235 protein-coding genes, 2 tRNA genes and 10 pseudogenes (2 of these 247 running past the window's edge) are annotated in these 223,096 nt (G+C 61.9%); 144 read left to right on the top strand and 103 right to left on the bottom strand.

All coding sequences use genetic code 11. The features are described 5' to 3' along the window. The 28 genes from tuf to rplQ form a co-directional block, all read left to right on the top strand. Positions 1-617: the 3' portion of an elongation factor Tu gene (gene tuf / locus NLY44_RS08545; RefSeq protein WP_023723394.1), read on the top strand. 559 nt of this gene lie to the left of the window's left edge; 617 of the gene's 1,176 nt are visible here — the last part of the coding sequence; its start codon lies beyond the left edge, outside the window; the stop codon is at positions 615-617. A 69-nt stretch (positions 618-686) separates the two neighbouring features. Next, on the top strand, positions 687-995 hold the full coding sequence (rpsJ, locus tag NLY44_RS08540; RefSeq protein ID WP_010909272.1) for a 30S ribosomal protein S10: 309 nt from the start codon (positions 687-689) through the stop codon (positions 993-995). A 61-nt stretch (positions 996-1,056) separates the two neighbouring features. Further along, positions 1,057-1,785 (top strand): 50S ribosomal protein L3, encoded by a 729-nt coding sequence (gene rplC / locus NLY44_RS08535; RefSeq protein ID WP_023682606.1) that lies wholly within the window; start codon positions 1,057-1,059, stop codon positions 1,783-1,785. Next, on the top strand, positions 1,785-2,405 hold the full coding sequence (gene rplD, locus NLY44_RS08530) for a 50S ribosomal protein L4 (RefSeq protein WP_023672750.1): 621 nt from the start codon (positions 1,785-1,787) through the stop codon (positions 2,403-2,405). Before rplC ends, rplD begins: the two co-directional genes overlap by 1 nt. Further along, positions 2,402-2,695 carry a 50S ribosomal protein L23 gene (locus NLY44_RS08525; protein WP_023672751.1) on the top strand — a complete coding sequence of 98 codons (294 nt, stop codon included), beginning with the start codon at positions 2,402-2,404 and terminating at the stop codon, positions 2,693-2,695. The genes rplD and NLY44_RS08525 overlap by 4 nt, the downstream gene beginning before the upstream one ends. Before the next feature lie 22 nt (positions 2,696-2,717). Next, on the top strand, positions 2,718-3,551 hold the full coding sequence (gene rplB / locus NLY44_RS08520) for a 50S ribosomal protein L2 (protein ID WP_023706515.1): 834 nt from the start codon (positions 2,718-2,720) through the stop codon (positions 3,549-3,551). A gap of 16 nt (positions 3,552-3,567) precedes the next feature. Beyond that, complete coding sequence (gene rpsS, locus NLY44_RS08515; RefSeq protein WP_006205463.1) at positions 3,568-3,846, top strand: 30S ribosomal protein S19; 279 nt, start codon at positions 3,568-3,570, stop codon at positions 3,844-3,846. 2 nt (positions 3,847-3,848) lie between these two features. Beyond that, entirely contained in the window at positions 3,849-4,238 is a 390-nt protein-coding gene (gene rplV, locus NLY44_RS08510) for a 50S ribosomal protein L22 (protein WP_006205462.1), read from the top strand. Continuing rightward, positions 4,238-4,963: a 30S ribosomal protein S3 gene (rpsC, locus tag NLY44_RS08505; protein ID WP_023672753.1), complete on the top strand. Its 726-nt coding sequence runs from the start codon at positions 4,238-4,240 to the stop codon at positions 4,961-4,963. Before rplV ends, rpsC begins: the two co-directional genes overlap by 1 nt. 26 nt (positions 4,964-4,989) lie before the next feature. Continuing rightward, the gene (gene rplP, locus NLY44_RS08500) at positions 4,990-5,403 is read left to right on the top strand and encodes a 50S ribosomal protein L16 (protein WP_006205460.1); all 414 of its coding nucleotides are present in this window, start codon (positions 4,990-4,992) and stop codon (positions 5,401-5,403) included. 13 nt (positions 5,404-5,416) lie between these two features. Next, complete coding sequence (rpmC, locus tag NLY44_RS08495) at positions 5,417-5,617, top strand: 50S ribosomal protein L29 (protein WP_006205459.1); 201 nt, start codon at positions 5,417-5,419, stop codon at positions 5,615-5,617. Positions 5,618-5,628: 11 nt separating this feature from the next. Then, positions 5,629-5,868, top strand: coding sequence for a 30S ribosomal protein S17 (gene rpsQ, locus NLY44_RS08490; protein WP_010909280.1), 240 nt, complete (start codon positions 5,629-5,631; stop codon positions 5,866-5,868). 72 nt (positions 5,869-5,940) lie between these two features. Next, entirely contained in the window at positions 5,941-6,309 is a 369-nt protein-coding gene (gene rplN / locus NLY44_RS08485; RefSeq protein WP_006205457.1) for a 50S ribosomal protein L14, read from the top strand. A gap of 12 nt (positions 6,310-6,321) precedes the next feature. Continuing rightward, positions 6,322-6,636, top strand: coding sequence for a 50S ribosomal protein L24 (rplX, locus tag NLY44_RS08480; RefSeq protein WP_013531428.1), 315 nt, complete (start codon positions 6,322-6,324; stop codon positions 6,634-6,636). Continuing rightward, complete coding sequence (rplE, locus tag NLY44_RS08475) at positions 6,629-7,228, top strand: 50S ribosomal protein L5 (protein WP_023672755.1); 600 nt, start codon at positions 6,629-6,631, stop codon at positions 7,226-7,228. Before rplX ends, rplE begins: the two co-directional genes overlap by 8 nt. 27 nt (positions 7,229-7,255) lie before the next feature. Beyond that, complete coding sequence (rpsN, locus tag NLY44_RS08470) at positions 7,256-7,561, top strand: 30S ribosomal protein S14 (protein WP_010909282.1); 306 nt, start codon at positions 7,256-7,258, stop codon at positions 7,559-7,561. A gap of 12 nt (positions 7,562-7,573) precedes the next feature. Continuing rightward, positions 7,574-7,972, top strand: a complete 399-nt coding sequence (gene rpsH / locus NLY44_RS08465) for a 30S ribosomal protein S8 (RefSeq protein WP_006205453.1) — start codon at positions 7,574-7,576, stop codon at positions 7,970-7,972. A gap of 41 nt (positions 7,973-8,013) precedes the next feature. Further along, positions 8,014-8,547 (top strand): 50S ribosomal protein L6, encoded by a 534-nt coding sequence (gene rplF / locus NLY44_RS08460; RefSeq protein ID WP_023688413.1) that lies wholly within the window; start codon positions 8,014-8,016, stop codon positions 8,545-8,547. Between the two features lie 140 nt (positions 8,548-8,687). Next, complete coding sequence (gene rplR, locus NLY44_RS08455; RefSeq protein WP_023682602.1) at positions 8,688-9,047, top strand: 50S ribosomal protein L18; 360 nt, start codon at positions 8,688-8,690, stop codon at positions 9,045-9,047. Between the two features lie 154 nt (positions 9,048-9,201). Further along, complete coding sequence (gene rpsE, locus NLY44_RS08450; RefSeq protein ID WP_006333394.1) at positions 9,202-9,765, top strand: 30S ribosomal protein S5; 564 nt, start codon at positions 9,202-9,204, stop codon at positions 9,763-9,765. 24 nt (positions 9,766-9,789) lie between these two features. Further along, positions 9,790-9,987: a 50S ribosomal protein L30 gene (rpmD, locus tag NLY44_RS08445; protein ID WP_006205449.1), complete on the top strand. Its 198-nt coding sequence runs from the start codon at positions 9,790-9,792 to the stop codon at positions 9,985-9,987. A 22-nt stretch (positions 9,988-10,009) separates the two neighbouring features. Continuing rightward, positions 10,010-10,480, top strand: a complete 471-nt coding sequence (rplO, locus tag NLY44_RS08440; RefSeq protein ID WP_023672760.1) for a 50S ribosomal protein L15 — start codon at positions 10,010-10,012, stop codon at positions 10,478-10,480. Positions 10,481-10,737: 257 nt separating this feature from the next. Next, positions 10,738-12,078, top strand: a complete 1,341-nt coding sequence (secY, locus tag NLY44_RS08435; protein WP_023672761.1) for a preprotein translocase subunit SecY — start codon at positions 10,738-10,740, stop codon at positions 12,076-12,078. Beyond that, positions 12,075-12,683 (top strand): adenylate kinase, encoded by a 609-nt coding sequence (locus NLY44_RS08430; RefSeq protein WP_023701778.1) that lies wholly within the window; start codon positions 12,075-12,077, stop codon positions 12,681-12,683. The genes secY and NLY44_RS08430 overlap by 4 nt, the downstream gene beginning before the upstream one ends. Before the next feature lie 213 nt (positions 12,684-12,896). Further along, positions 12,897-13,265: a 30S ribosomal protein S13 gene (rpsM, locus tag NLY44_RS08425; protein ID WP_006205445.1), complete on the top strand. Its 369-nt coding sequence runs from the start codon at positions 12,897-12,899 to the stop codon at positions 13,263-13,265. A gap of 127 nt (positions 13,266-13,392) precedes the next feature. Then, positions 13,393-13,782 (top strand): 30S ribosomal protein S11, encoded by a 390-nt coding sequence (rpsK, locus tag NLY44_RS08420; RefSeq protein ID WP_006205444.1) that lies wholly within the window; start codon positions 13,393-13,395, stop codon positions 13,780-13,782. A 102-nt stretch (positions 13,783-13,884) separates the two neighbouring features. Next, entirely contained in the window at positions 13,885-14,895 is a 1,011-nt protein-coding gene (locus NLY44_RS08415) for a DNA-directed RNA polymerase subunit alpha (RefSeq protein ID WP_023682599.1), read from the top strand. Between the two features lie 105 nt (positions 14,896-15,000). After that, entirely contained in the window at positions 15,001-15,432 is a 432-nt protein-coding gene (rplQ, locus tag NLY44_RS08410) for a 50S ribosomal protein L17 (protein ID WP_023736689.1), read from the top strand. 82 nt (positions 15,433-15,514) lie between these two features. Here rplQ and NLY44_RS08405 read toward each other — a convergent pair whose 3' ends face one another. Beyond that, complete coding sequence (locus NLY44_RS08405; RefSeq protein ID WP_155922398.1) at positions 15,515-16,141, bottom strand: hypothetical protein; 627 nt, start codon at positions 16,139-16,141, stop codon at positions 15,515-15,517. A 134-nt stretch (positions 16,142-16,275) separates the two neighbouring features. On the opposite strand from NLY44_RS08405, the gene NLY44_RS08400 reads away from it, so the two are divergent. From NLY44_RS08400 to NLY44_RS08365, 8 genes are all read left to right on the top strand, one after another. After that, positions 16,276-17,769, top strand: coding sequence for a DegQ family serine endoprotease (locus NLY44_RS08400; protein ID WP_023736687.1), 1,494 nt, complete (start codon positions 16,276-16,278; stop codon positions 17,767-17,769). A 47-nt stretch (positions 17,770-17,816) separates the two neighbouring features. Next, positions 17,817-19,127, top strand: coding sequence for a replication-associated recombination protein A (locus tag NLY44_RS08395; protein WP_023682595.1), 1,311 nt, complete (start codon positions 17,817-17,819; stop codon positions 19,125-19,127). 182 nt (positions 19,128-19,309) lie between these two features. Beyond that, positions 19,310-20,140 carry an aspartyl/asparaginyl beta-hydroxylase domain-containing protein gene (locus NLY44_RS08390; RefSeq protein WP_023738900.1) on the top strand — a complete coding sequence of 277 codons (831 nt, stop codon included), beginning with the start codon at positions 19,310-19,312 and terminating at the stop codon, positions 20,138-20,140. Between the two features lie 53 nt (positions 20,141-20,193). Then, a complete protein-coding gene (gene crcB / locus NLY44_RS08385) occupies positions 20,194-20,568 on the top strand; it encodes a fluoride efflux transporter CrcB (protein ID WP_023682593.1) in 375 nt (124 codons plus the stop codon). Between the two features lie 133 nt (positions 20,569-20,701). Beyond that, positions 20,702-21,682, top strand: a complete 981-nt coding sequence (locus NLY44_RS08380; protein WP_023672769.1) for an RluA family pseudouridine synthase — start codon at positions 20,702-20,704, stop codon at positions 21,680-21,682. Between the two features lie 62 nt (positions 21,683-21,744). Further along, entirely contained in the window at positions 21,745-22,602 is an 858-nt protein-coding gene (locus NLY44_RS08375; RefSeq protein ID WP_081727411.1) for a DMT family transporter, read from the top strand. A gap of 11 nt (positions 22,603-22,613) precedes the next feature. Beyond that, positions 22,614-23,405, top strand: a complete 792-nt coding sequence (locus NLY44_RS08370; RefSeq protein WP_023805247.1) for an ATP12 family chaperone protein — start codon at positions 22,614-22,616, stop codon at positions 23,403-23,405. 177 nt (positions 23,406-23,582) lie between these two features. Next, a complete protein-coding gene (locus tag NLY44_RS08365) occupies positions 23,583-25,469 on the top strand; it encodes an MFS transporter (protein ID WP_023682590.1) in 1,887 nt (628 codons plus the stop codon). Positions 25,470-25,563: 94 nt separating this feature from the next. On the opposite strand, the gene NLY44_RS08360 is transcribed toward NLY44_RS08365, so the two are convergent. Continuing rightward, positions 25,564-25,761, bottom strand: coding sequence for a DUF2735 domain-containing protein (locus NLY44_RS08360; RefSeq protein WP_023706518.1), 198 nt, complete (start codon positions 25,759-25,761; stop codon positions 25,564-25,566). Between the two features lie 316 nt (positions 25,762-26,077). On the opposite strand from NLY44_RS08360, the pseudogene NLY44_RS08355 reads away from it, so the two are divergent. Further along, a pseudogene (locus NLY44_RS08355) lies at positions 26,078-27,117 on the top strand (glutamine synthetase beta-grasp domain-containing protein). Between the two features lie 137 nt (positions 27,118-27,254). Here NLY44_RS08355 and glnA read toward each other — a convergent pair. Both glnA and NLY44_RS08345 read right to left on the bottom strand, forming a co-directional pair. Beyond that, entirely contained in the window at positions 27,255-28,664 is a 1,410-nt protein-coding gene (gene glnA, locus NLY44_RS08350; RefSeq protein ID WP_023672775.1) for a type I glutamate--ammonia ligase, read from the bottom strand. Positions 28,665-28,722: 58 nt separating this feature from the next. Further along, positions 28,723-29,061: a P-II family nitrogen regulator gene (locus NLY44_RS08345; protein WP_006205430.1), complete on the bottom strand. Its 339-nt coding sequence runs from the start codon at positions 29,059-29,061 to the stop codon at positions 28,723-28,725. Between the two features lie 384 nt (positions 29,062-29,445). Here NLY44_RS08345 and NLY44_RS08340 point away from each other — a divergent pair, with 384 nt between their 5' ends. Together NLY44_RS08340 and NLY44_RS08335 are read left to right on the top strand one after the other, a co-directional pair. Continuing rightward, positions 29,446-30,999 carry a bifunctional ADP-dependent NAD(P)H-hydrate dehydratase/NAD(P)H-hydrate epimerase gene (locus tag NLY44_RS08340; protein WP_023755200.1) on the top strand — a complete coding sequence of 518 codons (1,554 nt, stop codon included), beginning with the start codon at positions 29,446-29,448 and terminating at the stop codon, positions 30,997-30,999. Beyond that, on the top strand, positions 30,996-32,996 hold the full coding sequence (locus tag NLY44_RS08335; RefSeq protein ID WP_023805246.1) for a hypothetical protein: 2,001 nt from the start codon (positions 30,996-30,998) through the stop codon (positions 32,994-32,996). Before NLY44_RS08340 ends, NLY44_RS08335 begins: the two co-directional genes overlap by 4 nt. A gap of 25 nt (positions 32,997-33,021) precedes the next feature. Here NLY44_RS08335 and NLY44_RS08330 read toward each other — a convergent pair whose 3' ends face one another. Then, complete coding sequence (locus tag NLY44_RS08330; protein ID WP_023755202.1) at positions 33,022-34,092, bottom strand: M48 family metallopeptidase; 1,071 nt, start codon at positions 34,090-34,092, stop codon at positions 33,022-33,024. Between the two features lie 6 nt (positions 34,093-34,098). Then, a complete protein-coding gene (locus tag NLY44_RS08325; RefSeq protein ID WP_023698796.1) occupies positions 34,099-35,631 on the bottom strand; it encodes an acyl-CoA carboxylase subunit beta in 1,533 nt (510 codons plus the stop codon). A 407-nt stretch (positions 35,632-36,038) separates the two neighbouring features. Between NLY44_RS08325 and NLY44_RS08320 the strand changes: the two genes are divergently transcribed. Then, complete coding sequence (locus tag NLY44_RS08320; protein WP_023698795.1) at positions 36,039-37,475, top strand: DEAD/DEAH box helicase; 1,437 nt, start codon at positions 36,039-36,041, stop codon at positions 37,473-37,475. A 93-nt stretch (positions 37,476-37,568) separates the two neighbouring features. On the opposite strand, the gene NLY44_RS08315 is transcribed toward NLY44_RS08320, so the two are convergent. Further along, the gene (locus NLY44_RS08315; RefSeq protein WP_023805245.1) at positions 37,569-38,549 is read right to left on the bottom strand and encodes an alpha/beta hydrolase; all 981 of its coding nucleotides are present in this window, start codon (positions 38,547-38,549) and stop codon (positions 37,569-37,571) included. A 69-nt stretch (positions 38,550-38,618) separates the two neighbouring features. After that, on the bottom strand, positions 38,619-39,440 hold the full coding sequence (locus NLY44_RS08310) for an SDR family oxidoreductase (RefSeq protein ID WP_023805244.1): 822 nt from the start codon (positions 39,438-39,440) through the stop codon (positions 38,619-38,621). A 214-nt stretch (positions 39,441-39,654) separates the two neighbouring features. Here NLY44_RS08310 and NLY44_RS08305 point away from each other — a divergent pair, with 214 nt between their 5' ends. The 6 genes and pseudogenes from NLY44_RS08305 to NLY44_RS08280 all read left to right on the top strand — a co-directional run bounded on the left by NLY44_RS08305 (position 39,655) and on the right by NLY44_RS08280 (position 43,674). Continuing rightward, positions 39,655-40,689, top strand: a complete 1,035-nt coding sequence (locus tag NLY44_RS08305) for a cysteine synthase A (RefSeq protein WP_023682581.1) — start codon at positions 39,655-39,657, stop codon at positions 40,687-40,689. Then, positions 40,689-41,432, top strand: coding sequence for an alanyl-tRNA editing protein (locus NLY44_RS08300; RefSeq protein ID WP_023805243.1), 744 nt, complete (start codon positions 40,689-40,691; stop codon positions 41,430-41,432). Before NLY44_RS08305 ends, NLY44_RS08300 begins: the two co-directional genes overlap by 1 nt. Before the next feature lie 95 nt (positions 41,433-41,527). Continuing rightward, positions 41,528-42,379, top strand: coding sequence for a 3-mercaptopyruvate sulfurtransferase (gene sseA / locus NLY44_RS08295; protein WP_023805242.1), 852 nt, complete (start codon positions 41,528-41,530; stop codon positions 42,377-42,379). Positions 42,380-42,384: 5 nt separating this feature from the next. Next, positions 42,385-42,948, top strand: coding sequence for a GNAT family N-acetyltransferase (locus NLY44_RS08290; RefSeq protein ID WP_023682574.1), 564 nt, complete (start codon positions 42,385-42,387; stop codon positions 42,946-42,948). Positions 42,949-42,967: 19 nt separating this feature from the next. Beyond that, positions 42,968-43,072: pseudogene (locus NLY44_RS08285) on the top strand (OmpA family protein); the annotation flags it as partial. Positions 43,073-43,206: 134 nt separating this feature from the next. Next, positions 43,207-43,674, top strand: a complete 468-nt coding sequence (locus NLY44_RS08280; RefSeq protein ID WP_023805241.1) for a DUF1203 domain-containing protein — start codon at positions 43,207-43,209, stop codon at positions 43,672-43,674. Positions 43,675-44,064: 390 nt separating this feature from the next. Here the strand turns inward: NLY44_RS08280 and NLY44_RS08275 are convergent, their stop codons facing one another. Beyond that, on the bottom strand, positions 44,065-45,345 hold the full coding sequence (locus NLY44_RS08275) for an outer membrane protein (RefSeq protein ID WP_031201700.1): 1,281 nt from the start codon (positions 45,343-45,345) through the stop codon (positions 44,065-44,067). Between the two features lie 205 nt (positions 45,346-45,550). Then, positions 45,551-46,666: an alanine dehydrogenase gene (ald, locus tag NLY44_RS08270; protein WP_286456933.1), complete on the bottom strand. Its 1,116-nt coding sequence runs from the start codon at positions 46,664-46,666 to the stop codon at positions 45,551-45,553. A gap of 155 nt (positions 46,667-46,821) precedes the next feature. Between ald and NLY44_RS08265 the strand changes: the two genes are divergently transcribed. Further along, positions 46,822-47,295 (top strand): Lrp/AsnC family transcriptional regulator, encoded by a 474-nt coding sequence (locus tag NLY44_RS08265; protein WP_023668897.1) that lies wholly within the window; start codon positions 46,822-46,824, stop codon positions 47,293-47,295. Here the strand turns inward: NLY44_RS08265 and NLY44_RS08260 are convergent. After that, a complete protein-coding gene (locus NLY44_RS08260; protein ID WP_155922397.1) occupies positions 47,292-47,705 on the bottom strand; it encodes a hypothetical protein in 414 nt (137 codons plus the stop codon). The genes NLY44_RS08265 and NLY44_RS08260 overlap by 4 nt on opposite strands. Positions 47,706-47,876: 171 nt before the next feature. On the opposite strand from NLY44_RS08260, the pseudogene NLY44_RS08255 reads away from it, so the two are divergent. Both NLY44_RS08255 and NLY44_RS08250 read left to right on the top strand, forming a co-directional pair. After that, a pseudogene (locus tag NLY44_RS08255) lies at positions 47,877-48,059 on the top strand (Lrp/AsnC ligand binding domain-containing protein); the annotation flags it as partial. A gap of 60 nt (positions 48,060-48,119) precedes the next feature. Continuing rightward, entirely contained in the window at positions 48,120-48,383 is a 264-nt protein-coding gene (locus tag NLY44_RS08250; protein ID WP_156940696.1) for a hypothetical protein, read from the top strand. A 55-nt stretch (positions 48,384-48,438) separates the two neighbouring features. On the opposite strand, the gene NLY44_RS08245 is transcribed toward NLY44_RS08250, so the two are convergent. Next, positions 48,439-49,104: a 5-formyltetrahydrofolate cyclo-ligase gene (locus tag NLY44_RS08245; RefSeq protein WP_023696081.1), complete on the bottom strand. Its 666-nt coding sequence runs from the start codon at positions 49,102-49,104 to the stop codon at positions 48,439-48,441. A 181-nt stretch (positions 49,105-49,285) separates the two neighbouring features. Here NLY44_RS08245 and NLY44_RS08240 point away from each other — a divergent pair, with 181 nt between their 5' ends. Both NLY44_RS08240 and NLY44_RS08235 read left to right on the top strand, forming a co-directional pair. Continuing rightward, complete coding sequence (locus tag NLY44_RS08240) at positions 49,286-50,551, top strand: NAD(P)/FAD-dependent oxidoreductase (RefSeq protein WP_023696082.1); 1,266 nt, start codon at positions 49,286-49,288, stop codon at positions 50,549-50,551. Between the two features lie 141 nt (positions 50,552-50,692). After that, entirely contained in the window at positions 50,693-52,672 is a 1,980-nt protein-coding gene (locus tag NLY44_RS08235) for a bifunctional 2',3'-cyclic-nucleotide 2'-phosphodiesterase/3'-nucleotidase (RefSeq protein ID WP_023805237.1), read from the top strand. Between the two features lie 60 nt (positions 52,673-52,732). On the opposite strand, the gene NLY44_RS08230 is transcribed toward NLY44_RS08235, so the two are convergent. After that, on the bottom strand, positions 52,733-53,983 hold the full coding sequence (locus NLY44_RS08230) for an SAM-dependent methyltransferase (RefSeq protein ID WP_023696084.1): 1,251 nt from the start codon (positions 53,981-53,983) through the stop codon (positions 52,733-52,735). Positions 53,984-54,242: 259 nt separating this feature from the next. Here NLY44_RS08230 and NLY44_RS08225 point away from each other — a divergent pair, with 259 nt between their 5' ends. The 6 genes from NLY44_RS08225 to NLY44_RS08200 all read left to right on the top strand — a co-directional run bounded on the left by NLY44_RS08225 (position 54,243) and on the right by NLY44_RS08200 (position 57,335). Continuing rightward, on the top strand, positions 54,243-54,377 hold the full coding sequence (locus tag NLY44_RS08225; RefSeq protein WP_023668905.1) for a hypothetical protein: 135 nt from the start codon (positions 54,243-54,245) through the stop codon (positions 54,375-54,377). 114 nt (positions 54,378-54,491) lie between these two features. Then, positions 54,492-54,782, top strand: a complete 291-nt coding sequence (locus NLY44_RS08220; protein ID WP_023805236.1) for a Dabb family protein — start codon at positions 54,492-54,494, stop codon at positions 54,780-54,782. 55 nt (positions 54,783-54,837) lie between these two features. Next, on the top strand, positions 54,838-55,710 hold the full coding sequence (locus NLY44_RS08215; protein WP_023805235.1) for a VOC family protein: 873 nt from the start codon (positions 54,838-54,840) through the stop codon (positions 55,708-55,710). After that, positions 55,707-56,585 (top strand): 3-deoxy-8-phosphooctulonate synthase, encoded by an 879-nt coding sequence (gene kdsA / locus NLY44_RS08210; protein ID WP_031201698.1) that lies wholly within the window; start codon positions 55,707-55,709, stop codon positions 56,583-56,585. The genes NLY44_RS08215 and kdsA overlap by 4 nt, the downstream gene beginning before the upstream one ends. A 96-nt stretch (positions 56,586-56,681) precedes the next feature. Continuing rightward, positions 56,682-56,885, top strand: coding sequence for a dodecin family protein (locus NLY44_RS08205; RefSeq protein WP_023668908.1), 204 nt, complete (start codon positions 56,682-56,684; stop codon positions 56,883-56,885). Positions 56,886-56,969: 84 nt separating this feature from the next. Continuing rightward, the gene (locus NLY44_RS08200) at positions 56,970-57,335 is read left to right on the top strand and encodes a PRC-barrel domain-containing protein (RefSeq protein WP_023668909.1); all 366 of its coding nucleotides are present in this window, start codon (positions 56,970-56,972) and stop codon (positions 57,333-57,335) included. A 75-nt stretch (positions 57,336-57,410) separates the two neighbouring features. On the opposite strand, the gene NLY44_RS08195 is transcribed toward NLY44_RS08200, so the two are convergent. Beyond that, on the bottom strand, positions 57,411-57,533 hold the full coding sequence (locus NLY44_RS08195; protein WP_023688444.1) for a hypothetical protein: 123 nt from the start codon (positions 57,531-57,533) through the stop codon (positions 57,411-57,413). A 109-nt stretch (positions 57,534-57,642) separates the two neighbouring features. Continuing rightward, complete coding sequence (locus NLY44_RS08190) at positions 57,643-58,791, bottom strand: glycoside hydrolase family 19 protein (protein ID WP_023730645.1); 1,149 nt, start codon at positions 58,789-58,791, stop codon at positions 57,643-57,645. 534 nt (positions 58,792-59,325) lie between these two features. Here NLY44_RS08190 and eno point away from each other — a divergent pair. The 12 genes and pseudogenes from eno (at position 59,326) to NLY44_RS08130 (ending at position 69,961) form a co-directional block, all read left to right on the top strand. After that, on the top strand, positions 59,326-60,600 hold the full coding sequence (gene eno / locus NLY44_RS08185) for a phosphopyruvate hydratase (RefSeq protein WP_023805234.1): 1,275 nt from the start codon (positions 59,326-59,328) through the stop codon (positions 60,598-60,600). A 138-nt stretch (positions 60,601-60,738) separates the two neighbouring features. Then, entirely contained in the window at positions 60,739-61,062 is a 324-nt protein-coding gene (locus NLY44_RS08180) for an FtsB family cell division protein (protein ID WP_023805233.1), read from the top strand. A 195-nt stretch (positions 61,063-61,257) separates the two neighbouring features. Next, positions 61,258-62,304 (top strand): pyruvate dehydrogenase (acetyl-transferring) E1 component subunit alpha, encoded by a 1,047-nt coding sequence (gene pdhA, locus NLY44_RS08175; RefSeq protein ID WP_023668914.1) that lies wholly within the window; start codon positions 61,258-61,260, stop codon positions 62,302-62,304. Between the two features lie 15 nt (positions 62,305-62,319). Then, positions 62,320-63,741, top strand: coding sequence for a pyruvate dehydrogenase complex E1 component subunit beta (locus NLY44_RS08170; protein WP_023682558.1), 1,422 nt, complete (start codon positions 62,320-62,322; stop codon positions 63,739-63,741). A 26-nt stretch (positions 63,742-63,767) separates the two neighbouring features. After that, positions 63,768-64,073, top strand: a complete 306-nt coding sequence (locus NLY44_RS08165; RefSeq protein ID WP_031201696.1) for a hypothetical protein — start codon at positions 63,768-63,770, stop codon at positions 64,071-64,073. 2 nt (positions 64,074-64,075) lie between these two features. After that, positions 64,076-65,496 (top strand): annotated as a pseudogene (locus tag NLY44_RS08160) (pyruvate dehydrogenase complex dihydrolipoamide acetyltransferase). A gap of 14 nt (positions 65,497-65,510) precedes the next feature. Then, positions 65,511-65,930 (top strand): hypothetical protein, encoded by a 420-nt coding sequence (locus NLY44_RS08155; protein ID WP_023668917.1) that lies wholly within the window; start codon positions 65,511-65,513, stop codon positions 65,928-65,930. Beyond that, positions 65,927-66,568: an SGNH/GDSL hydrolase family protein gene (locus NLY44_RS08150; RefSeq protein WP_023682555.1), complete on the top strand. Its 642-nt coding sequence runs from the start codon at positions 65,927-65,929 to the stop codon at positions 66,566-66,568. Before NLY44_RS08155 ends, NLY44_RS08150 begins: the two co-directional genes overlap by 4 nt. A gap of 21 nt (positions 66,569-66,589) precedes the next feature. Then, a pseudogene (gene lpdA, locus NLY44_RS08145) lies at positions 66,590-68,036 on the top strand (dihydrolipoyl dehydrogenase). 102 nt (positions 68,037-68,138) lie between these two features. Then, on the top strand, positions 68,139-68,396 hold the full coding sequence (locus tag NLY44_RS08140; protein WP_023668920.1) for a GlsB/YeaQ/YmgE family stress response membrane protein: 258 nt from the start codon (positions 68,139-68,141) through the stop codon (positions 68,394-68,396). Positions 68,397-68,523: 127 nt separating this feature from the next. After that, positions 68,524-69,480: pseudogene (gene lipA / locus NLY44_RS08135) on the top strand (lipoyl synthase); the annotation flags it as partial. Between the two features lie 19 nt (positions 69,481-69,499). Further along, entirely contained in the window at positions 69,500-69,961 is a 462-nt protein-coding gene (locus NLY44_RS08130) for a type II toxin-antitoxin system RatA family toxin (protein WP_023682552.1), read from the top strand. Here NLY44_RS08130 and NLY44_RS08125 read toward each other — a convergent pair. Next, complete coding sequence (locus NLY44_RS08125; RefSeq protein WP_023682551.1) at positions 69,937-70,446, bottom strand: CinA family protein; 510 nt, start codon at positions 70,444-70,446, stop codon at positions 69,937-69,939. The two genes, NLY44_RS08130 and NLY44_RS08125, sit on opposite strands and share 25 nt — an antisense overlap. Before the next feature lies 1 nt (position 70,447). Continuing rightward, positions 70,448-71,664: pseudogene (locus NLY44_RS08120) on the bottom strand (bifunctional 2-C-methyl-D-erythritol 4-phosphate cytidylyltransferase/2-C-methyl-D-erythritol 2,4-cyclodiphosphate synthase); the annotation flags it as partial. A gap of 139 nt (positions 71,665-71,803) precedes the next feature. On the opposite strand from NLY44_RS08120, the gene dusB reads away from it, so the two are divergent. From dusB to hflX, 8 genes are all read left to right on the top strand, one after another. Further along, positions 71,804-72,832, top strand: coding sequence for a tRNA dihydrouridine synthase DusB (gene dusB, locus NLY44_RS08115; RefSeq protein WP_023682549.1), 1,029 nt, complete (start codon positions 71,804-71,806; stop codon positions 72,830-72,832). Beyond that, complete coding sequence (locus tag NLY44_RS08110; protein ID WP_023688458.1) at positions 72,829-73,974, top strand: two-component system sensor histidine kinase NtrB; 1,146 nt, start codon at positions 72,829-72,831, stop codon at positions 73,972-73,974. Before dusB ends, NLY44_RS08110 begins: the two co-directional genes overlap by 4 nt. Continuing rightward, positions 73,971-75,428 (top strand): nitrogen regulation protein NR(I), encoded by a 1,458-nt coding sequence (gene ntrC, locus NLY44_RS08105; protein ID WP_023668927.1) that lies wholly within the window; start codon positions 73,971-73,973, stop codon positions 75,426-75,428. Before NLY44_RS08110 ends, ntrC begins: the two co-directional genes overlap by 4 nt. A 144-nt stretch (positions 75,429-75,572) precedes the next feature. Further along, the gene (locus tag NLY44_RS08100) at positions 75,573-77,861 is read left to right on the top strand and encodes a sensor histidine kinase NtrY-like (protein WP_023668928.1); all 2,289 of its coding nucleotides are present in this window, start codon (positions 75,573-75,575) and stop codon (positions 77,859-77,861) included. Next, entirely contained in the window at positions 77,851-79,212 is a 1,362-nt protein-coding gene (gene ntrX, locus NLY44_RS08095) for a nitrogen assimilation response regulator NtrX (protein WP_023668929.1), read from the top strand. The genes NLY44_RS08100 and ntrX overlap by 11 nt, the downstream gene beginning before the upstream one ends. A gap of 102 nt (positions 79,213-79,314) precedes the next feature. Then, positions 79,315-80,175 (top strand): D-amino-acid transaminase, encoded by an 861-nt coding sequence (locus NLY44_RS08090; RefSeq protein WP_023668930.1) that lies wholly within the window; start codon positions 79,315-79,317, stop codon positions 80,173-80,175. A gap of 145 nt (positions 80,176-80,320) precedes the next feature. Beyond that, complete coding sequence (gene hfq, locus NLY44_RS08085) at positions 80,321-80,566, top strand: RNA chaperone Hfq (protein ID WP_006202172.1); 246 nt, start codon at positions 80,321-80,323, stop codon at positions 80,564-80,566. Then, on the top strand, positions 80,567-81,958 hold the full coding sequence (gene hflX, locus NLY44_RS08080) for a GTPase HflX (RefSeq protein WP_023738873.1): 1,392 nt from the start codon (positions 80,567-80,569) through the stop codon (positions 81,956-81,958). 6 nt (positions 81,959-81,964) lie between these two features. Here hflX and mazG read toward each other — a convergent pair whose 3' ends face one another. From mazG to NLY44_RS08065, 3 genes are all read right to left on the bottom strand, one after another. Further along, the gene (gene mazG, locus NLY44_RS08075) at positions 81,965-82,789 is read right to left on the bottom strand and encodes a nucleoside triphosphate pyrophosphohydrolase (RefSeq protein WP_023805230.1); all 825 of its coding nucleotides are present in this window, start codon (positions 82,787-82,789) and stop codon (positions 81,965-81,967) included. 80 nt (positions 82,790-82,869) lie between these two features. Further along, complete coding sequence (locus NLY44_RS08070; protein WP_023805229.1) at positions 82,870-84,054, bottom strand: amino acid aminotransferase; 1,185 nt, start codon at positions 84,052-84,054, stop codon at positions 82,870-82,872. Between the two features lie 129 nt (positions 84,055-84,183). Further along, positions 84,184-84,621, bottom strand: a complete 438-nt coding sequence (locus NLY44_RS08065) for a DUF3592 domain-containing protein (protein WP_023706554.1) — start codon at positions 84,619-84,621, stop codon at positions 84,184-84,186. Positions 84,622-84,796: 175 nt separating this feature from the next. Here NLY44_RS08065 and NLY44_RS08060 point away from each other — a divergent pair, with 175 nt between their 5' ends. The 9 genes from NLY44_RS08060 (at position 84,797) to NLY44_RS08020 (ending at position 91,088) form a co-directional block, all read left to right on the top strand. Further along, positions 84,797-85,330: a sigma-70 family RNA polymerase sigma factor gene (locus tag NLY44_RS08060; protein WP_023688465.1), complete on the top strand. Its 534-nt coding sequence runs from the start codon at positions 84,797-84,799 to the stop codon at positions 85,328-85,330. Continuing rightward, positions 85,327-86,103 (top strand): anti-sigma factor family protein, encoded by a 777-nt coding sequence (locus tag NLY44_RS08055; protein WP_023805228.1) that lies wholly within the window; start codon positions 85,327-85,329, stop codon positions 86,101-86,103. The genes NLY44_RS08060 and NLY44_RS08055 overlap by 4 nt, the downstream gene beginning before the upstream one ends. Before the next feature lie 38 nt (positions 86,104-86,141). Then, entirely contained in the window at positions 86,142-86,858 is a 717-nt protein-coding gene (locus NLY44_RS08050; RefSeq protein WP_023710521.1) for a Bax inhibitor-1/YccA family protein, read from the top strand. Between the two features lie 174 nt (positions 86,859-87,032). Then, complete coding sequence (locus tag NLY44_RS08045; RefSeq protein WP_023668938.1) at positions 87,033-87,911, top strand: aldose 1-epimerase family protein; 879 nt, start codon at positions 87,033-87,035, stop codon at positions 87,909-87,911. 23 nt (positions 87,912-87,934) lie between these two features. Further along, a complete protein-coding gene (locus NLY44_RS08040) occupies positions 87,935-88,711 on the top strand; it encodes a pyrroline-5-carboxylate reductase (protein ID WP_023668939.1) in 777 nt (258 codons plus the stop codon). Between the two features lie 107 nt (positions 88,712-88,818). Continuing rightward, positions 88,819-89,595: a DUF8605 domain-containing protein gene (locus NLY44_RS08035; RefSeq protein WP_245261307.1), complete on the top strand. Its 777-nt coding sequence runs from the start codon at positions 88,819-88,821 to the stop codon at positions 89,593-89,595. A 70-nt stretch (positions 89,596-89,665) separates the two neighbouring features. Beyond that, the gene (locus tag NLY44_RS08030; protein WP_023805226.1) at positions 89,666-90,568 is read left to right on the top strand and encodes an alpha/beta fold hydrolase; all 903 of its coding nucleotides are present in this window, start codon (positions 89,666-89,668) and stop codon (positions 90,566-90,568) included. A 44-nt stretch (positions 90,569-90,612) separates the two neighbouring features. Further along, positions 90,613-90,762, top strand: coding sequence for a hypothetical protein (locus NLY44_RS08025; RefSeq protein WP_023696109.1), 150 nt, complete (start codon positions 90,613-90,615; stop codon positions 90,760-90,762). After that, positions 90,759-91,088: a hypothetical protein gene (locus NLY44_RS08020; RefSeq protein ID WP_023696110.1), complete on the top strand. Its 330-nt coding sequence runs from the start codon at positions 90,759-90,761 to the stop codon at positions 91,086-91,088. The genes NLY44_RS08025 and NLY44_RS08020 overlap by 4 nt, the downstream gene beginning before the upstream one ends. Before the next feature lie 76 nt (positions 91,089-91,164). Here the strand turns inward: NLY44_RS08020 and NLY44_RS08015 are convergent, their stop codons facing one another. Beyond that, positions 91,165-91,401, bottom strand: a complete 237-nt coding sequence (locus NLY44_RS08015; protein ID WP_023805225.1) for a hypothetical protein — start codon at positions 91,399-91,401, stop codon at positions 91,165-91,167. A 746-nt stretch (positions 91,402-92,147) separates the two neighbouring features. Here NLY44_RS08015 and NLY44_RS08010 point away from each other — a divergent pair. Further along, a complete protein-coding gene (locus NLY44_RS08010) occupies positions 92,148-92,909 on the top strand; it encodes a GNAT family N-acetyltransferase (protein ID WP_023736650.1) in 762 nt (253 codons plus the stop codon). Between the two features lie 23 nt (positions 92,910-92,932). Here NLY44_RS08010 and NLY44_RS08005 read toward each other — a convergent pair whose 3' ends face one another. From NLY44_RS08005 to NLY44_RS07975, 7 genes and pseudogenes are all read right to left on the bottom strand, one after another. After that, a complete protein-coding gene (locus NLY44_RS08005) occupies positions 92,933-93,742 on the bottom strand; it encodes an MBL fold metallo-hydrolase (protein ID WP_023805224.1) in 810 nt (269 codons plus the stop codon). 3 nt (positions 93,743-93,745) lie between these two features. Then, positions 93,746-94,533: pseudogene (locus NLY44_RS08000) on the bottom strand (TatD family hydrolase). Then, entirely contained in the window at positions 94,533-96,083 is a 1,551-nt protein-coding gene (gene metG / locus NLY44_RS07995; RefSeq protein ID WP_023805222.1) for a methionine--tRNA ligase, read from the bottom strand. Before metG ends, NLY44_RS08000 begins: the two are co-directional and overlap by 1 nt. A gap of 90 nt (positions 96,084-96,173) precedes the next feature. Next, positions 96,174-97,229, bottom strand: a complete 1,056-nt coding sequence (locus NLY44_RS07990; protein ID WP_023745049.1) for a DNA polymerase III subunit delta' — start codon at positions 97,227-97,229, stop codon at positions 96,174-96,176. Beyond that, a complete protein-coding gene (gene tmk, locus NLY44_RS07985; protein WP_023701723.1) occupies positions 97,226-97,900 on the bottom strand; it encodes a dTMP kinase in 675 nt (224 codons plus the stop codon). Before tmk ends, NLY44_RS07990 begins: the two co-directional genes overlap by 4 nt. A 72-nt stretch (positions 97,901-97,972) precedes the next feature. After that, positions 97,973-99,139, bottom strand: coding sequence for a D-alanyl-D-alanine carboxypeptidase family protein (locus NLY44_RS07980; RefSeq protein ID WP_023805221.1), 1,167 nt, complete (start codon positions 99,137-99,139; stop codon positions 97,973-97,975). A gap of 102 nt (positions 99,140-99,241) precedes the next feature. Continuing rightward, positions 99,242-100,447, bottom strand: coding sequence for a septal ring lytic transglycosylase RlpA family protein (locus tag NLY44_RS07975; protein WP_023701721.1), 1,206 nt, complete (start codon positions 100,445-100,447; stop codon positions 99,242-99,244). A 295-nt stretch (positions 100,448-100,742) separates the two neighbouring features. On the opposite strand from NLY44_RS07975, the gene NLY44_RS07970 reads away from it, so the two are divergent. From NLY44_RS07970 to NLY44_RS07960, 3 genes are all read left to right on the top strand, one after another. Then, positions 100,743-101,222: an MgtC/SapB family protein gene (locus tag NLY44_RS07970; RefSeq protein WP_027050850.1), complete on the top strand. Its 480-nt coding sequence runs from the start codon at positions 100,743-100,745 to the stop codon at positions 101,220-101,222. Between the two features lie 211 nt (positions 101,223-101,433). Continuing rightward, positions 101,434-101,523: transfer RNA gene (locus tag NLY44_RS07965), tRNA-Ser, on the top strand. Positions 101,524-101,620: 97 nt separating this feature from the next. Continuing rightward, the gene (locus tag NLY44_RS07960; protein ID WP_156940994.1) at positions 101,621-102,175 is read left to right on the top strand and encodes a DUF8453 domain-containing protein; all 555 of its coding nucleotides are present in this window, start codon (positions 101,621-101,623) and stop codon (positions 102,173-102,175) included. 183 nt (positions 102,176-102,358) lie between these two features. On the opposite strand, the gene NLY44_RS07955 is transcribed toward NLY44_RS07960, so the two are convergent. Genes NLY44_RS07955 through NLY44_RS07945 form a run of 3 tightly spaced genes read right to left on the bottom strand, consistent with a single transcriptional unit; the run spans position 102,359 to position 103,697 of the window. Continuing rightward, positions 102,359-102,685 carry a hypothetical protein gene (locus NLY44_RS07955; protein WP_023805219.1) on the bottom strand — a complete coding sequence of 109 codons (327 nt, stop codon included), beginning with the start codon at positions 102,683-102,685 and terminating at the stop codon, positions 102,359-102,361. Further along, positions 102,682-103,086, bottom strand: a complete 405-nt coding sequence (locus NLY44_RS07950) for a hypothetical protein (protein WP_023805218.1) — start codon at positions 103,084-103,086, stop codon at positions 102,682-102,684. The genes NLY44_RS07955 and NLY44_RS07950 overlap by 4 nt, the downstream gene beginning before the upstream one ends. Further along, complete coding sequence (locus NLY44_RS07945) at positions 103,083-103,697, bottom strand: hypothetical protein (protein ID WP_156940993.1); 615 nt, start codon at positions 103,695-103,697, stop codon at positions 103,083-103,085. Before NLY44_RS07945 ends, NLY44_RS07950 begins: the two co-directional genes overlap by 4 nt. A gap of 125 nt (positions 103,698-103,822) precedes the next feature. Here NLY44_RS07945 and NLY44_RS07940 point away from each other — a divergent pair, with 125 nt between their 5' ends. Both NLY44_RS07940 and NLY44_RS32930 read left to right on the top strand, forming a co-directional pair. Beyond that, complete coding sequence (locus NLY44_RS07940; protein ID WP_023805216.1) at positions 103,823-104,062, top strand: helix-turn-helix domain-containing protein; 240 nt, start codon at positions 103,823-103,825, stop codon at positions 104,060-104,062. Next, entirely contained in the window at positions 104,059-104,640 is a 582-nt protein-coding gene (locus tag NLY44_RS32930; protein ID WP_353654460.1) for a hypothetical protein, read from the top strand. Before NLY44_RS07940 ends, NLY44_RS32930 begins: the two co-directional genes overlap by 4 nt. Before the next feature lie 105 nt (positions 104,641-104,745). On the opposite strand, the gene NLY44_RS07930 is transcribed toward NLY44_RS32930, so the two are convergent. The 8 genes from NLY44_RS07930 to NLY44_RS07895 form a co-directional block, all read right to left on the bottom strand. After that, entirely contained in the window at positions 104,746-105,534 is a 789-nt protein-coding gene (locus NLY44_RS07930; RefSeq protein ID WP_023805213.1) for a sulfite exporter TauE/SafE family protein, read from the bottom strand. 59 nt (positions 105,535-105,593) lie between these two features. Further along, positions 105,594-105,974, bottom strand: a complete 381-nt coding sequence (locus tag NLY44_RS07925) for a hypothetical protein (protein ID WP_023805212.1) — start codon at positions 105,972-105,974, stop codon at positions 105,594-105,596. 113 nt (positions 105,975-106,087) lie between these two features. Continuing rightward, a complete protein-coding gene (locus tag NLY44_RS07920) occupies positions 106,088-106,387 on the bottom strand; it encodes a hypothetical protein (protein ID WP_023805211.1) in 300 nt (99 codons plus the stop codon). Positions 106,388-106,466: 79 nt separating this feature from the next. Beyond that, positions 106,467-107,237, bottom strand: coding sequence for a glycoside hydrolase family 108 protein (locus NLY44_RS07915; RefSeq protein WP_286456911.1), 771 nt, complete (start codon positions 107,235-107,237; stop codon positions 106,467-106,469). Positions 107,238-107,281: 44 nt separating this feature from the next. Then, positions 107,282-108,598 (bottom strand): hypothetical protein, encoded by a 1,317-nt coding sequence (locus NLY44_RS07910; protein ID WP_286456909.1) that lies wholly within the window; start codon positions 108,596-108,598, stop codon positions 107,282-107,284. Next, a complete protein-coding gene (locus NLY44_RS07905; protein ID WP_286456908.1) occupies positions 108,540-110,246 on the bottom strand; it encodes a hypothetical protein in 1,707 nt (568 codons plus the stop codon). Before NLY44_RS07905 ends, NLY44_RS07910 begins: the two co-directional genes overlap by 59 nt. Before the next feature lie 207 nt (positions 110,247-110,453). After that, complete coding sequence (locus NLY44_RS07900) at positions 110,454-114,704, bottom strand: hypothetical protein (protein ID WP_023805207.1); 4,251 nt, start codon at positions 114,702-114,704, stop codon at positions 110,454-110,456. Further along, positions 114,704-117,391, bottom strand: coding sequence for a transglycosylase SLT domain-containing protein (locus tag NLY44_RS07895; RefSeq protein WP_286457729.1), 2,688 nt, complete (start codon positions 117,389-117,391; stop codon positions 114,704-114,706). The genes NLY44_RS07900 and NLY44_RS07895 overlap by 1 nt, the downstream gene beginning before the upstream one ends. Between NLY44_RS07895 and NLY44_RS07890 the strand changes: the two genes are divergently transcribed. Beyond that, positions 117,281-117,652 carry a hypothetical protein gene (locus NLY44_RS07890; RefSeq protein WP_286457934.1) on the top strand — a complete coding sequence of 124 codons (372 nt, stop codon included), beginning with the start codon at positions 117,281-117,283 and terminating at the stop codon, positions 117,650-117,652. The genes NLY44_RS07895 and NLY44_RS07890 overlap by 111 nt on opposite strands. Here NLY44_RS07890 and NLY44_RS07885 read toward each other — a convergent pair. The 21 genes from NLY44_RS07885 to NLY44_RS07785 all read right to left on the bottom strand — a co-directional run bounded on the left by NLY44_RS07885 (position 117,625) and on the right by NLY44_RS07785 (position 131,598). Continuing rightward, the gene (locus NLY44_RS07885; RefSeq protein WP_286456906.1) at positions 117,625-118,110 is read right to left on the bottom strand and encodes a hypothetical protein; all 486 of its coding nucleotides are present in this window, start codon (positions 118,108-118,110) and stop codon (positions 117,625-117,627) included. The two genes, NLY44_RS07890 and NLY44_RS07885, sit on opposite strands and share 28 nt — an antisense overlap. Then, a complete protein-coding gene (locus NLY44_RS07880) occupies positions 118,110-118,607 on the bottom strand; it encodes a hypothetical protein (protein ID WP_023805206.1) in 498 nt (165 codons plus the stop codon). Before NLY44_RS07880 ends, NLY44_RS07885 begins: the two co-directional genes overlap by 1 nt. After that, positions 118,585-118,947, bottom strand: a complete 363-nt coding sequence (locus tag NLY44_RS07875; RefSeq protein WP_286456904.1) for a hypothetical protein — start codon at positions 118,945-118,947, stop codon at positions 118,585-118,587. The genes NLY44_RS07880 and NLY44_RS07875 overlap by 23 nt, the downstream gene beginning before the upstream one ends. Continuing rightward, positions 118,947-121,670 (bottom strand): phage tail protein, encoded by a 2,724-nt coding sequence (locus tag NLY44_RS07870; protein WP_023805204.1) that lies wholly within the window; start codon positions 121,668-121,670, stop codon positions 118,947-118,949. The genes NLY44_RS07875 and NLY44_RS07870 overlap by 1 nt, the downstream gene beginning before the upstream one ends. Then, on the bottom strand, positions 121,671-122,297 hold the full coding sequence (locus NLY44_RS07865; protein ID WP_023805203.1) for a phage connector family protein: 627 nt from the start codon (positions 122,295-122,297) through the stop codon (positions 121,671-121,673). Between the two features lie 3 nt (positions 122,298-122,300). Beyond that, the gene (locus tag NLY44_RS07860) at positions 122,301-122,732 is read right to left on the bottom strand and encodes a hypothetical protein (protein WP_023805202.1); all 432 of its coding nucleotides are present in this window, start codon (positions 122,730-122,732) and stop codon (positions 122,301-122,303) included. 62 nt (positions 122,733-122,794) lie between these two features. Next, a complete protein-coding gene (locus NLY44_RS07855; protein ID WP_023805201.1) occupies positions 122,795-123,070 on the bottom strand; it encodes a hypothetical protein in 276 nt (91 codons plus the stop codon). Positions 123,071-123,082: 12 nt separating this feature from the next. Then, a complete protein-coding gene (locus NLY44_RS07850) occupies positions 123,083-123,919 on the bottom strand; it encodes a phage capsid protein (protein ID WP_023805200.1) in 837 nt (278 codons plus the stop codon). A gap of 184 nt (positions 123,920-124,103) precedes the next feature. Continuing rightward, positions 124,104-125,081: a hypothetical protein gene (locus NLY44_RS07845; RefSeq protein ID WP_156940991.1), complete on the bottom strand. Its 978-nt coding sequence runs from the start codon at positions 125,079-125,081 to the stop codon at positions 124,104-124,106. Continuing rightward, entirely contained in the window at positions 125,081-125,338 is a 258-nt protein-coding gene (locus tag NLY44_RS07840) for a hypothetical protein (protein ID WP_156940990.1), read from the bottom strand. Before NLY44_RS07840 ends, NLY44_RS07845 begins: the two co-directional genes overlap by 1 nt. Before the next feature lie 41 nt (positions 125,339-125,379). Continuing rightward, entirely contained in the window at positions 125,380-127,023 is a 1,644-nt protein-coding gene (locus tag NLY44_RS07835) for a portal protein (protein WP_023805197.1), read from the bottom strand. Continuing rightward, on the bottom strand, positions 127,024-127,209 hold the full coding sequence (locus NLY44_RS07830; RefSeq protein WP_023805196.1) for a hypothetical protein: 186 nt from the start codon (positions 127,207-127,209) through the stop codon (positions 127,024-127,026). 14 nt (positions 127,210-127,223) lie between these two features. After that, positions 127,224-127,451: a hypothetical protein gene (locus tag NLY44_RS07825; protein ID WP_023805195.1), complete on the bottom strand. Its 228-nt coding sequence runs from the start codon at positions 127,449-127,451 to the stop codon at positions 127,224-127,226. 8 nt (positions 127,452-127,459) lie between these two features. Next, on the bottom strand, positions 127,460-127,690 hold the full coding sequence (locus NLY44_RS07820) for a hypothetical protein (RefSeq protein ID WP_023805194.1): 231 nt from the start codon (positions 127,688-127,690) through the stop codon (positions 127,460-127,462). Continuing rightward, a complete protein-coding gene (locus tag NLY44_RS07815; protein WP_023805193.1) occupies positions 127,687-129,264 on the bottom strand; it encodes a terminase large subunit domain-containing protein in 1,578 nt (525 codons plus the stop codon). Before NLY44_RS07815 ends, NLY44_RS07820 begins: the two co-directional genes overlap by 4 nt. Continuing rightward, complete coding sequence (locus tag NLY44_RS07810) at positions 129,257-129,712, bottom strand: terminase small subunit (RefSeq protein WP_023805192.1); 456 nt, start codon at positions 129,710-129,712, stop codon at positions 129,257-129,259. Before NLY44_RS07810 ends, NLY44_RS07815 begins: the two co-directional genes overlap by 8 nt. Beyond that, positions 129,705-129,875 (bottom strand): hypothetical protein, encoded by a 171-nt coding sequence (locus tag NLY44_RS07805; protein WP_023805191.1) that lies wholly within the window; start codon positions 129,873-129,875, stop codon positions 129,705-129,707. Before NLY44_RS07805 ends, NLY44_RS07810 begins: the two co-directional genes overlap by 8 nt. Before the next feature lie 242 nt (positions 129,876-130,117). Then, on the bottom strand, positions 130,118-130,645 hold the full coding sequence (gene nusG / locus NLY44_RS07800) for a transcription termination/antitermination protein NusG (RefSeq protein WP_023805190.1): 528 nt from the start codon (positions 130,643-130,645) through the stop codon (positions 130,118-130,120). Further along, positions 130,642-131,013 carry a hypothetical protein gene (locus tag NLY44_RS07795; RefSeq protein WP_023805189.1) on the bottom strand — a complete coding sequence of 124 codons (372 nt, stop codon included), beginning with the start codon at positions 131,011-131,013 and terminating at the stop codon, positions 130,642-130,644. The genes nusG and NLY44_RS07795 overlap by 4 nt, the downstream gene beginning before the upstream one ends. Next, a complete protein-coding gene (locus NLY44_RS07790; protein ID WP_023805188.1) occupies positions 131,003-131,350 on the bottom strand; it encodes a hypothetical protein in 348 nt (115 codons plus the stop codon). Before NLY44_RS07790 ends, NLY44_RS07795 begins: the two co-directional genes overlap by 11 nt. Further along, complete coding sequence (locus NLY44_RS07785; RefSeq protein WP_023805187.1) at positions 131,347-131,598, bottom strand: DUF6074 family protein; 252 nt, start codon at positions 131,596-131,598, stop codon at positions 131,347-131,349. Before NLY44_RS07785 ends, NLY44_RS07790 begins: the two co-directional genes overlap by 4 nt. On the opposite strand from NLY44_RS07785, the gene NLY44_RS07780 reads away from it, so the two are divergent. Further along, complete coding sequence (locus tag NLY44_RS07780; protein WP_023805186.1) at positions 131,588-131,899, top strand: hypothetical protein; 312 nt, start codon at positions 131,588-131,590, stop codon at positions 131,897-131,899. The genes NLY44_RS07785 and NLY44_RS07780 overlap by 11 nt on opposite strands. Positions 131,900-131,907: 8 nt before the next feature. On the opposite strand, the gene NLY44_RS07775 is transcribed toward NLY44_RS07780, so the two are convergent. The 4 genes from NLY44_RS07775 to NLY44_RS07760 form a co-directional block, all read right to left on the bottom strand. Continuing rightward, positions 131,908-133,014 (bottom strand): bifunctional DNA primase/polymerase, encoded by a 1,107-nt coding sequence (locus NLY44_RS07775; RefSeq protein WP_023805185.1) that lies wholly within the window; start codon positions 133,012-133,014, stop codon positions 131,908-131,910. Beyond that, positions 133,011-133,358, bottom strand: coding sequence for a winged helix domain-containing protein (locus NLY44_RS07770; RefSeq protein ID WP_023805184.1), 348 nt, complete (start codon positions 133,356-133,358; stop codon positions 133,011-133,013). The genes NLY44_RS07775 and NLY44_RS07770 overlap by 4 nt, the downstream gene beginning before the upstream one ends. Before the next feature lie 757 nt (positions 133,359-134,115). Beyond that, the gene (locus NLY44_RS07765) at positions 134,116-135,336 is read right to left on the bottom strand and encodes a tyrosine-type recombinase/integrase (RefSeq protein ID WP_023805183.1); all 1,221 of its coding nucleotides are present in this window, start codon (positions 135,334-135,336) and stop codon (positions 134,116-134,118) included. Positions 135,337-135,640: 304 nt separating this feature from the next. Beyond that, entirely contained in the window at positions 135,641-135,802 is a 162-nt protein-coding gene (locus NLY44_RS07760; protein WP_023691300.1) for a hypothetical protein, read from the bottom strand. Positions 135,803-135,988: 186 nt separating this feature from the next. Between NLY44_RS07760 and NLY44_RS07755 the strand changes: the two genes are divergently transcribed. Further along, positions 135,989-136,180 carry a DUF3606 domain-containing protein gene (locus NLY44_RS07755; protein ID WP_023668952.1) on the top strand — a complete coding sequence of 64 codons (192 nt, stop codon included), beginning with the start codon at positions 135,989-135,991 and terminating at the stop codon, positions 136,178-136,180. 347 nt (positions 136,181-136,527) lie between these two features. Here the strand turns inward: NLY44_RS07755 and NLY44_RS07750 are convergent, their stop codons facing one another. Continuing rightward, the gene (locus NLY44_RS07750) at positions 136,528-137,250 is read right to left on the bottom strand and encodes a hypothetical protein (protein WP_023805182.1); all 723 of its coding nucleotides are present in this window, start codon (positions 137,248-137,250) and stop codon (positions 136,528-136,530) included. A 431-nt stretch (positions 137,251-137,681) separates the two neighbouring features. Between NLY44_RS07750 and NLY44_RS07745 the strand changes: the two genes are divergently transcribed. The 6 genes from NLY44_RS07745 to rimO all read left to right on the top strand — a co-directional run bounded on the left by NLY44_RS07745 (position 137,682) and on the right by rimO (position 143,143). Beyond that, positions 137,682-138,071 (top strand): sugar 3,4-ketoisomerase, encoded by a 390-nt coding sequence (locus NLY44_RS07745; protein WP_023805181.1) that lies wholly within the window; start codon positions 137,682-137,684, stop codon positions 138,069-138,071. 64 nt (positions 138,072-138,135) lie between these two features. After that, positions 138,136-139,350 carry an FAD-dependent oxidoreductase gene (locus tag NLY44_RS07740; protein ID WP_023805180.1) on the top strand — a complete coding sequence of 405 codons (1,215 nt, stop codon included), beginning with the start codon at positions 138,136-138,138 and terminating at the stop codon, positions 139,348-139,350. Further along, complete coding sequence (locus tag NLY44_RS07735) at positions 139,314-140,240, top strand: glycosyltransferase family 2 protein (RefSeq protein ID WP_023805179.1); 927 nt, start codon at positions 139,314-139,316, stop codon at positions 140,238-140,240. The genes NLY44_RS07740 and NLY44_RS07735 overlap by 37 nt, the downstream gene beginning before the upstream one ends. Positions 140,241-140,359: 119 nt before the next feature. After that, a complete protein-coding gene (locus NLY44_RS07730; protein ID WP_032904882.1) occupies positions 140,360-140,767 on the top strand; it encodes a DUF930 domain-containing protein in 408 nt (135 codons plus the stop codon). A 262-nt stretch (positions 140,768-141,029) separates the two neighbouring features. Next, positions 141,030-141,689 carry a TerC family protein gene (locus NLY44_RS07725; protein WP_023668959.1) on the top strand — a complete coding sequence of 220 codons (660 nt, stop codon included), beginning with the start codon at positions 141,030-141,032 and terminating at the stop codon, positions 141,687-141,689. Positions 141,690-141,829: 140 nt separating this feature from the next. Next, complete coding sequence (gene rimO, locus NLY44_RS07720; protein ID WP_023688481.1) at positions 141,830-143,143, top strand: 30S ribosomal protein S12 methylthiotransferase RimO; 1,314 nt, start codon at positions 141,830-141,832, stop codon at positions 143,141-143,143. A gap of 139 nt (positions 143,144-143,282) precedes the next feature. Here the strand turns inward: rimO and NLY44_RS07715 are convergent, their stop codons facing one another. The 9 genes and pseudogenes from NLY44_RS07715 to NLY44_RS07675 all read right to left on the bottom strand — a co-directional run bounded on the left by NLY44_RS07715 (position 143,283) and on the right by NLY44_RS07675 (position 151,573). After that, complete coding sequence (locus NLY44_RS07715) at positions 143,283-144,350, bottom strand: BMP family ABC transporter substrate-binding protein (protein WP_023682527.1); 1,068 nt, start codon at positions 144,348-144,350, stop codon at positions 143,283-143,285. A 50-nt stretch (positions 144,351-144,400) separates the two neighbouring features. Next, a complete protein-coding gene (locus NLY44_RS07710) occupies positions 144,401-145,321 on the bottom strand; it encodes an ABC transporter permease (RefSeq protein WP_023668962.1) in 921 nt (306 codons plus the stop codon). After that, positions 145,321-146,445 carry an ABC transporter permease gene (locus NLY44_RS07705; RefSeq protein WP_031201686.1) on the bottom strand — a complete coding sequence of 375 codons (1,125 nt, stop codon included), beginning with the start codon at positions 146,443-146,445 and terminating at the stop codon, positions 145,321-145,323. The genes NLY44_RS07710 and NLY44_RS07705 overlap by 1 nt, the downstream gene beginning before the upstream one ends. Then, complete coding sequence (locus tag NLY44_RS07700; protein ID WP_023805177.1) at positions 146,442-148,019, bottom strand: ABC transporter ATP-binding protein; 1,578 nt, start codon at positions 148,017-148,019, stop codon at positions 146,442-146,444. The genes NLY44_RS07705 and NLY44_RS07700 overlap by 4 nt, the downstream gene beginning before the upstream one ends. A gap of 215 nt (positions 148,020-148,234) precedes the next feature. Further along, positions 148,235-149,212, bottom strand: a complete 978-nt coding sequence (locus NLY44_RS07695; protein ID WP_023805176.1) for a quinone oxidoreductase family protein — start codon at positions 149,210-149,212, stop codon at positions 148,235-148,237. Between the two features lie 17 nt (positions 149,213-149,229). Continuing rightward, positions 149,230-150,060: a phosphatidylcholine synthase gene (pcsA, locus tag NLY44_RS07690; RefSeq protein ID WP_023668966.1), complete on the bottom strand. Its 831-nt coding sequence runs from the start codon at positions 150,058-150,060 to the stop codon at positions 149,230-149,232. Then, a pseudogene (locus NLY44_RS07685) lies at positions 150,057-150,670 on the bottom strand (DUF1326 domain-containing protein). Before NLY44_RS07685 ends, pcsA begins: the two are co-directional and overlap by 4 nt. 14 nt (positions 150,671-150,684) lie before the next feature. Beyond that, a complete protein-coding gene (locus tag NLY44_RS07680; RefSeq protein ID WP_245263777.1) occupies positions 150,685-151,218 on the bottom strand; it encodes a DUF2182 domain-containing protein in 534 nt (177 codons plus the stop codon). Then, complete coding sequence (locus NLY44_RS07675; RefSeq protein ID WP_245263775.1) at positions 151,199-151,573, bottom strand: hypothetical protein; 375 nt, start codon at positions 151,571-151,573, stop codon at positions 151,199-151,201. Before NLY44_RS07675 ends, NLY44_RS07680 begins: the two co-directional genes overlap by 20 nt. 95 nt (positions 151,574-151,668) lie before the next feature. On the opposite strand from NLY44_RS07675, the gene NLY44_RS07670 reads away from it, so the two are divergent. Further along, positions 151,669-152,880, top strand: a complete 1,212-nt coding sequence (locus tag NLY44_RS07670; protein WP_023805175.1) for a UbiH/UbiF family hydroxylase — start codon at positions 151,669-151,671, stop codon at positions 152,878-152,880. Here the strand turns inward: NLY44_RS07670 and NLY44_RS07665 are convergent. Next, complete coding sequence (locus tag NLY44_RS07665) at positions 152,857-153,819, bottom strand: AEC family transporter (RefSeq protein ID WP_023734007.1); 963 nt, start codon at positions 153,817-153,819, stop codon at positions 152,857-152,859. The two genes, NLY44_RS07670 and NLY44_RS07665, sit on opposite strands and share 24 nt — an antisense overlap. 224 nt (positions 153,820-154,043) lie before the next feature. Between NLY44_RS07665 and hspQ the strand changes: the two genes are divergently transcribed. Then, complete coding sequence (gene hspQ / locus NLY44_RS07660) at positions 154,044-154,367, top strand: heat shock protein HspQ (protein ID WP_023668971.1); 324 nt, start codon at positions 154,044-154,046, stop codon at positions 154,365-154,367. A gap of 81 nt (positions 154,368-154,448) precedes the next feature. On the opposite strand, the pseudogene NLY44_RS07655 reads toward hspQ, so the two are convergent. Then, a pseudogene (locus tag NLY44_RS07655) lies at positions 154,449-155,071 on the bottom strand (invasion associated locus B family protein). Positions 155,072-155,331: 260 nt separating this feature from the next. Between NLY44_RS07655 and NLY44_RS07650 the strand changes: the two are divergent. Together NLY44_RS07650 and NLY44_RS07645 are read left to right on the top strand one after the other, a co-directional pair. Continuing rightward, positions 155,332-157,152 carry an extracellular solute-binding protein gene (locus NLY44_RS07650; RefSeq protein WP_023805174.1) on the top strand — a complete coding sequence of 607 codons (1,821 nt, stop codon included), beginning with the start codon at positions 155,332-155,334 and terminating at the stop codon, positions 157,150-157,152. A gap of 49 nt (positions 157,153-157,201) precedes the next feature. Then, positions 157,202-157,882 carry a DsbA family oxidoreductase gene (locus tag NLY44_RS07645; RefSeq protein WP_023805173.1) on the top strand — a complete coding sequence of 227 codons (681 nt, stop codon included), beginning with the start codon at positions 157,202-157,204 and terminating at the stop codon, positions 157,880-157,882. 126 nt (positions 157,883-158,008) lie between these two features. On the opposite strand, the gene NLY44_RS07640 is transcribed toward NLY44_RS07645, so the two are convergent. Further along, entirely contained in the window at positions 158,009-158,443 is a 435-nt protein-coding gene (locus NLY44_RS07640) for a hypothetical protein (RefSeq protein WP_023805172.1), read from the bottom strand. A 602-nt stretch (positions 158,444-159,045) separates the two neighbouring features. On the opposite strand from NLY44_RS07640, the gene NLY44_RS07635 reads away from it, so the two are divergent. Both NLY44_RS07635 and mgtE read left to right on the top strand, forming a co-directional pair. Further along, positions 159,046-160,932, top strand: a complete 1,887-nt coding sequence (locus tag NLY44_RS07635; RefSeq protein WP_023805171.1) for an ABC transporter ATP-binding protein/permease — start codon at positions 159,046-159,048, stop codon at positions 160,930-160,932. A 290-nt stretch (positions 160,933-161,222) separates the two neighbouring features. Continuing rightward, positions 161,223-162,590, top strand: coding sequence for a magnesium transporter (gene mgtE / locus NLY44_RS07630; protein WP_023710502.1), 1,368 nt, complete (start codon positions 161,223-161,225; stop codon positions 162,588-162,590). A 74-nt stretch (positions 162,591-162,664) separates the two neighbouring features. On the opposite strand, the gene gor is transcribed toward mgtE, so the two are convergent. The 3 genes from gor to rpiA form a co-directional block, all read right to left on the bottom strand. After that, positions 162,665-164,056, bottom strand: a complete 1,392-nt coding sequence (gene gor / locus NLY44_RS07625; protein ID WP_023805170.1) for a glutathione-disulfide reductase — start codon at positions 164,054-164,056, stop codon at positions 162,665-162,667. A gap of 124 nt (positions 164,057-164,180) precedes the next feature. Next, positions 164,181-164,798 carry a DUF2059 domain-containing protein gene (locus NLY44_RS07620; RefSeq protein ID WP_023668979.1) on the bottom strand — a complete coding sequence of 206 codons (618 nt, stop codon included), beginning with the start codon at positions 164,796-164,798 and terminating at the stop codon, positions 164,181-164,183. Next, the gene (gene rpiA, locus NLY44_RS07615; protein ID WP_023710501.1) at positions 164,785-165,516 is read right to left on the bottom strand and encodes a ribose-5-phosphate isomerase RpiA; all 732 of its coding nucleotides are present in this window, start codon (positions 165,514-165,516) and stop codon (positions 164,785-164,787) included. Before rpiA ends, NLY44_RS07620 begins: the two co-directional genes overlap by 14 nt. A gap of 155 nt (positions 165,517-165,671) precedes the next feature. Between rpiA and NLY44_RS07610 the strand changes: the two genes are divergently transcribed. Further along, the gene (locus NLY44_RS07610; protein WP_023805169.1) at positions 165,672-166,355 is read left to right on the top strand and encodes a phosphoglycolate phosphatase; all 684 of its coding nucleotides are present in this window, start codon (positions 165,672-165,674) and stop codon (positions 166,353-166,355) included. Positions 166,356-166,482: 127 nt separating this feature from the next. Beyond that, positions 166,483-166,557, top strand: a tRNA-Val gene (locus tag NLY44_RS07605). A gap of 173 nt (positions 166,558-166,730) precedes the next feature. Here the strand turns inward: NLY44_RS07605 and NLY44_RS07600 are convergent. Continuing rightward, positions 166,731-167,447 (bottom strand): hypothetical protein, encoded by a 717-nt coding sequence (locus NLY44_RS07600; protein ID WP_156940989.1) that lies wholly within the window; start codon positions 167,445-167,447, stop codon positions 166,731-166,733. Between the two features lie 333 nt (positions 167,448-167,780). On the opposite strand from NLY44_RS07600, the gene NLY44_RS07595 reads away from it, so the two are divergent. Further along, positions 167,781-168,461, top strand: coding sequence for a hypothetical protein (locus NLY44_RS07595; protein WP_023805165.1), 681 nt, complete (start codon positions 167,781-167,783; stop codon positions 168,459-168,461). Here NLY44_RS07595 and NLY44_RS07590 read toward each other — a convergent pair. The 7 genes from NLY44_RS07590 to NLY44_RS07560 all read right to left on the bottom strand — a co-directional run bounded on the left by NLY44_RS07590 (position 168,406) and on the right by NLY44_RS07560 (position 176,538). After that, a complete protein-coding gene (locus NLY44_RS07590; protein ID WP_245263797.1) occupies positions 168,406-168,714 on the bottom strand; it encodes a zincin-like metallopeptidase domain-containing protein in 309 nt (102 codons plus the stop codon). The genes NLY44_RS07595 and NLY44_RS07590 overlap by 56 nt on opposite strands. Positions 168,715-168,789: 75 nt before the next feature. Continuing rightward, on the bottom strand, positions 168,790-169,062 hold the full coding sequence (locus NLY44_RS07585) for a hypothetical protein (RefSeq protein ID WP_023696133.1): 273 nt from the start codon (positions 169,060-169,062) through the stop codon (positions 168,790-168,792). Between the two features lie 111 nt (positions 169,063-169,173). Further along, entirely contained in the window at positions 169,174-171,363 is a 2,190-nt protein-coding gene (locus tag NLY44_RS07580) for a DNA/RNA non-specific endonuclease (RefSeq protein WP_286456889.1), read from the bottom strand. Further along, complete coding sequence (locus NLY44_RS07575) at positions 171,300-171,842, bottom strand: hypothetical protein (protein WP_286456888.1); 543 nt, start codon at positions 171,840-171,842, stop codon at positions 171,300-171,302. Before NLY44_RS07575 ends, NLY44_RS07580 begins: the two co-directional genes overlap by 64 nt. After that, on the bottom strand, positions 171,839-173,104 hold the full coding sequence (locus NLY44_RS07570) for a hypothetical protein (RefSeq protein WP_156940988.1): 1,266 nt from the start codon (positions 173,102-173,104) through the stop codon (positions 171,839-171,841). Before NLY44_RS07570 ends, NLY44_RS07575 begins: the two co-directional genes overlap by 4 nt. Positions 173,105-173,273: 169 nt before the next feature. Then, positions 173,274-174,257 carry a trypsin-like peptidase domain-containing protein gene (locus NLY44_RS07565; protein WP_023691332.1) on the bottom strand — a complete coding sequence of 328 codons (984 nt, stop codon included), beginning with the start codon at positions 174,255-174,257 and terminating at the stop codon, positions 173,274-173,276. A 16-nt stretch (positions 174,258-174,273) separates the two neighbouring features. After that, the gene (locus tag NLY44_RS07560) at positions 174,274-176,538 is read right to left on the bottom strand and encodes a DNA/RNA non-specific endonuclease (protein WP_286456887.1); all 2,265 of its coding nucleotides are present in this window, start codon (positions 176,536-176,538) and stop codon (positions 174,274-174,276) included. A 509-nt stretch (positions 176,539-177,047) separates the two neighbouring features. Between NLY44_RS07560 and NLY44_RS07555 the strand changes: the two genes are divergently transcribed. Beyond that, positions 177,048-177,734 carry a Crp/Fnr family transcriptional regulator gene (locus tag NLY44_RS07555; protein WP_023805161.1) on the top strand — a complete coding sequence of 229 codons (687 nt, stop codon included), beginning with the start codon at positions 177,048-177,050 and terminating at the stop codon, positions 177,732-177,734. A 30-nt stretch (positions 177,735-177,764) separates the two neighbouring features. On the opposite strand, the gene NLY44_RS07550 is transcribed toward NLY44_RS07555, so the two are convergent. After that, the gene (locus NLY44_RS07550; RefSeq protein WP_286456886.1) at positions 177,765-182,096 is read right to left on the bottom strand and encodes a cytochrome P450; all 4,332 of its coding nucleotides are present in this window, start codon (positions 182,094-182,096) and stop codon (positions 177,765-177,767) included. Between the two features lie 119 nt (positions 182,097-182,215). Next, positions 182,216-183,988 carry an adenylate/guanylate cyclase domain-containing protein gene (locus NLY44_RS07545; protein WP_023690753.1) on the bottom strand — a complete coding sequence of 591 codons (1,773 nt, stop codon included), beginning with the start codon at positions 183,986-183,988 and terminating at the stop codon, positions 182,216-182,218. A 357-nt stretch (positions 183,989-184,345) separates the two neighbouring features. On the opposite strand from NLY44_RS07545, the gene NLY44_RS07540 reads away from it, so the two are divergent. From NLY44_RS07540 to NLY44_RS07530, 3 genes are all read left to right on the top strand, one after another. Then, a complete protein-coding gene (locus NLY44_RS07540; protein ID WP_023690752.1) occupies positions 184,346-184,603 on the top strand; it encodes a PepSY domain-containing protein in 258 nt (85 codons plus the stop codon). Between the two features lie 84 nt (positions 184,604-184,687). Beyond that, positions 184,688-185,428 (top strand): lysozyme inhibitor LprI family protein, encoded by a 741-nt coding sequence (locus NLY44_RS07535; protein ID WP_050588903.1) that lies wholly within the window; start codon positions 184,688-184,690, stop codon positions 185,426-185,428. Positions 185,429-185,519: 91 nt separating this feature from the next. Beyond that, positions 185,520-185,990, top strand: coding sequence for a hypothetical protein (locus NLY44_RS07530; protein WP_023805158.1), 471 nt, complete (start codon positions 185,520-185,522; stop codon positions 185,988-185,990). 97 nt (positions 185,991-186,087) lie between these two features. Here the strand turns inward: NLY44_RS07530 and NLY44_RS07525 are convergent, their stop codons facing one another. Both NLY44_RS07525 and NLY44_RS07520 read right to left on the bottom strand, forming a co-directional pair. Further along, a complete protein-coding gene (locus NLY44_RS07525) occupies positions 186,088-187,968 on the bottom strand; it encodes a L,D-transpeptidase family protein (protein WP_023805157.1) in 1,881 nt (626 codons plus the stop codon). A 212-nt stretch (positions 187,969-188,180) separates the two neighbouring features. Continuing rightward, positions 188,181-188,927 (bottom strand): 3-oxoacyl-ACP reductase family protein, encoded by a 747-nt coding sequence (locus NLY44_RS07520; RefSeq protein WP_023805156.1) that lies wholly within the window; start codon positions 188,925-188,927, stop codon positions 188,181-188,183. Positions 188,928-189,025: 98 nt separating this feature from the next. Here NLY44_RS07520 and NLY44_RS07515 point away from each other — a divergent pair, with 98 nt between their 5' ends. Both NLY44_RS07515 and NLY44_RS07510 read left to right on the top strand, forming a co-directional pair. Then, positions 189,026-189,634, top strand: a complete 609-nt coding sequence (locus tag NLY44_RS07515) for a TetR/AcrR family transcriptional regulator (RefSeq protein WP_023805155.1) — start codon at positions 189,026-189,028, stop codon at positions 189,632-189,634. Positions 189,635-189,696: 62 nt separating this feature from the next. After that, positions 189,697-190,095, top strand: coding sequence for a rhodanese-like domain-containing protein (locus tag NLY44_RS07510; protein ID WP_023682502.1), 399 nt, complete (start codon positions 189,697-189,699; stop codon positions 190,093-190,095). 46 nt (positions 190,096-190,141) lie between these two features. Here the strand turns inward: NLY44_RS07510 and NLY44_RS07505 are convergent, their stop codons facing one another. Continuing rightward, on the bottom strand, positions 190,142-191,050 hold the full coding sequence (locus tag NLY44_RS07505) for an alpha/beta hydrolase (protein ID WP_023805154.1): 909 nt from the start codon (positions 191,048-191,050) through the stop codon (positions 190,142-190,144). Positions 191,051-191,098: 48 nt separating this feature from the next. On the opposite strand from NLY44_RS07505, the gene NLY44_RS07500 reads away from it, so the two are divergent. Continuing rightward, the gene (locus NLY44_RS07500; protein ID WP_023805153.1) at positions 191,099-191,551 is read left to right on the top strand and encodes a MarR family winged helix-turn-helix transcriptional regulator; all 453 of its coding nucleotides are present in this window, start codon (positions 191,099-191,101) and stop codon (positions 191,549-191,551) included. Between the two features lie 26 nt (positions 191,552-191,577). Here NLY44_RS07500 and NLY44_RS07495 read toward each other — a convergent pair whose 3' ends face one another. Continuing rightward, positions 191,578-192,189 (bottom strand): pyridoxamine 5'-phosphate oxidase family protein, encoded by a 612-nt coding sequence (locus NLY44_RS07495; RefSeq protein ID WP_023726591.1) that lies wholly within the window; start codon positions 192,187-192,189, stop codon positions 191,578-191,580. 64 nt (positions 192,190-192,253) lie between these two features. Beyond that, a complete protein-coding gene (locus NLY44_RS07490) occupies positions 192,254-192,607 on the bottom strand; it encodes a gamma-butyrobetaine hydroxylase family protein (protein ID WP_023668999.1) in 354 nt (117 codons plus the stop codon). 200 nt (positions 192,608-192,807) lie between these two features. On the opposite strand from NLY44_RS07490, the gene moaA reads away from it, so the two are divergent. The 14 genes from moaA to NLY44_RS07420 all read left to right on the top strand — a co-directional run bounded on the left by moaA (position 192,808) and on the right by NLY44_RS07420 (position 202,761). Further along, a complete protein-coding gene (gene moaA / locus NLY44_RS07485; RefSeq protein WP_031193366.1) occupies positions 192,808-193,803 on the top strand; it encodes a GTP 3',8-cyclase MoaA in 996 nt (331 codons plus the stop codon). Between the two features lie 67 nt (positions 193,804-193,870). Next, a complete protein-coding gene (locus tag NLY44_RS07480) occupies positions 193,871-194,173 on the top strand; it encodes a hypothetical protein (protein WP_245263773.1) in 303 nt (100 codons plus the stop codon). 91 nt (positions 194,174-194,264) lie between these two features. After that, positions 194,265-194,423 (top strand): hypothetical protein, encoded by a 159-nt coding sequence (locus NLY44_RS07475; RefSeq protein WP_245263772.1) that lies wholly within the window; start codon positions 194,265-194,267, stop codon positions 194,421-194,423. A gap of 121 nt (positions 194,424-194,544) precedes the next feature. After that, a complete protein-coding gene (locus NLY44_RS07470; protein WP_023805152.1) occupies positions 194,545-194,901 on the top strand; it encodes a hypothetical protein in 357 nt (118 codons plus the stop codon). A 228-nt stretch (positions 194,902-195,129) separates the two neighbouring features. Beyond that, a complete protein-coding gene (locus tag NLY44_RS07465) occupies positions 195,130-196,050 on the top strand; it encodes a DMT family transporter (RefSeq protein ID WP_023805151.1) in 921 nt (306 codons plus the stop codon). A gap of 7 nt (positions 196,051-196,057) precedes the next feature. Then, a complete protein-coding gene (gene mobA / locus NLY44_RS07460) occupies positions 196,058-196,690 on the top strand; it encodes a molybdenum cofactor guanylyltransferase MobA (RefSeq protein ID WP_023805150.1) in 633 nt (210 codons plus the stop codon). Further along, complete coding sequence (mobB, locus tag NLY44_RS07455) at positions 196,687-197,190, top strand: molybdopterin-guanine dinucleotide biosynthesis protein B (protein ID WP_023805149.1); 504 nt, start codon at positions 196,687-196,689, stop codon at positions 197,188-197,190. The genes mobA and mobB overlap by 4 nt, the downstream gene beginning before the upstream one ends. A gap of 319 nt (positions 197,191-197,509) precedes the next feature. Continuing rightward, entirely contained in the window at positions 197,510-198,295 is a 786-nt protein-coding gene (locus NLY44_RS07450; RefSeq protein ID WP_023688509.1) for an ABC transporter substrate-binding protein, read from the top strand. 75 nt (positions 198,296-198,370) lie between these two features. Beyond that, positions 198,371-199,087: an ABC transporter permease gene (locus tag NLY44_RS07445; protein ID WP_023669007.1), complete on the top strand. Its 717-nt coding sequence runs from the start codon at positions 198,371-198,373 to the stop codon at positions 199,085-199,087. Next, complete coding sequence (locus NLY44_RS07440; protein WP_023688511.1) at positions 199,084-199,914, top strand: ABC transporter permease; 831 nt, start codon at positions 199,084-199,086, stop codon at positions 199,912-199,914. Before NLY44_RS07445 ends, NLY44_RS07440 begins: the two co-directional genes overlap by 4 nt. 103 nt (positions 199,915-200,017) lie before the next feature. Beyond that, the gene (locus tag NLY44_RS07435; RefSeq protein ID WP_023805148.1) at positions 200,018-200,887 is read left to right on the top strand and encodes an NAD(P)-dependent oxidoreductase; all 870 of its coding nucleotides are present in this window, start codon (positions 200,018-200,020) and stop codon (positions 200,885-200,887) included. A 9-nt stretch (positions 200,888-200,896) separates the two neighbouring features. Beyond that, positions 200,897-201,601 (top strand): DNA alkylation repair protein, encoded by a 705-nt coding sequence (locus NLY44_RS07430; RefSeq protein WP_023710489.1) that lies wholly within the window; start codon positions 200,897-200,899, stop codon positions 201,599-201,601. Then, entirely contained in the window at positions 201,561-202,145 is a 585-nt protein-coding gene (locus NLY44_RS07425; protein WP_023805147.1) for a GNAT family N-acetyltransferase, read from the top strand. The genes NLY44_RS07430 and NLY44_RS07425 overlap by 41 nt, the downstream gene beginning before the upstream one ends. Before the next feature lie 46 nt (positions 202,146-202,191). Then, positions 202,192-202,761 carry a DUF3299 domain-containing protein gene (locus NLY44_RS07420; protein ID WP_023805146.1) on the top strand — a complete coding sequence of 190 codons (570 nt, stop codon included), beginning with the start codon at positions 202,192-202,194 and terminating at the stop codon, positions 202,759-202,761. Between the two features lie 48 nt (positions 202,762-202,809). Here the strand turns inward: NLY44_RS07420 and NLY44_RS07415 are convergent, their stop codons facing one another. From NLY44_RS07415 to NLY44_RS07400, 4 genes are all read right to left on the bottom strand, one after another. After that, complete coding sequence (locus tag NLY44_RS07415; RefSeq protein WP_023669013.1) at positions 202,810-203,301, bottom strand: Lrp/AsnC family transcriptional regulator; 492 nt, start codon at positions 203,299-203,301, stop codon at positions 202,810-202,812. Between the two features lie 143 nt (positions 203,302-203,444). Further along, on the bottom strand, positions 203,445-204,062 hold the full coding sequence (locus NLY44_RS07410) for a uracil-DNA glycosylase family protein (protein ID WP_023805145.1): 618 nt from the start codon (positions 204,060-204,062) through the stop codon (positions 203,445-203,447). Continuing rightward, positions 204,062-204,673, bottom strand: a complete 612-nt coding sequence (locus NLY44_RS07405) for a glutathione S-transferase (protein ID WP_023682483.1) — start codon at positions 204,671-204,673, stop codon at positions 204,062-204,064. The genes NLY44_RS07410 and NLY44_RS07405 overlap by 1 nt, the downstream gene beginning before the upstream one ends. Before the next feature lie 39 nt (positions 204,674-204,712). After that, positions 204,713-205,336, bottom strand: coding sequence for a thermonuclease family protein (locus tag NLY44_RS07400; RefSeq protein ID WP_023682482.1), 624 nt, complete (start codon positions 205,334-205,336; stop codon positions 204,713-204,715). A gap of 75 nt (positions 205,337-205,411) precedes the next feature. On the opposite strand from NLY44_RS07400, the gene NLY44_RS07395 reads away from it, so the two are divergent. Continuing rightward, positions 205,412-206,935, top strand: coding sequence for a sensor histidine kinase (locus NLY44_RS07395; protein WP_023708347.1), 1,524 nt, complete (start codon positions 205,412-205,414; stop codon positions 206,933-206,935). Between the two features lie 9 nt (positions 206,936-206,944). Here NLY44_RS07395 and NLY44_RS07390 read toward each other — a convergent pair whose 3' ends face one another. Next, entirely contained in the window at positions 206,945-207,943 is a 999-nt protein-coding gene (locus NLY44_RS07390; protein WP_023710483.1) for a nicotinate-nucleotide--dimethylbenzimidazole phosphoribosyltransferase, read from the bottom strand. A 187-nt stretch (positions 207,944-208,130) separates the two neighbouring features. Here NLY44_RS07390 and NLY44_RS07385 point away from each other — a divergent pair, with 187 nt between their 5' ends. Then, entirely contained in the window at positions 208,131-208,364 is a 234-nt protein-coding gene (locus NLY44_RS07385; protein ID WP_023824914.1) for a DUF1289 domain-containing protein, read from the top strand. A 13-nt stretch (positions 208,365-208,377) separates the two neighbouring features. Beyond that, entirely contained in the window at positions 208,378-209,082 is a 705-nt protein-coding gene (locus NLY44_RS07380; protein WP_023736600.1) for a TIGR02281 family clan AA aspartic protease, read from the top strand. 5 nt (positions 209,083-209,087) lie between these two features. On the opposite strand, the gene dusA is transcribed toward NLY44_RS07380, so the two are convergent. After that, a complete protein-coding gene (dusA, locus tag NLY44_RS07375; RefSeq protein ID WP_023805144.1) occupies positions 209,088-210,083 on the bottom strand; it encodes a tRNA dihydrouridine(20/20a) synthase DusA in 996 nt (331 codons plus the stop codon). Positions 210,084-211,121: 1,038 nt separating this feature from the next. Here dusA and NLY44_RS07365 point away from each other — a divergent pair. The 6 genes from NLY44_RS07365 to NLY44_RS07340 all read left to right on the top strand — a co-directional run bounded on the left by NLY44_RS07365 (position 211,122) and on the right by NLY44_RS07340 (position 216,011). After that, entirely contained in the window at positions 211,122-212,225 is a 1,104-nt protein-coding gene (locus NLY44_RS07365) for an IS5 family transposase (RefSeq protein WP_286455856.1), read from the top strand. Between the two features lie 374 nt (positions 212,226-212,599). Then, positions 212,600-213,076 carry an Hsp20 family protein gene (locus NLY44_RS07360; RefSeq protein ID WP_023806132.1) on the top strand — a complete coding sequence of 159 codons (477 nt, stop codon included), beginning with the start codon at positions 212,600-212,602 and terminating at the stop codon, positions 213,074-213,076. Positions 213,077-213,150: 74 nt separating this feature from the next. Continuing rightward, entirely contained in the window at positions 213,151-213,660 is a 510-nt protein-coding gene (locus NLY44_RS07355; protein WP_023682476.1) for an Hsp20/alpha crystallin family protein, read from the top strand. A gap of 202 nt (positions 213,661-213,862) precedes the next feature. Further along, on the top strand, positions 213,863-214,501 hold the full coding sequence (locus tag NLY44_RS07350; RefSeq protein ID WP_348524377.1) for an NADH dehydrogenase ubiquinone Fe-S protein 4: 639 nt from the start codon (positions 213,863-213,865) through the stop codon (positions 214,499-214,501). 204 nt (positions 214,502-214,705) lie between these two features. Next, positions 214,706-215,203, top strand: coding sequence for a 2,4'-dihydroxyacetophenone dioxygenase family protein (locus NLY44_RS07345; RefSeq protein WP_023706884.1), 498 nt, complete (start codon positions 214,706-214,708; stop codon positions 215,201-215,203). Positions 215,204-215,273: 70 nt separating this feature from the next. Then, positions 215,274-216,011 carry an SDR family oxidoreductase gene (locus NLY44_RS07340; RefSeq protein ID WP_245262639.1) on the top strand — a complete coding sequence of 246 codons (738 nt, stop codon included), beginning with the start codon at positions 215,274-215,276 and terminating at the stop codon, positions 216,009-216,011. Between the two features lie 500 nt (positions 216,012-216,511). On the opposite strand, the gene NLY44_RS07335 is transcribed toward NLY44_RS07340, so the two are convergent. Continuing rightward, positions 216,512-217,084, bottom strand: coding sequence for a hypothetical protein (locus tag NLY44_RS07335; protein ID WP_198029002.1), 573 nt, complete (start codon positions 217,082-217,084; stop codon positions 216,512-216,514). Between the two features lie 293 nt (positions 217,085-217,377). After that, a complete protein-coding gene (locus tag NLY44_RS07330) occupies positions 217,378-218,472 on the bottom strand; it encodes a mandelate racemase/muconate lactonizing enzyme family protein (protein ID WP_023806130.1) in 1,095 nt (364 codons plus the stop codon). Positions 218,473-218,660: 188 nt separating this feature from the next. Between NLY44_RS07330 and NLY44_RS07325 the strand changes: the two genes are divergently transcribed. The 4 genes from NLY44_RS07325 to NLY44_RS07310 form a co-directional block, all read left to right on the top strand. Next, positions 218,661-219,410 carry an FCD domain-containing protein gene (locus NLY44_RS07325; protein ID WP_023688531.1) on the top strand — a complete coding sequence of 250 codons (750 nt, stop codon included), beginning with the start codon at positions 218,661-218,663 and terminating at the stop codon, positions 219,408-219,410. After that, positions 219,407-221,026, top strand: coding sequence for a GMC family oxidoreductase (locus tag NLY44_RS07320; RefSeq protein ID WP_023806129.1), 1,620 nt, complete (start codon positions 219,407-219,409; stop codon positions 221,024-221,026). Before NLY44_RS07325 ends, NLY44_RS07320 begins: the two co-directional genes overlap by 4 nt. A 103-nt stretch (positions 221,027-221,129) precedes the next feature. Further along, positions 221,130-222,110 (top strand): ABC transporter substrate-binding protein, encoded by a 981-nt coding sequence (locus NLY44_RS07315; protein ID WP_023682467.1) that lies wholly within the window; start codon positions 221,130-221,132, stop codon positions 222,108-222,110. 60 nt (positions 222,111-222,170) lie between these two features. Next, on the top strand, positions 222,171-223,096 hold the 5' portion of the coding sequence (locus NLY44_RS07310; RefSeq protein ID WP_023806128.1) for a sugar ABC transporter ATP-binding protein. 619 nt of this gene lie beyond the right edge of the window; only the first 926 of its 1,545 coding nucleotides appear in the window; its start codon is at positions 222,171-222,173; its stop codon lies beyond the right edge, outside the window.

Here is a 223,096-nt window from a genome sequence, read left to right as displayed (position 1 = left end):
GCGAGTTGATGGCTGCGGTCGATGCCTACATCCCGACGCCGGTTCGTCCGCTGGACAAGCCGTTCCTGATGCCGATTGAAGACGTGTTCTCGATCTCGGGCCGTGGCACGGTCGTGACCGGCCGCGTCGAGCGCGGCATCGTCAAGGTCGGCGAGGAACTGGAAATCATCGGCATCCGTCCGACGACCAAGACGACCTGCACGGGCGTCGAGATGTTCCGCAAGCTGCTCGATCAGGGCCAGGCCGGCGACAACATCGGCGCGCTGCTGCGCGGCGTTGATCGTGAAGGTGTCGAGCGCGGCCAGGTTCTGGCCAAACCCGGTACGGTGAAGCCGCACAAGAAGTTCGTGGCCGAAGCCTACATCCTGACCAAGGACGAAGGTGGCCGTCACACGCCGTTCTTCACCAACTACCGTCCGCAGTTCTACTTCCGCACGACCGACGTGACCGGCATCGTGTCGCTGCCGGAAGGCACGGAAATGGTTATGCCCGGCGACAACATCACGGTCGATGTCGAGCTGATCGTGCCGATCGCCATGGAAGAGAAGCTGCGCTTCGCCATCCGTGAAGGCGGCCGCACCGTCGGTGCCGGCATCGTCGTCACCATCAAAGAGTAATTTGGACTTAAACCGATCTGTCGCGGGCGCAGGATTTGCCCGCGCCGCGCCAGAACAAGGAAGTGACGCATGAACGGACAGAATATCCGCATCCGCCTGAAGGCGTTTGATCACCGCGTGCTTGACGCCTCGACGAAAGAAATCGTGTCGACGGCCAAGCGCACCGGAGCAAACGTCCGCGGCCCCATTCCGCTGCCGACGCGGATCGAAAAGTTCACGGTCAACCGGTCGCCTCACGTCGACAAGAAGAGCCGCGAGCAGTTCGAGATGCGCACGCACAAGCGTCTGCTCGACATCGTCGATCCGACCCCGCAGACGGTCGATGCTTTGATGAAGCTCGATCTGGCCGCCGGTGTCGACGTCGAGATCAAGCTCTAAGGGAATGAGAGCGCGGTAAGGGGCGGTGCCCCTGGCCCGGAACTCTAAAGGAATTGAACCGATGCGTTCAGGTGTGATTGCAAAGAAGGTGGGAATGACCCGCATCTATAATGATGCCGGGGAACATGTTCCCGTCACCGTTCTCCAGATGGAGAACTGCCAGGTCGTGGCTCAGCGCACGCAGGAGAAGAACGGCTATACCGCCGTCCAGCTCGGCGTTGGCCTTGCCAAGGTAAAGAACACGTCGAAGGCGATGCGCGGCCATTTCGCGACCGCTTCCGTCGAGCCTAAGGCGAAGGTCGCCGAGTTCCGCGTCTCCGCCGACAACATGATCGATGTCGGCGCCGAGATCACCGTCGAGCACTTCGTCGCCGGCCAGAAGGTCGATGTGACGGGCACGACGATCGGCAAGGGTTTCCAGGGCGTCATCAAGCGCCACCACATGGGTGGTGGCCGCGCGACGCACGGTAACTCGGTTTCGCACCGTACGCACGGTTCGACCGGCCAGCGTCAGGATCCGGGCAAAGTGTTCAAGGGCAAGCATATGGCTGGCCACATGGGCGACACCCGAGTCACCACACAGAATGTCGAGATCGTTTCGACCGACGCCGATCGCGGCCTGATCCTGATCCGCGGTGCGGTTCCCGGATCGAAGGGCGCCTGGATCCTGGTCCGCGATGCGGCCAAGGTGGCACTGCCGGCCAATGCGCCGAAGCCTGCCGCGATCCGCGCCGTTGCTGCCGAGAGTGGCGCCAAGAACGAGGCTCCGGCCGCAGAGGGAGCAGAATAATGGATCTCAAGATCACAACGCTTGGCGGCAAGGACGCCGGCAAGGTGAAACTCTCCGAGGAGATTTTCGGCCTTGATCCGCGCGAGGACATCCTGCAGCGCGTCGTGCGCTGGCAGCTGGCCAAGCGCCAGCAGGGCACGCACAAGGCCAAGGGCCGCGCCGAAATCGCGCGCACCGGCGCCAAGATGTACAAGCAGAAGGGTACGGGCCGCGCCCGTCACCATTCGGCACGCGCTCCGCAGTTCCGCGGCGGCGGCAAGGCCCACGGCCCGGTCGTTCGCAGCCACGAGCACGATCTGCCGAAGAAGGTGCGCGCTCTGGGCTTGCGGCATGCTCTCTCGGCCAAGGCCAAGAGCGCGTCGATCATCATCATCGACGAGCTGAAGCTGACCGAGGCCAAGACGAAGGCGCTGATCGCGAATTTCGCGACGCTGGGCCTGACCAACGCCTTGGTGATCGGCGGTGCCGAGCTTGACCAGAACTTCAAGCTGGCGGCGACCAACATCCCGAACATCGACGTGCTGCCCATCCAGGGCATCAACGTCTACGACATTCTGCGCCGCGGCACGCTGGTCCTTTCGAAGGCCGCCGTCGAGGCTCTCGAGGAGCGCTTTAAATGACCGACCTCCGTCATTACGACGTGATCGTCTCGCCGGCGATCACCGAAAAGTCGACCATGGCTTCCGAGAACAACCAGGTTGTTTTCAACGTCGCCAAGAAGGCGTCGAAGCCGGAAATCAAGGCCGCTGTCGAAGCGCTGTTTGGCGTCAAGGTTACGGCCGTGAACACGCTTGTCCGCAAGGGCAAGATCAAGCGCTTCCGCGGCACGATCGGCCGCCAGAGCGACGTCAAGAAGGCGATCGTGACGCTGGCCGACGGCCAGTCGATCGACGTCGCGACGGGTCTCTGAGCTAGGCCGCGAGGACAGGACAATGGCACTTAAAAAATTCAACCCGGTAACGCCGAGCACCCGCCAGTTGGTCATCGTCGACCGCTCGGGCCTCTACAAGGGCAAGCCCGTCAAGGGCCTGACCGAAGGCCTGACGAAGTCGGGCGGCCGCAACAATCACGGCCGCATCACGGCCCGCTTCATCGGCGGCGGTCACAAGCGTTCGTACCGCATCATCGACTTCAAGCGCCGCAAGTTCGACGTGGTCGGCACGGTCGAGCGCATTGAATACGATCCGAACCGCACCGCCTTCATCGCGCTGATCAAGTATGACGATGGCGAGCTGTCCTACATCATCGCTCCGCAGCGCCTTGCCGCCGGCGACAAGATCGTGGCCGGTGAATCGGTCGACGTGAAGCCGGGCAATGCGATGCCGCTGGCCTCGATGCCGGTCGGCACGATCGTCCATAACATCGAGCTGAAGCCGGGCAAGGGCGCCCAGGTTGCCCGCTCGGCAGGTGGCTACGGCCAGCTGGTCGGTCGCGATCAGGGCATGGCGATCCTGCGCCTCAACTCGGGCGAGCAGCGGGTCGTTCACGGCTCCTGCATGGCCACCGTCGGCGCCGTGTCGAACCCCGACCACGGCAACATCAACGACGGCAAGGCCGGCCGCACGGTCTGGCGCGGCAAGCGCCCGCACAATCGCGGCGTGACCATGAACCCGGTCGACCATCCGCATGGCGGTGGTGAAGGCCGCACCTCCGGTGGCCGTCATCCGGTCAGCCCGTGGGGCAAGCCGACCAAGGGCAAGAAGACGCGGTCCAACAAGGCGACCGACAAGTTCATCCTGCGCTCGCGCCATCAGCGCAAGAGCTAAGAAGAGGTAACGCCAAGTGACTCGTTCTATTTGGAAAGGCCCCTTCATCGACGGCTACCTTCTCAAGAAGGTGGACAAGGTTCGTGAAGGTGGTCGCAATGAGGTGATCAAGATGTGGAGCCGTCGCTCCACCATCCTGCCGCAGTTCGTCGGCTTCACCTTCGGTGTCTACAACGGCCAGAAGCATGTTCCCGTCTCGGTGAACGAGGACATGGTCGGTCACAAGTTCGGTGAATTCGCTCCGACCCGGACCTATTACGGTCACGGCGCGGATAAGAAGGCGAAGAGGAAATAATCATGGGCAAGGCCAAAGCTCCGCGCAGGCTTGCTGACAACGAAGCGCGCGCCGTTCTGCGCACGATCCGTATCAGCCCGCAGAAGCTGAACCTGGTTGCCGCGCTGATCCGCGGCAAGAAGGTCGCGACAGCGCTTTCCGATCTCGAATTCTCGGCCAAGCGGATTTCCGGCACGGTCAAGAAGACGCTGGAATCGGCGATCGCCAACGCGGAAAACAACCACGACCTCGACGTCGATGCGCTGATCGTGGCGGAAGCCTATGTCGGCAAGTCGATCGTCATGAAGCGGTTCCATGCTCGTGGCCGCGGTCGCGCCAGCCGTATAGAAAAGCCGTTCTCGCACCTCACGATCGTCGTTCGTGAAGTCGAAGAAAAAGGGGAGGCCGCATAATGGGTCAGAAAGTCAATCCGATCGGTCTGCGCCTCGGCATCAACCGTACCTGGGATTCGCGCTGGTTCGCGAACACCGGCGAGTACGGCAAACTGCTGCATGAGGACATCAAGATCCGCAAATATCTTGAAAAGGAACTCAAGCAGGCTGCGATTTCGAAGGTCGTGATCGAGCGCCCGCACAAGAAGTGCCGCGTCACCATCCATGCGGCGCGCCCGGGCCTGATCATCGGCAAGAAGGGCGCCGACATCGAAAAGCTTCGCAAGAAGCTGATGGAGATGACGAAGTCCGAGACGCACTTGAACATCGTTGAAGTGCGCAAGCCGGAAATCGACGCGACCCTGGTCGCCCAGTCGATCGCCCAGCAGCTCGAGCGTCGTATCGCGTTCCGCCGCGCCATGAAGCGCGCCGTTCAGTCGGCGATGCGCCTGGGCGCCGAAGGCATCCGCATCAACTGCGCCGGCCGTCTCGGCGGCGCCGAGATTGCGCGCATGGAATGGTACCGCGAGGGCCGCGTGCCGCTGCATACGCTGCGCGCCGATGTCGACTATGGCACGGCCGAAGCGCACACGGCTTACGGCATCTGCGGCGTCAAGGTCTGGGTGTTCAAGGGCGAAATCCTCGAGCACGATCCGATGGCTTCGGAGCGTCGCGCGACCGAGGGTGATGCTGCGCATGGCGGTGGTGGTGATCGCGAACGCGGTCGTCGTCGCGAAAACGCCTGATTATTTAGGAATTTGGAGTTAGAACGATGCTGCAGCCAAAGCGCACAAAGTTCCGCAAGCAGTTCAAGGGCCGTATCCATGGCACCGCAAAGGGCGGCACCAACCTGGATTTCGGTGGTTTCGGGCTGAAGGCGCTTGAGCCGAACCGCGTCACCGCGCGTGAGATCGAGGCGGCCCGCCGCGCGATCACTCGTGAAATGAAGCGTGCCGGCCGCGTGTGGATCCGTATTTTCCCTGATGTGCCGGTGACGTCGAAGCCGACCGAAGTGCGCATGGGCAAGGGCAAGGGCGCTGTCGACTACTGGGCGGCGCGCGTCAAGCCGGGCCGCATCATGTTCGAGATCGACGGCGTCAACGAAGAAACCGCCCGTGAGGCGCTGCGTCTCGGCGCGGCCAAGCTCTCGGTCAGGACGCGCTTCGTACAGCGCATCGCAGAATAAGGACGGGCTGATCATGAAAGCCGAAGACATCCGGACCAAGACCCAGGACCAGCTGACCGACGATCTGGCCAGCCTGAAGAAGGAGCAGTTCAACCTGCGCTTCCAGAAGGCCACCGGCCAGCTCGAGAAGACCGCGCGCGTGCGGCAGGTTCGCAAGGACATTGCGCGTATCAAGACCATCGCTGCGGAAAAGTCCGCGGCCAAGAAGGCTTAAGGACGAAAATCATGCCAAAGCGCATTCTGCAGGGCACTGTCGTCAGCGACAAGAACGAGAAGACGGTAGTCGTCAAGGTCGAACGGCGCTTCACGCATCCCGTGATGAAGAAGACCGTGCGCATGACCAAGAAGTACAAGGCGCACGACGAGAACAACGCCCACAAGGTCGGCGATCAGGTGTTCATCCAGGAATCGAAGCCGATTTCCAAGGATAAGCGCTGGATCGTCGTGTCTTCGGACCAGGCGTAACAAACCGAATTTTGGACAGACCGGGGAGGGGCTTTGAGCCCGTCCCGTTAGAAGAGAAGAAGGCGGCCAGTCATGATTCAGATGCAAACAAACCTCGACGTCGCGGATAATTCCGGCGCCCGTCGTGTCATGTGCATCAAGGTGCTGGGCGGCTCGAAGCGGAAATACGCTTCCGTAGGCGACATCATCGTGGTGTCGATCAAGGAAGCCATTCCGCGCGGCCGCGTTAAGAAGGGCGATGTGATGAAGGCGGTCGTGGTTCGCACGGCCAAGGACATCCGCCGCCCGGACGGCAGCGTGATCCGTTTCGACAAGAACGCGGCCGTTCTCGTCGACAACAAGAAAGAGCCGATCGGCACGCGTATCTTCGGACCGGTTCCGCGCGAACTCCGCGCCAAGAACCACATGAAGATCATCTCGCTCGCGCCTGAAGTGCTGTAAGGAGCCGGACCAATGCAAAAGATTAGAAAAGGCGACAAGGTCGTCGTGCTGGCCGGCAAGGACAAGGGCCGTTCGGGCGAAGTCCTCTCGGTTCAGCCGAAGGAAGACACCGCGCTGGTGCGCGGCGTCAACATGATCCGTCGTCACCAGAAGCAGTCCCAGTCCCAAGAGGGCGGGATCATCACCAAGGAAGCGCCGATCCAGCTGTCGAACATCGCGCTGGCCGACCCCAAGGATGGCAAGCCGACCCGCGTCGGCTTCATCTTCCAGAAGGACGGCAAGAAGGTGCGCGTCGCCAAGCGCTCGGGAGAAGTCATCAATGGCTAAGGCTCAAACCACGAAGCCCAAGGCTGAAAGCAAACAGTCCAAGGCCCAGAACACGCCGCGTCTCAAGCAGGTCTACAATGAGACCATCCGCAAGGCGCTGCAGGAGCAGTTCGGCTACGAGAACGAGATGCAGGTTCCGCGCATCGACAAGATCGTGCTGAACATGGGCGTCGGCGAAGCGACCGCGGATTCGAAGAAGCCTTCGATCGCGGCCGAAGACCTGGCGATGATCGCCGGCCAGAAGGCCGTCGTCACCCGCGCTCGCAACTCCATCGCCGGCTTCAAGGTCCGCGAGAAGATGCCGATCGGCGCCAAGGTCACGCTGCGCAAGGAACGCATGTACGAGTTCCTCGACCGTCTCGTGAACATCGCACTGCCGCGCGTCCGCGACTTTCGCGGACTGAATCCGAAGAGCTTCGATGGCCGTGGCAACTACGCCATGGGCATCAAGGAACACATCGTGTTCCCGGAGATCAACTACGACAAGGTTGATCAGATCTGGGGCATGGACGTCATCGTTTGTACGACTGCGAAGACGGACGACGAAGCCAGGGCATTGCTCAAGGCCTTCAACTTCCCCTTCCGCCAGTAACGGCAGCGAGAAAAGGAAAAATCTGAAATGGCAAAGACCAGCTCAGTCGAGAAGAACAACAGGCGCCGCAAGCTTGCCGACCAGTACGGTCCCAAGCGCGCAGCGCTCAAGGCGATCATCATGGACCAGTCCAAGCCGATGGAAGAGCGTTTCCGCGCTCAGCTGAAGCTTGCTGCCCTGCCGCGCAACTCGGCCAAGATCCGCATCCGCAACCGCTGCGAAGTTACCGGCCGTCCGCGCGCCTATTATCGCAAGCTCAAAGTATCGCGCATCGCGCTTCGTGATCTCGGCAATAACGGCCAGATCCCGGGCCTGGTCAAGTCGAGCTGGTAAGGAGGACATAACATGTCATTGAGCGATCCTCTCGGCGATATGCTGACCCGCATCCGCAACGCGTATGGCCGTAAGAAGTCGAGCGTTTCGACGCCGGCCTCGCGCCTGCGTACCCGCGTCCTCGACGTGCTGAAGGCTGAAGGCTATATCCGCGACTACAGCCAGACCGACTTCGACAACGGCAAGTCCGAAATCGAAATCGAGCTGAAGTATTTCGACGGTGCTCCGGTCGTGCGCGAAATCGCCCGCGTTTCGAAGCCTGGCCGCCGCGTTTACGTCTCGGCAAAGTCGATCCCGCACGTCGCCAACGGCCTCGGCATCGCCATCCTTTCGACGCCCAAGGGCGTGATGGCCGATCACGAAGCACGCGAACAGAATGTCGGCGGCGAAATCCTCTGCCAGATTTTCTAATTCGGCAGACCTGAAACAAGAGAAGTGACGAGGACAACCAAATGTCTCGTATTGGAAAGAAACCCGTTTCGCTGCCGCAGGGCGTGACCGCGACCGTCAACGGCCAGACCGTGACGGCGAAGGGCCCCAAGGGCGAGCTGAAGTTCGTGGTGAACGACGAAGTGCTGGTCAAGATGGAAGGCAGCGAAATCGCTGTCCAGCCGCGCGACCAGACCAAGGCCGCCCGCTCCAAGTGGGGCATGTCGCGCACGCAGATCGTCAACATCCTGCAGGGCGTCAAGGACGGTTTCGAGAAGAAGCTCGAGATCACCGGCGTCGGCTATCGCGCGGCACTCCAGGGCAAGAACCTGCAGCTGGCGCTTGGCTTCAGCCACGACGTCGTTTACGAGACGCCGGCCGGCATCACGATCACTGTGCCGAAGCCGACGGAAATCACCGTGACCGGCATCGACAAGCAGCAGGTCGGCCAGGTTGCAGCCGAGATCCGCGAGTATCGCGGTCCCGAGCCCTACAAGGGCAAGGGTGTCCGCTATGCCGGCGAGAAGATCGTCCGCAAGGAAGGCAAGAAGAAGTAGTAGGCCTGACCCCGAAAAGTTGCAGACTTTTCGGAAAAAGCCAGGCCAAAGAAGTGCAACGCCGCGGGGAGCGGTCGCGGGAGGCGCTTTCGCCTACCGCACATGGCGGCCCCCGTTTTTTGAAGGCAAGGAAGACTATCATGGCTACCAAGGAATCCATCCAGCGCCGCGCGCAGCGCGTCCGCCGCCAGATCAAGAAGGTCGCCGGCGAACGTCCGCGTCTCTCGGTTCACCGCACGTCGAAGAACATCTACGTGCAGGTCATCGACGACGCCAAGGGCCATACCATCGCGGCTGCATCGACACTCGAGAAGGACCTCAAGGGTTCGCTCAAGACCGGCGCCGACACCGAGGCAGCAGCCGCTGTTGGCAAGCTGATCGCCGAGCGCGCTTCGAAGGCCGGCGTCAAGGAAGTCGTCTTCGACCGCGGCGCCTACATCTATCACGGCCGCGTCAAGGCGCTGGCCGAGGCTGCCCGTGAAGGCGGTCTGAGCTTCTAATTGCCTGATCCAGAACCGAAGGTCAGCGCAGCAAAAAGTTGCAGACTTTTCGGACAAGATCATGCAAGGAAAAATAATTCGCCCCCGGTGACCCAAAGAGGCGCACCGGATCTTATCAGCAACCGTGCTTCCGGAAAAAAACAAGGAACAGGATATGGCACAGGAACGTAGGGATGGCGGCCGCGGCCGCGATCGTGAAGAACGCGATGACGGCATGGTGGACAAGCTCGTCCACATCAACCGTGTCGCCAAGGTCGTCAAGGGCGGCCGTCGCTTCGGTTTTGCAGCACTCGTCGTTGTCGGCGACCAGAAGGGCCGCGTCGGCTTCGGTCACGGCAAGGCGCGCGAAGTGCCGGAAGCGATCCGCAAGGCAACCGAGTCGGCCAAGCGCGACATGATTTTCGTGCCGCTGCGCTCTGGCCGCACGCTGCACCACGACGTCGAAGGACGCTGGGGTGCCGGACGCGTGCTGCTGCGCGCTGCCAAGCAGGGTACCGGCATCATCGCCGGCGGCCCGATGCGCGCTGTCTTCGAGACGCTCGGCATGCATGACGTGGTCGCCAAGTCGATGGGTTCGTCGAACCCCTACAACATGGTTCGTGCCACATTCGACGCGCTGAAGAGCCAGATGCATCCCAAGGATGTGGCTGCTGCGCGCGGCATCAAATATTCGACCCTTCAGGCCCGCCGCGGCACCGCCGTTGCGGCTGAAGAATAGTCGATCTGACCAGGGATTTTGACCATGGCCAAGAAAGCAACCAAGACCATCACCGTTGAGCAGATCGGTTCGCCGATCCGCCGCCCGAAGGAACAGCGCGCAACGCTGGTCGGCCTCGGCCTCAACAAGATGCACAAGCAGCGCACGCTGGAGGACACTCCCTCGGTGCGCGGCATGATCGCTGCCGTCCAGCATCTCGTCCGCGTCGTGGACGAGGGCTGAGCAAAAGCGCAGGAGAACCCAGATGAAACTCAACGATCTGCGTGACAAGGACGGCGCGACGCACTCCAAGAAGCGTCTCGGCCGTGGCATCGGCTCCGGCTCCGGCAAGACCGGCGGTCGCGGCGTCAAGGGCCAGAAGGCGCGCTCCGGCGTCGCCATCAACGGCTTCGAGGGCGGCCAGATGCCGCTCTATCGGCGCCTGCCGAAGCGTGGCTTCAATAACATCTTCGCCAAGAGCTTTGTCGTCGTGTCGCTGGCTCGTATCCAGACGGCGCTCGATGCCAAGAAGCTCGACGCCAAGGCGACCGTGACGGCCGAGGCACTCGTTGCCGCCGGCGTCATCCGCCGCGTCAAGGACGGCGTGCGCATCCTCTCGGACGGCGAGCTCAAGGCAAAGCTTGCCTTCGACGTCGCCGGCGCCTCAAAGGCCGCGATCGAGAAGATCGAAAAGGCCGGCGGTTCGGTCAAGCTGCCGGAAGCGGCAGCGGAGTAACGGCAATTTGAAGCGCGGTCGGCAGGAACGGTATCCGTTTTTGTTCACGATTGCGCTTTGATCCGATCAATTAGGCGGCCGCGTCAACGCGGCCGCTTGCATGTTTAGAGCCCGGAGCTTATCTCGTGAGCTTCGGTGCCACGCGCCGCCTGAGCTGCGGGCATCGAGCGTGACATACAAATCAAAGAAGTAGCGCATGACGTTGTCCGAAAACCGCTTCACACTTTTCGGCATCATGCTCTAGCGGAGAATCAGGCATGGCTTCGGCTGCTGAACAACTAGCCTCGAATCTGAATTTTGCGGCTTTCGCCAAGGCGGAGGACCTGAAGAAGCGAATCTGGTTCACCGTCGGCGCGCTGCTCGTCTATCGCCTCGGCACCTATATCCCGCTGCCCGGCATCAATCCGGATGCATTCGCGCAGGCCTTCTCTTCGCAGGCCAAGGGCGTGCTCGGCATGTTCAACATGTTCGCCGGCGGCGCCGTGCAGCGCATGGCGATCTTCGCGCTCGGCATCATGCCTTATATCTCAGCCTCCATCATCATGCAGCTGATGACCTCGGTCATTCCGTCGCTGGAAGCGCTGAAAAAGGAAGGCGAGCAGGGCCGCAAGGTCATCAACCAGTACACGCGCTACGGCACGGTACTCCTGGCGCTGGTGCAGGCCTACGGCATTTCAGTGGGCCTGGAAGGCGGCAACGGCATCGTCAACGATCCCGGCATGTTCTTCCGCATCTCGACCGTCGTCACGCTGGTTGGCGGCACCATGTTCCTGATGTGGCTGGGCGAGCAGATCACCGCCCGCGGCATCGGCAACGGCATTTCGCTGATCATCTTTTCCGGCATCGTCGCCGGCCTGCCGCGCGCCATCTCCGGCACGCTGGAGCTCGGCCGCACCGGCGCCCTATCGACCGGGCTGATACTCGCGATCATCGTGCTGGCTATCATCGTCATCGCGCTGATCGTGTTCTTCGAGCGCGCGCAGCGCCGCCTGCTGATCCAGTATCCGAAGCGCCAGGTCGGCAACCGCATGTTCCAGGGCGATACCTCGCATCTGCCGCTGAAGCTCAACACGTCGGGCGTCATTCCGCCGATCTTCGCGTCGTCGCTGCTTTTGCTGCCGGCAACGGTCGCCGGCTTCTCGCAGACGACAAACCTGCCGGCCTGGGCAAGCACCGTGCTCGCCTCGCTCGGCCACGGCCAGCCGCTCTACATGCTGTTCTATGCGGCAATGATCGTGTTCTTCGCCTTCTTCTACACGGCCATCGTGTTCAATCCGAAGGACACCGCCGACCAGCTCAAGAAGCATTCCGGCTTCATTCCGGGCTACCGTCCGGGTGAGCGCACTGCCGATTACATCGACTATGTCCTGACGCGCATCACCGTCGTCGGCGCCATCTATCTGGTGCTGGTGTGCCTGCTGCCCGAGTTCCTGATTTCGGCGACTGGCGTACCATTCTACCTCGGTGGCACATCGCTTCTGATCGTGGTCAGTGTAACCCTCGATACGGTGGCGCAGATCCAGGGTCACCTGATCGCGCACCAGTATGAGGGCCTGATCAAGAAGTCGAAGCTGCGCGGGGGGAAGAAGGCCAGATGAGATTGATATTGCTTGGGCCGCCAGGAGCGGGCAAGGGGACGCAAGCACAAAGACTGGTAGAAAAATACGGCATACCGCAGCTGTCGACGGGCGACATGCTGCGGGCGGCCGTGCAGGCCGGCACCGAAGTCGGCAAGCGCGCCAAGGCGGTGATGGATGCCGGCGAGCTGGTTTCCGACGCAATCGTCAACGCCATCGTGGCCGAGCGCATCGATCAGCCCGATTGCACCAACGGTTTCATCCTCGACGGATATCCGCGCACGCTGGTGCAGGCTGATGCGGTTGAATCGATGCTCGCCGAGCGCGGCATTGGCCTCGATGCCGTGATCGAGTTCGTCGTCGACGACAAAGCGCTGGTCGGCCGCATCGTCAAGCGCGCCGACGACGCCAAGGCCGCCGGACAGCCGGTGCGCAAGGACGACAATCCGGTGGTGTTCGAAGAGCGCCTGCGGGAATATTACAAGAAGACCGCGCCTCTGATCGGCTATTATTATGCCAAACGCTCGCTTAGGAGTGTCGACGGCATGGCCCCTGTCGACACCGTGACGGCGGAGATTGAAGCGCTGCTCGCGGCGGTGACGCGGGAGACCGTTACGGTAAAGTAAAGATTGCGCTTGACTGGAACGGTTCGCTGGGTTATGGCGGCCCGTCTTCCTATCAGGCATGAGGCTTGCTTGTCCGCAAGGGCAAGGCAGCCGCATTGAAACTAGGGAACTCCCGCAAGGGCCGGCCTCCACCGGACGCGGGGTAATTTGAACAGCGCCGCGCATGCCCCTTTTTTTGAAGGCCGGCCGGTCCCACATGGAGAAGAGAAGAATATGGCTCGTATAGCCGGCGTCAACATTCCGACCAACAAGCGCGTCGTCATTGCGCTTCAGTACATTCACGGCATTGGCAAGAAGTTCGCCCAGGAGATCGTCGACAAGGTCGGCATCCCGGCCGAGCGCCGCGTCAACCAGCTGACCGACGCGGAAGTGCTGCAGATCCGCGAGACCATCGACCGCGACTACCAGGTCGAAGGCGACCTGCGCCGCGAAGTGTCGATGAACATCAAGCGTCTCATGGACCTCGGCTGCTACCGCGGTCTGCGTCACCGCCGTTCGCTGCCGGTTCGCGGCCAGCGCACGCACACCAATGCACGCACCCGCAAGGGCCCGGCCAAGTCGATTGCAGGCAAGAAGAAGTAAGTGAGCGAATAGCGAGTAGCCATTAGCGAGTAGGGGTTCCCTATTCGCTGGTCCCTGCTCACTACTCGCTTTCAAAGGTGGAGCCGCTGGCACTACGGCGGTGTAGAGATCAACTGAAAGGACTATCATGGCCAAGGAAGCCGCTCGTGTTCGCCGTCGCGAACGCAAGAACATCTCGTCGGGCGTTGCCCACGTCAATTCGACCTTCAACAACACGATGATCACCATCACCGACGCGCAGGGCAATTCCATTGCCTGGTCGTCGGCCGGTGCCCAGGGCTTCAAGGGTTCGCGCAAGTCGACCCCGTTCGCCGCCCAGATGGCTGCCGAAGACGTCGCCAAGAAGGCCCAGGAACACGGCATGCGCATGCTCGAAGTCGAGGTCTGCGGACCCGGCTCCGGTCGTGAATCGGCGCTTCGCGCCCTGCAGGCGGCCGGCTTCACCATCACCTCGATCCGTGATGTGACGCCGATCCCGCACAATGGCTGCCGCCCGCGCAAGAAGCGCCGCGTCTAAGACATTACCGAACGCCGCGTGAGCGCCTCAAGGCGCTCCTCCACGGCACTCCAGGTCGCCCGCCACGATTGGATGGTGGCGGGTCAACGGAAGGAAAGCATCATGATCCAGAAAAATTGGCAGGAACTGATCAAGCCGAACAAGATCGAGTTCTCGTCGAAGAAGAAGACGCTGACCACGCTGGTCGCCGAGCCGCTCGAGCGTGGCTTCGGCCTGACGCTCGGCAACGCGCTGCGCCGCGTGCTTTTGTCTTCGCTGCGCGGTGCGGCTGTCACCGCCGTGCAGATCGACGGCGTTCTGCATGAATTCTCGTCGATTGCCGGCGTGCGTGAGGACGTGACCGACATCGTCCTCAACATCAAGGAAATCGCCATCCGCATGGAAGGCGATGGTCCCAAGCGCATGGTCGTTCGCAAGCAGGGCCCGGGTGCGGTTCTGGCTGGCGACATCCAGACGGTTGGCGACGTCGAGATCCTCAACCCGGACCACGTCATCTGCACGCTGGACGAGGGCGCTGAAATCCGCATGGAATTCACCGTCGACACCGGCAAGGGTTACGTGCCGGCCGACCGCAACCGCGCCGAAGACGCGCCGATCGGCCTGATCCCGGTCGACAGCCTGTATTCGCCGGTCAAGAAGGTCTCCTACAAGGTCGAAAATACCCGCGAGGGCCAGGTTCTCGACTATGACAAGCTGACCATGACCATCGAGACCGACGGTTCGATCTCGGGCGAGGACGCGGTGGCATTCGCTGCCCGCATCCTGCAGGACCAGCTTGGCCTGTTCGTCAATTTCGACGAGCCGCAGAAGGAAGTCGCCACCGAAGCCGTCACAGAGCTCGCCTTCAACCCGGCGCTGCTCAAGAAGGTCGACGAACTCGAGCTTTCGGTGCGTTCGGCCAACTGCCTGAAGAACGACAACATCGTCTACATCGGCGATCTCATCCAGAAGACCGAAGCCGAGATGCTGCGCACCCCGAACTTCGGCCGCAAGTCGCTGAACGAGATCAAGGAAGTGCTCGCGGCGATGGGCCTGCACCTCGGCATGGAAGTGCCGGACTGGCCGCCGGAAAACATCGAAGACCTCGCCAAGCGTTACGAAGACCAATATTGAGCATGAATTTCCAAGGATCGGCGGCGTGAGCCGCTCGATCCGACGGTCATGCGGAAAACCATCAGAGGCCACGGCCTCTTGAACAACTGAAGAAGGAAAAGAGCCATGCGCCACGGTTTTAAAGGCCGCCGCTTCGCCCGAAGCATTAGCCATCGCAAGTCGATGTTCGCCAACCTCGCCGTGTCGCTGCTCGAGCACGAACAGATCGTCACCACCCTGCCGAAGGCGAAGGATCTGCGTCCGATCGTCGAGAAGCTGGTGACGCTCGGCAAGCGCGGCGACCTCCATGCGCGCCGCCAGGTGATTGCCCAGATCGGCAATGAAGGCGTCGTCAAGCGTCTGTTCGACACGATCGCGCCGCGCTACGCCACCCGCAATGGCGGCTATCTGCGCATCATGAAGGCGGGCTTCCGCCACGGCGACAATGCCGCCATGGCGGTCATCGAGTTCGTCGACCGTGACACCGACGCCAAGGGCGCCGGCGACCGCGCTCGCCTCGAAGCTGAAGGCACCAATGAGGAAACCGCGGCCGCATAAGGCTGGGGGTTTCTGGATGAATTCAAAGGGGCCTTCGGGCCCCTTTTTGTTACCAGCGTCCTACGTTTAGCGAGCCTTACGTTTAGCGAGCAAGCGTCAGGTAGTCGCGACCGCTAAGCAGATTCCAATTGAAGGCGCCGGGGATCTCTTCGAACGCCGGTTGGGGATAGGAATAGATACTGTCGAGGGTGGCGCGGGAATCGATATCGCTGACCACTTGCGACACGGTGGAATTGGCCAGGTATTTTTGGGCGTCCCCATCTTCGATGAAGTCTGTATCGACTCGGAAATGAATCTGAATGGGACCCGCGCAGATGTTCAGCAAGATATCGTCGCTCAAGGCGGCGTAGAAAACCGCTGCCTCTTCTGGAGCCCAAAGGCCGGCAGCCAGGAATTCCGAAGGCTTCGTCTCTCCACTGAACCCATCCAATGAGAGCACAAGGCGATCGGTGAGAACCTCAAAATCACCTTCGAGATAGCCCGCTTCTTCGATCTGAAACCAGTTCATCCAATGAGGTGCTTCTTCATCAAAGGAAATTTCGAGCTTTCCGAAAATCCAATAGACCGGAATCGTCCCTGCAGGTTCCGTGACCCAGCCGTCAGGCGGACCCAGCACACCGGCGATGTCGATCATTTTCAGAGAAGGGGAAACGGGCCCAAAAGTGCCGGTCTTCAAAAAGTCACGGAATGACAGGAGTTGTTTTTTCATGAAGGTCGACGAAGGTTCTCAGTTTCAAGCCGACCTATAGCTGCTTTGCGGGCCAGAATAATCAGATTTCAGCGGCTTAGCCTTTCATTTTGCACAATCGTCGGGACAATGGCGCCCGACCTGGAGGATTCGGAATGCACTTCAAACGGCTGTTTCTTGTTGCCCTTTGCGCGCTGGCCGCCTTTGCCGCGGCACCGGCCGTGAAAGACGCCCTGGCCGAGGACGCCGCCAAGCCAGCCGATCCGGGGCTCTCCGATGTGCTGACCGACCTCTTGCATGGCGTCGAAGGCGAGAACGGCACCTCCGGTCCCGACAAGCGCGTGCCGTTCGGCCGCGAAGAGGTACAGCTGTCGTTTGCGCCCCTGGTCAAGCAGACGGCGCCGGCGGTGGTCAATGTCTATGCTTCGCAGACGGCCAAGGTCACGTCGCCCTTCGACGGCGATCCTTTCTTCGAGGAATTCTTCGGCCGCGCACAGCCGCGCGCGCAATCCTCGCTCGGCTCGGGTGTGCTGGTCGACCCGAGCGGCGTCGTCGTCACCAATTTCCACGTGATCAAGGATGCCGACGAGGTCAAGGTCGCGACCGCCGACGGGCGCGAATTCACCTCGAAGGTCATGCTCAAGGACGAGACGCTCGACCTCGCCGTGCTCAAGATCACCTCCGACAAGCCGTTTCCGGTGATCGCCATCGGCGATTCCGACGCGCTCGAGGTCGGCGACCTGGTGCTGGCCATCGGCAATCCGTTCGGCGTCGGCCAGACCACCACCAGCGGCATCGTTTCGGCGCTTGCCCGCAGCCATATCGGCGTTTCGGATTCGGGCTATTTCATCCAGACCGACGCCGCCATCAATCCCGGCAATTCCGGCGGCGCGCTGATCAACATGGGCGGCCAGCTGGTCGGCATCAACACCGCCATCTACAGCCGCAGCGGCGGCTCGATCGGCATCGGCTTTGCCATCCCGGCCAACATGGTGCGTGCCTTCGCCGATGCGGCCAAGGCCGGGCTCGATTTCTTCGAGCGGCCCTATATAGGCGCCGAGTTCGAAGCGGTCACACCTCAGATCGCCGAATCGCTTGGCATGGAGAAGCCGACCGGCGCGCTGGTGTCGTCGGTCGAGGAAGCCGGACCGGCGGCCAAGGCAGGGCTGAAGCCCGGCGATGTCGTGCTGCAGCTCAATGGCACGACCGTCGAAGGCATCGAGGCGCTGGACTACCGCATGGCGACCCTGTCGATCGGCACCAAGGCGACCTTCGCCATCCTGAGCAAGGGCCAGCAGGCGACGATGGAGATCGCACTGGAGCGCGCGCCGGAAGGCGCCAAGGCGTCGGAAGTGACGCTGCATGGCCGCAGCCCATTCTCCGGCGCCAAGGTCGCGGAACTGTCGCCCAGGCTCGCCCAGCGGCTTGGCCTGCGCACCGACCTCAAGGGCGTCACCGTGGTCGACATCAACCGCGATTCGCCGGCCGCCGATTTCGGCTTCCAGCCGGGCGACATCGTGCGCGAGGTGAACGGCACGACGGTCGATACGGCGGCGACACTGGCGCAGCTTGCCCAGCAGGATACACGCTGGTGGCGCTTTACCGTCGAGCGCGGCGGGCAGATACTGCGCCAGGTGTTGCGTTACTGAGGCGATCTTCCCATTTCTGAGGATCGTGCTCCAACCAGAAGACCTAGATGGCCGATCTGTTCAGCGTCGATGAACCGGAAAGAGCGCCGCCCGGCCGGCCTTTGGCCGATCGGCTGCGTCCGAAAAACCTCGGCGAGGTTGTCGGCCAGGAGCATTTGACCGGGCCGGACGGCGCGCTGACGCGGTTGATCAACTCCGGTTCGCTCGGCTCGATGATTTTCTGGGGGCCACCCGGCACCGGCAAGACCACGGTGGCGCGGCTGCTGGCCGGCGAGACCAGCCTTGCCTTCGAGCAGATCTCAGCGGTGTTTTCCGGCGTTGCCGATTTGAAGAAAGTGTTCGAGGCGGCAAAGCTGCGTCGCACCAATGGCCGCCAGACGCTGCTGTTCGTCGACGAGATCCATCGCTTCAACCGCGCCCAGCAGGATTCGTTTCTCCCGGTCATGGAGGACGGCACCGTCGTGCTGGTTGGCGCCACGACCGAAAATCCGTCCTTCGAGCTGAACGCCGCGCTTCTGTCGCGCGCGCGGGTGCTGGTGTTTCACTCGCTGGGCGAGGACAGCATTGCCAAGCTGATGACGCGCGCGGAGGAGACGGAGGGCAGGGCGCTGCCGCTCGACGACGAGGCGCGGGCGATGCTCATCCGCATGAGCGATGGCGACGGCCGGGCCTCGCTGACGCTGGCCGAGGAAGTCTGGCGCGCCGCCAAACCCGGCGAGGTTTTCGATCCCGAAGGGCTGCAGCGCATCGTCCAGCGCCGCGCGCCGATCTATGACAAGGGCCAGGACGGTCACTACAATCTGATCTCGGCGCTGCACAAATCGGTGCGTGGGTCCGACCCGGACGCGGCGCTTTATTATCTTGCCCGCATGTTCGACGCCGGCGAGGATCCGCTCTATCTCGGCCGCCGGCTGGTGCGCATGGCGATGGAGGATATCGGGCTGGCCGACCCGCAGGCGCTGGTTATCGCCAACGCCGCCAAGGACGCCTACGACTATCTCGGCTCGCCCGAAGGCGAACTGGCCTTCGCCGAGGCCACCGTCTATCTCGCCACCGCGCCCAAATCCAACGCCGTCTATACCGCCTTCAAGGCAGCCACGCGGGCGGCGAAGGAGTTCGGTTCGCTGCTGCCGCCCAAGCACATCCTCAACGCGCCGACCAAGCTGATGAAAGAGGAGGATTACGGCGCCGGCTACCGCTACGATCACGACCAGCCCGATGCTTTTTCCGGCCAGGACTATTTCCCCGAAAAGATGGGCCGGCAGACCTTTTATGATCCGCCCGAACGCGGCTTCGAGCGCGATATCAAGAAACGGCTGGACTATTGGGCAAAGCTGCGCAGCGAGCGGGAAAAATAGGTGCGCGGGACAAACGGGACGAACTCGGCCTGCCCGCGATGAACTGAAATTCTGTCCCCGCCAGTCACAGCAGTGTGATTGTACCGCATGACAAAAAGCCCTATCACGTCGCATGACTCGGCCGGGAGGCTGCCAGGACGGGCGATAATTCGGAACGGGGACAGCGCGCGGCGCGAACAGAAATGACAAAATCCCTTCGCAAAACGCTTCGCCAGGCTGTGATTGCTGTCCCGCTGCTCGTGCTCGGCTTCTATTTCATTCCGATCCTGACCACGATTTGGATCGTCTGCGGCCTGATCGATGTGCTGCGCAACGCCAGCAAGGATCTGTCGCTGTTGCGCGGCTATTTCCTCGGCAATGGCATCTTCACCTGGCTGCTGTCGCCCTTCAATCTGCTGGTGGACCTCGTTTGCTACCGCAACCCGGGTGTGTGGAAGCTGGAGCAGTTTCCTGCCGATTATCAGCGCGAGGTCAACGAGGTTCTTGACGTCTTCAAGGCGCGCAAGGACGAGATCATCGCCGATATCGACGCCAATTTCGGCACCGGTCGTCGCGGCATGTATGTCTATCAGTGGTACGGCAAGCACCGGATCGACAATGTTGCGGAATTCAACAAGGATTTCAAATACATCAAGACCATTGCCGTGTCTGTCTTCAGAGGCAAGGAATCGACTTCCTGGCATTTCGGACCGCTGCGGCTCAGCCTGCGCATCCTCTACAATCTCTTGCCGGTGAAGGCAGAGGTTTTCGTCGAATGCAACGGCGCCAGGAATTACTGGCACGACAACCCGCTCTATATTTTCGACGACACGCTGCTGCACCGCTCGGTCAACGAGTATGATGGGCGCCGCTACTGCGTGTTCATGGACATCATCCGCCCGTCGCCGTTCCCCGGTTTCATCGCCGGACTTCTGGCCATCGTTTCGGTCACCGTCGAGCGCATCAATTCCATGTTCTACAAGAACTGGAAGATGATCGGCTCGAGCAAGGCAAAGAAGGTCGAGACGACCTGAGGCGTTAGCCTGAAGGGATTGACCGCACTGCCTTGGCCGGGCAGTAAACGGGCATGTTCAATCTGCTTCTTGTTGTGGTCGGCGGCGGCATCGGCGCCGGCATCCGCCACCTGACCAACATCGGCGCCTTGCGCCTCGTCGGTCCCAACTACCCCTGGGGGACGATGGCGATCAACATCCTCGGCTCCTTTGTTATGGGGCTGTTCGTCGCCGCGCTGATGCGGCGCGGCGGTTCCAATGAGCTCCGGCTGTTCGTCGCCACGGGCATCCTTGGCGGCTTCACCACCTTCTCCGCCTTTTCGCTCGATTTCGCGACCCTGTGGGAGCGCGGAGCGACGCTGACGGCGTTGGGATATGCGCTTGCCAGCGTCGTTGGCGCCATTATCGCCCTGTTTCTGGGACTTTGGCTCGCAAGAACCGTTTCATAGTGTTATTGCCCCGACCTGGAGCACGCCGCATCCTCTGGACGCGCTGCAGAAACTTTGATCTTGCGCATGATCCTTTCCGAAAGCCGGAGTAGATTTTCGGGGTCACGCGTTAGAAACGGATAAAGCGAAAATCATGGCAGGCGTAGAACAGATCACGGTGGAGGCCGGCGAGGCGGGCATGCGGCTCGATCGCTGGTTCAAGACCCATTTCCCCGGCCTCGGCTTTGGCCATCTGCAGAAGTTGCTGCGCTCGGGCCAGATCCGCGTCGATGGCGGCCGGGTCAAGGCCGACAGCCGTGTCGAGCCCGGCCAGGTGGTGCGTGTGCCGCCGCTCGAGGTCGACAAGAAGGGCGAGAGTGCGCTTACGGGTTACTCGATCCGCAACCAGGGCGACGCCGATGTGCTGGCCAAGATGCTGATCCACGAAGATCCAAAAGTCTTCGTCTTCAACAAGCCGGCCGGCCTGGCGGTGCAAGGCGGCTCGGGCGTCACCCGCAATGTCGACGACATGCTGGAGGCCTGGCGCAGCCAGAAGGGCGAGAAGCCGCGCCTGGTGCACCGGCTCGACCGCGACACGTCGGGCGTGTTGGTGGTTGCCCGCACCAGGCTTGCGGCGATGAAGCTTTCCGAGTCATTCCGGGCGCGCGAGACCAAGAAGACCTATTGGGCGCTGGTCAAGGGCGTCCCGCCCAAGCGTGAGGACAAGATCTCGACCTGGCTGATCAAGGAGCCGACCGAGGACGGCGACCGCGTGCGCGTGGCAGCCCATGGCGAAAAGGGCGCCGACCACGCCGTGTCCTACTATCGCATCATCGAGCAGGCGGCTCAGACGATGACCTGGCTGGAAATGGAGCCGTACACTGGCCGCACCCACCAGCTGCGCGTTCATGCCGCCTATATCGGCTGCCCGATCCTCGGCGACCCCAAATATTTCGAGGCCGACACCAACTGGGACTTTCCGGGCGGCATTCAGAACCGCCTGCATCTGCATGCGCGCCGCATCGTCATTCCGCACCCGGACAAGGGCGTCATCGACGTCACCGCGCCGATGCCGCCGCATATGCGCCAGAGCTGGAACCTGATCGGCTTCGACGACGCCAGCGCGGAGGACTGACATTGGCCGTTGCCTCGGTATTGGATCGCCGCGATGCGGTCGATCTGGCGGCTGCTTCCATCATGGTCGGGTTGACCTTTTCCTGGGGGCTGAACTACGTCGCCGCCAAGATCTCCTATGCCGGCTTCGATCCGGTTTTCGTCTCGATCGCACGTTCGATCATTGGCGGGCTCTGTGTGCTCGGCTGGTGCTGGCTGCGCGGCATCAGGCTGTTTAAGGCCGACGGGTCGCTTGTCGCCGGCATCATCGTCGGCGTGCTGTTCGGCGTCGAGTTCCTGTGCCTCTATATCGGGCTGGAATACACGACCGTTGCCCGCAACACACTGCTGGTCAACACCATGCCGTTCTGGGTCCTGATCGGCGGCCATTTCCTGCTCGGTGAGCGTATCAACGCGCGCAAGCTTGGCGGGCTCGTTCTCGCCTTCTGCGGCCTGGTGGCGGTGTTTTCAGACGGGATTGCCGGCGGCACCGACGTGACCTTGATGGGCGATCTGCTCAGCCTCGGCTCCGGTATTCTGTGGGCGGCGACCAGTATCGTCATCAAGCGTTCGAAACTGGTCGAGACCAGTGCCGAGAAATTGCTGCTTTATCAGCTGGCCGGTGCGGCCATTGTCGGTGTCCTGGTTCTGCCTTTCGCCGGCCCGCCGATCCGCGCGGTCAGTGCCTTGCCGACATTGGCGCTGCTGTTCCAGTCGCTCTATATAGTTGCCTTCACCTATGTGCTGTGGTTCTGGCTGCTCAGGCGCTATCCGGCATCGGGCCTGTCGAGCTTCGCCTTCCTGTCGCCGGTGTTCGGCGTCCTCTGCGGCGCTATCATTCTTGGCGAGGCGCCAACGACCAGGATCTTTGTGGCGCTTGGGCTGATCGCAGTCGGCCTGATCATCGTCAACCGGCCGGCGCGCAAGCAGGTACCTGGATAGAAAGTTCGACCATGCGTGACATCCTCAACGACCTCGAAGCGGGAAAGCATCTGTCCGATCCGGATCCGGTCCGCCGCGCGCAGATCCAGATGAAGACGCACCTGCCGAAGCGCTTCTACAAGGACGTGTCGGTCGCAGCTGTGGAGGACGGTTTTGCCGTCCATCTCGACGGCAAGCCGGTGCGCACGCCGGGCAAGGCGCTGCTGGCGCTGCCGACCGAAAAGGCCGCCGCCCTGGTCGCCAGTGAGTTCGCTGCACAGGGCGAGACCATCGACCCGGTCACGATGCCGGTGCTGCGTCTGGTCAACACCGCCATCGACGGCGTCGCCAGCGACCCGCAGGCGGTGCTGGAGGACGTCTTGCGCTTCGCCTCGTCCGATCTGACCTGCTACCGCGCCGACGCGCCACAGGGGCTGGTCGAGCGGCAGAACCAGCATTGGGATCCGGTGATCGACTGGGCGAGAGCGACATTAGGGGCTCGGTTCAATCTCGCCGAGGGCATCATCCATGTCGAGCAGCCGCGCGAGAGCATCGCAGTGCTCGGCGCTCATCTTGCCCAGCGTGCCGAGCCGCTGCGGCTGGCCGCAATCCATGTCATGACTTCGCTGACCGGGTCGGCGCTGCTGGCGCTGGCGGTCGATTACGGCGCGCTCGATGGCGACGCGGCTTGGGCCGCCGGCCATGTCGACGAGGACTGGCAGATCGAGCATTGGGGCCAGGATGCCGAGGCTGTCGCACGCCGCTCGGCCCGCAAACGCGACATGATGGCGGCCGTCGGCCTGCTCGATGCGCTGAAGACCTGATCCTCGGCCTTTGCCGCACTGCACCTAATACCAAAGTCATAAATCCAAGGTCTGTCTGCCTCCGGCGGTCGCTTTCTGTCATTTTTTACGCTGATGGCTGGTTCGAGTCGCGTTCAGAGGGAACGCCGACGATGACGCCCAGCGTCGAAGGCAGACGATTCACGGGAGGACAGTTCAATGGCATTGGCATCGACCGCCGGCGGAGCCAGCCGCGGCATGACACGAGAGGAGAAGAAGGTCATCTTCGCCTCCTCGCTGGGCGCGGTTTTCGAATGGTATGATTTCTATCTCTACGGAGCGTTGGCCGGCGCGATCGGCTTGACCTTCTTCAACTCGTTTCCCGAAAGCACCCGCTACATCTTCACGCTGCTGGTCTTCGCCGCCGGCTTCATCGTGCGCCCGTTCGGCGCGCTGGTGTTCGGCCGCATCGGCGATCTCGTCGGCCGCAAATACACATTCCTTGTCACCATCATGATCATGGGTCTGTCGACTTTCCTTGTCGGCCTGCTTCCGGGTTCAGAGACACTGGGCATTCTGGCGCCGATCCTGTTGATCGCGCTGCGCATGCTGCAGGGCCTGGCGCTTGGCGGCGAGTACGGCGGCGCCGCGACCTATGTCGCGGAACATGCGCCGGACGACCGTCGCGGCTTCTACACCTCATGGATCCAGACGACGGCGACGCTCGGCCTTTTCCTGTCGCTGATTGTCATCCTGCTGGTGCAGAATTCCGTAAGCAAGGACGCCTTCAACGCCTGGGGATGGCGCATTCCGTTCCTGGTCTCGGCTATCCTGCTCGGCATTTCGGTCTGGATCCGGCTGTCGCTTTCGGAATCGCCGACCTTCCTGCGCATGAAGGAAGAGGGCAAGAGTTCCAAGGCGCCGCTGTCGGAAGCCTTCGGCCAGTGGAAAAACGCCAAGATCGCCATCCTGGCGCTGTTCGGCCTCACCGCCGGTCAGGCCGTGGTATGGTACAATGGCCAGTTCTATGCACTGTTCTTCCTGGCCAATGTGCTCAAGGTCGACGCGCAGTCGGTCAACATCATGATCGCCATTGCGCTGGCACTCGGCACGGGCTTCTTCGTCTTCTTCGGCTGGCTGTCCGACAAGATCGGCCGCAAGCCGATCATCATGGCCGGCCTTGCGCTGGCAGTCGTCACCACCTTCCCGCTGTTCAAGGCGTTGACCTGGGCCGCCAATCCGGCGCTCGCCACCGCACAGCAGAACACGCGCGCCACGGTGACGGCGGCTCCGGGAGACTGCAACTTCCAGTTCAACCCGACCGGCACGCGCGTACCGGTCAGTTCGTGCGATATCGCGACCGACTTCCTTGCCAAGAACTCGGTGCCTTACGACATCGTCTCTACCGCGGCGGCGGGGACCCCGGCGAGTGTCATGATCGGCAGCGAAACTGTGGCGTCTTATGATGCCAAGGCCGCGGGCGACAAGAAGGCTGCAAGCGACGCTGCCTTCAAGAAGGGTATCAACCTCGCGCTTCAGGGTGGCGGTTACCCGTTGAAGCGCGCTGCCGCCAAGGTTGCCGACCAGAAGCTCGACGCCTTTGTCGCGGCCAATCCTGAACTGAAGCTCGATGCGGCAGCCATCCGCGCCGGCGAAAAGACCGCGGTCCCGACCGAACAGGCCATCAAGGACAAGGTGCTGACCAAGGATGAGGCCGCGGGCGCCACCGAGGTGACCGTGTACAGCGTTCCGGCAGCGGGCGCGTTCGCGATGTTTGCCGACCCCGCACAGGTCAACTGGGCAAAGGTCATCGGCATCCTGTTCATCCTGGTCCTCTACGTGACCATGGTCTACGGGCCGATCGCGGCGATCCTGGTCGAGATGTTCCCGACACGCATCCGCTACAGCGGCATGTCACTGCCCTATCACATCGGCAATGGCTGGTTCGGCGGCCTGCTGCCCGCGATCGTGTTCGCGTTCAGCGCCTACAAGGGCGATATCTATTACGGCCTTTGGTATCCGGTGGTGATCGCGGCGGTGACGCTGATCATCGGCATGATCTTCGTCAGGGATACGCTCGGCACCGACCTGCATACCAAGCAGTAGCCGACGGCTCTGTATCAAACAAAAAACCCGGCGCGAGCGATCGCGCCGGGTTTTTGATTTGTGGGCCTGTTCGATCTATCAGCGCGGAAGACGCCTAGCTCTTGCGAGGCTGTTCGGCCTCCGCAATGGCGGCCTCATGATACCAGGCCCCGCCATGGGCAAGCGGGTGATCGCGCAGCGAAGCAAGCTCTGCCGCAAACTTGGCCTTTACGCCTAAATTTGAGGCACCCGCACGCGCTGCCACCGGGAACATCAGGATTTTGGCCGACGGACGGGCTGAGGTGATTTCCATGGTCGGTCTCCTTTCTTCTGGAGAGGCTCTTCGATTCATCTTTCCATCAAGGTAGGTCCTGCAATCCTTTTAGGCAAGATGCCTAAAGAAAGATCGGCATTTGCCTGTTATTTAAGCAAATTCTGCCTTTGATTGATCCGGGCGCATTGCTTAGGCGGCTTGCCATCACCGGCGGGATGAAAGGGCATTTTTGCCGCACCCTGACCAACTGAAGTGGCACACGATTTGCATTTTATCGACCGGCAGCTGGGCTGCTGGATGGCTCGGCGCGCCGGCGTCATCCAGGTTCGGTGATCAAGCAACGAGAGGCTCTAGAATGACGAAATACAAGCTCGAGTATATCTGGCTCGATGGTTACACGCCGGTCCCCAATCTTCGCGGCAAGACCCAGATCAAGGAGTTCGCCGAGTTCCCGACGCTCGAGCAGCTGCCGCTGTGGGGCTTCGACGGTTCTTCGACGCAGCAGGCCGAAGGCCACAGCTCCGACTGCGTGCTGAAGCCGGTCGCCGTATTCCCGGACCCGGCCCGCAGCAATGGCGTGCTGGTGATGTGCGAAGTGATGATGCCAGATGGCGTGACGCCGCATGTGTCCAACAAGCGCGCCACCATCCTCGACGACGAAGGCGCCTGGTTCGGCTTCGAGCAGGAGTATTTCTTCTACAAGGACGGCCGTCCGCTCGGCTTCCCGAGAGCGGCTATCCGGCGCCGCAGGGCCCGTACTACACCGGCGTCGGCTATTCGAATGTCGGCCCGATCGCGCGCCAGATCGTCGAGGAGCATCTCGACCTTTGCCTCGCAGCAGGCATCAACCATGAAGGCATCAACGCCGAAGTGGCCAAGGGCCAGTGGGAATTCCAGATTTTCGGCAAAGGCTCCAAGAAGGCCGCCGACCAGATGTGGATGGCCCGCTATCTCTTGCAGCGCCTGACCGAAAAGTACGAGATCGACATCGAGTATCACTGCAAGCCGCTCGGCGACACCGACTGGAACGGCTCGGGCATGCACGCCAACTTCTCGACCGCCTATATGCGCGAAGTCGGCGGCAAGGCCTATTTCGAAGCGCTGATGGCTCAATTCGACAAGAACCTGATGGACCACATCGCCGTCTACGGCCCGGACAACGACAAGCGCCTGACCGGCAAGCATGAGACCGCTCCGTGGAACCGCTTCAGCTACGGCATCGCCGACCGAGGCGCCTCGATCCGCGTGCCGCATTCCTTCGTCAACAATGACTACAAGGGCTACCTGGAAGACCGCCGCCCGAATTCGCAAGGCGACCCCTACCAGATCGCTTCGCAGATCCTGAAGACCATCGCGGAGGTTTCGACCAGCGCGCAGGTCTCGGCGGCCGCCTAAGCATCTATAGCGGCGCAGGCTTCGTAAGCCTGCGCCGTAGCCTGCTGCTACCACGTCTACGGTCTGCTATTGGTCAAACAAAAACCCCGGCGTCTGAACTGACGCCGGGGTTTTTCCTTGTCGCTGAGGCTTATCGCTCAGACCGAATAGTACATGTCGTATTCGACCGGATGCGGGGTCATTTCGAAGCGCATCACTTCGGCCATCTTGAGCTCGATATAGCTGTCGATCTGGTCGTCGTCGAAGACGCCGCCGGCTTTCAGGAAGCCGCGGTCCTTGTCCAAGCTTTGCAGCGCTTCGCGCAGCGAACCGCAGACGGTCGGAATCTTCTTCAGTTCCTTCGGCGGCAGATCGTAAAGATCCTTGTCCATCGGCTGTCCCGGGTGGATCTTGTTCTTGATGCCGTCGAGGCCGGCCATCAGCATGGCGGCGAAAGCGAGGTAGGGGTTCGCGCCCGGATCGGGGAAGCGGACCTCGACGCGCTTGGCTTTCGGCGACGAGCCGAACGGAATGCGGCAGGAGGCCGAACGGTTGCGCGCGGAGTAGGCGAGCAGCACCGGGGCTTCATAGCCAGGCACAAGGCGCTTGTAGGAGTTGGTCAGCGGGTTGGTGAAGGCGTTGATGGCCTTGGCGTGCTTGATGATGCCGCCGATGTAGAACAGGCACGACTCCGACAGGCCGGCATATTCATTGCCGGCGAAGGTCGGCTTGCCGTTCTTCCAGATCGACTGGTGGACGTGCATGCCCGAGCCGTTGTCGCCGAAAATCGGCTTCGGCATGAAGGTGGCCGTCTTGCCATAGGCGTTGGCGACCTGGTGCACGACATATTTGTAGATCAGCATCTTGTCGGCGTTGCGGACCAGCGTGTCGAACTTGATGCCGAGCTCGTGCTGGGCAGCGGCAACCTCGTGATGGTGTTTTTCGACGCGCACGCCCATTTCGGCGAGCACGGTCAGCATTTCGGAGCGCATGTCCTGCGCGCTGTCGATCGGCGGCACAGGGAAGTAGCCGCCCTTGACGCGCGGGCGGTGGCCGAGATTGCCGGTCTCGTAGTCGGTGTCGTCATTGGACGGAAGTTCGGTCGAGTCCAGCTTGAACCCGGTGTTGTAGGGATCGGCCTTGTACTTGACGTCGTCGAAGACGAAGAACTCGGCTTCGGGGCCGACATAGATGGTGTCGCCGATGCCTTCGGCCTTCATGTAGGCCTCGGCCTTCTTGGCAGTGCCGCGCGGATCGCGGTTGTAGGATTCGCCGGAGACCGGATCGAGAATGTCGCACAGGATGACCATGGTCGACTGGGCGAAGAACGGATCCATGTGGACGGTGTCCGCATCGGGCATCAGCACCATGTCGGACTCGTTGATCGCCTTCCAGCCGGCGATCGAGGAGCCGTCGAACATGACGCCGTCGGCGAACATGTCTTCCTCGACCTCGATGACATCCATCGTCACGTGCTGCAGCTTGCCCTTCGGATCGGTGAAGCGCAGGTCGACGAATTTCACGTCGTTGTCCTTGATCTGCTTCATGATGTCTTTGGCTGTCGTCATGTCGTTTCTTCCCTGTGTGATGACGTTTCGAGGAGACGTTAATCTGAAATCAGAAAGCTCAGACGGCGTCCATCCCCGTTTCGCCGGTGCGGATGCGAACGACCTCCTCGATGTTGGAGACGAAGATCTTGCCGTCGCCGATGCGGCCGGTCTGCGCCGCCTTGCGGATGGCTTCGATGGCGCCTTCGACGGCGTCGTCGCCCAGCACGACTTCGATCTTCACCTTGGGCAGGAAGTCGACGACATATTCGGCGCCGCGATAGAGTTCGGTATGGCCTTTCTGGCGGCCAAAGCCCTTAGCCTCGGTCACGGTAATGCCTTGCAGACCGGCCTCCTGAAGCGCTTCCTTCACTTCGTCTAGCTTGAACGGCTTGATGATCGCTTCGATCTTTTTCATGTAAAAAGTGGCCTCCACTGCCAAAAAAACGGGTTGTGCGCCCCGCTTGCGCCTCCATCAAGCACGAACTGTGCCAATTTCAGCCCACGCGAAGCGGTTTCGCGCAATTCCAATGCCGCGCCGCGCCGGGATGCACATTCGCGTCATCCTCTGCTTCGGCTGCGGCAAAGCTGCCCGAAGCCTACACATTGCCGCTTCGGGCGTCTGCACGATAATTAGGCAGATTGCGCATTTTGCAGGCCCGCGCGGATCCGTGGCACCAGTCTGCGAAAGGATTGGCCGCACGCCAACGCAGCACCTGGCCGTTTGCTTCGAATCCGAAACTGGACAATGCTCGATAGGGACAAAGGGGTCGGCCTTGAACGAAATGCGGATCGGCAATCCATGAGCAATGAAGTCCTGTCGCCGGCCGAGATGGGCGAGGCCGACCGGCTGGCGATCGCGGCCGGTCCGCTCGACGGCTATGGCCTGATGCAGCGCGCCGGCGAAGCGGTCGCTGCTGTGGTCCTGGCACGCTATCCCGCAGCAAGCCGCGTGCACGTGCTGTGCGGCCCCGGCAATAATGGTGGCGACGGCTATGTTGTAGCGCGGTTGCTGGCCGAGGCTGGTGTGAATGTGGCGCTCTGGGCCGAAGGCAAGCAGAAGCCCGGGAGTGATGCGGCGCGAGCTTCCGAGGCCTGCAATCTGCCGGTCGAGCACATCGGACACTGCTACCCGGAACCGGGTGAAGTCGTCGTGGACGCGCTCTATGGTGCGGGATTGTCGAAGAAGATATCCCTGCATGCGTCTGCCGTCTCAGGATTGGCCGCGGCGGAGCGCGTGCCTGTGGTGTCAATCGATCTGCCTTCTGGTGTGTCGGGCGAGACCGGCTTGAGCAACGCTTATTTCAAGGCCGACGTGACGGTGACGTTCGTGCGGAAAAAGCCCGGCCATCTGCTGATGCCGGGGCGCAGCCTCTGCGGCGAGATCATCGTCGCCGATATCGGCATTCCGGATGCGATCGTCGATGAGTTCAAGATCAAGACGTTCGAGAACACGCCTGACTTCTGGCTATACAGTTTTCCGAAAACGGCGGTCGATACACATAAGTATAAGCGCGGCCACGTCAGCGTCTTTTCCGGCGGGCCGAGCGCGACAGGTGCGGCGCGGCTGTCGGCGATGGCTGCAGCCAGAGCCGGGGCAGGGGCGGTGACCGTGCTCTCGCCTGAAAATGCCATACAGGTAAACGCCGCGCATCTGACATCGATCATGCTGCGCGAGGCCGGTTCGATGGAGGAAGTGCAGGAATTTTTGTCGGCGAGGCACCCCGAAGTACTTGTGTTCGGACCAGGGCTCGGGCCGAAACCCAAGGTGGGGGATTTCGCGTTGCAATTGATCGCGACGGTCGCTGACCTAAACCGCATGTCGACGAGTTCATTCGGAATTCAGCGCCCTGCCATTGTCTTGGATGCTGACGCCATCACGTCATTGGCGCATCAGCCTCAGGCCCTGTTCGACGCCGCGCTGCTCCCGTTGGCGCCGGTATTGGTGCTGACGCCGCATGAGGGCGAATTCGCCAGACTTTTTCCCGACATCGCGAAGGACAAGAAGCAGTCGAAACTCGCCAAGGCGCGCGCAGCCGCTGAACGAGCCAACGCCATCATGGTCTACAAGGGCGCCGACACCGTCATCGCGGCGCCGGACGGCCGCGCGGTGATCAACGCCAATGGTGCACCATGGCTCGCCACCGCCGGTTCCGGCGACGTGCTGGCGGGCATTGTCGCCGCGCTGCTGGCGCAGGGCATGCAGGCATTCGAGGCCGCCTGCGCAGCGGTCTGGATACACGCCGAGGCCGGCAGCCGCTTTGGACCGGGTCTGATCGCCGAGGATCTCCCGCTGGCACTGGTGCCGGTGCTGCGTGAACTGGTCGATGCACGGCAGAAGGTGGCGATCAGATGAAGCATTTCGCGTTCGTCGTTGCGGCCATCATCGCGCTGTTCGCGTCACATGGCGTGCGTGCTCAAGAGCCCGTGACCATCGTCGACGATCCGGCGGTGCTCGCCGCCCTCGATGTCAAGGGTTTTGGCTTCGCCCGCATTTTCGCCGTCGACGGCCCGGACGATCTGAAGACGCTCTACAGTGAGGCGCCGGCCTATCGTGCCGTTGTCGACATGGTTGCGGCCGATATTGCCACGCTGCGGGCCGAGATAAAGGCCGGCGGGCGCACGCTCTACGAGGTGACCGACGGCAATGTCGGCCGCATCATGGATATGCGCTGGCTGAAGACCGAGGCCGCGCGCTTCCGCCTGGTCGGCGTCGTCAACCGGCTGGACCGGCGTGACTTCACCGCGCTGCAAGGTGACAAGAGCTGTGGCGAGGTGCGCTTTGTCTATCGCCTGGCCTACAGTTTCCGCAAGAACGGCAAGGTTCTGGCATCGCGGCTGCCATTCAATTTCAACGCCGTCTACAGCGTGGCGCCGGATGCCGATGGCGGCTGCGTCGGCGTTGCCGGGCGCTGGACACCGCAGATCGACGAAAACGTTGATGCCGGCTGGCTGGCCGGCGGGCCGCTGGCACCGGAGGAACTGAACTTCAAACAGCTTGAGCTCAATGCGCAGGTGGTGCGTTTTCCCTCGGGACAGGAGACCGAATTCGGCGGGCAGGCGGCCTATCTGATGCGGATCTTCGGCATCGATGGCGCTGCCATCACCGAGAAGCCGCTGGAGAATACGCCTGACGTTGCGCAGCTCTCGGACAATGCTGCACTCAAGAAAAGGCTCGCCGACTACGTCATCGCCGATGTCGCGGCGGTCGATCTCGGCGTCTACGAAATCCCCGACGAATTCCTGGCGAAGAAAATCATTTCGTGGTCGACCTTCGGCAGCGCGAGACAGGCCAACCATCCGTTCACGCCGCTGTTCCAGCCAGCGGATTTCGCCGGCCTGGACTATGCGGCGCTAAAGCTGGTGCGGACACCGGAGGCGCTGGTCGAGCGGCTGGACAATGGCGCCTGCCAGGGCTGCCACCAGGCGGGCTCGACGGCCGGCTTTCACTTCATCGGCCTCGACGACAAAACGACGTCGCCGCTCAACCGCATCGAAGTCGGCATCTCGCCGCATCTCCATGCCGAGATTGCGCGACGTGAGGCCTGGCTGCGCGCGACCGAAGAAGGCAAGGAGCCGAACCGCTACCGGCCGCTGTCCTTTGCGCCGCCGGCGACATGGACCGATGCCGGCGATGTCGACTACGCCCCGGCCGAGATGGCGATGACGTGCCTTATGCCGGATGATGCAAGACGCTTCGGCGCGACTTGGCAATGCGGTAGCGGCACCGTCTGCACGCCGCTGGCGACGGCCTCAGGCGTGCGCACCACGCTGGCGCAATGTCTGTTGCCCAAGGACAGTCCAAAGATGTTTTCGGGCCATCCCTGCCTGACCGGGTCGATCGCCAGCAACCCGTCTCAGCCGTTCAACGACCGCTACAAGATCACCGGCCAGTTCGCTGCTTTTGCGCCGACCTTTTCGCGGACCGCCTACACCTGCCGGCCACCGAAAATCGGCGTACCGGCAGGCATCGCTTATCGCGGCTGCGACGACAAGGACCGCAGCTTCGCCGCCTTCAAGACGGGCAAGCCGATGCCATCGGAAATTTGCGGCATGGTCGGCGGCAAGAAATTCGACACCTGCGTCGCCACCAACAATTTCGACCAGTGCCTCGGCGGCGCGGTCAACCGCGGCAACCGTCCCGCCTGTTCGGCCGATCATTTCTGCCGCGAGGATTATATGTGCCAGTCGCTGCCGCCCGACACGCCGGGCGCCGCCAAGGTGAAAGGCATCGGCTACTGCTCGCCGACCTATTTCATCTTCCAGATGCGCATCGACAACCACGCGACGCCTTGGGCGAGCGCGACCAGCGCCCCCAGGGATGCGGGGTTCGGGGCGGCAGAAGAGGAGTGAGCCTGGGAGTTGGGCGACCACCAGTTCAGCGCTGCAGATGGTCTTCCATCCGCGCAGTCCATTTGGTGTCGAATTCCGCAATATGCCGCTGTGCTACGCTCGAGTTCAGCAGCGTCGAGAGCGCGGTCACGGCGATCGGGTCCAGGTCGGGCGGCTCCGTGTAGCCAAGCGCCGCCAGCCGTTGAGCCAATGATGGATGGGTGGACTTTGCGTCATCCGGGCTTGCCCACGCCTTGCGGGCGCAAACATCGAGGCAAATGGGTTCTCGCAGCTGGCTGGCAGCTTCCAGCATGCGCTCGAGCGGCGGTCGCGGCGGACGCAAAGCACCTCGCAATTCATGCTGCAAAGGGTCATAGACCGTCTCCGTGAAATGCACGTCTGCCGTGGCAAGAAGCAACAGCGCGCGTGCGGCGTGCTCGGCGTCGCCGGAGGATGCCGCGTGTCGATCTGCCTTGATCTCCGCTTCGCGCGAAAGCCGGATTTCTTCCCGCTCGAACGATTGCGACAGCCAGCCGATAGCGGCGTGGAGCAGGCTGCCTGTGATCGTGGTTCCGGGCGGGGCATACTCGAAGACAAATCCGAAACCGTTTTCGAACTCAGCGAGATTGAGGCTGCCATTGGTATCCTTGTTGCGCACATGCGCGTCCTCATGGGCAAGGATCGCGGCAAGCGCTCTTTCATCGGTCACTGCGAGGAGAGGGATGCCAATGGTTAGAAACAGCCGATTGCCGAGAAGGCCGAGAAGCGTGCGCTCTTCGCGCACGCTGGCGTTCAGGTTGCCCTCTAGTATGACAACCGTGCGCGCAGCACGGTGCGGTCCGGCGACGCTCCGCCACAGCGCCCACAGGCCGGGCGCTTCTGCTTCACTGACGCCTTTGATCTTGCTGCGTCGGAAGCCCGCAAACAATGTGCCGAACAGAAATGCCAAGGCCGTGGTGGCGATCGGCATGACGACGAAGCCGCTGGCGATAAACCAGATTGGATGGTTGTCGAGCAGGGACATCCAGACGCAGAAGATGATGAGAGCGGGAACAACGAAAAACAGGACCGTGAACCTGCCAAACCGCCGACCGGCGCTGATGATCAGTCGCGACATTGGATGTTACAACGGGATGTTGTCGTGCTTCTTCCAAGGGTTCTGCATGTCCTTGTTGCGCAGCATGCGCAGTGCCCGGGCAATGCGGCGGCGGGTCGAATGCGGCATGATCACCTCGTCGACATAGCCGCGTTCAGCGGCGACGAAGGGCGACAGGAAACGGTCCTCGTAAGCCTTTGTGTGAGCTGCGATCTTTTCGGCGTCGCCGATATCCTTGCGGTAGATGACCTCGACCGCGCCTCTCGCCCCCATCACCGCGATCTGCGCCGTCGGCCAGGCATAGTTCATATCGCCGCGCAGATGTTTTGAGGCCATCACGTCATAGGCGCCGCCATAGGCTTTGCGGGTGATGACCGTGATTTTCGGCACGGTCGCCTCGGCGTAGGCAAACAGGAGTTTCGCGCCATGCTTGATCAGGCCGCCATATTCCTGCGCGGTGCCGGGCAGGAAGCCGGGGACGTCGACGAAGGTGACGATGGGAATGGAAAAACAGTCGCAGAAGCGCACGAAGCGCGCCGCCTTGCGGCTTGCGTCGGAATCGAGCACGCCGGCCAGCACCATCGGCTGGTTGGCGACGAAGCCGACGGTGCGGCCTTCGACGCGGCCGAAACCGGTGACGATGTTCTTGGCAAAGTTCTGCTGGATCTCGAAGAAATCGCCTTCATCGGCAACTTTGAGGATCAGCTCCTTGATGTCGTAAGGCTTGTTGGCGTTGTCTGGGATCAGCCGGTCGAGCGACAGATCATGGTCGGTGACCGACTGGTAGCACTCGATCTCAGGAAGCTCCGACGTATTTGACGCGGGCAAAAGGTCTACCAGCCGGCGCATCTGCAACAGCGCCTCGACGTCATTGTCGTAGGCGCCGTCGGCAATCGACGATTTGGTCGTGTGGACGGACGCGCCGCCAAGGCTCTCGGCCGTCACCGTCTCGTTGGTGACCGTTTTGACCACATCCGGCCCGGTGACGAACATGTAAGAGGTGTCGCGCACCATGAAGATGAAGTCGGTCATCGCAGGCGAATAGACGTCGCCGCCGGCGCACGGGCCCATGATCACGGAAATCTGAGGAATGACGCCGGATGCGAGCACGTTGCGCTGAAAGATCTCGGCATAGCCGCCTAGCGCCGCCACGCCTTCCTGGATGCGGGCGCCGCCGGCGTCGTAGATGCCGATGATCGGCGCGCGGTTGCGCAGCGCCATCTCCTGCACCTTGATGACCTTTTCGGCGTGAGCCTCCGACAGCGAGCCGCCGAAGACGGTAAAATCCTTGGCGAAGAGATAGACCGGACGGCCATTGACGGTGCCCCAGCCGGTGACGACACCATCGCCGGCGATCTTGGTTTTCTCCATGCCGAAGTCGGTCGAGCGATGCTCGACATACATGTCGAACTCCTCGAACGAGCCTTCGTCGAGAAAGACATCGATGCGCTCGCGCGCGGTGAGCTTGCCCTTCTTGTGCTGGGCGTCGATGCGGGCCTGGCCGCCGCCCATGCGGGCGATCTCGCGGCGGCGCTCAAGTTCCTTCAGCACGTCCTTCATCGCTCGGTCCCCAGAAATGGCAGCTGCCTTTGTGGTAATGATGGCTGCAGGCGTGTGCAAGCGCCGCTTTCGGCCTCGATTATTGCGCTGCAACATGTGGCCCCTTGCATTCCGGAGCGAACTCAGCCATATGCAGCCCATAGGCGCTTGGGCCGGAGATTCCGGCCTTCTCGACAAATGAGACTGGTTGCGTCTGTTTTCCCTCTTTCCGGTATATCGGCCTCTCTTTCCGATACATCACGAAGTGGCGAAAGAGCCCCGTGGCATGACGCCTGCGGGCACGACAGCGCAGCCGAGTGGACGTTACCGTCCGCCCGCCTTGTCGTTTCATATCAAATTTTTCGACGGCAGGTTGCGCCCTGCCGCCATCGATGTTTGCGGCCAAGACCGCGTGAAAGAAGACTATTTTGACCAACGAAAACACCTCAGCCGGTAACGCAATCTCGGCCGGCAACACTACGGAACTCACCGGTTTCGCAGCTCTTGGAATTACCGGCGCGCTGCTCAAGGCGACGCATGGCGCCGGCTTCACCGAGCCGAAGCCGATCCAGACGCAGGCGATCCCGCCGCAGATGGAAGGCCGTGATATCTTCGGCATCGCCCAGACCGGCTCGGGCAAGACCGCTGCCTTCGCGCTGCCGATCCTGTCGAAGATCATCGCGCTCGGCACCAAGCGCCGAGCCAAGACCACTCGTGCGCTGATCCTGGCGCCGACGCGCGAACTCGCCGTCCAGATCGAGGACACCATCAAGATCCTCGCCAAGGGCGCGCATGTCTCGACCGCTCTCGTGCTTGGCGGCGTCTCGCGCTTCAGCCAGGTGAAGAAGGTTGCGCCCGGCGTCGACATCCTGATCGCCACGCCCGGCCGCCTGACCGACCTGGTGCGCGAGGGCGACCTCATTCTCTCCGACACCAAATGGCTGGTGCTGGACGAGGGTGACCGCATGCTCGACATGGGCTTCATCAACGACGTCAAGCGGATCGCCAAGGCGACCGCGCCCGACCGTCAGACGGTGCTGTTCTCGGCCACCATGCCCAACGAAATCGCCGAGCTGGCGAAGGGCCTGTTGAAGAACCCGATCCGCGTCGAAGTCGCGCCGCAGAGCACCGCGGCCGCCGAGATCGTGCAGGGCGTCGTCTTTGCCCGCACCAAGCAGAAGCGCCAGGTGCTGTCGACGATGCTCGCCGACGAGGCAATGAAGTCCGTCATCATCTTCTCGCGCACCAAGCATGGCGCCGACCGGGTGACCAAGGACCTCGAGCGCGACGGCTTCAAGGCCGCCGTCATCCACGGCAACAAGTCGCAGAACGCCCGCCAGAAGGCGCTCAACGATTTCCGCGAGGGTTCGGTGCGCATTCTCGTCGCGACCGACATCGCGGCGCGCGGCATCGACGTTCCCGGCATCAGCCATGTGGTGAATTTCGACCTGCCGGATGAGGCCGAAAGCTATGTCCACCGCATCGGACGTACCGGCCGTAACGGCATGGACGGCATCGCCATCACGCTTTGCGATCCTTCCGAAAACAGCAAGCTGCGTCAGGTCGAGCGCATCATCCGCAGCAAGCTGCCGATCGTTGCCGACCATCTCGGCAGCCCGGATCCGGTGCGCAATCCGGCCGAAAAGAACGAGCGCTTCGAGCCCGCCAATGATCGCAACGACCGCAATGGCCGTCGCGACGGCAGGCGGCCCGGTGGCCAGAACAACGGCTTCGCCAAGAAGCGTTTTGGTGACAAGCCGGCCTTTGCGGGCGCAAGCGAGCGCAAGCCGGAAGGCGCCAAGGCCTTCAAGGGCAACAACAAGCGCCGCTTCGGCGGCAAGCGGCCCGCTGCGCGGGCTGCCTGATCAGACGAACCGGTCAGGCTCGTCGAGCCTGGCTTGATTGCTGACGATTGAATATGAGGACGGCCGGGGCAATGCTTCGGCCGTCCTTTTCGTTTAGGGCTGCCCGGTAATTGCCTTCACCCACACGACGATCCGCTGCGCCAGGAAAGCCGTGGTCGAGGGCGACAGCGCGTCGCCGGCAATGACGTGGTCGTCGGGATCGCCATTGTCGTCGACGGGCACCAGTTCATGCGGTGCGCCCCAGCGGCCGGCGATTTCGCGGGTGCGATCCTGGCGCACCACCTTGTCGGAATCCGAGAAGATGAACAGCGCCGGTATGGTTGCCTTCTCCACAGGCGCTGCGTAGGCAAGGTTGGTCAGCGCCGCCATCGGTAGCACAGCTGCCATTGGATATGTGTGCGTCCAGAGTTTCTCGTGCAGCGCGTTGCGGGTCGGAAAGCTGCGCTCCTTGCCGCCGACGAAATCGGCGATCTGCCTGCCCCAGGGCATGGTCAGCAGCTCGGCGCCTGAAGCCCTGATGCCAAAATTCGGCGAGATGAATGCGATTGCAGCGACGCCGTCCGATGCGCCAGGCTCAGTCGCCGCCCATGCCGCCAGCGATCCACCGGTCGAGGTGCCGATGACGATCACCTTGTCGCCGATGGCTCGGCCGATGGCGAGCGCCTCCTCATAGTCGTTGATCCAGGCATTGACGCTGCCTTGCGCCATAGCAGCGCCGTCCTGACCATGACCGGTGAGGCGGGTGTAGAAAAGGTTGGCGTCGAGTTGGTCGGCGACCTCGTCGGCCAGCGGGCGAACCTCGCCCTTCGATGCCGAAAAGCCATGGATATAGACGATCGCCAATGGCGTCCTGGCGTGAATCATCGGATCGGCCCAGATGATTTCTTTCTCGAGCCCGTCGCGGATATTGGGGACGGCAGCCTCTTCGCGCGCGACATACGCTTGCGGGTCGTCGCCGATCACTTTGTCATCGAAATGGATCGTGGTGTCGACGGGAACGCGCGGACCAAGCAGGAAGGCCAGGACAAGGATGATGACGACGCCCAGCACCGCAAGCACGATCCGCCGCCCCATCTCAGACTCCACGACAATTCTAAAGCTATGGCGGCCGGTGCAGTCAGGCAACAGCCGGGCTGTGGACAGCTATTCGTTCGGCGGCTTGCGGTCGAAATTCAGCGGCCGCCCTGTCCAGCGGGTCGCCGTGCTGATGAACCACCGGCAGACTGGCCTTGGCAGCAGTGCCAGCAACTTCAGCCCCCAGCTCAGCCGGTGAGGGAAGGTAACCTCAAAGCCGCCATGCTCGATGCCGCGCAGCAGGCGGCGCGAGGCGCGGTTGACCGGCATCAGCCCCGGCATCGGCAGCATGTTCTTTTCCGTCAGCGGGGTGTCGATGAAGCCCGGATTCATCACCTGGATCCGGACATTCATCTTGTCGAAATCGTATTTCAGCGACTCGGCCAGGATGTTGATCGCCGCCTTCGAGCCGCCATAGGCCGCCGTGGTCGGCCAGCCGAAATAGGCGGTAACCGATCCGACAAGCACGATATGGCCGCGCGCACGGATGCGCATGCGCTCCATGAGCGGGACGAGGCCATTGATGATACCGAAATAGTTGACCTCGAAGGTCTGGCGAAAGTCGCGGACCCTGAGGTCTTCGCCGGGCGTGGCGATGTAGTTGCCGGCGTTGAAGACGGCGAGCACGATCGGCCCGAGCTCCTTTTCAATCGCCGCCACCGTGCTTGCCATGCGCGGCTCATCGGTGACGTCGCAAGGGTAGGCGACGACACGTCCCGGCATCTGCGCCGTCTCGACGATGAGCGCGTCGAGTGGGTCGCCGTCGAGTGCGGTGACCGCGACGACAAAGCCCTTTGCCGCGAGGTCTTTGGCCAGCGCACGGCCGATGCCGCTGCTGCCGCCGGTTATCCAGGCGACGCCGTGCTTCGGGTTGGCCCGGTAAAGTGTCATTCTGCGCCCTGCCGATCTGTCATTAGTGCTCTAGCGGTGAAAAAATCGAATGAAAAGAGTGCTTTTCCGTACTGGTTGAAATGATCGTCATCGCGCGTTGTCCGGCCGCGGGAGATTGCAGTGCCCGAAATGCGACTGGACCAGGCGAATTCTTGCCTTGAAACGCACGCTTCGGGTTTCTAGGGTCTCGCCGCAGCTACATAAGGAATCCCGGATGCCCCGTTCTGTGATCGAAGCGATCGGCAACACGCCCCTGATCCGCCTCAACAAGGCCTCGGAGCAGACCGGCTGCGAGATCCTGGGCAAGGCCGAGTTCATGAACCCCGGCCAGTCGGTCAAGGATCGCGCCGGCCTGTTCATCATCCGCGACGCCGAACAGCGCGGGCTGTTGAAGCCGGGCGGCGTCATCGTCGAGGGCACGGCAGGCAATACCGGCATCGGCCTGACGCTGGTCGCCAAGGCGCTGGGCTATCGCACAGTGATCGTCATTCCCGACACCCAGAGCCAGGAAAAGAAGGACACGATCAAGCTGCTTGGCGCCGAGCTGATCGAAGTGCCGGCGGTGCCTTACAAGAACCCCAACAATTACGTGAAACTGTCGGGGCGGTTGGCCGAGCAGATGGCGAGGTCGGAGCCGAACGGCGCGATCTGGGCCAACCAGTTCGACAACGTTGCCAATCGCGACGGCCATATCCGCACCACGGCGGAAGAAATCTGGACGCAGACCGGCGGCAAGGTCGACGGTTTCGTCTCGGCGGTGGGTTCGGGCGGAACGCTGGCCGGCGTCGCCTTCGGGCTGAAGGCCAGGAGCAGCAACGTCAAGATCGCACTCGCCGATCCGCTGGGTGCGGCGCTCTATTCCTTCTACACCAGTGGCGAATTGAAGTCCGACGGCAGCTCGATCACCGAAGGGATAGGGCAGGGGCGCATCACGGCAAATCTCGATGGGTTCACGCCGGACTTCTCGTTCCAGGTGCCGGACGAGGAAGCGCTGCCGATCGTCTTCGACCTGATCCAGGAAGAAGGCCTGTGCGTCGGCGGTTCGACCGGCATCAACATTGCCGGCGCGATACGGCTGGCGCGCGAGCTTGGCCCCGGCCACACCATCGTGACCATCCTTGCCGACTATGGCACGCGCTACCAGTCGAAGCTGTTCAACCCGGAATTCCTGCGGGATAAGAACCTGCCGGTGCCGGGCTGGATGGATGAGCGCAGCACAATTTCGGTGCCGTATGAGAAGGTCGCCTGATGGCGCACAGAACAGAAGCGCTGTTTCGCGACGACGCCTATCTCAGAGCGGCTGACGCCACTGTTGTCGCCATCAACGAGCGCGGCGGCATCATTCTCGACCGGACCATCTTCTATGCCACATCGGGCGGCCAGCCTGGCGATACCGGAACATTAGAGCGCGCCGACGGCAGCCGCATCGCCATTGCCGCCACCATCACCGGCGAGACCAAGGACGAGATTATCCATGTGCCGGCGCCGGAGCAGCCGGCACCCGAGGTCGGCGAGCAGGTGAAACTCGCCATCGACTGGGAGCGGCGGCATCTCCTGATGCGCATGCACGCAGCTTGCCATTTGCTCACCGTAGTCTGTCCGTTTCCGATTACCGGTGCTGCGGTTTCCGAAGATGACAGCCGCGTCGACTTCGACGCTCCCGATGCCGGCTTCACCAGGGAAGACGTCACCGCCGGGCTGATGGAGCTGGTGCGAGCCGATCATCCGATCTTCATCAGGCTGATCACCGACGAGGAACTGGCAGCCAATCCTGGCCTGGTGAAATCCAAGAATGTCCGGCCGCCCGCAGGCACCGGCAAGATCCGCCTGGTCTGCATCGGCGACAACGCTTCGATCGACAGCCAGCCCTGCGGCGGCACCCATGTCAAAGGCACCGGCGAAGTCGGTGAAATCCATATCGGCAAGATCGAGAAGAAGGGCCGCGAAAACCGGCGTTTTCGCATTCGCTTCGGACCGCTGCCGGTAGCTTGAACGAACCATGATCCCGAAAAGTGGAAGCCGGTTTTCGGGGAAGATCATGGTCAACAGGAAGCAATGCTTCGCCAAGGCGGAGCAGGAGAAGAACAATGGCCGATGACAGCCCTTTCACCGTCGATGCGGACTGGTTGCAGAGCCGTCTTGGCGAGCCCGGCCTGACGATCGTCGATGCATCCTGGTATCTGCCGGCGCAGAAGCGCGATGCGCGCGCCGAGTATGAGGCTGCGCATATTCCGGGTGCGCGATTCTTCGATCATGATGCGGCCTCCGATCCTGATGCCAAGCTGCCGCACACGCTGCCCTCGCCACAGCATTTCGCGCAATATGTAGGCGCCATGGGAATTTCGGCCGATGACACCATTGTCGTCTATGACGGTCCGGGTTTCTTCTCGGCGCCGCGCGCCTGGTGGATGTTCCGCGTCATGGGCGTGTTCCAGGTCTATGTGCTCGACGGCGGCTTCGACCGCTGGAAGGTGGCGGGCCGGCCGGTGACAGCGGAGCCGACCAAGATCGCGCCAAACGTGTTCCACGCAGATTTCGACGCCGCCCGCGTCGCCAGGCTAGCCGACATGCGTCGCATCGTCGAGACTGGCGAGAGCCAGATTGCGGACGCCCGAGGCGCGGGCCGCTTCACCGGCGCCGAGCCAGAGCCCCGCGCGGGTGTTCGCTCCGGCCACATGCCCGGCGCGCGCAATTTGCCTTATTCGGCGCTGTCACAGAATGGCGCGCTGTTGTCGAAGGACCAGTTGCGCAAGGCCGTTGAGGGTGCCGGTATCGATCTGTCGAAACCGGTCGTCACCTCTTGCGGTTCCGGCATAACGGCGGCCGTCGTCACTCTGGCGCTGGAGACGCTCGGTCACACCGACAACCGGCTCTATGACGGCTCATGGACGGAATGGGGCGGGCTGGCAGACACGCCTGTGGTGACGGGCAAGGAATGATGGCGATGGAAAATGGCGCGCTGGACGACATCGAGGTCACGGTCACGTTTCTGGAAATGCATGTGCCGCCGGCCTATTCGCCGCCGTTGCCCTACAACAGGCAGATCGCGCTGCTCAGGACCAAGGACATTCCGCTGCATTTCTACCGTTATCTGATGGATCGGGTCGGGCGCAAATGGCACTGGGTCAATGTGCTGAGGCTGGACGATGACGAGCTTGCCGCCGGCATCCACCGCGAGGACCGCGACATCAGGGTGCTTTATCTCGACGGCGCGCCGGCCGGTTTCTTCGACCTCAAGCCGCATTTGCCAGAGGAAGTCGAACTCGCTTATTTCGGCATGATGGAACATGCGACCGGGCAAGGCATTGGCCGTTGGTTCCTCGGTGCGGCGATCGCCGCAGCATGGTCGTATGGGCCGAAACGGGTGACGGTGCAGACCTGCACGCTCGACCATCCGGCTGCCTTGCCGCTCTACCAGAAGCTCGGTTTTGCGCCGGTGGCGCAAAAGAAGGAGACCGTGCATCCGCTGTCGTTCGCCGAGCGCTCGGCCAGCGTCATGCGGCCGTGACTTTCTCCGACTGAAGGCCGAACCGACCGTTCATGGCGAGGAATTCCTGCTCGTGCGGACCCAGGACGAGAACTGGCGCAGCCGCCGGGTGACGCTGCGCCGCTTCGACGATTTCATCCGCTGAGCCGGCGCGGGACCTGCCCAATGCCGAAGCAGTCCGGCCTGAGACTGGCCGGGCTGCTGACAGTTGGCAGGAATCGGGTGGGAAGCACCTCGGCGGGGGCATAATTTCCGGTCAACCACACCGGAGATTTAGCCATGACCGTCCAGTTCAAAGCCTTGCCGACTGAAGATGTGAGAGCGCTGCAGCGCGGCGGGGCGGACGCCTATGGCCAAACGCCGGAGCGGAAGGTTTCCGATGGCGACGGCGTGCCGTGCCGGCATTGCCTGAGAAACGTCGCCGAAGGCGATGGCTATCTGATCATGGCCTATCGGCCGTTTCCGGCGTTGCAGCCTTACGCCGAGACAGGGCCGATCTTCCTGCATGCGCAGGAATGCGAACGCGCAGCCGAGACGGAAGCGCTTCCAGAGATCCTTGAGAGCAGCGACTATATCGTGCGCGGCTATGGTGCGGACGACCGCATCGTCTATGGCAGCGGCGGCGTCATTCCGACTGGCGGCATTGCGGCGCGGGCAGAGACGCTGTTTGAGCGCGCTGACATCGCCTATGTCCACGTCCGCTCGGCGCGCAACAATTGTTATCAGTGCCGCATCGAGCGTTTCTGACAAAAAGATGCCCGCCGGTGGTCTGGCGGGCAGTTGGGAACCGTGTGACGGCTCGATCCGTCAAGTTCGCATCCCTGTCTGCGCATGCTTTTCGAATTGCGGATGTGAAGCACTTCACACAGCATCGCGATCCTCGCCGGCATGGCGACGCACGCCGATGGCGGTTGGGACTTGTCGTACTCCCGTCGCATTCTCTCGGTAAAAGACCAGCGTCGATGGATTGCCGACCGCGGATGAACCGGCGGGGATCTCGATGACCGAGGAAGCGGGGCTTTGGCTCCGCTTTTTTGTTGTCCGCCAGCCTGTTCAATTCCGGCGCCAGGAATTTTGCGCAAAGAAAAAGCCCGCCGGAATTGACCGACGGGCCTTCGCCGTGTGTGTGTGCGGCGTTTAGTTGAATTTATACTTCGCGCCGACGCGAACGGTCTGGAAGGAAGGCTCGTCGGTGAGGAAGCCGTCCGAGCCGAAATCTTCTTTCTCATACTGCGAATAGCGGTATTCGAGACCAAGCGTCATGTTGCTGGAAACGGCCGTTTCCAGGCCGCCCCCGACCGAGAAGCCGCTCGAGCCCCAGTCGACGATGTCGCCAACGGGCGAGGAGGCATGCAGGTCGAAATGCTGCCAGCTGTAACCGCCGAGGACATAGGCCAGCGTCGATTCGTTGACCTTGGCGCCGATGCGGGCCAGGGCATCGAAGCCATAGTCGGCATCGCCCTTGATCGACCCACCCGGAATGTCCAGCTTCGAGCGTATGCCGGAATAGCGGGCGTCGACCAGAACGCCGGCGACCCAGCCGCCGAAATCATGGTCGTAACCGATGCTCGCCTCGCCGAACACGCCTTCGCCGCCGATGCCATCCAATTCGAGGGCGCTGGCGAGCGTCAGGTCATGCACCACGGTGCCGGCGCCAAGCGCGCCGCCGACATAGAAGCCGGTCCAGTTGTAGGTCGGAGCAGCAAACGAGGCCCCGCCGCCATTCTGGGCGCCGAAGCGGTAATTGGCCGCGATGTGGAAGGTGTGGCTGGATGGCTCGACATCCAGAGAGGTTCCCGGGCCGCCAATAATGCCGAGGTCAGCCACCGAGTCGTCGCCATAGTTGGCGTAGCGGTATTCGGTCTTCAGCGTCCAGTTGCCGCGCAGCACGGTTTCCATGCCGACGCCGAGAACATAGCCGCCACGATCCTCGGTAAACTCAAGCCCGTCCAGACCTCCGGACCCTTCCAGCTTGAAATGGTTCCAGGTGTAGCCACCAAGGACATAGCCGAGCGTACTGGGGTTCAAGAGATAGCCGGCGCGCAAGCCGACGTCGAAGCCATAAGCGTTCGTCAGGTCGATATCAGCGCCCGGAAGGCTGATCGACGGACCGATATTCCCGATGTTGGCGTCGATGAAGCCGCCGAGCAGGAAGCGTTCAGAGACCATATAGTCGTAGCCGGCGGTCACTTCGCCAAACACGCCGTTGCCGCCGATGCCATTGAAGTCGAGAAACGGGTCGACGCTGATGCGGTGCACGGTGGCGCCGAAGCCGCCGCCGATGCCGACATAGGCGCCGCTCCAGTTGAAACCGGCAGGTTCTTCCACCGGCTGCACAACGTCGGCGGCATGCGCTACCGATATCAAAGCCATTGCCGAAACGGCGCTGAGAAGAACGGATTTAGCAGAAATGAACATTTTAGCCCCTTAGCATAGAACAAACCCGTCCGTGTTCTAACAGGATGCTCGTTAATATTGGAATGACAAAAATGTCACATCGACAGGCAAAAGCGCTGTCGAGAGGGGCTGCACCTTGCCCTGGAGCGGGCGTTTTGCGGTCTTGTAGCCAAGAAAAACCCGCCGGTACAACCGGCGGGTAAGGGAGGCAAAATGCCAGGTCTGGTCAGGCAGCCAGAACCACTTTCGGTTCGACCAGCTCATAGCCGAGTGCTTCGGCCACGGCGCGATTGGTGATCTTGCCCCTGTGGACATTGAGGCCGTTGCGCAAATGATGGTCGTCGACCAGCGCCTTCAGGCCCTTGTCGGCCAGTTGCAGGCCATAATGCAGCGTCGCGTTGTTGAGCGAGTGCGCCGAGGTCACCGGCACGGCGCCCGGCATGTTGGCGACGCAGTAGTGGATCACGCCGTCGACCTCATAGGTCGGCTCGGCATGGGTGGTGGCGTGCGAGGTCTCGAAACAGCCGCCCTGGTCGATGGCGACGTCGACCAGCACCGAGCCCTTCTTCATGCCCGACAGCATTTCGCGAGTCACCAGCTTGGGTGCAGCAGCACCCGGGATGAGCACGGCGCCGACGACGATGTCGGCCGAGAAGCATTCTTCCTCAAGCGCCTCGACTGTGGAGTAGCGGGTGTGGACGCGGCCGGTAAAGAGGTCGTCCAGCTGGCGCAGGCGCGGGATCGAGCGGTCGATGATGGTGACGTCGGCGCCGAGGCCGACGGCCATGCGGGCGGCATGCAGGCCGACGACGCCGCCGCCGAGCACGGTGACCTTGCCGGGCAGTACGCCGGGCACGCCGCCGAGCAGCACGCCGCGGCCACCATTGGCCTTCTGCAGCGCGGTCGCGCCGGCCTGGATCGACAGGCGGCCGGCAACTTCCGACATCGGCGCCAGGAGCGGCAGGCCGCCGCGGTCGTCGGTTACGGTCTCATAGGCGATTGCGGTGACGCCGGACGCGAGCAGGCCCTTGGTCTGCTCCGGATCCGGGGCCAGGTGCAGATAGGTGTAGAGGATCTGGCCGTCGCGCAACTGCGCCCATTCGTTGGGCTGCGGCTCCTTGACCTTGACGATCATGTCCGACTTGGCGAACACGTCGGCGGCGGTCCTGGCGATGGTGGCGCCGGCGGCGCGATAGGCATTGTCATCGGCGCCGATGCCGGCGCCGGCGCCGCTTTCGACCAGCACTTCATGGCCATGCGCAACATATTCGCGGACAGAGCCCGGCGTCAGGCCGACGCGGTATTCGTGGTTCTTGATTTCCTTGGGGCAACCGACGCGCATAGTCTTCTCCTGATCCGGCCCTTCGGGCTCGTTCCCTGTATCGACCGAGTGAACCACGAATCGTTGCGCAGGTGTTTGCGAATGCGCTTGCGCGGGGTCACGCGTTTCGATAATCGTTGCGCGAAATTGCAGAATTTTCGCAGGAATCACTGTAAATGCCGCTCGACAGGATCGATATCGCCATTCTCGAGGCACTGCAGAAGGATGGCCGCATACCCAATGCGGCGCTCGCCGAAAGGGTCGGCCTGTCGCAGTCGGCCTGTTCGCGCCGGCTCGACAATCTGGAGAAATCCGGCACCATCCGCGGCTATCACGCCCGGCTTTCGAATGCCGCGCTCGGCCACCAGATGACGGCGATCGTGCACATATCGCTGTCGGGACAGTTCGAAAAGACGCTGTCGGATTTCGAGGCGGCGATCAAGCGCTGCCCCAATGTGCTGTCGTGCCACCTGATGTCGGGCGAATACGACTATATCCTGCGCATCGCCGCCAAGGATCTGGTCGACTATGAGCGCATCCACAAGGAGTGGCTGTCGGCGATGCCGCATGTGACCAAGATCAACTCATCCTTTGCCCTGCGCGAGATCGTCGATCGGACCGCCATGGGAATGAAGCCGGAACTGGCTTAACGCCACAAACATACTCGGACGTCCTTCCCGATATAGCATGCGCCTTCGCGGCGAAGTTCTTCCCAGCGTTCATCACCGTGGGTGGCGCGAATGTCGGAGTTTGCATAGCCCGCCCAGACATCACCGTCCTTGTAGACATCCGCCCAGTAATCTTTAGACATTTCACCAGCGCCACTATGCGGATCAGGATAGTCGATCCCTGCAAAAACTTGCTTCGGTCCCTGGATATTGAAATCGCCGCCCTGCTCGATTTGATAAGAGCACCTTCCGGATATGCGGGTCTGACCGCCAACAACAAGCAGGCAGCGGCCCCACTTGTAGCCGCTCGGCAAACGATGCCGTGGTTGCGCATGCAAAGGCGAAAGGGAAAACGCAATTGCGAGGGTAATTGCTATGGTTCGTCCGATCATCTCGCCACCCGTTGCGAAGCCAATTCAAGAGCGGCTCGACACTGTTGGATCCGCCCGAAGCGCATGTCGAAGCGGTTCGCTGCAGCATGGTTCCCTTAAAGAGTATTTATCGACCACGTCGGATTTTTGTCACGTAACATTTGTGTTGCTACACGGCGGTCAACCGGCCTCGATGCGGCGATAAAGTGCTGCCCAAATGTGCTGTCCTGCCACCTGATGTCGGGTGAATACGACTACATCCTGCGCATCGCGGCGAAGCACCTCGTGGGCTATCAACGCATCCACAAGAAGTGGCTGTCTGTTATGCCGCACGTGATGAAGATCAGTTCGTCCTTTGCCTTGCGCGATTGTTGATCGCGCGGCGATGGAGAAGAAGCGGAGAGGCTTAGAAGCTGAGTAGCGGAGTGCACGGAATTGTGCGTAAAATCAAATAAAGTGGATACTAGAAAAGCCGCTGAAGAGGTGAAGATAATCGCCGACAGTGCCAATGACATGGCCCGATTGATTGAGCTTCCGTCTGCAGGTGCGCTACACGCGCGCACCGGAGATCCGCTTGTCTTGCTGAAAATTCTGTTCAGTGTGTATCGCCGCATTCGTTTGTTGGCCGAGTATAAAGATGCCGGTAAGGCGGATATTCCTCAGTTGCCTGGGAATGACACCAACGGCGATCTTTTCTAAGCGTGATATTTATGAATATGTGCGATCACACGGAGGGTCTCTGAATCTCATCACGCTAGGCTTTTAATACCTCGGTCACCAGTTGGTCCATCGGGATGTCGTGCGGCTGCGGGTAGATGGTGGGGATGCGCTGCAGTTCGTAGCCGACGCCGATGACCAATGGCTTGAACGGCATGGCAGCCAGCGTGCGGTCGAAGAAGCCGCCGCCATAGCCCAGGCGGTAGTTTCGCGGGTCGATGCCGACGATCGGCGAGATGACGATGTCGGGCAGCACCGGGTCGCCTTCGGCGGGAATAGGGATGTTCCAGACGCCTTTTTCCAGCCGGTCGCCAGGCACATAAGCGCGGAAGATCAGCGGCTGGCCCTTCTCGATCACGATGGGCAGTGCCGTGCGGCCGCCGCGCTGGTTGATCGACGCCATCCACGACCGCAGGTCCGGCTCGCCGCGAAACGGCCAGTACAGGCTGACCATGCGGCCGGCAATGTCGCCGATTGCCGCGTCGAGGCCTTCGGTGATAGCCCGCGACATCGCCACCCGCGCATCGGCCGAAACCGCCAACCGTGCCGCGATCAGACGCTCGCGCTCGGCCTTGCGCCAACGGCGCACATCGGTCCAGTCGGTCAATGGCGCGCGAAATTCCGGATCGAGTTCGTGCATGAAGCAAGGCGGCGAAGAATATTGCGCCCGCCCTTTGCGATCTTTGTCATCGTCGTTGGCCATGCTTCACTCCCGTGGTTCCAGCCCCTGCAAGGCTATACCCGTCCAGGCTTGCCGACATAGGCATTCGCGACATCCGGCGACGAGTCCTGGGCAGCCTTACGCGCGGCAGTCTAGCGCGCCGCGACATTGTTGCGGTGCACAAAAATCACTAGATAAAGAGAGACAAACAGGGGTGAATGCGATGAGTGAAACCAGCCATCATGTCGTTGTCGTCGGCGCAGGGTTCGGCGGTCTCGAACTCACCCGGGCGCTGGCCGGCGCACCCGTGCGCATCACCATGGTCGACAAGCGCAACCATCACCTTTTCCAGCCGCTGCTTTACCAGGTGGCGACCACCTCGCTGGCGACCTCGGAAGTTGCCTGGCCGATCCGTCATCTGCTGCGCAAGCGCGAGGACGTGACGACCCTGCTCGGCAACGTCACCGGCGTCGACCGTCCAGGCAAACGCGTGCTGCTTGAGGACGGCAGTTCTGTTCCCTACGACACGCTGGTGCTCGCCACCGGCGCGCGTCATGCTTATTTCGGCCACGACGAATGGGAGCCTTTCGCGCCCGGGCTGAAGACGCTCGAAGACGCAACCACCATTCGGCGGCGCATCCTGCTCGCCTTCGAGCAGGCCGAGCGCGAGACCGATCCGGCCAAGCGCCAGGCACTGCTGACACTGGTCATCGTCGGCGGCGGCCCGACCGGCGTGGAGCTTGCCGGCACCATTGTCGAACTCGCGCATGAAACGCTGCGCGGCGAATTCCGCAACATCGACACGCGTGAGGCGCGTGTGGTGCTGGTCGAGGCCGGAGACAGGATCCTAGCCAATTTCGCGCCAAAGCTGTCCGACTATGCGCGCAAGGCGCTGGAGCGGCGGGGCGTCACGGTCGAGCTTGGCCGCGCCGTCACGCGCCTCGATGCCGAAGGCGTCGTCTTTGGCGATACGCATCTGCCGGCGCGAACCATCCTGTGGGCCGCCGGCGTGGCGGCTTCCCCCGCGGGAGAGTGGCTGGGCGCGCCGGTGGACCGGGCGGGCAGGGTAATGGTCGAGCCCGATCTGACCGTGCCGAACAGTCCTGAAATCTTCGTCATCGGCGACACCGCGCATGTCTTGCGGCCGGACGGCAAACCGGTGCCCGGCGTGGCGCCCTCGGCCAAGCAGGAGGGCAAGCATGTCGCCGCGACGATCAGGGCGCGGCTGGCCGGCGATGGCGCGCCGCGGCCTTTCCGCTACAAACATGCCGGCGACCTGGCGACGATCGGCAAGTGGGCAGCCGCGATCGATTTCGGCTCGATCAAGCTCACGGGATGGCTTGCCTGGTGGCTGTGGGGCGTGGCGCATATCTACTTCCTGATCGGTTTCCGCAACCGGCTCTCGGTGTCGCTTAGCTGGCTATGGATCTATTTCACCGGCCAGCGCAGCGCGCGGCTGATCACCCAGGGCGACGATGACAAGGGCTGAGGTTCTCAACCGCGGCCAAGGATATTCATCCAGCCGTCACCTTTTGCTGATCGACTGACTTCCCGATGGACATGGCCGGTTTTCGGCGCGAAGCTTCCGCCCGGGGCTGGGATCTTGTCACGTCGCTGGGAAGGAAAACCAATGCCGCATCTCAATTACCCCGTCTCCCGCCGTAGTTTTCTTGCCGGTACGGCCGCCAGCGGGGCGCTGATCATGCTCCATCCGTTTTCCGCCCGCGCGCAGGCCAATCAGGCGCATCTGAGGATTATGGAGACCACCGACATCCATGTGAATGTGCTGCCTTACGACTACTACGCAGACAAAGCCAACGACACGATGGGCCTGTCGCGGACGGCCTCACTGATCGCGGCGGTGCGCAAGGAAGCCACCAATGCGATGCTGATCGACAATGGCGATCTTTTGCAGGGCAATCCGATGGGCGATTACATCGCCTATGAGAAGGGCCTCAAGGAAGGCGATCTGCATCCGATCATGAAGGGCATGAACCTGCTGGGCTATGAATGCTCGACGCTCGGCAATCACGAGTTCAACTACGGCCTGTCGTTCCTCGACAAGGTGCTGGCCGGGGCCAATTTCCCGTTCGTCTGCGCCAATCTGATCCGCGGCACCGAGCTTGCCGCCAACCCGCGCGACGACAAGCTCTACCTCAAGCCCTATGTCATCCTCGACAAGAAGATCAAGGACGGGTCGGGCGCCGAGCAGCCGATCAAGATCGGCATCATCGGCTTCGTGCCGCCGCAGATCATGGTCTGGGACCTGAAGAACCTGGAAGGCAATGTCAGGACGCGCGATATCGTCGAGGCGGCCAGGGGCTGGGTACCGCAGATCAAGGAGGAGGGCGCCGACATCGTCATCGCGCTCTCGCATTCCGGCATCGATATCAAGCAGGGCGACGGCATGGAGAACGCCTCCTTCTTCGTCGCCGGCGTCGAAGGCATCGATGCGGTGTTCACCGGCCATCAGCATTTGGTCTTCCCCGGCAAGAAGGATTTTCAGGCGCTCGAAGGCGTCGACACCGAGAAAGGCACGCTGCAGGGCAAGCCCGCCGTGATGGGGGGTTTCTGGGGCTCGCATATGGGACTGATCGATCTGCTTCTGGAACGGGACGGATCGAAATGGCGCGTAGCCTCGGCCACATCGGAGGCAAGGCCGATCTACCAGCGCGTCGACAAGGCAAACAAGCCGACGGTGGCGGACGACCAGCGCGTCGTCGATGCGCTGAAGGCGGACCATGAGGCGACACTTGCCTATGTCCGCCGACCGGTCGGCAAGACCTCGGCGCCGCTCTATTCCTATTTCGCGCTGGTCGCCGACGATCCGTCGGTGCAGATCGTCAACCAGGCGCAGAGCTGGTACCTCAAGGACATATTGAAGAGCACGCAGTGGAAGGATGTGCCGCTGCTGTCGGCGGCAGCACCCTTCAAGGCCGGCGGGCGCAACGGCGCCGACTACTATACCGACGTGCCGGTGGGCGACCTCGCCATCAAGAACGTCGCCGACCTCTATCTCTATCCGAACACGGTGCGCGCCGTCGAAATCACCGGCGCGCAAGTGAAGGAATGGCTGGAAATGTCGGCCGGCATTTTCAGGAAGATCGAGCCGGGCAAGGCCGACCAGGCGCTCATCGACACCGAATTCCCGTCCTACAATTTCGATGTGATCGATGGCGTCAGCTACGGAATAGACCTGTCGCAGCTGCCGAAATACGATGCCAAGGGTGGCGTCGCCAATGCCGGCTCGAACCGCATCGTCGGCCTCAGCTTCGACGGCAAGCCTATTGATCCGGCAGCGAAATTCGTCGTCGCCACCAACAATTACCGCGCCGGCGGTGGCGGCAATTTCCCCGACATCAATGCCTCGAAGATCATCTACGAGGCGCCGGACACCAACCGCGACGTGATCGTGCGCTACGTCGTCAGCGAAGGCACGATCAATCCCTCGGCCGACGACAATTGGTCGTTCACGCCGCTGCCCGGCACCAGCGTCGTGTTCGAGACCGGCCCCAAAGCGAAGGATTTTATATCGGGAGTGAAATCGCTCAAGATCGAGCCGGCCGGCGAGGGCGAATCCGGGTTTGCGAAGTATCGCATCCTGCTTTGAGGCAACGTGCAGCTAACAGGGAAAACGAGCGGGCATACGCCCGCTCAATCACGCTTCGGATCAGGCCTTGTAGACCACTTGGCGCACGTCGATGTAGCTGGCCCTGAAGCCGGCTTCGCAATAGTGGAGATAGAATTCCCAAAGCTTCTTGAAGCGGTCGTCGAAGCCGAGCGGGACGATCTTTTCCCACGACGCCCAGAAGCGGTTGCGCCATTCGGCAAGCGTGCGGGCATAGTCGTCCGGAAAGACGCGCTCGCGCAGATGGGCAAGGCCATGGTCGCTGCCCAGCGTCTTCAGGATCGACGGCGTCGGCAGCATGCCGCCTGGGAAGACATAGCGCTGGATGAAATCCGGCCGCGCCCGATAGGTGTCGTAAGCGGCCTCGTTGATGGTGATGATCTGCAGGCCGGCGGTGCCGCCGGGCCTCAGGCATGCCTTCATCTTGCCGAAAAATACCGGCCAATATTTTTCGCCGACCGCCTCGAACATCTCGATCGAGGCGATGCGGTCGTAAGTGCCCGTTTCGTCTCGGTAATCCTGCAGCTTGATGTCGACCTTGTCAGACAGTCCCGCCTTCTGGATGCGCGCCTTGGCGAAATCGTGCTGTTCGCGGCTGATGGTCAGGCCGGTGACGCGGCAGCCGATCTCGCGCGCGGCAAATTCGGCAAAACCGCCCCAGCCGCAGCCGATCTCGAGCACATGGTCCTTCTTGCCGATACCCGTATCCTTGGCCAGCGCGCGGTATTTGGCGGCCTGAGCGCTTTCCAGGTCGTTGGCGCCGGTCGCATAGAGCGCCGACGAATAGGTCATGCTGGGATCGAGCCATTGCTTGTAGAAGGCGTTGCCGAGATCGTAATGCGCCGAGATGTTGCGCTTCGAGCCTGTGCGGGTGTTTTCGTTGAACCAGTGGCGGATGCGCTGGACCGTGTTGATGAGCCAGCTGGCGCCGCCGGCAATGCGTTCGCCAACGGCCGAGTTGACGACGAACAGTTCCAGGAAGCTGGTTACATCAGGGCTTTCCCAGTCGCCGTCCATGTAGGATTCGGCAACGCCGATGGTGCCGCCGGAAAAGGCACGGCCGGGCAGGCGCCAGTTCTTCAACACCAGCTCGGCATCCGGCCCGGGTCCGTTGCCGCCGACAAGCACCGCCCGGCCATCCGGCATCCTCACCTTCAGCGAACCGCGCGGCAATTTCATCGCCGCCGACAGCACCATGCGCGCCTTGGCCGGCAGGCCCTTGACGATCTCGGCGAAATTGAGTTCGTCCAGCCTGATGGCGTCGCCGATGCCTTTGTATTCCCTGACAGCCATCTCACACCCCCCTGGACTTCCGCGGGGGCGGCGCAAGATCTGCCGGCCTCCACATCCTCCACTTTCATTCGCCAGGCGCGAACGCCGTAGCCTGCTTAAATTTTCGCCACAATCTTCCACCGCATCGACCGGAACTTCAAGAGGCAAGCCGTGCCCGGCACTGGCCCAGGTGGCGTGCCTGGGGCCAGAATCGGTGAGGGCGAGCGACCGCCGGTGAAATCGCTATGGTTAGGAACAGCCACATACGTTAGTTTCAGCCATGCGTTACGTCATCGTCATCACCGCGATCGCCTTTTTCCTGATCTGGGATGGCCTCTATAATCAGGGCCGCTATCTCGACACGACGGTCAGGGAAATGTCGCGCGTCGTGCGCTACGTCACCGGCAAAGCCTAGCTTTTGCGCCTCTGCAAAGTCGCCTGCCGGCGTTGCCGGGCGCGACATCGTGGCGGTTGACGCGACGGTCCCGCTCACACAAAACATGCCCGCAAATCGAACGTGGAGGCAGGCGTGATCCGGCATATCGTTTTCTTCAGCGCGCGGGGCAAGGACGATGTCGAGGCCGTGCGCACGGGCTTGCTCACGCTGGGCAAGATCCCGCATTCAAGCCACTTCGAGGTGACGCTCAACACCAAGGTCGATCCGCTGTCGGATGCGATCGACGTGGTGGTCTATGCCGAGTTCGAGGACGATGCCGCGCTTGCCGCCTACAAGGCGCACCCGCTCTATGCCGAGACGACCAGCCGGGTCAAACCGTTGCGCGAATTGCGCTATTCGGCCGATGTCGTGGCGACGGCCTGATCGGGCCGGAAAGAGGCCTTGAAGCAATTTCGGGAATGATGCACACCGCGCCGGCATGACCAGCACGACCCATCCGCTTGACCACCTGGTGCTGCCGACGGCGAGCCTCGCCGTGGCGCGGGCGCGGCTGACATCGCTTGGCTTCGTCGTCGCGCCAACCGGCATTCATCCCTTCGGCACTGAAAATTGCTGCGTCTTCCTTGCCGACGGCACCTATCTCGAACCGCTGGCGGTTGGGAATGAACAGGTGGCAGCGAGTGCGATCGCCGGCGGCAATGTCTTTGTCGCGCGCGACCGCCTCTATCGCGCCAGCCTGGGCGATGAGGGCTTTTCCGCCGTAGTGCTGGCCACCGACGACGCCGATGCGGATCATGCGCGCTATGTCTCGGCCGGTATGTCGGCGGGAGACGTGCTGAGCTTTTCCCGCGCCTTCACCGATACGGCCGGAAAGAGCGACATGGCCTCGTTCAAACTGGCTTTCGCCGCGGGCGCCGAGACGACGGACGCCTTTCTGTTCGCTTGCGAGCGGATCAACGCCCCTCAAATCGACCGTACGGCACTGCAGGCCCATGCCAACGGCGTGACCGGCATTGCCGAAATCGTCGCGGTCAGCGACGCGCCTTCCACACAGATCAGCCTGATCTCGACAGTGGTTGGCTCGGAGCAGCAGAGCGGCGCGGTCTTCGACCTGCCGAATGCGCGTCTGACCGTTCTGGATCCTGCGGCTTTCACCGCGCGCTTCGGCATTTCGGCTGGCGCGCCGACGGGCCTTCGCTTCGCCGCGATCGTCTTTTCGGCCCGCAGTGTCGGCGCTGTCGCGAGGCTGCTTGCAGACAACGCCGTCGGGCACGATATAGCGGGCAACGAAATCGTCGTGCAGCCGGCATCCGGACAGGGCGCGGCTTTCATCTTCCGGGAGACCCCATGAGCAAGCCGCAAGGGCCCAATTCGATGGCGCCGAATTCGTCGGTAACCGTCGGCAACGTCGTCTTCGACAACAGCGGGCCCTTGGCGTTGATCGCCGGCCCGTGCCAGTTCGAATCGCGCCAGCACGCTTTCGACATGGCCGGCGCGCTGAAGGAACTGACCGGCAAGCTCGGCATCGGCCTCGTCTACAAGACCAGCTACGACAAGGCCAACCGCACCTCGCTGTCGGCAACGCGCGGCGCCGGCATGGACGCGGCGCTTCCGGTGTTCGACGAGTTGCGCAAGGCGTTTTCGCTTCCCATTCTGACCGATGTCCACACCGAGGAGCAGTGCGCGATCGTAGCGCACCATGTCGATGTGCTGCAGATCCCGGCCTTCCTGTCGCGCCAGACCGACATGCTGGTCGCCGCCGCCAAGACCGGCAAGGTGATCAACGTCAAGAAGGGGCAGTTCCTGGCGCCCTGGGATATGAAGAACGTGGTGGCCAAGATCACCGGTTCGGGCAACCTCAATGTGCTGACCACCGAGCGCGGCGCGTCTTTCGGCTACAACACGCTGGTGTCGGACATGCGGGCTTTGCCTGTGATGGCCGAGATCGGCGCGCCGGTGATTTTCGACGCCACCCATTCGGTGCAGCAGCCGGGCGGGCAGGGCGGTTCCTCCGGTGGTGAGCGCCGCTTTGTCGAGACGCTGGCGCGGGCTGCCGTTGCCGTCGGCGTCGCCGGCGTGTTCATAGAGACCCACCAGGATCCCGACAATTCGACCTCCTCCGACGGGCCCAACATGCTGCCGCTGAAGGACATGCCGGCGCTGCTCGAAAGACTGATGGCGTTCGACCGCATCGCCAAGAATGCTGCTGACCTGAACCGAGGCTGATGGTTTCGGCATGGCGCGCGCGCTGCCCTGCTTGTGGAAGGCATAAGCGGGCTGTAGGCTCGCTGCTGCAAATGAGCGTCTTGGCAGGAGGAAGCCATGTCCGTCGCCCGCGTCACCGAAATCACGTCGTCGTCGAAAAAGAGCTTTCAGGACGCCATCGAGAAGGGGATTGAGCGCGCCTCAAAGACCCTGAAGAACGTCGAAGGCGCCTGGATCCAGGACCAGAAGATCGTCGTCGAGGACGGCAGGATCGCGGCCTATCGCGTCAACATGAAGGTGACGTTCATCCTCGCGGAGTAACCGCCCGCCGCTCGAAAAAACGGGAACTTTCGCCCGCGCCCCTCATTGTCAAAGTATCGATCAACGACATGAGGAGCAGCAGCCATGACCACCCAGACAGGCCACACCGAAGCCATCGCCGCTTCGCGCGTCATCGGCACGTCGGTCTACAACACCGAAGGCACGAGCATCGGCAGCATCGAGGACATCATGCTCGACAAGACGTCGAACGGCATCATGTTCGCGGTGATCGGGTTCGGTGGATTTCTCGGCATTGGCGAGAAGTATCACGCCATTCCGTGGGCGAGCCTCGACTATGACGAGGACAAGGGCGGCTATGTCGTGCCGTTCTCGAAGGAGCAGCTGAAGGCAGCACCCGCCTATTCGATCAATGAACTGGCCGGCGCCGATGGCGAGGCCGCACGTGATGCTTCCTATGATTACTACAAGGTCACGCCGTATTGGCATTGATCAGCTGCGCTGACGCCTGACGTAAAGGCCCCCGAATTCCGAAACGGGGGCCTTTTCAGTGTAACCCGACAGTTTCTATTCTGCTGCGTAAAGCGTGGACAGCTGCGTCGCCGCCTTTGGCGGCTGCTGCGTATCGCACGACGTCAGGAACGCCGCCGCGATCAGGAACAAACTCACGATACCGCTCAACTCGGACATGGCGAAACTCCTCCTGTTTCGCCCCGCGCATCACCATCCTAATCGACACATAGATTGTTATCTCTGAATTATGATGACGTGGTGTTGTCGAACGTGATCCGAGGCATGCTCAGCCGAGGAGTCCGGCATTCTTCACCGCCTTGAAAACCTTTTCATGCCAGGCGATCCGATCCGCTTCGCCATTGGCCGGCGTGGTGGAATTGGCGTTGCCGACGTTGATCGCGCGCGAGATCTTTTTAATCAGGCCGGCATCGGCAAAGGCATTGCAGCCTGACCCTTTCCATTCGGCGCAAGCTGCGAGCAGCGAAATCTGCGGATCCTCGATCAGTTCAGGATGATTGGCGAGGTCGACCTTGGCGAGCTTGCCCTTGGCCGTGTACGCGTCGCGCCCGGTGGTCTGGAACGTGCCGCCGCCGCGGAAATTGAAGCCGTCCAACGTTCCTTTCACATTGCCCATGCGGCCGCCATAGGCCCAGTCGCCCAGGGCTTGCGGCTTGCGCAGCAGGTTGTCCTCGATCCACTGATCGGTCTTGCCCGCGGCTCGCGACCTCCATGCGTTCCGGATTGCCGCCACGGTCGTGTAGGTCAGGGATTCGCGAATGAGGGTGAAGCCACCGGTTTCCATCGCCGCTTGAGCGAAGAAATGCATCAGCCGATCATAATTGTTGCACACGCCATGATCGCCAAGTGTCTTGAGGCCTTTGTCGGAGGTAAAGGCGCCGATGTAACCGTCATAGATTGTTCGCTTGGAACCGCTTGCCGGTCTCGGCGCGAATTTCTGGAAGACCGCTGCTGGCAAACCCTTGTTCGGATCGCCCGCAACGGCTTCGAGCACGCTCTCGACACTCTCGGTCGACAGCACCGGTTCGCCTTCGACGACCACCGAAGCATTGGGAATTCGCTTGCCGTTGCTTTTCGGGAAGCCACCGCCGGCAAAGGTTTTCAGATCGTCGATGAGGGCGATTACGCGTGTCCGGCTCTCCGTGAAATCCATGTCGGAAAGCGGACCGCTCACCTTCTTCGTCGGGTTGATGCATCCGACGCTGGACAGGAAATTGACGCCCGGATGGATCAGGATTTCGGTGCGCTTGTTGGTCTTCAGCAGTTCGAGTCCAGGTTTGGGTGGCGTCTTGGCGCCAGTGTAGCCGATCGTCACATATTTGCCTCCGGCCTGTGTCGCCAGCGGATAGGTGCCGGGCTCGATGCGCCTGCCATTGTCTTCTTTGGAATTGTCGCCTGGGCCGCGAGATTCACACACGAACCCCGATAGACCCGTTACTGCCGTGCCGTTGTGAAAGACTTTATAGGCACCAACTGTCCTGCGTCTGGTGCCCCTCATATGCTCGACTTTGCGGCTAATAAGAAGTTCCCAGCCAGTTCCTGAAATCGCTGCCATTGCCGCCTCCCCAAAGAGTTCAAGTTTGTTGACTTCGCTGTCGTCGTCAAATAGTCCGCGTTGTAGATGTGACCCTAACATCTTCGAATTCTCTGCATTGTGAAGTTTGTCACGTTGGCGGTAGCCTCTTTTGAATCATCGGCTGGAGTTTGTGTGCCGCCTGGTATTTTGTGATAAGGGATTGCCGCGATCAAAGGGGAGGGCACCCGCCCCATGCGGCGCCAGACATATGACGTCAGGGCGGGCTGTTTGCGTTCAGATGGCGTCGCCCATGCCCCACGGCCTGAGCGCAAGGGGCGATCGTCACCATTATTTCATGCCATTCCTGATTGCCTTTTGCGGCACTTTGGCTAAGAGGGGCGCGACGCTTTCAATCGATCAATCGGGGACATCGCAATGACCGCCATCATCGACATTGTCGGGCGTGAAATCCTGGACAGCCGTGGAAATCCGACCGTCGAGGTCGACGTCGTCCTCGAGGACGGCTCGATGGGCCGCGCCGCGGTGCCGTCCGGCGCGTCGACCGGCGCGCATGAGGCCGTCGAACTGCGCGACGGTGGCGCCCGCTATCTCGGCAAGGGCGTGCTTAAGGCGGTCGAGGCCGTCAATGGCGAGCTGTTCGAGGCGATCGGCGGCATGGAAGCCGAAAACCAGATCCACATCGACCAGACCATGATCGAGCTCGACGGCACGCCCAACAAGAGCCGGCTCGGCGCCAACGCCATCCTCGGCGTCTCGCTGGCGGTCGCCAAGGCCGCGGCGGAAGCCGCCGGACTGCCGCTTTACCGCTATGTCGGCGGCACCAAGGCGCATTTGCTGCCGGTGCCCATGATGAACATCATCAATGGCGGAGCGCATGCCGACAATCCGATCGATTTCCAGGAATTCATGATCCTGCCGGTCGGCGCGCCGACGCTGCGCGAAGGTGTGCGCTGGGGCTCCGAAATCTTCCACACGCTGCGCAAGAAGCTGAAGGGTGCCGGCCACAACACCAATGTCGGCGACGAAGGCGGCTTCGCGCCCAATCTGAAGAGTGCGCCGGTGGCGCTCGATTTCATCATGGAATCGATCGAGAAGGCCGGCTTCAAGCCGGGCGAGGAGATCGCGCTCGGTCTCGACTGTGCGGCGACCGAATTCTTCAAGGACGGCAATTACGTCTATGAGGGCGAGAAGAAGACCCGCGATCCCAAGGCGCAGGCCAAGTACCTGGCCAAGCTCGCCGCCGACTATCCGATCATCTCGATCGAGGACGGCCTGGCCGAGGACGACTGGGAGGGCTGGAAGTACCTGACCGATTTGATCGGCAACAAGACGCAGCTGGTTGGCGACGACCTCTTCGTCACCAACACGGCGCGGCTGCGCGACGGCATCCGCATGGGTGTCGCCAATTCGATCCTGGTCAAGGTCAACCAGATCGGCTCGCTTACCGAAACGCTCGACGCTGTCGAGACCGCGCATAAGGCAGGCTACACCGCAGTCATGTCGCACCGTTCGGGCGAAACCGAGGATTCGACCATCGCAGACCTCGCCGTCGCCACCAATTGCGGGCAGATCAAGACCGGTTCGCTGTCGCGCTCGGATCGCATGGCCAAGTACAACCAGCTGATCCGCATCGAGGAAGAGCTCGGCAAGCAGGCGCGCTACGCTGGCAAGTCGGTGGTCAAAGCCTAAATTCTGCCGAACTGGCGAAAACGATGGAAGGGCGGGATTTTCCCGCCCTTTTTCGTTGCGGCCGCTGGCTAATGCACCTGTCCGTAACCGTCCATTAAGCACAATCGAGCGACAAATGGCGGTCAAAGGATTGCGACCATGTGGACACGCCAGCACAAGCAGAGAAACACCGGCCGGCTGATCATCCCGTCGCTTTGCGTGGCGTTCCTGGCCTATTTCGGCTTCCATGCCTATCATGGCGAGTTCGGCATCAATTCCAAATATCAGCTCGAAGCGCAGACCATCGAATTGCAGGCCAAGTACGATGCCATCAAGGCGCGCCGGATCGATCTGGAGCGGCGCGTCCAGCTATTGCATGAGGGCACGCTCGAAAAGGATATGCTCGACGAGCAGGCACGCCGGGCGCTCAATCTGTCCCAGCCCGATGAAATCACCATCATGCTGCCGGCCAATTCGAAATAACCGAATTTCGGTTAATCGCTGTTATCTCTAATGATTCTGGGCGTTTAGGCGCATGCCAGCCATGCGTTTTTCTGCATGGCGAAACACGGTCTCGCATGTTAGCTTCCTTCCAATCGGTGGGGAGGAGCTGATCCTCCCCGGAGCAGACATGGTCTGCTTTAGTGTCCGCGAAGAGACGCCAACAGGGAGTGATGCATGGCCACCGCCGCCAAAAAAGCGCCTGCCAAATCCGTTAAATCGACATCCGCCAAATCAACGGGGCTTTCCGCCCCCAAGCCGGCCGACTTCACCAAGGACGAGGAGCTTGCCGCCTACCGGCACATGCTGCTTATCCGTCGCTTCGAGGAAAAGGCCGGCCAGCTCTACGGCATGGGCTTTATCGGCGGCTTCTGCCACCTCTATATCGGCCAGGAAGCGGTCGTCACCGGCATGAAGATGTCGCTGATCAACGGCGACCAGATGATCACCGCCTATCGCGACCATGGCCACATGCTGGCGATGGAACTGTCACCGCGGGGCGTCATGGCAGAGCTGACCGGACGCCGTGGTGGCCTGTCGAGGGGCAAGGGCGGCTCCATGCACATGTTCTCCAAGGAGAAGCATTTTTACGGCGGCCACGGCATTGTCGGCGCGCAGGTCTCGCTCGGCACCGGTCTCGCCTTCGCCAACCGCTACCGCGACAACAACAATGTGTCGCTGACCTATTTCGGCGATGGCGCTGCCAATCAGGGTCAGGTCTATGAAAGCTTCAACATGGCCTCGCTGTGGAAGCTGCCGGTGATCTACATCATCGAGAACAACCGCTATGCCATGGGCACCTCGGTGTCGCGCTCGTCGGCGGAAACCAATTTTTCGCATCGCGGCGCATCGTTCAAGATTCCCGGCATTCAGGTCGACGGCATGGATGTGCGTGCGGTCAAATCCGCCGGCGATCAGGCGACCGAATGGTGCCGTGCCGGCAACGGTCCGATCATCCTCGAGATGCAGACCTATCGCTATCGCGGTCACTCGATGTCGGATCCGGCAAAATACCGCTCCAAGGAAGAAGTGCAGAAGATGCGCTCGGATCATGATCCGATCGAGCAGGTCAAGGTGCGGCTGACGGCCAAGAAGTGGGCGACCGAGGACGAACTCAAGAACATCGACAAGGAAGTCCGCGACATCGTCGCCGACGCCGCCGAATTTGCCCAGCACGACGCAGAGCCGGATCCGTCCGAGCTCTGGACCGACATCGTATTGTAACGGGAGGGCAAGGACATGCCGATCGAAATTCTCATGCCCGCTCTCTCGCCGACCATGGAAGAGGGCAATCTTTCCAAATGGTTGAAGAACGAGGGCGACAAGGTCGTCGCCGGCGATGTCATCGCCGAGATCGAAACCGACAAGGCGACGATGGAAGTCGAAGCCGTCGATGAAGGCACGATCGGCAAGATCGTGGTTCCCGCCGGCACCGAAGGCGTCAAGGTCAACGCGGTGATCGCCGTGTTGCTGCAGGACGGTGAAAGTGCAGGCGATGTCGAAAAGAGCGGCAAGCCTGCCTCCACCCAGGATGCCGTTTCCGCTGGCGGTCAGCGGACCGATGCAGCCGAGGAAGGTACAAAAGCGGCTCCCCAGGATGCCGGCGAGGCTCCGAAGGCAGTTCCCGCCGCTCCGGCGGCCAAACCTGCCGCCGATCCGGATATTCCCGCCGGCACCGAGATGGTCTCGACCACGGTGCGCGAAGCGCTCCGCGATGCCATGGCTGAAGAAATGCGCCGCGACGGCGATGTCTTCGTCATGGGCGAGGAGGTCGCGGAATACCAGGGCGCCTACAAGATCACGCAAGGGCTGCTGCAGGAATTCGGGCCGCGCCGCGTCGTCGACACGCCGATCACCGAGCACGGCTTTGCCGGCGTCGGCGTCGGTGCGGCGATGGCCGGCCTGAAGCCGATCGTCGAGTTCATGACCTTCAACTTCGCCATGCAGGCGATCGACCAGATCATCAACTCCGCGGCCAAGACGCTCTATATGTCGGGCGGCCAGATGGGCGCACCGATCGTGTTCCGCGGACCGAACGGTGCGGCCGCCCGCGTCGGCGCCCAGCATTCGCAGTGCTATGCCGCCTGGTACAGCCATATTCCCGGCCTGAAGGTGGTGATGCCGTACACGGCTGCCGACGCCAAGGGCCTGCTCAAGGCGGCGATCCGCGATCCGAACCCGGTCATCTTCCTTGAAAACGAAATCCTCTACGGCCAGTCCTTCGACGTGCCGAAGCTCGATGATTTCGTGCTGCCGATCGGCAAGGCGCGCATTCACAAGCAGGGCAAGGACGTCACCATCGTCTCGTTCGGCATCGGCATGACCTATGCCATCAAGGCGGAAGCCGAGCTGCGCGGCATGGGCATCGATGCCGAGATCATCGATCTCCGGACCATCCGCCCGCTCGACCTCGACACCGTCATTGCCTCCGTGAAAAAGACCAACCGCCTGATCGTGGTGGAAGAAGGTTTCCCGCAGAACTCGGTCGGCGACCACATCGCCAACCAGGTTTCGCAGCGCGCCTTCGATTTCCTCGACGCGCCGGTCATCACCATCGCCGGCAAGGACGTGCCGATGCCTTATGCGGCGAACCTCGAAAAGCTGGCTTTGCCCAATGTCGGCGAGGTCATAGAGGCGGTCAAAGCCGTCACGTATCGCTGACGGTCTTTCTTGCGGGGGAGGCAGAAATGGCGACGATGGCAGATGTGAGGAGAATAGCTTGGTCTCTATTTTGGCGGAGCTTCCTGTCTAGTATCGCTTGTGGACTTGTTGCTGGCGCGATTGTTGGGTTCGTCATTGGGTTCATTGGCGGTTTTTTTGGACTTCGCCATGAGGCAATTCAGGTACTGAGCTCTGTTGGGGGAGCATGCCTTGGGCTTGTAGCATCATTCCTTTGTTTGAATTTCTTCTTGGCCCGATCGATTGGCAAGGAATTCAAAGGCAAACGTCTAGAACTTGCCGTGGTTAGCCCGGCTGGCTTGCAGGGAGAGTAACTATGCCAATCAACATCACCATGCCGGCACTCTCGCCCACGATGGAAGAGGGCAATCTTTCCAAGTGGCTGGTCAAGGAGGGCGACAAGGTTTCGCCGGGCGACGTGATTGCCGAGATCGAGACCGACAAGGCGACGATGGAAGTCGAAGCGGTCGATGAGGGCACCGTCGCCAAGCTGGTCGTTCCGGCTGGCACCGAAGGCGTCAAGGTCAATGCGCTGATCGCCATTCTGGCCGGCGAAGGCGAGGATGCAGGGGCGGCGGCAAAGGGTGGTGGCGATGCCGCGCCCGCGAAAGCCGATGCCAAGCAGGATAAGGCGTCAATCTCCCCACCCGTGGGGGAGATGTCGACGAAGTCGACAGAGGGGGGCGCTGCCCCGCCGACCTCTCAGTCTGTCGCGCCCCCCTCTGGCCTGCCGGCCATCTCCCCCACAAGGGGGGAGATCAGCCAATCGTCAGGCGAGCGCACCTTCGCTTCGCCGCTGGCTCGTCGCATCGCCAAGGATGCCGGAGTCGACGTGTCCGCTGTGAGTGGCACCGGCCCGCATGGCCGTGTCGTCAAGGCCGATGTCGAGGCGGCGATTGCCGGCGGTGGCGCCAAGGCTGCACCGGCCGCGAAAGCCGCACCTGCCGGCGCTCCGGCACCTGCGGCTCCGGCTGCGGCACCCAAGGCGATGTCGGACGAACAGGTACTGAAGCTGTTTGCCGAAGGATCCTACGAGCTCGTCCCGCACGACAATATGCGCAAGACCATTGCGCGCCGCCTGGTCGAGGCCAAGACAACCATCCCGCATTTCTACCTGACGCTCGACTGCGAGCTCGATGCCCTGCTGGCGCTGCGCACACAGATCAATGCGGCTGCTCCGACGAAGAAGACCGACAAGGGCGAGGCTCCCGTCTACAAACTCTCGGTCAACGACATGGTGATCAAGGCGATGGCGATGGCGCTGATGGCGGTGCCGGATGCCAATGCATCGTGGACCGAAAGCGCCATGGTCAAGCACAAGCACGCCGATGTCGGCGTTGCCGTGTCGATCCCGGCGGCCTGATCACGCCGATCATCCGCCACGCCGACGAAAAGACGCTGTCCACTATCTCCAACGAGATGAAGGATCTGGCGAGCCGTGCCCGCAGCCGCAAGCTGAAGCCTGAGGAATATCAAGGCGGTACGACGGCGGTTTCCAATCTCGGCATGTTCGGCATCAAGGACTTTGCCGCCGTCATCAACCCGCCGCATGCGACGATCCTGGCGGTGGGTGCCGGCGAGCAGCGGCCGGTGGTCAAGAATGGCGAGATCAGAATCGCCAATATCATGTCGGTGACGCTGTCGACCGATCACCGCGCCGTCGACGGTGCGCTCGGCGCCGAACTTCTGGTCGCCTTCAAGCGCATGATCGAAAATCCGATGGGCATGCTGGTCTAGGAAGGAAAAAGGCTGTGCGGAAATTCGTCACCAGCCTTTTCGCCCTGATCCTTTCCGGCCTGGCCGGCGGGCTGGTGGCGCTGTGGCTGGCAATCGTCACCAATGCGAATTCCGAATACATCCTGGTCTTCATGGTTTCGGCGCTGGTCACCATCGTTGCGACCGTGGCGTTTTTCATCGCGCAGTTCGTGCCAAACCCGCAAAGGGCGATAAACCTGACGGGGCTTGTTGGGGTTTCGTTGTTCGTGCTGGCCGGAATCGGGCTGATTGCCTGGACCTTCTCGCAGCCGCCTGGCAAAGCCCAGTGGTCGGGCGATCTCCCCGTTGTCGCCGGTCTGTTTTTGCCAAGCATCGCCACGGTTATCGTGCAGTGGCTGTTCGTGGGATGGCGCGTGCGGCGCGGGCTTAGGGCGGAGGCGGGTGCGGGTGCATGAAGACGATCCTCTGCTACGGCGATTCCCTGACCTGGGGCTATGACGCGGCGAGCCTCGGGCGTCATGCGCTGGAAGATCGCTGGCCGAGCGTGCTCAAGGCGGCGTTGGGCGACGATGATATCGAAGTCATTGCCGAAGGTCTGAACGGCCGCACCACGGCTTTCGACGATCACCTGGCTGGTGCCGACCGCAATGGCGCCAAGGTGCTGCCGACGATCCTGACCAGCCATGCGCCGCTCGACCTGATCATCATCATGCTCGGCGCCAACGACATGAAGCCCTGGATCCACGGCAATCCGGTCGCGGCCAAGCAGGGGGTGCAGCGGCTGATCGACATCGTGCGCGGCCACGATTATCCGTTCGACTGGGCCGCGCCGCAAATCCTGATCGTCGCGCCACCAGCGGTCAGCCGCACCGACAATGCCGAATTCAAGGAAATGTTTGCCGGCGGCGACGAGGCCTCGAAGCGGCTGGCGCCGCAATATTCCGCGCTCGCCGACGAGGCCGGCTGCGGCTTTTTCGATGCCGGCACGGTGGCCGAGACCACACCGATCGACGGGGTCCATCTCGATGCCGAAAACACGCGCAATATAGGTGACGCATTGGCGCCATTGGTGCGTGTGATGCTGGAACTCTAGAGAAAATCAGGGAGAAACCCCGTGGCTGAATCCTACGACGTCATAATCATCGGCTCAGGCCCCGGCGGCTATGTCACGGCGGTGCGCTCCGCCCAGCTCGGCTTCAAGACGGCGATCGTCGAGCGCGAGCATCTCGGCGGCATCTGCCTCAACTGGGGCTGCATCCCGACCAAGGCGCTGCTGCGCTCGGCCGAGATCATGCACTATTCCGATCATCTGAAGGACTACGGCCTGAAGCTCGAAGGCGGCAAGGTCAGCGCCGACACGGCCGCTGTCGTCGACCGCTCGCGCAAAGTGTCGTTGAGGCTCAATGGCGGCGTCGCCTTCCTGATGAAGAAGAACAAGGTCGACGTTATCTGGGGCGAGGCCAAGCTCTCCAAGCCGGGTGAAATCGTCGTCTCCAAGACGGCCAAGAAACCGATGGAGCCGCAGCCGCCGGTGCCCAAGGGCGTCAAGGGCGAGGGACCTACACCGCCAAGCACATTATTCTCGCCACCGGCGCCCGGCCGCGCGCGCTGCCCGGCATCGAGCCGGACGGCAAGCTGATCTGGACCTATTTCGAGGCGATGGTGCCGAAGGAGATGCCGAAGTCGCTGCTGGTCATGGGTTCGGGCGCCATCGGCATCGAGTTCGCCTCCTTCTACCGCACCATGGGCGCCGAGGTGACGGTGGTCGAGCTGTTGCCGGCGGTGATGCCGGTCGAGGATGCCGAGGTCTCGAAATTCGCGCAGAAGCAGTTCGAGAAGCAGGGTATGAAATCATCCTCGAGGCCAAGGTGACCAAGGTCGAGAAGGGTGCCAACTCGATCACCGCCCATGTCGAGATGAAGGACGGCAAGGTCGAGAAGATCACCGCCGACCGCATGATCTCGGCCGTCGGCGTGCAGGGCAACATCGATAATCTCGGCCTCGAGACGCTCGGCGTGAAGACCGATCGCGGCTGCGTCGTCATTGACGGCTATGGCAAGACCAACGTTCCCGGCATCTACGCTATCGGCGATGTCGCCGGACCGCCGATGCTCGCCCACAAGGCCGAGCATGAAGGCGTGGTCTGCATCGAGAAGATCGCCAATTTCCCCGGCGTGCATGCGACAGACAAGCTGAAGATCCCGGGCTGCACCTATTGCAACCCGCAGGTCGCCTCGGTCGGGCTCACCGAAGCCAAGGCGAAGGCCGAAGGCAAGGACATCCGCGTCGGCCGTTTCCAGTTCGGCGCCAACGGCAAGGCGATCGCGCTTGGCGAGGACCAGGGCTTCATCAAGACCATCTTCGACAAGAAGACCGGCCAGCTGCTCGGCGCGCATATGGTTGGCGCCGAGGTGACGGAGCTGATCCAGGGCTTTGTCGTGGCGATGAACCTGGAGACCACCGAGGAAGAACTGATGCACACCATCTTCCCGCATCCGACGCTGTCGGAGATGATGAAGGAAAGCGTGCTCGATGCCTATGGCCGTGCGCTCAACGCGTGATAAATTGCTGCCGCGAGACTCAGACGCATGCGCCGGAGGAACCTTACGGCAAGACAGTTCGTTTCCGGATGCATTTTCACCTGACACTGGAGGAGTTGGCATATGGACGTGAATGGCGTGGGCTGGATTGCGGCCATCATCATCGGCGGTTTGGCCGGGTGGCTGGCCGAGATGGTCATGAAGAGCAATACCGGCGTCTTGATGAACATCATTATGGGCATTGTCGGCGCGGTGGTGCTGAACGCAATTCTCAGGGCGCTCAACATCGAACCCTTCGGTGTCGGCTGGCTCGCCTACCTGATCACCGGCTTCATCGGAGCCTGCCTGCTGATCTTTGCCGGGCGGCTGATACGCCGCTAGACTACCGCTATGCGAAAAAGGCTGTGGCGGCATGCGCCGCCGCGGCCTTTTTCTTTGCACCGAAAAGTCCTAGATGACGTCAGGAGGGCGAATGCCGACGGGCAGACGCCAACAAGTCAGGTTTGAGATGGTCACCGTCCTCGACACGATCGCCAACGCGCCGCGCCTGCGGCATCCCGAAAAGGCGCACAAGCCCGACCAGGACGTGCTGCGCAAACCCGACTGGATCCGCGTCAAGGCGCCGATGTCCAAGGGCTATGCCGAAACCCGCGAGATCGTGAAGTCGCACAAGCTGGTCACGGTGTGCGAAGAGGCCGGCTGCCCCAATATCGGCGAGTGCTGGGAAAAGAAGCACGCCACCTTCATGATCATGGGCGAGATCTGCACGCGCGCCTGCGCCTTCTGCAATGTCGCCACCGGCATTCCGACCGCGCTCGATGCCGATGAGCCGGCGCGTGTCGCGCATGCCGTCAAGCAGATGGGGCTGACCCATGTCGTCATCACCTCGGTCGACCGCGACGATCTCGCCGATGGCGGCGCGCAGCATTTCGCCGAGGTTATCCGGGCGATCCGAGCAGCGACGCCCTTGACCACGATCGAAATCCTGACGCCCGATTTCCTGCGCAAGGAGGGCGCGCTGGAGATCGTCGTGGCGGCCAAGCCCGATGTCTTCAACCACAATCTCGAAACCGTGCCGTCGAACTACCTGACGGTGCGGCCGGGTGCTCGCTATTTCCACTCGATCCGGCTGTTGCAGCGGGTCAAGGAGCTCGACCCGTCGATCTTCACGAAGTCCGGCATCATGGTCGGCCTCGGCGAAGAGCGCAACGAGATCCTGCAGCTGATGGATGACCTGCGCTCGGCCAATGTCGACTTCATGACCATTGGCCAGTATCTGCAGCCGTCGAAGAAGCACCACCCGGTGATCCGCTTCGTCACGCCGGAGGAATTCAGCTCCTTCGCGACGATCGGCAAGACCAAGGGTTTCCTGCTGGTGGCGTCGAACCCGCTGACGCGCTCCTCGCACCACGCCGGCGACGATTTCGCCAGGCTGCGGGCCGCGCGTGAGGCGCAGCTCAAAAAGCCAGTTAAATCCTGCTTCAATGCCGAAATTCGAAGCCACACGCCGCGTTGCCCACACGCCGGAGCAGATGTTTGCTCTGGTCGCCGATATCGAGACCTATCCGCAATTTCTGCCGCTTTGCGAGGCGCTGACGGTGCGCTCGCGCAAGGAGCGTGACGGCCGCACCATTCTCCTCGCCGATATGAGCATCGGCTACAAGGCGATCCGCGAGACCTTTACGACGCAGGTGCTTTTGAAGCCGGACGAGAACACAATCGATGTCAAATACATCGATGGACCGTTCAAATATCTCAGCAATATCTGGCGCTTCGAGCCGGCCGACGGCGGCGGCTGCAACGTCCGCTTCTTCATCGACTACGAGTTCAAGAGCCGCATCCTCGGCGTGGTGATGGGCACCATGTTCGATCGCGCCTTCCGCATGTTTTCCGAAGCCTTCGAAAAACGTGCGGACGTCATCTACGGAACGACGCCCATCTCATGAGTGTCGCCGAGCGCGCGCAGCCCGATCTCCAGCGCATGCTTGACCGTCTCGCGGCGGATGAAGTCGCGGCCATTGTCGGCAAACATATTGAGCTCGGCAGCCACCGGCCCACGTCTTAGGGCAACTCCGAACCAGACGAGGCCGACCGGTTTTTCCGGCGAACCGCCGCCTGGGCCGGCAATGCCGGTGACGGCAAGCGCCAGCCCGGCGCGCGAGCGCGCCAGAGCGCCCGCCGCCATCTCCAGAACCGTTTCGCGCGAGACGGCGCCATGCGCCTCGAGTGTGGCGGGCGAGACGCCGAGCATCTCCATCTTTGCTTCATCGGAATAGGTGATGAGGCCGCGATCGACGACAGCGGACGAGCCGGCAATGTCGGTCAGTGCCGAGATGATCATGCCGCCGGTGCAGCTCTCGGCCGTCGCCAGCATGATGCCGCGCTGCTGGCAGACCTGGAGCAGGGCGTTGGCAAGATCGCTGTTGTTCATGCGGGAACCTCCCCGGGAAGACGACACTGGCTGTGGCGATGGCGGCGATGCCTTCCTCGCGGCCGACAAAGCCGAGTTTTTCGTTGGTAGTCGCCTTGATGGAGATGCGATCGCTGGAAATGCCCAGTATCGCCGACAACGCGTTGGTCATGGCCTCGCGATGCGGGCCGACGCGCGGCGCCTCGCAGATCAGCGTGATGTCGGCATTGGCGATGCGGCCGCCACGTTCGCGCACCAACCTGGCCGCATGCTCGACGAAGATCTTCGACGCCGCGCCCTTCCATTGCGGATCGGAAGGCGGGAAATGCGTGCCGATGTCGCCGGCGCCGCAAGTGGCGAGCAGCGCATCGGTCAGCGCGTGCAGGCCGACATCGGCATCCGAATGTCCCGAAAGCTTCTTGCCGTGCGGAATGGCGACGCCGCACAGAGTGACATGGTCGCCTGCCTCGAAGGCGTGCACGTCATAGCCATTGCCGGTGCGAATGTCTGGAAAACGCTCGCCAGTAAGCCGCTGATCCGCCATCGCAATATCCCTTGCCCAGGTCAGTTTGACATTGTCCGGCGACCCCTGAACGATTTTCACCGGAATATGCGCCCATTCGGCGATCGCGGCATCGTCGGTGAAATCCGTCTTGCCGAGATGATGGGCTTTTTCGTGCGCGGCGAGCAACGGCCAGAACGGAAAGCCTTGCGGCGTCTGCGCGGCATGAAGGCCGGCCCTTGGCACCGTCTCCTCGATCATGCCGGTGGCCGACTCGCGCTTCAGCGTATCGGCGACGGGCAAAGCGGGCAGCGCGCCCTGGCGCTCGCCAATGGCGGCGATGATACGGTCGATCAGGGCCGTGTCGACAAACGGCCGCACCGCGTCATGGACAAGGACACGGCCGGGCGTACGTTCCCTCAGCGCCAGCAGGCCGAGCCGGACCGAGGCCTGGCGCGACTCGCCACCGACCACGGCGGTAACCCGCTCGGCATATACGCCGGCTGCCTTGTCGAAAAGCGCGTGGTCATCGGCATGGATCGCGACGACGACGGGACCAATTTCGGGATGCGCCAGGAAAGTCTCCAGCGTGCGCGCGATAACGGCACGGCCGCCGATGCGCTGATATTGCTTCGGCCCGTCGGCCTGTCCGGCACGCGCGCCGCGGCCGGCTGCAACGATGACCACGCCGACCTTGTCGGTCGTCGCCTCGGCCGGTTTTCGCTTGCGTCTGTCATGCCGAGAGGCTTAGTCGCGGCTTATGGCGAAGGCCAGCATTTTCCCAAATGCGCCGCAATGTGACGTCATTGCGCGTTGCACAATGCCTTTCTTATGGCTAGAGAATGTGCAGCAATCCGATATGCTTGGTTTTTGTGCATGCCTGAAGTGACAAAATTGGCTTCGCCGCTCGACATTGGCGGCGTGACGATCCGCAACCGCGTCTTCCTCGCGCCCATGTCGGGAATAACGGACGAGCCGTTCCGGCAGCGCACCTACGCGCATGGCGCGGGCCTGGTCGTGTCGGAAATGGTGGCGAGCGGCGAGCTTGCCAAGGGCAGGGCCGGCTGCGACCTGCGCATCCGTCATTCCGGGCTGCCCGTCCATATGGTCCAGCTTGCCGGCCGCGAGGCCGAGCACATGGCCGAGGGCGCGCGCATCGCTGCCGGCGAGGGCGCCGACATCATCGACATCAATATGGGCTGCCCGGCCAAGAAGGTGACCGGCGGCTATGCCGGCTCGGCGCTGATGCGCGATCTCGACCACGCGCTGTCGCTGATCGAAGCGGTGATCGGCGCGGTCCAGGTGCCGGTCACGGTCAAGATGCGGCTCGGCTGGGACGACAATGCGCTCAATGCACCCGTCTTGGCGCGCCGCGCCGAAGAGGCCGGTGTTAAAATGGTGACCGTGCATGGGCGCACGCGCTGCCAGTTTTATCAAGGCAAGGCCGATTGGGGCGCCATCGCCCGCATCAAGGACGTCGTCTCGATCCCGGTCGTCGCCAATGGCGATGTGGGCTCGCCCGCGGAGGCCGCCGAAATCCTTGAACAGTCGGGCGCCGACGCGGTGATGATCGGCCGCGCGCATTATGGCGCGCCATGGACGGCGGGCCACATCGCGGCAACGGCTGCGGGCAACGCGCCCTCCGGCGTGCCGGAAAGCCCGCAAGCCATGGCGGACTACATCGTTTCCCACTACGAAGACATGCTGACGCTTTACGGCGTCGAAAGTGGCTTGCGCCAGGCGCGCAAGCATCTCGGCTGGTATCTCGATCGCCACGCTGTGGGCGTCACCAATGAAGGGCGCAAAGCCATCCTCACCTCGTTCGAGCCCGCCCGCGTCATGGCCGTGCTGCGTGAGGTGTTTTCCGGCGGGGGCGAGGCCGCATCCATGCGGAGCGCTGCATGAACGCGCCTGCTGCACCGGGCACCGAGATGGCAAATGCTGCCCATATCGTGCTCAACACCATCCGCCGTCCGGTGATCATGGTCGATCCCGATGGGTTCATCACCTACGCCAATGCCGACGCGGAAGACTTCTTCCGCTCCAGCGCCAACATGCTGGCACGCAACACACTGTCCAAGCTGATCCCGTTCGGCAGCCCGCTGTTGCAACTGGTCGACCAGGTGCGCGAGCGCCGTGCGCCGGTCAACGAATACCGTGTCGACGTGTCGTCGCCGCGTCTCGGCATCGAGAAGGTCGTCGATCTCTATGTCGCGCCGGTGCCGGAATTCCCAGGCTCGATCGTGGTGATGTTCCAGGAACGCTCGATGGCCGACAAGATCGACCGGCAGATGACACACAGGGGTGCCGCGCGTTCGGTCACCGGCCTTGCCGCCATGCTGGCACATGAGATCAAGAACCCGCTGTCCGGCATACGTGGCGCCGCACAGCTGCTCGAACTCTCGGCGTCCGACGAGGATCGCGCGCTGACCCGCCTCATCACCGACGAGACTGATCGCATAGTCTCCCTCGTCGACCGCATGGAAGTGTTTTCCGACGAGCGGCCGATTGACCGCTATCCTGTCAACATCCATGTCGTGCTGGATCATGTGAAGGCAATCGCGAAGAACGGTTTTGCCAAGAGAATCAGGATATTGGAGGACTATGATCCATCATTGCCTCCGGTTTTCGCCAACCGCGACCAACTGATCCAGGTGTTTCTCAACCTGGTCAAGAACGCTGCCGAGGCGATCGGCGGCGACCCGCAGGGCGAGATCGTGCTGTCGACCGCGTTCAGGCCGGGCATCCGCGTTTCCGTTCCCGGAACCCAGGACCGCGTGTCGCTACCGCTTGAATTCTGCGTGCGCGACAATGGGTCCGGCGTTTCGGAAGACATTCTGCCGATCCTGTTCGATCCGTTCATCACCACCAAGCCGAACGGCTCGGGGCTCGGCCTGGCGCTGGTGGCGAAAATCGTCGGCGAGCATGGCGGCATCATCGAATGCGATTCGACGCCGCGCGGCACCACCTTCCGAATCCTGATGCCGGCCTGGAAAGAAACACCCATCGACACTGCCGATGATGAAGGCGAAGGAGACCGCAAATGACGGTTCGCGGCAATATTCTCGTCGCCGACGACGATGCGGCCATCCGCACCGTGCTCAATCAGGCGCTGTCGCGCGTCGGCCATGAGGTGCGCGTGACCTCCAACGCCTCGACGCTGTGGCGCTGGGTGGCGGCGGGCGAGGGCGATCTGGTGATCACCGACGTTGTCATGCCGGACGAGAACGCCTTCGACATGCTGCCCCGCATCAAGAAGGCCCGGCCGGAGCTGCCGGTCATCGTGATGAGCGCGCAAAACACTTTCATGACGGCGATTCGTGCTTCCGAAACAGGTGCTTATGAATATCTGCCGAAGCCGTTCGACCTGACCGAGCTGCTCAACATCGTCAATCGTGCGCTGTCAGAGCCGCGCCGACCGAAGATCGATACGCGACCGGAAGAACAGCCTGACGCCATGCCGCTGGTCGGCCGCTCGGCCGCCATGCAGGACATCTACCGCATGCTGGCGCGCATGATGCAGACCGATCTGACGGTGATGATCTCGGGCGAGTCCGGCACCGGCAAGGAATTGGTGGCGCGCGCGCTGCACGAATATGGCCGCCGCCGAGGCGGTCCGTTCGTCGCCATCAACATGGCGGCAATCCCGCGCGACCTCATCGAATCGGAACTGTTCGGTCATGAGAAGGGTGCCTTCACCGGCGCACAGAACCGCTCGACAGGCCGCTTCGAGCAGGCCGAGGGCGGCACGCTGTTCCTCGACGAGATCGGCGACATGCCAATGGAGGCGCAGACGCGGCTGCTGCGCGTGCTGCAGCAAGGCGAATACACCACTGTCGGCGGGCGCACCCCGATCAAGACCGATGTGCGCATCGTCGCCGCCACCAACAAGGATCTGCGCACGCTGATCAACCAGGGGCTTTTCCGCGAGGATCTGTTCTATCGCCTGAATGTCGTGCCGCTTCGGCTGCCTGGCTTGCGTGAGAGATCGGAAGACATTCCCGATCTGGTGCGGCATTTCTTCAAGATCGGCGCCAGCGAAGGCTTGCAGACCAAGCGCATTTCGACCGGCGGCATCGAATTGATGAAGCGCTATCCGTGGCCGGGAAACGTGCGCGAGCTGGAAAACCTGGTGCGCCGGCTTGCGGCGCTCTATTCGCAGGACGAAATATCAGCCGAGATCATCGAGGCCGAACTGAAGACAGGCGAAAGGCCGGTCATTCCCGGCGGCGGCAATTTGATCCCGGACGATCTATCCATCGGCCAGGCGGTGGAGCACTTCCTGCAGCGCTATTTCGCCTCTTTTGCCGGTGATTTGCCGCCGGCAGGTCTCTATCAACGCATCTTGTCGGAGGTCGAATATCCGCTGGTCCTTGCCTCGATGACGGCAACCCGCGGCAACCAGATCAAGGCCGCCGAACTGCTGGGCCTCAACCGCAACACGTTGCGCAAGAAGATTCGCGAGCTGGGTGTCAACGTGTACAAATCGTCGAGATCATGAGCGCCTGCTGCCCGAAGTGACGCGAGGTCATCCCCTTTTCAGGGGATCGGCGGCCGAAAGATTTCCGTCACGGCCACACTTGTTGCATAATCGCCACAATGCGTTGCATACATCCAACGCAATCACTGGCTCTTAGACGGCGACATGGCTTCGCAAGCTCTCACATCAAACGAACCGCTTTTCAGCAGACCCGGCCAGAGGGATGGACGGCGGCTGCTTGCGTTGCCTGGCGTTGTGGCAATTGCCGGCGCGCTGGTTACGGCGGCAATCTCGTTTGCGATTCTTGTCGGCGCCACGCCGATCACGCCAGACGCAAACACAACGCTGACGCTGATTGCGGCCAATGCCTTATTTGTGCTGGCGCTGATTGCTCTGGTCGGCCGCGAGGTGCATCGCATCACCATGGCGCGCCGGCACGGCAAGGCGGCGTCACGGCTGCATGTGCGCATCGTGACGATGTTTGCGCTGGTCGCGGCCATCCCCGCCATCATGGTGGCCATCATTGCCTCGATCACGCTCGATATCGGCCTCGACCGCTGGTTCGAAATCCGCACCAAGGCGATCGTCAACTCGTCGCTGTCGATCGCCGACGCCTATGTGCAGGAAAACGCTCGTAATCTTCAGGGCACGACGCTGTCGATGGCCTATGATCTCGACGCCTCGCGCACGCTTTACGGCCTCGATCGAACCGGCTTTCTCGACCTGATGAACAAGGAAGCCGTGGGCAGGAGCCTGGTGCATGCGGCGCTGGTCAGGGAAGACGGCTCCTTTGTCATGAGCGCGAAGACCGATGCGGATTTCTCTATGCCGCCACCGCCGGAGGGCGCGGTCAGCGCCGCGGCCGACGGCAAACCGGTGCTGATCGAGCCGAAGACGCGCAACATCATGGGCGCCATCATCAAGCTGCGGGAGATCGAAGGCCTCTACCTCTACACCAATCGCCTGGTCGACCCCGAAGTGATCAAGGCGAGGGCGATCGTCCAGTCCAACACCGCCGAATATCGCGGCCTGGAAGACAACAGGCGGACGTCGCAGGTGGCGTTCGCGCTGCCCTATCTGTCACTGACGCTGATCATCATCCTGTCGGCCATCTGGACCGGCATAGCGGTGGCCGACCGTCTGGTGCGGCCCATCCGTCAACTCATCGGCGCGGCTGACGAGGTTGCGACCGGCAATCTCGATGTCGCCGTGCCGGTACGGCCTTCCGACGGCGATGTCGCCTCGCTTGGCGATACGTTCAACAAGATGCTGCTGGAGCTTAAATCGCAGCGCAACGAGATCCTGTCGGCCAAGGATTTGATCGACGAACGGCGTCGTTTCTCGGAAGCGGTGCTGGCCGGCGTCACCGCCGGCGTCATCGGCGTCGATCCCTACGGCATCGTCTCCATCGTCAACAAATCGGCCGAAACGATGCTGGCCATATCGGCCACGGCGGCGCTGGGGCAGAACCTGTCCGCCGTGCTACCGCATGTCGGCCGTGTCTTCGAGATCGGCCGCAAATCCGGCAAGCCGGTCTATCGCGAGCAGGTCACCTTCTATCGCACCGGCGCCGAGCGTACCTTCAACGTGCAGATCACCATCGAGGCCGGCGACGACGGCGAGGAGGAGAAATCCTACGTCGTGACTGTCGACGACATCACCGATCTGGTCCAGGCACAGCGCTCGTCGGCCTGGGCGGATGTGGCGCGGCGTATCGCACATGAAATCAAGAACCCGCTGACGCCGATCCAGCTCTCGGCCGAGCGCATCAAGCGACGCTTCGGCAAGGTCATCACCGAGGACCGCGAGATTTTCGACCAGTGCACCGACACGATCATCCGGCAGGTCGAGGATATCGGCCGCATGGTCGACGAGTTCTCGGCTTTCGCCCGCATGCCCAAGCCCGAGATGAAAGCCATCGATCTGCGTGAATCGCTGCGCGAGGCGTCGTTCCTGGTCGAAGTCAGCCGCGCCGACATTGCTTTCGAACGCGTGTTCGGCAACGAACCGCTCAAGGGCACGTTCGATAGCCGATTGATGGCGCAGGCTTTCGGCAACGTCATCAAGAACGCGGCCGAGGCGATTGACGGGCTGGAACAAAAGGACGGTTCGCACGGCATAATCCGGATTCAAGCTGCCCGGCAGAATGGCGCGATCAGAATCGACGTCATCGACAATGGCAAAGGCTTGCCGCGCGAGAACCGCCAAAGGCTGCTCGAGCCCTACATGACGACGCGCGAGAAGGGCACCGGGCTCGGTCTCGCCATCGTCAAGAAGATCGTGGAGGACCATGGCGGGCGGCTCGAATTGCACGATGCGCCCGCGGATTTCCACGGTGGACGCGGCGCGATGATCTCGATCATCCTGCCGCCAGCTGCCGCAACCGCGCCGCCACGCGGTCAAGGCGAAACGGAACACGAACGAGAAACTGAAAAGGTCGGTAATGGCGTCTGATATTCTCATCGTCGATGACGAGGAAGACATCCGTGAACTCGTCGCGGGCATATTGAGCGACGAAGGGCATGAAACCCGCACGGCATTCGATGCCGACAGCGCGCTCGCGGCAATCGCCGACCGGGCGCCGCGGCTGATTTTCCTCGACATCTGGTTGCAGGGCTCGCGCCTGGACGGGCTGGCGCTGCTCGACGAGATCAAGACGATGCATCCGAGCCTGCCGGTGGTGATGATCTCCGGCCACGGCAATATCGAGACAGCGGTGTCGGCCATCCGCCGCGGCGCCTATGATTTCATCGAGAAGCCGTTCAAGGCCGACAGGCTGATCCTGATCGCCGAGCGGGCGCTCGAAACCTCGAAATTGCGGCGCGAGGTGTCCGACCTCAAGCAGCGCAGCGGCGAAACCTTCGACCTGATCGGCATGTCGTCGGCGATGAGCCAGCTGCGCCAGACCATCGAGCGCGTGGCGCCGACCAACAGCCGCGTCATGATCATCGGTCCGTCCGGCTCGGGCAAGGAGCTCGCCGCGCGCGCCATCCACACGCTGTCGACGCGCAAGGGCGCGCCGTTCGTGACGCTGAGCGCGGCCAACATCACGCCCGAGCGCATGGAGATCGAGCTGTTCGGCACCGAATCGAACGGCACCGAGCGCAAGGTCGGCGCGCTTGAAGAGGCGCACCGCGGCATTCTCTACATCGACGAAGTGGCCGACATGCCGCGCGAGACGCAGAACAAGATTTTGCGCGTGCTGGTCGAACAGCAGTTCGAGCGGGTCGGCGGCACCAAGCGGGTCAAGGTCGACGTCCGCATCATCTCCTCGACCTCGCAGAACCTGGAGGCGATGATCGCCGACGGCCGTTTTCGCGAAGACCTCTATCACCGCCTGGCGGTGGTTCCGGTCATGGTGCCGGGACTGGCCGAGCGACGCGAGGACATTCCCTACCTCGTCGACAATTTCATGAAGCAGATCGCTCGCCAGGCCGGTATCAAGCCGCGCCGCATCGGCGACGATGCGCTTGCCGTGCTGCAGGCGCACAACTGGCCGGGCAATGTCCGCCAGCTGCGCAACAATGTCGAACGGCTGATGATCCTGGCGCGTGGCGACGATATCGATGCGCCGATCACCGCCGACCTGTTGCCGTCGGAGATCGGCGATGTCATGCCGCGCACGCCGAACCAGTCCGACCAGCACATCATGGCGCTGCCGCTGCGCGAGGCGCGCGAACAGTTCGAGAAGGACTATCTGATCGCCCAGATCAACCGTTTCGGCGGCAACATCTCGAAGACGGCCGAATTCATTGGCATGGAGCGCTCGGCGCTGCACCGGAAACTGAAGTCGCTGGGGGTCTGACCCCCGTTGTTGTTGGTCCAGCGGGCTGTGGCCCATTCAATTGCCGGTTACGGCAGCGGCGGAATCGCATAGAAAAACCGGAACTTTTCTGAGGGATCACCCATGCCGCGCATTGCCTATGTGAACGGGCGCTATGTCGCCCATGCCGACGCTGCCGTGCATATCGAGGATCGCGGCTATCAATTCGCCGACGGCGTCTACGAGGTCTGCGAGGTGGCGCAGGGCTTTATCGTCGACATGCCGCGCCATCTTGCCCGGCTGAGCCGCTCCCTTAGCGAATTGTCGATCGACTGGCCGGTCACCAAGGGTGTGCTGCCGCTTCTTCTGCGCGAGATCGTGCGGCGCAACCACGTCGTCAACGGCCTGGTCTATGTCCAGGTTACGCGCGGTGTTGCCAGCCGCGACTTCGTTTTCCCGGCCGATACACCGTCATCGCTGGTGATTACGGCCAGAAAGGCCGACCCGGCGGCGGCCGCCAAGCGAGCCGAGGCGGGCATCAAGGTCATCACCGTGCCGGAAAACCGTTGGGACCGGGTCGACATCAAGAGCACCGGCCTGCTGCCCAACGTGCTGGCCAAGCAGAAAGCCAAGGAGGCCGGCGCCCAGGAAGCCTGGTTCGTCGACACCGATGGCAACGTCAAGGAGGGCGGCTCGTCCAACGCCTGGATCGTTACAAGGGACGGCGTTCTGGTCACCCGGCCGGCGGAGCATGGCATCCTGCGCGGCATCACCCGCACGACCATGTTCGAAGTGGCGGCAAAGCTCGGGTTGACGATCGAGGAGCGCGGGTTTTCAGTCACTGAAGCCAAGGCGGCGCGAGAAGCTTTCATCAGTTCGGCAACGACAATCGCCATGCCGGTCGTGGCAATCGACGGTGCCGCGGTCGCCAATGGGCACCCCGGTTCGATAACACTTTCATTGCGGCAAGCCTTTTTTGACGTTGCGGAAAAAAGTCCAGCCTGATAACCGCACAGACGGACTGCACATCAATATATCTCGTTCTGCTTGTCGTTACTGACGGCAAGGGGGTGTTTGCAAGCTTGACATGTGCCCGCTAATTTGGCGCATTAGCCTGCAAACCGAAGGGGATCGGCGAAAGACAAGAACAATGGCGGAACGATCGCAAAACCTTCAGGACCTGTTCCTGAATTCTGTTCGCAAGAGCAAAAATCCACTCACCATCTTTCTCATCAACGGCGTCAAGCTGACCGGCGTGGTCACTTCCTTCGACAATTTTTGTGTTCTGCTGCGCCGTGACGGCCACTCCCAGCTCGTCTACAAGCATGCCATTTCCACGATCATGCCGAGCCAGCCGGTTCAGATGTTCGATGGCGAGGAAAGCCAGGGCGCCTGATTGGCACGTGAAAAAGACGCGGACCGCGGCGTCCGCGGGAAACCAGCACATAATTCCGGGACGGAAGCCACAGGTCCGACCCGGGCGGTTGTCATTGTGCCGGTGCTTACCCGGCATCAGCGCAACGATGACGAAACGAACCGTCCACGGCTGACGCGTTCGGCGGATGCGCGCCACGACGAAGCGGTCGGCCTTGCCCGCGCCATCAACCTGGATCTGATCCACACGGCGGTGGTCACCGTCAACGATCCACGCCCGGCGACCTTGCTCGGCAGCGGCAAGGTCGCGGAATTCGCCGAGATCGTCAAAGAGGGTCACGCGGAGGTGGTCATCGTCGACCATCCGCTGACGCCGGTGCAGCAGCGCAATCTCGAAAAAGAAATGAATGCCAAGGTGCTCGACCGCACCGGATTGATCCTGGAGATTTTTGGCGAGCGCGCGCGGACCAAGGAGGGCACGCTGCAGGTCGAACTTGCCCATCTCAACTACCAGAAGGGCCGCCTGGTGCGGAGCTGGACCCACCTTGAACGCCAGCGCGGCGGAGCCGGCTTCCTCGGCGGCCCCGGCGAAACCCAGATCGAATCGGACCGGCGGCAGCTGCAGGAAAAAATCATCAAGCTCAAGCATGAGCTGGAAACGGTGCGCCGCACCCGCGACCTGCACCGGGCCAAGCGCAAGAAGGTGCCGTTCCCGGTGGTGGCGATCGTCGGCTACACCAATGCCGGCAAGTCGACGCTGTTCAACCGGCTGACCGGGGCCGACGTGCTGGCCGAAGACATGCTGTTTGCCACGCTCGACCCGACGCTGCGCCGCGTGCGCCTGCCGCACGGCACGCCGATCATCCTGTCGGACACAGTCGGCTTCATTTCGGACCTGCCGACGCATCTGGTCGCCGCCTTCCGCGCCACGCTGGAAGAGGTCGTCGAGGCCGATCTGGTCATCCACCTGCGCGATATTTCGGATCCGGATACCGCAGCGCAAGCCGAGGACGTCGAGCGCATTCTCGCCGATCTCGGCGTCGATGCCGGCGATGCCAAGCGCGTCGTCGAAGTGTGGAACAAGGTCGACCTGCTCGACGACGGCAACCGCGAGCGTCTGCTTGCCGACGGCACTGACGCCAACAAGGCGCCGCCGATCGCCATCTCGGCCGTCACCGGCGAAGGCATCGATGCGCTGAAGGCGCTGATCGAGACCAGGATGTCGGGCGAACTCGAGGAATTGACGGTGACGATCGAACCGGCGCAGTTCGGCCTTGTCGACTGGCTCTACCGCAATGGCGACGTCGTTTCGCGGGTAGACAATGAGGATGGCAGCGCAACCATTGCACTCAAGGCCACGCACAGCGCGCGGCATGAGATCGAAAGCCGATTGCACCGCAAAAACAGGCAGTAAGCCTGATTATTTCGCGCTCTTGGCCTGCTGCCAGAGCGCTTCCATTTCGTCCAGCGTGGCTTTTTCGAGCGTGCTTCCCGACGCATCGATCGCGCGCTCGACATAGTGGAAGCGCGAGCGGAACTTTTCGTTGGTGCCGCTGAGCGCCGCTTCCGAATCGAGCTTGAGGTGACGCCCCAGATTGACGACGGCAAACAGCATGTCGCCGAATTCGTCCTTGATCTCAGCCGTTTCGCCCTTGGCCAGCGCCTCGCGCAGTTCGCCGATCTCTTCCTCGATCTTGTCGAGGATGGGGGCTGCCTCGCTCCAGTCGAAACCGACACGTGCTGCCTTTTCCTGCAGCTTCAGCGCACGAGTCAAAGCGGGCAGGGCGACGGGCACGCTGTCCAGGAAACCCTTGCCATTGTCCTCGGGGTCGAGGCCGCGGGCGAGGCGCGCACTTCGCTTTTCGGCTTTTTCCTCAGCCTTGATCTTTTCCCACATGCCCTTTGCCATGCCGGCGCTGCGCGCCTTCTCGTCGCCGAAGACATGCGGATGGCGCCGGATCATCTTGGTGGTGATGGCCTCGACCACATCACCGAAGGCAAAATCGCCGGCTTCCTCAGCCATCTGCGCGTGGTAGACGACCTGCAGCAGGAGATCGCCTAATTCGTCGCGCAGATCGTCGAGATCGCCGCGCGCAATGGCGTCCGCCACCTCGTAGGCTTCCTCGATCGTATAGGGTGCGATGGTCGAGAAATCCTGCTCGATGTCCCAGGGACAGCCGGTCTTCGGCGCCCTGAGCGCCGCCATGATCTCGATCAGCCGGGAAATGTCGCGCGAAGGTTTCATGCGGCGAATGCTATCCCGCTGCCTGTCGTGCGGCCAACGCTGTCAGCTGGCGGCCTGACCTTGTCCACAGCTCAGCCGTATCAGCCGAGTACCGACACAACCGCCTTGGCGAGGTCATCCATGCCGTCCTCGGGCAGGCCGGCAACGTTGATGCGGCTGTCGCCGACCATGTAGATGCCATACTCGGCACGCAGCCGCTCGACTTGCGCCTCGGTCAGGCCAAGCCTGGAAAACATGCCGCGATGGCTGGCGATGAAGTCGAAGCGGTCGGAGTTGGACTGCCGGCGCAGCGCGTCGGCGAACTGGACGCGCATCCTCAGCATGCGCAGCCGCATCTCCTCCAGCTCCGCCTCCCAGTCGGCGCGAAGGCCATCATCTTCCAGCACCATGCGCACGGCGGCGGCGCCATGGTCCGGCGGCATCGAATACATGGCGCGCGCCGCCGCCAGCATCTGGCTCATCGCCACATCGGCTTGCGCACCATCCTTCGCCAGGATCATCGCCGCGCCGACGCGGTCGCGGTAGACGGCAAAGTTCTTCGAGCAGCTCGAGGCAACGACCATTTCAGGCACCTTGCCCGCGAGAAGGCGCAAGCCGGCCGCATCGGCGTCCAGGCCTTCGCCAAAGCCCTGATAGGCAATGTCGACAAAGGGCAACAGCCCGCGCTCGACGACAAGATCGGTGACGCTGGCCCATTGCGCGATATCGAGATTGGCGCCGGTCGGGTTATGGCAGCAGCCATGCAGCAGCACGATATCGCCGGGCTCGGCTGCGCCAAGCGTTGCCAGCATCTCGTCGAAGCGCACCGCGCCGGAAACGGCATCGAAATAGGGATAATCGCGCACCTTGAGGCCGGCCCCGCGCATCACCGGCGGGTGGTTCGGCCATGTCGGGTCCGACAGCCAGACGGTTGCGTCGGGGCGGGTCCGCTTCAACAGCTCCGCCACCAGCCGCAGCGCGCCGGAACCGCCAGGCGCTTGCGCGGCGCGGATGCGCGTCATGTCGGCAGCGGGGCCGAAGGCCAGCTTGACCATCGCCGTGTTGAAGCCGGTGTCGCCGGCAAGGCCGAGATAGGTCTTGGTGTCCTGGTCCTGCAGCAACCGCTTCTCGGCCTCGCGCAGGGCGCGCATGACCGGCGTCCTGCCGTCGCGGTCCTTGTAGACGCCGACGCCGAGATCGATCTTGCCGGGGCGCGGATCGGCGCGATAGAGGCCGATCAAGGCGATGATCTTGTCAGCCGGGGCAGGTTGCAGGGTCTCGAACATCAATACGGCTCCAATGGCGGCGGAGTAATACGCAAAGCGGCCGCGTTTCGCCAGTGCTTCCATCTGCGCCAGTCCGCTAGCGTACTGGACCGCTACGCCAAGCTTTGTCTGTACGGCAGGGGTCGGCGGCTATGGCGACGGGTTCATTCCAATCCGCCGGATAAGCACCCGTCCAATCACGGCGAGACCGATGCCGGTCAGCAGGGAGAAACCGCCGAGCATGCCGGCCAGCCCGGCAAGGAACCAGCGTCCGGCGAAGCTGTCGACGGAGGCATTTTGCGGATTGGTTGGGTCGTAAGCGACAGGGACGCTGTCGCCATCACCCCAGAACGAGCTGTGGACGGCATTGTTGAAGCGGATAACGGTGCCGTCGGCGGTCGAGAACTCGATGCGGGGATTGTATTCGGCGGCGACAATCCTGCCTGTCGCCGAAGCGGTACGAGGGCCGTACATCTCGACGATGGCCAGCACGCCGGAAGCGATCAGTCCGACAATGCCAAAGATGATGAACACCCTGCCGACGATCGGCAACGCTGCAAAACCCGTTACACGACTACCATTGGCCATCTTTTGCTCCTGGGACAGACGGATAAGGCTAGACTTCATCCATAAAGCAAACATCTGCCGCACGGGAGATGGGTAAGTGCGCAGCGGACTTCTGATTGCATGATGCCTATTGTGGCGACGCAAAAAAGTTTTGGTGGCGATGGATTAAGATCCCCGCCTGTTTCGTAAACGGGGCATGAAACGGTCGATGCCACGCTTCGATATTGTCGGACAGCTGGGTTCGCTCAGGCGCTACGCACGCTCGCTGACGCGCGACGGCACTGACGCCGAGGATCTGGTGCACGATGCGCTGGTGCGCGCCTACGAGCGGCGCGACACATTCCGCTCGGGCGGCAATCTGCGGGCATGGTTGCTGTCGATCGTCCACAACGCTTTCATCGACAAGATGCGCTCGCGCCGGTCGGAAGCAGCGCGTGTCGAGCAGGCCGGCTATCTCACCGATGCCAGCACGCCGGCGCCTCAGGAACATTCCGTGCGCCTGGCGCAGGTGCGCGAGGCCTTTTTCAGTCTGCCGGAGGAGCAGCGTTCGGCGCTGCATCTGGTCGCCATCGAGGGCCTTTCCTACCAGCAGGCCGCCGACGCCAGCGGGGTGCCGCTGGGCACGCTGATGTCGCGCATCGGCAGGGCGCGCGCAGCACTGCGCGAGATGGAAAACGCTGCACCTTCGCCGGCCAAAAGCCATCTGAGGATCGTGGGAGACCCGTCATGACCGACCTGTTGCGGGACCCGGTGACCGATACCGATCTCGATTCTTATGTCGACGACCAGCTGGATGTCGCGCGCCGCATTGAGGTCGAGGCGTTCCTGTCGGCTCGTCCGGAGGCAGCGGCCCGGGTGATGTCCGATTTGAGGACGCGCGACGAGCTGCGTCTGGCGCTGGCCGCATCCACAGGAATGGCGCGGCCCGCGACGACTGAAGTCGCGCGCCGGCTGGGCAGGGGGCTGGCCAGTCGCCGCGTCTTCGCCGTGCTGCAGCGGGCGGCGGCGGTCGCCATCTTTGTCGCTGCCGGCTGGCTGGCGAACGGCCTCTTCGGGCCGCTGCTGGTGACCAAGGTTGTGGCTTCGCCGCCGCCGCCCGCCTATGTCGAAGAAGCGATCCGGGCGCACAAGACGACGCTCATGCGCGAGGCGATGCCCTCGCAGTTGGAGGCGCCCAACTACAATGGCGACGAAATCCGCGCCGCCACCGCAATCGTCATGCCATCGCTGCCCAAGGACTGGAAGGTTCGCGACGTGCAGATCTATCCGTCGCGCTTCGGGCCGAGCGTCGAAGTGGCGCTGGAGACGAAGGATATGGGGCTGGTCTCGCTGTTTGCGATCCGGCCTGGAACCTTCGACGTCGTCAAGCCTGCCATCGCGCCATCGGGCGACATCTCCTCTGCCTATTTCCAGATCGGCGAGGTCGCGTACGCGGTCGTCGCGCGCAGCGATGTCCACGACCTCGACCGCGCCGCCGAGACGCTTGCCAAGACACTTTACTGATCAAGACGCTTTACTGAGACCACATAAGGAGAACCCGCATGAATACCCCTGACCTCGGATACCGCATGGGCACTGGCGCGCGCGCCGGCGCCGTCTATGACGAGGGCCTGCGCAGCCACATGCTGCGCGTCTATAACTATATGGGCATTGGCCTCGTCGTCACCGGCATCGTCGCCATGGTGGTCGCTTCGACGCCGGCCCTCTACGTGCCGATCTTTTCCAGCCCGCTGAAATGGGTGGTGATGCTGGCGCCGCTCGCCTTCGTGTTGCTGTTCTCGTTCAAGATGCAGACGATGTCGGCGGCGAGCGCCCAGTTGATGTTCTGGGCCTTCTGCGCGGTGATGGGCCTGTCGCTGGCTTCGGTGTTCCTGGTCTTCACAGGCACCAGCATCGCGCGCACCTTCTTCATCACCGCTACCATGTTCGGCGCCACCAGCCTCTACGGCTACACGACCAAGCGCGACCTGACCCAGTTCTCGTCCTTCCTGATCATGGGCCTGATCGGTGTGGTGATCGCCAGCGTCGTCAACATCTTCCTTGGCTCGACCGCGCTGCAGTTCGCCATCTCGGTGATCGGCATTGCCGTCTTTGTCGGCCTGACCGCCTGGGACACGCAGACGATCAAGGAACAGTATGCGGAGAATTTCGACGCGGAATCGCAGCAGAAGCTTGCCGTTTTCGGCGCGCTGTCGCTCTACCTGAACTTCGTCAACATCTTCCAGCTGCTGCTGAACTTCACCGGCGAACGCGAATAGTCGAACCGTAGCAAGGCAACAATCTCGATCTCGCAGTGGCCGGAGGAGAATCTCCGGCCACTGTCGTTTTGGCGTGGAGACATCGCTCCTCTATCAGCGCGATGTCGCTGCGCCCTTGAGTCCATGCGGGCTTTTGCTAACCTGCCGCTCGCACGCAGCTTTCCGCGAGAACGCATGGAACAAGTGACGCTTCAGGGCGACGGCATCTCGGCAACCATTGTCGGGCAGGGGGCCGAGCTCGTCTCCTTGCGCAATGCCGAGGGTCTGGAGTTTTTGTGGCAGGCCGGGCCGGAATGGCGGCGGCATTCGCCGGTGCTGTTTCCGATCGTCGGCCGGCTGAAGGGGGACCAGCTTCGCCATCGGGGCCGGGTCTATCCCCTGACGCAGCACGGATTTGCCCGCGACAAGCCATTTGTGTGGGCTGACGCGAGCCCCCGATCCTGCACGCTGGTGTTGACCGACGATGCCGATACACGCACGCGCTATCCGTTCGCCTTTCGCCTTGCCATCACCTACACCCTCGAGCGTCGCGAACTTGGTGTGAGCTTCGAGATTGCCAACACCGGCGACGAGACGCTGCCAGCCTCCATCGGTGCACATCCGGCTTTCAATTGGCCATTGCAGCCGGGGCTCGCCAAGACAGACTACCACCTGACCTTTGCCCAGGACGAGCCGGCGCCGATCCGCCGGCTGAAGGATGGCCTGGTGCTGGCTGCACCGCGGCCGACGCCTATCGAAGGCAAAACGCTGGCGCTTTCCGAACAGCTGTTCGAGGCAGACGCCGTGATCCTCGACCGGCCGGCCAGCACCAGCGTGCGCTATGCCGCCGCGAACGGTGCGGCGATCGAGATGTCGTGGCAGGGTTTTAAGGAATTGGGCATCTGGTCGAAGCCGGGCGGCGCTCCGTTCCTGTGCATCGAACCCTGGCACGGGCTTGCCAGCCCCGTGGATTTCGATGGCGAGTTCGCGGACAAGCCGGGCGTGATGCTGATCGCGCCCGGTGAAAAGCGCGTGCTGAGCTATCAGGTACGGCTCGAGCATGCGCCGCTGTGACCGATGAACCAGAGACAGGCGCGATGAAACTTGGCTTCATCGGCACGGGTGCCCTTACAGCGGCCATTGTCAGCGGGCTCAAATCCGTCGCGGATAACTCCGTCTCCGTGCTGCTGTCGCCGCGCAATGAAGAGATCGCCGCAGAGCTGGCAGCCCGTTATCCGGATGTGCGTATCGCTGATGACAATCAGGCGGTTCTCGATCAATGCGACCTGGTCATGCTGGCTGTCCGGCCGCAAATTGCGCATGACGTCCTGCCGGGTTTGCGGTTTCGGCGCGAGCATCACCTCATCAGCTTGATCGCCACGCTGCCGCGCGAGGAGATTGCCCGCTTGACCGCACCCGCGCACCAGGTGACGAAAGCGCTGCCCATGCCGATGATCGCCCACCGGCTGGGGGCAACGATCATCTGCCCGCCGGATGCCACTGTCGCTGCCTTGTTCGGCAATCTGGGGAAAGTGATCGAGGTCGAGAACCCAGCCGAATTCAACGCGTTGAGCGTGGCCACCGCAACCTATGCCAGCTACTTTAGATATCTCGATACGATTAACAGCTGGCTCAAGAGGAATGGCGTGGAGGAAGGGAAGGGGCGCGATTACATCGCCTCGCTTTTCAAAGCCTTGGGATGCGCTCCTGATATGTCGCCGGATGCCGACTTCATGCATCTGGCGCAGGACTATGCGACGCGCGGCGGCATCAACGAACAGGTTCTTCGCGAACTCACGGCGCGAAACATGTTCGAGGCGCTCACCGAGAGCCTGGACGGCGTACACCGGCGCATCGTCGGCGATACGCCTTGATGGGCGGTACCTTGAAATTCCCTGATGATCAGGAGTATGGCTCCAACGGATGTTCCGGACCGTTTCGGGAGGGTCGGCGGGTGCCTGGATGCTTGAAATTGGGCTTTGTGGCAGCGGCGCTGGCTGTGCTGATTGTCTTTCCGGTCGCTGCCGCCGACATCGACCGCGCCAGCCTCTACCGCGCGCAATCGGTGACCAGCGGCACTGGCGAGGAGAACCGGGCCTGGGGCCTGGCGCCGTGCCTTGAAGAGGTGCTGGTCAAGGTTTCCGGCGACCCGCGGCTGATCGGCGACCCGCGTGTTGCGGACATGAGCCGGCACGCGGCCGACTATGTCACTGGTGTCGGCTACCGCGACCTGCTCAACAACCGCCCGCCGCATGACGAGCAGGGCACCCACGACCGGCCGCATTACATCACCGCCGATTTCGACCCGGACAAGATCGATGCCTTGCTGGCGTCGCTCGGGCGCAAACCGTGGGCGGTGCCGCGGCCAAAAATGGTCGCACTGCTGGATGTAAGGCCGATGAAAGGCGACGGCTTCACGCTGGTGCGCGATGGCGGCGGCGAGCTTGCGGCGGATATGCGCGTTGCGCTGGCGGACGCGGCGCACCGGACCGGTTTGCCGCTGGAGTTGCCTCGGCCGTCCGACGTCGCGCTCGCCGACGTGGCCAACACGCTGGATGGGGACGCCCTGCTTGCCGGCACTTTGGTATGGCGCCAGGAAGCGCTGGGCTGGGTCGGCGACTGGCGGCTCAGCTTCAAGGATAAGGAGTATCGCTGGCAGGTACGTGGCGTCAGTTTCGACGATGCGTTCCGCAACGCCACGCGCGGAACGCTGCAGATCCTGTCGGGCAATGGAGAGCCGGAAGCCGTCACGCCCTGACTTCAAGGGAACCTTCTTGCCCGAGCGCCGTAAACAAAGTGGCGGGCAAGCTTTGAGCAAGGAGGTATAATTGCAACATCGCCGGATCGACATTGACGGAAACAGCATCTTCTATCGCGAAGACGGCCCGCCTGATGCTCCCGTCCTTCTCCTGCCGCACGGCTATCCGTGCTCGTCCTATCAATTCCGACGGTTGATGCCGGCACTTGCCGATCGCTGGCATACATTCGCGCCGGACTTTCCCGGCTTTGGCTACAGCGGCACGCCCGAAATGTCGGACTTTGGCTATGATTTCGATGCCTATGCCGGGTTTCTGACAGCTTTCGCCGATGCGCTCGGCACGTCGCGCTATGCGCTCTGGCTGCACGATTATGGCTCTCAGATCGGACTGCGCCACGCCATCGCACATCCCGAGCGCATCGCGGCACTCATCATCCAGAACGGCGATATATACCAGGATGTTCTCGGGCCGAAATACGCTGGGATAAAAGCCTATTGGAAGGAAAAGACGCCCGAAAAGCATCGGCCGTTGGAAGAGGCGGTAAGCGAGGAGGGCTTCCGGCACGAGTTTGTCGGAGAGGTGGATGACGCTGTAGCCGAGCGCGTGCCTCCCGATCTTTGGAAACTCCACTGGCCTTTGATGGACACGCCGATCCGCCGGCGGCTCGCGGTCAACCTGATGGAGAAGTTGGAGGCGAACCTCGGCTGGTTCCCCCGCTATCAGAGCTTTCTGCGCGAGCACCAACCTCCGACGCTCATCGTTTGGGGTCCCGAGGATGGTTACATGCCGGCGCAATCGGCGCATGCCTACCAGCGCGATTTGCCGGAAGCAGAACTTCATCTCATCGGCGGCGCCGGCCACTGGTTGCTCGAAACCCATTTCGATGAGGCGCTTCCGCTGGTGCGCGATTTTCTGGCGCGCGTCCACAGTCAGGAAGCGAAAGGGACGGGCAGGGCGGCCGGCCGGGCGTAGACCCCTCCGTTGCGGTCATCGGATCGATCTGCAACCATGGCGTCATGATGGAAAAGTCTGCCGCGCCCTGGCCTCTGCTGCAAATCGCGATCGAGCCGAAGTCGCGGGCCGATCAGGAGAAGCTGCTTGTCACTTCGTCCAAGCTCGCGCCTGACGACCGCGACCCGTCCGCTGCCATGGCCATGGCCAGATGACGTCGCCAAAATTCTCCTCGCGGGCAGGGTTCCTTGTCGGCCTCGGCATCACGCCCGTCGCCTTTTTCCTGGCGCTCTATTCGGCCGGAGCCGGGCATGGCGACTATGGGCTGGCGCGACTTCTCTATCCGGTCCCCATGCTGGCAACGCTGTTGACCAACACAACGATCACCGGCCTTTCCATCGGATTGGCTGCGCTGCAGTTTCCTGCCTATGGGGCATTTGTTGCGGGCGCCGGCGGCTCCAGATGGCTGGCCCTTGGCGTCTTCCATCTTGTTGCAATCGCAGCAGCCTTCAGCGGCCTCCTGGAAAGCTTCTCGGGATGACGCTCCTGTTCGTTATCCTGGTGCCAGCCCGTCGAGCAGGAAGTCGAGGCCTTTGCGAAAGGCGCCATCCCAATCGCTAAGGGGAGAGGGGGGAATCGACCTGAAGCAGCCGCTCGTTAATGAGGCGATCATCCCATACCTGCACCTCGATGAACTTGTCATACTTCATCGTTGGATCGGTCTTCCAGCGCTCACCGGGCATCCCAAATTCGGCCACGACGGCTTCGATCTCACCAAGAGTAAACACTTGCCCGTGGTATCGCTTTCGTTGGGGGCGAAGATCGTCACGCGTCGCGATCGGAAGACTTGCCATGCTGTCTGGATAGGTGAAAGTGAGCGTCTCCGGTGGGAACTCTCGCAGTCGCATAACGAGTGAGCTTGGCCGTGACGGGTCTTTGCCGTCGGCAAAGTCGCCAAGCTAAGAAATAGACCGGACGCTCTAGCTTCGTGGGCCCAAGCAGTCGGCGCCGTTCTCGAATGAGCCATTCCTCCGTTAATCGTCGCCTCTCCAAGTAGTTTGCTTTGATAGCGCGCAGCCCAGACGCTCTGATCTCGTCAAGAACCCGTTCTGCCTGCTCTTCGGACAGCTCGCAAATATTTCTGCACGGTCCTCGACGGGGATCGTAGTTGTGAGTGATGACCTCGGGGAACGATTGCATTCGGGGAAGCTATACGAACCGCGCGTCAGCAGGCCAGATCGCTGGCAGATGGATGCCCCTGAGGGTACCCGTTGGGACGTTGTCGGCAAATCATGCGTTGTATCGCAACCATGGGATGGTGGGATGGTGACCGCCCAGTGAGCGCCGGCCTGCATCTCAGTCAGCAGGGCGTATATTGGCACGCCGCTAATGGAAGCAGCAGCCACATATGAAAGTCGCATAAGATAGATTATGGAACTTATGCATCAGGCCGCAGCTGGGAAAGGACGCGGACTTTCATAGAGCGTTTCAGATTTTGACAGAAGCGTGAGAGTGGTTTTGTGATTCAAGATGCTGGCTGGATCGGAGGCCAGCATCAGATGACTTGGCATGAGCCGTTGGCCAACGCTACGCTGTGTCGATGACGACAGGAAAGCGTGACATCGAAGCGGCGATCGAAGTGTTCGTGCACGGCTTCAGCACCGACAAGAGCCGCACCTTTCCATACGAAGCCAGCCGCGTCGGACCCTTGTGGCTGATGCGCGATGCCGAGCGCAAGAATGCACGCGACTACCGTGGCGAAGAATGGATCGTCCATGACGTCGCCGCCGAGGAAGCCGATGCCATCGTGCGGCAGCATGCGCGGCCGGGCTTTGCCGTTTCGGTCGTGATCGCGAATGACGGCCCGGACGAACCAACGCGAACGGCCTACAAGGCGCTCGGCTACCGGCTGCTGCGGACGGAAGGCTTTTTCATCCAGTCGCTGCGCCAAATTCCAGACCCGCCAGCAATCGTCTCTATCGAACGCGTGAGGACGGCTGAACGCGCTGCACAACTGGGAAAGGTCATACGCAGGCGGCCACTTCCAGACGATCAACTCGGCGACGATGCGCCGTTTCGCCAGTATGTGGCGCTCGATGGCGACGCCATCGTCGGGCGTGTGCGCAGCATAGACGCCGTCGGCGCCACATGGTGCTCGGCAATGTTTGTCGAGCCTTCGCACCGGCGTCGAGGCATCGGCCAGGCGCTGATGGCCAAAATGCTGCATGACGACAAAGCGCATGGGTCGCGGTGCTCGATGCTGTTGGCGACGCGTGCCGGAGCGCTGCTTTATCCCCGCATGGGCTATGAGCGGATTGGAACGCTGTTGATCTTCGCGCCGAAGAACCGAACGTCCTTATAAAGATCTGCTCGTATCATGCTGTCTCATAAAGGAATTTCGATCACCATGCCGTCATAGGCCGGAGTGACGTTGGCCGGCACCTCGGCCTTCACCGTGGCATAGTCGAGCGGCACATGCATATGCGTCAGCACGGCCTGTTTCGGCGCCAGTTTTTCAATCCAGCCAAGCGCCTGAACGAGCGACAGATGACTGGGATGGGTATGGTACTGCAAGGCATCGATGACCAGCATTTCCAGGCCGCGCAGCCGCTCGGCGGTGGCATCCGGGAAGTCGCTTATATCGGGGCAGTAGGCCAGCCCGCCGATGCGGAAGCCGAGCGAAATGATGTCGCCATGGATCTGCGGCAGCGGCTCGAGGGTGAGGGCACCGCCCTCGCCTTCGATCGTCACCGCCCTTGCGTGATCGATGATGTGCGGCCTGACGATCGGCGGATAGGAACTGCCAAACGGCGTCTCGAAGCAATAGCCGAACGCTTCGCGCAGCCTGAGCATGGTCGGCTGGTCGGCATGGACATCGATCAAATGGCGCTGCTCCAGCACGTAGCCGCGCAGATCGTCGATGCCGTGGATGTGGTCGGCGTGCGGATGCGTATAGACGACGGCGTCGATGCGCCGGACGGCCGCCATCAGCATCTGCTCACGGAAATCAGGCCCGGTGTCGATGACGACCGTGGTTCTGGCGCCGTTGGCTGCTATCCGCTCGACGAGCGCGGCTGAGCGTGTACGCCGGTTTTTCGGATTGGCCGGGTCGCAATTGCCCCAATCGCCGGTGATGCGCGGCGTGCCAGGTGACGAGCCGCAGCCGAGGATGGTGAGGCGCAGCCGGTCGCTCATGCGTCAGAGCCCGGCGGGCCGCGGCATCTTGCCGAACAGCCGGAAGAAGTTCGCCGTCGTCAGCGTCGCGATCTCGGCTTCGCCAACGCCGACCGTCTCCGCCAGCACCTTGGCTGTATGCGCGACATAGGCCGGCTCGTTGCGTTTGCCGCGGAACGGCACCGGCGCCAGATACGGTGCGTCGGTCTCGACCAGCAGCCGGTCATGCGGCACATCGGCTGCGATGGCGCGTAAATCGGCTGAGTTCTTGAAGGTCAGTATGCCCGAGAAGGACACATAGCCACCAAGCTTGACGCCCACGTCGGCCAGCCGTCGCCCCGACGAAAAACAATGCAGGATGAAGGGGAAGGCGCCCTTCCCTGTTTCGTCTTCGAGGATGGCAGCCATGTCGTCATCGGCATCGCGCGAATGGATCACCAGCGGCAAGCCGGTCTCGCGCGCGGCCGCTATGTGAGTACGAAAGCCCTGCGCCTGCGCATCGCGTGGCGCCTTGTCGTAAAATAGTCGAGCCCGGCCTCGCCGATCGCCACCACCTTCGGGTGCGCGGACAGGCGCACAAGGTCCTCAGCCGTCACATCCAGCTCTTCGCCGGCATTGTGAGGATGAGTGCCGACCGAGCAATAGATTTCGTCGAAACTCTCGGCAATCTCAAGCACTTGCGCAAACCGCTTCACGCGTGTCGAGATGGTCACCATGTGACCTATACCGGCAGCCTTGGCGCGGGCGACGATGGCCGCCCGCTCCTCGGTGAAATCCGGAAACTCGAGATGGCAATGGCTGTCGACCAGCATCAGGCGCTCGCCTCAGGGTTTTCGACATAACGCGGAAACACGCCCTCCGGCGCGGGCAGCGCCGTGCCGGGCACCAGCGCATAGTCGGCATGGACATGCGCGAAGTCGCGCGTGTCCGCCGGCACCGCCAGCAGATCGAGCAGCTTGCCGGCCGACCCCGGAATGTAGGGCTGGCACAGCAATGCCACGCGCCGCACCAGTTCGGCGGTCGTCCACAGCACCGTTTCCATGCGCGCAGGATCGGTCTTCTTCAGCGCCCAGGGTGCCTGCGAGGCGAAGTAGCGATCCGCTTCCGCCACAACGCCGAAGATCGCCGCCAACGCGAGATGGATGCCCTGTTCCGCCATCGCCTGGCGCGCGGTACCCAGCGCTTCCACCGCCTGGTCGAGGATCGCGCTGTCGGCTTCGGTCAGCTCGCCGCGATGCGGCACCACGCCGCCGCAGTTCTTGGCGATCATCGACAGCGAGCGCTGCGCCAGATTGCCGAGACCGTTGGCGAGATCGGCATTGGTGCGGTTGACGATCGCGTCATGGCTGTAGCTGCCGTCCTGGCCGAATGGCACCTCACGCAAGAAGAAATAGCGCACCTGGTCGAGGCCGTAGTGCTCGACCATGGTGAAGGGGTCTACGACATTGCCGACCGACTTCGACATTTTCTCGCCGCGGTTGAACAGGAAGCCATGCGCGAAGACGCGCTTCGGCAGTTCGATGCCGGCCGACATCAGGAAAGCCGGCCAGTAGACGGCATGGAAGCGGACGATGTCCTTGCCGATAATGTGCGTGGCCGGCCAGTAGCGCCATTGCTCGGCCTTGGTGTCGGGATAGCCGGCAGCGGTGATGTAGTTGGTCAGGGCATCGACCCAGACATACATCACATGCTTGTCGTCGCCCGGCACCGGCACGCCCCAATTGAAGGTCGTGCGCGAGATCGAGATATCCTTGAGGCCGGACCTGACGAAGCTCATCACCTCGTTGCGACGCTCGGCCGGACCGACGAAATCGGGCTGGCTTTCGTACAGCGCAAGCAATTTGTCCTGATAGGCGGAAAGCCTGAAGAAGTAGCTTTCCTCCTCATTCCATTCGACCGGCGAGCCAAGTGGCTCGCGGCGCACGCCGTCGTCGCCGAGCGTGGTTTCGCTCTCTTCGAAATAGGCTTCCTGGCGGACCGAATACCAGCCGCTATAGCGGTCAAGATAGATGTCGCCATTGGCCGCCATAGCCTTCCAGATCGCCTGGCACGACTCGTAGTGGCGTGGTTCCGTCGTGCGGATGTAGTCATCATTCGAGCCGCCCAGGACCTCTGTCATCGAACGGAAGATCGCCGAGTTGCGGTCGGCAAGCGCGAGTGGCGTTATGCCTTCCTTCTCGGCCGTCTGCTGCATCTTGAGGCCATGTTCGTCGGTGCCGGTGAGGAAGAGCACGTCCTTGCCGTCCAGGCGCTGGAAGCGGGCCAGCGCGTCGGTTGCAATGACCGTATAGGCGTGGCCGATATGCGGCTTGCCGTTCGGATAGAAAATCGGTGTTGTGATGTAGAATGTGTCGCGTAACATGAATTAACCGTCATGAATGGCCGAATGAATGTGAGCGGTGGATATCGCATCGAGACGGCGATTGCCATCCCGCCCCAATGCCGAAACCGGTCACATTCGCATTGCGGAATTCAGGCGGTCGATCATGGTCAAGGCGTGCTGCTTCTTGTCAAGATTGTAGGTATCGGTCTCAGATATGGCGTTCAGCGCCTCGTGCCAAGTGTCGGACAGCGTTTTCGCCCGCGCGAGATCCCCAGCCAGCGCGGCTTCACTGGCGCCGGTGGAGAGCAGATCGAGCGCGCGGCGGTTGAAGATGTCGAACTGGATCGCCTGGTCGCGGCCGGCGACGGCCTCGGCAAGGCGATAGGCGCCGGCGATGTCGCTCCTGCCCGACGTGACCAGGGCGTCGAGCGTGCCGGCAATCTCCAGCCCGCCATATTGGGTCAGAAGGATCGCATTGCGGGCGCTGCCCCCTGCCCGTTCCGCCAGTGCCGCGCGCGCGGCAGGATCGGAAGGTGGCGGCGGCTCGACGGTTTCCAGAACGCTCATCAGGCTGCCGGCATCGAGCGGCGTCAGCCGCACCATCTGGCAGCGCGAGCGGATGGTCGGCAAAAGGCTGCCCGGCGCATGCACGATGAGGATGAACAGCGTGCGGCTCGGCGGCTCCTCGAGGTTCTTCAGCAAGGCATTGGCGGCGTTGGTGTTCATGTCGTCGGCCGGATCGACGATCACCACCCGGTAGCTGCCGTCATGCGAGGTCAGCGACAGGAAGCGGTTGACCTTGCGGATCTCGTCGACGGTGACGACAGTCTTGAAACTCTTGGTCTTGTCGTTCAGCGGCCGGGTCAGGTGCAGCACGCCGGGATGCGCCCCGGTGGCGATCTGGCGAAACAGCGATGAGGCCGGATCGGGAACGGCAAACACATCCGGCGCCTGGTCGAAGGCCGGATGCTTCAACAGATGGTGCGCCAGGTGAAAGGCAAGCGTCGCCTTGCCGATGCCGATCGGCCCGGCAAAGATCACCGCATGCGGCAGTTTTCCCGAGCGATAGGCGGCAGCGAGCATCGCGGCCGCCTGCTCATGGCCGACCAGGCGCAGCGTCTCGGACGGCTCCGGTACACCGTCCAGCGTGTCGTGCTGCTCGGGAGCGATGCGTTCGAAGATCATGCGGGCGCCGCCTGTCGGTTGCGCGCGGGCGCCCTCGCCTCAAGTGCGGCGAACACCACCGCGGTGATGACATCCTCCACCGTAGCGGGAGGCGCCGACGCGTCGATCACGATGCAGCGGTCCGGCTCGGCGGTTGCGATCGCCAGGAAGGCGTCACGGCGGCGCTGGTGGATGTCCAGCGTCTCCTTTTCGAAGCGGTCCGGACCGTCCTCGGCGCCACGCCGCGCGGCGGCGCGCCGCAAGCCCTCGGCGGGGTCAATGTCAAGGATCAGCGTCATGTCCGGCATCATGCCGTTGATGGCGACCTCCTCCAGAGCTTCCATGAAAGCCGGATCGAGGCCGCCGGTGACGCCCTGATAGACGCGCGACGAATCCAGGAAACGGTCGCAAAGCACGATGGAGCCGCGCTCCACCGCCGGCCGGATGACCTGCTCGACATGGTCGGAGCGCGCGGCGGCAAACAGCAGCGCCTCCATCTTCGGCCCGAAAGGCTCGGCGGCGCCGGACAGGAGCACGTGCCTGACCGCCTCGGCGCCGGGTGACCCCCCGGGTTCGCGGGTGAGGAGGACATCGTATTTCTTGGCGCGCATCTTCTGGGCCAGCCGTTCGATCTGCGTCGACTTGCCGGCGCCCTCGCCGCCTTCGAAGGTGATGAAAAATCCGCTTGCCAATCGAAAGGCCTTTGTCCTGCTTTGCGCTGGTGTCTTAGTCCGCGCCCGAGAAAAGGTCCACGCCGCAGGAACTCAACGCAGCCAGCCTACGGCCAGTTCCCTGGCGGCATCAAACGCGCGTTGCGGCAACGTGCCGACGCCGACCGATTCGGCGGCGAAAAGCGGCGTTTCCTGGCTCAGCGTATCGCCGATCCAGACGCGCAGCGCGCCGACGGGTTGCCCCTCCTCCACCGGCGCCGATACCGGCCCCTGATAGACGATCCTGGCGGTCAGCTTGTCGCGGTTGGCGATCGGCAGCAGGACGTCGATCGGCGCCTTTGCCTTCAGCGCTACGCTGGATTTGGCGCCGCCGAACACCTGGGCCTCGCCGACCACTTCGTTGCTGGCGAAAATCTCGGTCTTCTCGAAGGAGCGGACGCCCCATTCGAGCAGCTTGCGCGCTTCCTCGGCGCGCTCGCGATCATTGGCCAATCCGCTCATCGCCGCGAACACCCTGGTCCCGTCATGGCTGACCGAGCCGACGATGCCGAAACCGCCCGCCTCACTCGACCCGACCGCCAGCCCATCGGCACCGATGCCCATGGCCAGCAACGGGTTGCGGTTCTTTTGCGAGATCTTGTTCCAGGTGAAATCGGCCCGGCCGTAATAGAGATAGAGATCCGGATATTCGCGCCATATATGCAGGCCAAGCTGCGCCAGTTCGCGCACCGTCGTCTGCTGGCCGTCGGCCGGCAGGCCAGTCGAATTGACGAATGTCGATTTCGCCAGCCCGATCTTGCGGGCGCGATCGTTCATCTGCGCCGCGAAATTCTCTTCCGAACCGGCCATGCCTTCGGCCAGCACCATGCAGCCGTCATTGGCGGCCTGTATGGTGACCCCCTGGATCAGGTCCTCGACCCGGATCGCCGATTTGAGCTTGGCAAACATGGTCGACGTTCCCGAAGGCGCACCGCCCTTGCGCCAGGCATTTTCCGAAACCACGAAGGTGTCGTCGAGGCTCATGCGCTTCGACTTGATGGCGTTGAAGACCATCTCCATGGTCATCAGCTTGGCCATCGAGGCCGGCGGGATCGGTTGGTCTGCATCCTTGGAAAACAGCACCGTGCCTGTCTCGGCATCGATCATGAATGCCTGCGTGGCCTTGGTCTCAAAAAGCTGCGCGTTGGCCGGAACCAGCGCGGCAAGCAAGAAGCCAAGGCCAAAAAGCCCGGCAAAAGGGTGGAAAAGGCGAAATCGCATGAAGAGGCTCGACTGTTAGCCGGCAGAAACTTGCCGCAACGCTATCAGGCTTCTTCCCGGCGGATCAACCGCGCAATGACAAAACCGGCGTGCCTTTGTTGGTCAGTTGCGCACAGCCAGCGCGTCCGGCGCGCCATGCGACCATGCCGCGCGCAAGAGGTCGTCGACATTGCCATGGCCATCCGGATAGAGATTGACCGCGTACCAGTCATTGCCGTCGAGTTCGGTGCTCTGGATTTCGGTCCTGCCGAACGGTTCGAGAGCCGCAGCCACCCGCTTTGCCTCGGCAGCATCGTCGAAGGATCCGGCGGCGACATAGTCGGAAACGGCAGGCGATGCCTGCGGGTTGGATTTCTTCCACGATTGCAGGATGTCGGCTGGCGACATGCCCTGATCGTCAAGCGCTGCAAAGACGTCGGCGCGCTGTACGCGCTCATCCGCATAGGAGAGCGAAGCCACGGCAAAGGGCGATTCCGGGCGCTGAGGCACGATCGGCCCGAATTCAGGCAGCGTCACATCGCTTGAGGCCGGTGCCTGCATCGACATCACTGGCTGTGTGTCGGAATTCGTCAACTGACCAGGAAACGGCACTACGGCAGGGGGTGCGCCAACAGATAGGCTCGGCGAAGGTCCGTTCATCGCAACCATGACGCCGGTCGGCAAGCCATCGGACGGGTCCGGGCGGTTGCCCGGGCGGTAGGAGGCGACCAGATATTGGTCGTCGTCGCCGTCGAGCGGTGCGCGGCCAATATATTCCACCTTGACCCTGGCCGTGCCGACCTTGGCATAGTCGAGCATTTGCGCGGCGCGTTCCGAGACATCGATGATGCGTCCCTCGTGATAGGGGCCGCGGTCGTTGACGCGCACGATGACCGAGCTTCCGGTCTCGGTGTTGGTGACACGGGCGTAGCTTGGCAGCGGCATGGTCGGATGCGCCGCCGTCAGATGGGTCATGTCGTAGACTTCGCCATTGGCTGTGAGACGACCGTGGAAGGCATCGCCATACCAGGAGGCGAGACCGACCTTGGCGTAGCGCTTGTCTTCCTTGGGGTAATACCACTTGCCGCGCACCTGATAGGGCTTGCCCAACTGGTCGCGGCCGCCGCCGCGCCGCATGTACTGAACGCGCGGGCTGGCCTTCACGCCGTATTCGGTCTCGGCAAAATATTCCTTCGAGCGAGGCTTCTTGTAGACCATGGCTTTCGGCTCGGACTGCGGCGACGCGCACGCGGCCAGCAACGCAGCCGAAAGAGCGCACAACACCAAAGCAGGAGCGCGACGAAGACGCCGATGCGTCGTGGTCTGCATGTTTTCCGATGTCCCCTACCGTCTCGACACAGGCGCCGCTTCTAGAATTTCGGCGGAGCCAGATGAGCAATGCCTGCGACGCGCCAATCCCCATCCCTTGTGCGCAGGAATTGTTTATCAGCGTATTAATCGATTGTGTCCGGAACCGGGCAGGAATGTGGCGGCCAGGTCCCGGGCTGGCCGGGCGCCTGTGAGGAGGCATCCGAGACCTCTGTCCTTTGGAGTCTGGAAGTGAACCTGTGGCATGAAGCGCGGCTGCCTGGAACCGACCGACCCGAGATACGTTCTGCGCCTCATGGATGAATTCATTGAACGTTTCGGGCAACAGACGTGGCTGCCCTTTTCCGTAATTTCAGCCAGGCTTTTGCTCGCGGCCGTCCTTGGCTCCATCGTTGGGATCGAACGCGAATGGCGTAACCGGCCGGCCGGATTGAGGACACACATCCTGGTCTGTGTTGCGACGGCTCTAATTGCCATCCTCACGATCGAGATTACTCATCTTCACGTCTTCGATGGTCAGGAAATCGCCATTGATCCTATCCGCTTGATCGAAGCCACGACTGCCGGCGTGGCATTTCTGGCCGCGGGCTTGATCTTCTTCTCCAAGGGCGAGGTTCAAGGGCTTACCACTGGGGCGGGCATGTGGCTGGCAGGCGCCATAGGCCTGGCGGTTGGGCTCGGGTTCTGGCAGATCGCGGCTTTGGCTACCTTGCTCGCACTTGTCGTGCTGGGTCTTCTGCAACTTGTGCAGGTCGGCAGCAAGGATCGCAATTAGATCCCGGCGCCTTCGAAAACGGGTTCGCAGCTCCGTTCGGGTAACGAACGCCACCCCCTATTATCCATGGCAGCGCCGATGGTTGACTTGGCGCTGGGCAACGCTCTAGAGAAATGAACCGCAAGCTGGTCCGGAAGGCATAGGTCTCATTTGATACCAACTGTCGTTCAGTGGGTCGGTTGATGTTCCTAGATGATTGAAAAATCACGACGGAGGGATGGCCGAGCGGTTTAAGGCACCGGTCTTGAAAACCGGCGTGGGTGCAAGCCCACCGTGGGTTCGAATCCCACTCCCTCCGCCAGATATTTGGCTATCGGATTGTTAAGGCATCGTTTTTTCGGGCAGCAATCCTGGGTGCCTAACTTGGTGCCTAACGTCTCAAATCGATGGAGCGCGCGATGTACGTGAACCCAGACTTGCTTAACCTTGCAGTCGCGGCCGTAGCATTGATCGTCTCAGTGGTGGCCTTGGGATTCTCCATTTTCTTTTGGTACCGGCAGTTTCGGCCGATCCTCACAGCAATGGTTGAGACGCACCACGGGGGCAACGAGGGGATCGCATATGACTTGGTCATCCTTAACTCCGGATCGATCCCTGCAAAGAACATAAGGCTGCTTGTAAGCGATCAGGCAGCGCTCCGGGCGGCGCTAGGCGCCGGCGCCGATGACGAGAACAAGGGCCGATGGTTGGCTTGTTTCGAGCCTTCTAGCGTGATCCGTCTTCTCCAAAACGGTGCTCGGACGTCATGCTCATTTGGTCTGACCCATAGAGATCCGCGCCAGAGCTTTTGGATTGCGCAGGCCGAGTTCCCGATTCAGATCGAATATGAAGGTTGGTTCGGAGAAAAATATCAGCGAGACCTGCCAAATGTTTTGCAGATCGCCGATTCGGACAGTTTTACAGGCGGAATGTGGGGTCCAGTTAAAACACTCGCAGTAAGCCGGCGGAGCTAAATGAAAAGCCCGCCACCGTGAGGCAGCGGGCTTTTCGGAAGGCACTCTCTGGCCACAAGAAACCCGCCGCTGTGAGGGGGGCCCAGGGCGGCGGGTTCTGCACCTTGAATAGAGCGGCCATATTCCTGAGAAAGCCGCTGCACGACATAAACCCGCAGAGGCGGCTCTTTGTTCCAGACAATTTTAAGAACCAGCCAGCACTTCCTGGGATTTCAGATCATCGCCCCACATGACGGTTTCGCCGAAAATGTCTGGACAAGGCTCTGCGTCGGCGCCTTCCTCGTCGTCGGCGTTGTCTAGCTCCAGATCATCGAGGCAGCCAAGCGACGGCTCGTCGTCTGCCGTTTCCTCCAGATCGCAATCTGCCTGCATGAGATCCAGTGCCGTTATCAGGCTCATGGCACGGTCTAGGAGGTCGTTCAGCCGCTTCTCGACAGACTGGCGCCATATGCGCGGGTCGACGCCGTGGGGGCATCCCAGTGGCTTCAGTGTCCGGACGTGCGCGTTCATAGCCGCACCGCCTTTCCATCGCGGTACAGTGGCACATCGAGCCAGCCCGATGGCTGCTTCTGCAGGCCGATAATGTCGTGGTTCCACTCGACAACACCGCTGGGGCAGCGCGGGTCTGTGCCTGCTTCGTAGGTGACCAGCTTCGGCCCGAGCCACGAAGCATCTTCAATCGTACGGCAACCCGGCGCCGAGAACTCGCGACGGTGACCGCCTCCAATGAGCCAGCCGTGATAGCCGGTCGTCAGCTCGTCCATGGCTGCGGCGAACTGGTCGTAGTGGTAGCGGGCTCGCGCCATCGCGGCGTCTGGCTGGGATGCTTCGGCGATGATCGGAACCGCGACGGCCGACGCGAGAGCGCCGACAGCCGAGTTGCGGAGGAACAGGCGGCGGGTGAGGCTCATACCTCGCCGCCCATCCCGGCCAGCCGGGCGATGTCGTTCATGATGAAGTTGAAGTCCGATCCATCGTATTCCCAAATCCGATGCACCCGCACCTTGGAGGCAAGGTCTTCAAGCGTCGCGGCCGGATAGCGAAGAAGCGCGTTGGCCGCATCCGAAGTGCGGTGGGTGGCCTTTGCGTATGCCTTATCTATCTTGCCATAGCCCGTCTTACGGCGAGCAGCAGCATCAGCCTTGTTATAGGCCCGGAGGGCCTCGGCATGCTCTACGCTGGCGCGGCTCGGTTGCATCGTTGCGAGTTCAGCGACAGTCGTCCGGCGCAGCGTTTCGACTTCCTCCGCTGTCATCTCGCCCGCGACTGGTCGCTTACCCCTGACGGAGTAATAACGTAGTTCGGCCGCATTCAGCGCCGGCTCCAAGGAGCGGAGCGCTGCCCATTCGGCAAGAAAAGCGGCTTCGAGCTCGGCAACCTGGGCGCTAGGTGCTGCGTCGGATGGCTTCGTAGCCATTGCGGTTGCGGCGAGAGCAAGCCCCGCCCCGGTCAGGTTGAGAAGGCGGCGGCGGCTGAGATTGGGCATGCCTTCGGCGGCTGCCCGAACAGGTGTGTTCGGCATGTTACTTTCTCCCGTTTGCTAGTTACCAGAACTTGTTTACTATGTCCGGTAACCTAAAAGCGCATTCGGGTGTTGTCAATGCCTTTCTAGGTGTGATAACTAGAAAAGATAACTTGAGAGGCAAAATGCTAACTACTGGAAATCAATTGAAAGCCGCACGAGCCTTGATCGGGATCGAGCAAAAGGAAGTCGCCGACCTTGTTGAAGTCAACGTCAACACAATCCGAAGCATGGAGGCGGCCGGAGCCGGACCCATCGCCGGCCGCTCGCAAAACGTGCAGGCGGTACAGCGGGCATTGGAAGGCCTTGGCGTCGAATTCTTGAACCATGGCAGGCCAGGCGTCCAACTAAAGGAAAGGCCGTGACCACCAACACGCCCCGAGCCCGCATGTCGGCCGCGCGCCGGCAAGCCATCTTCACCGAGCATTGCACCGGCCACAACGTCGCGCCTTGCTGCCTATGCGGCGAGCCGATCCACCGCCGCAACGACCGCTGGATTATCGAACATAAGCGCGCCCTCGCCCTGCTAGGCCCGGACTTGAACACCAACTGCGGCCCGGCTCATTTCGCTTGCGGCGAGGTCAAGACCCACACCCAGGACTTGCCGAGGATCAGGAAGGCCAAGCGCCAGCAAGCCCGGCACGAAGGCACAAAAAGCCGGCGCGAGGGTTTCAGGCCCCGGCCGGCGTTTCGTTCGACTGGCGCCGCAGGCGCTATGTATCTACTGCCCCGAACGTTGCGCCGGACCTGTCAGGTTCCATTGAATGAATGGCGCCCTGTTGCCGGTGATTGTCTCGATCGATTTCAGAAGCGGCTCATGAACGTCTTGAAGCGCGCGGTAATGCTCGCTTTTGTACGACAGGAGCGGCCCGACGATGCTCTTGTGCAAGGCTTCCGCTGCAGCGAGAAAGCGGGCGATTTGTTCCTGGGAAAGCTGTTTTGAAGGTTTAGTCCTAGCCATGGTAGCGAACTCCGTTTCAGGGGATCGCCGCAACGGCTCATTGATTCCTGATCTATTTGGCGCGGGCAAGCCCTACCATCGACCGCCTTACTTGTGCTGCCACACCTTGTAAGCCGAAACTACCAGAATTGCTGCTAATAGCGGGAGCAGGAGTTTTTCAGGAACTATCCCGAGAAACTGCCCTCCGATGAATGTCCCGAGGATTGACCCAACCGCCATCACAAGCAGAAAGGTCTTGTTCCGGCCAATCACTGTAAAACTTTGGTCACGGCTATACCGAGTGAAGCCTACCAGCATCGTTGGTAGGCTCACTGCAAGCGACAGAGAACCCGCCAGCTTGATATCTGACCCGAACAACAGCACGAGCGTTGGGATCAGCAATTCGCCACCCGCGACACCAAGCAGAGAAGCCACGACCCCTATACAAAACCCCGCGATGATGCCTGCAATGATCAGTGCCGCTCCTGTAAAAAGCGGCGACCCGGTAGCCCCAGGATGATGGCCGAAGACCAGGACCACAGCAATCAGGATCAGCAGTGCCGCAATGACCTTGTAGAGTGTTCCGGATTTGAGGCGAGTCGCCCATCCCGCCCCAAACCAAGCGCCAAGGAGGCTTCCGCCTAAGAGGTTGAGGATAATCGGCCACTGCGCTGCCACGTCGCCAAGCGGCACCGTTGCTGCCCGGAAAGGCAAGGCGGACGCAACAACGACCAAGCTGGTTGCCTTATTCAGTATCACGGCTTCGAGGGCAGCGAACCGAAACAGGCCGATAAGGAATGGGAGGCGGAATTCAGCGCCGCCAAGGCCGATCAAGCCGCCAAGCGAACCAACGCCCGTTCCGACAACAAATGCACCAAGGCTGCGACGTTGAATCATCGCGCTCGATATGCCGTAAGTGGAGGCGGATCGCTAGCCCATTTCGCCGGTCGATCGGTTCAGCGTTTCTGCCGACGCTCGGCTTCCATCGTGGCAGTCATTGCAGCCTGCCCGGCTATCAGCGCCCGGATGTCAGATTGCATGAGCCGGAGCTGTTCTAAAGCGTCATCCTGGAATCTCTCCCGCTCTGCCCGGCCGCGAGTGCTGTTGGTTTCCAGCGTCAGCACGCGGTCTTTTAGCTGGGGCAGTTGCTCGCTGACATCCTGAACTTGCGACGCCACGACAGCCGTTGCCTTGGCCTGTTCAATGAACTTGGCATCGAGCCAGCCCATAGCCAGATATCCGAGCATCCCGAGAACCGGCGTTGCGCCGATCATCGACAGACGTGCGATCAAGCGAAGGCCAACACTGTCGGCCAGCTTCTCCATGTTGTCGGTCATAGGCGCTGCCTTTCATGCACTGCTACCAGCATTTGCGGCGCTGCCCGTTACGGTCATTGCCTATAACGCGCTCGTAGCCAGGGCGGTTCGCCTTGATCAAAGCGATTGTCCCTTCAGGGCTCAGGCTGTTCGATTGAAATCCCGCGCAACTGCTCGCAGGCATCGACTGGCATGCCACTCCCGCGCAGGCCAGAAACGCACAGATCATAGTCAGACATACCAGCGAGCTTCGCATTGTCGCCCTTCCTTTCAAGTTCAGCTTTGAGGTCGGCCGCTGCCACTTCGGCGACGCGGCGGTTGTATCCTTGGGTGTCGCCTTTCCAGTGCGCGACCGGATAGACGACAGCGGCAGCAAGCGCGGCGCCGGCCACAGCGGCACCGCCCAGCTTGATCCAGTCCAGCAGGGTAAACATCAGGCCGGCACCGTGCCGAGCGCTTCAGCCAGACGCTTGGCCTTGCGGTTGGTCCACCAGCGATAGGCGCCGCCACAGATCAGCAACAGAGCGCTAACCAGTGCGAGGATGACGACAATCTTGGTAATCCACTCGCTGGCGTAGGACAGCGGCGAGAGCTGTTCCTGAAGGCCTTGGAGCGTACCAGACACACCGAGGCCACCGCCCCCGGCGCCGATGGCGGCATCAGCCGGCGCGGTCGACGGCGCAGTCTTCGCGTCCTGCACGAGCGCCTTTGCCTGCCCGCCTCAATGAAGTTCGCGGCTTGCGGGGCTTCGCCGGTTGCCCAGGCCTTGCCGATCGATCGGACTTCCTTCACGCGGGCCGACCAGCCCTTGCCGAAAACGGCGAAGGTGCCGAGATGGCGCAGGAAGTTCATCCGCGCGTCGCAGATCCGATCAATCAGCGCGTCGTTGTTGTTGATCGCCTTGAGCGCGGTAATCGTACCCATGCCCATAACGCCGTCGATGTTGCCGGTGTAGACCGGCCGCAGCGCTTGCTGAAGGAACATGATGGAGCGGCCAGGCCCGGAATTGACCGCGCCGTCGAACAGCACGTAATCGACGCCATCGGGCAGCAGATCACCCTTCACCGCGTCCCAATATTGCCGGTCGTAAATCTCGTTTAGCTCATCGGTCGAGATGCTCTTGACCGAACGTGTGGCCTGCCCCTTGCCCTTTCGATAGGCGTCATAGACCCGCTGGGTGACGCCCTTCATGGTCGGGCCGCCAGGGTCCTTCTTATTGTTCGAGTACCCGCCTTCGTGCGCCAGCACCTTGGCAAGCGATTCCTTCTCGCGTGAAACGGCCATGGCTGTTCCTTTCGGCCCGATCGGGCGGCTTTAGGTTTTTGGGATTAGGTGTTGACGCTCTTGACGACCGTGAACCGGATAACGATTGCTTCCGAAAGCGAGCCCAAGCTGACGTTTCGAACGTCTATCGTTGCCGATCCCGCTGCGGGTCGAAAATTGAAGGTGTAGGCTCCGAAGGTGCCGACCGAGATATGGTTGATGGTGCCTGTTGCCTTCGAGGTGGCTTGCGCTACAGCACCGCCGACGCCGGCAGCATATCCAAAGCCGGCTTGTCCGGTGGCGAAGATACCGCCCGCCGCCGAGACGAGGCCAGTGGCAACGAAGTGGCTGGACCAAGACAGGACGCCGGCCGAGTGCGTCAGCGTTTCAGCGCCGAAGGTCAGCACCGCGCCAATCTTGTACCAGGCATTCGCCCAGCGCTTCGACGCCTGCCCCATGTCCGATGAGCCATCAACGTCCGGTTCAATGCGCGTCGTGACGGCCGGCGTTGTCAGCGTCGGGCTGGTGCCGAAGACGTTCGAGCCGGTGCCGGTCTTGGTCGTCAGCAGCGCCAGGAGATTGGCCGATGTCGGCGCGGCAACGAATGCGTCAAAGCCAGATGCGCGAGTGATTGCCACCCAGGAGGTCAGAGCCGCAGTGATGGCTTGGTATGTCGCGACGAGATAGGTGCGAATTGCCTTTTCGGTCGGCAGCTTGGTGTCGACGTTCGCGGCCATCGTGCCATCGATCGAGACCGCAACGCCGCTGTCCTGAATTATCTTGCCGGACGTGCCGCTAAAGGTTGTGATATTGCCAGACACCGAGGACGCCGGGCCAATGGCCGCGCCGTCAAGATTGGTCTGGATCACGTCCCATTGTGCGCCGACAGCGGCTTGCGTTCCCGACGCGGTGCCATCGGTCTGGCAAATGATCAGGTCACCATTCTCGACAACGATGCCCGACGCCCCGCCAATCTTGCCGGCAACGGACACGCGATAAGTCCAGCCCCGATCGGCGGCCGGATAGTTCGGATTGGCCGAGCAGTCGATGACACCCTTGTGGACCATCGCATCTTGCGCTGCGATGCGCCCATCCATGTAGGTTTTGACCGCCTTCTGCGATGCAACCTTTGTGTCGCTGTTGGCGGCCAGCGTGCCATCAGTGTCGAGATAGCTGATCGGAATGGTGGCGCCGTCGACATAACCTTTGTGGGCCGCAGAATTCGAAGTTGCGGGAGCGTCGCCCAGGTAGACGGTGCTGCCTGTTGGAACGATCAGCCCCGTTGCGTCAACGTAGACCTTTTCCACCCCACCAGGCTTGAAGCTAATCCGCGTGCCGACACCCGAAATAATCGAGGTCATGCCCGAGGTCAGCAGGCCCATGAGCCCGCCAGCGGCCGGCGCTTGCGCGAATATCTGCGCAAGGTTCGTGCTTGCCTGCACCGTGCGGCCAATCGTGTTGCTGGCATGGTTGAGGAAATTGTAGAAGAGGTCGGTTAGGGACCGGGCAACGTTCTGCCCCGCACCACGCCATCTTGTGCCGCGACAAGGCCCCGGTGTATTCCGTGCCGGTCACCCGGTTGACGCCTGTGTTATACCGCAGGCCGATGCCGTAGCCTTGGCGCGCCAGCTCGCTTGCCATGCCCTGCATGACCATGCCGTCAGGCATCATGTGATAGTAGAAGTCCGCACCGCCCGACCACCACGGATCACGCGCCCAAGCGGCAGGATATTCGAAGCGGCAGCTTTCAGGCGTCTGCGAGGCGAACGTCTCAAGTTGCACGTTCACGTCATCGAATTGCACGTCAGCCGTCTGCACGGAGCTTGTGCAGCCATGGATGACCAGGGGAGTGCCGACCGGCCACCAGTCTTGAGTTTCCAGCCGGGCGCGAAATTCCGCCAGGTCTTGGGGTATCCATGACGGCGCACCCTTGTCGCTTTCGCAACCGCGCCAGTGGCCTTCGTGCAAGATTGTTTCGCCGGCCGCTGCCAGCGCGAGCGGCACATGCGCCTTGGTTGCCTCCCACAGATCGGTTGCCGTGCCGAGCGCCCGGCAGGCAAGCCCATTCGTGAGGCCACCCGGCCCGGTATATGTACCAACCGGGATAGCGTACCAGCCGGAATTGATCGTCAGCGCGCCCGTGACGAGGTATTGCGCCAAGACCGTTTCGGCTTCGTTGCGGATGCGCAGCGGTTGATTGTTCGGCGAGATATTCAGGAAGGTCCAGTCAAAGCTACGGTCGACGCCGTTGCGGTCGATCGCGCTGACATAGATGAACGTTGCCAGAGCCGGGTTTGCGTTGTTGCACTTGATGCCCCCGGCGCCCGGATCGGTGTTTGCCGTGTTGGTGGACCAGGTGAGTTTTTGCCCGCCGAGGAAATGGCTGATAGGCACGCCGCCATAGCCGACAACCACCTGGTTGATAGGCACCTGGTCGCTGGTCGATTCATTCGTCAGCGCACAGGTGATTTCGTTGGTGTCATCGTTGGTGACGAGCGCCCACTCTTCATCCCCGGTGACCGTCTCCGGGTGAGCATTGTCATTGGTCCACATGCGATGCAGAGAGCTTGGCGTCCACAGCGCCGAGGTTCTCTTCAGAACCGCATTACTTTGCCCGAAAACGCCCTTGTTCCTCGGTGCAAGAATGGCCTGATAGACCTGTGACCCTTCCTGCACGAAGGCCAAAACGCTAGTTCCAACGACAATCGGGTTGCTGGTCGAGACCAGCCAGACGGTGCCGATGTTGACCGCGCCATCTGTCACGCTGACCCGCGTTCCCTTGGTCACGTCGCGGTTGCTGTCCAGATCCCGCGCACGCTGCCAGAGGCCGGACGAGGCGATATAGATGCCGTTTTCCCGGCCATCGGTCTGGTCTTTCACCAGCACCCGGTCATCCGCAGCCGTGACGCTTCCGTCGATCAACTGTAAACCACTCAGCGTGATGTTGCCGGTGGTCGCTAGGCGGCAAGGCGCCTTGTATGCTACGGTTTCACCATAGCCAGTCACTTGATCAACCGAAGTGGTCGCCATTTTGATGGACTCCGCAGCTAAAAAGAAGGTTGTCCCGGCTCAGCCGGGGTTCTGGCGCGACCCGCGCTATAGTGGGCTTGGGGCTTTGATCGGGGTTCTAATCTTCGGCGCGATAACGTACGCAATCGTCACCACGTTCATCCCCACCAAAGGGGGATTTTCCGAAAAGTGCTGGAATTACGGTGGCCGGTCGGACGACACCGATTGCTAGTTGGCGACCGTCTGTTTCAGCATCGGCTTTAGGCCGGCATCCCCGAGTTTAAAATCTTCGGTCAGGCCGCCGCCTTCAATGATCCACCGCCAGTATGGCAGCGTCAGAAACGGGATCATTTTTGACGCGCGGTCGATATCGGCCGGCGCCAGATCGGGATTTGTGGTCGGGTCACGGTCTGTCAAGGCCGACAGCGCCTTCAGGGGGACGCCAAGCAATTGAGCCGCGTCAGTTCCCAACTGGAATGACGGGCCGAGCAGCGCGCCGAAGGCGTCGCGGTTCGCATAGCGCGAGGCTGGGGCCTGTTGTGTCTTGCTGGGGAAGGCCGCCGCACTCAAATTGTAGATGCCAGGACCGCCCAGCTTTTCCCATGTGTTGTTCACTTCAAAAGCCAGTTGGAAGATGCCGGACTTATCCAGGCCTTCGGCGATCCAGTGACCAGGGTTATCGTTGAGCGGGCGGCCGGATTCGACTTGCTTGGCGTAGTAGGCAACAGCACCCAATGCACTCATGCCGACCACACCAGTGATGAACGAGCCAGGCCCTTCCTGCAGCCCGCGCATCAAGACCCGTTGATTGGACGCCAGGGCAAAGCTTTTGAATTGCAGCAGCGCCCGCCCGGTCGGCGTATGGGCGAACAGCGGCACATCAGCCACCGATTTGGTGACGATGATGCTGTCAACGTCCTTGTTGACCGCAGCGGCGAAAGCGCGCCGAGCGCCCTCATCCGACCAGCCGGCAATCCCCGGAATGTGGACGTTGCCGTCGACATCGCCGAACTCTGCAAACTGCTTCGAAATCCGTTCGGCCATGTGAGCGTCGATGCCGAGGAAGCCCATATATTTCAGTTCGGCCGGCGCGAGGCTTTCATAATCGACCGCGGCGTTTTTCAGCAGCCGGTTTTGCACCAGCACCGAGGCAATGGACTTGTGCATGTCGTTCCACCAGGGCAGCAGCGTCATCTTGGAAAAGACGTTCGCGGCGTTGTCGATGAATCGTTCAAAGGGCGAGTTGCTGGCATAAGGGTCGGCAAGTTCGGCCATGGTCGCAAGCCGGCCCTGCAGAGACCGTTCCGTCACCGCGCCCAGGAGCTTCGCGTCTTCAACCGCCAGCTTGACCGCATCCAGATTGGTCAGGAGCGGCGCTATCCCCTCGCTCATGTAGCGGCCCATGCCGTGGACCATCGGAGGCCGGGCAGCGTCAGACAGCGACGAGACCACCACACCCCCGAGCGAGCGCATGAAGTTGAACACGCCGGCCATGCGCAGCACCCGAGCGTAATTCGTGTGTTGCGTGTCGACCTTGTATTGACCGCGCAGCAGATCCCGGACGCCGGCTATGTCTTCAACGTCGCTCTTCTCGCTCTTGGCGAGCGCCTTCAATGCGCTGGCTTTCGCCTCGGGATCAGTGAAGGCCGGGTTGTCTTCGATGGCGTTGCGTAGGTTCAGGTATTCGTTTTTCACCCGATCGAGCTGGCTTGCCAGTGTCGGCTTGCCGGCGCCGCCCAGGCGCTTGTCCATATTCGTCAGTTCGACATCGGCCGCCATGACGCGGGCATATCGCCGCCCGATCAGTTCAATGTCGTGTTCTAAAAAGTCCTCTATGAGGTGGTCTGGAATGTTGAAGGTGCGTTCCTTCAGAGGCCCGCGCGAAGACATCGTCATATCGTAGGACGGCATGCCCTGGTTTGCGCGGCCGGTGAGCTGCGAAAAGATATCGTCAACGATGCCGCCGACATAATCGGCACGGTCGGCCGGCGAGACAAATTCGGGAATCTCCTGCTTCACCTTGGGCATCATCGGTTCGAGCTTGTCAGCCTTTGCCTTGAGCCCTCCGATGCTGGCGCGCAGCCGGTCCAGTTCGATCGATTTGGCCGACAGTTCGGCCAGGATTTCATCATTCGCGCCGCCTTCGGCATCGAGCCGCTTCAGGGCTTCGACGCGCTTTGAAAGGTTGCGTTCCTTCAGCTTCGATTTGAACAGGTCGCGGCGGGTTGTGCCGTAGTCGACCACCAGCGCCACGCGCGGCGACGAGTTGGACAGATCCTTCACCGCATCAAGTTCGGCTTCCAGCTTTTCCAGCTCTTCGCCTACCGTCTTCGCTTCGGCCGCAGTGATTTTGCTTTCATTGACGATGGCGTCGGTTGCCTGGTCGAAGGCTTCAATTTCTTGCTCAAAGCGAGAGATGCGCGTGTCGATGCCCGCGGTGTTCTTTTCGGCGCCGGTCACGCGGCCGATGAAGTCGCGAACGTCCTTCACCGAGGCGTTGGGAGCCAGCCCCACGCGGTCCAGCCATTCGGCCGCCACTTTGTCCAGATTGTCCATCGCCGCCGCTGTAGCCTCTTCCTCTGGCGTGCGCAGGGGATTGCCGCTCAGCTCCGAGCGGATCGATTCCATAACCGCCACCGGGTCGACATAGCCGTTGCCGTCTTGCGGAAGGTTCGCAAACATTTCGTCTTCGGCGTGGACGAAGTTGTCGACATCGCCGATGCCACCCTTTTTAATGAACATGCCCGGATGGGTCTTAGGCGTGACACCCATTGCCCGCAGCTCATTGTCGAGCTTCGAGCCGACACGAATGCCGCCCTTTGCCTTGATCAGCGCCAGGATCGGCGACCGTTCAGCGAAGGTCTGCTTTCGATTGGCCGAGCGTTCGGCCGCCCTCGCCTGTTTTACCGTGTCGGCCATCACGCCATTCTCATCGGCACCGCGCAGCATCCGCACCACATCGGCCGGCGCCCGCTCTTTCAGCACGTCTTGCCTGGTCTGCTGCAGTTGGCCGAGGGAAGCCACCTTGCGTTCCCGGATGCCTTGGCGTTCGGTCAGGCGGCTTTCGATATTGTCGAGACGTTCGGAGACCTTGCCGAAGGTTTCGCGCTGCTTTTCAGCATCGACAATCCGGTTGCCGACCTTGATTTCATCGGCCTTGAATTCGAGCTGCGAAAGCTGGTCATCGATCCACGGCTTGACGATAGCCTTGAAGCGCCCTTCCCCAGCATTCAGCCGGTTCGAATTCCAGAGGCGGGTCAGGTAGGACGTTGCCGTCTTGACGTTCACATCGTCCGGCAGCAGGCCGGCGGCGATTGCTTCGTCCTTCAGCGGGTCGAAGAGGGTCTTGCGCCAGGATTGAGCCGCCGCCGAAACCGCATCGTTTTCGCCGACATCGCCACGGCGCATCGCCTTGCTGACAGCCGTGCGAAACTCTTCCTTTGTCATGTCGAAGCCAGGCTCTTTTCGCGCCTTGGCATAGGTTCCGCGCATGTCTTCCAGAGCTTTGGTCAGGGCGCCCCGATCCCAATACTTGACCGCGCTTTCGACCGCGAGGTTGCCTTCGCCCCGCACGTTCTTTTCGAGGTAGAAGCCAGTTTCGGCCATGTTCGCCATTATCTCGCGAGACGGCGCCGAGGGGCTATGAGCGGCGCGCAGCAGCGGGTTGAACCCCGACTGCAGAGCGCCGACCGACTTGGCGCCCGAGGCGATGCCGTAGTCACCGAGGACAGGCTTGTCGACCGCTTGCGCGCCCATGCCAACGCCTTCAGCGTGAGCCGCCACTTCTTCAGGCGTGGGAACGTGTTCCTGCAGCGCCTTTTCGACCGAGGCGAATGCGGCCTTTCTTTCGGCATGGGAGAACATAGCGCCCACACCAGCACCGAGCAGGCCGCCGAGGATAGTACCGGCGCCAACAGCCATCGCGCTTTCAGCAATGGGCCGCGTCTGCTGCGTCGATTGAAGGGCGATTTCAGAAACGCCAGCCCCGAGGGCGCCGGCCGCCGCCGTGCGAAGAGCGCCCTTGATTACCGTGGCGCCGATGGTCGCTTCACGGACGACAGCCCCGCCAGGAATGAGCGTAGGCAGATCGACCACGCCGGCCAGGGCAGACGCGCCGGTCCCCCACCAGCCGGCCGCGTCGATCGTGCGCCGGTCTTCGGTTTCCATGTCGATTTGCGCCTTCATGGCCTCGAAGCCAGGCGCGTTGAAAACATTGGCGAACCGATCCCAATTCTTTTCGTAAGGCGTCCCTTTGATTTTCTCCCACATGACATCGCCAGTGAAGCCGTCTTCACGCGTGGCGAGGTCGACGCCGGCCAGCTTGTTCGAAGCCATCGAACCAATCGTGTTGCCTTGCCGGAAGGCAGCACCGAGAAGCGTTGCCGTATCCGGCGCCACTTCGGTTTCCGCCGGCTTGTAGTCGACGGCCCCAAACGTGCCGAGCGCCGGCCGGTCTTCAGGATAATCGAGAATCGGCATTACAGGTTGCCTCCCGATCCACTACGGAACGCCTTGCCGGCATTGGGATCGCCGCCGCCGCGCGGGTTCTGTGGCGGCTTGGCTTCGGCCGGCGCGGACGGTGTTTCGTCTTCGGCACCCTTGCGGCGCACCAGATCCGATTGAACCCGGCCGGCGCCGATGGTCGCTTCCGAATTGAGCGCCCGGATGAAGTCTTGCGTGTTCGGGTCGGCGTTGATGGCTTTGGCCTTGGCGACCGCAGCACGGTCGATATCGTTGGCCTGGTCATCGACGGCGTGGCGGGTCAGAAAGCGTTTCTTTGCATCTTCCGCGCCCTTCGCTACGCCCACGTTCAAGGTCTTCGGATCGATGCCCCACTGCCCCGCAAACACCTCATCAAACTTGGTCTGCCCGCCTTCGGAGTACTGGTAGAAAAGCCGGTAGCGCGGTGGGCGCTTCCTCTCGATATCGGCCCGCGTCGTCGCGTCAGGGATGATGGCGACATTTTCGACCTTGCGCCCGTCATGCAGGCCGGCCACGTAGGTCTCGGCCGTCTTCATGGCGTCGGTGCGCAGGTAGTCATATTTGCCGTCGATCGGCGGATAGTGCAGCTCAGGCGGCAGGCGCATCAGGTTAGGTGCGCCCGATATGTTGCTGACATTCCAGCGGGTTTTCAGTTCGGCCAGGGCTTGAGCCTTCGCCGCGCCTTCGTCGCCGCCGGTATCATAGAATTTCTCTTCCGCGATTTCCTTGTATTCGGCCATCAGTGCGCTTGTCTGCAAAGGCATGATGCCGGCGCCGGGCTCCGGTGACAGGATGCCGGGATCAAATTCGCTGGTGACATCGGCCACGGTCAGGGTCTTTGTGAACTTGTCGAGACCGGGTTTCAGAATCTCACGGTTCACCTTCTTTGCGGGGTCATCCATCGCAAGAATGCGCTGCGAGGCCTCTTCGCCGGACATGCCCCGATCATTGACGAAATGGCGGAAGGCCGCGAGCTTGTCGCGAATGTCGGCCGCGCCCTCGACAGCACCGAACGAGACAGGCGCCACGGTCTGCAGCGCATCGGCTTGCGACATGGCAGCGGCGAAGACGGCCGGGTCTTTCGACGCGGCGCCCTGCCTCACTTGAGCCTGTAGCGTGTCGGGAATGTAGCCGGTCGCTTTGACGAAGCCTTGCGTGACAACCGGCTGTTGCTCTTCTGGCGTCACCTTGATCATCGCATCATAGGCTTTGTTGCCAAGCGACTTCTGGTCGCCATCAAAGCTGTTGATCGAGGCCGCCGGGCTTCCGGCCAGGATAGCCGACACCAGCGCGCCGACGCCGCCGTCTTCCTTCTGCTTCGAGCGGAACGCCTTCAACTGCTTGGTGATATCGCCATCGTCCAGCATCGGGTCGCTGAGGATCTGGTCTTCGCTGACAATCTTGCCAGTTTCGATGTTGAGCCCCATCGCGTCGTCATAGGCCTTGTATTGCGCCTGCTGCTGAATGCGGGTTGCGGTCGCTTCGGTCTGAATGTCCTTTTGCGCGCCCTTGGCGATGGTATCGCGCGAAACGTAATCCATATCCGCGAAGCGGGAATCGACCTTGAAGCCGGCGCCGCCGCGCTGCCCGAGCGGAACGGACTTGCCCGCCATATGTGCGGCGATGGCATCGCGCGCCCACATCGGAACACTGTCCGAATGATGCGAGGCGCCCCAGGCCCGGCGCGAACCGATATCGAGATGCAGGGAATTGGCGTAGACGCCGATGCCGGTAAAGCCGAGCGATGAAGCGGTCTGGATCAGCCGGACGCGCTCATCGGGTGAAAGCTTGCTGACATCGAGGTCCAGCGCGTTGCCGTGCATGTGTTCGGACTTGCGAGCCCCGCCAGCCCTCGCATTGCGTTCAGGATCACGGAAGCCCGAGACGATAGGCACGGACGCTCCAAAAGCGTTCTGCACTTGCTTGAAGCGCGACAAGACCACGCTGTTGACGCCGGCAACGTCAGCGCTGCCGACGCGGCCCGCCTGGTTGCCGATGATGACCGGCTGGTCTTCGCCCCCGTACTGCTTCGCTTGCGCGTTGTGGAGGTCTTGAGCGTATGCCGTGGCGTCGTCGGCATTGTCGAACTTGCCCAGGTGCTTGCCGGTCTGTCGATAGAGCTTGATGGCGTCGGCATCGCTCAGGATTTTGCCATCGTCCGAAACGGTCGGGATCAGAATTTCCTTGCCGTCCTCTTCGAACGACATCGAGCGCACGGTTGAAATCGTGCCGTCAGCATTCTTCACCACCGGCCGCGCGTTCAGGTCGATGTTGCCAGCTTCTTTCAGGCCACGAGGCGCAGACTGTGCGGCGCCGTCGCTGCCTTTGGTCTTGGCGAGAACCTTCTTGTAATAGTCGGCCGATTCTTGCGGGATGACGGCATCGTTGCGACCGCTGGCAAGCCACTTGTCGGCCCGGCCGGCGCCGCCATTGTAGGCAATGAGAGCGGCTTCCGTGTCGCCATCGTAGCGAGCCAGCATCTTGTTGAAATAGTACCGGCCGTACTTGTTCGACACGTCTTCATTTTTCAGATATTCGGCCTGTGCCTCAGGCGTGCGCGGGAAGTTCGGATCTTGGATTTCTTCCGCAATCTCGACTGCCGTGTCCGGCATGACTTGCATTTCACCGATTGCGCCGGCACCGGAAACAGCGTTCGGATCATGACCGCTTTCGACGCCCTTCATGGCGTTGATGATATCGTCCTGCCCCGGAGCCTCACCGAGAGCCCGCAGCCGATCGGCAGGCTTCATGCCGTTGAGCGCCGCCATCTGCGCCTTAGCCTTCCAGCCACGGCGCAGCGCATCCTTCTCAATCGGGTTTACGTCTTCGTCGGGAATCGCATCGATGAAGTTGTTGCCTTCGAAGACCGCGTCATCGAATTTCGATGGGTCGCTATAGAGCCGGCTTTCAATGGCGGTCAGGCCTTCATCGACATTGGTTTGTAATAGGCCTTGCGCTGCTTTCGTTCGAAATCGCCCGCGCCGCCTTCGCCGTTGATCAGGCTTTCTTCCGTGCTGAAAAGCTTGGCGTCATAGACTGGCTTCAGCTCCGGCGGCACGGTCGTCATGAACTGTTTGGCGGCTTCCTTGTAGGCGCCTTGGTACTGTTCTTTGAAGCCGAACGCGCCCGGTTCTGCCTTGTCGCCGGCAGCGGTCAGGGCTTGCGCCTGTGCGGATTTGAATTGCTGGTAACGGCTTTCCGTGTCGAAGAGCTCAGTTTTATCGACGGTCTCTTTTGCCTTGGTCTCCCGAACCTTCAAGCTGTTCGACATCGACTGCAGGCCGGCGCCGAGTTGCGCCACGCCCTGCCCGATGGCCGAGGTGTCAAAGCTCGCAATCGGTCGGCCCGAACGACCGCTGGTCGGCGCGCTCAGGTCTTCAGCGCCAGGCAGTTTCAGCGCCATTAGTAATAGATCCCCGAGGACGGCGCCGCGTATGGCGTCGGGTTCCAATCCTTCGCGAACGAGCCCACGCCATCCATCAACGTGCCGACCGCGCCGAAGTAGGAGCCGGTTTGCGCCGCCTTGCCTTCCATGCGCGCCGAGGCGGCTTGAGCCCGCCTGCCCTTTGCGCGCTCTTCGCCGCCGTAGCGGATCATGCCTTCGTTGACCGCGCCTTGCGTGGCGATGTCGCCAGCCAGGTCCTGCACCGTCTCATCGAGCGCGCCGAGGCCGGAGGCACCCGCCACAGCCTGTTGCCGCGACAGAACGAAGTTCTTCTCCTTCTTGGCGCGTTCCGCCTCACGTTGGGCCGCTGCCGTCTCTTCCTTCGCCTGTTGATCAAGCTGCGCCGCCTGGTAATCGGCCGCGCTCTTCTTCGCAGCGCCGGCCGCAAGCGTGCCAGCCGCCGACACGCCGGCACCGACGAGCGCTAGAACCTCAGTTATTCCGAAGTCTGCCATGTCCACACGTCCCTTCGTCAGGCTTGAAACCAAGCCGCGAGAGCCATTTCGCCGAGGTCTTTTCGTCACGGTCGCAGAGCGCAATGATGCGCTTGTGCCGCGTCTTGGCTTCCTGCATGAGGGCCAGCGCCGTCCGATGAATTGCGTGGCGGTATGGCCGCGCCTCAGGCCTCAGCGAGCAGAACGCAATCACGTTGCCCCGCGAGAACCAGAACCCGGCGACCGCCGCCAGCTTGCCGTCAACAATGCCGGCGATACCGCGCACCGTTGGACCGCTGCCCTTGTCGCCATACCATTCGGTGAGGTGTTCCCGCGTGAGCGGCACGACTTCGTGAACCATCAGACTTTATCGTTGGTCTCGACAGTGACGACCGCCGCGTTGAGAACGCAGGGCTTCGGGGCCGTGGCACGGATGCAAAGGCGGCTGTCTGGCTTCCATTCGCCGCCGAAAGCCGTTGCCGGCTCTTCGTATTCGGTGAAGATTTCATCGGCCGTGACGGGCCTGCCCTGGTACAGGCGCGGCAGCTTGTCCATGTTGGTGAAATCGCGGCCGACTTCGATGCCGTCATTGTGGACCCGGCCCAGGATCAGGCCGACATAGTTCACGCGCTTGATTTGGCTGAGTGCCGTACCCGCCGCAGCGGCATAGGCCAGCTTGGTCGACTTGTAGCGCGCGACATAAGGCAGGCCCACCATGACATCAGCAGCCGCCACAGGAGCGGTCAGCGTGATTGCGCCAGCCGCGACCGTGTAAGCGCCAAGATACTTCCCAGCGCCCCAGGCGACCACGCCCAGGCCATTCAGATGCGAAAGGCCGGTCACAGACGTTCCGGTCACCGCAGGGATGACCACGAAGCTGTCACCCATCTTGTTCATGGTGGCGCCCAGACATTCAGATTCGAGCGCCACCTTGTCGAGATAGCGAACCGTTGAGGCGCTGACAGTGCGGCGAACCCGGTAGAAGACTTGGTCTTCGTCTTCACCAGGCAAAACCGAAACGCCTTCGATGAAGCCAGAGCCGCCAGCGCGCCACCTTGACCAGCAAGTCACGTCTTCGGACGGTTCATAGGTGAGCAGCACGACAGTCCCGTCATCGAGCCAGACGTGCGCACGCGTGTCCGGCTGGCGCTGAATTGCCATGCCGACGACATTGGCGTTGCCGGTCAGGTCCGGGCAGAGCAGCGTCAGGTCTTGGGGAGAGTACTCATATGTCTTGGCATTCATCACCAATTCAAAAATACGTTTTCCCGAGCGCTGGGCAAAGATGCCGTTGCTGTCGACTTTAGCTGCGGCTACGCCTTGGCGAGAGCCTTGGGTTGAAGGAATGCCAGCCTGTGCATTCTGCGGCGTTAATGGCTCATCGAACGATGTCGACTTGATCGAGAACTCCCCGCCTGGCGTGCCAATGATCGGCCGGCTGAGCGAGAGCATGAAGTTGATGGTGTCGACCGGCCCGGCACCGAGGGTTCGATTTATCGGCCCGCTATCGCCTTCAAAGTCCGGGTCGAAATTCTCGTAGTCATCCGCCACCGAGAAGATGAAGCGCGACTTGCCGGCCCAGCCGAGGCGGCCCTTATCGAAGGCCGCCGCACTAGGCCAGCCCTGTCGATCGGACCAGATGCCTTCCTGCCAATTGTCGGAATAGCTGGTGGCGTTGAAGCGGCTCAGGACTTCGACATCAACTTCCGTGGCTGAGGTGTAGCCGACCACACGGCAGATCCCGTTGCCGCCGCCGCCATCATAGGTGACCGTTACGATAGCCGTTCCAGACGTATACAGCCCAGGCTTGAAACCGAGCTTGTAGTAAATGATGGCGTTGTCGTCGTCGTCGTTGTTTTGTGTCGATCCGGTGTTGCCCGTTATATCTTGTCCGCTCGTCCCGCTGGCCCGGCGGAAATCCTTGAACCCGATTTCTGGCCCATCGAATGAACGCTGCCAGCGCAAGGTTCCAGCCCAAGTTCCACTCACAGTGTAGTACCAGTTCCGGTCATAATAATCCGATGTGTTGAGCCCGGTAACGCGCATAGGATCAGTGAAAGTCAGTTCGGCCCCGAGCCGATAGCTTTGGTTGACGCCCTCATTGAAGACGCGAAAAAGAGCGCCGACATGCTCAGGCTTGAAGAACGGCAGATCCGATGTCAGCGTGGTGTTGCCGTTGGTCGCCGCCACCTTCAGTTTGACCTTCGCCGATCGGCCGGCGAAGAACGGGCCGTTTACAGGCGCATAGCGAACGATTGACCAGCTCCGGCCAGTTCCGCGCCGCTCTATGCGCCGCTGCTGGAAGCCATCGCAGGCCAGGAAGAGAACGTCTGCCGATTGATCCCACCGCACATAGGGCAGATCGGCGGTCGCGTAAGGGATATCCAGCTCCATCGTGCCGGTCGACGCAACTTGGCAGGATGCAACAATCTTGTTGATGTCCAGGTCGCTTTGAAACTGGACCCAGAAGTTGCCGGCAGGCGTGAAGGCCAGGCTATGGGCGCCAGTGCGCAGTGTGGTTTCCCTGACATATTCATCGCCGCCAGAACTTGACCCGCAGCGGAACACCACCGGCCCCCGCGTGACGCTAATATTCAGCGCATGCTCCTTGTTGGCGTCGCCGCCTGCCACCGTGATTTGCCGCGTGCAGACAGCCAGCCCGCCGACATTGACCGCATTCAGGACCAGGCCGGTTCCACCAAAGGCCAGAGTGCCGCCGCTGGTCGATGCATCGGTCCAACTGGTCGACGTGGCAAAGGTGCTGTTTGAAATTGTCGTGGCGACCGATACGCGGGAAATCAGCACATCGTTGATGCGGACCCGCATCTTGCCGTCTGCCATCTCGATTAGCGCCGTGTCGTCGGTTGCAGCGACAAAGGGAATGTCGATCGCAAAGGCATTGTTGCGGCTGGTGCCGAGGTAACCAGTGCCAGGCCGCAGGAACATCGAGCCGGCCGTCTTCGGTAGCCAGTTTTCCATGATTTCCGCAGACAAGCGGATGCGATCGACATCAACCCGCGTTAGCGCAGAGTTGGAAACCAGCCCCCGGTTAAAGGCCAGCAGTGGCGCATTGGTTTTTGCCATTTAGCGGAGCCCATAGGGCCTGCTACGCGAGGAAGAGCCACGGCTTTGGACCAGCCGGCCGGGAGGCGGGTATCTAGTTACCGCCTCATTCATGGCATCGGTGTTCGAAGCCTTGTATTTCGCCTTGTCCCGCGCCTTTTCAAGTCGGTCTTTCCGCTCAGCCGAGCCCGTCACTTCCTCGCATGTCGCCCAGGCAAGGCACGTCTCGACGTAATCGACAAAGGTTTGCGGCCAAAGCCCGAGATCCAGGCCATAGTCTTCGTCGTTGGACACATAGCGAAGGTAGATGATGGACTGGCCGGCCAGGATGCGGCTGGTTCGGTCGTCATAGTCCAGCAGCGGCACCTTGCCGAAGTCGTCAGAGGTCACGCCAGCGGTGCGCAGCCAGTCGTCCGGTTTGTCGAACGCGTATTGATAGCCGAAATTGGTCTCGACCGATGGCGTGGCCTCGAGCTGGACGAACCGCATGGCGAAATTCCAGAACGCTGCTTCGAGACAGCCCTTCACGGTCTTTGCATATTCGGCATCGAGCGCACGGCGCGCCTTCCCCTCATCCGTGAGGGCGGCAAGGCGCGGCTGACCGAGTTTGATCAGCGCGCCGTTGTAAAGGGAAAGCTGGTCCGTCATCGACTAGGCCGCCTGCTTTTCCGGCTGACGCTCTTCGATCCAGGCAAGGCCCGCTTCCTTGGTGTCGAAGCGATCCTTCACCACCGAATTGTCCTTGCGCTTGACGACCTTCCACATGTCGGACGGTCCGCCCCACGTGACCAGCAGCTCAGGAAGCGCCGGTACTTTCGCGTCATTGTTCAGCAGCACAGGTTCGGTGATGAAAGCCACGCGGGCGCCGCCGATTTTGCCGACTTCGAGGACGAAGAGTTCGGCGAACCATTCGTTGCCAAAACCCAGCACTTCGATCCGGTCGTTTGCGCGCATCCGAGATGCAACATGAACCCACCATGCCGGGTCGAGCAGGTCGGTTGGCTTGTCATCGATCGATAGCGCAATGCGATAGATCGAGCGCTTTACTTCGGCCAGCACTAGGCCGTTGACGTTCAGAGGCATGGGGGAATTTCTCCGTTGAAATGAGAAGGGCGGGAGCCGAAGCCCCCGCCCAGGACCGACGTTTAGTCAGTGTCGGTGGTGCCGACCGCCAGGCCGTCTGTCAGATCGATGCCGAGAGCGGCAGTCGCCTGGTTGACGGTGTGGATGGTGGTCGCGTTGGTGCCGGTGGCGGTAACGATGACAATATCGTTCGCGCGCATGCCGAGCTTGAAGCCGTTGGTGAAATAGCCGTTGACGCGAACAGCAGTCGCGGCGTCGGCGCTTTCATATTTCCAAAAGCGGAACCCGGCGATGCCCTGAGAAATCAGGACCGGAGGCAGCGAGGTGGAGTAAGCCATTTTCAGACCTCCTTAGGCGATAGCCGAGCCATCGTGATTGATCACGACAACACCGCTGTTCTGGAGAAGCTTGGAGCCCATGAAGGCCGAGGTTCGAGCCCAGGAATAGGCCTGCTCGTTGTCCCAGCCGACTTCGGACTGAAGGTTGTCCTTGTCGACCGCGTGCCCGATGGCCGAACGGTGGAAGAGGAAACACTTCTCCGCGTTGGTCGTGGCGCCCGGAAGCTCCGAATGGATCATCCAGTTCGCATTTGCCCAGCGGAAGACCTTGCGCATCGGCCCGCCAGACAGCGGGCGATAGTCCACATAGTCACCCGAGGTGAACGCGGAATCGCGCATGAGATAGGCCCACATCGCAGGCGTGATGACGCCCCAAATGTTGTCAATCTCCTGCACAGGCACCTTGTTTTTGCCGAGAATGCCGAGCGCCTTGGTCACCACAGTCAGCGAGCCGGTGACGGCGGCGCCGGTCGTGTTGGTTGCGTTCGACAGTTCGGTCAGGATGTCCTGGTCGATCTGCCGGTTCATCACCTTCAGGGTGGTGTCCTGCATGATGCGCTTCTGGTCGCCCTGCGAAGCGAAGATATTGAACTCGGTCTTGCGAACGAGGTCATGCCACTCGGTGAGGATTGCCGAGAACGGATTGAGGTTGTCGGCACGAGCCGGGATCAAGCCGTTGACGCCACGCGTGACAGCCGTAGCGCCACCGGAATCGGCGACGAGGAAGACTGCCTCATTGCCCTTGCGAACGTGTTCCGTGGTGACGGCACGTCGAAGGTCGCTTTCGCCCTGCTCAAAGCCGGCGATGTATTCTTGCCTATATTGTTTCTGGAATGCCGTGTCGGCCATGGTCCAGATTCCTTCTATGGAGGGATCGGGAGCCGCAGGCAGGTTGTCCGCAGGCCAGTGTCGCGGGTTGTCCAGTGTTACCCGGAGCCGCTAAACCGCCCTTCGGCGCTGACGACGTGCTGTTTTTGGTGGAAACTCGCTTGACGGAGCCGCGTGGCGGGTTGGCCGTCAGATGGCGAGGATATCAGGCCTTCAACTTGTCTCTGGCCGTGATCAGTTTGCGGTAGCGCTCTTGCGCCCCGACATCTTTGTGCCAGGCGGTACGGTCTTCACCCATCCGCTTTTCCATGGCAGCGATTTCGCTGTGCAGACTTTCAACGGACGAGCCGCCGGCCGGCACAATGGTAGCCATCGGGTTTTCGGCGACAGCCTTTGCGGCGAAGAACCGGAGCGCGTCCGGGTGATTGCCGATTTTCCGACCGTCAGCCATCCGGCCGCCCATCAGGTTGTCAAATAATTCAGGGCTGACGCTCTCGAAATAGGGCCGCATCGCCGCGAAGTTGCCGGCATAGTCGCCTCCCCATTCCATTTTCAGATCCGCTTCGGCCGTTTTCTTGAAGTCGGCGTCAGCGGTCGCCTGTTGAAACTGCCCCTCTTCCTGAATCGCATAATACTCATCGACCATTTCGGCCATATCGGACGGCGCAATGCCCTTCTTGATGGCACGTTCAGCGAAGGCGGCAACCATCGGTTTGTCTTCGTCGCCGATCACTCGCTTGTCAGGCAGCACGATGGCCTTGACAAAGTCATCGACGGCATCAGGAATGTTGTTCGATTTGCGATAGGCCGCCCACTCTTCGTCGGTCGCCTTGTCGCCAGGCTTGCCCTTGGGCTTCAACCCTTCGGAAATCTTGCGTTGTGCCTCTTCCTGTGCCTGCAACAGCGCCTCAGGCGACGTGAAGCGCTTGAGCATGGCGAGCTTCTTTTCATCGCCCTTCGCCAGCTTGTCGCGCCAGTCTTTGCCGAAGGTTCCTTCCTCTTCGGTAGCGGCCGGCGTTTCCTTCGCAGGCGTCGCCGCCGGAGCGGCAGGCGCAGGCGTGGCGGCAGGAGCGGCTTTCGCCGGTTCGGAAGTCACAGGAGCCGGAGCAGATGCCCCCGCTTCAGCAGCACCCGGAGCGGGGTTTTCGGCCGTAGCCGCGCCCGCAAGAGTGTCATCGGCCATCAGGTGTTTCCTTTCGGTTTCCTCAGCAAATCGATTGGCGTGTTGACCAGCTTTAGGATCTGGTTGCCGACATTGCGCCGGCCGGTCAGGTGGTGACCGACGTCAGGTTGCCCGGGGACGAAGACTTCGTCGTATGTCATCGCCGCCTTGTGGACGATCCAGGCAATTGCCCGCTTCTGCTGTCCCTCAGAAGCATTCCCGGCAGCGAGTGCTTTGACCGCTGCGACATCGAGGTCATCGTATGTAGCTGGCGCCATCGGATTGAACCGCGGCGACCCGCTGCGCGCTGGGTGTTGCGTCATGCGGCTTGCGCGCCCTGCAGAGCCCGGACCATCGGAGCGGCCTTGCCAGCCACTTCAGCGGCGCCGCCGACGCTCGCAGCGACGCTTGCCGCTTGCGCGTCGGCCGCCATCTGGTCGGCCGCTTCCTTCATCATCTTGTCGTTGTTGAGCCATTCTTCCGGCCAGCCAGTGCGGCGCAGGAGGTCTTTGGCAATCGCCATGGCGTTCGGCAGCTTGGCAACCATCGGGTCGAGTGCAGCGGCTTCCTTCACCACGCCCAGGCCTTCGATAAGCTTCTGCTGCATGCCCTCGTCTTCCAGATCCTTGATCGGGCTCTTGAAAGAGAACTCCACACCGGAGCCCTTGAGTGCGTCCGGTATCTCATTGGCAGGGAACGCGCCGAGGGAGCGCATCACCTTGAACGTTTCCGCGCAGAGCGGTTCCGAATATTCGATTTCGACCGGCTCAAACATCGGGATGTGAGCCCGCATCTGTTGTTCGACCACCTTGCGGATTTGGTAGGCAGTCATGCCGGACGTGTCCGGGATCTGCACCTTGTCGGTCATGAAGCCCATGCGGATGGTCTGGTCGAGACGATCCGACATGTTCTGCCCGGCAGGCAGGCCCGAGAAGTCCAGTTGTAGAGGCCGCAGCGCTTCGCCCAGCCGCTCATCATACTCTTTGTCCAGCCAGGTAATGCCGCCGGCACCGAGGCCGATATCCGAGCGGATGACATCCATGGCCGCAATCATCGGCGGGTCGATCGCCTTTTCACCGGCTTCGAGCAGGATGCGTTCGATGGCCTGTTGCGTCCGGCTATCGGGCAGGATGATCGAGGTGAAGACAGAGCGAGCATATTGCGAACCGGAGACGGTAGGACCGCGAGGCACGATATAGCCGCGATAGGTGCGGCCGATGTTTTCGAGGACTTCGCCTTCGCAGTCGGGCAGCACCCACAGCGAAATGAACTCGTGTTCGGCCCGAACCGAGATGCCGGTAGCGTAAGACGCCGAAGGCACCACCACATGCCGGGCAGAGATTTTCTTGTAAGGGTCTTTCGCAGCGTCACGCGTCAGCGCCTCAGGCACCTTGCCAGGGAAAAGCTGCATGAGCTGGGTAATCGTCGGCTTGCAATTGCGGTGCACGTCCGACACCGAGCCGGCATAGTCTTCCGACCAGGCGCAGTCGCGCAGATGCCAGTTGCGATAGAACAGGTTGCGACGGTCAGACGTTGGCGTCACTTCGATAACCGCCTGCCCGAAGGTCAGGTGATCATGGTCCCCTGCTTCCGTCGCCTTGGTGAAGCCAGCGCCGTTGCGGTACATGACGGCGCGCTGCATAGCCGTGGCATATTCGAGCCATGCACGGGCGTCAGGCACCTTGTTGCGCGCATCATCGAGCGATTTGACTTCGAAGAAATCGGAAGGCCGCAGCATCGTGCGGTAGAGGTCGGCCATGTCGCGGCGATAGATGGCGGCACGAGACGAGAACGAGCCGGAAGCATAGTCAGAGCCGATGTTGAGCGGCCCGGTAAAGTCTGCCCGGTCGTAATAGAAATGCTCTGCCAGCTCCTGCCAATGGCTCAGCAGCGGCGTCTTCTCGCTGAAGAGCCGGTTGCCGTTGTCGACAATCGTTTGGACGGCGGCAGAGGTCGCGGTCATTTAGGCGCCGAGCTTGCCAACAGAACCGGTGAGATTGTCGGACATGATGGTCGAATCCCGACCACCGCGCGCCCGCATCTCTGCCATCTGGCGGCGCTTCTCAGCCAGGACGGCCGGGTCTTGCGCATCCGGCATACGAGCCGGCTCTTCCACTTTCGGAGCTTTGGGCTTGAACAGGCTTGCCATGGTCTTGGTCCTTTTCAGACGATGAGAGCGAGGAAGGCGGCGCCGATTGCCACCCAGGACAGCACCGCCAGGCAGACGTGAAGCACGGCAGCGCCAACGGTCCCGACATCGGAGAACTCTTCAGCCAGGAAGGCGAGCGCGCACGTGGTTGCGGCAAGGCCCCAGGCCCATAGATTGTTCAGATGGAGGCCGGCGGCAGCGATGATCAGCACCAGCACGGCGCCAGACGTGTTCTTGTTCATGGCGCGCCTCAGTTGTTCAGTTCATAGGCCAGGCCCTTGGCGTCCAGCGCCCGGCCGTTGAGCCCATAAAGAACCGACACAGCACCACCGCCGCGCTCTGCCCGGATCAGGCCGAAGCGGGCTTCCCCGAACGCCTTGCCGGCCAGGGCGAGCGATGCTGCAGCCTGCTTTTCTGTGATCGAGCCGCGCGTTGCGCCCTTCGGCGGCTTCGGAACCTTGATCGAGTCTTCGAATGTCATCGTCTGCCTGCCTTCTGTTGGGAGTAGCCGACCTTGACTTGCGGCAGCCGGCCGCCGAGTGCCGCGTCATGCATCTTGCGGATTGCCAGTTTCGAGCCTTCCGACCACGACATGACGGTTGCATCGCCACGGTCAGGAGAGCGGCCGAGCCGGACCTTGATGTCGTCTTTGCTTTCGATTTGAACCTTTGCCGTACCCACCGGCTTCCACCGGATGGCGATCAGATCGGCGAGCAGCAGCGGGTCAGGTGGCAGAGCTATGGGCGAACCGCCCTCTTGCGACGGGTCTAGAGCCTCACGGAACCGCCAATGCGCTTCAGCCCGCTTGTTGAGGAAATGCCATTGCCCATCGGCTGACTTCGCCGTGGACGTGTGGGAGGCGTTGTAGCCCGAGACAGCGACACCGTTGTCCTTCAGGAAAGTGACAGCACCACCGCCATACCCGCCGCCGACATCGACAATGACGCCGGCACCGTCGCGGCGAACTCCGAAGACCATGGCGCCGATCGATGGACCGTCTGGCGTTTCCTTCCCAGGCTTCACCACCAGGGGCGCGAACCATGTCCCGTAGCGTGGCGCTATGGTCGATTCGTCAGCGCCACCTTGCGCCACGTCGACACCCAGCGCCGTCATCTGCAGGCCCTTGAACCCGTCAGGCTTCCATCGAGCTTGAGCAGCCTTGACCCATTCACCGGGCAGCAGTTGCCATTCGTCATCGGCGCGGCCGGCTTGGAAATCGCCATAGAGCAGTTGCGACCGGAGCGGTTCGGGCAGGCTTTGCAGCTTGGCCTTGTAATCCGTGTCGCGCAGGTAAGGATTGTCATCGAGGCTTGCCGGGATGAATGTCCGCGACATCGCCTGATATTGTTCACCGCCCCGCTCATAGTCGCCAGGACCGTCGACCCATTCAGTGACGCCGCCGACCACGATGGCCCAGCGCAGTTCACCAGGCATTGCCCGGTTCGGATAGTTCGGATCGAGCCAGGGCGCGAACTCTTCAATTAGCCAGAGGCCATCGCCACCACGCGGAGGGTTTGAACCGAGGATGACGCGGCAGCGCTGCCCTTCCCTGGTCGACCGCAGCCAGCCAATGAGCGAGAACACTTGTTCCCGGAGGAATTCGCCTGCCTCATCGAATGCGAGGTAATCCCGCGCGTTGCCGGCATATTTGCGCCAGTCGTCGGGTTGCTTCAGGCCGGCGAACTTGAGACGACCGCCACCATTGAGGCGCCAGACGTTTTCGTTGCCGCCGACAAACTCACCGTGACCGGCCAGGATTTCCCGCGAGAACTCAATCAGCCCGTCGAGCTGAGTTGCCTCACGGCGCAGGATCAGGCTGGAATGGTGTTCATTGGCCGCAGCGCCCACTTCGAGCGCAGACTTGCCGCCGCCGGCTTGCCCACCGTAGAGCAGGATATCGGCCAGGCTTTGGAGCGCCGCAGTTTGAGGCCCAGGGTTAGGCAGGAAGGGCTTGTCCAGCTCAGCCGCGACTTGCGCAACCAGTTCGGCCCGGTCTTCCGTTGATAGCTTGGCAATGACGGCTTCGAGCGAGCGAAGATCCAGCCCGCTATCCATTGCCCTCTTTCATGCCCTTGGCGAGGATCAGCGCCACAGCCTTTGCCAGCTTGCGCGGCGAATGGTCGGCAGGCATCAGGTCTTTGCCATCCTTGCCGGTCAGTTCGGCCTTCTCAATCAGCAGGCCATGCAGCTTTGCCTTGCCGAGCGTGGCAGAGACGGCAGCAGAGGCGCCCTTCGGTTCGGCCATCGCCTTGGCGCGGGCTGATTCCAGCTCATCAGTGAGCGTTCCGACCGATACCATGAGCAGTTCGCGGGCTTCGGCCTGAAGGTCTTTGACCCTTGCTTTAACCTTGCTGTCAGCCAGGAGGCGCGAGGCGTTCGACCAAACCGTCTCTGGCTTCGTGTCGGCGCCCACATCGTAGGACAGCCGATAGGCCTTGGAGCCGTTCCCTGTCTCGACATATGCGGCAGCGAAAGCTTCCTGTTGGGCGGTCAGCTCAGGCATCTTCGCCTTGGGAGATGACAGCAGCGAGCGCTTCGAGGACTTCAGCTTGCGTCTTGCGCTTGGCGATCGACACAGCCAGGGCGAGTTTCTGGCGCGTGTCTTCCTGCAGTGCCTTGATTGTTGCCGGCGGAAGCTTCAGGCGGCGCTTGTCGAGATAGTTCATGCTCGCGCCCTCCCCGCTGAAACGTTCGGTAACGTGACGTAACGTTACATAACGCGTGACGGTCACGTGACGCGTTGACGGCTCACGTGAGGTCACGTGACCAACGTTTGCAAACAGCAGCTAACGTTTGTTTTGTGGAATATGTCCCGGAGCGCAGGGGCGGCGAAATCTTGCCCCCGCATCGGCCCGGCGAGTGATCCGAAGATCCCGCTCAGTCAGCCGCAAATCGCCTATGTGTGGTATTACGCTACCTTCGCCAGATTTTCAAGGTCTACCGATGTTGGCACCGAGCGGCCGAAGATCGAAACCAGCACCTTGGCCTTCCGGTTATCCTTCACCGCGTCAATGAGGCCTTCGAGCCCGAGGAATTGCCCTTCGGCGATCCGCACCTTGTCCCCGGCACGGAGCCGGTAGCCATGTTCCCGCGTCTCATCGAAGGCGCCGCTATCCACCGCCCGGCGAATCCGTACGACCACATCGTCATTGACCGGCACGGGGAAGCCCTGGACGCGCAGCACCTTGTTGACCCCATCTATGTCGCCCAGCTCAGAGCAGCGGTCAGGTGACGCCAGGCGCACGAACCCGTAGCGGACGAAGAGGGCGAAGTCTTTCATCACCCATTTCTTGGTCCGATGGTGTTTGATTTCCTTCCGCCAGAACGGCCAGAAAACATCGTAGCCGGCGCGCACAAGCTCGTCCCTCGCCTTCCGTTCGGCCGAGGGCGCCGATTCCACCACGTACCAGAGGTTAGCTTGCGCGCGCTGGTTCATTCGTCGCCTTCCTTGTCGGGAGCCCGCCAATAGTTTTTGTATGGCTTTGGCTTAGGGAGGAACTTGCCGCCTCGATACTCGTAGGCGCCGCCCTCTTCGGCCAGCCAGATGGCGTTTGCCATGCGGTGCTTGCTCAGCTTGATGCCGATCGGGCGGTATTCCATCACGTCCCAATAGTTTGCCATCAGCGAAGGAGGATCTATGCGATACCACCGGCCGAGATGCCGAAAGAACCGTTGAAAACCTAGCGTTGTGAGATTGCTTAGGCGCATCTCGCAAATCATGCCGTCTTCGACCGCTTCGCGGACCGGACGCCAAGGGTTTTCCTTCTCGCTCTTTTCGCGAGCCCGCCGCTCATCAATGGTCATGGCCACCGCCTTGAGCGAGGTAGTCTTCTACACTCACCCGCCGAACGGTTGACGCGGCGCCGAATGAACCGAGGCTCTTACCGGGGTAGCGGTTTTCCTTCGCTTGTCGCGGCAACTGGTGCTGAAGGCGCAAGACGCCCTGAAGCTTCTGCAGTTCGGGGAAGAGCGGAGAACGCCGGTCGATCGGCATCTTCACCTTGCGAGCGCTCATCAGGCGTTGTGTGAGGTAGAGCGCTTGGCGTTCGGTCTTCAGGTTATCGACATCGACGCCCTGTCGTTTCAGCCAGTCACGCAGCGGGTATAGGCCTTCCGGCCATTCATAGGCGCGCGCCCTCATGCCGCGTCCCCTTCGTTCGGAAGGTAACGACGGGCCAGAGTTAGGAACACCTCTTGGCCGAAGGCCAGCAGTATGTCGTCTGCTTCAGCCTGGGAGACACCTTGGGCGCTCATCCCGAGGCGCTTGGCCTTGATCAGCCGCCGCCAGTAGGCATCGGCCGCACGGCCATCGAGCCCGGCCAGGGCGGCCACAACTTCCTTGACGGCGCCGTCAGACTTGGCGAGCGGAAACGGAACAATGCTGGACATCGGCACCCCCGATTTGGTTGGTGTAATGTTATCACATTTGGCTTCTGACCCCAACATTTTATGCCCCCTGATTTTTCATGGCGGCGACTACGGCGACAGCGTCATCGACTACAACCACGCCATCGGCAGACAGCCGCGCACCGGGCAATTTGTTGTTGCGGGCTTCTGCCATTATCTGGCCGAGCGGCCGGCTATCTGCCCTATGACGAACCCACAGCCCTGGGACAGTATCAGGCGCCGAAAGGTCGCCGACCGTTCCCCGAATAGTCGCCGAATGCTCATGTTCCACAGGTGGGAATAAAGTAAGCATTACACCTCCCCCTCCCCGTTATGGTGAGGAAGACAGAGCTTGTAGATGTGAGGCTGTCGCCTCTTGCTGACGCTATCGAAGTGCCCGCGACGGACCAAAGCCAAAAGGTTGACCTCGATCAAGGTCAGGATATCGCGGTAAATCCGGCTTTTGCTCTGGTTTGGGAGGTGGCCTTTGGCAATCAAACCCTCCGCCACGACAGTAAAAAAAATTTCGTGTCGATGACCATGGGTTTGGCTGAGGACCATATAGAGCAGCGCTGCATCGTCGCCCTTTTTGTGGCCCGCCAGGGCAGCGGTCGCCGACCGGTTGATGGCGAAGGTTGAGTTGCGGCCGCCCCACAGATAGAGCTTCTCGCGGTGGCGCCATGCCCACTTGGCTTTTGCCCGGACCTCAGCATTCGAAACTCCCTCCGGGTTTTCGCATTCCAGATCCCGGTAAGCACAAAGCTCTTCGAAAACTTCGGCCTCGCTGTCGGCCACAAGAGCGAGCTCAATACCGCGCCGATACAGATGGCGGTCACGTGTGCCTTCCTCTGCCCTTTTGGAGTCCCGCTCCCAAAGCGGCGGCGTTGCCTGGAAAATCGGCAAGCGCGCGGCGAAGCCGAGCGGCGAGCCAGCCGTCTGATAGACCTTGCCATTATCCGGCCTCACTGAATCCGGGCCGACGACAAACGAGCCGGCGCCAGTCTTGAAGTCGATCGAGATATCCGGCAGGCGGACCTTCGGCGGCACATAGAACCCGGCCTTGAACCAATAGTGCAGTCCGCGCGTCGTGCGGGTCATGAATGGCGAGAGGCCGAAGTGCTGTTCGACGTAGTTGCGGGTGGCGGTGTTGTCCGTATCGCAGTCGACCACGACCAGGCCTTCCAGCCGGATGCCGTACATCTGCGAGCCGCGCTTCTGCATCAACTCAATGGAGGTTTTAACCGAGCAGCCGCGAGCTGCCGACCAGTTCGCAATCAACGGTTTCTTGCCGTCCGGCCCGTCGCCGAGCGGGAGGAGCTTGTAGCCCGCGCTGCCGAGGCGGGCGATTGTCTCGACATAGCGAGACGCGGCGACTTCCGGCGCCGCCGGCTGTTTCTGAAAATCGGCCGCAGCGCTCATGCAGCGGCGCTCATGTCGTCAAGGATGGTCACATCGGTTTCGAGGCAATACCGAGAATGTGAGCCAGAAAATTCGCCGCCGTGGCTTTCGCGAGGCGATGAAATGGTTAGGCCGGCTCGCCGACACATCATGACGTAATGCGAAATTCTGACGCCGGCCGGCAGCTCGATCGTGGTGACGCCACGCTTGCCGGCTTTCACCAGCTCCCGAAGCATCCAAGCGGGGCGGCCTTCGAGTTTGATGATGCGCCCATCGGGCTCGATACAGACTGTGACTGTGGACTTCTTGGCCGTCAGGCCATTTTGTGAATTAACGCGAGGCTGTTCGCCTGCTATGTCGTGCATTGTCTGGTTCCTTTTTCAGATCCCTGGGGAGGGGTTTCGAAAACTTAGGTGGCAGATTGGCTTGAGCGGTTTGCAGACCGCTCAAGCTCCCCTCGCCGAACCCGGCTGAGGATTTCCTTTTGGAAGACTATCGAGCCATTTGTCAGCATCGACCTTGCGCACAAGGACCTTCCTTGTGCCCGCACGGCGGGTCTCCAACAGACCAAGCTTGATCTGCTCATAAACGAACGATCTGCCGAGACCGTACGCGGCACACAGGTGCCGGATGGTAAAGGCGTGTGGCGTTACTTCCATTCCGTCTAATCTCCTTCTTGGTTCACGACGCATTAGCTCGGATTACAGTGGACATAATACACCCTGCGTTGACTCGCTGTCGAACCCTGAAGCGAGTGTTCACAATTATTTTGCGCCGGGCAATTATCTCCGTTTTTCCAATAAGTTAGGTCTCAAAACAGGGTACTTTTCCACAGGTTATCCCCAAAGGATTTGTTCCCCTTTGGTTCTGACCTTTACCCACGGTAAAGTGGCGTCGGGAAATCCCCGATTTTCCACCCTCCCAGGCATGCAATGAAGTATGAGGAAAGCCGCTGCGCCCCACGCAGCTATCACGGCACCGCACAGCCGCGAATCTTGGTCCTCAGACCTTTTCCCTCGAAACCAGATAAGTATGTGCTTAGTGATTCCGCGGGTCAAGAGTCCCGGACGTACGTTAACAGGCGAAAGCGGATGCTGCTGACTCTGTGCCCGTCAGCAGGGTTTAAGCGACGATGCGGAGATTGATCTTGCCTGTGGCGCCTAGATAGTTCGACCAAGCTGCCATTAACTTTCGCCGCTTTTCCAAGGCATCGGAACGCCGATAGGCATTCTCCACCGCGTCGCCTGTCTTGTGCGCGAGCGCGGCTTCAGCCACTTCACGCGGGAAGCTGGTGTTGTCGCCAGCCCAATCCCTGAAAGCCGACCGGAAACCATGTGGCGTGTACTGCCCGACTTCCATGCGACGCATCTGCATCGTCATCGCCATGACCGAGAGCGGGCCGAGGTTGCCGCGCCGATCCTCACTCGGGAAAACATAGCCGTCATCGGATAGCCGCGCCTCATAGAGCGGCATCAGGATCGTCATGGCGGCATCGGTCAAGGGAACACGATGCACCTTGCGCGCCTTCATGCGCGCCGCCGGCACCGTCCAGAGCTTTTCGGCCAGATCCAGTTCCGGCCATTTCATGCCGAGGACTTCGCCCGAGCGCGCGGCCGTCAGGATCAGAAAGTCCAGCGCCTTCGCAGACAGGGCTTCAGATGCCCTCAGGCGCTTCGCGAACGCCGGCACGTCGCCATAAGCCATCGCGCTGTGATGCCCGCGTGACAGCTTCTGTCCCTTCGCCAGCAGGTGTTGAAGATGGCCGCGCCACAATGCAGGGTTTTCGCCCGATCGATGACCCGAGGCCTTGGCGAAGTCCAGCACCCGTTCAATCCTGCCGCGCAGTCTTTGCGCCGTTTCCGGTTTCTTTTGCCAGACGGGTTTCAGGATTTCGAGAACATCGGCGGTGGTTACCTTGTCGACCGGCTTTTTCAGGATCGGCTTGCAGTAGGCTTCGCCCAGGGTCATTTCCCATTGCGCCTTGTGCTTGGGATTCGACCAGCTCTTGCCGACTTCGGCAATGAAGTCTGCAGCGCATTCGGCAAAGGTCGGCACTTCGGCCTTGGCTTCCGGGTCGATTGGTTCGAGGCCGCGCCGCAGACGGTCGCGACAGTCGGTCGCCGCGATCCGGGCATCCTTCAAGGAAACGGAGGGATAGGAGCCGAGCCCGGCTTCCTTCCATGCGCGGTCGGCGCCAGAGCCCTTGAAGTGAATGAAGGCCCAGGACTTGGTCCCCTCCTTCTTGACGCGCAAGTAGAGCCCGCCCCCGTCGCTATACCGACCAGCCTTCAGGTCTTTCTTTCGGATGGTCGTTTCGGCGAGCAGATTGAGCGAGCGAACCATTTCCCAGCAACTCCGTGCCTAACTTCGATGCGCGATGTTAGCGGATTGCACCGGATAGCAGCAAACGAAGAATGCCGAAAAGCCAAGGGAATCAACGCTTATTTCATACCCCGGCAAACACCAGCGGACGTGGGTTTAGAAGACACTCCCTCCGCCAGATATTTGGCTACCGTGCTGAATTGCCTCTGTATTTTCAAAGAGGGCCAAATCTTTCCTAAGTTATTCCTAACTTCCTAAAACGAAGAAGCCTGCCACCGTGAGGCAGCGGGCCAGCGTGAGCGCAAACGTTGCGCCAGCCTCAGGATCAACGTTCGTCCTGGCGGTAGAGCCGTTTGGTCGCGCGGTCGCTTTCCATGCGTTCTGCAGGACCACGGTGGCGTCGGGTCATAAGAACGTATGCCATCAATAGGGCCAGCAACAGTGGCCCACCAGCAACGACGATCAACCACATCACACTTTCAAACATGAGGCATCTCCTTCACGTCACAACCGTCAAGGAGAAGAACCGTTCCGTTCAAAGTTACAGCAACACCAGCACCTCCTGCGACTGAGGGCCGTTTTCCCATGTGACCGTTTCGGAAATCCGGGCTCCGCTGCAACAAAAGGCTGCGGCTGCACGTTGCGGTTGATCATTCAACCAGGAGCAAAGCAAATGGCCGACGACAAAACGAAGACGGACTTCCGCGATCGGGACCGCGTCTCTGCCGATGAGGATTATGAAGTCGAGTATTTCGCCACCAAGGCCGGCATCACCCCGCAGCAGGTCAAGGAATTGATCGCGAAACACGGCAACCGACGCGAGACGCTGGAGCGGGAAGCGAAGGCTCTGGGGAGCGGTAGGTAGGCCGGCATGCCAGAGTACCAGGTGGAAGAGTGGCATGGAGAGGAGTGTGTCTCAACTCAGGCCACGAGCGCCGATGATCCGTTATCTGCGGTAGAGAAGGTCACGGGCCAAAGGGTGTCGCCTAGAGCGCTTCAGGAGCATTGGTTTCGTGTGGTCGATGAAGATGCGCGAAGCACGCATGAATTCAGCCTTGAGGACGGCGGCCCGGCTGGAGATTTTGCAAAATAGCCATGACCAGAATCTCGGACCTGCATTGGGACCAACGCTGCAGATAGGCGAGAAAGGTGCAGCCGCCGGGCGGACCCGACGGCTTATCGTCGATTGGATCGCTGCCGCCGCATGGGGCCTTAAGGCGCGGCCGGCGCCAGTTTGGCGGCTACTTGGTCGATCTTGTCGGCAAGTACGCTATTGGCCCAATCTGTCACCTCAGGGTCAACGGGCTTGTTGGCCATTTGGGCAAGGGCTGCATCGATCGATGGGACGTTGGCAGCGGCAGCTGTGGCGGCGGTCTGAGCAGCGGCCGCATCCTGGGTGGCGTCATCGAGCGCTGCCTGTGCTGCATCGAGGTCGGCCTGCGTCGGGACATCTTCGGGCGGGGTATTCGGGTCAGCCGCTTTCGCATTCAGCGCGTCGAGCGCCGCTTTGGCGTCGGCAACCGCCTGATTAGCGGCATCGAGCGCCGATTGAGCGTTCTTGGCTATTGCCGACTGTGTCACAAAAGCCTGCACGCCAGCGAAGTTCTTGCTCTTGGAGTGCATAAAGGCGTTGGCGTTGCGCTGCAGTGAGTTCAATCGGCCCAGCTTGGCATGGATATTCTTTTCCTTGGACACTGAACCGGTAGCGGCCTTGGCGACCTGGCCCTTGGCGGATGCCGACTTGCCGAGCGAACCGCCGCCTCCGCCATTGCCGCCAGCATTACCGTTTCCTCCGCTATTGCCACTGCCATTGCCGTTACCGTTACCATTGCCATGGCCGTTACCATGGCCGTTGCCACCAGCAGCAGCCAGGGCCGGCGACACCAGAAGCGAGAACACCGCAAATGCAGCAAAAAGGGTCTTTCGGGATGTCATAACTACCTCCGAGATTGCCACCGCCACTAACCGCTATAGCGGGCAACATGAGGAATCGCTAACACAAAGGGTAAACTTAGATATAGCTGTGCTTTCATTGCGAGAACGAAGCGGTCGGCCGGCGAAACGCCAACCAGCATAACTCTTTGAAATTGCTGAAGTAGATCACCCTCCTTGGAACCGGCCGGCCTTCCGAACTCAAAGGTCCTAGACCGCTCGGACCAAGGTCTTAAGCCGTGGTTTCGGCCGCGACTCAGAAGTCGTGACGGCGCGGCGACCTTCGGTAGTCGGCACCTATCGGCCTGAGGCCGAGCTCGACACCGATCCGCTGCAGTGTTCCCAAACACCGCCTAAGTGGTTGTATTCCCTGTCTTTTGATATAAGCGCTAGTCTGAGGTAAAATTTCGACCGGCATCTGGCGGGCTTACGTTATGCAGCATCGAACGTTCTTTGGCGGCAAGGTCACCGAGATCCCCACTTCGTTACATTGCGATCCCAGGGGAATGCTGACCGCTATCGAGTTCAGCGGTTACAATTTCCAAGCCGTGCGGGCGTTCGTCGTCACCGCGCCGCGCGGCACGTCGCGGGGGGGACATGCACACGGCTCGGGCCGGCAATTGATGATGCAGCTGTCGGGCGAGATCGGCATCGAATTTCGCTACCAGGAACGGATCGAACGGCTGACGCTTACCGCATCGAACCGCGCGGTGCTGGTCGACGCCCCGGTGTGGGCGCTGCAGACCTATGAAGGCGAGAACCCGTCTTTGCTGGTTTTCTGCGATACCGAATACGACCCTAAAGACTACGTCTCGTATCCCTGATGACAATCGTCAGGAAAGGAGAGGCCGCGATGCGCGCCAGGACATGACAGCGCCTCGCGGCAGAATGGCTATTCTCGGCGCCGGCATCATGGGCGCCAGCCTCGCTCTCATGATGGCCCGCAGAGGCTACGCGGTGTCCCTCTTCGACAAGAAGAGCGAGCCGATGGCCTGCGCCAGCCGTTGGAACGAGGGCAAGATTCATCTCGGCTATCTCTACGGGAACGATCCCTCGCTGCTGACCGCCCGGCATCTGCTTTCGGGAGGACTGTGTTTCGGCAGGCTTGTTTCCGAGCTGATCGGAAGCAATCTGGAAGCGCACACGACCTTTTCGGAAGACCTTTATCTGGTCCATCGCAACTCGATCGTCGCTGCCGAGGCGCTGGGGGCGATCTTTGAACGTGTGGATGTATTGGTGCGCAGCCACGCTGACGCCACCAGCTACCTTGCCGACGTATCGGCGGCGCGATCGAATCGGCTTTCCAAAACTGAATTGGCCGATGTCACCAACTCGGACCAGATCGTCGGCGGCTTCCAGGTGCCGGAGCGATCCATCAACACGCGATGGGTTGCCGACCGGCTTTGCGCCGTGCTTCGGGGTGCGGCGGCCAAAGTCCTGTCGGCAAAGCCGGTGGACGGAATTGACGGGAAATGGCGCGTGGCGGTCGCAGGCGAGAAAAGCGAGGCGTTCGACATTGTCGTCAATTGCCTATGGGAGGGGCGGCTGGCTGTCGACCGCACGGCCGGCATCGAGCCGGTTCCCGGATGGTCGCACCGCTACCGGCTTTGCCTGTTCGGCCGCACCAGCCAGCCTGTCGATGTGCCGTGCGCGGTCGTCGCCCTTGGCCCATTCGGCGACATAAAAAACTATAACGGGCGCAACTTCTATCTCTCCTGGTATCCGAGCGGGTTGCTTGCGGAGAGTGGCGAATTGTCGATCGAAACGCCACAAGCGCTCGATGCCGACGCACGACAGCGGTTCATCGGCGACGTTCGCGCCACGCTCACTCGGTTGGTGCCCGTTGTTTCCAGCATGTTCGACGATGCCGAGGAGCTTGAGGTACGCGGCGGCTTCGTGTTTGCGCAAGGGCGTGGTTCGCTCAGCGACCCGAAAGCCACGATCCATCGCCGCGACCAATTCGGGGTCAACCGCCTGGGCAACTACATCTCGGTCGACACAGGTAATATTCGACGGCGCCGTGGCTTGCCGACAGGCTGGCGCGGCAAATCTGCGGGATCGAGTGAATGGGTGAGACAGAACAGGGCGGCGCGAAGCAGGTAGCGCAGAAACAAGTCGAGCTTCGATCCGGCTGGCGGCCGAAGGTCACCGCGCTGGTGCCATGCTACAATTCGGCGGCATTCATTTCGCGTACGCTGGACAGCCTCGCCGCGCAGACCTGGGACAATATCGAGATCCTGGTCGGCGAGGACAATTCGACCGACGCGACATTCGAGATCGTTTCAGCCTTCGCCAGCGGCCGCGACGATGTCCGAATCCTGCGCCGGGACAAAAACCTGGGATGGCTGAAGAACTCCAACGATCTGATGGCCAATGCCAGCGGCGAATTGATGTTCTTTGCCTTCCATGACGACGTCATCGATCCAAACTATATCGAGGCGCTGGTGCGGGCGCTCGATGCCAATCCCGAGGCCGTACTGTCGTTCAGCGATGTCGAAGTGATCGAAGTCAGAGGCGAAAGTGCCACGTGGAAGTTCGACCTGCTAGAGGGCTTGCAGGACGGTTTTGCGCGTGGCCGGGTGATGGCGCGCCAGCCGCATGGATGGTGGGTTCCCAATCGTGGGATATTCAGGGCCTGGGCGTTCCACCGTAGCGGCGGGATCAAGCCCAACACCCAAGGCGAATTCAGCGCCGACTGGACCTGGCTTCTGCATCTGTCGCTGCTCGGCGGCTTTGTCCGCGTGCCGCAAGTGCTCTGCCACAAATACTATCGGGCGGGCAGCATCAGCCGGCGCTGGGAACGCAACAGCACCCAACGAAGGGCATTGAGGGCGGCGGGGATAAGGGAGGTCTGGCACAGCGAGGCCGGCCTTGCACAGAGAACCTTCCTCGCTGCCTATATCGCCTTGCGGCCGTGGCGGTGGCTGCCGCGATCGCGAGAAGCGGAAAGACGGGGAAACAGGCAATCGGTGCATGGCAGCCCGGACAATTAAGAATGGCGCCGGCGACGTGTCAAAGCGGCTGCGTCAAGACACCCTGCCCGGCCAACGACGATTTCCGCGCATATCCGGCTGCCCCAAAATGGCACTCCGGTTGATTTTTCACGCGAGTTATGGTCGTTCTCCCGCCCATGAAAAAACTATTCCTTGCGGCGCTGGCCTCGGTGACGCTGGCCTGGCCCGCCCACGCGATGGACGCCGCCCTGCGCGCCGGCCTGCTGAAACTCGACCCGGAGACCCGGCTGGAGCAGAGATGCGACGCCGAAGTGCTCGACCGCATCAGCCATGACGACCACAAGTACAAGGCAGACCGCGTCGTCGCCTACGCCTTCGCGACGCCGGAAATGAAAGCCGATGTCATCCGCAGCCCGGGTGCTGCCTTCCGCAGCAAGGGACAGTGGTACCGGCTGAAGTTCAAATGCGAGACGGCGCCGGACCATATGGAGGTTCTGCAGTTCCGTTACCGCATCGGCGACGAGATTCCAGAAGCCGACTGGGCGAAGTACAATCTCTACGACTGAATTCGCTGCGACCAGAATTCTCTCTGGCAGAACGACCTTCCCTATTCCCGTGGCTTTCAGCGTCGGCCGTTAGAGCGGTTCAGCTTTTTATGGAGCAGCTGACCCACTCTAACTCTTTGTTTTTGCATAATTCCCGACGGAAAACCGCTACGCACTTTTCCTGGAATTGCGCCGGCAGTCTCTTGACGCGCGGGAACCATACACGTTAGGGCGTCGGCATATCCGACGACGAACACGCCGATACAGCAAGGGGCTCCGGTCGATGGACATTTTCAGCGCTGCAAGCATGACGGCCCTCCTCCAGGTCATCGCCATCGATCTGGTGCTTGCCGGCGACAATGCCATCGTCATCGGCCTTGCCGCCGCCGGCCTGCCGGTCGAGCAGCGCAAGAAAGCCATCCTGATCGGCGTGTTGGCAGCGACGGTGCTGCGCATCCTGTTTGCCGCCGTCACCGTCAAGCTTCTTGCCATTGTCGGCCTGCTGCTGGCCGGCGGCATCCTTTTGTTGTGGGTGTGCTGGAAGATGTGGCGCGAGCTGCGGACGTCGCATGCCGACGAGTTCGAGGCGACCGAGGCGCTGTCCGATTCCGACCTCAACAGCGACAGAACGGTGGGTGGCAAGGCGCCGCGCAAGACGCTCGGCCAGGCGGCCCTGCAGATCGTCGTCGCCGATGTTTCGATGTCGCTGGACAATGTGCTGGCGGTCGCCGGTGCGGCGCGCGATCATTTTCCCGTGCTTGTCATAGGCCTGGTGCTGTCGATCGCCTTGATGGGCTTGGCCGCGAGCTTCATTGCCAAGCTGCTGCATCGCCACCGCTGGATCGCCTATGTCGGCTTGCTGATCATTCTCTACGTCGCGATCGATATGGTCTATCGCGGCGTTGTCGAGGTCTGGCCGCATGTCAGTCCTGTGGTGAGCTGACGCTGCCGGTCCCACAGCTTCTGTAGCAGCATGGGTATCTGCCGGAGGCAGTGGTCGCGTTCGCCGCAGCCGCTGCCCATACCAATGCCGCAATAAGTGTGGTACTGGCCGCCGATCCCGAAAAACCCGGATGTTTTCTCATGTCTGCGCCTCGCGTCAGTTTCGTCAGCCTTGGATGCCCGAAGGCGCTTGTGGATTCCGAGCGCATCATCACGCGCCTGCGCGCCGAAGGCTATGAGATCGCACGCAAGCATGACGGCGCCGACCTTGTCGTCGTCAACACCTGCGGCTTTCTCGACTCAGCCCGCGACGAATCGCTCAACGCCATTGGTTCGGCGCTTTCGGAAAACGGCCGGGTGATCGTCACCGGCTGCCTCGGCGCCGAGCCGGACGTCATCCGAGAGAAGCACCCCAACGTCCTCGCCATCACCGGCCCGCAGGCCTATGAGAGCGTGATGGCCGCGGTGCATGAGGCGGCGCCGCCCAGCCACGATCCCTATATCGACCTTCTGCCGCCGCAAGGCGTCAAGCTGACGCCGCGCCACTACGCCTATCTCAAGATTTCCGAAGGCTGCAACAACCGCTGCACCTTCTGCATCATTCCCGCACTGCGCGGCGACCTCGTCTCGCGCCCGGCGGCCGATGTGCTGCGCGAGGCCGAGAAGCTGGCCAAGGCCGGGGTCAAGGAATTGCTGGTCATCTCGCAGGACACCAGCGCCTACGGCATCGACATCAAGTACCAGACGTCGATGTTCGGCGACCGCGAAGTGCGGGCGAAATTCCTCGACCTGTCGGAGGAGCTGGGCAAGCTCGGCATCTGGGTACGCATGCACTATGTCTACCCCTACCCGCATGTCGCCGATGTCATCCCGCTGATGGCGGATGGAAAAATCCTTCCTTATCTGGACATCCCCTTCCAGCACGCCTCGCCGCAGGTGCTGAAGAACATGCGCCGTCCAGCCCATGGCGAAAAGACGCTGGAGCGCATTCGCGGCTGGCGCGAGGTGTGCCCGGATCTGGCGATACGCTCGACATTCATCGTCGGTTTCCCCGACGAGACCGACGAGGATTTCGAGATGCTGCTCGACTGGCTGGACGAGGCCAGGATCGATCGCGCCGGCTGCTTTAAATACGAGCCGGTCCGCGGCGCCCGCTCCAACGATCTCGGCCTCGAACAGGTGCCGCAGGAGATCAAGGAAGCGCGCTGGCATCGCTTCATGCAGCGCCAGCAGAAGATCTCGGCGACGCAGCTGGCCAAGAAGGTCGGCAAGCGCCTGCCGGTGCTGATCGACGAGGCGCATGGCACGTCTGCCAAGGGCCGGACAAAATACGACGCGCCCGAGATCGACGGTTCGGTGCATATCCAGTCGCGCCGCCCGCTGCGCCAAGGCGACATCGTCACGGTCAAGATCGACCGCGCCGACGCCTACGACCTTTACGGCTCGGCGGTTTAGAAAATTACCAAAAAGGGCGCCTCCCGGCGCCCTCGGATTTTTGGCACAGCCCTCGGCGCGGTTTCGCGGTCGAAGCGTGCAGTCCGCGAAATGAAAAGGGGCGCCGCGCGGCGCCCCTTCTCTTTTGCGTTTCCGATACTTACTGCGGCAACTTGTCGTCGACGCCCTTCACATAGAAGTTCATGCCGAGCAGCGTGCCGTCGTCGGCGACTTCGCCGTCCTTGAGCCACGGCGTGCCGTCCTGCTTGGCGACCGGTCCGGTGAAGGGGTTCCAGCCATCTGCGATTTTCTTGGCGGTTGCCTCGGCCATCGCCTTAACATCGTCCGGCATGTTGGTGAAGGGCGCCAGCTTGACGGCGCCGTCCTTGATGCCGAGCCAGACATTGTCCGGCTTCCAGGTGCCGTCGAGCGCTGCCTGGACGCGGCTGATGTAGTACGGCCCCCATTCGTCCGTCAGCGAGGTCAGCTGCGCGTTCGGCGCGAACTTGATCATGTCGGAGGACTGGCCGAAGCCGTGCAGCTTGCGCTCTTCCGCCACCTGCAGTGCCGCAGTGGAATCCGTGTGCTGGACGATGATGTCGGCGCCCTGGTCGAACAGCGCCTTGGCCGCGTCGGCTTCCTTGCCCGGATCGAACCAGGAGTTCACCCAGACGATCTTGGCCTTGAAGTTCGGGTTGACCGATTGCGCGCCGAGCATGAAGGAGTTGATGCCCATCACCACTTCGGGGATCGGGAAAGAAACGATATAGCCGGCGACCCCTGCCTTCGATTCCTTGGCGGCGATCTGGCCGAGCACGTAGCGGCCTTCATAGAAGCGCGCATTGTAGATGCCGAGATTGTCAGCGGTCTTGTAGCCGGTGGCGTGCTCGAACATCACTTTGGGGAACTTCTTGGCGACCTTCACTTCCGGGTCCATGAAGCCGAAAGAGGTGCCGAAGATGATCTTGCAGCCTTCGCGCGCCAGACGCTCGAAAGCGCGGTCGGCATCGGGACCTTCCGAGACGTTCTCGAGATAGGCGGTTTCGACCTTGTCGCCGAGCGCCTTCTCCACCTCGAGGCGGCCTTGGTCGTGCTGGTAGGAATAGCCGAAATCGCCGATCGGGCCGGTGTAGACCCAGCATGCCTTCAACTTGTCGGCGGCCTGTGCGGACGCCGCCAGTGACATGGCGGCGGTCGTGGTCATCAACGCGATAAGCAGTTTTTTCATTGTGTTACCTCTCTGAGTTTAGCCTTGGAGCTTCCCGTTTGTTTTTGTTGTCAACGATCCGGAACGAATGGCTGCCCCAAGGAAGCCGGCGTGTTCATCATCGTCAGACGCTTGTTGCGCGAGATTAGAACGAGAACCACGACGGTTGCCAGATAGGGCAGAGAAGAAAGCAGCTGCGAAGGCACCGGAATGCCAAATGCCTGTGCATGAAGCTGGCCGATCCACACCGCGCCGAAGATGTAGGCACCGGCGAGCACGCGCCACGGCCGCCAGGAGGCGAAGACGACCAGCGCCAGCGCGATCCAGCCGCGGCCCGCGCTCATGTTCTCCACCCATTGCGGCGTGTAGACCAGCGACAGATGGCCGCCGGCAAGGCCGGCGCAGGCGCCGCCGAAGATGACCGCGAGATAGCGGTAGCGGATGACCTTGATGCCGAGCGCATGCGCTGATGTGTGGCTGTCGCCGATCGAGCGCAGTGTGAGGCCGGTGCGGGTCTTGAACAGGAACCACATGACGGCCGCCGTCAGCGCGATCGAGATGTAGAAGATCGGGTCCTGGCCGAACAACAGCCTGCCGACCACGGGAATGTCGGTGAGCACCGGAACGTAGAGGTTTGGCAGCCGCTCGCCGGGCTGGCCGACGAAGCTGGTCCCCATCATGCCGGACAGGCCGAGGCCAAGCAGCGTCAACGACAGGCCGGTCGCCACCTGGTTGGTGGCGAGCGACAGCGTCATCACCGCAAACAGCAGCGAGAACACGGCACCCATGGCGATTGCCGCCAACAAGCCGATCCAGGGCGATCCCGTGAGATAGCCGGCGCCGAAGCCGCCGACGGCGCCCATGATCATCATGCCTTCGACGCCGAGGTTGAGCACGCCGGAGCGCTCGACCACGAGTTCGCCGATTGCCGCGATCAGCAGCGGCGTCGCCGCGGTCGCGATGGTCAAAAGGATGTTGACGGCGATGTCCATCAGCGGGCTTCCTTCAACTTCGGCGCGGCTTCAAGCTTCGCCGCGCTTTTCGTCAGCGCCATGCCGACCAGGCGAATGCGGTAATGGATGAGCGTGTCGCAACCGAGCACGAAGAACAAAAGCATGCCCTGGAACACACGCGCCACCTTGTCGGAGATGCCGAGCGCGCTTTGCACCGCCTCGCCGCCGAGATAGGTCAGCGCCAGCACCAGGCCGGCGGCGACAATGCCGAGCGGATTGAGCCGGCCGAGGAACGCGACAATGATCGCTGTGAAGCCGTAGCCGGGCGAGATCACCGGTTGGAGCTGGCCGATGGCGCCGGAGACTTCCGAAATGCCGGCAAGTCCGGCCAGCGCGCCTGACAGCAGGAAGGCGAAGAAGACCATGCGGTTGAGGCCGAAGCCGGCGAACCGCCCTGCCCTCGGGCTGGAGCCGAGCACGCGGACCTCAAAACCCTTGAGCAGGCGGCTCATCAGCACCCAGATCAGCACGGCTGCGATGAGAGCGAAGACAAAACCCCAATTTGCGCGGCCGGCATCCGGCATCAGTTCCGGCAGCACCGCCGAGTCGTTGAACTGGATCGTCTGCGGGAAGCCGTGGCCCTGCGGATCGCGCCAGGGACCGCGCACCAGCCAGTCGAGGAAAAGCTGGGCGACATAGACCAGCATCAGGCTGGTCAGGATTTCGTTGGTGCCGAAGTGCGTCTTCAAGAGAGCCGGGATTGCAGCGTACGCGGCGCCGCCGACCATGCCGAACAACAGCATCAGCGGCAGCACAAGCGGGCCTTCGAACCCGGGAAACAGCACCGGAATGGCCGAGCCGAAAATGCCGCCGAGGATGAACTGTCCCTCGGCGCCAATGTTCCAGATGTTGGCCTTGTAACAGACCGACAGGCCGACCGCGATCAGGATCAACGGCGCGGCCTTGATCGCCAGCTCATGCAGCTGCCAGACCTGGCTGATCGGCTCGATGAAATAGATCTCAAATGCGCTCAGCGGGTTGACGCCGAGCAGCGCGAACAGAACCGCGCCGGCGATGATCGTCAGGGCGAAGGCGATGAAGGGCGACAGCGCCGAAAAGAGCATAGAGCGCTGCGGGCGTTTGACGAGTTCGAGGCGCATCATGCCGTCTCCAGACCATGTTCGGCGTGGCCAGGCTCGGCGCCGCCCATCAACAGACCGACCTTTTCGAAAGTTGCCTCGGCGATCGGCAGCGGTTTGGACAATTCGCCATTGTGCATGACCGCGATCGCGTCCGAAATCTCGAACAGCTCATCGAGGTCCTGGCTGATGACCAGAACTGCCGAGCCGCTGCGCGCCAGTTCGATCAGCGCCTGGCGGATGTGGGCGGCGGCACCGGCGTCGACGCCCCAGGTCGGCTGGTTGACGACCATGACGGCAGGGCTGCGGTCGAGTTCGCGACCGACGATGAATTTCTGCAGATTGCCGCCTGAAAGGGCCGCGGCTTCCGGATCGGGCGCGCTCTTGCGCACATCCATCGCCACGATGATGCGCTGGGCGGCGGCATAGACCGCACCGCTTTTCACCGCGCCGCCGGTGCCGACAAAAACCTTGCCGTCGGTGGCGTGCCGCGACAGAAGCAGATTTTCCGAAAGCTTCATGCGTGGCGCCGCGCCATGGCCGAGGCGTTCTTCCGGCACGAAGGCAGCGCCCATCAGCCGCCGGCCTGTGATCGAGAGCGAGCCGGCATCCTTGCCGCGGATGCGCACGGATGCGGCGTCCTTCTGCAGCACCTCGCCGGAGACGGATTCGAAGAACTCGCCCTGGCCGTTGCCGGCGACACCGGCAATGCCGATCACCTCGCCAGCGCGCACAGCGAGGTTGATATTCTTCAGCGGGATCGAAAACGGCGTTGCCGGCTTGCGGCTGAGGGCGCGAATTTCGAGCAGCGGCTGCGCGGCCTCGATGCCTTCGGCCGGCGCACGCACCACGGCCTTCACCTCGTTGCCGACCATCATGCGGGCCAGCGACGAAGCGGTTTCCTCGCGCGGATTGCAATGGCCGACGACCTTGCCGTGACGCAGCACGGTGGCGCGGTCGCAGATGCGTTTGACCTCTTCCAGCCGGTGCGAAATGTAGAGGATGGATTTGCCCTCGGAGCGCAGGCGCTCAAGCGTCTCGAACAGCTTGTCGGCTTCCTGCGGCGTCAGCACCGAGGTCGGCTCGTCGAGGATGATGAGCTGCGGCGTCTGCAACAGGCAGCGGATGATCTCGATGCGCTGGCGTTCGCCGACCGAGAGATCGCCGACCAGCGAGTCCGGATCGAGCGGCAGGCCATAGCTGAAGGAAAGCGCCCTCGCCTTGGCCGCGATCGAGCTGATCGGTGAGCCGTCATCCAGAGACAGAGCGATATTCTCGGCCGCGGTCAGCGCCTCGAACAGCGAAAAGTGCTGAAACACCATGCCGATGCCGAGCTTCTTCGCCATGCCCGGACTGGTGATCCGCACCGCTTCGCCGTTCCAGAATATCTCGCCGGAATTGGGCTCCAGCGAGCCGAACAGCATCTTGACCAGCGTCGACTTGCCGGCGCCGTTTTCGCCGAGCAGCGCGTGGATCTCGCCTTTGGCGATGTTGAGGTCGATATGATCGCACGCCGTCAGCGTGCCGAATATCTTGGTCAGGCCACGAACCTCAAGCAGGTTCGCTCCATCATGATCTGCACTCACAGTGCCTCCCATCCGGTTCCCGGACATGTTCTGTGTTCCCGCCAGCATGGTATGCGCTGGCCGCTCTCGTGCGAAAGCAGCACCCACCTTGAAAGAGCTTCAAGAATTTCAGCGGAAACTCAAGGGGTAAAGATTGACCTGCTTCGCACAACAAACCGATCGCCCGGTTTTTCGGGTAAACAGTGCCTGGCGTCGCGGCAAAACGCTGAAAGCAAGGCAAACCTCCGTCAGGGGATCAGTATTGTCGTACCCGTGGTCTTGCGCCCTTCGAGATCGGCTTGCGCCTTGCCGGCGTCCTTCAGCGCATAGCGCTGGTTGATCTTGATCTCGACCGCGCCGCTCAACACCACGTCGAACAATGCCGCGGCGGAGATTTCTAGGTCTTCACGCTTGGCGTTGTAGACGAACAGCGTCGGCCTGGTAGCGAACAGCGAGCCCTTCTGCGCCAGCAGCGACATTGAAAATGGCGGGATCGGTCCAGAGGACTGACCGAAAGAGACGAACATGCCGAGCGGCTTCAGACAGTCGAGCGAGGCCGGGAATGTGTCGTTGCCGACCGAATCGTAGACGACGTCGCATTTTTTGCCGCCGGTGATGGCGGCGACACCGGCGACGAAATCCTGCTCCTTGTAGTTGATGACATGGCCGAAGCCATGCGCCTTGGCGAGCTCGATCTTATCGGTTGAGCTTGCCGTGCCGATCACGGCGGCGCCGAGATGTTTTGCCCATTGTCCCAGGATCAGCCCGACGCCGCCGGCGGCGGCATGAAACAGGATGGTGTCGCCTGCCTTTACTTTGAAGGTCCGGCGCAACAGATACTCCGCCGTCATGCCTTTAAGCATCATGCCGGCGGCCTGTTCGTCGCTGATGCGGTCCGGCACCTTGACGACGCGGTCGGCGGCGACGACGCGCTGTTCGGCATAGGCGCCGACGTTGACGGCATAGGCGATGCGGTCGCCCGGCTTCAGCCAGTCGATGCCTGCGCCGACCTCGAGAACCACACCTGCCGCCTCGCCGCCGGGGATCAGCGGGAAGCCGCCGGGCGGCGGATAGAGGCCGATGCGGTGATAGACATCGATGAAATTGAGGCCGATCGCGGTGTGCCTGACCAGGATCTGCCCGGCGCCGGGTTGTCCCGGATCGGCGTCTTCATAGGTCAGGACTTCCGGACCGCCATGGGCGTGGATACGGACTGCTTTGGACATTGTGGGCTTTCCTGCGGTCAGGCTTTCTTAGTGTCCGGCTTGGCGCCGAGTTTGGGGAAGAACTGCATGATACCGCCGATGCAGGCGAGGTAAAGTCCGGTGATGGTGATGCCGACCTTGGTAAAGACGCTGACCTGTTCGCCCAAAACGCCGATCTGGTCGTAGAAGGCGGCAAGGGCCGCCTGCGCCAGCGCCAGCGCACCGAAAGCACACCAGAGCAGCGTCATGCCAAGATTAATTGGCCGCAGCCGCACCACCCGCACGGGGTGAATGAAGTTGATCGGCACGAAGGTGAGGATGCCGGCCGCCACGACGACGCCGAAGGACACCCACTGTCCCGGCTCGATGACGAACAGCGTGAACACGACCATGTTCCAGACCACCGGAAAGCCTTTGAAGAAGTTCTCCTTCGTCTTCATTCCGGTGTCGGCATAATAGATGGCGCTGGACACCACGATGATGGCCGCCGACAGGAACGACAGCCCTTCGCCCATGAAGCCGCGCTGGTAGAGTGCGAAGGCCGGGATCAGCACGTAGGTGACATAGTCGATGATGTTGTCGAGGAGTTCGCCCGACCAGGTCGGCAAAATCTCCTTGACCTCGAGCTTGCGCGCGATCGGCCCGTCTATGCCGTCGACGAACAGCGCCAGCCCCAGCCACCAGAACATCGCCGTCCAGCGTTGCTCGCTTGCCGCCACCAGCGACAGGAAGGCCAGGAACGAGCCAGACGCGGTCAACAGATGCACCGAGAATGCCCGCGCCTGCGGCCAGGTGACCTTCTTCTTCGGCCTCGGAATCCGGTCGGTGATCTTTTTGGCGGCGTTCCTGGCGGTTGTGTTCTTGCTCACGGGCCCCGCCAATCCAGTTTGCAGATTTCGGCCGAGCGGCCGGCAAAGTTCCAGTTGCGGCCGAAAGCCCGCATCTTGCTCTTGTCGGACCTGGCCACGATGATCTCCGGCGCGATCCAGTATTCCGAGTTGCCGATCACGGTATCCTTCTCGCGATCCTTGCCGGGAATCGGTGTGACCGCCCCGTCGATGATCTTCGGTATCTGGAAAATACGGGTCTTGTCACGCGTCTCGTAGGTGATCGGCACCTGCTCGACGCCGAGGAACTTGCCGACAAGGATGGACAACAGCGTGGTGGTTCCGCCGGCCTTCCGGTGAAGATCCTGGTCAGCGCTTTCACCGCATAGACGGAGGCGCGCTTGTCGATGAACAGGCCTGCGGTCCAGTTGCCGCGGCTCATATAACCGGGGATTTCCATGACCAGTCCGAGATTGAGGCCGGACAGGTCGACCTCGCCGAAATGGCCTGCGTCGATGCGGAAACCCGCCCAGGTCTGACAATAACCCTCCGTCGGCGGATGGCTGCCAAGCGACAGCACGCAAGGACAAAAAACCGTGCAATTGCAGGAGAGTACGAGCTCTCCTTTCATTGCCCAGCCTTGCTCTGCCATGGAATTATCCCCCGTCATGCCGAGACTACTAGCAGGGCGACTACCCAGACAAGCAGTATCGCACCGGCCACTCGGGTTGGAAGGCTGCCGGTGGTCTGTTTTTCGATCAAGGTGAACAGGCCGATCAGCGCCATCCAGAACACGTTCATCGCGCCGACGGCAAACATCACCAGCATCAGCGCCCAGCAGCAGCCGAGGCACCACAGGCCCTGCTTCAGCCCTAGCCGGAAGATGCCACCCGGCTCCGCGCTCCAGTTGGAAAACAGTGTCGAGAACGGGTTCCGGCATTTTGTCAGGCAGGCCTGCTTGAGGCTGCTGAACTGGTAGAGGCCGGCAACCAGCAGCGCGGCCGCCGCGGCAAGGCCGCTCACCGGATCGAGCAATCGAGCGGAGGACGCAAATGCGTGGACGAGCAACGTCAGCACCGCGAAGCCGATAGAGGCGACAAGCCATGTCGAGAGGTAGCCGGCAACCAGGACCAGCGGATGGGCCACCGGCTCGCCCTTGATGCGGGCGGTGTCGGCGATTTCACAATAGGTACGGATCATCGGCGCCGCCGACGGCAGCATCGTCGCCACGGCCATCAAAAAACCACATCACGATCAGCGCCAGAACCGGTGCGCCGCCGGCATCAAGTGGTGCGGGCGTCAGGCACATGCCGAAGAAGCGGTCGAGGACATCCGGCAGCGGCAGTTGCGGCAGATATCGCAGGACCACATCGCCTGGTACGCCGGGGAGCCGGCCTTCGGCGCCGCGGATCGCCATGGCGCCGAGAATGAACCAGGCGAGCAGAATGCCGCCGGCGATGGCGATGTTGACCGTCAGGCGGGGGCTGCGGGCCAGGCTTGCCGTGGCGCGGCCGGCGCGGTCGAGATGGCTGAAATCGTCCTGCTGGCCGGTCATGACAACCGAATGAGCCTAATCGCCGCGTTGATCAAGCCGCATGGTCTGACCTATATCCATGGGTAGACACCTGCATCGCAAACTGGAAGTCCAATTTGGATCATCGCGAGACAGCACGGATACTGGTAGCCGGCAGCGGCCCTGCCGGACTGATCGCGGCGCTCGGTTTCGCCGAGGCGGGCTTTCCGGTAACCCTGGTCGGACCCGAAGCAGGCGGGCCCGATGGCCGGACCACGGCGCTGATGAACCCTGCTCTCAAGGTTCTCGATCGGCTGGGCGTGCTGGCCGAACTTGCGCCGAAGGCCGCGCCGCTGAAGGTCATGCGCATCGTTGATGCGACCAGCCGGCTGATCCGCAGCCCGGTGGTGACTTTTCGCGCCATGGAGATCGGCGAGGAGCAGTTCGGGCTCAACCTGCCCAACAGTGCGCTGAACCCGACGCTGGCCAAGTCCGTCGCGGCCCATCCCGGCATCGAATGGCTGACGTCGATGGTCGAGAGTTGGCGTCTGGACGCCGATCAGGCGCATGCCGTCTTGACTGATGGTCGCGAAGTCTCGGCCGCGCTTGCGGTCGCTGCCGATGGGCGCCTGTCGCCGGCGCGCGAGGCGGCAGGCATAGTGGCCTCGGTGCGATCCTACCGCCAAGCGGCGCTGGTGTTGAATTTCGGCCATCGCAGCGAACACGGCTTCACCTCGACCGAGTTCCACACAGAGACCGGGCCGTTCACCCAGGTGCCGCTGCCCGGCAACCGCTCCAGCCTCGTCTGGGTGGTGAAACCGGAGGCGGCGAAGGACCTCGCCGCACTCGATGACGCGACGCTTTCCGAGCGTGTCGAGCAGCAGATGCAGTCGATGCTGGGCCGGGTGTCGGTCGAGCCCGGCCGACAAATTTACCCGCTTTCAGCGGCATCACCGGGGCGCTTCGCGCAAAACCGTGTGGCGCTGGTCGGCGAGGCTGCACATGTGTTCCCTCCGATCGGGGCCCAAGGTCTAAACCTCGGCATCAGGGACGTTGAGGATCTGATTGGAATCGCACGCGAAAATCGCGGCGACCCTGGCGCCGCAAGGGCTTTGGCCGCCTATGATTCCAGGCGCCGTCCCGACGTTCTGGCGCGTTCGGGCGCGGTCAATCTGCTTAACATGTCGTTGCTGTCGGACATGTTGCCGGCGCAGATGGCACGCAGCGCCGGCCTCAATGTGCTCGGCAGTTTCGCGCCGCTGCGCGCCTTTTTCATGCGCGAAGGCTTGAGGCCGGGCAGCGGCTTTGCGGCGCTTACCGGCGGTTCAGGGAAACAGGTCCGGCGGTAAGATGCCGTGGCGGATCATGTAGAGCAGCCCGGTCACCGTCAGCACCGAGAGACAGGTGGTGATCATGACGCTGGCCGAGGCGCGTTGCACCCAGACGCCATATTGCTGGGCGATGACGAAGACGTTGGTTGCAGTCGGTAATGCCGCCAAAAGCACGGCTGAAAAAACCCAGATTTCGGAAAAGTTCCCGATCCAGCTCAGCACGACGTAGCAGAGCAATGGATGCAGGATCAGCTTCAGCGCCGCGATCGACGCCAGTTCATGCGGCACGCGGTTGAGCGGCCGGAGCGCAAGCGTCACGCCCATGGCAAACAGGGCACAAGGGGCGGCTGCCCGCGAAAGATATTCAAGCAGGCGATCGACCGGCTGCGGTGGGTGAAAGCCGAGATAGGCGGCGCCGACGCCAAGCGCGGTCGCGATGATGAACGGGTGCAGGACGATTTTCCTGACTACGCCGAGGATGAGCCGCCACGGCGATGTCTTGTCGTCGCCCGACAGCGCCATCATCATCGGCGCGATGGCGAAATGCATGATATTTTCGAAGCAGAAGATCAGCGCGACGGGAACCGCCGCTTGTTCGCCGAAGGCGAGCAGCGCCAGCCCCGGCCCCATATAGCCGATATTGCCGTAGGCCGCGGCCAGCGCCTTGATCGTCGACTGGGCGATCTCGCCGCGCGACGCCGTCACCGACCATACGAACATGATCGAGAAGATCGTGTAGGTGGAAAATACCGAGCCGAAGATGAAGCGCCATTCGGTCAACTGTTCGAACGGCGTGCGGGCCAGCAATTGGAAGAACAGGGCAGGAAGCGCGACATAGACGATGAAAGTGTTCATCCAGCCAAGCGCCTCCAGCGGCTGCCTGGTCATGCGTGCGACCAGAAAGCCGATGAAAATCAGCCCGAAGAACGGAAGAACAAGACCGACGACGTCAGACATTTTTGCCCTGGCCCGAAACCCCTGGACCGGGCTAGCCCGTAGCTTCATCGGGCGTCAAGCGCTTCGGCATTGAACTGACACGCTATCTGCGCCAAATAAAGCCTGATCCCAGACCTAAGTCGGGCTCGATTTTTGGCCACGGTGTGTGTAAATTCAAAGTCTTAGAGCGCTCTTCGCACATTCGAGGGGACGCCGGGCGCTCTAGAGGCTTAGTGGTGAGTATGATGAAAACGGCCAAATTTTCGATCGGACAGGTGGTTCGTCATCGGCTGTTTCCGTTCCGCGGCATCATTTTCGATGTCGATCCGCAATTCGCCAACACCGACGAATGGTACGAAGCCATCCCGGCCGACGTGCGGCCGCGCAAGGACCAGCCGTTCTACCATCTGCTCGCTGAAAACTCGGAAACCGAATACATTGCCTATGTCTCCGAGCAGAATCTGCTCGAGGATCAATCGGGCGAACCGGTCCGGCATCCGCAGATCGGCGAGATGTTCGACAAGCGGCCGGACGGACGCTATGAGCCGAAACGCCAGTCGAGACACTGACATCACCTTGCATCGACGTGACGACAACAAAAAAGCGGGGCATGACCCCGCTTTTTGTCGCTCCGGTATCTGTCCCGGCGATTAGTTGGCGGCTTTGGCCTTGGCCTGCTCGTCCTTGAGCTTCTTGGCGAAGTCCTGGTTGTTCTTGACGACGAAATCCTGAAGTTTTTTCTGCCGATCCTCGATGTCCGACTGCTGCAGCGGCGCGCCGTCAAAGGCGCCGCTGAAGCCGGTCAAGGCAACCTTGATTGGATTTGGCTGACTCTGGAAGTTGATCGAGGTCAGCGTGATCGCCTGTCCCTTCTTGAAGGACGCGACGAGCGCGTCGGTCAGCGGCACTTCGGCAACGCAACGGTCGGCGAAGCAAATGACATAATCCAGCTTCGTCGCCTTGCCGGCGTCTATTTGCAGGGCGATGCCGGGGGCACCAGGCGACCTGGGGGAACCGTGACCTGGAAGACCTTGCGGTTTACCTTGCCCTTCAACTCGATCAGGCTGACGCCGGTGACGAACTGGCCGTTGCCGGCAGTGATGATGTTCTGGACATTGCAGATGTCGACATCTTCCTGCTTAGTGCAGGCCTTGAACCAACCCTGCGGAATCTGTTGCTGTGCCGAAGCGGTGGGAAGTCCGGCGCCCAGAAAGCCGACCACGCCCGCGGCCAGGACCGAAAGGCGGTATGCGTTGCTGTTCAGGCTCGTCATGTCGTGCATTTCCTCTCAAATGATCCCGGGACCGGCTTCTTCGCGCCGTGTGGTCCTGCTACCTGTTGCCGAATTGAGGCAACAGAATGACTTCGGAGCGCGTGTTACACTGCATGAGCAGCCGAATCCAGCCCGCCGCCTGCAATTCTTGGCCTCGCAATTTGGGTCGTGCGATTTGGGTTGATGTATCTGGCCGGAGCGCCGCGGCGCCATGTTAGGGTGCACTCCGAATCATCAAGCCGCCCAGTAAGGAGACGGTCATGGGCCGCATTCTTGTTTGGCTGATCGCCGCAATTTCGTTCTTCGCCTTTGCACCCGGCGTGGCGATGTCGGAACCGAAACATGCCATCGCCATGCAGGGCGAGCCGGCGCTGCCAGCCGACTACCAGCATTTCGACTACGTCAATCCCGATGCGCCCAAGGGCGGCAACATCACTTACTGCGTCGTCGGCAGCTTCGACAATCTGAACCCGTTCATCCTGAAGAGCCTGCGCACCACGGCGCGCGGCATGCAGGACCTCATTTTCGGCAATCTCGTCTTCGAGCCGTTGATGATGCGCAACTACGACGAGGCCTTCAGCCTCTATGGCCTGCTCGCAGACACGGCCGATATGGATCCCGAGCGCAAGTGGATCGAGTTCCATCTCAACCCAAATGCAAGGTGGTCCGATGGCGAGCCGGTGACGCCGGATGACGTGCTTTTCACCTACGATGTCTTCACCGACAAGGGCCGCCCGCCCTATAGGGACCGCATGAGCCTGATCGCCAAGCTCGAAAAGACCGGCGATCACAGCGTGCGCTTCACCTTCAACGACAAGGCCAATCGCGAGACCCCCTTGATCATCGCGCTAACGCCGATCATCCCAAAGCACGCCTTCAACAAGGATACCTTCGACAAGACGACGTTGAAGCCGGTGATCGGCAGCGGTCCCTACATCATCGACAAGGTGCAGCCGGGACAGCGCATCGTCTTCAAGCGCAATCCAAATTACTGGGGCAAGGACATCCCTTCCAAGCGCGGCTTCGACAATTACGACCAGATCACCATCGAGTACTTCCTCAACGCCAACGCCAAGACGGAAGCGTTCAAGAAAGGCATCTGCGCCATTTACGATGAGGGCGATCCGGTCAAGCGCGAGCGCGATATCGATTTTCCCGCCTTCCATCGCGGCGAGGTGATCGCCGAGACCTTCGACACCGGCATACCGCCCGTGGTGACCGGGTTCCTGTTCAACACGCGGCTGGAGAAGTTTTCCAATCCGGAGGTGCGGCGCGCGCTCGGCATGCTCTACGACTTCGAATGGGCCAACAAGAACCTGTTCGGCGGCAAGTACACGCGCACGATGAGCTACTGGCAGAATTCCGAACTTTCCGCGCTCGGCCATCCCGCTAGCGACAGGGAAAAGGCGCTGCTGGCGCCCTACCCCGGCCGCGTGCCGGCCGATGTCATGGACGGCAGCTGGCGCCCGCCGGTGAATGACGGCACCGGCCAGGACCGCAAGGTGCTGAAGCTGGCGTTCGACCTGCTGAAGAGCCAGGGCTACGCCGTTAGGGATGGCGTCCTGCTGGATCCCAAGGGAAACCCGTTCGGTTTCGAGATCCTGACGGCGTCGCAGGACGAGGAACGCTTTGCCGCCATCTATCAGCGCTCGCTGGAAAAGATCGGCATCGCGGTGACGATCCGCAGCCTCGAGGCCGACCAGATCCAGTCGCGCAAGCAGCGTTTCGACTTTGAGGTTCTTGTCGGGTCCAGCGGGTTCAGCAACTCGCTGTCGCCCGGTATGGAGCAGAACCTTCGCTGGGGTTCTTCAGAGGCCAAAAGAGAAGGTTCATTCAATCTGGCCGGCGTCGCCGATCCAGCGGTCGACGCGGCGATCGACGCGATGCTGAGAGCACGGACCAAGGAAGACTATGTCGCCGCCGTGCGCGTGCTCGACCGATTGCTCATCTCCGGCAATTACATGGTGCCGATGCAGTACAACGCGCAGCAATGGCTCGCTTACTGGAATTACCTGGACCATCCCAAAAAGACGCCCATATTCGGTTATCAATGGCCGACATGGTGGCGCAAGCCGAACTGAGCGTAGCCGAGATCGGTCTCGCTGAAACGTTCGGCTGCAGGAGATCAAGATGAGCGATGACAATTCCATTACCATCGACGTGGTCTCCGACGTCGTCTGCCCCTGGTGCTTCGTCGGCCAGAGGCGGCTCGACAAGGCGATCGCCGCTGCTGGCGACGTCCAGGTTCATGTGCGCTGGCGGCCGTTCCAGCTCGACCCGACCATCCCATCCGAGGGCAAGGACCGGCGCGAATACATGCTGGCCAAATTCGGCAGCGACGAGCGCATCCGTCAGATGCATGCCCGCATAGAGCCGCTCGGCGAAGCCGAAGGCATCGATTTCGCTTTCGACGCCATCAAGGTGGCCGCCAACACGCTGGACGCGCATCGCGTCATCCGCTGGGCGGGCGCCGCCGGTGAAGCCGTGCAGAACCGGCTCGTGCGCCGGCTGTTCCAGCTGTATTTCGAGAAAGGCGGCAATATTGGCGACCACGCCGTGCTGATCGACGCCGCCCGCGAGGCCGGCATGGACGCCGCCGTGGTCGAGACGCTGTTGCCGACCGATGCCGACGTCGAGGAGGTGCGCACAGAAATCGCCACGGCATCGCGGATGGGGATCACCGGCGTGCCGTGCTTCCTGCTCGAAGGCAAATACGCCGTCATGGGCGCGCAGGACGCCGACACGCTGACTGATGCCATCCGCCAGGTCGCGGCCGCAAAGGCCAAGGGCGAGCTGGAAAAGACGGGCTAGTGCCTGTTCCATCCCGATGGAAATCGGGCTGGGGCTCTATCTCCTTGTTTGAGCATGATCTCTGGACAAAACGGTTTCCCGTTTGTCCGAGAAAACCGGCAACCACTTTTCGGGATCAAGCTCAGGTTATTTCACCGTCACCTTGGCCTTGCTGAGGAAGAAGCCATGCCCGCTGCTGCCCATGCAGGTCAGTCCCTTGGTTGACGACTGGCAGGTAAACGGCCCTTTGCTCCAGCTGCTGCCGTAACCCAGCTTCGCGACATCGCTGCAGCAGCCCTGCTCGCCCGGGTTCTTGATCAATGTCGCCGGGCCGTTCGGCCCGAGGATCACGGTGACGTAGCTGGGCTCGACGCGCGAACAGCTCAATTCGGGACCGCCATCCTGTGGCTCGTAGGTGCTGGTGCCACCCTTGGGCGTATAGATGCAGCCGATGTTGCCGGACGGAGCATTGAACTCGATTTGCCCTTCGGCGCTTGCCGCAATGGTCTGGCTGCCGGCGTGCGCCAGAGGCAGCCAGGCAAGGAACGACAGGATTGCGGGAGCGGCGGCGCGTGCAAGCATGGAGAGCTTCCTTGTTCAAGAACCGGATATGCATGGGTGCCGACAGTGCCGGCAAGGTTCATTCCAGCGCGCACGATTGTCAAACGGCGTTAAGCTGCAGCTAAAAAGCGCGTGCGGACTCATGAACAGTCGCTGTGCAGGGCGATCTTGCGTGGCCCGACATGATGGCCTGTGAGATGATTCGCGCAGCCTTGGAGCGATCACCGATGGCAGTTTTTCGACCGATCCGGTTAGCGCGCACCAGGAAAACCGGCTGACGGGCAAGGCTTTTTGGTCACAAAGCCGTGTATGAGCCTTCCCTCAGGGAATATTTCCGCACATCTGAGCGTTCTCGCAAAGCACTGAAACGAAGGGGATATTTGGCCTGGAAACGGCGGCATCCCAGCACCGACTGTTGCCTCATGGCAACGGCGGGTGGGCTGCCTCACATTCGCCGGGATAAAATTCATAGAAAATGATCAATTGGTGTTACTATCCGTAACAAAACTAAAAAAGGTTTGGGCGGGATTGTGATTCGGGTCGACAGACCGCGACGTTCAATATCGGCACTTTGGAACCGCGACGCCCCCGCCGGGCCGTCGCCCCTGACGCCAGTATCGTCGATGCGGACCTTCTGGGGACTGATGCGGGCCTACTGGTTCTCGGACCGGTGGAGAGAGGCCTGGGCTCTCACCGTCGTCCTCGCACTCATCATAGCCCTGTCGAGCAAGGCCGACGTCTGGTTTACCGTGTTGGCGGGCGAACTGGCAGCCTCAATCGCTTTTTTCCACGACGCCGCGAATACCACGCCCCTTGAATCAGTGCTTACCAATGCCGGCCTGCTTGTGCTGCTGGTCGTGTTCAAGGACATGGGAATCATAGGCGCCTGCAAATTTGTATCGGCGACATTGCATCGCAAATGGCGCGCCTGGTTGAACGCGCGTTTCAATGCGGCGCTGCTTGATACCAACCATACTCACTACCACGCTCAGAATGGCTCGCCAGATGCGCCAGCGCCCGACAACATCGATCAGCGCGTGCAGGAATCCATCAAAGACATGGCGGGCGGCGCCATCGGGCTTGCCCAAGGTGTCTTCGGCGTCTTCACCTCACTTTATTTTGTCGGCGGCGCTTTGCTGGCGAATTCCGTGGAGGTAAAAGGCCTGGATGCCCTCGGCAGCTATGGCAGCGCCGTCCTCGCTCTGCTGGCGGTTGCCATCTACGTGCCCGTCAATACCTGGATCGCGATCAAACTCGGCGGAATGCTGGAGTGGCTCAACGTCAGGATGCAGAAGGCCGAAGGCACCTATCGCAGCGAGCTGATCACCTTGTTGCGCCGTAGTTTCCATGTGTCGGCGTCGCAAGGCGAAGACGTGCAAAAGACGATACATGGACGGCTCTATCTCGATATCGATACCACCTGGTCGAAGCTCAACATCGTCAACACCCTCTATGCGGGATTCGAATCGGTCTATAATTTTGTCGGGGCCAAGGTTGTCGCCTACGGACCTGGTCTGGTGCCGTTCATCCACAACGGCGTCGACCTCAAGGGCTACATAACCGGTTCCGAGCAGGTCAACGCGCTGATCAGCAAATGTTCCTGGTTCATCCATGTCATGCCGAGTCTCGCCACGTTGCGGGCCAACAGCCAGCGCGTCATTGAGTTGGCGAACGCCATCGAAAACGTCCAGCAGCCGCAAGACTTCTACAGCCAGACCGGCCAGTCCGACTTCCACTATGCCAGCCAGAACCCCGTCTTCGGCCTGACCATCCAGAAGCTCGAACTGGCGCATCAGGGCGAGGACGCCACGCCATTCCTGAGTGCTGCCAATCTGCGCTTCCGGCGCGGCGAGTGGGCATTCCTCAAGGGCGAATCCGGCTGCGGCAAGACTTCACTGATCAAGGCGATCAACGGCCTGTGGCCCTATGGCCGCGGCACCATCGTCTTCCCTGACGGTGTGAGGAGCTTCTATGCCGCCCAGGAGGTCAAGCTGCAGCAGGTGTCGCTGAAGCAGCTGGTGTGCCTGCCCGGCTCCGAGGACGACTATGGCGATGCGCAGGTAGCGGCAGCCCTGCACAAGGCCGGCCTTGGCGATTTCATCGAACACATGGCCGATGAAAGCCGCGAGGGAAAGATCTGGGACCAGCTGCTGTCCGGCGGCCAGAAGCAGAAGCTGGTTGTGGCCCGCATCGTGCTGCAGCAACCGGGACTGTTGTTCCTCGACGAAGCGACCGGCGCGCTCGATCCGGATGGCAAGATCGCCTTCCACCAGGCCATCAAGGACAACTGTCCCGATGTCACGGTGATCAGCATCATGCATGAGGCGGTGCCGCCACGTTCGGCCTCGGGCGAGGAATTCTACCATAGCGTGGTCGCGATCGCCGACGGCGTCGCCACCAAGAGGCCGCTTGTTCCGAACCTTCCGCGCGAGCTCACCACCATCCTTACGCAGCCGCGGCCGGTCGAGGACAAATGGATGCGTTTTTCACGCCGGCTGAAGCAGAAATAGCAGCCACGCCGAAGCGCGTTCCGCCACTGGCGGCGGGGCACTCGCTCCCTCCCCCTTCAATAATCATCACAGTCTCGCGATTGGGCCGGCTCCCGGCTGTTTTCCGCCACCCCCGCGATTGACTCGCCAAGATGCGCTCCTATGTTGCGCCCGCTCGCTGAATTCCAACTCGAACCCGCGAGCAGAAAGGTCACCGCGCCATGCCTGGCGACAGTAGTCGAACGCAACCGCCGTCCGCCTCGATGTGACCTCTAACGGCTCACGTCCCGCCGGACGGCAAGGAGTGAGCCATGAACGAATTTACCCCCGTCGTAGCGGGCGACGATGCCGTCGCTATCGCGCGTATCCTTGCCAATGATCACGTCGCCGATGTCGTCGAGGCCCTGAACCGGGAAGCTCGCGATACCGCGATAGAACTGCTTTGCGAAATGCCGTTCGAGCGGCTGGTCGAGATCTTCGACCAGCCTGAACTCGACGGCGCCTCCGATCTGGCCGAGGCGCTGCCGCGCGCCAAGGCGTGCAAGCTCCTGACCGCCATGTCGGTCGACCGCGCCGCCGATATCCTGCGCGAACTGGACGAACCGGCGCGCTCCGAGCTGCTCGGCGGGTTGGTCCCGCCGCTGCGGGCAACGCTGCTTTCCATTCTCGGCTATCCCGAAGGCAGCGCCGCCTCAATCATGACGACCGAATTCGTCAGCGTGCCGTCGGACTGGTCCGTCGGGCGCACGCTCGACTACATCCGCAAGGTGGAGCGGACGCGGGAGACCGTCTACGCCATCTACATCGTCGATCCAGACACGCATGTGCTGGTGCGCTCGACCGGCCTGCGCCGGCTGATCACCGGCGAGCCGGACGATCCGATCCTGTCGGTGGCGCCGGATCGCGCCCCGGTGACGGTGACGCCGCTGACCGATCGCGAAACACTGGCGCAGACGATCTCCAAATATGACCTGCTCGCGGTTCCCGTCGTCGACCACGGCAAGATCCTCGGCATCGTCACCATCGACGACATCATCGACACCATGATCGAGGAGACGACCGAGGACGCGCATCGTTTCGGCGGCATGGAGGCGCTCGACGAGCCCTACATGAAGATGAGCTTTCTCGCGATGATCAAGAAGCGCGGCGGCTGGCTGTGCGCGCTGTTCATCTCGGAGATGCTGACCGCCAATGCCATGCAAAGCTATGAAGGCGAACTGCAAAAAGCGATCGTGCTCACTCTGTTCATCCCGCTGATCATGAGCTCGGGCGGCAATTCCGGTTCGCAGGCGACCTCGCTCGTCATTCGCGCGCTGGCGCTGCGCGAGATCGGCCTTCGCGACTGGTGGCGGGTGGCGTTGCGCGAATTGCCCACCGGCTTCGTGCTCGGCGCCATGCTTGGCGTGGTCGGCATCTGCCGCATCGCGCTCTGGCAATATATGGGCTTCTACGATTATGGGCCGCATTGGCCGCTGATTGCGGCGACCGTGGGGGCAGCACTCGTCGGCATCGTCACCTTCGGCTCGCTGTCGGGGTCGATGCTGCCGTTCGCGCTGAAACGGATCGGCTTCGATCCGGCCAGCGCCTCGGCGCCGTTCGTCGCCACGCTGGTCGATGTCACCGGCCTGGTGATCTATTTCTCGGTGGCGCTGGTCATCCTGCGCGGCACTTTGTTGTAATAAGCTTCAGGCCTCCCATCGCGGTGGCAACAGCGGCTGCCATGGGGGGTTCTTCAAGATCGAGCGCGCGGGCGTCAATCGACCCGCACGCCGTTCTTCACGCGGTAGGTGGGCTTGTACATGGTGACCAGTTCCTCCGCTGCCGTCGGGTGGACGGCCATGGTGCGGTCGAAATCATCCTTGGTGACGCCGGCCTTCAGCGGAATGCCGAGCAACTGCGCCATCTCGCCGGCGTCCGGCCCGAGGATGTGCGCGCCGAGCACTTTTCGCGTGGCGCCATCGACCACCAGCTTCGTCAGCATCTTTTCGTCGCGGCCCGACAGCGTGTGCCGCATCGGCCGGAATGTGGCGCGGTAGATTTCGATATCGGAGTAGCGCTTGACGGCATCGTCCTCGGACAGCCCGACGGTGCCGATCTCCGGCTGTGAGAAGACGGCGGTCGGGATGGTGTCGTGGTCGGGCGCGGTCGGATTGCCTTTGAATGCGGTCTCAATGAAACACATGGCCTCGTGGATCGCCACCGGTGTCAACTGCACGCGGTTGGTGACGTCGCCGATCGCCCAGATGTTGTCGATGTTGGTGCGGGAATACTGGTCGACAACGATGGCGCCGGTTATGCCGAGTTCGATGCCGACGCCTTCCAGGCCCATATTCTCAGTGTTGGGGAGGCGGCCGATGGCGAGCATGACCTGGTCGACGGTCAGCACCTTGCCGCCGGTGACCAACGCATCCAGCCTGCCGTCCGGCCGCTTGCGGACCCATTCCGACACGGCGTGGCAGAGGATCTTGATCCCCTTCTTTTCCATGGTCTCGTGCAGCATGCGCCGCAGGTCCATGTCGAAGCGCGACAGTATCTCCTTGCCGCGATAGACCAGCGTGGTGTCGACGCCCAAGCCATGGAAGATATTGGCGAATTCGACGGCGATGTAGCCGCCGCCCTCGATCATGATCGCCTTGGGCAGTTGCTTGAGGTCGAAAACCTCATTGGAAAAGATGCAATGCTCGTGACCGGGCAGCGCCGGGTGCGGCGCCGGCCGGCCGCCGGTGGCGATCAGGATCTGGTCGGCGGTGACGGTGCGGTCATCGCCCAGGAGATGCACGACATGCGGGTCGACCAGCATGGCGCGCGAGTGGAACGTCTCGCCGCCGGCGCCTTTCACGTTCTTTTCGTAGATCGCTTCCAGACGGGCGATCTCGCGGTCCTTGTTGGCGACCAGCGTCGGCCAGTCGAAGCTCGCCTCCGGCACCGTCCAGCCATAGCCGGCGGCGTCGGCAAAATGCTCGGGAAATTGCGAGGCATAGACATAGAGTTTTTTCGGCACGCAGCCACGGATGACGCAGGTGCCGCCATAGCGGTATTCCTCGGCGATGCCGACACGCTTGCCGAGCGCTGCCGCCACGCGCGCCGCCCTCACCCCGCCGGAGCCGCCGCCGATGACGAAGAGATCGTAGTCGTAACCGGCCATGCTGCTGTTCCTTGCCCCAAGAAATGTTTGAGACAGGTAGGCTGCATGAAGCCAAAAGAAAAGCCCGGTTTCCACCGGGCTTTCTGGTCCAGCGGCAAGGATGCCGGTGGCGAAATCAGACGTCTTAGTTCTTCGGCGCTTCCGGCTGGTCACCGTCTGCGGGCGCATCGCCGTCGGCAGGTGCAGCGCCATCGGCGGGGGCAGTTGCGTTATCCGGCGCAGGCGCGGCCGGAGCAGCGGCCTTCGCGGCGGCTGCCAGCGTTTCGCCGACCTGCTGGGCGAGATCGCGCGCCAGGCCGTTCTGCCAGATGTCGGCGGCCTTGACCAGTTCGCGCGTCACGTTGGGGCCGTTGTCGAGCAGCTTCTTGCCGGCATCGGAATTGTAGAAGGCGGCGATGTCGGTGAGATCCTTCTCGGAGAACACCTTGGCATAGGCGAGCGCTGCTTCCTTCTCCAGATCGGCACGGCGCGAGGCCAGCGCCAGTGCCTTTTCGCTGACGGTCTTGCCGATCAGCTCCTGCATATCAGGGTTCTTCTGGATAAGCTGCTGCTCGAGCGAGGCCGCCGCTTGCGGCAGGATGTTGTCGAACGAGTCGGTCGCGTGGATTGCCGTGACCGCCGCCCGTGCCGCCTTCAGATGCGATTCCGTGATCTCCTGCGAGAACGCCGGGGAGGAGAAGGCGAAAACGGCCGAAGCCGCCAGAACGGCGCAAAGATTGCGAACCCGGTTATGCAACATCATGATCGGTAGAACTCCCTGGTTTTCGGGCGGCATGGACGGTTTGGATGCCGTCGCCGCCGGCGATGATGGCCGCTGACGCCAGCCCGATGAAAAGACCATGCTCGACCACACCAGGAATGGCATGGAGAGCATTCGAAAGCGCTCTTGTATCCGGAATGCGGCCAAAAGATGCATCGAGGATAAAATGGCCGCCGTCTGTAACAAAAGGCTGGCCCCCCGTCATCCTCAATGTAACCGGGCCGGAAAGGCCGAGACTTTTGGCCGCTGCCGCGACCGCGATTTCAGTGGCGCGCAGGCCAAATTGGTTGACTTCGATCGGCAACGGAAACTGGCCAAGGGTGTCGACCATCTTCGAGCGATCGGCAATGACGATCATGCGCTGAGATGCCGCCGCGACGATCTTTTCGCGCAGCAGCGCGCCGCCGCCGCCTTTGATCAGCGTCAGCGCCGCGTCGATCTCGTCGGCGCCGTCGACGGTGAGGTCGAGCTCGGGCGTTTCCTCAAGCGTCGACAGCGGCACGCCGAGTTCGCGGCAAAGGGCTGCAGTGCGCTCCGACGTCGGCACGCCGATGACGGACAAGCCGGTGGCGATCTTTTCGGCCAGCAGCCGCACGAATTCGTCGGCCGTCGTCCCGGTGCCGATGCCGATGCGCATGCCGTCGCTGACATGGGCAAGGGCAGCCCGCGCGGCCTCGACCTTCAACTGCCTCGCATCCATGCTCGCCCCGGGGATTTGGCTTGGTTCTGATTTTTCTGGATGCGCGCTCCTAGCACTTTTGCCCGCAGGGTCAAAGACTTTGGCTCGCACCGGCTTGCCTGAAAGAAGCGCAGCCGCTATCGCCTGCCTGCAATGCATCAGCCACAGGACAGGCCATGACCCAACCGATCATCGTGTTCGACCTCGACGGGACGCTGATCGACACGGCGCCGGACCTGCTCGACAGCCTCAACCACAGCCTTGCCGCCAGCGAGCTTGCCGCTGTCGACGAGGCCGGCTTCCGGCGTTTTGTCGGCCAGGGCGGACGGGTGATGATCGAGCGCGCGCATACCGCGCAGCAGAAGTCGCTGGCGGTGGAGGAGCACGACCGGCTGCTGAAACTGTTCCTCGACCACTACACGCTCAACATCCCCGGCAAGTCCCGCCCCTACCCCGGCGTGGTCGAGGCGATCGCCCGCTTCGAGAAGGCCGGCTACCTGCTTGCCATCTGCACCAACAAATATGAGGCGAATTCGAAAGCGCTGATCGAGGCGCTCGGCCTGACCAAGCATTTCGCCGCGATCGCCGGCCAGGACACGTTCGCCTTCCGCAAGCCCGATGCGCGCCATCTGACCGAGACCATCCGGCTCGCCGGCGGCGACCCGGATCGAGCACTGATGGTCGGCGATTCGCAGACCGACATCGACACGGCCAAGGCGGCCGGCATTCCGGTCGTCGCCGTCGATTTCGGCTACACCGACCGCCATGTCAGGGAATTCGAGCCATCGGCGGTGATTTCGCATTTCGACGCGCTGACGCTCGACCTGGCGGAACGGCTGATTGCAGCGGCGGCCGGCTGAGCGAAACGGGGATTCCGCGGCAGCGCCTGTCCTCGGCTATTTCAGGCACAGAAGGCCGGCGCATCGCCTTGACTTCACGACCCTGCCTCCCTTATATCGCGGCTCGCTTGGCCTTCGGGCAACGAGCGGGCGATTAGCTCAGCGGGAGAGCACACCCTTCACACGGGTGGGGTCGCAGGTTCAATCCCTGCATCGCCCACCATCCAATCTACCGAAGTGGTTGGATGATTTGGCTTCCTTGAAAATCAGCACTGGCGCGTAACCCAAAAAAACCGTCGGCTGGGTGCAGAATCTTGGCGAAAAAGTTGGTGCTTCCAAGTTCTCCGCCGCACTCACAATGGGTGGCGGCCGTGAGCGCGCGAAGCGTGGGTACAATTAAAATGGAATCTCGTCGTCCAACTCTCGGCGCTTTCGACCGAAATCTTCAATCTGCTTCTTCGGCTTTTCGACACGCTTGATGTCGTCGGGCGAAGGCAATCTAGCCGGGTCGGCTTCCTTACTCTTGGCGCCTCCGAGAAGCTCGTTGATGCGCCTCAACATCTCATTGGCGGGCTTCAAGGCATCCGTGCCTTTGTGAATGAGGTCCGTGATCGTGATGCCCATAAGCATCACGTTGTCAAACCGCGTCCGCGCCCGGTCAACATCGGCGTCAAAGGCATTGAGCTTTGCAAAGAGGGAATTCTTTTTTCGCTCGTCTAGGTCGGCAGCTTCGACCAACTCCCGGATTTCTTTTACCAGGTTGTGGATACGGGCCTTGGTGGCTGCGTCCAAAGTGACCGAATAAATGGCTCCAATCCGAGCCTTCTGGATTTGAATTTGCAGCACGATGCTCTTGGTGGCCAAGTCGAAGGCGCGGTGGACGTTGTACGCAGCGTCGTAGTCAGGCAACTCCCAATTTCTGAGCGCCTCGATGTCGAGCGCTCTCGCCGCACCGGTAATCTTGTTCATATGGCTGATAAGCGCGAGTCGGGTGTCACCTTCCTCGTTGCCTCGGATGTCATCAGCAAGCTCCTCATCGAACAAACCCACCAGAATGATAAACGCCTGGTGTGGATCTTCTGGCAAGTTGTCGAAATCTATGGGTTCCGCCATTTGCTCGTCCCCTCCTGCACTGAAAGAGAGATAGAGAACGAACGGGGAATCTACAATGCTGATATGTCCGCAATCAGGTTCCGCATTAAGGCCACCAAAATCATTGCTCCGGGCAAGTAGGCCCTCCGTGGCTGAAGACGACACAGCTGAGACTGTGCGCGATGTGCTGAACGTGGCAATGGAAGCGGCATCCACTGACCTTGGTCAGGTGAAATGCGTAGATCTATTGGCTGACTACCTCCTGTAAAATAAACATTTGAGCACCTCTTAGCTCAACCTGCTTTCTCGTCTATTATCTGTGCTCAGGTTTTGAAATCCCTGCGGGACTCGCAAATGACGAAGCTTGAACTCGCAGATAGTTCACCCGGTCGCTTCCCTGGGGCGCTAGTTCAGTGGGCTGTTCATCTGAACTTATCAGACCGTGACCGGGAAACATATCGTCACGCATTCAATGCGATAGACAAGGCCCTACTTAAGACAGCTGCATACCTAGAAGGACATGATGGCCCGCCGGACCGGGAAGAGGAACTTCGACTATCCCAGCTATGGATGGACGCGAGTCAAGCCGTCTCACCAATCGATTCTCGGTTTGCGGATGCTATGTCCTATAAAGGCATGGGTTGGGTTGATCCACAGTATTGGGGCGAATCCAGAGATCGCGGCTACAAGATACAGCTCAGTGATGTGCATAAAGCTCGTGAGATTCTTACTAGGAAACGGGAAGAGATGGAACAAGACAAACGTCCACCAAACCTTAGCGTGTCACATATCAGAGCTGGAAACCCCGTACTAATCATGACTGGCGTTGTGGCCGGGATTTTCGGAATCTTGTGTATTTATGGCGGTGTTCAACTTATGTCGGCTCCTGGCTCGGGGGAGACAGCGTTTAATTTTCTTGGAATGACGTTCTCCACGAAGCAAGCTGGTGTGGCGGCTATCGCCTTGGGGGCCGTCACGATTATCCTGACGTTCCGGAAAGTGCTAAAAACAGTCGTAGATCTTGGAAAAATATGAAGTCCCTTTGAGGCTTGCTTGTGGCGGTGCCGGCGTGGCACGGCAATCCTGCTTCAGCACCTTCAGCCAGTGATGTAACTGGCTGACCGGAACCCGCCTCGATCCCAAGCCGGGTGCAGAGGAAGGTGCTGCCCAACTCCGTCACCGCTTCTTCGAAGGCGTATTGCTCGTCCCTGAAGCGTTTCCCGAGTTTGCGTCCGTACCGCTTCGCATGGGCGGTGACTGCGTGAACTCGCGCAGCAGGGTTTGCCAGTAGACGTCCTCACACAAGTTTACGCGCCATCGTGCATCGCCCACCATCTGCTTCCTCAAAATCGCACTCCAAATATTAGCAACTACAACTCGCCCCCTCCCCGCCAAAATTCTTCTGGGCGAAGTTCAAGGCGCTTGAGTAGCTCGTGTAGCTCTGGAACTGGCAGACATCGGAGCCGTTGCGCACCTTCATCTGCTCGAGATCCCAGAACGAAACCTCGATGTGATCGTTGGCGCAATAGACCGTGTATTTTTCAGGCTCCAGCGCGTTGGCTTTCTGCAGCGGCATGGAGACGGCTGGAATGCAAAGCGCGGAAAGTGCAAGCATGACGGCGTGACGCGTGCGCATGTAAAAACCTCTGGAGTGAGAACAGCCCGTATTTGTCGCGACGATAGTGAGCGGCGCATCGCGGCTTTTTTACGCGCCCTTGTCTTCGCCCCGCTCGGGCCTTCAGTGTTTCTATATGCTGGTCCATATCTCCAATGTGTTGGCCTTGATGATCGGCACCGCACGGGCTGTCACCAGTCGGCCAGCGGCAACCGTGAGGTCGGCGGCCAGCAGTTCGGCGGCGCCACGGTCGGCGTCGTTGTAGGGGTTGTAGCGAACTTCGTTCTTGCCGGCGGCAGCGGCGACACGTTCTTCGCCAGGGTTTGGAATGCCCCAGCCCAAGGCCCGCATTTTTGCGGAAAGCGCCCCGGCGTCCTCGCGCGCCATGCCGGCGAACTGGACGTAAACCGTCTGTGGGCTCTGCTGGATACGCAGCCGGTCCTTCAGCGTGTTGAGTGCGTTGCGATCCTGCTCACCGATAACAGTCTGGCCGTCGGCTGCCGAAAGGGCGAGATCGGCAACCGCCCGGCGCGCGCCGGCAAACACAGCCAGCCAGTCCGGGCGTTCCCACAATTCAGGCGGTACCCCAAGCAGGGTCTCAAGCACGTTGCGGCGCCCCGCCGGTGTCAGCCCGCTTATGCTTTGCAGGCCGGCCATCTCGACGAGAGCCGCGACGATCTTCTGCCGTTCGACCACCGGAAGGTCTGCGTCTTCGAGGACGGCAATCAGGTCACCGCGCAGTGCATCATTTGCGCCGTCGAGCAGCTTGACGCGAGCCGCCAGTTCGTCGGCCGCGGTTCCATTGGGGCCGCGGTTCTTCAGTGAATCCGTCCATTCGATGAGAGGGTCGAAATTGAGGCTCGTGAGCCTTTCAAGCTCGGCAACCGGGAGCCGATACTGCTCGACGTTGAACGCCCCCGTAGCGTCGGCTGGAATGAAGAACGCATCGACCTCAAATTCCGGCTCTCTCACCTCTCCCTTCACGGCCGCCGACACCGAGGACACCGCGAGCTTCCAATAGGCATAAGGGACCGGCACGCCGTCGACCGGCTGGTCCGCGGGCCGGAAGACAGGACCACTGAAGATGGTCACCCGATTGGCGAGCGGATTGTGCTGCGAGCGAACCCAGTTTTCGAGCGGCACCCATCGGCTGCCGTAGAAAGTACGCGGCTGCGGCATCGTGTTTGGCAGGAAAGAGGCATACTGCGCCAGCTTGAGCGCCGCCGTTGCCGGATCGCCGGCGAACTCCGGACCCCAGGCGATGTCGCTGGCACTTGCAAATCGCGCCGCCAGCCAGGGCCGGTCCGCGCGAAAGTACCAGTTGGGACGAGGCTGGTAGTCGACCGACAATCGGCTGTCGGGTTTCAGTCTGCTGGCGGTGAATTGCAGCGGCAACCTCTGCGACCGATCCAGGTTGACGGCCGAATAGATGGCCATGCGATGAGTTCGGCCCATGACCAGCGAGTAGTTGATGTAATCAAGCGGCGGCGCCACGGCGTCGTTGGCCAGGTCGTCGGTTATCCTGGGCAAGCCGATCGTGGCCCCTATGAAATCGACCTTGTATCCCGAAAGAACGTTAGGCTGTTTGTCTATGTCTTTGCCAAGCAGCGGTTCAAGCGCGGCGCGCAGCGGCGCCGGCAATTGGTCGAGCGCGACCTCGCCGCTTTTGACCTGCCCGGCCAGCTCGACCAGCACCCCCTGTCGCAAATCGGGCGCCAACTTGTCCAGGGACACGCTGCCGAGTTTGAGTTGTTCGACCACAAGCAAGATCGCGGATCGCAAAGTGGCCTGCGTGGCTTGCTGCTCGGCCAGCGTCTTGGCGGCGTCTTCCGCCTTCTTCTCGGCAACGGCAAGTGCAGCCTCGGCTCGCTGGCGTGCGTCTTCCGTCTTTTCAAGGGCGGTGGAAAGCTTTCCATTGAGCTTTGCGACCTCACTCGCCGTCGTCTCGGCATCCTTGCGCGCGTCAACAGCGTCATTTCTCTGGACGTAGGCGAAATAGGTGGTTGCCCCAAGGATCGCGGCCAGGATGGCAAACAGCGCGATCAATATATTCTTGCTGCGATCGCGCTGCTTCTGGCTGTCGGTCTCCGCCTTGGCGCTCGCCTCGACGAACTCGGCGATGTCCGGCCCCTGCGGCAGCTCCGCCGCCTCCTTCAGCGCTTCGCCGCGCAGGAGATAGCCGGGATAGCCGGTGTTCTTCCATTGCCGCGCCTGGGCGGCCACGCGAATGCGAAAGCGCTCGGTCAGCTCGTCCGAACTCAGTTCGTCGTCCGATGCGAAGCCGTCGCCGGATTCGGCACCGTCTTTGGTCGCGACGGCCATTGATTCAGGAACGGCGATGGCGACCGTTCCTGAATCGTTGATTTCACGCGATGCCGATTCGGAGTCAACCGCGACGGCAATTGGCTCTGTTGTTTCGAGCCCACCGCCACCTGCGAAAGACGCGAGCCGCGCCGGGCTGACGTCGGCTGAGGTGATGCCCGGCCGCGTGACCAGTTCGGCGGACCAATAATCGAGTATGCGCTGCGCCGCGCGCCGGTCGGATTCCCGCGCGATGGTGCTGCCGGCGCGCCGTGCCTTGGCCAGGAAGTCGCGGATGGCCTGCGCATCGGGGCCGTGTTGTCGATGCTGGCTTCCGTCGTCTCGGCGCCGGCCTTGTCGCTGCGGCTCATCGATGGGTCGACGGCTTCATTGCTGCTGGCGATGCGCATCAGCTCGAGATGTGCGATCCGGATGTCGCTCAGCGAAATAAAATCGGCCGGAGTTTCGGTCTCCGTGCCTGTCGCAAGTTCATCGCTCATGGCCCCAGGTCCTCAATGATCTTATGCAAAGGCGTGCTGACGCGGACGATCGAGGCGCATTCCGTTTTCAGCGCCAGATCGACCTGGACGAAGCGTTGCTGGGCCTCGTCCCGATAGGCTTCGAAGGCAAGAATGAAGGCGGTATCGACGGTCTCGCGCGATAGCTGGTCGTTGACGTCGGTGGAGTAGTCGACGAGCGTCGTTCGCCAGGCGCCATTGGGATCGAGATCGGCAAGAACCTTGACCTTCACTTCCAGGTTTCGCCACAGCGGCGAAAACTGGAACGGCAGCGACTTGTCCGCCGCGGCGCCCTCTTCTATCGGCTCGATCATGTCGGTGAGGCTGGCCAGCTTGTTGTCGACGTCCTGCCAGAGCTTATGCTCGACGACGCGCGCATAGATGGTCGACGACAGCACCATGATCGCATCATGCGCAGCCTTTATCAAAGGAACATCCGGGGCACCTGCTGGAAGCTTGCCGGCTATCGTGTCGAGACCGGTGGCAAGAAGCCCGAACGGCAGATTCTTCGCGGTAACGAAAATCTGCTGGTTGAGCCGCGAAGGCACGACGCGCAGCACGGTGCGCACGTCAAACAGCGCGTCGTAGGCGTCCGGAGACTTGTTATCGATGGCAGCCTGCAACTTGATCGCAGCCGCCTTGAGGTCGTCGAGCCAGGCCTGCTCGATATCGTGAAGCGCCGGCCCCGCCGGCAGCTCCATGACCGACTCTCCGATCGAGACACAGAAGAGCTTCAATATTTTGAGGAAATTGCGCAGGACGCGGACCTGTTCCAGGTCGGCCCCCATGTCGCGGGCGGCGACCAGCAAGGTCTGGAAGCTGCCGATGCCATATTGGAAGCTCTGCAGGTGGTCATGCAGGTCCTTGTAGGTCTTGAGGACATCGATCTGGCTGGCGACGGTGGTGAGGCCATCGCCAGCGGCGAGTTGCGCCTGAATGTCCTTGGGCTGCTGGTTGACGGCGTTGAAGCCTGCGAGCGCGGTGTTGACCCGATCGTCGGTGGTCAGGCCAGGCAGTTCGGGCGTCGGTTTCTCGCCCGCGGCAAGTTCATCCAGATAGGCTTTGCATATTGCGGCGCATTGCGGATTTTGCCGAACGACAGTGTTCATCAGCGGCTGCGACAGCTTCTTGGTCAAGGCATAGTCGAGGATGTTGAACCAGACTGTGAGCGCCGCGCCCTGGAGGTTGATGGCGCCAGCGACGATCCCAGCGTCCTTGGTTACCTGCAACCAATCGGGAGGCAATGGGTAGAGATCAGCCAGTTGAAGCCTGAGGTCGAAATAGGCGCTGATCTCTGAACTCCCTGGTGTTTGGTGTGTGGCGTTATAAACCGTCACATCCGAAAAAATTTACATGCCGTAGTCCCAAATCGCCGCGCATCGAGCTGCGCCATCGGTCTGCATAGCTCACCATCTACACAGGCTTGGCCGCGAGGTCTTGGATGATGGTGTCGATCGCAATGCCTTCGTTGCGATAATATGTGCTTTTGGTAGGCGCGTTGGGCTCGGTGAGCCAGCCTCCGCTGTGATGCAGCGCAATCAGGTTCCAGTCGGTGTCGAAGACCGGCGAGCCCGACGAACCCGGCAGTGTGTCGGTGAGATACTGGACGCGGCCGCCGCCGACGAAGGCCACGACATTGGCGACGAACGAAATCTGTTTCTGCGCACCGCCGGGATGCTGGATGATGTTGACATGGTCGCCGGCCTTGACGGTCATGGGTTTCAATTCCAACTCGCCCCATTTGGAGGCATCGCCCTTGATGCGGACGGCGGACCAATCATTGTCCTTGGAGGTACGAAGAGGCACGGCGGTGTCGATGTCGAACTGATCGAGCGGCGCGTCGAGCCCGGCAACGGTGCGCTGATAGTTGAACTGGACCACCGTGCCCGCCAATGAAGCGTCGTCAGGCAAGACATGGTTGTTGGTGATCAGTATCCCGCCGGTGGTCATGAAGCCGGTGCCGGAGCTGCCATCCGCACGCTTGATGCGCACCACCGATCTTGCCCTGACAAGGCCGAGTTCGAGATAGCTGATCGGCACCAGCGTGCTCTTGTCGCCAAGGATTTTTTCGAGCTGGGCCGGCGCCGTCGCGCCGCTCCAATTGGCGGTCGCGGGGCCTTCGACCGGCGGCGGCGGGGCGTGCTGCTTTGCCTGCAGCAGTGCTTGGTCGCCGGGATTCTCATCGAGTGCAAAGGCGACGAGGTCGTCGGCCCTGGTCTCCTGCTTTGCGCGCTGGACAATCGCAAACCAGTTGTTGATCGCCTTGTTGTCAAAGGCGATCTGGGCAGTCGAAAGACCGACACCTTTGGCAACACGCACGCCGTCGCCGATCATCGGGTAGAGGTTGGCAAGGATGCGGTTGAGACTGTTCAGTTCGGATTGCGTCCATTCGGTCATGGGATTCCCTCCGACCCTAAGCCTTCTTCTTCCGCTTGCGTGATCCCGCCCGCATCGCAATTTCGGTGCCGCGAACCGTTTCGTACTGGTCGGCATCGATCAACGACTGGTCGAAGCTGACGCCGGTCATTTCGGAGATTTCGGTCAGCGGGTACATGGCGCCGATGAACTCGTCGGAGACGGCAAACTCCAGCTCCGTGTCCGACAGATCCTGTTCGAGGACGAAGCCATAGCTGGCGAGCCCGTCTGTGACGCGCGCCACGATCACCTTCCAGAAACGGCGCGGCACCGGCGCGCGAAGACTTGTTCCCTTGGGACCCTTGCCGGCAAAGGTCCGGTCGTCATCGGCGAGCACCGGCCCGGCGAAGACGCAAAGCCGCTCGCTCGCCGCCTCCGACAGGACGTGGTTCTCAAGATCGCCCCAGTTCTTCTCGCCGCTGTCGGAGCGGTTGTAGCCTTCGACCTGGGGCGAGCAGTTGGTGACATGGAAGGAGCAGACATTGCCCCTGAGCAGCAGCTCGAAGGTGCTGCCCCAGGCCACGTCATCGCGCCTGACGATATGACCCTTGTCGAAGGCGCCCTGATCCTGGGTGTAGAAGACGTCGGGGATCTGGTACTTGTCGTCGAGCCGCAGATCCGGGAACCAGCGCTCGCTGAACAGGCCGCCGCGCGAATAGTTGCGGCCCTTTTCCGGCTCGCGCAGATTGCTCTCCTCGGTGACGTTGGAGGCGGTGAACAGCGCCAGCCGCCGCTTGGCGTGCATCTTGAGCGAAAAATTCTGGTAGTCGAGTTGCGTGCCGCCGGCCTTGAGCGGCGCCAGCACGGAGAGGTCGGTGGCCTCAGGCATGGGCACAACGACCGGCGCGAGTTTGGTGCCGCCAGAGAGAAATTTCTCATCGTAGCCCTTATAGCCGGCATAGTCCGCGACCGTTTTGGGAACGAATGCGCCGCCTGGAGGGGTCGGCTTGGCCGCTTCGAGCTCGACCGATTCCGTGACCGCTTCATGGGCAGGCGTTGCGCCGAGCGAGACGGTGATGCGCAACGGCACTTCGAAGGTGACGCTGCCGCCCGGCGAAACGACGACGCCTCCGGATGGAGGCGTCTGGGTGGCGACGCCCGGGATCTGCTGGACGCCGCCGACTTCAACCAGGTTTACGCCCTCGGCCGGCGACCCGCTGTCCGCCTTGTTCCACCATGCGCCCCAATCGTTTGGGCCGCCGCTGGCGGCGCCGGCGAAATTGAGGCCGAGGTCGACGACACGCTGGTCCTTGGCGAGCGCGCCGGTGGGCACGGCGTAGTTGCGCTCGAGATAGCGGCCGGCGAAATGCAGCGCCACGACCTCGCCGGTGGCGAGGTTGATCATGGCGGTGCCGGAGTTGCCGCCAGTGGTCGAGCAATCATGTGTCGCCGCGCTGACGATCTTGCCGAAACTCTCCGTATCGAAGCCGCCCTGCAGCATGCCCGGTTGCAGGCGCTTGACCTGGAAACGATTGCGCATGAGCTCGTTCTGGACATCGACCGCGTTGCGATTGTCGAACGCGGGATAGCCGATGGCGACGACTTCCTGGCGCAGCATATCGCGCGCGTCGGCGACCGCGAGCGACAGCGGCGTGATGTTGTCGGGCAGGCCTTCGACTTCGAGGATCGCCATGTCCCAATAGGGATGGATCATCCGGACATTGCGGATCTTGAAGACGTTTCCCGCCGCCGAATCGCGCTTGAAGTCGATGCCGGCGGCGCGGCCGTTGATGAATTGCAGATTGCGGTCGCCAAGGCCGTCCGCAAATATCTGCGCCACATGACGGTTGGTCATCAGCAGGTTGCGGCCGACGACGAAGCCCGTGCCGCCGTAAGGGATATTGGTGTTCCACAACAGTTCGATACGCCCGATCGCCGGCAGGGCGGCTTCGATGCGCTGCTTCAATGCGGCCTCGCTGGTAAGCTTCGTCCACAGCGAATGGCCAGGTGTCGGAGCGCCGTCGAAAGTCAGCGTCGTAAAGGTGCCATCCTTGATGTCATAGACCGGCCGCAACTCCGGGATGATTATGGCTTCCAGATCGGAAAGCTGCTCGGGCGCGACTTCGGCGCCCCGCGCGAGGCTCTCCATGCCAGCGCGCGCCGATTCAAACGCCGCCTCCGTCTTGCCGGCTTCCGCAGGCGCAAGGGATTCCAGAGCGCCGCCTGCCATCGTCTCCATGTTGCCGAGGACCGATTCAGTCCCCTCGCCCCCGGTGACGAGATCGAGATATTGACGGATTCGCTGCTCTCTGCTGACCGGCATAGTCGCCCCCAAAGGTTCTGTCGAAGTAAATAACTGTATTGCCCCATTTTAGACTGGCGCAATTCTGACCGGCAGGCAAAGAAACAAATCAATTTGCGTCGAAGATGACCGGAGCGCAACGTCGGCATGTCTCTTTGCCGGCAGTCGCTCGCGCGATGTATGACGTTCGCATTATTTCAGCGATGCCGTATGTGATCTCCGTCACAGACGCTCACGCTGTTTGCGCCCACCTATCGCAACGGGTGGAAGGGCCATTGCGGCCGCTCGGTTTTACAGAAATTTTATCACCTATCCATTTTTATCAGTTGGCGCCTGCACGCGCGGCTCCTCTCGCCGCGCGTGCAGGCGGCTTTCCGCCCGGCACGAGCCAGGCACTGGGCGCGACCACGGCGCCAAGCCTTTACAAGGCGTAATCGCAAGGGATGAACGCCGGCCTTTGACGCGGTGCACTCTTGCCTTAGACTTCGGGCCTTAAACTTCGCCGATTGCGGCAATTGGGAATTTGGAACATGGCTTTTGGCGGCCCTAACGACAGAAACGATCTGCCGCGCCTGGCACGCATCGATCCAAAGCTGTTCGATATCCTGTTCAGCGGCTGCAAGGTCGAGCGCTACGCCGCCGGCCAGCATCTGTTCGTCCAGGAAGATGCCGCCGACCGGATCTACGGGGTGATGAGCGGCACGGTGGAAATCTCGATCTATTCGCCCGGCGGACAGAAGCTGGTGGCCAATATCGAGCTGTCGCGCAGTCTGGTGGGCGAGATCGGCGCCCTGGACGGCCGGCCACGCACCGCCACCGCCATCTGCCTGACCGCTTGCGAGCTGGTTTCGCTCAGCAGGATACAACTCTTTGATCGCATTGAGAGAAATCCACCGCTGGCACGCGCGATGATCGAACTTCTGTGCGCCCGGCTGCGCTGGGTCAGCGGCGAACTCGGCGATCAGGCCTTCTTCGGCATCCAGGCGAGGCTCGCCAAACGCCTGGTCTTCCTGGCCAAGGTGATGGCCGACAGCGCCGGCTGGATCCCGATCTCGCAATCGGAACTCGGAGAGTTCCTCGGCGCCACGCGCGAGTCCGTCAACAAGACGCTCAACGACTGGCGCAACCGCTCGTTCATTGCCATCAAACGCGGCGGCCTGCGCATCACCGACACCGGGGCGCTGCGCCATATCGCCGAATCGCAGGACGACGACTGACGCCGATCCCGAATCAGCCCCGGCTAAGACTCAGAGCCGCGAAATCAGGTAGCGCAGCGCCGAGCGGCTGGGCATGAAGAAGTATCCACCACCCTTGGTGGTGACGAATTGCGGCATGTCACGGAGCGTCGTGACCTTTTCCCATGACGGAATGGTGAACCTGCCATCACCGCTGCGCGAACCAATCGTCGGGTCCTTTTCAGCGACGAGGCCCTGGAACGTGGCCGACGAAACCCAGGTCTGCTGAATGAATTCGTACTGGCGCTCTATGTCGGCGTTGAGGCACATGAACAGCAGCCCTTTTTCGACCTTGCCATTCTTGCCGTCCTGCTTCTCATAGGTACGGCCGACCCGCAGGATACGATGGTGCTTGCCGATATTGATCTGCGTATCGCGGTCCTCACCCAGCGAGTCGCGTGGGTTGGAACGGCGAATGTGGGCACCAAGCGGGCAGCGATGGCCTTGCGGATCCTCGGCGCCAGCGGCGAAGTCGTTGTCGATGACGCGTCCCGGATGATCGGGGTTTCGCACCAGCGAGCTACCGTTCTGCCAGCGGCCGAGCATCTTGGCGGCAATCCAGTCTTGCGTGATGGCTTGGTTGCCGAGTTGGCTCGCGACCAAGGCTGCAGCCTTTTTGCAGTAGTTGTTGAAGACGTCGACGTGCTGCTCGAACTGGCGAATAACCAGGAATGAACCGTTGCGCCCGAAATCGCGCGGCGGTGGCGGCAGGCCCGGAATCAGCCGGCTACGGCGCACCTGCGAAAGGATTCCGGTCCGATCGCGTGATGCGCTTACCGAGGGCGAGGCTGGATAGAACCCATGCTCATCACGATAGCCGAACAGGAACTCGCCGGGCGCGACCAGATGCATGGGCGCGGCGCCCCTGCTGGCGCGGGTCGTGCCGCGGACAATCGGCTGCGAAATCCCGTCCGCGAAACCGAAATGCTCGTAGGCTGGCCCACGTTCCGACCGATCGTCACGCTTTGCCCCGTCGGACGATTTCGTCTTCGTGTCGGTCGGACCCCGGTTTACGGCGAGCGGCAGTTCGGCGACGACCTTCATGCCTGCACCGGTCGTCTTTCGTCTCACGGTGGCAATCTCGGTCTTCAACCGTCCCGGGTCTTCAGCATAGCAGACGATGACCAGGTCCACAGGGTTCTCCAACGACCCCCACTCCCATTCGTCCGGGCCGTCGCGGCCTCGGTCGTCCAGTATGCGCCCACGCTCGGGATTGCCCATGCCATGGCGAAAGGCGATCGGAAATGTTTCCAGTGGATCGCCCTCCACACCCTCGTCGAGCCCAAACTGCCGCAGGCCACCGGGACCAAAGGCGACTATCATAGCTCGCCCGGCGGGCCTGCCTTCGCCGAAACTCGTCTGCTCGACAACGAAATCGAGCCAGGCTCTGCGCTTGGGCGCCGGCAACTTGTCCGGCACCCGGATCGCAAGCATATGCGAATAAGCGAGCGGGCCGAGCGGGCCGAAGAAGATGGACTGGATCTCGCCGGTTTCCAGCTGCTGCTCGAGAGGCGCCGGAAAGGCAGAGCTGATATTGGCCAGCAGCGAAGTGGTCTTTTGAACGGTGGTTGTTTCGCTCGCCGGGCGCCGTAGCGAACCGAACAAGCTCAGCCAGTCGCGCGCCTCGTTGCCGACGGCGGAAGCAATGCCGCGCCTGACCTGGGAATTGATCCGGATGCGCTCTGTGTTGATTTGGGGATAGGCGGAGTACCAGAACAGGGTCGGCACCTGCTGGCGCCGCGCCCAGCGCTTGAAACGATCGCCGTCGCGCGCGCCGTCCAGGAACAGCCATCGTGTGCGTGGATAGCCCACGGTGTTGCTCCACACGCCGGTGAGGCCAGCGGACGCCTTGGCGATGAAGTCCTCAAGATAGCTTTCCCAGCTGCCGCCGTAGTTGGAGAAGAACATCAATCGGTTGGAGCCGGGCAGCAGTATCCAGCGGGCGAAATGGATGGTGTTGATGGTGTTGAGGAAGCCTGGCTTGAATACCTTCTGGGCAGCTATCGAGATCAGGTAGAAGGAAAACCTGAGCGCCAGCCGCCGCAGAATGCCGGCCTTCATCGTCGAAATCGCAGTCAGATGGTTTTGTGCCGCGTGGCCCTCCTTGACGAGTATCGCGTTCAATTCAGATATGCCGATCGATGTGCTTTCCGGCCGATCCCTGTCCTCGCGGCGTCGCAGCGCCAGCAAGCACGAAAACGCCAGCAGCGCCGCTGCCACCAACACTCCAAGTCCCGACAACAGAAGTGAGGTGATTGCTACGGCTATGGCGGTGAAGGAGATTTCCTGGGAACTGATGTCGATAGATCTGCCGAACACCACACCGTAGGTCATATACCAGCAAGCAGCCCAGATGATCGCCACCGTGACGAAGACCGGCGGTACCAGCAACGTCGTCATCAGGGCACGGCCCCAATGACCCGGCGGCTTTTCCAGCAGGCTCTCGGCCGGCTCGAACGCCCAGGCAAACGTCCCTAATGACTGGACATGCTGGCGAACTTCAGCGAGCACGGCAGGAGCGTTGCCGGCGCCTTTGCGTGGCCGCTCGACGATGTCGCGCACGGCTTCGAAAAGCTGCTGCTCGGCCTTGATACGCTGGACCGAGTGCCCCGGCGTGCCCGAAAACACCAGTCCGGCATTGCTGCCGAAGGACGGCGATATGTCGACATTGTGCTTGCGCAGGAAATCGTTCAATGCGCCGCCATCGGGCAGATCGCAGACATCCTTGAAGATCGGCCGCAGCCGGTGCCCGATGGCGTGCGTGACCGCATCGATGACATCGTCGATGCTGCCGTCACCGGACATCTCGAGAACCAGAGCTCCTTTTTCCTGACCGGAATCAGCGCTGATCTCGCCGGTGCCGACCACGGTCAGGCTGGTGAAGTGGACGGTGCCGGCAATATCGAGCGCGGTGCGGATATCTTCGACGGCCGGGTTGCCGAGGCTGGCAACCTTGTCGCGGACAGCATCCAGCGACGCGGATCGGGTGACCGAGCAGACCACCGTCACCATAGACTGCGTTACGGTGCGGCAGAGTTCTGCCCGTTCGAAATCGACCTTGAGGGTTTCGGGATAGGCGCCGATGCGGGTCATCCGCCCGGCCTTGCCGGGCATGCGGCGCACGCCCTGCTTCTGGAACAGGGCGCGCAGGCTTTCGCCGATCTGGATCCTGGCAATCTCGGCGCCGATGCACTGATGAATACCGTGGCCGAACACCATGTAGTCGCGATACGGGCGCGATGTGTCGAACTGGTCCGGGTTCTGCACGGCGTCGGCATCGAACATCGCCGACAGCGTCGCCGGCATCACCACCGTGCCGGCCTTCACCAGGCGCTCGCGGCGCGTACCCTTGCCGATGATCGCGTCGCGGGCCGTGTAGCGCCAGGGGCCGACCCAGATCGGCTTGAAGCGCATGGCTTCAAGGACGGCCCTGTCGAGCTTGGCGGTATCGTTTTCGGCCAATGCGGCATCGATAGCCTGCCGTGCGTCGGGCCGCGACAGGATCACGTCGAGGCAATTGCCGGCGGCCAGCACATTGGTCGGGACGAAGCCGGCGATCATGCCCAGCATGATCGAATTGAGGTCGTCCCGCGACAGGCGGCCCTGATCCATCTGGACAACCAGCCTCGCCAGCGGTTGCTCGGCCTTCAAGCCCCGGTCCCTGGCCGACTGGATGGAGCGATCGATGACTTTGAGAAGACGGTCGCCCGCCACCACCGCGAGTTCGCGCATGACGGGGCTCGCCGTCGGGTCCGAAAAGAACAGCGCACTCAGCGCGATCGCCCAGTCGGCGAATTCGGATTCATCGTCGATCTCGACGCCGAAATAATCTCGACAGATGTGCACCGGGACGATCTTCATCAACCTGGAGATCGCATCGAAGCCGGGGCTGGCGCGCGTCATGATCTCTTGCGAATGACGCGCCGCGATCGGCCTGACGGCGGCTTCGACCTCGGCCGGCGGGAATGCACTCAGCACCGACGATTTCATGCGCCGGTAGTCGGCGCCGTCCTGCATGCCGAGGATGAAGTTGGATCCCCGGGCAAGCTCGGTCATTTCCGGGCCGTATGGGGTCTGGAATTCGTCGCCGCGCTCCAATATGTCGCGGACATCGGCGTTCTTGGTGACCACGAGAACGCCGAAAAGTTTGCCGGTCGGCCGGAAACGCCGCAACAAGGAAAGCGCCCAGCGGGGGTCTTCGGCCAGAGACCCGACGACGCGCGCAATCAGCCCTGTCTTCCGGATCCGGCCGAGATCGAAGGGCGGCATTTCCGACAGCGGGCGCTGGTTTTCTGGGCCGCGCGAATAGCGTCGAAATACTTCAGTTTGGTCATGCGCGTTCAAGCCCCCCGGCCATCCACGTCATTGCGATGCCGGCCGTTCAACGCCTAGGTTTGCATCGGCTGCACGTATGTGAATCTTTTCACAGTTGGTCCATGTTCCAGCCAGCACTGACGCCATGTTCATTTGGCCAGTTGGAAATTGGCGACGAGGAACTCGTTCGCGGCCTTGTCGGTGAACGGTATCCAGCGCACACGCTGTTCTGAAAAATCGGGATGCCGGGTGGTGAAAATGGTCATCTCGCGCCGCGCCTGTTCCGGCCGGCCGCTTCGCATCAGCGCGCCGATCTTCAGGAACCTGGAATAGAAATAGCCGGGAGACAGGTTGAGCGAGCGGTCAGCGGCAGCGATCGCCGCCGGCCAGTTCTCGACCAAACAATAGGCCGCCGTCAGTTCCCCCAGATTGTGGAAGCGGTAGAGGTCGAACGGGCTCAATCGCTCGGTATCGAGAAAGAACGGTATCGCGGTCGCGGCATTGCCGAGCAGCAGCTGGGCGCTGCCCATGGCCGAGCGCGCGAAGGCAAAGCTCGGATTGATGTGGATCGCTTCCTCGAGATGGTCGACGGCCGACCGCGGTTCGCCGCGCATGATGTCGACGGCGCCGAGATGGGCGTGCGGGCGCGCATCCAGGCTGTCCACCAGCAACGCCTTGCGGGCAAACTGCTCGACCTTGTTCAAATCGTCGCTGTCGCCGAAACGCAGCCATGCCCGCCAGAAATACCACCACGCCAGTTCGTTGAGCACGGCGCTCGAGTTGGCGTCCTCGCGGTAGGCCTTCTGGAAGAACTCGAGTGCGGTTTCGGTGTCGCCGCGGGTGCGCCGGTTCATGTGCCAGCGGCCCCGTCGCACCAGTTGCCAGGTCTCCAGGCTTTCCCAGGGAACCTGGAAGGTGCGTGCCTGTTCCGCCCGGTCGACCTCCTTGTCGAGGATCGAAACGATCTCAGCGCCGATCTGGTCGCGCAGGTTGAAGATGTCGACCAGATCGCGATCGAAGCGCTGCGACCACACCAGCCGCCCGTTGGACGCGTCGGCCAGCGAGGTGTTGAGGCGGATCTGGCCACCATTGCGCATCAGCGTGCCGCTGACGATGTAGCGCGCGCCGAGCGCGTTGCCGATCACCCGCGTGCCCAGCGTGTCGTCGCGGAACTGGAAGCTGGAGCCCTTGGCGATGACCGAGAGCCATCTGGTGTTGGAAAGACCATAGATGATGTCCTCGGCGATGCCGTCGGCCATGTAGCCGATGTCATGCTCGCCGCCATCGGCGTGGAAGGGCAGGACGGCGATCGCCGGCGGCCCCTTGGACGACAGCTTCTGCTGCGCATTGGCCTGGGGAATGGCGGCGAACGACGCCGCCGGCGAGGATCCGTTGCCACTGCGGCCGGCGATCAGAACGCGCACCGGCAAGGCGATGTTCTTCAGCATGAATTCGCCGAGATCGGTGAATTCGGCCGCCGTCTTGTCCTTCACATGGTGCCAGGTCGTCTCCGAAACGGCGAGACCGTCGCCCGGCGCGAATTCCTGGATTCTCGCGGCGATGTTGACGTCGTCGCCGTAGAGGCGTCCACCACGCACGATGACGTCGCCGGTGTTGATGCCGGCCCGAAACGGCATGCGCATGTCGTCGGCAACCTCGGCGTTGAGGGCGACGATGCGGCCCTGGAAATCAAAGGCCGCGCGCAACGCCTCGATCGGATTGCCGAACTCGGCCATGATGCTGTCGCCGGCGTCGCCGAACGTGCGGCCGCCAAATGTGCCACAGCTGTCGGCGATGATGTCGCGCCGTTCCTCGAATGCCGCGACAGCAGACTCGTCGTCGATGCCCATCAGCCGGGAGAACCCGACGGCATCGATAGAAATGATTGTCGCCAGCTGACGGGTGTAGTTCCGTACAGCCATGTTCGAGCCCCCGCTCCCTTTCTGGTTCTGGTCCAGCACAGGCGACGACCCGTTCCTGAAACACTTCGCCGCGCGCTGAGAGATGAAGATTCCGGCGGGGTTGGCGCGCCATGCCACCCCGCCAGGACCAGAAGTCTAGCAGGGTCTTGGGCAAAGCTCTACCACCATCGGGTTGTCCAGCGCGGGCCGTAGCAGCACTCATGGTTGGCCGGCGGTTGGCGCAAATATTGGCGTGCCGTCGCTCTGAGCGCGGCGATCCAGGGCTTCACGGAAGCTGCGCGATGTCAGCTCTCGGAACAAACTGTGCTGCCTGCGAGTTTCCGGTGCGGTTCATGCCAACGTGAAATGAGGGTAATCATGCGAAATCTTGTTCTGGCGACCGGTGTCGTCGTTCTTCTGGCCGGCTCGACGGCCTTTGCCGCGGATGACAGCCCACTGCCGCCGACGAATGCCCAGAAACTGTCGGCAATCATCGCCAAGGTCGAGCAGCGCGACGGCTTTCGCTATGTGAAGGAGGTCGACTGGGACAAGGAAGGGTACACCGTCACCTATTACACCGCCGACAAGGCGAAAGTCGAAATCACCTTCGATCCCGTGACCGCCGAACCGAAATAGCGCCGATACCGACACCGCTTCGGCAATTCCGTCCGCTGCGTTTTTTGCCTAGAATGGTGGCAGTTGTCGGACAACGGGGCGACCATGCTTTCTTCCAATCGAATTGCCAACTCGTTTGCGCTTGTCGTCGCACTTGCTGGCGGGGCGGTCTGCCTTGGTCCAGCGCGTGCCGACGGGCCGTCCTTCGACTGCCGCAAAGCCAGCCTGCCGGTGGAAAAGGCGATCTGTGCCGACCCGCAACTGTCGGCAATTGATGCCTTGGTCGCCAAGGCCTTTACGGGTTTCGAGCCAGCCTTTGGCCGCGAAAAGCGCAAGATCGCCCGTGCGCTCATCACTGACAGGAACGCCTGCGGGCAGGATGCCGCCTGCATCGTCAGCGCCCAGAACAATGCGCTGCAGACCTACGGCAATGCGCCGTCCTGGGTGCAGGATTACAACATCGCCCTGATCGGCAAGAAGGCGCTCGACACCGCGGCCCGCCATCCGGGCAGCCCCGACCAGCCCCTGCCCTCGTCGATCGGCCAATGCGCCTTGACCCACATCACCGCGCTGACGACGCGGCTCGGCGACGACCCGCTGGAAACCGCCGGCCCTGAAGCCGGCAGCCTGGCGCGGTTCAGCAATGGCGGCGCCGGGGTTTCCTACGAGCGGGAGCCTGGCCTTGCCAGTTCGAAAGCCGGCGATCCTGTCGTCATGTGCCTGATATCGATCCCGAGGGATTGTCCGCAGGGCGACGAGCGCGGGCGGGTCTATTACGGCGTCGACCTCACGATAAAAGGCACATGGGTTTTGCCGGATTCACAACATCTATGCGGCGGCGCCTGAAGATTTGCCGCAAAGCACTGCTGGATGCACTCTTGCGCCGATCCGCCTTTGATGGCTGAGTGCGCGTAACAGTTGCAGGGCGCGGGGGTGCATGGCCATGGTTAAGCATGTTTTGAAGCGCATCCTGATGATGCTTGCCGGCTATTTCGTTTCGGTGCTGATCGGATTGTTCGCGGTCGTGGCGATATATTGCGCACTCGCCGTATTGCCCAACGCGCCGGACTATTTCGGCGCCATGCAATTTTCGCCCATTGTCGTGCTGCTGTGGCCGCCGCTCGGCATGGTCGTCTATTTCCTGACGATCGTGCTGACCGGCCTGCAGACGCTGATCTTCGCGCTGCTCGCCGAATTCTTTGCCCTGCGCAATTTCCTGGTGCACATGCTGTTTGGCGCCGCTGCCGCTGCAGCCGGCTTTTTCCTGGTCTGGCCGGCCGCGGAAGAGGATGCCGGACACTGGGCCGATATCGGCATCATCGCCGCCGCCGGCCTCGTAGCCGGTCTGGTCTATTGGCTGATCGCGGGCCGCGACGCCGGCTTCCGGCGTCCGCTCATCCAGCGCTGATCGCAGGAAACGGCCGACCGTCTATCGGCCAAAAATCTAATAAAACCAGAGAGACAAAGTGAGTTCCTCGTTTCGTTGAACGAGGAACTCCGCTGGTTCAGCTCGTCGGCGAACGCACCGCTTCGGTCGCGTCAAGCGCCTGCATCAGCCGCGTGTCGCGGTCGTAGACGTCGTTGAAATATTCGACTTTGCCGGACAGGTCCGGCCAGGCAGTGAAGTAGGAGACATAGACGGGAATCGTGCGTGTCACGTCTTCGCTGGCATGGCCGTGCTTGAGCTTTTCGGCGATGTCGTCGACCGAGACGCCGAGCACCGCCGCCGCCATCCCACGTGGATCCTGAAGGCGAATACAGCCATGGCTGAGCGCCCGCATATCGCGTTGGAAGAAGGATTTTTGCGGCGTGTCGTGCATGTAGATGGCGTGCTTGTTGGGGAACAGGATCTTCAGTTCGCCCAGCGCATTGGCTTCGCTCGGCTGCTGGCGCACGCTGTAGGGAATGTTGGCGCCGTAGGCGCCCCAATTGACCGAGGAAGAGGGAACCCGCCTGCCGCGCGAATCGGTCACCTCGTAGCCGGCACGGTCGAGATAGCCCGGATCGCCACGCAGCCTTGGCAGCATCTCGTTGACGATGATCGACTGCGGCACGCCCCAATAGGGATGGAAATCGACCTGCTTGATCTCCTTGAAGAAGAAGGCGGTCTGGTTGGTGGTCCGGCCGATGACGACGCGGGTCTTCAGCTTCTCCTCGCCATTGTCGATATAACTGGCGGTGAAGGCGGGCTGGTTAATGAACACCCGCGGGCTACCAAGATCGGACGGCAGCCAGCGCAACTCTTCCAGCGCGACCTGCACCTTCTGCAGCCTGTCTGCCTTGGATGCGCCGGCGAGCGAGGCGACGGTGCGCGGGCCGATGACCCCATCGCCCTTCATGCCGGCCTTCACCTGCACGGCCTTGATGATCGGAACCAGTTCGGGAACATAGACATCGCTGGTGCCGAGACGAGACAGGATCTCGCCATAAGCGCCGCCCATCTCGTCGTCGAGATTGCGCGCGATCAGCGTCAGCAGCTTCGGCAGTTCGGCGCTGGTCTCGCCGGGCTTCAGCAACAGCTTGGGATCGACCACGATTTCGTTTTCGGCGCTCGCCTGCAGCGATTCAAGTTCGACGCGCAGCGCCTGATATTCCGCGTTCTGCGGGTGCCGCGATTCGAGGTAGGTGCGCACTTCCTGGGTGTGAGCCAGCGTCTTGAGCGCGCCTTCCATGTCGACCGGCTTCGGCGGAAATTCATAGTAGCCGGTGATGCGATTGGGATCGACGCGCCCGCTCTGGGCGTCACGGGCATAGCGCAGCACGCGCGCCGACAGCGCCATCTCGAAGCGCACGAGTTCCTTCAGATGGGCATCGGCATTGACCGCCGATGCGTTGGCTGCCGGCACTTCGACCGTGTAGTCGGCCGACGTGAGACCATAGCTTGCGGCTTCGCCAAGCACCCGCACCGCATCCTGGGCGCGGGCATTGGGATTGCCTTCGTTCACCCAGATGAAATCAGGATTGGCAGAGTAATAGGCAATCAGTGCCTTGGCGATATCGGGCTCGGCATAGAGTTCATAGTCGCTGAGGCCTGCAACGGCTTCGCGGAAGGCAGTGCTGGTCGCCGACGGCACAAAGGCGGCGTCTTCAGCTGTTGCCACCTGGGGAGGTGCTGCCACCAACGCGGCAAAGTCGACGCGCACCAGCCGGTCGGCCTTGTAGGTGTAGTAGGACGGGCTGCTGATCCTGGTGCCGCCACCGCCCGACACGGCGGGCTTCGGCTTGCGCTTCGGCGGCGGCGGGAATTCGCCTTGCGGCCTGTGCTTGACGCCACCGCCGAACAGCATGTCGAACAGGCCTTGCGCGCTTGCCTGCGGCACACCGAAGGCCAGTGCTGCCGCTACTGCAAGCGGCATCACGGCGGCTTTATTTCCGAGGAATCTCATTAATCACCCGCTCCGGCTGCAAGCCGGCTCCCGTTCCGCGCCGCTAGACGATCTTGCCAACCGCATGGCGGATGTAAGGCGCTACTATACCGATTCATACCGATTTCGTTAAGCTTCCATAAATTTCCGCGGGCCTGTTGCAGAACGGTTTCACAACATCGTGACGTCTGGAGCGGCGTTGCCGCCCCAGACCGGTCAAAGCGGCTGCTGCTTCAGGCGTTGGCGCCACCGTCGATGGTGAGCGCGGCGCCGGTGACGAAGCGCCCTTCCGGACCGGCGAGCCAGGCAACCATGCCGGCGATCTCGTCAGCCTTGCCGAAGCGGGGCGTCGCCATCTTCCGCCGCTGGTGTTCGGCATGCGGGCCTTCGGCCGGGTTCATGTCGGTGTCGGTCGAACCGGGATGAACGACGTTGGCGGTGATGCCGCGCGGACCGAGGTCTCGCGCCAGCGCTTTGGTCAGGCCGACCAGCGCAGCCTTGCTGGTCGAATAGGCGCTGAGGCTGGTGTCGGTGACGCGCTCGGCCAGATTGCTGCCGATCGAAATGATGCGGCCGCCCTCGCCCATGTGAGCCGCTGCCGCCTTCGAGGCCACGAACGGCGCTCTCAGATTGACCTCAATGGTCTCGTCAAAGTTGGCCAGCGACATCTGTTCGATGGGCGCCGCGCGCCAGATGCCGGCGCTGTTGACCAGGATGTCGAGCCGGCCGAAGGCATTCACCGCCTCGGCGACCGAGCCTTCGATGGCGGCGGCGTCGCGATTGTCGGCTTGGATGGCGATCGCGCGACCACCTGCCGCTATAATCTCGGCGACGACAGCTTGGGCCGGCGCCGCACTGTTGACATAGGTGATGGCGACGTCGGCGCCATCGGCCGCGAGCCGCTTCGCAATCGCAGCACCAATGCCGCGGCTGCCGCCGGTGACGAGTGCTGCCTTGCCGTTCAATCCGTTCGCTGACATGTCATGCTCCTTTTATGTAACGATCGATACATAAATCTGGCAACCTTGCCTCGCGACGTCAAGTGAATTATGTATCGGTCAACACAGAAAAGATCGTCATGCCGGAAAGAGGCCGTCCCCGCACCTTCGATCGAACCGCCGCCTTGCGGCAGGCGATGGAGCTGTTCTGGGCCAAAGGCTATGAGGGCACCTCGATCGCCGACCTGACCGCGGCGATGGGGATCAGCTCGCCCAGCCTCTATGCCGCCTTCGGCAGCAAGGAGGCGCTGTTTCTGGAAGCGACCGAGTATTACACCCGCAACGAAGGCACCGAGATCTGGAGCGCGCTGGACGAAGCGCCGACGGCATGCCAGGCGATCGAGAATTTCCTGAGCCAGACGGCAAAAGCGTACTCTCAGGACGACCGCCCGCAGGGCTGTCTCATCGCGCTGGGCGCACTGCACCAGGATTCAAGCAGCGGCGCGATCTGCGATGATTTGCGCCGCCGCCGCGCCGAAAACCACACCCTCTTGCTGAGACGGCTGGAACGCGGTGTGGCGGAAGGCGAATTGCCGGCGGGCTTCGACAGCAACGCGGCGGCGACCTTCTATGCGACGGTCCAGCACGGCATGTCGATCCAGGCCCGCGACGGCGCCTCGTGCGACGCGCTGATGGCCACAGTGGCCGGAGCGATGGCGGCGTGGCAGGGGCTGGTCGGAACAGCGTGACAAAGCGCGGAGCTTGTGCTGGAAATCCAGTCGGCGGCGAAATGCGCCGGGAGGGATCATCCGTGAAAAAAGGGTATCGCGAGTTGCTCGACGAGGCCAATGCCGAGATCGAGGTGGTCTCGCCCGAGGAAGCGGCCGGGCTGCTCGACGACGAGGACACCATCTTCGTCGACCTGCGCGATCCACGCGAGATCGAGCGGGACGGCCAGATCCCCGGCGCCAAACATGTCACTCGCGGCATGCTGGAATTCTGGATCGATCCCGAAAGCCCCTACCACAAGCCGTTCTTCGCCTCGGGCAAGAGCTTTGTCTTCTTTTGCGCGGGCGGCTGGCGCTCGGCGCTGGCCACCAAGACGGCGCAGGATATGGGGCTGTCGCCGGTCAAGCACATCCTTGGCGGCTATACCGCCTGGAAGGCGGCCGGATTGCCCGTCGAGCCGGGCGGCAAGAAGAAGGGCTAGCTCACCGCTCCGGCGTTGTCGGTGTCGGACAATACACCGATTGGAATCAATGCAGCATCGGCTCGCGCTCGTTTTTGACAAAGGTCACAGCGCGTTCGATGACACCTTTGTCGGCGAGAATGCGACGGTGGCCGAGCCCATCGGCCCAGTGCAGCCGCACATGGCTGCCGGCGCCGGCGTAGCGCCTGGCATGGTCGGCCGGAACTTCGCGGTCGTCCGGCGCGTGGATGACCAGAGTCGGCACCGGCGCTTCGGCCAGCTGGCGATCGCCGGTGAATTCGTGCAGCGGCCGGCCCGACAACCTTTTCACCTGATCGGCCATGGAAACCTGCGAACGCGGGCCGACGTTGAGCATGCGGCTGAAGTCGGCGAAGATCGCCGGCAGGGAACTTGGCGCGGCCACCAGCACCAGCCGCTCGGCCGCCACTGGGTGGATACCCCTGATCGAACCGGCAATGGCATTGGCGGCGACGGCGCCACCGAAGGAATGGCCGACGATCGCCTTGAACGGACCGAACCATTCGCTGGCGACCCTGACCGCCTCGACCGCATTGATCATGTTGAGATGCCGGCCCAGCGACTGGCCGTGGCCCGGCAGGTCGAGCGAGGCGACCCGGTAGCCCGCATCGCGAAAACCTTCGATCAGAGCGCGCATATATTCCGTGCGCGAACGCCAGCCATGGACGACCAGCACCGTGCCGGCGGACGCCCTGCCCGGCTCGGGCCGGAATTCGTGCACCATGACGCAGCCGGCCTTGGTCGTAAGCCGACGATGGCGCGCCTCGGCCATGAAGCCGGCGGCGCGGTCGACCGCACGCCGCTCGCCGTCACTGAGCGCCTTCACGCTCGGCGTGCGGCAGAACAGTTCGAAGGCGGCGCGCCCGCTCAGGCGGGGCGCCACATGCTCGGCGGCGCGGAACACGCCCCGGATGACCTTCAGTCCAAATGATGCCATAGTGGCGATCCATCCATTCCGTTCAAGCATGAACATAATAGTTCAAACATGAACATTAAACAAGAGCTGCCCTGGGACAACCCGCGCTTTCGCAACTGGGTCGCGGTGGCGCGCGCCTGCCATGTGCTGGAGCGTGCGCTGGCGGTAAAGCTGGCGCCGCTGGATCTCAAGCCGGCGCAGCTCGACGTGCTGATGAACCTCTATCGCCATCCCGGCATGTCGCAGCACGATCTCGCCCGCAAACTGCTGGTCGGCCGCTCCAACATCACCATGCTGTTGCCGCAGCTCGAGGTGCGCGGCCTGCTGCGCCGCGAAGGCGACGAGAAGGACAAGCGCGTGCTGCGGCTGACGCTTACCGAGGCCGGCACGGAGCTTTTGATGAAGGCGCTGAAGGTGCATATGGCGCTGATCGAAAAGGCGATGAGCCAGTCGACAGCGGAACAGTGCGACATGATCGGCGAACAGATGCGCAAGATCTATGACGTGCTGAAGGATACCTGAGCCGTTCGATCCACGCGCCTCCCACCTCACCACATCGTCTTCTTCGCCCGCTCCGGCCATTCCTTGTCGTAAGTACCGGCATCGATATTCTTGCGGCTAGTGACTTCCAGGATTGTTCCGGGTGTCGGCAGCGATTTCGGGTCGACGTGCTTTGCCGGGTTCCACAGCTCCGAGCGAACGATGGCGCGGGCGCACTGGAAATAGACCGAATCGACATCGACCACGGTGACCGAGCGCGCCGGCTTGCCTTCGACGGCGAAGGAGGCGCAAAGCGCGGCGTCGGTGGCGATGCGGGCGCGGCCGTTGACGCGCAGCGTCGTGCCCGAACCCGGCACAAGAAACAGCAGCCCGACGCGAGGATCGCGGATGATGTTCTTAAGCGAATCGGCGCGGTTGTTGCCGCGTCGGTCCGGCATCATCAGCGTTCTCGGGTCATGCATGCGCACAAAGCCGGCGAGATCGCCGCGCGGCGAACAGTCCAGCCCTTCCGGCCCGCTCGTCGCCAGGGCGACAAAAGGCGAGGCTTCGATGAAGGCGGCATATTCGGGAATGACGTGGTCGAGTTCCTTGATCGTCGACGCTTCGCCGGGCAGGCCGTAGAGGGCTTCGAGCTGTTCGACCGTGGTGATGTCAGACATTTTCCCGTCTCCGAACCTTTGCCGGCGTTACCCCCAGTCAATGACGTTTTGCGGACAGTGCCGACTAGCGGTCGCGGCTCAGTCCCTTCTCCTGGAGCTCGGCGAGATAGGCATTCCAGCGCGCGTCCTTTTCGTGGCCAAGCGTGTGCAGGTAATTCCAGGTGAAGATGCCGGTGTCGTGAAAATCGTCGAAGGTGATGCGCACGGCGTAGTTGCCGACCGGCTCGATCTTCAGGATAGCAACGTTACGCTTGCCGGGAACCGTCACCCGCTGGTCCGGCGAATGGCCCTGCACCTCGGCCGAGGGTGAAGCGACGCGCAGCAGTTCGGCCGGCAGTTCGAACGGCCGATGATCGGGAAAGGTGACGGACAGCAGTTTTCTGTCCTTCGAGACCCTGAGTTCCTTCGGCGCCGTCATTGTTCTGCATCCCGCATCGATCCGCCATTCCCTACGCTGCTTCGCGCGAGCGGAAAAGGCCATTTGGACCCGGCCGACATCGGATGTCGGCCGGGGAATGTCACCAAAGATCGAGAGCGGCTATCTTGAATGGCGGGTTGGATCGTATCACATAGCCGTATATAACGGCACCACTCGCAGCATTGGAAACGCTTGAACGCATGGACATGATCGATCCCTTCGGTCGCACGATCAGCTACTTGCGCGTGTCGGTCACCGACCGCTGCGATTTCCGCTGCACCTATTGCATGGCCGAGGACATGGCGTTCCTGCCCAAAAAGGACCTGCTGTCGCTCGAGGAACTCGACCGGCTCTGCACCGTCTTCATCGAAAAGGGCGTGCGCAAACTGCGCCTCACCGGCGGCGAGCCGCTGGTGCGCAAGAACATCATGCATCTGGTGCGCCAGCTGTCGCGGCACTTGAAGAGCGGCGCGCTGGAAGAGTTAACGCTGACCACCAATGGCTCGCAGCTGTCGCGCTTTGCCGCCGAGCTTGCCGATTGCGGTGTCGAGCGCATCAATGTCTCGCTCGACACGCTCGATGCCGACAAGTTCCACGCCATCACCCGCTGGGGCCATCTCGGCAAGGTCATGCAAGGCATCGATGCCGCGCAGGCGGCGGGGCTGAAGGTGAAGCTCAACGCCGTTGCGCTGAAGGACTTCAACGACGTCGAGCTGCCGGAGATGATGCGCTGGGCGCATGGCCGCGGCATGGACTTGACCGTCATCGAAACCATGCCGATGGGCGAGATCGACGCCGACCGGACCGACCAGTATCTGCCGCTATCGCTGCTGCGCGCTTCGCTCGAGCGCCAGTTCACGCTGAGCGACATCCCCTACAAGACCGGCGGTCCGGCCCGCTACGTCCATGTCGCAGAGACCGGCGGCAGGCTGGGCTTCATCACGCCGATGACGCATAATTTCTGCGAAAGCTGCAACCGCGTGCGGCTGACCTGCACCGGCACGCTCTATATGTGCCTGGGCCAGGAGGATGCCGCCGACCTGCGCGCCCCGCTGCGTGCGTCCGAAGGGAACGAACTGGTCGCTGCTGCCATCGACGAAGCGATCGGCCGCAAGCCGAAGGGCCATGATTTCATCATCGACCGCCGCACCAGCCGCCCCTCGGTATCCAGGCATATGAGCGTCACCGGCGGCTGATTTTTCCGCGATTTGGTGCAAGGAGTGTCTCCATAGAGCAGTTCACCGTTTCACGGCGAACCGCTCTATGTCTTTGTTTTTTGCGCAATTCCGGACGGAAAACCGATCACACTTTTCCTGGAATTGCTCTAGTTCACTGGAGACATCGAATGAAGCGTCTTTCCATTGGATTGGCAATGCACTGATCGCGGCAGGCAGCGCCAATGCAGCGCCGTTCACCTACACGAATGCGCGCTTCGGCACGGTCTGCACCTTTCCCGACGACATCTTCACCGATCGCCAGCCCGAGCCGTACAATGGCGACGGACAGCAATGGCTCAGCGCCGACGGCGCCAGCCTGATCTGCTCCGGTTATTTTCAACGTCAGTGACGACACCCCAAAGAGCTTCGTCGCCGAGGAGAAGGCAATCAAGGAAGCGGGCTACCAGATCAGCTACAGCAAGACCGGCAAGAACTGGGCGGTGCTGCCGGGACTGAAGGATGGCAAGATCTTTTACGAACGGCGCCTGTTCGGCAAGGACGGCGTCATCCGCACCGTGCGGATCGACTATCCGCCGGCCGTTAAAGCGAAATACGATCCGCTGGTCGGCGCCATCGCCGGCAGCCTCAAAGGACCGTGAGCTTTTCGGACACACACCAGAAAAAGTCTCATGCGCATATAGCTGGCGGATTTACCGCAAGCGCGTTCGAGCCTAGATTCTTGGACATAGCGGCTCGTCGCTCGGTTTGGGGGAATACGACATGCGCACATTCTTACTTTCTCTTGCACTGCTTGGGTTTGCCGCCGCGCCGGCAGCAGCACAGTCCATCGGTGGCAGCTACACCGTCGCGGGCACCAATTTCGACGGCTCGAAATATGGCGGCCAAGCCACCATCACGCTGACCAGCGAGACCACCTGCACCATCCATTGGGAGACGGGCGGATCATCGTCGGACGGCATCTGCATGCGCAACGACGATGCCTTCTCCGCCGGCTATGTCATGGGCAAGGAAATCGGTCTCGTCGTCTACAAGGTAGAAGATGACGGCTCGCTGCACGGCCTGTGGACCATCGCCGGTAAGAACGGCAGCGGCACCGAGGTGCTGACGCCGAAATGAGCCTGCCGGTCATCCGGCCAGCCCTCTCAGGGATTTCTATGGGTCACGGGTGAAAATCCGTGGCCTATTTCTTTGACGTTGCTGTCTTGCCGCCGGCTGCTACAGGCTTGAGCGGTTCACCGTTTCGCCGAAACGTCGAAGCGCTTTATTCTTTGTTTTCACGCAATTCCGGACGGAAAACCGTTTCACACTTTTCCTGGAATTGCTCTTGCAAAACCGGTAACGCCCTTGCCTCTTTCCCCAAACATTCGCGGCGCGCTGTGCATGATGGTGGCCATGATTGGCTTCACCCTCAACGACGCCATCACCAAGTTCTCGTCGGAATCGATGAACATGGCGCAAGTCATGCTGGTGCGCGGCGCCTTTGCGACGCTGCTGGTCGGCCTGCTCGCCTGGCAGCAAGGCGCGCTCGCGCGACCGAGGTCGATGCTGCAGCCGCTGGTGGCGCTTCGCGTGGTCGCCGAGGCCGGCGCCACCGTCGCCTTCCTTGTGGCATTAGCGCATCTGCCGATCGCCAATGTCTCGGCGGTGCTGCAGGCGCTGCCGCTGGCGGTGACGATGGGGGCCGCACTCGTATTCAACGAAGCGGTCGGCTGGCGGCGCTGGCTGGCGATCGCGGTCGGCTTCGGCGGCGTGCTGATCATCGTGCGGCCAGGCTTCGAAGGCTTCAGCGTCTATTCGCTGTACGCACTCGTCAGCGTCGCCTGTTGCGCAGTACGTGACCTCGCCACCAAGCGCATCCCGAGGGCTATCCCGACCTTGCTGGTGTCGACGGCAACGGCAATCGCCATGACCATCGTTGGCGCCGTGCTGCTGTCGCCGATGGGCGGCTGGACGCCGATGTCCGGCAAAGGCACGGCACTTTTGGCATTGGCGGCGGTGCTGGTGCTGATCGGCTACCAGTTCATCATCATGGCAATGCGGGCTGGCGACATCTCCTTCATTGCGCCATTCCGCTACACGGCCCTCTTTTGGTCGATGCTGCTTGGCGTCATCATCTTCGGCGATGTCCCCGACCTGCCGATGATCTTCGGCTCCGCCATCATCATCGGCTCCGGCCTCTACGCGCTCTATCGCGAGCGGGTCGCCGGCCGGCAAAAACCCGCAGCCGAAAGCGCTGGACCCGACATGGCGCCGGACGGCATATAGCTTGGCCATGAGCCAAGACATTGCAGGAATTATCCTGGCCGGAGGCCTGTCACGGCGCATGGGCGGCGGCGACAAGACTTTGCTGGCGCTTGGCGGGCGTCCGCTTCTCGACCATGTCGTTGCCCGCCTGGCGCCGCAGGTCGGATCGCTGGCGCTCAGCGCCAATGGTGACCCGGCGCGCTTCGAGGCGGCCGGTCTTCCGGTTCTCGCCGATATGGTCGAAGGCTATGCCGGACCGCTTGCCGGAATCCTCACCGGCCTCGAATGGGCGGCAGCGAACACCGCTTGCACGGCATTGGCGACGGCCCCCGGCGACACGCCGTTTCTGCCGGTGGATCTGGTGGCAAAGCTGGCCGCTGCCGCGACCAGTCGGCCGGGCTCGATGGCGGTTGCCAGTTCCGGCGGCAGGCGGCATCCGACCTTCGCGCTGTGGCCGCTCGTGCTGCGTGAGTCCTTGCGGCATTTCCTGATCCACGAGGACAACAGGCGCGTCTCCGCCTTCATCGAGCGGCACGACTGTGTCGAAGTGGAATTTCCGTTGCTGACCCACGGCAGTGACGAGATCGACCCGTTCTTCAACATCAACACACCGCACGACCTTGCGGTGGCCGAGCGTCTGTTGCAGAGCATCGGCCCATGAACATCTTCGGCATCACCGGCTGGAAGAATTCCGGCAAGACCACACTGACCGAGAAGCTGGTCACAGAGCTCGTCCGGCGCGGCTGGACAGTGTCGACAGTCAAACACGCCCATCATGAGTTCGACATCGACAAGCCTGGCGCCGACAGCTTTCGTCACCGCCAGGCGGGCGCCACCGAAGTCGCGGTGGTGTCGGGCAAACGCTGGGCGCTGATGCATGAATTGCGCGGTGAGGACGAGCCGACGCTGGAGACGGTCCTGTCGCGGTTGGCCCCGTGCGACATCGTGCTGGTCGAAGGCTACAAGCGCGAGGCGCACAAAAAGATCGAGACCCGGCGGCGGGAGGCCAAGGACCGCTCGCCTCTGTCGGCGAACGACGGACATATCGTGGCGATTGCCGCCGACTTCGCGGTTACCGGCGAAAGCCTGCCTGTGTTCGATCTCGACGACACGGGAGGGATAGCCGACTTCATCGAGCGCGTGACCGGCCTCAAACCTTGAGGCCCCTGCCCTCGCCCGGGTCAGCCGCCCTCTTCAGCCGTTGCATTGTCTAAGCGCGTCGCGCCTGAACGGCCTCATGCGACGCGCTGCAGGTTGTTTTATTTATGCATGTCGTCGTCCCAAAACCGCTGCGCACTTTTGGGCGACATGCATTAACCCGGCGTCGGCATTGGCTGGACCCGCAAATCCCGCAAGCAACGGTTTTACAGTTGCTTTTCTCCCGAAAACAGTGGGAGTATCGCGCCAGCGGGCGGTCAAAAGCACCGCCCCACAGAGCCGTTCCGGAACGACGGCCGGGAGCCATAAAGAGAGGACTATCATGCGTATTGCACTGCGTATCGCGCTCGCCGCATCGGCTGCGCTGCTGACGCTCGGCGTCGCCCAGGCTCAGGAAACGACCCTGAGAATCGGCACCGAAGGCGCCTACCCCCCATTCAACAACCTGACCTCCGACGGCCAGCTCGTGGGCTTCGACATCGACATCGCCAAGGCGCTCTGCGACGAGATGAAGGTCAAGTGCACCTTCGTCGCCCAGGATTGGGACGGCATCATTCCGGCTCTGCAGGCCGGCAAGTTCGACGCCATCGTCGCCTCGATGTCGATCACGCCGGAGCGCGCCGAGAAGGTCGACTTCACCCACAAATACTACAACACGCCGTCGGCGATCGCGGTACCCAAGGATTCGACCCTCAAGGGCGTGACCAAGGAAGACCTGGCCGGCAAGACCATCGGCGTCGCAACCACGACGACGCATTTCAATTACGCCTCGAAAACCTATACGGACAGCACGGTCAAGGGCTATCCGAGCAGCCCCGAAGAGCAGGCCGATCTCGCCAACGGGCGTCTCGACGCGATCGAGGACGATATCGTCGTGTTGCAGCAGTTCCTGGATTCGCCTGATGGCGCCTGCTGCAAGATTCTCGGCCAGCCCTCGCCGCAGCCGGTCGATATCTTTGGACCGGGCGCCGGCATCGCCGTGCGCAAGGGCGAGACGGATCTGGTCAACAAGTTGAACAGCGCCATCGACGCAATCCGCGCTAACGGAAAGTACAAGGAAATCAACGACAAGTACTTCAAGTTCGACGTCTTCGGCGCCGAGTCCTGAACGTCTGAAACAAGGCGGCAGGGGAAGTTTCCTCCTGCCGCCTTGGCCTGACAGAAGTGGAGACAAGACCCGTCAATGCCAAGCCAGAACATATGGATACTTCTCACTTGGGGACCCGATGGCTGGATTGACGATATTGCCTATGGCGCACTGGTCACCATTGCGCTCGCGCTGGCGACACTGCCGATCGGCCTGACGATCGGCTTTTTCGTCGCCTGGGCAAAACAATCCGAAGAGCCGTCGCTTCGCGTGGCCGCCAACATCTACACCACGGTGTTTCGCGGCCTGCCGGAACTGGTGACGCTTTTCCTGTTCTTCTTCGGCATGCCGATCCTCTTGCAGTATGTCATCCGTCTGTTCAGGCCGGAAGCGACGGTCGATGTCGACAGCTTCCTCGCCGGCATGATCGTGCTGTCGCTGATCTTTTCGTCCTATTCCAGCGAAGTCTTCCTGTCGGCCTTTCGCGCCATTCCGAAGGGCCAGTATGAGGGCGGCTATGCGATCGGTCTGTCGAAATGGCAGACGATGCGCAAGGTGATCCTGCCGCAGCTGCTGCGCATCGCCTTCCCCGGCCTTGAGAATTGCTGGCTGAGCCTGCTCAAGGACACGGCCCTGGTGTCGGTCGTCAACCTGGCTGAAACCCTGCGCAACGCCGGCGTGGCGGCCCGTGTCACCAAACATTCCTTCCTGTTCTACAGCGTCGCGGCGATGGTGTTCCTTATCCTCGCCATCCTGTCGTCGATCGCCACCGGCTTCATCCTGCGTTCGCTCGGGCGGAGGGAGGCACGATGAGCGTCGTGACGCGCGCCGCCGTCGACATCGAGAAGCCACCACCACGGGCGCGAGGCTGGCCGCGGGCCCGTATCGTCGGCTACGCGCTGGTCGGCTTCTGGATCCTGTTCGGCATCGGCATCGCCGTCTATCTGGTTTACGCTTGGAATGGCGAATTCTTCGCCAGATACGCGCCGGCCTATCTGCAGGGCTTGGGAACCACGCTTGCGCTGGTGGCCATCTCGATGGTGCTCGGCGCGCTTTTTTCGCTGCCCGTCACCTATGCCCGCATGTCGAAGAACCGCTATCTGTCCGTCCTGGCCTATTGCTACGTCTACTTCTTCCGCGGCACGCCGCTGCTGGTCCAGGTCTATCTCGTCTATTACGGCCTGGGCTCGTTCCGGGTGCAGCTCGAATCCGTCGGACTGTGGTGGTTCTTCCGCGACGCCTTCAATTGCGGTGTGTTCGCCTTCGCGCTCAACACCGCCGCCTACCAGGCCGAGATCCTGCGCGGCGCCATAGAAAGTGTTCCGAGGGGCCAATGGGAGGGCGCTGCTTCGCTCGGCCTGCACAAATTGCAGACGCTGCGCAAGGTCATCCTGCCGCAGGCGTTTATCGTCGCGCTCCGGCCCTACGGCAATGAACTCGTCCTGATGATCAAGGCCTCCGCCATCGTTGCCATCATCACAGTCTATGATTTGATGGGCAACGCGAAGCTCGCCTACGCCAAGTCCTTCGACTTCCAGGCCTATGTCTGGGTCGCCATCGTCTATCTGGTGATGGTCGAGATCCTGCGCCACGGCGTCGAATGGATCGAGCGACGGATCACCATTCATCTGATCCGCTGAGCGTTCGGCTGTACCAGTCGATCGGCTCATGCGCGTCTTGACGAATGGCGCGTAGAGCCTAGAGCTGTCCAAGACAATTCCGTTCCGTCTGAAGGGCAAACCCATGGCATCTGTGGCATTTCTCGGTCTTGGCGTGATGGGCTATCCCATGGCCGGGCACCTCAGGAACAAAGGCGGCCACGACGTCACCGTCTACAACCGCACCGCGGCGAAGGCGGAACAATGGGTGGCCCAGCATGGCGGCAAGCTTGCTTTGACGCCGGCGGACGCCGCAGAGGGCCAGGATTTCGTCTTCTCCTGCGTCGGCAATGACGACGATCTGCGCTCGGTGACGACCGGGGCCGATGGCGCCTTCGCCGCGATGAAAAAAGGCTCCGTCTTCATCGACAACACCACCGCTTCGGCCGAAGTGGCGCGCGAACTGGCCGACGCCGCTGAAAAGGCCGGCTTTTCCTTCCTCGACGCGCCGGTTTCCGGCGGGCAGGCGGGCGCCGAGAACGGCGTGCTGACGGTGATGGTCGGCGGCGAGCAGGCTGCCTTCGACAGGGCCAGGCCGGCCATCGACGCCTTTGCCCGGATGGTCGGGCTGATGGGTCCGTCGGGCGCCGGCCAACTCACCAAGATGATCAATCAGATCACCATTGCCGGGCTGGTGCAGGGACTGGCCGAAGGCATCCACTTCGGCAAGAGGGCCGGGCTCGATATCGAGAAGGTCATCGAAGTCATCTCCAAGGGCGCTGCCGGGTCCTGGCAGATGGAGAACCGCCACAAGACGATGAATGCCGGTAAATATGATTTCGGCTTTGCCGTGGACTGGATGCGCAAGGATCTCGGCATCTGCCTCGATGAAGCCGACCGCAATGGCGCGAGACTGCCGGTGACCGCCCTTGTCGACCAGTTCTACAAGGATGTGCAGGCGATGGGCGGCAAGCGCTGGGACACCTCGTCCTTGCTGGCGCGCCTGGAAAAATAAGCGTTCGCAATGGCCGAGCTTTCGCCCCAATCGAGCGCCGATGAGATCGTCGCCCATTTGCGCTCGATCGGCTCGGAGGACAATCGCCGCGGCATGTTGCGCTACGGTATCAAGACCGAGCGCGCGCTCGGCATCTCGCATGGCATGCAGCGGCAGATCGCCAAAAAGATCAAGCGCAACCACGAGCGAGCTTTCGAACTTTGGCAGACCGGCATCATGGAGGCGCAGTTCATCGCTTCCGTCACGGCCGACCCGAAGCGCTTCTCAGCCGCGGATGCACGACAATGGGCCGCGTCCTTCGATTCCTGGGATATCGTCGACGGCGTCTCCGATCTCTTCGTCGACACGGACGCCTGGAAGGAGCTGATTGAAGAGTTCGCGGCGGACGAGCGCGAGTTCGTTCGACGCACGGCCTTTGCCATGATGGCGTGGTCCGTCGTGCACCGGAAGCAGGAGCCGGTGGCGACTTTCCTCGGCTTCCTGCCGATCATCGAAGCGCATGCCGCCGACAGCCGCAATTTCGTGAAGAAGGCGGCAAACTGGGCGCTTCGTTCGATCGGCAAGCGATCGTTGGAGATGCACGGCGCTGCCCTTGCCGTGGCCGAACGACTGGCCCAGTCGGCCGACAAGACGGCGCGCTGGATTGGCAAGGACGCCGTACGGGAACTCACCAATGCCAAGATCGTCGAGCGGATCGCCGCCAGAAAAGGCTGACCTAGCCAACGTCCGGTTCACCGAGGTGACGCGGCAGACGCGCGCCGATTTCGAAGGCCTCTTCGAAGCGCAAGGCGGTCCGAAGTATTGCTGGTGCATGGCCTGGCGGCCCCTGCCCGGCCGCCGCGAGCATGTCCAGCACGCCGAGTTGAAACGGGCCATGATGGCGCTTGTCGAGGCCGGTACGCCGGTGGGAATCTTGGCCCAGATTGACGGCAAGACCGTCGGCTGGTGGTCGGTCGCGCCGCGCCAGACCTATCGGAAGCTGACGTCGCAACAGGACGATGACGAGACCGGCATCTGGTCGATCGTCTGCTTCTATGTGCCAAGGGCGCTGCGCGGCGGCGGGCTGGCGGCAGCGCTGCTTGACGCTGCCATAGATCACGCCTTTGCCAAGGGCGCCGGCGTGATCGAGGCCTACCCGGTCGGCGAGGCATCGCCGAGCTACCGTTTCATGGGGTTTCGCGACATGTTCATCGCTCGCGGGTTCCATGAGGTCGGCATGGCCGGCTCTCGCAGACATGTGATGCGGCTCGAGCGTTGACGCGATCGGCCGCGGCGTCTTTACTCCTGCACAAAGGAAGCGGCCGATGAGCAGTCCTCTCAAATCGACCTTGGCGCTTGCAGCCGCGTTGTTGGTGTTCACCGCTACCAACGCCTCAGGCCAAACCGCGCGCATCTTCTGGAAAGATCTGCGTCCTGCGACGCAGGCGGTGGCCGAAGATGCCGGTCTGCCGATGATTGCGGCAAAACTGCCCGATCGTGGCGAGACATTGTCGCTCAACCTGCAAGACAAGATAGTACAATTAACCGGCTACGCATTGCCGGTCGACCGTGATGGCGATCTCGTCTACCAATTCCTGCTGGTGCCGTGGACAGGCGCTTGCAGCCACATGCCGACGCCGCCGCCCAACCAGATCGTGCTGGTGACGCCGGCCCGTCCCTACAAGATGTCGCAGTCCTATGAGTCGGTTGCCGTGACCGGCGCTTTGCGGCCCGGCTTGGAGAAGAGCCAGTTGTTCATTCTCGACGGCGTCAGCATCATCCAGTCCGGCTACACCGTACGCAAAGCCGATGTGGTGGCAGTCGACACGGTGCCGGACACGATCACGCTGCCGGTCAACTCGCCCTGGAGTTTCCTCAACAAAAAGAAGAACTAAACGGCGCCTGCTTGTGCAGCGTCACCGCCCAGTCACGGACAACCGCGCTCAGGCCGCGTTGGCGCCGGATTCCTTGTCCAGCAGCATGTAGTCGAGCGGCATTTCGGTCGTGTACTTGATCTGCTCCATGGCGAAGGACGACGATACGTCGCGGATCTCGATCTTGGCGATCAGCCGCTTGTAGAAGGCGTCATAGGCGGCGATATCGGGCACCACGACGCGCAAGAGATAATCGACGTCGCCGCTCATGCGGTAGAATTCGACCACCTCGGGAAATTCCTGGATGACTTCCGAGAAACGCCGCAGCCATTCATGGCTGTGCGAATTGGTGCGGATCGACACGAAGACGGTGACGCGCACATTGACCTTTTCGTGGTCGAGAATGGCGACGCGCCGCTTGATGACTCCCTCTTCCTCCAGCTTCTGGATGCGGCGCCAGCACGGCGTCGTCGACAGGCCGACTTTCTTGGCGACATCGGCAACCGCGAGCGTCGCGTCCTCCTGCAGGAGGCGGAGAATTTTTCTGTCGAGGCGATCCATTGAGGTGCTCCTGGTGCAGGCCGCGTTCCCTCGAGCGCGACGCGCTTTGGGAATAGATTGGCTATACTCCCTCTTATTTCGACCTTTCACAAGAAAGAAATTCTGCCGGATGGCACAAAAGCGAGTGATATCTTGCTTAAAGTCTAATCTATGCGATAGCGGATTTCCGATCTCAGAAACGGCAGCAAATCCATTTCAAACCATGGATTCTGCTTCAGCCATCCTGAGTTGCGCCATGACGGGTGTGGCAGCGGCAGCACTTTCAGGCTGGCCGGCGCATCCCAGATGGTGCGCCAGTCCTTCACGGTTTCGGTCAGCGACGGCCGGCGCGTGGCGCCTATATGCCAGGATTGCGCGTAGGAGCCGATTGTCAAAACGAGGTCGATCTGCGGCATCAGCGCCATCAGCGGCGCGCGCCAGGCCAGCGCGCATTCTCGGCGCGGCGGCAGGTCGCCGCCCTTGGCGTCCTGGCCGGGGAAGCAGAACCCCATTGGCACGATGGCGAATTTATCCGTGTCGTAGAATTCCTCGCTTGTCACGCCCAGCCAGCTTCGCAAGCGGTCGCCGGAGGCGTCGGTGAACGGCATGCCCGACAAATGCACCTTTGTGCCTGGCGCCTGGCCGGCGAGCAGGATGCGGGCGCTGGATGATGGCAGCAGCACCGGGCGCGGCTCGTGCGGCAGTGGCCTGCCGACCGGAGTGTCGACGCAGATGCGGCAGGCGCGGACCTTTGCCGTCAAGCGTTCGAGTTCCGCCTCCATCAGGCGGAAGCGCTCGGACGGCTGGAGACGGCGCTGTACCAGCGCAGCACGTTGGTGCACTCGTCCGGCACTTTGATGCGCGCCGGTTTCATGAAATCCATGGCGATCATGCCGGTGATATCGGCGATCGAATAGGCGTCGCCGGCGGCGAATTCGCGGTTTGCCAGTTCGGGCTCGAGCAGTTTCAGGAATTCAACCGCTTTCGCCTTGTTGGCCTCGCCCCATTCGGGGATCTGCGGAATTTCCCATTCCTTCATCGCCGGATGGATGTGGCGAAAAGCCTGGGCGACGCAGCTGAGCAGATTGAACTCCATGCGCCTTTGCCACATCTCGACCTTGGCCTTGCCGAGCGCGCCTTGCCCGAACAGCGCCGGTTCGGGATGCAGTTCCTCGAAATAGCGGCAGATGGCGACGGATTCGGTGAGGATGGTACCGTCGTCGAGCTCGAGCACCGGCAGCCGCTGCAGCGGGTTGCGCGACCTGACCGGCTCCTGCTTGTGCCCCATCGCACCCATGTCGACCGGCACCAGCGGCACTGCGATGCCCTTTTCGGCGAGGAAAACCCGCACGCGCCGCGGATTGGGGGCGCGGCCGCCGTCGAACAGTTTCATGCTTATCCTCCCGATCTGGTCCTTCAACTATAGTGCTCGTCACCAGAAGCGAAACATCTCTCGCAAGGCGTCACCGACCGAAGCCAGGGTGCCGTGCTTTCTTTCGAGCGGGCCGCCGTGGTGGCTTTCGCGCCAGTCTTGCGGCTGATCGAACGTGCCGGCCCAGATGCCAACCTTGCCGGCGCGGGCAATGGCCTGCTCGGTGTCGAAATCGCCATAGGCAATTGCCCAGCCGGCCTCAACCTGGGCCCGGTTGAGATCCTTTCCACCGGCCTTGCAATCGCCGAGCAGGCGGCCGTAGCGGTCGCGCTGCCAGCCGCTGCAGGTCACCGGATTGCCTGATATCAGCCGCACCAGCGCCTGGCGCGCCAGCCTGCCGCAAGCATAGTCCGCGCCATCCCTACGGCAGATCTGCTGGTATTCCGGAGCGTCGATGCCGCGCATGCGGATACGTTCGGTGCCAAGAGTGAGTGAATCGCCATCGTTGACGATCGCCGCCCCTTGCGCCTTGCGCGTCTCGAAACGGTCGAGGCGTGCGGCGAGCAGGATCAGCAGGCCGAGCAGAATGACCGTCAGCGCGTAGTCCAGCAGCTTGCGCCACAGGCTTCGCGGCGGCGGCGGATAGTATCGCCGGCGCGGCCTTGGCGACCACGAACGGCTCATATGGCAAACAGTCTCTTAATCATTCGAACGTAGCTTAACGAATTGAGATCGCTGCGCGCATAAATCGAAGTTTCCATGCCTCTGCTACGCTCGAACACAGCGGATAAATTCATTGTGGACCGCCGGAAACCGCACCGCAACAGCGATGTGGCGCGCGCGGTGCGCAAGACGCGCGACCGTCTTTCGCAGCAGGTCGGCAATCTCGACTTCGACCGCGAGCTGCTGAAGCTGCACGCCGGGACCATGGTGGGCGGCGCAGCCGTCATCCCACTGCTGGTGTTGGCGGTCGCGGCGGCCGGGCTGCTGGCCGGTGTGGACAAACAGATCAGCGTCTGGGCGCTGTTCACCCTGATCTGCTATTCGATCGTCGCCTTCATGGCGCGGCGCGTCGGCCGCACCGAAGCCGCCGAGCTCAACCCTGTTCGCACCCGCAGGGATTTCCTGATCGGCCATTCGCTGTGCGGCCTCGGCTGGGCGTGGTTCGCCTGGCTCGGCTGCGCCACCTGCCAGATCGACCAGTTCCAGGTGGCCAAGGCGATGGTGCTACTGCTGGCCATGGCGACGACCGCTATCATGGCGTCGTCCTTGCGCGGCTCGCTGCTTGCCACCTTCGTCGTTCCGGTGGCGGTCTATGCCTATGCCGAAACGAAATTTTGGGTGCCGGTCGGGACGATCATGGTCGCCCTGCTGGTCGCGGCATTGCCGTTCTTTGCCTATATCGCGCGCCATCTCAACCGCTCGTCGCTGATACTTCTGTCCTTCCGCTCCGAAAAGGATGCGCTGCTCGCCGAGGTGGAGACCGCGAAATCGATGTCGGACGAAGCTCGTCGGCGGGCCGAAGACGCCAATCTGGCGAAGTCGCGCTTCCTTGCTTCTATGAGCCATGAGCTCAGGACGCCCCTCAACGCCATTCTCGGTTTTTCCGAGGTGATGGCCAATGAGGTGCTCGGGCCGATGAGCAACCCGACCTATCGCGACTACGCCCGCGACGTGCACGATTCCGGCCAGCATCTGCTCGACCTGATCAACGAAATCCTCGATCTGTCGCGCATCGAGGCCGGCCGCTATCAGCTCAACGAAGAGCCGGTGATGCTGCTCAACATCGCCGAAGATTGCTGCCACATGATGGAATTGAAGGCGCGCAACAAGGACATCCGCATCGTCCAGGATTTCGAAAGTGCCCTGCCGCGGCTGTTCGCCGACGAGCGCGCGGTGCGGCAGATAACGCTCAACCTCCTGTCCAACGCCATCAAATTCACCGCCACCGGCGGCGAAGTTCGCGTGCGCGTCGGCTGGACGGCGGGCGGCGGCCAGTACATTTCGGTCAAGGATAACGGGCCGGGCATACCGGAAGACGAAATCCCGATCGTGCTGTCCGCCTTCGGCCAGGGCTCGATCGCCATCAAGAGCGCCGAACAGGGCACCGGGCTCGGACTGCCGATCGTGCAGGGCCTGCTCGCCATGCATGGCGGCGAATTCGAACTTCAGTCGAAATTGCGCGAAGGCACCGAGGCAATCGCCATTTTCCCGCTCGCCCGAGTGATGGAGGAACTGCCGGCGCTGCCAACCAAGACCGTGGCGGCGGCCCGCCGACGTTGACAGCTTGTTCTAGGCTTTGACCGCCGCCGCCATGCCCGAACTGGTAAGCGCCGCCGCCTTGACCAGACCGGCGGCAAGGGCGGCCCCTACCCCTTCGCCGTGGCTGATGCCGAGATCGAACAGCGGCCTGAGGCCGAGCCGCTCGGCGGCAAGCCTTTGGCCGGGTTCGGGCGACTGGCTGGCCAGCAGGCAATGGTCGAGCGCACCCGGGTTGGCGGCATGCAGCACGGCAGCGGCAGCGGTCGCGGCGAAGCCGTCGAGCAGCACCGGGATTTTTTGCATCCGGGCGGCGAGGATGGCGCCGGCAATGGCCGCAAATTCGCGGCCACCGACCCGGCGCAGTGCTTCCAACGGGTCCTTCAGAGCCGCACCATGGAAGGCGACGGCTTTATCGACTACATCAGCCTTGCGCGCCTGCATGGCCGCGTCCGCGCCCGAGGCGGGGCCGACCCAGTCGGCGCCGCTGCCACCGAACAGGACGGCGCACAAGGCCGCCGCAACTGTGGAGTTGCCGACGCCGAGATCGCCAAGGCAAATCAGATCGGCGCCACCGGCGATGGCTTCCATGCCGAAGGCCATGGTGGCGGCGCAGCCGCGTTCGTCGAGGGCGGCGTCCTCGGTGATGTCGGCGGTCGCAATGTGCAGCGCCAGATCGAACACCTTGAGGCCAAGATTGTTGGCGACGCAAATCTGGTTGATTGCCGCACCGCCGGCGGCGCACAGCTCAACGGCGTTTGCGGTCGCAGCGACAGGGCGCGGCGAGATGCCGTGGCGGGTCACGCCATGGTTGCCGGCGAAGATCGCCACCAGGGGCCGGTTCACCGCCGGCGGGGCGCGCCCGCTCCAGGCAGCAAGCCAGGCGGCGATGTCCTCGATGCGGCCAAGCGAGGCTTTCGGCTTGTCGGCCTTGGAAAATAGGGTGCGCACCCTGTTTTCCGCGACTGTATCGGCAGGCGGCAGGCTCGCCAGCAGATTGCGAAAGTCGTCGAAGGGCAGCGCGCTGGTCATGTCGGTCCTGATCATTCCCTGTGGTTGATCAGCGGCATAACCGCCTTGCCCGGCCGGCACAACTCCCCTCGACATTGGCGCGAAAGCGGTTGCCCGCGCCGCATTCCGAAGGGCTTGCATTGGCTTTGCCGTTGCACCATGTGGAGATGGAACGAGGGATTCCGGACGGAACCTTCAAGAGAAAGTCATGACGGCCATCGAATCCCCGTGCATCCTGGTCTGTTCGATCGACATGAAAACCGGCTTCTGCTTCGGCTGTGGCCGCACGCGCGATGAAATCGGCGCCTGGATGGGGATGACGCCGGAGGTACGCCGCAGCGTCATGGCCGAGTTGCCGGCCCGATTGGAAACGGTCGAGCGCAGGCCGCGCCGGGAAACACGCCGCAGCCGCATGGCGCGCGAGCGCGACGTCCTCTCTTGAGGCGGCAGGTCCAATGAACCGACTGTTCTGGATCGTGATGGCGGCAATCGGCCTCGGGCTGGTGCTGCTGATGATCAACAACGACGCCGGCAGCACGTTCGGCATCGAGAATTACGATTTCAGCCGTCTGGTCTGGCTGGGGGCGATCGGCTTGCTCGTCAGCGCCGGCCTTGTCCGGTCCGGCAGGCCGCTCGGCGTCATGGCCCGCAATCTCGGCACGTGGGCCCTGATCGTGCTGGCGCTCGTCGCCGGCTACCAGTACCGCTACGAGTTGCAGGATTTCGCCAGCCGGGTGACGGCGGGCCTCGTTCCCGGCAGCCCGCTGGAGCTCGGCGTCGAGGACGGCCATGCCACCGTGACCCTGGACAAGGCCGACAGCGGCCATTTCGAGGCCCGCATCACGATCAACGGCGCGCCGATCCGCACCGTCGTCGATACCGGCGCGACCAGTACAGTGCTCACCGCCGAAGACGCGCAGGCGGCCGGCTTCAATCCGGCAGCGCTGAGCTTCACCGTCCCGGTCTCGACCGCCAATGGCATGGCGCGCGCCGCTTCGGTGCGCACCGACGAACTGGCGATCGGCGGCATCGTGCGCAGGAACATGCAAGTCATGGTCGCCGCGCCCGGCGCGCTCAGCCAGAGCCTGCTCGGCATGAATTTCATCGGTTCGCTGTCGGGTTTCGACGTGCGCGGCAACCGGATGATTCTGCGCGACTGAACTGCTTAAGCGGCCTTTTCAACACGGTCGAAATCGACGGCAGCGAACGCTGCCTTCAGCACATCCGGTCCGGCGCCGGGTTTCGTCGCGTCGGTGGACAGTATCTGCCGGAAGCGGCGCGCGCCCGGCAGGCCGTGGAACAGCTCGACCATGTGGCGGGTGACGTGGCCGAGCCGCCCGCCCTGCTCGATATGCCGCGCGGCGTAGTCGGCCATCGTGTCGATCAGCGCGGCAAAATCGTAGGCGCCGGCCTTGTCGCCGTAGAATGCCGCGTCGACGCCGGCCAGGATGCCTGGCGTGTGGTAGGCGGCGCGGCCAAGCATGGCGCCATCGACATGATCGAGGTGGCGAGCCGCCTCTTCGAGCGATTGAACGCCGCCATTGATGCCAATGAATTTGTTCGATTTTCTAGCCTTGAGGCGATAGACCCTGTCATAGTCGAGCGGCGGGATGTCGCGATTTTCCTTCGGGCTCAGACCCTCCAGCCAAGCCTTGCGCGCATGCACCCACAGCGCGTCGGCGCCGGCCGCGAAAACGCCGTCGGCCAGCGCGTCGAGCGCGGGCTCCGGATCCTGCTCGTCGACGCCGATGCGGCATTTGACCGTCACCGGGATTTTCACCGCCGCCTTCATCGCCGCCACACAATTGGCGACGAGGTCAGGCACTTTCATCAGGCAGGCGCCGAACGTGCCGGACTGGACGCGGTCGGACGGACAGCCGACATTGAGATTGATCTCGTCGTAACCGAAGCCCTCGCCGATGCGCGCCGCCTCAGCCAGCTTTTGCGCATCGGAGCCACCGAGTTGCAGTGCCACCGGATGTTCGGTCTCGTCAAAACCAAGCAGCCGCTCGCGCGTACCATGGATGACGGCGTCCGCCACCACCATTTCGGTGAAGAGCAGCGCACGCCGCGTCAACTGGCGGTGGAAGAACCGGCAATGCCGGTCGGTCCAGTCCATCATGGGTGCAATAGCCAGTCTAGGATCTTGATTTTTCAGCATTTTTTCTTTAACATCAAATCGTTAGAGCAGCCCGAGTGCACGCGAATTTACGCCAGAATACGACCCTTTTCGCCACGTTTCGATCTCTCAGTGCACACGGAGCGCACACGAGAAAATGGCCGCCTACGCAAAACTCTCGTCCGGTTCATGGCGTGTCCAAGTCCGTCGCAAGGGTCGCTACGTTAGCGAGACCTTTCTGCGCCGAGACGACGCCAGGCGCTGGGCAACCTAAACCGAGCGCCAAGTCGATCGCGGTGAGACGCCGACCAAGTCCGTATAGCGCGCCTGAAAACTTTCGGCGAACCCATCGACCTTCATATCGACGACATGTGCGATGTAGGCAAGTCCCCTCGCCGCTCCAAGGCCGCAGCCCTCGATATGCTCCAAAGACATCCGGGGAAGTGCAACATAGCTGCCCTTGATCGCGAACGGCTCATTCGTTTTGGTCGCGACCGGGCCGCCCAAGGTGCCGGACGATGAGTCTCGGTATCGACATCACCTAGGGAAAGTCGTTGAGCGTCGTTCCTGGATGATCTGCCTGGTCGTGATCGCGACAGCCGCTGGCGAGAGCCGCCAAACACGCATGAGATTGTCTGAAGCGGAGGACCGTCCATGGAAGGACCTATTTCGAGCTATTTTGCATCGATTGAACCCGTGGGCCCCTGACGTTTTTCTGGACCGCTTGCTGCATCCGGCGCGGCATTTCAAACATCCCCACGACGTTTTGGCCGATGTTGCCCTGGACGCTCAGGAGAAGCGCGCCATTCTTCGTCATGGGCATCGGATGCCTGCGCCGTAGAATCCGTGCCAGCGCTTCGCATGCTGCCGCGAGCGGGTGAACCGGTCAGCTTCGACACGATCATGGATGCGTTGCAACAGTTGGATCAATCGGATGAGCGTGCCGGTCCTGACTGCAGTGACAGCGCGGCAGTGGCCGCGTTCATACCATTCGTCGATCGGATTTAACAGGCTGCTGCAAAAGTCGCATTTGGCTTTGTTTTATGATTCACTTTCGTCTGACAACGGGAGTGATTTGCGATGCGGGGTCGTAGTGAAGGACCGGGAAGCCTTTTCAGCTATGTTCCGTTAGAGAAGCGCATCCCGTTGGATCATCCTCTGCGGGCGATCCGGCAGTTGTGCGATGAAGTGCTTGGTCGTCTGGATGGTCGCTTCGAGGCGCTCTATTCGGGCATGGGCCGGCCGTCGATCCCACCGGAGATGTTGCTGCGGGCGACACTGCTGCAAGCGTTCTTCTCGGTTCGTTCGGAACGGCAACTGATGGAGCAGATTGATTACAATCTGCTGTTCCGCTGGTTCGTTGGCCTGCCGCTTGACGCGCCGGCGTGGCATGCGACGGTTTTCACCCACAATCGCGACCGGCTGCTTGAAGCCGATGTGGCGCGAGAGTTTTTGGGTGAACTGATGGGCCTCAAGCGGGTGAGCAAGCTTCTGTCGAGCGAGCATTTTTCGGTGGACGGCACGCTGATCGATGCCTGGGCTTCGATGAAGAGCTTCCGCCCGAAGGATGGTTCGGGCGATCCGCCAGGGCCAGGGCGCAATGGCGAGCGCAACTTCCGCAAGGAGAAGCGCTCGAATCAGACACATGCCTCCACGACCGATCCCGACGCCCGGCTCTACCGCAAGGCGGACGGCCATCCGAGCCGCCTGTGCTTCATGGGCCATGTGCTGATGGAGAACCGCAACGGGCTGGCGGTCGATGCAACGTTGACGCACGCCACCGGCAAGGCCGAGCGGGAAGCCACGCTTGTCATGCTCGACCGGCGGCAAGGCAAACATCGCATCACGCTGGGCGCCGACAAGGCCTATGACGTCATGGATTTCGTTGGCGACCTGCGCCAGCGCCAAGTCACTCCGCACATCGCCATACAAGGCACGGTCTCAAGCGCGGGCACGGTGCGCAAGACCGCTATCGACGGGCGCACCACGCGCCATGCCGGCTATGTGATCAGCCAGCGCATCCGCAAACGCATCGAGGAGATATTCGGCTGGGTGAAGAAGCCGGGCGGATTGGCCAAAACCAAATTGCGAGGGCAGCCAAGAGTGGAGGCCGTCTTCACCTTTGCGGTCATCGCCTACAATCTGGTTCGCATCCCAAAGCTCCTGAAAGGGCAGATCGCATAACCGTCAGCAGAAAGGACCGCAACTCGCGCAGCAAGCTCAGCTGCAACCCGCCGCGAAAATCGCGCAGACAACAGAAAACTTCCGTCAAAAATATCGAGATCAGCAACGATCAGACTTTTGCAGCAGCCTGTTAAGGGCGACGTAGTTGTTCTTGCACCATGGACCCGTCGGCGAGTGACCCCGCCGGCGGGAGGGGTGTGGCATCGGTGCGTTCGCCCAGATTGCCGATGAAAATTTTCCTATTCTTCCTCTTGAAGGTGCACGTCGCGATTCTAAATTGATGGTCGCCGGCCGCCCAATGGGGCCGGCAACACAGGGAGGCGGCAAGGCTCTTGGCGCCTTCTTGTCCATGTTGCTCAAAGGAGGATGTGGCTATGAAGACAAACCTCGATTTTACCCCTCTATACCGGTCCAGCATCGGCTTCGACCGCATGGTCGACATGCTTGAAAGTGCGAGCCGTGTGGCCTCGTTCGACAACTGGCCGCCCTACGATATCGCCAAGGTTGATGATGATCAGTATCGCATCACGATGGCGGTCGCCGGTTTCTCGCAGGACCAGCTGACCGTCACCCACCAGCCCAACATGCTGGTTGTGAGCGGGTCGCAATCCGGCGATGAGAACGGCCGGCATCTGTACCGCGGCATCAACGGGCGCGCTTTCGAGCGTTGGTTCGAACTGGCCGATCATGTCAAAGTCCAGGGCGCCAGCCTTGAGAACGGGCTGCTGAGCATCGATCTCAAGCGCGAGGTTCCCGAGGAGATGAAACCGCGCAAGATCGAAATCTCCAGCGGGGCTCCCATGCCGAAGATCGAGGCGCCCAAGGTCGAGACCGACAAGCTGGCCGCCTGAGCAATCCACCATGAAGGCTTTCGCTTGAGCCGGGCGTCCCGCCCGACTCAGAGACCTACGAAAGGAGAAAGACAATGAGCGTACGTGACTTGATCCCATGGGGCCGGGGCAACGGAAACTCGGCGCCCAGTCTCTTCCCCGACGGAGATCGAGACCCCTTCGTCTCCCTCCACCGGGAGGTAAACCGGCTGTTCGATGACGCCTTCCGCAGCTTTGGCGCCAGACTGCCGGCCTTCGGTCCCTCTTTCGCCGCCAGTTGGCCGAGTGTCGAAATCTCCGACACGGACAAGGAAGTCCGCGTCACGGCGGAAATACCTGGCCTGGACGAGAGCGACATAGAAGTCCTGCTGGAAAATGGGGCGCTCAAGCTTAAAGGCGAGAAGCGTTCCGAGACCGAGGACAAGGACCGGCAGTTCTCCGAGCGCTTCTACGGTCGCTTCGAGCGCCTCATTCCGCTCGGCTACGAGGTCGAAGAAGACAAGGTCAACGCCACCTTCAAGAACGGGGTGCTGACCGTGACGTTGCCCAAGACCGAGCGGGCGCAGGCGAAGGCCAAGCGGATCGCAATCAACGGGAAGAACTGACGGATGCAGTATGGGTGGCGGCCCTTACGGCCGCTGCCCGTGCGACCCTTCATAACGGGAGGGACAGGCAATGGAGACAGTTCAAAGCAGCGACAACATCAGGAACCCAACCAAGACGTCCGTCCGGCCGGACAATGACAATCGGCCTCGTCTAGACGGGCCGGCTTTGTCAATGGGACGGTCAGTGTTTCCGGAGGGCGCAGTGGCGCGGATCTACCAGCCCTGCCGCTCGGCCATGACCTCGGCAAAGCCCCACAGGGACTGGCGATTGGTCTTCGAACGCCGCACAGCCCCGTTCATCGAGCCGCTGATGGGCTATACCGGTGGCCGGGACACCCTGACCCAGGTTGAACTGAACTTTCCGACGCTGGAAGCGGCGATCCGTTATGCCGAGCGTCAAGGCCTCAACTATGTCGTGCAGGCTGCACCTCCTGCTTCCCAGGCCAAGGTCACGCGCCAGCATGCATCGGAGGAGAAACAGGCCTTTTCCGACCTGGTTTGGCAGCGGCTGCAGTTGGCTTGGCTCCAGGCAAGCCACGGCTATGGCGCCGGTGCACAGGCAGCGCACATACAGACGGCGCTTTCGGAGCCCGAGACATTCTACGCCTCTCCGATGGAGGTTGTGGATGACCCAGTGCTAGCACCCGACGAGAAACGCGCCGTGCTCAAGAACTGGGCCTGGAACGAGTATCTGATCGACATGGCCACCGCCGAAGGCATGCCGGAAAATGCACGCCCGTCGCGATTGGACGAGGTCGAACTCGCTTTGCTGGCCTTGGAAGCCCGAAACCGGGGCTTCCAGACCAGGACCAGCCCGGTGCACTCCCGGATAGCCGCATGATGAGGCAAGAATGAACCCACTGATCGTCTTCGACGCCCAACGGACCGTTCCGAACCCTTCCCGCTTGCGGTCGCGGCAGCGGGCGGGTGCGCGCCTACAACATTCCCAATGCGTGGGCGCCCGATTGCGCCTCGGCAGAACTCGGCCCAGTTGTTAGGATCGCGCCGATATGGACGTTCCAATAAATTGGCGACAGAGGTTCCTATGTATCAATCCTTCAACGGCTCCGCCCATCCCCTGGCACCGAAAGAGATCGCGATCGCTGCCGTCCCCGAAGACGAGCGTGTCTGGGTCCCACAGGCGGAGGGCGTGTGGTTCCGACCACTTATGCTCAACACAATGCAAGGGCAGTGGTGCAATCTGCTCCGCGTACGCCGGGCCGGGATATTAAGCCGTCATCTGCATCCGGCCCCCGTGCATGGCTATGTGATCAAGGGGCGTTGGCACTATCTTGAACACGACTGGATGGCAGAGACCGGATCTTACGTTTTCGAGCCGCCCGGTGAAATCCACACGCTCACGGTTCCAAGCGACGTGCCCGAGATGATCACCTTCTTCAACATTTCCGGCTGCATGGTTTACCTGGACAAGGATAACAAGCAGATTGGTTTCGAGGACGTTTTCACCAAGATCGACATGTGCAGAAATCACTATGCGAGCGTGGGTCTCGGTGACGATTTCGTCGATCAATTCGTACGGTAGACATCCGCCCGTTTGCCTTCCGCTGCGGTGAGTTCGCGGTCCGCCACAGAGGCGAAACGAGGAGATATTGGTGACCGACTCCATATGGGCCATGCCCTTCTTCGCGGGCAAGACCGTCGTCATTACCGGAGGCACGACAGGTATCGGAAACGGCATCGCCATGGCGTTCGCCGAGGCCGGGGCAATTGTCCACGCGACGGGGGCCACGGCCGCCGAGGTAGCGGCCGCTCGTGCATACGGCACCGCCGTCTCGTATTCAGTACTCGACGTCCGGGACATGACTGCGGTCGAAGGATATTCCAGTCAGTTCACATCCGTTGCAGCGCTCGTAAATTGCGCAGGGGTAAACCTGCGCGCCGCCGAATTCACTGTCCAGGGTTTCGAAACGGTGGTCGATATCAATCTCACCGGCTCCATGCGGAGTGCGAGCGCGTTCCGAGGGGCACTCTCGAACGGGGGCGCCATCGTCAACATCGCCTCGATGTTCGCGTTTTTCGGCGCGGCTCATGCCCCGGCTTACGCCGCATCCAAGGGCGCCATCGTGCAACTTACCAAGTCGCTCGCCATCGCCTATGCCGGGGATGGCATCCGCGTAAACGCATTGGCGCCTGGCTGGATCGAGACCGCCATGACCGCCGCGCCACGGGCCGATCCAGCTCGCAACGCGGAATTGATGAAACGCACTCCGATGGGTCGCTGGGGTACGCCGGGCGACCTGACCGGCCCCGCCTTGTTCTTGTGTTCGCCGCTCGCGGGATTCATCACTGGGGCAATTTTGCCGGTTGACGGTGGCTATCTCATTGCGTGAGGCGTTGGCTATGCTGCGCGACCGATCTCCAAGCCTGTGTCGTCGAGATCAAGATCGAACGCGACCAATCGACCATGCCTGACCGCAATTGCCGCCACCAACTCCGCAAGCTCGCCATCCGTATGCTCGCAAAAAGCTGCCTGTTTCCTGACAATCGTGACCGCATCCCGGGTCGATACGACAGAGAACGGCCTCCGGGATCTCACGAATGATTCCGCAACCTCCGCGACGGATGAAGCTCGGTCAAAATTATCTTGCATACTTGCACCTCTGTACGACGCTAGCCCAAGCTCGGCCCGCGCAAATTGTTCCCATTGGCCTAATGCAGCCTGGTTAGCATCCGGCTTGGGCTCCTTTGTGAGCGAAGGCCGGGAGCAACGCTACATGGCCGTCGCCGTCTGCCTTGGACAGTGGGCTGGACGCATTCGTCTCCACTCAACGAAAGGTCACGCCATCGGCCAGTCTCACTACATGCTTCAAATGCGAACACGAGCCCGACGCTAGAGACGAGGAGGATCGAATTGTCCAAGCCGCTCGCCAAAGTTTCCGATCCTCGGATCACCGCAGTTCCCGCGCAACAAGTCGCCGGGAGACCTGTTTGCTCGCGTTGATTGCGGTCGACTGACTCCTGGCTCATTCGCCGCCTCGCCGGCTGGCTCCGGTCGGCCGGCTTCGTCCGTCTTCGTCATCGCTGGCCGGCGGACGATCCAATCCACCAAACCGGCTTCGGTCTCCTCGCAGGCCACGAATTCGCGCACCAGACTTCGCGCCAGCTCGCGCCATTGACACTCGGGCACGTTCATCTCCGCGATCAGATCTCGGCATGCAGCGCGTATGATGTCGGCATCGAAGGCTGACACGGCGACAGGACCACGGTCTGCATTCTTTGCTCGAGCAGTGTCGTCGCCCTGACGTTCGCGAAAGCGCCTCAGCACCTCGCGCGATGCGGCGATCGCTTGTCGGGTTTGACTCATAGCCTCGTAAAATCCAACTTCGCGGACCAGTGAGCGGTGCCGTGATGGAATGAAGTCCTCCATAACCGCATGCGCAGTGTCCGTACGCGTTGCAACCATCGCCGCCTCCCTGCAGGCGCACCCAATGCTTGCAGCTTCTGCCGGTGTTCGGGCGGCCGCCTGCATTTGTCGTGTCGCTGCTATGATCGCGTGAGTTAAAGCCGGTGAAGCGTCGCTGCAATTACAAATGTAAGTGTGGCATCCGATAAGTGGTATGCCCGCTGGCTGCGGCGGCGGCGAGTTCGTTCTTCAGACGGTCGAAGTCTTCCTCGGCGAAGCGCTCTCCTCGTTGCCGGAACGAGGAAGCAGGATCTGGACAAAATGCATGCGGCCGTGCCGCCGTTCAGGGGGCGCTATTGGCGAAAATCCGCCAATTTCCGCCAGTCGAAGACAACGCCCACTCCAGGCTCGTCGGGTGCTATCGCCAAACCATCCTGAAGCCTCAGCGGCTCAGTGGTGTAATGGTCAATATCAAAACTATGCGCCTCCACCCAGCCGGCATTTGTCTGACCTGCAACGAGGCTGACATGAAGTTCCTGCATCCCGTGACTGCAGACCGGAATGCCAGCCTTGCGTGAGAGCGCTGCCACGCGCAGCCAGCCCGTGACCCCGCCGCAGTTGGAGGCGTCGGCTTGGATGTAGGCGAGATTCGACCAAGCGAAGGCATGCTCGAACTCCTCGATGACATGCAGGTTTTCTCCCATTGCCAAGGGCATTCCGGTCGCCTTGGCAATGCTGGCGTAACCCTCATAGTCGTCGGGTATGATGGGCTCCTCGAACCACAGCAGATCGTAAGCGGCGAATGCTCTCGCTGCCTCGATCGCTCGCGGGACGTCGAGCGCGTAGTTCGCGTCAACCATAAAGGTGACATGAGGTCCTATGCGCTCGCGAACTGCCTTCACCCGGGCCACATCCTCGGCCAGGTCGTCCTTGCCGACCTTGATCTTCACCCCGGTGAAGCCGGCATTGAGATAGGAATCGATGCTGGCCAAAAGCTGATCGAGGGTAAAGTTTAGGTCGATGCCGCCGCGATAGGCCTTGGCGCTCTTCCCGGCCCCGCCCGCCATCTGCCAAAGCGGCAGGCCGCTACGCCGGCCCTTGAGGTCCCACAACGCGATGTCGATCGCCGATATCGCGAAAGAAGCGATGCCGCCGCGCCCGACATAGTGGATGTGCCAGAGCATGCCGTCGTAGATCGTGTGGATCTGCGTCGCGTCGCGAGCCTTGAGGAACGGCGCGAGGTCGTGATCGATCATTGCCTTGATGGCATAGCCGCCCTTGCCGCCGGTGTAGGTGTAGCCTGTGCCCTCGGTGCCGTCGGCAAGCCTCAGCGTGACGGTCACCAGCTCGAAATGCGTGTGCGCGCCGTGCTTGGCATCGGTCATCACCTCACGCAGTGGGACCCGGAACAGCCGGGTCTCGACTTCCTTGATTTCGGTGCGGCTCATGCTGCGCTCCATTCAGGTTTTTTCATCGGACCATAATTGCACCGGCAGCGCTGACTGGCAACAACGTGGCTGATCTTTCAGCGCTTCTGAAGTCAATCTGTCATTTTTGGTCCTACAAAAGCATCAATCCGCTTGTGCTTTGGTCCGATTTACCTTCTAATAACAGGACCATCTGGGAGGAAAAAGGCTTGCTGGATACGGAAGAGCATCCTGAGATGCCCGCGGCTATTCTCGCCGCCCGCGCGGCCGACGCGATGGTGGCCGGCATAGAGGCCGACATCACGTCCGGAAGGCTTGGCGACGGCAGCTACCTGCCGGCCGAGCGCGAACTGATGATCGAGTATGGTGTCGGCCGGGGCGTTGTGCGTGAGGCGATTGCGCGCCTGGCCAGCCGCGGCCTGGTGGAAGCGCGTCCGCGGTTCCGGCCCGTGGCGCGCCGGCCTGGCCTGGATGCCGCGCTCGGCGCCCTCGACGGCATCGTAGGACATCTGCTGAGCGACCAGGCGGGCGTGAAGAACCTCTACGACATGCGCGTCTTCCTCGAGGCGTCGCTGGCGCGCAACGCCGCCATCCATGCCCGCAAGGATGACATCGCAGCCCTGAGGGCGGCGCTGGCGATGAACGAGGCGGCGATCCCGGATTCCGAGAAATTCTATGCGACGGACGTGGCGTTCCACGCAGCGCTCTATGACATCGCGCGCAACCCGGTGCTGCCTGTCGTGCACAAGGCATTTACCGCCTGGCTGTCGCCGCATTGGATGCGCATGCCACGGTCGCCAGAGCGCAACCGCGTGAATTTCCTCAGCCATCGTGAAATCTGCACGGCCATCATTGAGCGAGATCCTGACGGCGCCGAGCGGGCGCTGCTCAACCACCTCTCGGCGGCCTGGGAGTATGTCCGCGGTACATTCGAAAGCCGTGAGGCGCCGGAAGCATGACGCAGTCCTACGACCATATCGTGGTGGGCGGCGGAGCAGCCGGCTGCGTCGCGGCGGCAAGGCTTGTCAAAGCGGGACGGCGAACCCTGCTGCTGGAGGCCGGCCATTCCCATCATCATCCCTTGCTCGACATGCCGCCCGGCATCTTCAAGATGATCAACGGCTCGAAATTCATGCGCTATCACCGCACCGAGCCGCAGGCCCATCTCGACGGCCGCGTCCATGAAATCTCGCAAGGCAACGTGCTGGGCGGCGGCACCTCGGTCAACGCCCAGGTCTACATGCGAGGCCGCTCGGCCGATTATGAGGAGTGGGACGAGCTGCTGCGCGGCAACAATGCCGGCGTACGCTGGAACTGGCAGGCGGTGCTGCCGCATTTCACCGGCATGGAGGGAAACAACCGCCTCGGCGGCGAACTGCATGGAAGCGAAGGTCCGCTGCTGGTCTCGGATCCAGGCCACATCGATGATGTTTCCCGTTGGTTCGTCCAGGCCGTCCAAGGCCTTGGATTGCCGTACAACCATGACTTCAACGGACCGTCGCAGCGCGGGGTCGGCTTCTACCAGTTCATGAACCGGCGGGGAAAGCGAAGCAGCGCCGCCTATGCCTTCATCGAGCCGCTGACGAATGATCCCAAGCTGACGCTGAAACTCAATTGCACAGTCAGCCGGCTGCTGATCGAAAACGGTCGGGTCACCGGCGTCGTCTATTCGGATGCGTCGGGCGCCGAGCATACCGTCCATGCAGATGCCGACGTGATCGTCTCGTCCGGTGCCCTCGTCTCGCCGAAACTGCTCATGCTGTCCGGCATCGGCCCCGCCGAGGCGCTTGCCGGGCACGGCATTTCCTGCGTCGCCGACCTGCCCGGGGTCGGCGAAAACCTGATCGACCATCCGGAGGTGCCGATCATCGCCACCGCAAACGGCCCATACGGCTATTTCAGGCAGGGCCAAGGCTGGAGGATGATCAGGAACGGCCTGCATTTCAAGCTCTTCGGCACCGGCACGATGCTGTCAGCGGGGGTGGAGGCCGGAGCCTTCGTCAATCCGGCCGATCCCGAGGGCGAACCGACGATCCAGGCCTTCTGCGTACCGCACGTCTATCTGGACCGCGATATCCTGACCTTGGTCGAGAACACCTATGGGCTTACCGTGACGACAGTGGTGGTGAAGCCAAAGTCGCGCGGTTTCGTGAGGCTGCGTTCGGCGGATCCGAAGGACATGCCGATCGTTTCGCCGAACCTCCTTAAACATCCCGACGACATGAGGGAAATGATCTCCGGCCAGCGTTATTTCCTGCAGGCTTTTCAGACCAAGCCGCTCGCCGATCGGGTCAAGGCCATTGCCGTGCCAAGCCAGGATGATCTCAGCGACGAAGCCATGACAAAGCATTGCAAGCGCTTTGTGAAGACCAACTACCACCCGGCCGGGACATGCCGGATGGGCTCGGACAGCGACCGGATGGCGGTGCTGGACGCGGCGCTGCGCGTGCGCGGAATAGACAATCTGCGGGTTGCCGACATGTCGGCCTGCCCCAACATCAATGCCGGCAATACGGCGGCGCCCGCCATGATGCTGGGCGACCGCTGCGCCGACTTCATTTTGGAGGCGGCATAGCGCCTGACCCAGCTTGCCAACGGCGTCATCGCCGAAGCCGTCAAGGCCGATATCGTGAGGAAATTACACAGTCGCAGAAAGCGACAATAAAGGAGGAAAGAGCATGATCATTACCCGTCGAAAACTACTGGTTGGCTCCGCCGCCGGCGCGGTCGCGCTGACACTCGGCTCACGCGCCTTCGCGGCGCTCCCGCCGCTCGCCAAGAAGGACAAGTACAAGGTCGGTTTCGCCCAGACGGAAAGCAACAATCCGTGGCGCCTTGCCGAGACCAAGAGCATGCAGGACGAAGCCGCCAAGCTCGGCCATCAGCTGGTCTACACGGATGCCGCCGGTTCGTCGGCCAAGCAGGCCTCCGACGTGAACTCGATGATCGCGCAGGGCGTCGACGCAATCTTCCTGCCGCCCCGCGAAGACAAGCCCCTGGTGCCGGTTATTCTTGCCGCGCGCGATGCCGGCATACCGGTGTTTCTGGTCGACCGCGACGTTGATCACACCATGGCCAAGCCGGGCGAAGATTATGTCTGCTTCATCGGTTCGGATTTCATCGAGGAGGCGACCCGCGTCGGCGAATGGCTGATCAAGAACGCCAATGGCAAGTCGAAGATCATCGAGCTGGAAGGCACGACCGGAGCCTCGGCCGCTACCGACCGCAAGAAAGGCTTCGACGATTTCATCGCCAAGCACTCGCAGTTCACCATCCTGGCGTCGCAGTCCGGCGACTTCGCCCGTGACAAGGGCCGGCAGGTCGCCGAGACGCTGCTTCAGGCGCACCCTGATGCGGATATCATCTACGCGCACAATGATGAGATGGCGCTGGGCGCCATCGCCGCTCTGGAAGCCGCCGGCAAGACCCCGGGCAAGGATGTGCTGATCTTGTCGATCGACGGCGAGAAGGAAGGCGTCCAGGCGATCATTGACGGCAAGATCGGCGCTATCTGCGCTTGCAGCCCGCTGTTCGGGCCGAAGGCCTTCGCAACGATGGCCGACTATGCGGCCGGCAAGAAGATCCCGCCGTTCATCAAGAACGAGGATGCCTTCTTCGACGCCACGAACGCGAAGAAAGACTTCGATATTGCGTTCTGATATCCACTCTCTTTCCAGCTGCCCTACCCGCTCCGGCGGGTAGGGTTTGGGAGTTTGACGATGACCGCTCAGCCGGACCAAGCCGCGCTGCTCCTGGACATGCGTGACATCCAGAAGCGTTTTGCCGGCATCCCTGCCCTGGCCGATGCCTCGCTCCAGGTTCTTCCGGGCGAGATCCACGCACTCATCGGCCAGAACGGTGCGGGCAAATCGACACTTATCAAGGTGCTCACCGGCTATCACCGCCGGGATGCGGGCCAGGTGCTGTTCGAACGGAAGCCATTCGAAGTTGGGTCTCCGCATCAGGCGCAGGTCAGCGGCATCAGCACCATCTACCAGGAGATCAATCTCGTACCGCTGCGCTCGGTGACCGAGAACATCTGCCTTGGACGCGAGAAACGCCGCCGCGGCCTGCTCGACTGGAGCGCGATGCATGCGGAAGCCGAGCGCCTGCTCAGCCGCTTCTCGATCGGCATCGACGTGCGCCGCCCGCTCAGCGATTTCAACACCGCCACGCAGCAGATGGTGGCGATCGCCCGCGCCATCGGCTTTTCCGCCCGCCTCGTGATCATGGATGAGCCGACCTCCTCGCTAGACGAGCGTGAAGTCTCGGTCTTATTCAGCGTCATCCGTCAGCTCAAGGCCGACGGCGTCTCCGTTCTGTTCGTCAGCCACAAGCTCGACGAGTTGTACGAGGTCTGCGACCGGGTCACGATCATGCGTGACGGCCGCACGGTGCGAAGCGCGGCGATGAGCGACATCGGCAAGCTGGAGCTGGTCGCGGCCATGCTCGGCCGCGACGTCGCAGCCGTCGAAGGCCACGCGACCGCGTTCGGCGAACGCGATCGGTCGAGGATCGGTGATGTGCTGTTTACCGCGCAAAGGCTGGCAGCCGGCCAGTTGGTCCGTGACGTGAGCTTCGACCTGCGCCGCGGCGAGATCGCCGGCTTTGCCGGCTTGCTCGGCGCCGGCCGCACCGAAACAGC

Source organism: Mesorhizobium sp. C089B (genome assembly GCF_030323125.1).
GTDB lineage: Bacteria > Pseudomonadota > Alphaproteobacteria > Rhizobiales > Rhizobiaceae > Mesorhizobium.
This window is presented reverse-complemented; position numbering and strand designations above follow the sequence as displayed.

Coding starts and splice junctions, on each gene's coding strand:
- NLY44_RS07915 (WP_286456911.1), bottom strand. CDS start 107,237: ATGGCCGTTTCACGCGAGAAGGAATCGCTTGCCAAGGTGCTGGCGCAC.
- NLY44_RS08365 (WP_023682590.1), top strand. CDS start 23,583: ATGGCATTGGCATCGACCGCCGGCGGAGCCAGCCGCGGCATGACACGA.
- NLY44_RS08400 (WP_023736687.1), top strand. CDS start 16,276: ATGCACTTCAAACGGCTGTTTCTTGTTGCCCTTTGCGCGCTGGCCGCC.
- NLY44_RS07680 (WP_245263777.1), bottom strand. CDS start 151,218: ATGATCCGTACCTATTGTGAAATCGCCGACACCGCCCGCATCAAGGGC.
- NLY44_RS07635 (WP_023805171.1), top strand. CDS start 159,046: ATGCGGACCTTCTGGGGACTGATGCGGGCCTACTGGTTCTCGGACCGG.
- kdsA (WP_031201698.1), top strand. CDS start 55,707: ATGAGCAAGCCGCAAGGGCCCAATTCGATGGCGCCGAATTCGTCGGTA.
- NLY44_RS07840 (WP_156940990.1), bottom strand. CDS start 125,338: ATGGCGCCAGCTACATACGATGACCTCGATGTCGCAGCGGTCAAAGCA.
- NLY44_RS08360 (WP_023706518.1), bottom strand. CDS start 25,761: ATGGAAATCACCTCAGCCCGTCCGTCGGCCAAAATCCTGATGTTCCCG.
- NLY44_RS07700 (WP_023805177.1), bottom strand. CDS start 148,019: ATGGGAGGCACTGTGAGTGCAGATCATGATGGAGCGAACCTGCTTGAG.
- rpsM (WP_006205445.1), top strand. CDS start 12,897: ATGGCTCGTATAGCCGGCGTCAACATTCCGACCAACAAGCGCGTCGTC.
- NLY44_RS08245 (WP_023696081.1), bottom strand. CDS start 49,104: ATGGCCAACGACGATGACAAAGATCGCAAAGGGCGGGCGCAATATTCT.
- NLY44_RS07330 (WP_023806130.1), bottom strand. CDS start 218,472: ATGAGCCGCACCGAAATCAAGGAAGTCGAGACCCGGCTGTTCCGGGTC.
- NLY44_RS08240 (WP_023696082.1), top strand. CDS start 49,286: ATGAGTGAAACCAGCCATCATGTCGTTGTCGTCGGCGCAGGGTTCGGC.
- NLY44_RS08020 (WP_023696110.1), top strand. CDS start 90,759: ATGACGTCGCCAAAATTCTCCTCGCGGGCAGGGTTCCTTGTCGGCCTC.
- NLY44_RS07580 (WP_286456889.1), bottom strand. CDS start 171,363: ATGGCCGTCGCGACCAAAGACGGTGCCGAATCCGGCGACGGCTTCGCA.
- NLY44_RS07815 (WP_023805193.1), bottom strand. CDS start 129,264: ATGGATAGCGGGCTGGATCTTCGCTCGCTCGAAGCCGTCATTGCCAAG.
- NLY44_RS07990 (WP_023745049.1), bottom strand. CDS start 97,229: ATGATCTTCGAACGCATCGCTCCCGAGCAGCACGACACGCTGGACGGT.
- dusB (WP_023682549.1), top strand. CDS start 71,804: ATGCCTGAAGTGACAAAATTGGCTTCGCCGCTCGACATTGGCGGCGTG.
- NLY44_RS07980 (WP_023805221.1), bottom strand. CDS start 99,139: ATGCGATTTCGCCTTTTCCACCCTTTTGCCGGGCTTTTTGGCCTTGGC.
- NLY44_RS08300 (WP_023805243.1), top strand. CDS start 40,689: ATGGCGCACAGAACAGAAGCGCTGTTTCGCGACGACGCCTATCTCAGA.
- rplE (WP_023672755.1), top strand. CDS start 6,629: ATGGCTAAGGCTCAAACCACGAAGCCCAAGGCTGAAAGCAAACAGTCC.
- NLY44_RS08130 (WP_023682552.1), top strand. CDS start 69,500: ATGCCGAAATTCGAAGCCACACGCCGCGTTGCCCACACGCCGGAGCAG.
- mobA (WP_023805150.1), top strand. CDS start 196,058: ATGAGCCAAGACATTGCAGGAATTATCCTGGCCGGAGGCCTGTCACGG.
- rpmD (WP_006205449.1), top strand. CDS start 9,790: ATGGCCAAGAAAGCAACCAAGACCATCACCGTTGAGCAGATCGGTTCG.
- mgtE (WP_023710502.1), top strand. CDS start 161,223: ATGAACGAATTTACCCCCGTCGTAGCGGGCGACGATGCCGTCGCTATC.
- NLY44_RS07955 (WP_023805219.1), bottom strand. CDS start 102,685: ATGAACGCGCACGTCCGGACACTGAAGCCACTGGGATGCCCCCACGGC.
- NLY44_RS08230 (WP_023696084.1), bottom strand. CDS start 53,983: ATGGCTGTCAGGGAATACAAAGGCATCGGCGACGCCATCAGGCTGGAC.
- NLY44_RS08415 (WP_023682599.1), top strand. CDS start 13,885: ATGATCCAGAAAAATTGGCAGGAACTGATCAAGCCGAACAAGATCGAG.
- NLY44_RS07830 (WP_023805196.1), bottom strand. CDS start 127,209: ATGGCAAGCCTGTTCAAGCCCAAAGCTCCGAAAGTGGAAGAGCCGGCT.
- NLY44_RS07320 (WP_023806129.1), top strand. CDS start 219,407: ATGACGCAGTCCTACGACCATATCGTGGTGGGCGGCGGAGCAGCCGGC.
- NLY44_RS07950 (WP_023805218.1), bottom strand. CDS start 103,086: ATGAGCCTCACCCGCCGCCTGTTCCTCCGCAACTCGGCTGTCGGCGCT.
- NLY44_RS07400 (WP_023682482.1), bottom strand. CDS start 205,336: ATGAGCCGTTCGTGGTCGCCAAGGCCGCGCCGGCGATACTATCCGCCG.
- NLY44_RS07895 (WP_286457729.1), bottom strand. CDS start 117,391: ATGAAGGGCGTCGAAAGCGGTCATGATCCGAACGCTGTTTCCGGTGCC.
- rplN (WP_006205457.1), top strand. CDS start 5,941: ATGATTCAGATGCAAACAAACCTCGACGTCGCGGATAATTCCGGCGCC.
- NLY44_RS08260 (WP_155922397.1), bottom strand. CDS start 47,705: ATGATCGGACGAACCATAGCAATTACCCTCGCAATTGCGTTTTCCCTT.
- NLY44_RS08110 (WP_023688458.1), top strand. CDS start 72,829: ATGAACGCGCCTGCTGCACCGGGCACCGAGATGGCAAATGCTGCCCAT.
- NLY44_RS07970 (WP_027050850.1), top strand. CDS start 100,743: ATGGATGAATTCATTGAACGTTTCGGGCAACAGACGTGGCTGCCCTTT.
- NLY44_RS07645 (WP_023805173.1), top strand. CDS start 157,202: ATGAGCGATGACAATTCCATTACCATCGACGTGGTCTCCGACGTCGTC.
- NLY44_RS07395 (WP_023708347.1), top strand. CDS start 205,412: ATGCCTCTGCTACGCTCGAACACAGCGGATAAATTCATTGTGGACCGC.
- rpsK (WP_006205444.1), top strand. CDS start 13,393: ATGGCCAAGGAAGCCGCTCGTGTTCGCCGTCGCGAACGCAAGAACATC.
- NLY44_RS07430 (WP_023710489.1), top strand. CDS start 200,897: ATGGCCGAGCTTTCGCCCCAATCGAGCGCCGATGAGATCGTCGCCCAT.
- NLY44_RS08100 (WP_023668928.1), top strand. CDS start 75,573: ATGGCTTCGCAAGCTCTCACATCAAACGAACCGCTTTTCAGCAGACCC.
- NLY44_RS07920 (WP_023805211.1), bottom strand. CDS start 106,387: ATGTTTACCCTGCTGGACTGGATCAAGCTGGGCGGTGCCGCTGTGGCC.
- NLY44_RS07410 (WP_023805145.1), bottom strand. CDS start 204,062: ATGGAGGCGGAACTCGAACGCTTGACGGCAAAGGTCCGCGCCTGCCGC.
- NLY44_RS07810 (WP_023805192.1), bottom strand. CDS start 129,712: ATGCCTGAGCTGACCGCCCAACAGGAAGCTTTCGCTGCCGCATATGTC.
- NLY44_RS07860 (WP_023805202.1), bottom strand. CDS start 122,732: ATGCCTCTGAACGTCAACGGCCTAGTGCTGGCCGAAGTAAAGCGCTCG.
- NLY44_RS07425 (WP_023805147.1), top strand. CDS start 201,561: ATGCCAAGATCGTCGAGCGGATCGCCGCCAGAAAAGGCTGACCTAGCC.
- NLY44_RS07725 (WP_023668959.1), top strand. CDS start 141,030: ATGGACATTTTCAGCGCTGCAAGCATGACGGCCCTCCTCCAGGTCATC.
- pdhA (WP_023668914.1), top strand. CDS start 61,258: ATGGCCACCGCCGCCAAAAAAGCGCCTGCCAAATCCGTTAAATCGACA.
- NLY44_RS07705 (WP_031201686.1), bottom strand. CDS start 146,445: ATGATGCGCCTCGAACTCGTCAAACGCCCGCAGCGCTCTATGCTCTTT.
- NLY44_RS07740 (WP_023805180.1), top strand. CDS start 138,136: ATGGCTATTCTCGGCGCCGGCATCATGGGCGCCAGCCTCGCTCTCATG.
- NLY44_RS07520 (WP_023805156.1), bottom strand. CDS start 188,927: ATGTCAGCGAACGGATTGAACGGCAAGGCAGCACTCGTCACCGGCGGC.
- NLY44_RS08380 (WP_023672769.1), top strand. CDS start 20,702: ATGGCAGGCGTAGAACAGATCACGGTGGAGGCCGGCGAGGCGGGCATG.
- rpmC (WP_006205459.1), top strand. CDS start 5,417: ATGAAAGCCGAAGACATCCGGACCAAGACCCAGGACCAGCTGACCGAC.
- NLY44_RS07530 (WP_023805158.1), top strand. CDS start 185,520: ATGGCCATGGTTAAGCATGTTTTGAAGCGCATCCTGATGATGCTTGCC.
- NLY44_RS08010 (WP_023736650.1), top strand. CDS start 92,148: ATGACGACAGGAAAGCGTGACATCGAAGCGGCGATCGAAGTGTTCGTG.
- NLY44_RS07795 (WP_023805189.1), bottom strand. CDS start 131,013: ATGACCATTGATGAGCGGCGGGCTCGCGAAAAGAGCGAGAAGGAAAAC.
- NLY44_RS07715 (WP_023682527.1), bottom strand. CDS start 144,350: ATGAAAAAACTGCTTATCGCGTTGATGACCACGACCGCCGCCATGTCA.
- NLY44_RS07805 (WP_023805191.1), bottom strand. CDS start 129,875: ATGAACTATCTCGACAAGCGCCGCCTGAAGCTTCCGCCGGCAACAATC.
- NLY44_RS07845 (WP_156940991.1), bottom strand. CDS start 125,081: ATGGCCGATGACACTCTTGCGGGCGCGGCTACGGCCGAAAACCCCGCT.
- NLY44_RS07380 (WP_023736600.1), top strand. CDS start 208,378: ATGAACCGACTGTTCTGGATCGTGATGGCGGCAATCGGCCTCGGGCTG.
- NLY44_RS08125 (WP_023682551.1), bottom strand. CDS start 70,446: ATGAACAACAGCGATCTTGCCAACGCCCTGCTCCAGGTCTGCCAGCAG.
- NLY44_RS07785 (WP_023805187.1), bottom strand. CDS start 131,598: ATGTCCAGCATTGTTCCGTTTCCGCTCGCCAAGTCTGACGGCGCCGTC.
- NLY44_RS07790 (WP_023805188.1), bottom strand. CDS start 131,350: ATGAGGGCGCGCGCCTATGAATGGCCGGAAGGCCTATACCCGCTGCGT.
- mobB (WP_023805149.1), top strand. CDS start 196,687: ATGAACATCTTCGGCATCACCGGCTGGAAGAATTCCGGCAAGACCACA.
- NLY44_RS08405 (WP_155922398.1), bottom strand. CDS start 16,141: ATGAAAAAACAACTCCTGTCATTCCGTGACTTTTTGAAGACCGGCACT.
- NLY44_RS08165 (WP_031201696.1), top strand. CDS start 63,768: ATGGCGACGATGGCAGATGTGAGGAGAATAGCTTGGTCTCTATTTTGG.
- NLY44_RS07925 (WP_023805212.1), bottom strand. CDS start 105,974: ATGACCGACAACATGGAGAAGCTGGCCGACAGTGTTGGCCTTCGCTTG.
- NLY44_RS07765 (WP_023805183.1), bottom strand. CDS start 135,336: ATGGTTCGCTCGCTCAATCTGCTCGCCGAAACGACCATCCGAAAGAAA.
- NLY44_RS08325 (WP_023698796.1), bottom strand. CDS start 35,631: ATGAAGGACGTGCTGAAGGAACTTGAGCGCCGCCGCGAGATCGCCCGC.
- NLY44_RS08170 (WP_023682558.1), top strand. CDS start 62,320: ATGCCGATCGAAATTCTCATGCCCGCTCTCTCGCCGACCATGGAAGAG.
- rplO (WP_023672760.1), top strand. CDS start 10,010: ATGAAACTCAACGATCTGCGTGACAAGGACGGCGCGACGCACTCCAAG.
- NLY44_RS07875 (WP_286456904.1), bottom strand. CDS start 118,947: ATGGTTCACGAAGTCGTGCCGCTCACGCGGGAACACCTCACCGAATGG.
- NLY44_RS08290 (WP_023682574.1), top strand. CDS start 42,385: ATGGAAAATGGCGCGCTGGACGACATCGAGGTCACGGTCACGTTTCTG.
- NLY44_RS08040 (WP_023668939.1), top strand. CDS start 87,935: ATGAAACTTGGCTTCATCGGCACGGGTGCCCTTACAGCGGCCATTGTC.
- NLY44_RS07470 (WP_023805152.1), top strand. CDS start 194,545: ATGCGCACATTCTTACTTTCTCTTGCACTGCTTGGGTTTGCCGCCGCG.
- NLY44_RS07650 (WP_023805174.1), top strand. CDS start 155,332: ATGGGCCGCATTCTTGTTTGGCTGATCGCCGCAATTTCGTTCTTCGCC.
- NLY44_RS07855 (WP_023805201.1), bottom strand. CDS start 123,070: ATGGCTTACTCCACCTCGCTGCCTCCGGTCCTGATTTCTCAGGGCATC.
- NLY44_RS08150 (WP_023682555.1), top strand. CDS start 65,927: ATGAAGACGATCCTCTGCTACGGCGATTCCCTGACCTGGGGCTATGAC.
- NLY44_RS08390 (WP_023738900.1), top strand. CDS start 19,310: ATGACAAAATCCCTTCGCAAAACGCTTCGCCAGGCTGTGATTGCTGTC.
- NLY44_RS08525 (WP_023672751.1), top strand. CDS start 2,402: ATGACCGACCTCCGTCATTACGACGTGATCGTCTCGCCGGCGATCACC.
- NLY44_RS07960 (WP_156940994.1), top strand. CDS start 101,621: ATGTACGTGAACCCAGACTTGCTTAACCTTGCAGTCGCGGCCGTAGCA.
- rplV (WP_006205462.1), top strand. CDS start 3,849: ATGGGCAAGGCCAAAGCTCCGCGCAGGCTTGCTGACAACGAAGCGCGC.
- NLY44_RS07885 (WP_286456906.1), bottom strand. CDS start 118,110: ATGGCGCTGAAACTGCCTGGCGCTGAAGACCTGAGCGCGCCGACCAGC.
- NLY44_RS08265 (WP_023668897.1), top strand. CDS start 46,822: ATGCCGCTCGACAGGATCGATATCGCCATTCTCGAGGCACTGCAGAAG.
- NLY44_RS07585 (WP_023696133.1), bottom strand. CDS start 169,062: ATGCGCACGCGTCACGCCGTCATGCTTGCACTTTCCGCGCTTTGCATT.
- NLY44_RS08090 (WP_023668930.1), top strand. CDS start 79,315: ATGCCGCGCATTGCCTATGTGAACGGGCGCTATGTCGCCCATGCCGAC.
- NLY44_RS08140 (WP_023668920.1), top strand. CDS start 68,139: ATGGACGTGAATGGCGTGGGCTGGATTGCGGCCATCATCATCGGCGGT.
- NLY44_RS07595 (WP_023805165.1), top strand. CDS start 167,781: ATGACGAAGCTTGAACTCGCAGATAGTTCACCCGGTCGCTTCCCTGGG.
- NLY44_RS07850 (WP_023805200.1), bottom strand. CDS start 123,919: ATGGCCGACACGGCATTCCAGAAACAATATAGGCAAGAATACATCGCC.
- NLY44_RS07535 (WP_050588903.1), top strand. CDS start 184,688: ATGCTTTCTTCCAATCGAATTGCCAACTCGTTTGCGCTTGTCGTCGCA.
- NLY44_RS08335 (WP_023805246.1), top strand. CDS start 30,996: ATGAAGCATTTCGCGTTCGTCGTTGCGGCCATCATCGCGCTGTTCGCG.
- NLY44_RS08340 (WP_023755200.1), top strand. CDS start 29,446: ATGAGCAATGAAGTCCTGTCGCCGGCCGAGATGGGCGAGGCCGACCGG.
- NLY44_RS07545 (WP_023690753.1), bottom strand. CDS start 183,988: ATGGCTGTACGGAACTACACCCGTCAGCTGGCGACAATCATTTCTATC.
- NLY44_RS08275 (WP_031201700.1), bottom strand. CDS start 45,345: ATGTTCATTTCTGCTAAATCCGTTCTTCTCAGCGCCGTTTCGGCAATG.
- NLY44_RS07940 (WP_023805216.1), top strand. CDS start 103,823: ATGCTAACTACTGGAAATCAATTGAAAGCCGCACGAGCCTTGATCGGG.
- gor (WP_023805170.1), bottom strand. CDS start 164,056: ATGGCCGGTTACGACTACGATCTCTTCGTCATCGGCGGCGGCTCCGGC.
- NLY44_RS07435 (WP_023805148.1), top strand. CDS start 200,018: ATGGCATCTGTGGCATTTCTCGGTCTTGGCGTGATGGGCTATCCCATG.
- NLY44_RS08225 (WP_023668905.1), top strand. CDS start 54,243: ATGCGTTACGTCATCGTCATCACCGCGATCGCCTTTTTCCTGATCTGG.
- secY (WP_023672761.1), top strand. CDS start 10,738: ATGGCTTCGGCTGCTGAACAACTAGCCTCGAATCTGAATTTTGCGGCT.
- NLY44_RS07620 (WP_023668979.1), bottom strand. CDS start 164,798: ATGATGTTGCATAACCGGGTTCGCAATCTTTGCGCCGTTCTGGCGGCT.
- mazG (WP_023805230.1), bottom strand. CDS start 82,789: ATGAAACCTTCGCGCGACATTTCCCGGCTGATCGAGATCATGGCGGCG.
- NLY44_RS07525 (WP_023805157.1), bottom strand. CDS start 187,968: ATGAGATTCCTCGGAAATAAAGCCGCCGTGATGCCGCTTGCAGTAGCG.
- NLY44_RS08200 (WP_023668909.1), top strand. CDS start 56,970: ATGACCACCCAGACAGGCCACACCGAAGCCATCGCCGCTTCGCGCGTC.
- NLY44_RS08055 (WP_023805228.1), top strand. CDS start 85,327: ATGACCGACCTGTTGCGGGACCCGGTGACCGATACCGATCTCGATTCT.
- NLY44_RS08180 (WP_023805233.1), top strand. CDS start 60,739: ATGTGGACACGCCAGCACAAGCAGAGAAACACCGGCCGGCTGATCATC.
- moaA (WP_031193366.1), top strand. CDS start 192,808: ATGGACATGATCGATCCCTTCGGTCGCACGATCAGCTACTTGCGCGTG.
- NLY44_RS08370 (WP_023805247.1), top strand. CDS start 22,614: ATGCGTGACATCCTCAACGACCTCGAAGCGGGAAAGCATCTGTCCGAT.
- NLY44_RS08205 (WP_023668908.1), top strand. CDS start 56,682: ATGTCCGTCGCCCGCGTCACCGAAATCACGTCGTCGTCGAAAAAGAGC.
- NLY44_RS07730 (WP_032904882.1), top strand. CDS start 140,360: ATGGTCGTTCTCCCGCCCATGAAAAAACTATTCCTTGCGGCGCTGGCC.
- NLY44_RS07445 (WP_023669007.1), top strand. CDS start 198,371: ATGCCAAGCCAGAACATATGGATACTTCTCACTTGGGGACCCGATGGC.
- nusG (WP_023805190.1), bottom strand. CDS start 130,645: ATGAACCAGCGCGCGCAAGCTAACCTCTGGTACGTGGTGGAATCGGCG.
- NLY44_RS07930 (WP_023805213.1), bottom strand. CDS start 105,534: ATGATTCAACGTCGCAGCCTTGGTGCATTTGTTGTCGGAACGGGCGTT.
- rpsH (WP_006205453.1), top strand. CDS start 7,574: ATGTCATTGAGCGATCCTCTCGGCGATATGCTGACCCGCATCCGCAAC.
- NLY44_RS07900 (WP_023805207.1), bottom strand. CDS start 114,704: ATGCCGATTCTCGATTATCCTGAAGACCGGCCGGCGCTCGGCACGTTT.
- NLY44_RS07500 (WP_023805153.1), top strand. CDS start 191,099: ATGAACATTAAACAAGAGCTGCCCTGGGACAACCCGCGCTTTCGCAAC.
- NLY44_RS08025 (WP_023696109.1), top strand. CDS start 90,613: ATGATGGAAAAGTCTGCCGCGCCCTGGCCTCTGCTGCAAATCGCGATC.
- NLY44_RS07540 (WP_023690752.1), top strand. CDS start 184,346: ATGCGAAATCTTGTTCTGGCGACCGGTGTCGTCGTTCTTCTGGCCGGC.
- NLY44_RS07820 (WP_023805194.1), bottom strand. CDS start 127,690: ATGACATTCGAAGACTCGATCAAGGTTCCGAAGCCGCCGAAGGGCGCA.
- dusA (WP_023805144.1), bottom strand. CDS start 210,083: ATGCTGAAAAATCAAGATCCTAGACTGGCTATTGCACCCATGATGGAC.
- NLY44_RS07870 (WP_023805204.1), bottom strand. CDS start 121,670: ATGGCAAAAACCAATGCGCCACTGCTGGCCTTTAACCGGGGGCTGGTT.
- NLY44_RS07390 (WP_023710483.1), bottom strand. CDS start 207,943: ATGACCAGCGCGCTGCCCTTCGACGACTTTCGCAATCTGCTGGCGAGC.
- NLY44_RS08065 (WP_023706554.1), bottom strand. CDS start 84,621: ATGGCCAATGGTAGTCGTGTAACGGGTTTTGCAGCGTTGCCGATCGTC.
- metG (WP_023805222.1), bottom strand. CDS start 96,083: ATGTTACGCGACACATTCTACATCACAACACCGATTTTCTATCCGAAC.
- NLY44_RS07675 (WP_245263775.1), bottom strand. CDS start 151,573: ATGACCGGCCAGCAGGACGATTTCAGCCATCTCGACCGCGCCGGCCGC.
- rpsN (WP_010909282.1), top strand. CDS start 7,256: ATGGCAAAGACCAGCTCAGTCGAGAAGAACAACAGGCGCCGCAAGCTT.
- glnA (WP_023672775.1), bottom strand. CDS start 28,664: ATGACGACAGCCAAAGACATCATGAAGCAGATCAAGGACAACGACGTG.
- rpsQ (WP_010909280.1), top strand. CDS start 5,629: ATGCCAAAGCGCATTCTGCAGGGCACTGTCGTCAGCGACAAGAACGAG.
- NLY44_RS07745 (WP_023805181.1), top strand. CDS start 137,682: ATGCAGCATCGAACGTTCTTTGGCGGCAAGGTCACCGAGATCCCCACT.
- rimO (WP_023688481.1), top strand. CDS start 141,830: ATGTCTGCGCCTCGCGTCAGTTTCGTCAGCCTTGGATGCCCGAAGGCG.
- NLY44_RS08430 (WP_023701778.1), top strand. CDS start 12,075: ATGAGATTGATATTGCTTGGGCCGCCAGGAGCGGGCAAGGGGACGCAA.
- NLY44_RS07760 (WP_023691300.1), bottom strand. CDS start 135,802: ATGTTTGAAAGTGTGATGTGGTTGATCGTCGTTGCTGGTGGGCCACTG.
- NLY44_RS07365 (WP_286455856.1), top strand. CDS start 211,122: ATGCGGGGTCGTAGTGAAGGACCGGGAAGCCTTTTCAGCTATGTTCCG.
- NLY44_RS07505 (WP_023805154.1), bottom strand. CDS start 191,050: ATGGCATCATTTGGACTGAAGGTCATCCGGGGCGTGTTCCGCGCCGCC.
- NLY44_RS07750 (WP_023805182.1), bottom strand. CDS start 137,250: ATGACATCCCGAAAGACCCTTTTTGCTGCATTTGCGGTGTTCTCGCTT.
- ntrX (WP_023668929.1), top strand. CDS start 77,851: ATGGCGTCTGATATTCTCATCGTCGATGACGAGGAAGACATCCGTGAA.
- NLY44_RS07610 (WP_023805169.1), top strand. CDS start 165,672: ATGACCCAACCGATCATCGTGTTCGACCTCGACGGGACGCTGATCGAC.
- NLY44_RS08395 (WP_023682595.1), top strand. CDS start 17,817: ATGGCCGATCTGTTCAGCGTCGATGAACCGGAAAGAGCGCCGCCCGGC.
- NLY44_RS07565 (WP_023691332.1), bottom strand. CDS start 174,257: ATGACCGAATGGACGCAATCCGAACTGAACAGTCTCAACCGCATCCTT.
- sseA (WP_023805242.1), top strand. CDS start 41,528: ATGGCCGATGACAGCCCTTTCACCGTCGATGCGGACTGGTTGCAGAGC.
- NLY44_RS07975 (WP_023701721.1), bottom strand. CDS start 100,447: ATGCAGACCACGACGCATCGGCGTCTTCGTCGCGCTCCTGCTTTGGTG.
- NLY44_RS08315 (WP_023805245.1), bottom strand. CDS start 38,549: ATGGGGCGGCGGATCGTGCTTGCGGTGCTGGGCGTCGTCATCATCCTT.
- NLY44_RS07835 (WP_023805197.1), bottom strand. CDS start 127,023: ATGACCGCGACCTCTGCCGCCGTCCAAACGATTGTCGACAACGGCAAC.
- NLY44_RS07825 (WP_023805195.1), bottom strand. CDS start 127,451: ATGAACAAGAACACGTCTGGCGCCGTGCTGGTGCTGATCATCGCTGCC.
- NLY44_RS07945 (WP_156940993.1), bottom strand. CDS start 103,697: ATGCCGAACACACCTGTTCGGGCAGCCGCCGAAGGCATGCCCAATCTC.
- NLY44_RS07555 (WP_023805161.1), top strand. CDS start 177,048: ATGGCTTTTGGCGGCCCTAACGACAGAAACGATCTGCCGCGCCTGGCA.
- rplR (WP_023682602.1), top strand. CDS start 8,688: ATGGCTACCAAGGAATCCATCCAGCGCCGCGCGCAGCGCGTCCGCCGC.
- NLY44_RS07415 (WP_023669013.1), bottom strand. CDS start 203,301: ATGGATCGCCTCGACAGAAAAATTCTCCGCCTCCTGCAGGAGGACGCG.
- NLY44_RS08375 (WP_081727411.1), top strand. CDS start 21,745: ATGGTCGGGTTGACCTTTTCCTGGGGGCTGAACTACGTCGCCGCCAAG.
- NLY44_RS08005 (WP_023805224.1), bottom strand. CDS start 93,742: ATGAGCGACCGGCTGCGCCTCACCATCCTCGGCTGCGGCTCGTCACCT.
- NLY44_RS08050 (WP_023710521.1), top strand. CDS start 86,142: ATGAATACCCCTGACCTCGGATACCGCATGGGCACTGGCGCGCGCGCC.
- NLY44_RS07355 (WP_023682476.1), top strand. CDS start 213,151: ATGAGCGTACGTGACTTGATCCCATGGGGCCGGGGCAACGGAAACTCG.
- crcB (WP_023682593.1), top strand. CDS start 20,194: ATGTTCAATCTGCTTCTTGTTGTGGTCGGCGGCGGCATCGGCGCCGGC.
- NLY44_RS08310 (WP_023805244.1), bottom strand. CDS start 39,440: ATGACACTTTACCGGGCCAACCCGAAGCACGGCGTCGCCTGGATAACC.
- NLY44_RS08330 (WP_023755202.1), bottom strand. CDS start 34,092: ATGTCGCGACTGATCATCAGCGCCGGTCGGCGGTTTGGCAGGTTCACG.
- eno (WP_023805234.1), top strand. CDS start 59,326: ATGACCGCCATCATCGACATTGTCGGGCGTGAAATCCTGGACAGCCGT.
- rplX (WP_013531428.1), top strand. CDS start 6,322: ATGCAAAAGATTAGAAAAGGCGACAAGGTCGTCGTGCTGGCCGGCAAG.
- NLY44_RS07905 (WP_286456908.1), bottom strand. CDS start 110,246: ATGGCGACCACTTCGGTTGATCAAGTGACTGGCTATGGTGAAACCGTA.
- NLY44_RS07735 (WP_023805179.1), top strand. CDS start 139,314: ATGGGTGAGACAGAACAGGGCGGCGCGAAGCAGGTAGCGCAGAAACAA.
- hspQ (WP_023668971.1), top strand. CDS start 154,044: ATGAAAACGGCCAAATTTTCGATCGGACAGGTGGTTCGTCATCGGCTG.
- rpsJ (WP_010909272.1), top strand. CDS start 687: ATGAACGGACAGAATATCCGCATCCGCCTGAAGGCGTTTGATCACCGC.
- NLY44_RS07420 (WP_023805146.1), top strand. CDS start 202,192: ATGAGCAGTCCTCTCAAATCGACCTTGGCGCTTGCAGCCGCGTTGTTG.
- NLY44_RS07495 (WP_023726591.1), bottom strand. CDS start 192,189: ATGTCTGACATCACCACGGTCGAACAGCTCGAAGCCCTCTACGGCCTG.
- NLY44_RS07335 (WP_198029002.1), bottom strand. CDS start 217,084: ATGGTTGCAACGCGTACGGACACTGCGCATGCGGTTATGGAGGACTTC.
- NLY44_RS08015 (WP_023805225.1), bottom strand. CDS start 91,401: ATGGCAAGTCTTCCGATCGCGACGCGTGACGATCTTCGCCCCCAACGA.
- rpiA (WP_023710501.1), bottom strand. CDS start 165,516: ATGGATGCGAGGCAGTTGAAGGTCGAGGCCGCGCGGGCTGCCCTTGCC.
- NLY44_RS07385 (WP_023824914.1), top strand. CDS start 208,131: ATGACGGCCATCGAATCCCCGTGCATCCTGGTCTGTTCGATCGACATG.
- NLY44_RS07600 (WP_156940989.1), bottom strand. CDS start 167,447: ATGGCGGAACCCATAGATTTCGACAACTTGCCAGAAGATCCACACCAG.
- NLY44_RS08280 (WP_023805241.1), top strand. CDS start 43,207: ATGACCGTCCAGTTCAAAGCCTTGCCGACTGAAGATGTGAGAGCGCTG.
- NLY44_RS07710 (WP_023668962.1), bottom strand. CDS start 145,321: ATGGACATCGCCGTCAACATCCTTTTGACCATCGCGACCGCGGCGACG.
- NLY44_RS07480 (WP_245263773.1), top strand. CDS start 193,871: ATGTCTTTGTTTTTTGCGCAATTCCGGACGGAAAACCGATCACACTTT.
- NLY44_RS08215 (WP_023805235.1), top strand. CDS start 54,838: ATGACCAGCACGACCCATCCGCTTGACCACCTGGTGCTGCCGACGGCG.
- rplC (WP_023682606.1), top strand. CDS start 1,057: ATGCGTTCAGGTGTGATTGCAAAGAAGGTGGGAATGACCCGCATCTAT.
- NLY44_RS07640 (WP_023805172.1), bottom strand. CDS start 158,443: ATGCTTGCACGCGCCGCCGCTCCCGCAATCCTGTCGTTCCTTGCCTGG.
- NLY44_RS07865 (WP_023805203.1), bottom strand. CDS start 122,297: ATGACGGACCAGCTTTCCCTTTACAACGGCGCGCTGATCAAACTCGGT.
- NLY44_RS07440 (WP_023688511.1), top strand. CDS start 199,084: ATGAGCGTCGTGACGCGCGCCGCCGTCGACATCGAGAAGCCACCACCA.
- rpsE (WP_006333394.1), top strand. CDS start 9,202: ATGGCACAGGAACGTAGGGATGGCGGCCGCGGCCGCGATCGTGAAGAA.
- hfq (WP_006202172.1), top strand. CDS start 80,321: ATGGCGGAACGATCGCAAAACCTTCAGGACCTGTTCCTGAATTCTGTT.
- NLY44_RS07755 (WP_023668952.1), top strand. CDS start 135,989: ATGGCCGACGACAAAACGAAGACGGACTTCCGCGATCGGGACCGCGTC.
- NLY44_RS07450 (WP_023688509.1), top strand. CDS start 197,510: ATGCGTATTGCACTGCGTATCGCGCTCGCCGCATCGGCTGCGCTGCTG.
- NLY44_RS08345 (WP_006205430.1), bottom strand. CDS start 29,061: ATGAAAAAGATCGAAGCGATCATCAAGCCGTTCAAGCTAGACGAAGTG.
- ald (WP_286456933.1), bottom strand. CDS start 46,666: ATGCGCGTCGGTTGCCCCAAGGAAATCAAGAACCACGAATACCGCGTC.
- rplB (WP_023706515.1), top strand. CDS start 2,718: ATGGCACTTAAAAAATTCAACCCGGTAACGCCGAGCACCCGCCAGTTG.
- NLY44_RS07405 (WP_023682483.1), bottom strand. CDS start 204,673: ATGAAACTGTTCGACGGCGGCCGCGCCCCCAATCCGCGGCGCGTGCGG.
- NLY44_RS07515 (WP_023805155.1), top strand. CDS start 189,026: ATGCCGGAAAGAGGCCGTCCCCGCACCTTCGATCGAACCGCCGCCTTG.
- rplP (WP_006205460.1), top strand. CDS start 4,990: ATGCTGCAGCCAAAGCGCACAAAGTTCCGCAAGCAGTTCAAGGGCCGT.
- NLY44_RS07775 (WP_023805185.1), bottom strand. CDS start 133,014: ATGAGCGCTGCGGCCGATTTTCAGAAACAGCCGGCGGCGCCGGAAGTC.
- NLY44_RS07315 (WP_023682467.1), top strand. CDS start 221,130: ATGATCATTACCCGTCGAAAACTACTGGTTGGCTCCGCCGCCGGCGCG.
- NLY44_RS08195 (WP_023688444.1), bottom strand. CDS start 57,533: ATGTCCGAGTTGAGCGGTATCGTGAGTTTGTTCCTGATCGCGGCGGCG.
- NLY44_RS08060 (WP_023688465.1), top strand. CDS start 84,797: ATGAAACGGTCGATGCCACGCTTCGATATTGTCGGACAGCTGGGTTCG.
- NLY44_RS07560 (WP_286456887.1), bottom strand. CDS start 176,538: ATGCCGGTCAGCAGAGAGCAGCGAATCCGTCAATATCTCGATCTCGTC.
- NLY44_RS07880 (WP_023805206.1), bottom strand. CDS start 118,607: ATGGCAGACTTCGGAATAACTGAGGTTCTAGCGCTCGTCGGTGCCGGC.
- NLY44_RS08070 (WP_023805229.1), bottom strand. CDS start 84,054: ATGTTCGAGACCCTGCAACCTGCCCCGGCTGACAAGATCATCGCCTTG.
- NLY44_RS07490 (WP_023668999.1), bottom strand. CDS start 192,607: ATGACGGCGCCGAAGGAACTCAGGGTCTCGAAGGACAGAAAACTGCTG.
- NLY44_RS07780 (WP_023805186.1), top strand. CDS start 131,588: ATGCTGGACATCGGCACCCCCGATTTGGTTGGTGTAATGTTATCACAT.
- NLY44_RS07770 (WP_023805184.1), bottom strand. CDS start 133,358: ATGCACGACATAGCAGGCGAACAGCCTCGCGTTAATTCACAAAATGGC.
- NLY44_RS07360 (WP_023806132.1), top strand. CDS start 212,600: ATGAAGACAAACCTCGATTTTACCCCTCTATACCGGTCCAGCATCGGC.
- rpsC (WP_023672753.1), top strand. CDS start 4,238: ATGGGTCAGAAAGTCAATCCGATCGGTCTGCGCCTCGGCATCAACCGT.
- NLY44_RS08235 (WP_023805237.1), top strand. CDS start 50,693: ATGCCGCATCTCAATTACCCCGTCTCCCGCCGTAGTTTTCTTGCCGGT.
- NLY44_RS07665 (WP_023734007.1), bottom strand. CDS start 153,819: ATGTCTGACGTCGTCGGTCTTGTTCTTCCGTTCTTCGGGCTGATTTTC.
- NLY44_RS07695 (WP_023805176.1), bottom strand. CDS start 149,212: ATGTCCAAAGCAGTCCGTATCCACGCCCATGGCGGTCCGGAAGTCCTG.
- NLY44_RS07910 (WP_286456909.1), bottom strand. CDS start 108,598: ATGGGCCTGCTGACCTCGGGCATGACCTCGATTATTTCGGGTGTCGGC.
- NLY44_RS08045 (WP_023668938.1), top strand. CDS start 87,033: ATGGAACAAGTGACGCTTCAGGGCGACGGCATCTCGGCAACCATTGTC.
- rplQ (WP_023736689.1), top strand. CDS start 15,001: ATGCGCCACGGTTTTAAAGGCCGCCGCTTCGCCCGAAGCATTAGCCAT.
- rplD (WP_023672750.1), top strand. CDS start 1,785: ATGGATCTCAAGATCACAACGCTTGGCGGCAAGGACGCCGGCAAGGTG.
- rplF (WP_023688413.1), top strand. CDS start 8,014: ATGTCTCGTATTGGAAAGAAACCCGTTTCGCTGCCGCAGGGCGTGACC.
- ntrC (WP_023668927.1), top strand. CDS start 73,971: ATGACGGTTCGCGGCAATATTCTCGTCGCCGACGACGATGCGGCCATC.
- NLY44_RS08305 (WP_023682581.1), top strand. CDS start 39,655: ATGCCCCGTTCTGTGATCGAAGCGATCGGCAACACGCCCCTGATCCGC.
- NLY44_RS07575 (WP_286456888.1), bottom strand. CDS start 171,842: ATGAGCGATGAACTTGCGACAGGCACGGAGACCGAAACTCCGGCCGAT.
- NLY44_RS07345 (WP_023706884.1), top strand. CDS start 214,706: ATGTATCAATCCTTCAACGGCTCCGCCCATCCCCTGGCACCGAAAGAG.